The 230686-nt window shown below is 62.8% G+C and carries 201 protein-coding genes, 2 tRNA genes and 4 pseudogenes (1 of these 207 cut by a window edge); 98 read left to right on the top strand and 109 right to left on the bottom strand.

Features of this window, described 5'->3' with window-relative positions; all coding sequences use genetic code 11:
• Nucleotides 1-1883: 1883 nt before the first annotated feature.
• Complete coding sequence (locus NKJ35_RS12760) at nucleotides 1884-2045, bottom strand: hypothetical protein (RefSeq protein WP_167522729.1); 162 nt, start codon at nucleotides 2043-2045, stop codon at nucleotides 1884-1886.
• 220 nt (nucleotides 2046-2265) lie between these two features.
• On the opposite strand from NKJ35_RS12760, the gene NKJ35_RS12765 reads away from it, so the two are divergent.
• The gene (locus tag NKJ35_RS12765; RefSeq protein WP_352478425.1) at nucleotides 2266-2937 is read left to right on the top strand and encodes a Crp/Fnr family transcriptional regulator; all 672 of its coding nucleotides are present in this window, start codon (nucleotides 2266-2268) and stop codon (nucleotides 2935-2937) included.
• Between the two features lie 36 nt (nucleotides 2938-2973).
• Here the strand turns inward: NKJ35_RS12765 and NKJ35_RS12770 are convergent, their stop codons facing one another.
• The 5 genes from NKJ35_RS12770 to NKJ35_RS12790 all read right to left on the bottom strand — a co-directional run bounded on the left by NKJ35_RS12770 (nucleotide 2974) and on the right by NKJ35_RS12790 (nucleotide 4933).
• Nucleotides 2974-3201, bottom strand: a complete 228-nt coding sequence (locus NKJ35_RS12770) for a hypothetical protein (protein WP_352506240.1) — start codon at nucleotides 3199-3201, stop codon at nucleotides 2974-2976.
• A 33-nt stretch (nucleotides 3202-3234) separates the two neighbouring features.
• Nucleotides 3235-3798: a hypothetical protein gene (locus NKJ35_RS12775; RefSeq protein WP_352647436.1), complete on the bottom strand. Its 564-nt coding sequence runs from the start codon at nucleotides 3796-3798 to the stop codon at nucleotides 3235-3237.
• 280 nt (nucleotides 3799-4078) lie between these two features.
• On the bottom strand, nucleotides 4079-4258 hold the full coding sequence (locus NKJ35_RS12780) for a YodC family protein (RefSeq protein ID WP_352478420.1): 180 nt from the start codon (nucleotides 4256-4258) through the stop codon (nucleotides 4079-4081).
• A gap of 80 nt (nucleotides 4259-4338) precedes the next feature.
• Nucleotides 4339-4548 (bottom strand): DUF982 domain-containing protein, encoded by a 210-nt coding sequence (locus NKJ35_RS12785; RefSeq protein WP_352647438.1) that lies wholly within the window; start codon nucleotides 4546-4548, stop codon nucleotides 4339-4341.
• A 124-nt stretch (nucleotides 4549-4672) separates the two neighbouring features.
• The gene (locus NKJ35_RS12790) at nucleotides 4673-4933 is read right to left on the bottom strand and encodes a hypothetical protein (protein WP_352478416.1); all 261 of its coding nucleotides are present in this window, start codon (nucleotides 4931-4933) and stop codon (nucleotides 4673-4675) included.
• 50 nt (nucleotides 4934-4983) lie between these two features.
• On the opposite strand from NKJ35_RS12790, the gene NKJ35_RS12795 reads away from it, so the two are divergent.
• The gene (locus tag NKJ35_RS12795; protein WP_352647440.1) at nucleotides 4984-5283 is read left to right on the top strand and encodes a DUF6894 family protein; all 300 of its coding nucleotides are present in this window, start codon (nucleotides 4984-4986) and stop codon (nucleotides 5281-5283) included.
• A gap of 86 nt (nucleotides 5284-5369) precedes the next feature.
• Here NKJ35_RS12795 and NKJ35_RS12800 read toward each other — a convergent pair whose 3' ends face one another.
• Nucleotides 5370-5612 (bottom strand): DUF982 domain-containing protein, encoded by a 243-nt coding sequence (locus tag NKJ35_RS12800; RefSeq protein WP_352478412.1) that lies wholly within the window; start codon nucleotides 5610-5612, stop codon nucleotides 5370-5372.
• Nucleotides 5613-5616: 4 nt separating this feature from the next.
• Entirely contained in the window at nucleotides 5617-5793 is a 177-nt protein-coding gene (locus NKJ35_RS12805; protein WP_352478410.1) for a hypothetical protein, read from the bottom strand.
• An 855-nt stretch (nucleotides 5794-6648) separates the two neighbouring features.
• Here NKJ35_RS12805 and NKJ35_RS12810 point away from each other — a divergent pair.
• From NKJ35_RS12810 to NKJ35_RS12820, 3 genes and pseudogenes are all read left to right on the top strand, one after another.
• Nucleotides 6649-7347 carry a hypothetical protein gene (locus tag NKJ35_RS12810; RefSeq protein ID WP_352647442.1) on the top strand — a complete coding sequence of 233 codons (699 nt, stop codon included), beginning with the start codon at nucleotides 6649-6651 and terminating at the stop codon, nucleotides 7345-7347.
• Nucleotides 7348-7367: 20 nt separating this feature from the next.
• A pseudogene (locus NKJ35_RS12815) lies at nucleotides 7368-7988 on the top strand (recombinase family protein).
• A 92-nt stretch (nucleotides 7989-8080) separates the two neighbouring features.
• On the top strand, nucleotides 8081-8542 hold the full coding sequence (locus NKJ35_RS12820) for a hypothetical protein (RefSeq protein ID WP_352647444.1): 462 nt from the start codon (nucleotides 8081-8083) through the stop codon (nucleotides 8540-8542).
• A 715-nt stretch (nucleotides 8543-9257) separates the two neighbouring features.
• On the opposite strand, the gene NKJ35_RS12825 is transcribed toward NKJ35_RS12820, so the two are convergent.
• A complete protein-coding gene (locus tag NKJ35_RS12825) occupies nucleotides 9258-9464 on the bottom strand; it encodes a hypothetical protein (protein ID WP_352647446.1) in 207 nt (68 codons plus the stop codon).
• A gap of 475 nt (nucleotides 9465-9939) precedes the next feature.
• On the opposite strand from NKJ35_RS12825, the gene NKJ35_RS12830 reads away from it, so the two are divergent.
• From NKJ35_RS12830 to NKJ35_RS30900, 10 genes and pseudogenes are all read left to right on the top strand, one after another.
• Complete coding sequence (locus NKJ35_RS12830) at nucleotides 9940-11142, top strand: ABC transporter substrate-binding protein (protein ID WP_352478408.1); 1203 nt, start codon at nucleotides 9940-9942, stop codon at nucleotides 11140-11142.
• Nucleotides 11143-11219: 77 nt separating this feature from the next.
• Nucleotides 11220-12086, top strand: a complete 867-nt coding sequence (locus NKJ35_RS12835) for a branched-chain amino acid ABC transporter permease (protein ID WP_352478406.1) — start codon at nucleotides 11220-11222, stop codon at nucleotides 12084-12086.
• A gap of 5 nt (nucleotides 12087-12091) precedes the next feature.
• Nucleotides 12092-13066, top strand: coding sequence for a branched-chain amino acid ABC transporter permease (locus NKJ35_RS12840; RefSeq protein ID WP_352647449.1), 975 nt, complete (start codon nucleotides 12092-12094; stop codon nucleotides 13064-13066).
• Between the two features lie 4 nt (nucleotides 13067-13070).
• A complete protein-coding gene (locus tag NKJ35_RS12845) occupies nucleotides 13071-13850 on the top strand; it encodes an ABC transporter ATP-binding protein (RefSeq protein WP_352647452.1) in 780 nt (259 codons plus the stop codon).
• Between the two features lie 2 nt (nucleotides 13851-13852).
• On the top strand, nucleotides 13853-14575 hold the full coding sequence (locus tag NKJ35_RS12850) for an ABC transporter ATP-binding protein (protein WP_352478401.1): 723 nt from the start codon (nucleotides 13853-13855) through the stop codon (nucleotides 14573-14575).
• Between the two features lie 8 nt (nucleotides 14576-14583).
• Nucleotides 14584-15324, top strand: a complete 741-nt coding sequence (locus tag NKJ35_RS12855; RefSeq protein WP_352647454.1) for an aspartate/glutamate racemase family protein — start codon at nucleotides 14584-14586, stop codon at nucleotides 15322-15324.
• Between the two features lie 102 nt (nucleotides 15325-15426).
• Nucleotides 15427-16131, top strand: a complete 705-nt coding sequence (locus NKJ35_RS12860; protein ID WP_352478397.1) for a GntR family transcriptional regulator — start codon at nucleotides 15427-15429, stop codon at nucleotides 16129-16131.
• A gap of 680 nt (nucleotides 16132-16811) precedes the next feature.
• Complete coding sequence (locus NKJ35_RS12865) at nucleotides 16812-17954, top strand: MFS transporter (RefSeq protein ID WP_352647719.1); 1143 nt, start codon at nucleotides 16812-16814, stop codon at nucleotides 17952-17954.
• Between the two features lie 686 nt (nucleotides 17955-18640).
• Complete coding sequence (locus NKJ35_RS12870; protein WP_023679340.1) at nucleotides 18641-18832, top strand: DUF6494 family protein; 192 nt, start codon at nucleotides 18641-18643, stop codon at nucleotides 18830-18832.
• 179 nt (nucleotides 18833-19011) lie between these two features.
• Nucleotides 19012-19132 (top strand): annotated as a pseudogene (locus NKJ35_RS30900) (AAA family ATPase); the annotation flags it as partial.
• Between the two features lie 522 nt (nucleotides 19133-19654).
• Here the strand turns inward: NKJ35_RS30900 and NKJ35_RS12875 are convergent.
• From NKJ35_RS12875 to NKJ35_RS12890, 4 genes are all read right to left on the bottom strand, one after another.
• The gene (locus NKJ35_RS12875) at nucleotides 19655-19849 is read right to left on the bottom strand and encodes a hypothetical protein (RefSeq protein WP_254820086.1); all 195 of its coding nucleotides are present in this window, start codon (nucleotides 19847-19849) and stop codon (nucleotides 19655-19657) included.
• Nucleotides 19846-20046 (bottom strand): hypothetical protein, encoded by a 201-nt coding sequence (locus NKJ35_RS12880; RefSeq protein ID WP_352647456.1) that lies wholly within the window; start codon nucleotides 20044-20046, stop codon nucleotides 19846-19848. The genes NKJ35_RS12875 and NKJ35_RS12880 overlap by 4 nt, the downstream gene beginning before the upstream one ends.
• 198 nt (nucleotides 20047-20244) lie before the next feature.
• Nucleotides 20245-21339 carry an S-adenosylmethionine:tRNA ribosyltransferase-isomerase gene (locus NKJ35_RS12885; RefSeq protein WP_352647458.1) on the bottom strand — a complete coding sequence of 365 codons (1095 nt, stop codon included), beginning with the start codon at nucleotides 21337-21339 and terminating at the stop codon, nucleotides 20245-20247.
• Nucleotides 21336-22058 carry an SDR family NAD(P)-dependent oxidoreductase gene (locus tag NKJ35_RS12890; RefSeq protein WP_352647461.1) on the bottom strand — a complete coding sequence of 241 codons (723 nt, stop codon included), beginning with the start codon at nucleotides 22056-22058 and terminating at the stop codon, nucleotides 21336-21338. Before NKJ35_RS12890 ends, NKJ35_RS12885 begins: the two co-directional genes overlap by 4 nt.
• A gap of 85 nt (nucleotides 22059-22143) precedes the next feature.
• Here NKJ35_RS12890 and soxR point away from each other — a divergent pair, with 85 nt between their 5' ends.
• A complete protein-coding gene (gene soxR, locus NKJ35_RS12895; protein WP_127862987.1) occupies nucleotides 22144-22578 on the top strand; it encodes a redox-sensitive transcriptional activator SoxR in 435 nt (144 codons plus the stop codon).
• Between the two features lie 1028 nt (nucleotides 22579-23606).
• On the opposite strand, the gene NKJ35_RS12900 is transcribed toward soxR, so the two are convergent.
• Nucleotides 23607-24119 (bottom strand): OmpA family protein, encoded by a 513-nt coding sequence (locus tag NKJ35_RS12900; RefSeq protein ID WP_352647462.1) that lies wholly within the window; start codon nucleotides 24117-24119, stop codon nucleotides 23607-23609.
• A gap of 10 nt (nucleotides 24120-24129) precedes the next feature.
• Complete coding sequence (locus tag NKJ35_RS12905; protein ID WP_254817044.1) at nucleotides 24130-24789, bottom strand: L,D-transpeptidase; 660 nt, start codon at nucleotides 24787-24789, stop codon at nucleotides 24130-24132.
• A 583-nt stretch (nucleotides 24790-25372) separates the two neighbouring features.
• Between NKJ35_RS12905 and NKJ35_RS12910 the strand changes: the two genes are divergently transcribed.
• Nucleotides 25373-25624: a hypothetical protein gene (locus NKJ35_RS12910; protein ID WP_352647464.1), complete on the top strand. Its 252-nt coding sequence runs from the start codon at nucleotides 25373-25375 to the stop codon at nucleotides 25622-25624.
• Between the two features lie 66 nt (nucleotides 25625-25690).
• On the opposite strand, the pseudogene NKJ35_RS12915 reads toward NKJ35_RS12910, so the two are convergent.
• Nucleotides 25691-25869, bottom strand: a pseudogene (locus NKJ35_RS12915) (FAD-dependent oxidoreductase); the annotation flags it as partial.
• A 94-nt stretch (nucleotides 25870-25963) separates the two neighbouring features.
• Nucleotides 25964-27313, bottom strand: a complete 1350-nt coding sequence (locus NKJ35_RS12920; protein WP_352647466.1) for a PQQ-dependent sugar dehydrogenase — start codon at nucleotides 27311-27313, stop codon at nucleotides 25964-25966.
• A 399-nt stretch (nucleotides 27314-27712) separates the two neighbouring features.
• On the opposite strand from NKJ35_RS12920, the gene NKJ35_RS12925 reads away from it, so the two are divergent.
• Complete coding sequence (locus tag NKJ35_RS12925) at nucleotides 27713-28675, top strand: DMT family transporter (protein ID WP_352647721.1); 963 nt, start codon at nucleotides 27713-27715, stop codon at nucleotides 28673-28675.
• A gap of 147 nt (nucleotides 28676-28822) precedes the next feature.
• Here the strand turns inward: NKJ35_RS12925 and NKJ35_RS12930 are convergent, their stop codons facing one another.
• The 6 genes from NKJ35_RS12930 to NKJ35_RS12955 form a co-directional block, all read right to left on the bottom strand.
• A complete protein-coding gene (locus NKJ35_RS12930; RefSeq protein ID WP_352478380.1) occupies nucleotides 28823-29548 on the bottom strand; it encodes an ABC transporter ATP-binding protein in 726 nt (241 codons plus the stop codon).
• Nucleotides 29548-30696, bottom strand: coding sequence for an ABC transporter permease (locus NKJ35_RS12935; RefSeq protein ID WP_352478379.1), 1149 nt, complete (start codon nucleotides 30694-30696; stop codon nucleotides 29548-29550). The genes NKJ35_RS12930 and NKJ35_RS12935 overlap by 1 nt, the downstream gene beginning before the upstream one ends.
• Entirely contained in the window at nucleotides 30693-31829 is a 1137-nt protein-coding gene (locus tag NKJ35_RS12940) for an efflux RND transporter periplasmic adaptor subunit (protein ID WP_352647468.1), read from the bottom strand. The genes NKJ35_RS12935 and NKJ35_RS12940 overlap by 4 nt, the downstream gene beginning before the upstream one ends.
• Nucleotides 31830-31886: 57 nt before the next feature.
• Nucleotides 31887-41054 carry an SDR family NAD(P)-dependent oxidoreductase gene (locus NKJ35_RS12945; protein ID WP_352647470.1) on the bottom strand — a complete coding sequence of 3056 codons (9168 nt, stop codon included), beginning with the start codon at nucleotides 41052-41054 and terminating at the stop codon, nucleotides 31887-31889.
• A gap of 273 nt (nucleotides 41055-41327) precedes the next feature.
• Nucleotides 41328-42065: a 4'-phosphopantetheinyl transferase family protein gene (locus NKJ35_RS12950; protein WP_352478373.1), complete on the bottom strand. Its 738-nt coding sequence runs from the start codon at nucleotides 42063-42065 to the stop codon at nucleotides 41328-41330.
• Between the two features lie 259 nt (nucleotides 42066-42324).
• Nucleotides 42325-43563, bottom strand: a complete 1239-nt coding sequence (locus NKJ35_RS12955; protein ID WP_352647472.1) for an ROK family transcriptional regulator — start codon at nucleotides 43561-43563, stop codon at nucleotides 42325-42327.
• Between the two features lie 101 nt (nucleotides 43564-43664).
• Here NKJ35_RS12955 and NKJ35_RS12960 point away from each other — a divergent pair, with 101 nt between their 5' ends.
• Genes NKJ35_RS12960 through NKJ35_RS12990 form a run of 7 tightly spaced genes read left to right on the top strand, consistent with a single transcriptional unit; the run spans nucleotide 43665 to nucleotide 50555 of the window.
• Nucleotides 43665-44930 carry an ABC transporter substrate-binding protein gene (locus NKJ35_RS12960; protein WP_352647474.1) on the top strand — a complete coding sequence of 422 codons (1266 nt, stop codon included), beginning with the start codon at nucleotides 43665-43667 and terminating at the stop codon, nucleotides 44928-44930.
• A gap of 58 nt (nucleotides 44931-44988) precedes the next feature.
• Complete coding sequence (locus NKJ35_RS12965; RefSeq protein ID WP_352647476.1) at nucleotides 44989-45927, top strand: carbohydrate ABC transporter permease; 939 nt, start codon at nucleotides 44989-44991, stop codon at nucleotides 45925-45927.
• Nucleotides 45920-46822, top strand: a complete 903-nt coding sequence (locus NKJ35_RS12970; RefSeq protein WP_352647478.1) for a carbohydrate ABC transporter permease — start codon at nucleotides 45920-45922, stop codon at nucleotides 46820-46822. Before NKJ35_RS12965 ends, NKJ35_RS12970 begins: the two co-directional genes overlap by 8 nt.
• Nucleotides 46823-46832: 10 nt before the next feature.
• Nucleotides 46833-47930, top strand: coding sequence for an ABC transporter ATP-binding protein (locus NKJ35_RS12975; protein ID WP_352647480.1), 1098 nt, complete (start codon nucleotides 46833-46835; stop codon nucleotides 47928-47930).
• A gap of 3 nt (nucleotides 47931-47933) precedes the next feature.
• Nucleotides 47934-48707, top strand: coding sequence for an SDR family NAD(P)-dependent oxidoreductase (locus NKJ35_RS12980; protein ID WP_352647482.1), 774 nt, complete (start codon nucleotides 47934-47936; stop codon nucleotides 48705-48707).
• 37 nt (nucleotides 48708-48744) lie between these two features.
• Nucleotides 48745-49746, top strand: a complete 1002-nt coding sequence (locus NKJ35_RS12985; protein ID WP_352647484.1) for a sugar phosphate isomerase/epimerase family protein — start codon at nucleotides 48745-48747, stop codon at nucleotides 49744-49746.
• Nucleotides 49743-50555 (top strand): SDR family NAD(P)-dependent oxidoreductase, encoded by an 813-nt coding sequence (locus tag NKJ35_RS12990; protein ID WP_352506266.1) that lies wholly within the window; start codon nucleotides 49743-49745, stop codon nucleotides 50553-50555. The genes NKJ35_RS12985 and NKJ35_RS12990 overlap by 4 nt, the downstream gene beginning before the upstream one ends.
• Before the next feature lie 139 nt (nucleotides 50556-50694).
• Here the strand turns inward: NKJ35_RS12990 and NKJ35_RS12995 are convergent, their stop codons facing one another.
• Together NKJ35_RS12995 and NKJ35_RS13000 are read right to left on the bottom strand one after the other, a co-directional pair.
• A complete protein-coding gene (locus NKJ35_RS12995) occupies nucleotides 50695-51135 on the bottom strand; it encodes a DUF2267 domain-containing protein (protein ID WP_352647485.1) in 441 nt (146 codons plus the stop codon).
• Nucleotides 51136-51336: 201 nt separating this feature from the next.
• Nucleotides 51337-51540: a hypothetical protein gene (locus tag NKJ35_RS13000; RefSeq protein WP_352647487.1), complete on the bottom strand. Its 204-nt coding sequence runs from the start codon at nucleotides 51538-51540 to the stop codon at nucleotides 51337-51339.
• A 331-nt stretch (nucleotides 51541-51871) separates the two neighbouring features.
• On the opposite strand from NKJ35_RS13000, the gene NKJ35_RS13005 reads away from it, so the two are divergent.
• A complete protein-coding gene (locus NKJ35_RS13005; protein WP_352647488.1) occupies nucleotides 51872-52243 on the top strand; it encodes a VOC family protein in 372 nt (123 codons plus the stop codon).
• Between the two features lie 846 nt (nucleotides 52244-53089).
• Nucleotides 53090-53554, top strand: coding sequence for a hypothetical protein (locus NKJ35_RS13010; protein ID WP_352647490.1), 465 nt, complete (start codon nucleotides 53090-53092; stop codon nucleotides 53552-53554).
• 39 nt (nucleotides 53555-53593) lie between these two features.
• Here the strand turns inward: NKJ35_RS13010 and NKJ35_RS13015 are convergent, their stop codons facing one another.
• From NKJ35_RS13015 to NKJ35_RS13025, 3 genes are all read right to left on the bottom strand, one after another.
• A complete protein-coding gene (locus NKJ35_RS13015; protein ID WP_352647492.1) occupies nucleotides 53594-54268 on the bottom strand; it encodes a response regulator in 675 nt (224 codons plus the stop codon).
• On the bottom strand, nucleotides 54265-55767 hold the full coding sequence (locus tag NKJ35_RS13020) for a sensor histidine kinase (protein ID WP_352647494.1): 1503 nt from the start codon (nucleotides 55765-55767) through the stop codon (nucleotides 54265-54267). Before NKJ35_RS13020 ends, NKJ35_RS13015 begins: the two co-directional genes overlap by 4 nt.
• Before the next feature lie 88 nt (nucleotides 55768-55855).
• Nucleotides 55856-57373: a S10 family peptidase gene (locus tag NKJ35_RS13025; RefSeq protein ID WP_352647495.1), complete on the bottom strand. Its 1518-nt coding sequence runs from the start codon at nucleotides 57371-57373 to the stop codon at nucleotides 55856-55858.
• A gap of 274 nt (nucleotides 57374-57647) precedes the next feature.
• Here NKJ35_RS13025 and NKJ35_RS13030 point away from each other — a divergent pair, with 274 nt between their 5' ends.
• On the top strand, nucleotides 57648-58151 hold the full coding sequence (locus NKJ35_RS13030) for a hypothetical protein (RefSeq protein ID WP_352647497.1): 504 nt from the start codon (nucleotides 57648-57650) through the stop codon (nucleotides 58149-58151).
• 62 nt (nucleotides 58152-58213) lie between these two features.
• Here the strand turns inward: NKJ35_RS13030 and NKJ35_RS13035 are convergent, their stop codons facing one another.
• Nucleotides 58214-59605, bottom strand: coding sequence for a four-carbon acid sugar kinase family protein (locus NKJ35_RS13035; RefSeq protein WP_352647499.1), 1392 nt, complete (start codon nucleotides 59603-59605; stop codon nucleotides 58214-58216).
• Between the two features lie 4 nt (nucleotides 59606-59609).
• Entirely contained in the window at nucleotides 59610-60872 is a 1263-nt protein-coding gene (gene oiaX / locus NKJ35_RS13040; RefSeq protein WP_352647501.1) for a 3-oxo-isoapionate-4-phosphate decarboxylase OiaX, read from the bottom strand.
• A 174-nt stretch (nucleotides 60873-61046) separates the two neighbouring features.
• Between oiaX and NKJ35_RS13045 the strand changes: the two genes are divergently transcribed.
• On the top strand, nucleotides 61047-61760 hold the full coding sequence (locus tag NKJ35_RS13045; RefSeq protein WP_023720267.1) for a transcriptional regulator NanR: 714 nt from the start codon (nucleotides 61047-61049) through the stop codon (nucleotides 61758-61760).
• A 310-nt stretch (nucleotides 61761-62070) separates the two neighbouring features.
• A complete protein-coding gene (locus NKJ35_RS13050; protein ID WP_352647503.1) occupies nucleotides 62071-63039 on the top strand; it encodes a GlxA family transcriptional regulator in 969 nt (322 codons plus the stop codon).
• Nucleotides 63040-63116: 77 nt separating this feature from the next.
• Here NKJ35_RS13050 and apnL read toward each other — a convergent pair whose 3' ends face one another.
• The 7 genes from apnL to NKJ35_RS13085 all read right to left on the bottom strand — a co-directional run bounded on the left by apnL (nucleotide 63117) and on the right by NKJ35_RS13085 (nucleotide 71457).
• Nucleotides 63117-65024, bottom strand: coding sequence for a D-apionate lactonase (gene apnL / locus NKJ35_RS13055; protein ID WP_352647505.1), 1908 nt, complete (start codon nucleotides 65022-65024; stop codon nucleotides 63117-63119).
• Nucleotides 65021-66055 (bottom strand): Gfo/Idh/MocA family protein, encoded by a 1035-nt coding sequence (locus tag NKJ35_RS13060; RefSeq protein WP_352647507.1) that lies wholly within the window; start codon nucleotides 66053-66055, stop codon nucleotides 65021-65023. Before NKJ35_RS13060 ends, apnL begins: the two co-directional genes overlap by 4 nt.
• Nucleotide 66056: 1 nt before the next feature.
• Complete coding sequence (locus NKJ35_RS13065) at nucleotides 66057-67121, bottom strand: ABC transporter permease (RefSeq protein WP_352647509.1); 1065 nt, start codon at nucleotides 67119-67121, stop codon at nucleotides 66057-66059.
• A complete protein-coding gene (locus NKJ35_RS13070; protein WP_352647511.1) occupies nucleotides 67118-68662 on the bottom strand; it encodes a sugar ABC transporter ATP-binding protein in 1545 nt (514 codons plus the stop codon). Before NKJ35_RS13070 ends, NKJ35_RS13065 begins: the two co-directional genes overlap by 4 nt.
• Nucleotides 68659-69312 (bottom strand): DUF2291 family protein, encoded by a 654-nt coding sequence (locus NKJ35_RS13075; RefSeq protein ID WP_352647512.1) that lies wholly within the window; start codon nucleotides 69310-69312, stop codon nucleotides 68659-68661. The genes NKJ35_RS13070 and NKJ35_RS13075 overlap by 4 nt, the downstream gene beginning before the upstream one ends.
• 111 nt (nucleotides 69313-69423) lie before the next feature.
• Complete coding sequence (locus NKJ35_RS13080) at nucleotides 69424-70365, bottom strand: D-ribose ABC transporter substrate-binding protein (RefSeq protein ID WP_352647513.1); 942 nt, start codon at nucleotides 70363-70365, stop codon at nucleotides 69424-69426.
• A 264-nt stretch (nucleotides 70366-70629) separates the two neighbouring features.
• Entirely contained in the window at nucleotides 70630-71457 is an 828-nt protein-coding gene (locus NKJ35_RS13085; protein WP_352647515.1) for a phosphogluconate dehydrogenase C-terminal domain-containing protein, read from the bottom strand.
• Between the two features lie 330 nt (nucleotides 71458-71787).
• Between NKJ35_RS13085 and NKJ35_RS13090 the strand changes: the two genes are divergently transcribed.
• From NKJ35_RS13090 to NKJ35_RS13100, 3 genes are all read left to right on the top strand, one after another.
• On the top strand, nucleotides 71788-72462 hold the full coding sequence (locus tag NKJ35_RS13090) for a DUF2161 domain-containing phosphodiesterase (protein WP_352647516.1): 675 nt from the start codon (nucleotides 71788-71790) through the stop codon (nucleotides 72460-72462).
• A 162-nt stretch (nucleotides 72463-72624) separates the two neighbouring features.
• Nucleotides 72625-73050 carry a hypothetical protein gene (locus tag NKJ35_RS13095; protein ID WP_352506283.1) on the top strand — a complete coding sequence of 142 codons (426 nt, stop codon included), beginning with the start codon at nucleotides 72625-72627 and terminating at the stop codon, nucleotides 73048-73050.
• 66 nt (nucleotides 73051-73116) lie between these two features.
• Nucleotides 73117-74307 (top strand): NADH-quinone oxidoreductase subunit D, encoded by a 1191-nt coding sequence (locus tag NKJ35_RS13100; RefSeq protein WP_352506284.1) that lies wholly within the window; start codon nucleotides 73117-73119, stop codon nucleotides 74305-74307.
• 258 nt (nucleotides 74308-74565) lie between these two features.
• Here NKJ35_RS13100 and NKJ35_RS13105 read toward each other — a convergent pair whose 3' ends face one another.
• Nucleotides 74566-74997 carry a hypothetical protein gene (locus tag NKJ35_RS13105; RefSeq protein ID WP_254817079.1) on the bottom strand — a complete coding sequence of 144 codons (432 nt, stop codon included), beginning with the start codon at nucleotides 74995-74997 and terminating at the stop codon, nucleotides 74566-74568.
• Nucleotides 74998-75347: 350 nt separating this feature from the next.
• Here NKJ35_RS13105 and NKJ35_RS13110 point away from each other — a divergent pair, with 350 nt between their 5' ends.
• The 3 genes from NKJ35_RS13110 (at nucleotide 75348) to NKJ35_RS13120 (ending at nucleotide 78319) form a co-directional block, all read left to right on the top strand.
• A complete protein-coding gene (locus NKJ35_RS13110; RefSeq protein WP_352647518.1) occupies nucleotides 75348-76451 on the top strand; it encodes an HlyD family secretion protein in 1104 nt (367 codons plus the stop codon).
• Nucleotides 76448-78061, top strand: coding sequence for a DHA2 family efflux MFS transporter permease subunit (locus tag NKJ35_RS13115; RefSeq protein ID WP_352647520.1), 1614 nt, complete (start codon nucleotides 76448-76450; stop codon nucleotides 78059-78061). The genes NKJ35_RS13110 and NKJ35_RS13115 overlap by 4 nt, the downstream gene beginning before the upstream one ends.
• A 93-nt stretch (nucleotides 78062-78154) precedes the next feature.
• Nucleotides 78155-78319: a hypothetical protein gene (locus tag NKJ35_RS13120; protein ID WP_352478323.1), complete on the top strand. Its 165-nt coding sequence runs from the start codon at nucleotides 78155-78157 to the stop codon at nucleotides 78317-78319.
• Nucleotides 78320-78383: 64 nt separating this feature from the next.
• Here the strand turns inward: NKJ35_RS13120 and NKJ35_RS13125 are convergent, their stop codons facing one another.
• Nucleotides 78384-79136 carry a metallophosphoesterase family protein gene (locus NKJ35_RS13125; RefSeq protein ID WP_352478321.1) on the bottom strand — a complete coding sequence of 251 codons (753 nt, stop codon included), beginning with the start codon at nucleotides 79134-79136 and terminating at the stop codon, nucleotides 78384-78386.
• A complete protein-coding gene (locus NKJ35_RS13130; protein ID WP_254817010.1) occupies nucleotides 79129-79941 on the bottom strand; it encodes a nucleotidyltransferase family protein in 813 nt (270 codons plus the stop codon). The genes NKJ35_RS13125 and NKJ35_RS13130 overlap by 8 nt, the downstream gene beginning before the upstream one ends.
• A 710-nt stretch (nucleotides 79942-80651) precedes the next feature.
• Here NKJ35_RS13130 and NKJ35_RS13135 point away from each other — a divergent pair.
• Nucleotides 80652-81515 (top strand): annotated as a pseudogene (locus NKJ35_RS13135) (hypothetical protein).
• Nucleotides 81516-81574: 59 nt separating this feature from the next.
• Here the strand turns inward: NKJ35_RS13135 and amaB are convergent.
• The 16 genes from amaB to NKJ35_RS13215 all read right to left on the bottom strand — a co-directional run bounded on the left by amaB (nucleotide 81575) and on the right by NKJ35_RS13215 (nucleotide 105378).
• The gene (amaB, locus tag NKJ35_RS13140; RefSeq protein WP_352647723.1) at nucleotides 81575-83086 is read right to left on the bottom strand and encodes an L-piperidine-6-carboxylate dehydrogenase; all 1512 of its coding nucleotides are present in this window, start codon (nucleotides 83084-83086) and stop codon (nucleotides 81575-81577) included.
• A gap of 183 nt (nucleotides 83087-83269) precedes the next feature.
• Nucleotides 83270-84532, bottom strand: coding sequence for an RNA polymerase sigma factor (locus NKJ35_RS13145; protein ID WP_352647523.1), 1263 nt, complete (start codon nucleotides 84530-84532; stop codon nucleotides 83270-83272).
• On the bottom strand, nucleotides 84529-84903 hold the full coding sequence (locus NKJ35_RS13150) for a YciI family protein (RefSeq protein WP_254817007.1): 375 nt from the start codon (nucleotides 84901-84903) through the stop codon (nucleotides 84529-84531). The genes NKJ35_RS13145 and NKJ35_RS13150 overlap by 4 nt, the downstream gene beginning before the upstream one ends.
• An 85-nt stretch (nucleotides 84904-84988) precedes the next feature.
• Nucleotides 84989-86110, bottom strand: a complete 1122-nt coding sequence (locus NKJ35_RS13155; protein WP_352647525.1) for a DNA topoisomerase IB — start codon at nucleotides 86108-86110, stop codon at nucleotides 84989-84991.
• Between the two features lie 113 nt (nucleotides 86111-86223).
• The gene (locus NKJ35_RS13160) at nucleotides 86224-87108 is read right to left on the bottom strand and encodes a transglutaminase family protein (protein ID WP_352647527.1); all 885 of its coding nucleotides are present in this window, start codon (nucleotides 87106-87108) and stop codon (nucleotides 86224-86226) included.
• Nucleotides 87109-87115: 7 nt separating this feature from the next.
• Nucleotides 87116-89527: a circularly permuted type 2 ATP-grasp protein gene (locus NKJ35_RS13165; protein ID WP_352647528.1), complete on the bottom strand. Its 2412-nt coding sequence runs from the start codon at nucleotides 89525-89527 to the stop codon at nucleotides 87116-87118.
• Between the two features lie 6 nt (nucleotides 89528-89533).
• Nucleotides 89534-92905 (bottom strand): transglutaminase family protein, encoded by a 3372-nt coding sequence (locus NKJ35_RS13170; protein WP_352647530.1) that lies wholly within the window; start codon nucleotides 92903-92905, stop codon nucleotides 89534-89536.
• Nucleotides 92906-93350: 445 nt separating this feature from the next.
• Nucleotides 93351-94556, bottom strand: coding sequence for an acyl-CoA dehydrogenase (locus tag NKJ35_RS13175; protein WP_352647532.1), 1206 nt, complete (start codon nucleotides 94554-94556; stop codon nucleotides 93351-93353).
• A gap of 239 nt (nucleotides 94557-94795) precedes the next feature.
• Complete coding sequence (locus NKJ35_RS13180) at nucleotides 94796-97108, bottom strand: Tex family protein (RefSeq protein ID WP_352647534.1); 2313 nt, start codon at nucleotides 97106-97108, stop codon at nucleotides 94796-94798.
• Nucleotides 97109-97231: 123 nt separating this feature from the next.
• Nucleotides 97232-98413, bottom strand: coding sequence for a serine hydrolase domain-containing protein (locus NKJ35_RS13185; protein WP_352647536.1), 1182 nt, complete (start codon nucleotides 98411-98413; stop codon nucleotides 97232-97234).
• Nucleotides 98414-98444: 31 nt separating this feature from the next.
• Complete coding sequence (locus tag NKJ35_RS13190) at nucleotides 98445-99641, bottom strand: serine hydrolase domain-containing protein (RefSeq protein ID WP_352647538.1); 1197 nt, start codon at nucleotides 99639-99641, stop codon at nucleotides 98445-98447.
• Nucleotides 99642-99705: 64 nt separating this feature from the next.
• Complete coding sequence (locus NKJ35_RS13195) at nucleotides 99706-100740, bottom strand: ABC transporter substrate-binding protein (protein ID WP_254816998.1); 1035 nt, start codon at nucleotides 100738-100740, stop codon at nucleotides 99706-99708.
• 23 nt (nucleotides 100741-100763) lie between these two features.
• A complete protein-coding gene (locus NKJ35_RS13200) occupies nucleotides 100764-101564 on the bottom strand; it encodes an ABC transporter permease (RefSeq protein ID WP_352647540.1) in 801 nt (266 codons plus the stop codon).
• Complete coding sequence (locus NKJ35_RS13205; RefSeq protein WP_352478299.1) at nucleotides 101557-102477, bottom strand: ABC transporter permease; 921 nt, start codon at nucleotides 102475-102477, stop codon at nucleotides 101557-101559. Before NKJ35_RS13205 ends, NKJ35_RS13200 begins: the two co-directional genes overlap by 8 nt.
• Nucleotides 102477-103571: an ABC transporter ATP-binding protein gene (locus NKJ35_RS13210; RefSeq protein ID WP_352478297.1), complete on the bottom strand. Its 1095-nt coding sequence runs from the start codon at nucleotides 103569-103571 to the stop codon at nucleotides 102477-102479. Before NKJ35_RS13210 ends, NKJ35_RS13205 begins: the two co-directional genes overlap by 1 nt.
• Nucleotides 103572-103710: 139 nt before the next feature.
• Complete coding sequence (locus tag NKJ35_RS13215; protein WP_352647543.1) at nucleotides 103711-105378, bottom strand: amidohydrolase; 1668 nt, start codon at nucleotides 105376-105378, stop codon at nucleotides 103711-103713.
• A 141-nt stretch (nucleotides 105379-105519) separates the two neighbouring features.
• Here NKJ35_RS13215 and NKJ35_RS13220 point away from each other — a divergent pair, with 141 nt between their 5' ends.
• The 6 genes from NKJ35_RS13220 (at nucleotide 105520) to NKJ35_RS13245 (ending at nucleotide 112399) form a co-directional block, all read left to right on the top strand.
• Nucleotides 105520-106551, top strand: coding sequence for a histone deacetylase family protein (locus NKJ35_RS13220; protein WP_254816993.1), 1032 nt, complete (start codon nucleotides 105520-105522; stop codon nucleotides 106549-106551).
• Between the two features lie 204 nt (nucleotides 106552-106755).
• Complete coding sequence (locus tag NKJ35_RS13225) at nucleotides 106756-108399, top strand: MFS transporter (protein ID WP_352647546.1); 1644 nt, start codon at nucleotides 106756-106758, stop codon at nucleotides 108397-108399.
• 137 nt (nucleotides 108400-108536) lie between these two features.
• Complete coding sequence (locus tag NKJ35_RS13230) at nucleotides 108537-109397, top strand: FAD binding domain-containing protein (protein ID WP_352647548.1); 861 nt, start codon at nucleotides 108537-108539, stop codon at nucleotides 109395-109397.
• Nucleotides 109397-109873, top strand: a complete 477-nt coding sequence (locus tag NKJ35_RS13235) for a (2Fe-2S)-binding protein (protein WP_352647550.1) — start codon at nucleotides 109397-109399, stop codon at nucleotides 109871-109873. Before NKJ35_RS13230 ends, NKJ35_RS13235 begins: the two co-directional genes overlap by 1 nt.
• Nucleotides 109874-109889: 16 nt before the next feature.
• Entirely contained in the window at nucleotides 109890-112154 is a 2265-nt protein-coding gene (locus NKJ35_RS13240) for a xanthine dehydrogenase family protein molybdopterin-binding subunit (RefSeq protein WP_352647725.1), read from the top strand.
• A complete protein-coding gene (locus tag NKJ35_RS13245; protein WP_095520977.1) occupies nucleotides 112154-112399 on the top strand; it encodes a MoaD/ThiS family protein in 246 nt (81 codons plus the stop codon). The genes NKJ35_RS13240 and NKJ35_RS13245 overlap by 1 nt, the downstream gene beginning before the upstream one ends.
• 194 nt (nucleotides 112400-112593) lie before the next feature.
• Here the strand turns inward: NKJ35_RS13245 and NKJ35_RS13250 are convergent, their stop codons facing one another.
• The 7 genes from NKJ35_RS13250 to NKJ35_RS13280 all read right to left on the bottom strand — a co-directional run bounded on the left by NKJ35_RS13250 (nucleotide 112594) and on the right by NKJ35_RS13280 (nucleotide 119177).
• Nucleotides 112594-113013: an Ohr family peroxiredoxin gene (locus NKJ35_RS13250; RefSeq protein ID WP_112563035.1), complete on the bottom strand. Its 420-nt coding sequence runs from the start codon at nucleotides 113011-113013 to the stop codon at nucleotides 112594-112596.
• A gap of 55 nt (nucleotides 113014-113068) precedes the next feature.
• On the bottom strand, nucleotides 113069-114088 hold the full coding sequence (locus NKJ35_RS13255) for an alpha/beta fold hydrolase (RefSeq protein WP_352647727.1): 1020 nt from the start codon (nucleotides 114086-114088) through the stop codon (nucleotides 113069-113071).
• A gap of 43 nt (nucleotides 114089-114131) precedes the next feature.
• A complete protein-coding gene (locus NKJ35_RS13260; protein ID WP_352647552.1) occupies nucleotides 114132-115250 on the bottom strand; it encodes a redoxin family protein in 1119 nt (372 codons plus the stop codon).
• Between the two features lie 72 nt (nucleotides 115251-115322).
• Nucleotides 115323-115919: a VOC family protein gene (locus NKJ35_RS13265; protein WP_352647553.1), complete on the bottom strand. Its 597-nt coding sequence runs from the start codon at nucleotides 115917-115919 to the stop codon at nucleotides 115323-115325.
• Nucleotides 115920-115968: 49 nt separating this feature from the next.
• Nucleotides 115969-117303 (bottom strand): epoxide hydrolase family protein, encoded by a 1335-nt coding sequence (locus NKJ35_RS13270; protein WP_352647555.1) that lies wholly within the window; start codon nucleotides 117301-117303, stop codon nucleotides 115969-115971.
• Nucleotides 117300-117728, bottom strand: coding sequence for a DUF6130 family protein (locus NKJ35_RS13275; RefSeq protein WP_352647557.1), 429 nt, complete (start codon nucleotides 117726-117728; stop codon nucleotides 117300-117302). Before NKJ35_RS13275 ends, NKJ35_RS13270 begins: the two co-directional genes overlap by 4 nt.
• 87 nt (nucleotides 117729-117815) lie before the next feature.
• The gene (locus NKJ35_RS13280; protein WP_352647559.1) at nucleotides 117816-119177 is read right to left on the bottom strand and encodes an epoxide hydrolase family protein; all 1362 of its coding nucleotides are present in this window, start codon (nucleotides 119175-119177) and stop codon (nucleotides 117816-117818) included.
• 226 nt (nucleotides 119178-119403) lie between these two features.
• Between NKJ35_RS13280 and NKJ35_RS13285 the strand changes: the two genes are divergently transcribed.
• Nucleotides 119404-122256, top strand: coding sequence for an ATP-binding protein (locus NKJ35_RS13285; RefSeq protein WP_352647560.1), 2853 nt, complete (start codon nucleotides 119404-119406; stop codon nucleotides 122254-122256).
• A 217-nt stretch (nucleotides 122257-122473) separates the two neighbouring features.
• Here the strand turns inward: NKJ35_RS13285 and NKJ35_RS13290 are convergent, their stop codons facing one another.
• A complete protein-coding gene (locus tag NKJ35_RS13290; RefSeq protein WP_502904637.1) occupies nucleotides 122474-124357 on the bottom strand; it encodes a chloride channel protein in 1884 nt (627 codons plus the stop codon).
• 192 nt (nucleotides 124358-124549) lie between these two features.
• On the opposite strand from NKJ35_RS13290, the gene NKJ35_RS13295 reads away from it, so the two are divergent.
• Nucleotides 124550-124834: an SCP2 sterol-binding domain-containing protein gene (locus NKJ35_RS13295; RefSeq protein WP_352478267.1), complete on the top strand. Its 285-nt coding sequence runs from the start codon at nucleotides 124550-124552 to the stop codon at nucleotides 124832-124834.
• Between the two features lie 60 nt (nucleotides 124835-124894).
• On the opposite strand, the gene NKJ35_RS13300 is transcribed toward NKJ35_RS13295, so the two are convergent.
• Nucleotides 124895-125458 carry a GNAT family N-acetyltransferase gene (locus NKJ35_RS13300; RefSeq protein WP_352647729.1) on the bottom strand — a complete coding sequence of 188 codons (564 nt, stop codon included), beginning with the start codon at nucleotides 125456-125458 and terminating at the stop codon, nucleotides 124895-124897.
• Nucleotides 125459-125719: 261 nt separating this feature from the next.
• Nucleotides 125720-126853 carry an ornithine/lysine decarboxylase gene (odc2, locus tag NKJ35_RS13305; RefSeq protein ID WP_352506312.1) on the bottom strand — a complete coding sequence of 378 codons (1134 nt, stop codon included), beginning with the start codon at nucleotides 126851-126853 and terminating at the stop codon, nucleotides 125720-125722.
• A 563-nt stretch (nucleotides 126854-127416) separates the two neighbouring features.
• Here odc2 and NKJ35_RS13310 point away from each other — a divergent pair.
• From NKJ35_RS13310 to NKJ35_RS13325, 4 genes are all read left to right on the top strand, one after another.
• Entirely contained in the window at nucleotides 127417-128616 is a 1200-nt protein-coding gene (locus NKJ35_RS13310) for an amidase (protein WP_352647564.1), read from the top strand.
• A 1-nt stretch (nucleotide 128617) separates the two neighbouring features.
• Nucleotides 128618-129517, top strand: a complete 900-nt coding sequence (locus NKJ35_RS13315; RefSeq protein ID WP_352647566.1) for a LysR family transcriptional regulator — start codon at nucleotides 128618-128620, stop codon at nucleotides 129515-129517.
• Nucleotides 129518-129603: 86 nt separating this feature from the next.
• Entirely contained in the window at nucleotides 129604-130272 is a 669-nt protein-coding gene (locus tag NKJ35_RS13320; RefSeq protein ID WP_254816980.1) for a DUF1007 family protein, read from the top strand.
• On the top strand, nucleotides 130269-131423 hold the full coding sequence (locus NKJ35_RS13325; protein ID WP_352647731.1) for a nickel/cobalt transporter: 1155 nt from the start codon (nucleotides 130269-130271) through the stop codon (nucleotides 131421-131423). The genes NKJ35_RS13320 and NKJ35_RS13325 overlap by 4 nt, the downstream gene beginning before the upstream one ends.
• Nucleotides 131424-131448: 25 nt before the next feature.
• Here the strand turns inward: NKJ35_RS13325 and denD are convergent, their stop codons facing one another.
• From denD to NKJ35_RS13345, 4 genes are all read right to left on the bottom strand, one after another.
• Nucleotides 131449-132426, bottom strand: a complete 978-nt coding sequence (denD, locus tag NKJ35_RS13330) for a D-erythronate dehydrogenase (protein ID WP_352647568.1) — start codon at nucleotides 132424-132426, stop codon at nucleotides 131449-131451.
• Nucleotide 132427: 1 nt separating this feature from the next.
• Nucleotides 132428-132634: a hypothetical protein gene (locus tag NKJ35_RS13335; RefSeq protein WP_352647569.1), complete on the bottom strand. Its 207-nt coding sequence runs from the start codon at nucleotides 132632-132634 to the stop codon at nucleotides 132428-132430.
• A gap of 62 nt (nucleotides 132635-132696) precedes the next feature.
• Nucleotides 132697-133677 carry a cation diffusion facilitator family transporter gene (locus NKJ35_RS13340; protein WP_352647570.1) on the bottom strand — a complete coding sequence of 327 codons (981 nt, stop codon included), beginning with the start codon at nucleotides 133675-133677 and terminating at the stop codon, nucleotides 132697-132699.
• Between the two features lie 114 nt (nucleotides 133678-133791).
• Nucleotides 133792-134478 carry a GNAT family N-acetyltransferase gene (locus NKJ35_RS13345; RefSeq protein ID WP_352647573.1) on the bottom strand — a complete coding sequence of 229 codons (687 nt, stop codon included), beginning with the start codon at nucleotides 134476-134478 and terminating at the stop codon, nucleotides 133792-133794.
• A gap of 82 nt (nucleotides 134479-134560) precedes the next feature.
• On the opposite strand from NKJ35_RS13345, the gene NKJ35_RS13350 reads away from it, so the two are divergent.
• Both NKJ35_RS13350 and NKJ35_RS13355 read left to right on the top strand, forming a co-directional pair.
• Nucleotides 134561-135745 carry a pyridoxal phosphate-dependent aminotransferase gene (locus NKJ35_RS13350; RefSeq protein ID WP_352647575.1) on the top strand — a complete coding sequence of 395 codons (1185 nt, stop codon included), beginning with the start codon at nucleotides 134561-134563 and terminating at the stop codon, nucleotides 135743-135745.
• A 22-nt stretch (nucleotides 135746-135767) separates the two neighbouring features.
• Nucleotides 135768-136148 carry a YciI family protein gene (locus NKJ35_RS13355; protein WP_254816974.1) on the top strand — a complete coding sequence of 127 codons (381 nt, stop codon included), beginning with the start codon at nucleotides 135768-135770 and terminating at the stop codon, nucleotides 136146-136148.
• A gap of 20 nt (nucleotides 136149-136168) precedes the next feature.
• On the opposite strand, the gene NKJ35_RS13360 is transcribed toward NKJ35_RS13355, so the two are convergent.
• Nucleotides 136169-136924: an SDR family oxidoreductase gene (locus NKJ35_RS13360; protein WP_352647577.1), complete on the bottom strand. Its 756-nt coding sequence runs from the start codon at nucleotides 136922-136924 to the stop codon at nucleotides 136169-136171.
• Between the two features lie 222 nt (nucleotides 136925-137146).
• A complete protein-coding gene (locus NKJ35_RS13365) occupies nucleotides 137147-137893 on the bottom strand; it encodes a tellurite resistance TerB family protein (protein WP_352469546.1) in 747 nt (248 codons plus the stop codon).
• 277 nt (nucleotides 137894-138170) lie between these two features.
• On the opposite strand from NKJ35_RS13365, the gene NKJ35_RS13370 reads away from it, so the two are divergent.
• The gene (locus NKJ35_RS13370; protein ID WP_352647579.1) at nucleotides 138171-138530 is read left to right on the top strand and encodes a YybH family protein; all 360 of its coding nucleotides are present in this window, start codon (nucleotides 138171-138173) and stop codon (nucleotides 138528-138530) included.
• Between the two features lie 21 nt (nucleotides 138531-138551).
• Here the strand turns inward: NKJ35_RS13370 and trhO are convergent, their stop codons facing one another.
• Nucleotides 138552-139472 (bottom strand): oxygen-dependent tRNA uridine(34) hydroxylase TrhO, encoded by a 921-nt coding sequence (trhO, locus tag NKJ35_RS13375; protein ID WP_502894196.1) that lies wholly within the window; start codon nucleotides 139470-139472, stop codon nucleotides 138552-138554.
• A gap of 169 nt (nucleotides 139473-139641) precedes the next feature.
• Between trhO and NKJ35_RS13380 the strand changes: the two genes are divergently transcribed.
• Entirely contained in the window at nucleotides 139642-140280 is a 639-nt protein-coding gene (locus NKJ35_RS13380) for a 2-dehydro-3-deoxy-phosphogluconate aldolase (protein ID WP_352647582.1), read from the top strand.
• 52 nt (nucleotides 140281-140332) lie between these two features.
• Here the strand turns inward: NKJ35_RS13380 and NKJ35_RS13385 are convergent.
• The 3 genes from NKJ35_RS13385 to NKJ35_RS13395 form a co-directional block, all read right to left on the bottom strand.
• Nucleotides 140333-140406, bottom strand: a tRNA-Gln gene (locus NKJ35_RS13385).
• An 83-nt stretch (nucleotides 140407-140489) separates the two neighbouring features.
• Nucleotides 140490-142334 (bottom strand): peptidoglycan L,D-endopeptidase MepK, encoded by a 1845-nt coding sequence (gene mepK / locus NKJ35_RS13390; protein ID WP_352647584.1) that lies wholly within the window; start codon nucleotides 142332-142334, stop codon nucleotides 140490-140492.
• Between the two features lie 359 nt (nucleotides 142335-142693).
• The gene (locus NKJ35_RS13395) at nucleotides 142694-144256 is read right to left on the bottom strand and encodes a sigma-54-dependent transcriptional regulator (protein WP_352647585.1); all 1563 of its coding nucleotides are present in this window, start codon (nucleotides 144254-144256) and stop codon (nucleotides 142694-142696) included.
• Nucleotides 144257-144408: 152 nt separating this feature from the next.
• Here NKJ35_RS13395 and NKJ35_RS13400 point away from each other — a divergent pair, with 152 nt between their 5' ends.
• From NKJ35_RS13400 to NKJ35_RS13425, 6 genes are all read left to right on the top strand, one after another.
• Nucleotides 144409-146244 (top strand): M3 family oligoendopeptidase, encoded by a 1836-nt coding sequence (locus NKJ35_RS13400; protein WP_352647587.1) that lies wholly within the window; start codon nucleotides 144409-144411, stop codon nucleotides 146242-146244.
• 391 nt (nucleotides 146245-146635) lie between these two features.
• Nucleotides 146636-147442: a helix-hairpin-helix domain-containing protein gene (locus tag NKJ35_RS13405; RefSeq protein ID WP_352647589.1), complete on the top strand. Its 807-nt coding sequence runs from the start codon at nucleotides 146636-146638 to the stop codon at nucleotides 147440-147442.
• A gap of 156 nt (nucleotides 147443-147598) precedes the next feature.
• Nucleotides 147599-148744, top strand: coding sequence for an aminodeoxychorismate synthase component I (locus NKJ35_RS13410; protein WP_352647591.1), 1146 nt, complete (start codon nucleotides 147599-147601; stop codon nucleotides 148742-148744).
• Nucleotides 148693-149355, top strand: coding sequence for an aminotransferase class IV family protein (locus NKJ35_RS13415; RefSeq protein ID WP_352647594.1), 663 nt, complete (start codon nucleotides 148693-148695; stop codon nucleotides 149353-149355). Before NKJ35_RS13410 ends, NKJ35_RS13415 begins: the two co-directional genes overlap by 52 nt.
• 17 nt (nucleotides 149356-149372) lie before the next feature.
• On the top strand, nucleotides 149373-149660 hold the full coding sequence (locus tag NKJ35_RS13420; protein ID WP_352478236.1) for a YciI family protein: 288 nt from the start codon (nucleotides 149373-149375) through the stop codon (nucleotides 149658-149660).
• Entirely contained in the window at nucleotides 149657-150595 is a 939-nt protein-coding gene (locus NKJ35_RS13425; protein WP_352478234.1) for a heme-dependent oxidative N-demethylase family protein, read from the top strand. Before NKJ35_RS13420 ends, NKJ35_RS13425 begins: the two co-directional genes overlap by 4 nt.
• Nucleotides 150596-150692: 97 nt before the next feature.
• Here NKJ35_RS13425 and NKJ35_RS13430 read toward each other — a convergent pair whose 3' ends face one another.
• Complete coding sequence (locus tag NKJ35_RS13430) at nucleotides 150693-151058, bottom strand: hypothetical protein (protein WP_352647596.1); 366 nt, start codon at nucleotides 151056-151058, stop codon at nucleotides 150693-150695.
• 74 nt (nucleotides 151059-151132) lie between these two features.
• On the opposite strand from NKJ35_RS13430, the gene NKJ35_RS13435 reads away from it, so the two are divergent.
• From NKJ35_RS13435 to NKJ35_RS13465, 7 genes are all read left to right on the top strand, one after another.
• Nucleotides 151133-152371: a hypothetical protein gene (locus NKJ35_RS13435; RefSeq protein ID WP_352647598.1), complete on the top strand. Its 1239-nt coding sequence runs from the start codon at nucleotides 151133-151135 to the stop codon at nucleotides 152369-152371.
• A 122-nt stretch (nucleotides 152372-152493) separates the two neighbouring features.
• Nucleotides 152494-153939 (top strand): homospermidine synthase, encoded by a 1446-nt coding sequence (locus NKJ35_RS13440; protein ID WP_352506335.1) that lies wholly within the window; start codon nucleotides 152494-152496, stop codon nucleotides 153937-153939.
• Between the two features lie 187 nt (nucleotides 153940-154126).
• Nucleotides 154127-154501, top strand: a complete 375-nt coding sequence (gene omp10, locus NKJ35_RS13445; protein ID WP_352647734.1) for an outer membrane lipoprotein Omp10 — start codon at nucleotides 154127-154129, stop codon at nucleotides 154499-154501.
• A 290-nt stretch (nucleotides 154502-154791) separates the two neighbouring features.
• Nucleotides 154792-156918 carry a 5'-nucleotidase C-terminal domain-containing protein gene (locus tag NKJ35_RS13450; protein WP_352647600.1) on the top strand — a complete coding sequence of 709 codons (2127 nt, stop codon included), beginning with the start codon at nucleotides 154792-154794 and terminating at the stop codon, nucleotides 156916-156918.
• Between the two features lie 150 nt (nucleotides 156919-157068).
• Nucleotides 157069-158133, top strand: a complete 1065-nt coding sequence (hemH, locus tag NKJ35_RS13455; RefSeq protein ID WP_352647602.1) for a ferrochelatase — start codon at nucleotides 157069-157071, stop codon at nucleotides 158131-158133.
• Between the two features lie 133 nt (nucleotides 158134-158266).
• Nucleotides 158267-159214, top strand: coding sequence for an SPFH domain-containing protein (locus NKJ35_RS13460; protein WP_352647604.1), 948 nt, complete (start codon nucleotides 158267-158269; stop codon nucleotides 159212-159214).
• A 4-nt stretch (nucleotides 159215-159218) separates the two neighbouring features.
• Nucleotides 159219-159683 carry an NfeD family protein gene (locus NKJ35_RS13465; protein WP_254816927.1) on the top strand — a complete coding sequence of 155 codons (465 nt, stop codon included), beginning with the start codon at nucleotides 159219-159221 and terminating at the stop codon, nucleotides 159681-159683.
• Nucleotides 159684-159696: 13 nt separating this feature from the next.
• On the opposite strand, the gene NKJ35_RS13470 is transcribed toward NKJ35_RS13465, so the two are convergent.
• Entirely contained in the window at nucleotides 159697-160698 is a 1002-nt protein-coding gene (locus NKJ35_RS13470) for a KpsF/GutQ family sugar-phosphate isomerase (RefSeq protein ID WP_352647736.1), read from the bottom strand.
• Nucleotides 160699-160875: 177 nt separating this feature from the next.
• On the opposite strand from NKJ35_RS13470, the gene NKJ35_RS13475 reads away from it, so the two are divergent.
• Nucleotides 160876-162606 (top strand): outer membrane beta-barrel protein, encoded by a 1731-nt coding sequence (locus tag NKJ35_RS13475; RefSeq protein ID WP_502904638.1) that lies wholly within the window; start codon nucleotides 160876-160878, stop codon nucleotides 162604-162606.
• Nucleotides 162607-162763: 157 nt separating this feature from the next.
• Here NKJ35_RS13475 and galU read toward each other — a convergent pair whose 3' ends face one another.
• Nucleotides 162764-163669 (bottom strand): UTP--glucose-1-phosphate uridylyltransferase GalU, encoded by a 906-nt coding sequence (galU, locus tag NKJ35_RS13480; RefSeq protein ID WP_352647609.1) that lies wholly within the window; start codon nucleotides 163667-163669, stop codon nucleotides 162764-162766.
• A gap of 207 nt (nucleotides 163670-163876) precedes the next feature.
• On the opposite strand from galU, the gene NKJ35_RS13485 reads away from it, so the two are divergent.
• Both NKJ35_RS13485 and NKJ35_RS13490 read left to right on the top strand, forming a co-directional pair.
• Nucleotides 163877-165103, top strand: a complete 1227-nt coding sequence (locus NKJ35_RS13485) for a lytic murein transglycosylase (protein WP_254816924.1) — start codon at nucleotides 163877-163879, stop codon at nucleotides 165101-165103.
• 26 nt (nucleotides 165104-165129) lie between these two features.
• Complete coding sequence (locus NKJ35_RS13490; RefSeq protein WP_352647611.1) at nucleotides 165130-166377, top strand: SGNH/GDSL hydrolase family protein; 1248 nt, start codon at nucleotides 165130-165132, stop codon at nucleotides 166375-166377.
• A 38-nt stretch (nucleotides 166378-166415) separates the two neighbouring features.
• Here NKJ35_RS13490 and NKJ35_RS13495 read toward each other — a convergent pair whose 3' ends face one another.
• Together NKJ35_RS13495 and gltB are read right to left on the bottom strand one after the other, a co-directional pair.
• A complete protein-coding gene (locus tag NKJ35_RS13495) occupies nucleotides 166416-167870 on the bottom strand; it encodes a glutamate synthase subunit beta (RefSeq protein ID WP_352647612.1) in 1455 nt (484 codons plus the stop codon).
• A gap of 143 nt (nucleotides 167871-168013) precedes the next feature.
• The gene (gltB, locus tag NKJ35_RS13500) at nucleotides 168014-172744 is read right to left on the bottom strand and encodes a glutamate synthase large subunit (RefSeq protein ID WP_352647613.1); all 4731 of its coding nucleotides are present in this window, start codon (nucleotides 172742-172744) and stop codon (nucleotides 168014-168016) included.
• A 476-nt stretch (nucleotides 172745-173220) separates the two neighbouring features.
• Here gltB and NKJ35_RS13505 point away from each other — a divergent pair, with 476 nt between their 5' ends.
• Nucleotides 173221-174273, top strand: coding sequence for a threonine aldolase family protein (locus NKJ35_RS13505; protein ID WP_352647615.1), 1053 nt, complete (start codon nucleotides 173221-173223; stop codon nucleotides 174271-174273).
• A gap of 95 nt (nucleotides 174274-174368) precedes the next feature.
• Here NKJ35_RS13505 and NKJ35_RS13510 read toward each other — a convergent pair whose 3' ends face one another.
• On the bottom strand, nucleotides 174369-174833 hold the full coding sequence (locus tag NKJ35_RS13510) for an Hsp20 family protein (RefSeq protein ID WP_352478207.1): 465 nt from the start codon (nucleotides 174831-174833) through the stop codon (nucleotides 174369-174371).
• A gap of 470 nt (nucleotides 174834-175303) precedes the next feature.
• On the opposite strand from NKJ35_RS13510, the gene NKJ35_RS13515 reads away from it, so the two are divergent.
• Together NKJ35_RS13515 and NKJ35_RS13520 are read left to right on the top strand one after the other, a co-directional pair.
• Nucleotides 175304-176278, top strand: a complete 975-nt coding sequence (locus NKJ35_RS13515; protein WP_352478206.1) for an alpha/beta fold hydrolase — start codon at nucleotides 175304-175306, stop codon at nucleotides 176276-176278.
• A 333-nt stretch (nucleotides 176279-176611) separates the two neighbouring features.
• Nucleotides 176612-176872: a styrene oxide isomerase gene (locus tag NKJ35_RS13520; protein WP_502895537.1), complete on the top strand. Its 261-nt coding sequence runs from the start codon at nucleotides 176612-176614 to the stop codon at nucleotides 176870-176872.
• A 150-nt stretch (nucleotides 176873-177022) separates the two neighbouring features.
• Here NKJ35_RS13520 and hisN read toward each other — a convergent pair whose 3' ends face one another.
• Entirely contained in the window at nucleotides 177023-177796 is a 774-nt protein-coding gene (gene hisN / locus NKJ35_RS13525) for a histidinol-phosphatase (RefSeq protein ID WP_352647618.1), read from the bottom strand.
• A 346-nt stretch (nucleotides 177797-178142) separates the two neighbouring features.
• Nucleotides 178143-179084, bottom strand: a complete 942-nt coding sequence (locus NKJ35_RS13530) for an N-formylglutamate amidohydrolase (protein ID WP_352647620.1) — start codon at nucleotides 179082-179084, stop codon at nucleotides 178143-178145.
• Between the two features lie 153 nt (nucleotides 179085-179237).
• Here NKJ35_RS13530 and cpdR point away from each other — a divergent pair, with 153 nt between their 5' ends.
• Entirely contained in the window at nucleotides 179238-179600 is a 363-nt protein-coding gene (gene cpdR, locus NKJ35_RS13535; RefSeq protein ID WP_006199474.1) for a cell cycle two-component system response regulator CpdR, read from the top strand.
• A 104-nt stretch (nucleotides 179601-179704) separates the two neighbouring features.
• Nucleotides 179705-179779 (top strand) — tRNA-Val (locus NKJ35_RS13540).
• Nucleotides 179780-179870: 91 nt separating this feature from the next.
• Here the strand turns inward: NKJ35_RS13540 and fcl are convergent.
• Nucleotides 179871-180833 carry a GDP-L-fucose synthase gene (gene fcl / locus NKJ35_RS13545; protein WP_352647622.1) on the bottom strand — a complete coding sequence of 321 codons (963 nt, stop codon included), beginning with the start codon at nucleotides 180831-180833 and terminating at the stop codon, nucleotides 179871-179873.
• A 162-nt stretch (nucleotides 180834-180995) separates the two neighbouring features.
• On the bottom strand, nucleotides 180996-182150 hold the full coding sequence (locus NKJ35_RS13550) for a dihydrodipicolinate synthase family protein (protein ID WP_352647624.1): 1155 nt from the start codon (nucleotides 182148-182150) through the stop codon (nucleotides 180996-180998).
• 246 nt (nucleotides 182151-182396) lie between these two features.
• Between NKJ35_RS13550 and NKJ35_RS13555 the strand changes: the two genes are divergently transcribed.
• The 13 genes from NKJ35_RS13555 (at nucleotide 182397) to NKJ35_RS13615 (ending at nucleotide 197075) form a co-directional block, all read left to right on the top strand.
• Nucleotides 182397-183452 (top strand): LacI family DNA-binding transcriptional regulator, encoded by a 1056-nt coding sequence (locus NKJ35_RS13555; RefSeq protein WP_352647626.1) that lies wholly within the window; start codon nucleotides 182397-182399, stop codon nucleotides 183450-183452.
• A complete protein-coding gene (locus NKJ35_RS13560; RefSeq protein ID WP_352647629.1) occupies nucleotides 183449-184465 on the top strand; it encodes a Gfo/Idh/MocA family protein in 1017 nt (338 codons plus the stop codon). The genes NKJ35_RS13555 and NKJ35_RS13560 overlap by 4 nt, the downstream gene beginning before the upstream one ends.
• Complete coding sequence (locus tag NKJ35_RS13565; RefSeq protein ID WP_352647631.1) at nucleotides 184462-186063, top strand: acyl CoA:acetate/3-ketoacid CoA transferase; 1602 nt, start codon at nucleotides 184462-184464, stop codon at nucleotides 186061-186063. The genes NKJ35_RS13560 and NKJ35_RS13565 overlap by 4 nt, the downstream gene beginning before the upstream one ends.
• Nucleotides 186056-186832: an enoyl-CoA hydratase/isomerase family protein gene (locus NKJ35_RS13570; RefSeq protein WP_352647633.1), complete on the top strand. Its 777-nt coding sequence runs from the start codon at nucleotides 186056-186058 to the stop codon at nucleotides 186830-186832. The genes NKJ35_RS13565 and NKJ35_RS13570 overlap by 8 nt, the downstream gene beginning before the upstream one ends.
• 15 nt (nucleotides 186833-186847) lie before the next feature.
• Entirely contained in the window at nucleotides 186848-188359 is a 1512-nt protein-coding gene (locus tag NKJ35_RS13575; protein WP_352647635.1) for an aldehyde dehydrogenase family protein, read from the top strand.
• A gap of 60 nt (nucleotides 188360-188419) precedes the next feature.
• Nucleotides 188420-189673: an ABC transporter substrate-binding protein gene (locus tag NKJ35_RS13580; protein WP_352647637.1), complete on the top strand. Its 1254-nt coding sequence runs from the start codon at nucleotides 188420-188422 to the stop codon at nucleotides 189671-189673.
• Nucleotides 189674-189813: 140 nt separating this feature from the next.
• Nucleotides 189814-190773 carry a carbohydrate ABC transporter permease gene (locus NKJ35_RS13585; RefSeq protein ID WP_352647639.1) on the top strand — a complete coding sequence of 320 codons (960 nt, stop codon included), beginning with the start codon at nucleotides 189814-189816 and terminating at the stop codon, nucleotides 190771-190773.
• Nucleotides 190770-191714 carry a carbohydrate ABC transporter permease gene (locus tag NKJ35_RS13590; protein ID WP_254816905.1) on the top strand — a complete coding sequence of 315 codons (945 nt, stop codon included), beginning with the start codon at nucleotides 190770-190772 and terminating at the stop codon, nucleotides 191712-191714. The genes NKJ35_RS13585 and NKJ35_RS13590 overlap by 4 nt, the downstream gene beginning before the upstream one ends.
• Before the next feature lie 4 nt (nucleotides 191715-191718).
• Complete coding sequence (locus NKJ35_RS13595) at nucleotides 191719-192834, top strand: ABC transporter ATP-binding protein (protein ID WP_352478183.1); 1116 nt, start codon at nucleotides 191719-191721, stop codon at nucleotides 192832-192834.
• A 5-nt stretch (nucleotides 192835-192839) separates the two neighbouring features.
• Nucleotides 192840-194354: a GMC oxidoreductase gene (locus NKJ35_RS13600; protein WP_352647642.1), complete on the top strand. Its 1515-nt coding sequence runs from the start codon at nucleotides 192840-192842 to the stop codon at nucleotides 194352-194354.
• On the top strand, nucleotides 194351-195112 hold the full coding sequence (locus NKJ35_RS13605; RefSeq protein WP_352647644.1) for a 3-ketoacyl-ACP reductase: 762 nt from the start codon (nucleotides 194351-194353) through the stop codon (nucleotides 195110-195112). Before NKJ35_RS13600 ends, NKJ35_RS13605 begins: the two co-directional genes overlap by 4 nt.
• A 12-nt stretch (nucleotides 195113-195124) precedes the next feature.
• The gene (locus NKJ35_RS13610; protein ID WP_352647646.1) at nucleotides 195125-196753 is read left to right on the top strand and encodes a GMC family oxidoreductase; all 1629 of its coding nucleotides are present in this window, start codon (nucleotides 195125-195127) and stop codon (nucleotides 196751-196753) included.
• A gap of 10 nt (nucleotides 196754-196763) precedes the next feature.
• Entirely contained in the window at nucleotides 196764-197075 is a 312-nt protein-coding gene (locus tag NKJ35_RS13615; protein WP_352647648.1) for a Dabb family protein, read from the top strand.
• On the opposite strand, the gene NKJ35_RS13620 is transcribed toward NKJ35_RS13615, so the two are convergent.
• The 12 genes from NKJ35_RS13620 to NKJ35_RS13675 form a co-directional block, all read right to left on the bottom strand.
• Nucleotides 197076-197921: an EamA family transporter gene (locus NKJ35_RS13620; RefSeq protein WP_023675361.1), complete on the bottom strand. Its 846-nt coding sequence runs from the start codon at nucleotides 197919-197921 to the stop codon at nucleotides 197076-197078.
• Between the two features lie 7 nt (nucleotides 197922-197928).
• Entirely contained in the window at nucleotides 197929-198843 is a 915-nt protein-coding gene (locus NKJ35_RS13625; RefSeq protein WP_352647650.1) for an endonuclease/exonuclease/phosphatase family protein, read from the bottom strand.
• Nucleotides 198844-198932: 89 nt separating this feature from the next.
• A complete protein-coding gene (locus NKJ35_RS13630) occupies nucleotides 198933-200483 on the bottom strand; it encodes a cation:proton antiporter (protein WP_352647653.1) in 1551 nt (516 codons plus the stop codon).
• Nucleotides 200484-200644: 161 nt separating this feature from the next.
• Nucleotides 200645-201709: an ABC transporter ATP-binding protein gene (locus NKJ35_RS13635; RefSeq protein WP_352647655.1), complete on the bottom strand. Its 1065-nt coding sequence runs from the start codon at nucleotides 201707-201709 to the stop codon at nucleotides 200645-200647.
• A 16-nt stretch (nucleotides 201710-201725) separates the two neighbouring features.
• The gene (locus tag NKJ35_RS13640) at nucleotides 201726-202517 is read right to left on the bottom strand and encodes an ABC transporter permease (protein ID WP_352478173.1); all 792 of its coding nucleotides are present in this window, start codon (nucleotides 202515-202517) and stop codon (nucleotides 201726-201728) included.
• A complete protein-coding gene (locus NKJ35_RS13645; protein ID WP_023675356.1) occupies nucleotides 202514-203428 on the bottom strand; it encodes an ABC transporter permease in 915 nt (304 codons plus the stop codon). The genes NKJ35_RS13640 and NKJ35_RS13645 overlap by 4 nt, the downstream gene beginning before the upstream one ends.
• A gap of 64 nt (nucleotides 203429-203492) precedes the next feature.
• Nucleotides 203493-204599, bottom strand: coding sequence for an ABC transporter substrate-binding protein (locus tag NKJ35_RS13650; protein WP_352647657.1), 1107 nt, complete (start codon nucleotides 204597-204599; stop codon nucleotides 203493-203495).
• Between the two features lie 242 nt (nucleotides 204600-204841).
• Nucleotides 204842-206014, bottom strand: a complete 1173-nt coding sequence (locus NKJ35_RS13655; RefSeq protein ID WP_352647659.1) for an iron-containing alcohol dehydrogenase — start codon at nucleotides 206012-206014, stop codon at nucleotides 204842-204844.
• Between the two features lie 17 nt (nucleotides 206015-206031).
• Nucleotides 206032-207420, bottom strand: coding sequence for an aldehyde dehydrogenase family protein (locus NKJ35_RS13660; RefSeq protein ID WP_352647661.1), 1389 nt, complete (start codon nucleotides 207418-207420; stop codon nucleotides 206032-206034).
• A gap of 180 nt (nucleotides 207421-207600) precedes the next feature.
• The gene (locus tag NKJ35_RS13665; RefSeq protein WP_254816892.1) at nucleotides 207601-208971 is read right to left on the bottom strand and encodes a glutamine synthetase family protein; all 1371 of its coding nucleotides are present in this window, start codon (nucleotides 208969-208971) and stop codon (nucleotides 207601-207603) included.
• Between the two features lie 106 nt (nucleotides 208972-209077).
• Entirely contained in the window at nucleotides 209078-210634 is a 1557-nt protein-coding gene (locus NKJ35_RS13670; protein WP_254816891.1) for an amino acid permease, read from the bottom strand.
• 21 nt (nucleotides 210635-210655) lie between these two features.
• Nucleotides 210656-211480 carry an N-formylglutamate amidohydrolase gene (locus tag NKJ35_RS13675; protein ID WP_352647664.1) on the bottom strand — a complete coding sequence of 275 codons (825 nt, stop codon included), beginning with the start codon at nucleotides 211478-211480 and terminating at the stop codon, nucleotides 210656-210658.
• Nucleotides 211481-211625: 145 nt separating this feature from the next.
• Here NKJ35_RS13675 and NKJ35_RS13680 point away from each other — a divergent pair, with 145 nt between their 5' ends.
• The 3 genes from NKJ35_RS13680 (at nucleotide 211626) to NKJ35_RS13690 (ending at nucleotide 214234) form a co-directional block, all read left to right on the top strand.
• Nucleotides 211626-212453: a MurR/RpiR family transcriptional regulator gene (locus tag NKJ35_RS13680; RefSeq protein WP_352647667.1), complete on the top strand. Its 828-nt coding sequence runs from the start codon at nucleotides 211626-211628 to the stop codon at nucleotides 212451-212453.
• 432 nt (nucleotides 212454-212885) lie between these two features.
• Complete coding sequence (locus tag NKJ35_RS13685) at nucleotides 212886-213701, top strand: SDR family oxidoreductase (protein WP_352647669.1); 816 nt, start codon at nucleotides 212886-212888, stop codon at nucleotides 213699-213701.
• Between the two features lie 38 nt (nucleotides 213702-213739).
• Entirely contained in the window at nucleotides 213740-214234 is a 495-nt protein-coding gene (locus NKJ35_RS13690) for a MaoC family dehydratase (RefSeq protein ID WP_031211357.1), read from the top strand.
• 27 nt (nucleotides 214235-214261) lie between these two features.
• On the opposite strand, the gene NKJ35_RS13695 is transcribed toward NKJ35_RS13690, so the two are convergent.
• Nucleotides 214262-214963 (bottom strand): hypothetical protein, encoded by a 702-nt coding sequence (locus NKJ35_RS13695; RefSeq protein WP_352647671.1) that lies wholly within the window; start codon nucleotides 214961-214963, stop codon nucleotides 214262-214264.
• Between the two features lie 192 nt (nucleotides 214964-215155).
• Here NKJ35_RS13695 and NKJ35_RS13700 point away from each other — a divergent pair, with 192 nt between their 5' ends.
• Entirely contained in the window at nucleotides 215156-215797 is a 642-nt protein-coding gene (locus tag NKJ35_RS13700; protein ID WP_352647673.1) for a TetR/AcrR family transcriptional regulator, read from the top strand.
• Between the two features lie 177 nt (nucleotides 215798-215974).
• On the top strand, nucleotides 215975-216214 hold the full coding sequence (locus tag NKJ35_RS13705) for a DUF680 domain-containing protein (RefSeq protein WP_352647675.1): 240 nt from the start codon (nucleotides 215975-215977) through the stop codon (nucleotides 216212-216214).
• Nucleotides 216215-216315: 101 nt separating this feature from the next.
• On the opposite strand, the gene NKJ35_RS13710 is transcribed toward NKJ35_RS13705, so the two are convergent.
• The 6 genes from NKJ35_RS13710 to NKJ35_RS13735 are packed head-to-tail and all read right to left on the bottom strand — an operon-like array spanning nucleotide 216316 to nucleotide 222135.
• A complete protein-coding gene (locus NKJ35_RS13710; RefSeq protein ID WP_352506379.1) occupies nucleotides 216316-216540 on the bottom strand; it encodes a hypothetical protein in 225 nt (74 codons plus the stop codon).
• A gap of 53 nt (nucleotides 216541-216593) precedes the next feature.
• Nucleotides 216594-217172 (bottom strand): sarcosine oxidase subunit gamma, encoded by a 579-nt coding sequence (locus NKJ35_RS13715; RefSeq protein ID WP_352647677.1) that lies wholly within the window; start codon nucleotides 217170-217172, stop codon nucleotides 216594-216596.
• Complete coding sequence (locus NKJ35_RS13720) at nucleotides 217165-220158, bottom strand: sarcosine oxidase subunit alpha (protein WP_352647679.1); 2994 nt, start codon at nucleotides 220156-220158, stop codon at nucleotides 217165-217167. The genes NKJ35_RS13715 and NKJ35_RS13720 overlap by 8 nt, the downstream gene beginning before the upstream one ends.
• Nucleotides 220155-220451: a sarcosine oxidase subunit delta gene (locus NKJ35_RS13725; RefSeq protein WP_254816882.1), complete on the bottom strand. Its 297-nt coding sequence runs from the start codon at nucleotides 220449-220451 to the stop codon at nucleotides 220155-220157. Before NKJ35_RS13725 ends, NKJ35_RS13720 begins: the two co-directional genes overlap by 4 nt.
• A gap of 8 nt (nucleotides 220452-220459) precedes the next feature.
• Nucleotides 220460-220882, bottom strand: a complete 423-nt coding sequence (locus tag NKJ35_RS13730) for a hypothetical protein (protein ID WP_352647681.1) — start codon at nucleotides 220880-220882, stop codon at nucleotides 220460-220462.
• On the bottom strand, nucleotides 220882-222135 hold the full coding sequence (locus NKJ35_RS13735; RefSeq protein ID WP_352647683.1) for a sarcosine oxidase subunit beta: 1254 nt from the start codon (nucleotides 222133-222135) through the stop codon (nucleotides 220882-220884). Before NKJ35_RS13735 ends, NKJ35_RS13730 begins: the two co-directional genes overlap by 1 nt.
• A gap of 267 nt (nucleotides 222136-222402) precedes the next feature.
• Here NKJ35_RS13735 and NKJ35_RS13740 point away from each other — a divergent pair, with 267 nt between their 5' ends.
• From NKJ35_RS13740 to NKJ35_RS13765, 6 genes are all read left to right on the top strand, one after another.
• Nucleotides 222403-223161 (top strand): SDR family oxidoreductase, encoded by a 759-nt coding sequence (locus tag NKJ35_RS13740; RefSeq protein WP_352647685.1) that lies wholly within the window; start codon nucleotides 222403-222405, stop codon nucleotides 223159-223161.
• A 109-nt stretch (nucleotides 223162-223270) separates the two neighbouring features.
• The gene (locus tag NKJ35_RS13745; RefSeq protein WP_352647687.1) at nucleotides 223271-223657 is read left to right on the top strand and encodes an SET domain-containing protein; all 387 of its coding nucleotides are present in this window, start codon (nucleotides 223271-223273) and stop codon (nucleotides 223655-223657) included.
• 267 nt (nucleotides 223658-223924) lie between these two features.
• Nucleotides 223925-224197 (top strand): 30S ribosomal protein S21, encoded by a 273-nt coding sequence (gene rpsU, locus NKJ35_RS13750; protein ID WP_023675331.1) that lies wholly within the window; start codon nucleotides 223925-223927, stop codon nucleotides 224195-224197.
• A gap of 161 nt (nucleotides 224198-224358) precedes the next feature.
• On the top strand, nucleotides 224359-225204 hold the full coding sequence (locus NKJ35_RS13755) for a tetratricopeptide repeat protein (protein WP_254816876.1): 846 nt from the start codon (nucleotides 224359-224361) through the stop codon (nucleotides 225202-225204).
• Nucleotides 225205-225340: 136 nt separating this feature from the next.
• Nucleotides 225341-225814, top strand: coding sequence for a DUF992 domain-containing protein (locus NKJ35_RS13760; RefSeq protein ID WP_254816875.1), 474 nt, complete (start codon nucleotides 225341-225343; stop codon nucleotides 225812-225814).
• A 409-nt stretch (nucleotides 225815-226223) separates the two neighbouring features.
• The gene (locus NKJ35_RS13765; RefSeq protein WP_352647691.1) at nucleotides 226224-227687 is read left to right on the top strand and encodes an MFS transporter; all 1464 of its coding nucleotides are present in this window, start codon (nucleotides 226224-226226) and stop codon (nucleotides 227685-227687) included.
• Here NKJ35_RS13765 and coaBC read toward each other — a convergent pair.
• From coaBC to ubiB, 4 genes are all read right to left on the bottom strand, one after another.
• Nucleotides 227684-228910 (bottom strand): bifunctional phosphopantothenoylcysteine decarboxylase/phosphopantothenate--cysteine ligase CoaBC, encoded by a 1227-nt coding sequence (gene coaBC, locus NKJ35_RS13770; protein ID WP_352647693.1) that lies wholly within the window; start codon nucleotides 228908-228910, stop codon nucleotides 227684-227686. The genes NKJ35_RS13765 and coaBC overlap by 4 nt on opposite strands.
• 25 nt (nucleotides 228911-228935) lie before the next feature.
• Entirely contained in the window at nucleotides 228936-229343 is a 408-nt protein-coding gene (locus tag NKJ35_RS13775; protein WP_352478132.1) for a type II toxin-antitoxin system VapC family toxin, read from the bottom strand.
• A complete protein-coding gene (locus NKJ35_RS13780; RefSeq protein WP_352647695.1) occupies nucleotides 229340-229600 on the bottom strand; it encodes a FitA-like ribbon-helix-helix domain-containing protein in 261 nt (86 codons plus the stop codon). Before NKJ35_RS13780 ends, NKJ35_RS13775 begins: the two co-directional genes overlap by 4 nt.
• Before the next feature lie 71 nt (nucleotides 229601-229671).
• Nucleotides 229672-230686, bottom strand: the 3' portion of a protein-coding gene (gene ubiB / locus NKJ35_RS13785; RefSeq protein WP_352647697.1) for a 2-polyprenylphenol 6-hydroxylase. It continues 560 nt past the right edge of the window; 1015 of the gene's 1575 nt are visible here — the last part of the coding sequence; its start codon lies beyond the right edge, outside the window; the stop codon is at nucleotides 229672-229674.

Below are 230686 nucleotides of genomic sequence, written 5' to 3' on the forward strand. Positions count from 1 at the left end.
GGAGCCTGCTCGGGTGCTGATCGCCACCGCCGGCGTCCGCTGCCGACAAGCGTGAATCCGCTTGGTTCCGCACCGATCGGTACTTGCCGACGGCGAGGTTGACCCGGCACGGGGCGCTCGTCGCGTATCCTGATTCCGCTGTCGGATAAACCCCACGACTTCGCTTAGCGAGGCCGAAGTTGATCTCTGCCATCTACCAGGTCGAACCATCAACCCCGCATATTTGTGTCGTAAGCTGACGTGCCGCGAATACGCCGTTTTCGGTGAGGGAGGATTCGAACTCCGCGCTTGGAAGAGCGTCCTTCTCGTCTTCACCGTGCATGCCGGTTACGTGGGCGGCCGAGTGCCCTTCCGCGCTTCGCCAAACCTGCCGTGGAAAAGGCCTTGCCGTTTTTTTCCGGCGGCGCTTTGGTCAGATCGCGACTATTAGTGATTTATGCTGAAACTGGTTGCAGAGTCCGGAGTCGGACTTATTTGCGCTGATTAAGAGGCCCCGTCAGCAAACGAACTCGGTCACAGCACTGTATTGGCGGTATCCCTCTACCGACTCGAACCGCGACCGTTTCTTAGGTCGCGCCTACCGTTTTGCACGCCCCTCCCCTGCCCGGCCGTGGCGGAAGGTTGAACCAGTTGGGCGACTGCTAGGTTCCAGACTGGAGGTAAGGTCGGCTCGCTGAAAGCACGGCAGGTGGCACGCGGCACATGCGCGACAACGGCGGTGGAGGGTTTGAGAGGGCCGGAGCCCCGACAGCTTTCGGGAGTTCGAACGATATAGTCGAACGGGCGAAATCGGGGCGCAAAGCTGCCATTCGGCACAAAGATAACAAATAGCATCGGCGATCGGCTGAAGCCGCTCCTTCTCAGTCTGCTGGCGAACCGCGTAACCGGGGCAGATTTCCGGGCGAAGGGGTTTGCAGGCGAGCGCGTTCGTGATTCACCCTATGCGTGACGCTACCACCGACTGATTCGTTTGAAGGCTGTCGCTCGCGGAACTCCGCGGGTTGGTTACTGCGCTGATCGGCGAAGTGCGCGGTCCAAACATGGTTCGAAGTGGTCGATCGCAGGGCCGCGTCGCACGGTGCAGAAGGCCATGCATCGTTGATTACGCGCAAACTGCTATCGCGCGCCTAGTCGGAACTCGCGCATCGAACAGTACATCACATCGTCCGTCCCCAGCGCACCGGCGGCCTCCCCGCTCGCAATCCAAATAGACGTCTTTCAGCTGTTTGATTGGCATGTCAGCGTGAGCGAACGCGAGGTCCTGAGCGTCAGAAGCCGACAATGAAGCCGGACTGATTGCGATCAGCACGGTGCCGAGCGTCACAGGCGCGAGGGACTTAACAACTGACATGATCATTTTGAGATCCTCCCCAGCTCCCGTCGGTCAACATCCAGTCCTTGGGGTCGCAGGTGTAGTGCCGTTCGAAGGTCCCGTCCGCGCGCCGCTGCTTGTCGAAGCCTCGATGTAAGGCTCGATCGCGCGCTCGTGGACCAGCCAAAGGGGATCTCGGCCGAGGCGTAGCCACTGCCGGCGGCCAACCGTTTCGGGATCGAGGCCGAAGCGATCCTGGTGCGCTCGATCGTCGTGCCGGCCGCGCCTGCCTCTGCATGACGGATGGCGCGGCTTCGCAAATCGCACATGATTTCGTCACGTGAGATGCCGATGTCGCCAAGGACGTCATCGGGTAAACGGCTCAACTGGTCCGTTGCCGACAAGAGAGCTTTTCGCTCGGCGCGGAGGCGTAACCACCTGCGAAATGGACCAATGGCGGCAGCATGAATTATAACCATGATCAGATCCTCCCTTCATTGATCTGAATTGACCGGTACGGAACGGCGCGAACGGCACTCCGGGCGAGAGCGTCAGCCGTCCGCGAGGCAAATTAGGCGTAGTGGTCGATGGATTGGTTTTGCCGCGGCGTGCCCATACGGCGGGCGGTGGCTGGCCCCGGGCCACGCATGTAATAAAGCTCCGGGCGGTAGCGCGGCGCGACGAATTTGCGAAACCCCGCAGCAAGTTTTGTGACGGGAGCCAAGAATTTCATGACTGTTCCCTTTCCCTTCGCCGGCTTGCACACGAGCCGGCCTGACGTTGCAACAAGGATATGACAGTCGAACCAGGCTCGGCTGTGGGAATTCCCACACCGGGGAAAACATTGGCGAAATCCGCTCCCAGTTTGCATCCCGGAATGCGGGGCCTGCGGCCATCAAATTTCCTTGGATAGGCAGTAAGGTGAAGTACACTTGATTGAACAAGAGACCGTTGTGACAGGCTCTCTCGCCTTCATCTCAAGACTTTGCGATGCCGACCTCGCCGCGCTGACCAAACGGTGGCACGAGCGCAGCTATCGACACAACGAGCTAATCATTTCCCACGGCGACACTGGTCGCGATGTCTTCTTCCTGCTGGAAGGACGTGCTCGCGTGACACTGGTTTCAGCGGACGGCAGGGAGATAGCGTATCGCGATGTCGAACCGGGTGACATTTTCGGGGAGCTCGGAGGCATTGACGGGATTGCACGCTCTGCCAGCGTAGTCGCGCTGGAGGCAACCCGCGCTGCACGGCTGTCCGGCACAGCATTCCGGGATATCGTGATGACCCACCCGACTTTTGCCTGGGTGCTGCTTGAGCATCTGTCTGCCCAGCTCCGGCGCATGACCGAGCGGGTATTCGAATACAGCACTCTGGTCGTGCGAAAACGGCTGATCGTCGAGATCCTGCATCGGGCGGAGAAAGCCGCACTCGTGGACGGCGAGGTGTCCATAAGCCCGGCACCGACGCATTCCGAGCTGGCGGCAACGATGAGCACGCACAGGGAAGCGGTCTCGCGCGAAATGAGCGACCTCGCCAAGAGAGGCCTGATCGAAAAGCGCGGCAGCAGGTTATTGCTGCATGACGTCTCGGCTTTACGGGCGCTGGTCGACAAGAAGGAATAGCGAAGGCTGTCGCTGCGGCGGGGGGCACCGCACGTTTCATACTCCTCGGCCGCAAGTGAAGCGTTCCCGCATCTCCCGGTTCAAGGTGATAAAGGCGCTCCCGACATAGCGTCCTGTGCCACGCTCGGCCATTAGGGCGAAAGCCGGCTCGGCGTAGATGATCGACTGGATGTAGAACGCTTCGTGAGGGGGATAAATCCCGCCATACTGAACTGCGGTCAGCGTCTCCCGCCGTTTCCGAGTGTCTTCGTCCAAACCTTCCACGGCAATGCTCCCGATCCCGTCTTCTGGCCCCACTTAGTCCTTCCCGAGGACAAGGCGCAATCGTCGGTCGAAGTAACGCTTGTGAAAGACCTCACGGCCGCTCCGGAGCTTATAGGTCGTCCAGAAGTAGATGGCGTTTCTGTTGCTGCCAGCGAGATCAATCCCGGCCATTGCCTCCATGTTCGGCCTCGAAGCGGTTCGGCGGCATTCCTCAAGAAGTGCCTCGAATGGCACCGTCAGAAACTGTTTCAGTTCCGCTTCCGCGAACAGGTCCTCCACGGGATCGAACTTGCCGATGCCGACCCGCTCGCATTCGCCCAGCGGCCTAGCTGGCTTAATGCTGCGAAACGCTAATTCAAAACCCCTGATTTCCCCCTGCAGCACCTCCACCGGTCGCCGGTCCATCACCTCGCATACCCGCGCGGTGTGTTCAGGCTTGACACGGGGACCCAGGAACACGCGACGAAGCGCATCGTCGAGAAAGTGCTTAGGCCCGGCTTGGCCAGTAACGAAGCGCCATTCCTTCTCGTGAGCCCATTCACCGCGCTTGCGCGTGATGCGAGCGATCACCGCCTCTTCGAGATGCTGCGCCCCCATGTCGGCGAGCGTGAGCGATGGCAGAGCGTTGCGCGCTTAGGTCACCGGGCGCAGTTTCTCTGCATGGAAGTCACTGATCATGAGGTCAGCAGTATCGAACTCTAGGCACATGCCCGCGAAGTTGCTGCCGTAATAAGCCCACATCGGCAGATGGGTGGACCGATCTTGCTCATGAGGTTCTGGGCTTTGGTAACGTTCTCCAAGATTAGCGCCATCAGGCAATGCTCCGTTCGTAACAATCAAAGGCAACGTGGGACCCCCTGTCAGGAAGGTGCGGCGACTACTTCGGCACGGCTTTGAGCATTTCACCTTTAATCCTGACGGTCTCAAGCTTGTACGCCCCGCCGTCGTTGTTGAACCATTGACACATAAACCCGCCGGCACTCTGCGCCTCGTTGATCGTCATGTTAGGACCGCCAGACTTTAGCTCTACGACATCGCCAACTTTGAAATCAGACATAAATTCTCTCCCAATGTTTGAGAACGACCAGTAATCAGACGTGGGACGCGGTGGAAAGCGGAATGGAGACCTAGCTAGATTTAGCGTAGCACCCCCTCCTCCTCGGCAGCTTCCTCGAAGGCTTTACGGACATCGTTGGGCGAGACCCGGCCCTCAAAGGCGTCGCTGCAGGCTTGCACCGCCAGATTCCACTTCGGTCCCCTCTCGGTCCACTTCATGAGTTCCTCGGCGGCACCCTCGACATTGTTGCAGCCGTAGGTGACCCCAGGTCGGTCGGTCTTGACGTACACCGGAGGGGAGAACCAATGGTTGCCATGAGGGGGCCGCTCTGCGCTCATCATCGAAGGCCGTGGGCATACCGCTTCGCGAGCCAGAGGTCCGCTTTCGTTGCCAGACGGGCAGAGCGCCTAAACTTCAAATCGCACGGCCCAGAGCAGATGAAACTACAGCCGCATGTGTTGCCGGCAGTTCGAACAGCATGGGCAGGTGGCGACACTCGGCTTCGTCCACGATCAGCGCCTCAATAGTCGCAATGGAAAGATGGCTTCTGAGGCGCAGCCGGACAACAGCGGCGAGCTTGTGAACGGGCACCGGTACCGCCCCGGCGTACTGGTCTAGAAGATTGTTGATCTCGGCAACTACTTTTGGATCGACGGCGTGGGGCAATGGCAGCATGAGAGCGCTTCCTTTCGGAAGTAACTCTAAGCCGATCGGGGCGATGAGTCTTGGCGCGTACGTTTTTAACCAATGTCGCGGACATCATTGGACGTCAGGTCACGCTCGTTAGCGTTGCGCACATTAGAGCGGCAAGGGCCCGCTGCACAGCCAATCGCAACGCAAGCGTGAACCATTCTCGCGTTACTGAGTTTGTAGGGATGCCGCGCTATTTCTTCGACTTCACCGACACTGGCAAAGTCTTCCTTGACGTTGTGGGTACCGATCTCCCGGACCTCGAAGCTGCAAAGGCGGAGGCGGTAAAGGCCTTGGTTGAGATTACTAAGGATAAGCTGCCGGATTGCCATTGAGGGATAATTAGAGGGGGTGGGAATGTTTGGTAGAGATGTCTGGGCCGGTGATCGAATTTGGCTCGCGCGAAGAGCGACGCGACCTGCTAATCAGGAAAAAGCCTACCCTCCTCCTTAGCGGCAGCCAGGAATGCCTTACGGGCCTCCTCAGCTTCCATCTCGTCGAATATCACGGCCATGCAAACGCTCACCGCGAGGTCCCAGCAAGGGCCACGCTTCGTCCACTTCAGCAGCTCCTCGCCGGCTGTCTCGGCGTTGTTGACGTTGCGAAGGGTCCCGGGACGCTCGGTCTTGACGGGGACCGGAGGGGAGAACCAATGGAGTGCCATACAGTCACTCTTTGTCGGCCCTATCAAGTTCCTGCAGCAAATGCTTTTGCTCAGCCGGCAGCTCCCGTTCTACAGGCAGATTTAGCAGGTTGCGAAGGTGATTGCGGATTACCTCTGAAGTGATCCACCGCCGCACAACTTCGGCAATAACCTTCTGTTTGGCTTTATCGATTTCAGCCATGTTCGGGCCTGCATGCTTAAAAGGACCGAACTGCACCGCGAGCGGATTTGTTCCTTTGAATGATGGGCGGAATGTTTGGTAGAAATTTCTCAGCAGGGGATCGGATTACTGGCTCGCGCGAGGACCCCCTGCCCTCTCGACCCTATAGAGCGCGCCTCGATCCGCCTTTGGTCCCACAACCCCGGATCGGTCGTCCCGACGTACACCTGAGGTCGAACCAATGGGCTGCCAGGAGGACTATTCGTGGAGGTCGAACGCGACTGACAGTCCGAAGGCCGGGGCCGCAGTGACTATAAGGTAGACCAGCTCATCGTCAGTAACCAGCAGATACGGAGAGTCTCGGCGTATCTCTGCGATGGTCTCCTTTACGGATAAGACTTCACCGCGAGAGGCTTGCAGGATCACTTTCTGAACAAGGTCCTTCGTGGCAGCTGCGGCGGGTGGAGAGTTCGGTTGATCGCCCATCCTGGGAGCCCCCTCAAGCTAAACCCAAGCGATCATTGATGATCCACAGTGGTAAAAAATCAACATACGATTTCGTGTGAAGGGGGCGGAATGTTTGGTAGAAATTTCTGAGCGGGGGATCGGATAACTGGCTCGCGCGAGACTCCCCCATGCGCCCTTCGCTTTCCGCCAGCGAGGCCATAACATGTTGTGTCGGAGAGTTGGACCCCAACATGGTGAGTCTGAGCCAGAAGTTACGGAGCAAGCAGCCGTTCTGCATCTATTGTGCCGGATCGGCTCGCGGCGTCGACATCGACCACGTACCGCCAAGGGGGCTGTTCGATGGAAAGTGGCGACCGAAGGGCGGGGAAGTGACTACCTGCAAGCAATGTCACTGAAGGCACACGCGAGATGGACGATGTCGCGGCGTTCGCAAGCCGCTTCCTGCCCAACCCGACGACGGCTGAACAGCATGACGACGTCAAGCGGTCGATCAAATCTGTGTACCGAAACTATCCCAGCCTAATCGCCGAACTGGGCAGACCGAAGGAGGACGGCCGCTACGTTGAAGGGCGGAGGAGTGCTGGCGGCGAACGGGCCGATCATGTCCTCCGTAATAACTACCTTCGCCGCTCGCATGGGTTTGCCCTTCACCACTGGGTTACTGGGGAGATTGTCGGCCCGGCTGGTGGCGTGTTTGCGCGATGGCATTCAAACTATGAACGATTTCAAGGCCGGCTGCCCCAAGCATTTCTGGACATCCTCGGGGCGGATTACACCATGTCGCAGGGCCGGAAGAATGTGGGAGATCAGTTCAGCTTCAGGTTTGTCAAAGGCATGGAGCTTGGGGTGACCGGGTATTGGGCAACGTTTCGGCAATCGTTCGCGGTCATGGCGTCCGTCTCCCAAAACATGGCTGAACTTCGAGACGCGCCCCATTACACCGGGGTTCCTCAAAGGCTATTCCGTCAAGTTCTTGGGGTCTTGGCCCGGTCAGTACGGTCAGCCGTTCCTGACGCCCTATTCCTTCACCAAGTGACCCACCGAGGCGCCCGGTCTCGTATGGTATGCTCCAGCGGTACCAGCCGAACCGGAAACCATCTTAACTGAACTGAAGAGGGTTTCCGAACATGTCTTTCATCAGGGCCTATCTCCGCGCATCAACCAAGGAATAAGACGCAGGACGGGCAAGGGAAGACCTTGAACGATTCGCAAAAGAGCGCGGTCTGGCGGTGGCCGCCTGGTATGAAGAGAACGAGAGTGGGGCAACCTTGAAGCGTCCTGAGCTGGATCGGCTCATGCGCGATTGTCATCCCCAAGACGTGCTGTTGGTGGAGCAAGTTGATCGTCTTTCCCGGTTGAACGAGGCCGATTGGGAGAAGCTGAGAGCCGACCTGAAGGCGAAGCAGGTGCGCGTCGTGGCACTGGACCTGCCGACATCCTGGCAGGCTGTCAGTGATGGAGGCGACGAGTTCTCCCGGCGCATGGCCGAGGCGATCAATAGTATGATGCTGGACATGCTCGCAGCCATTGCCCGCAAGGACTACACCGACCGAAGAAGGAGGCAGGTCCAAGGGATCGAGAAGGCCGAGGCCGACGGGCGTATGCGGGGCCGGCAGGAGGACGCGAAGCGGAACGCCGCCATCTCGGCGATGCTGAAGACGGGCGCAAGCTGGAATCAGATTGTCGACGTAATGGGCTGCTCTCGGGCGACCGTGGCGAAGCTGGCAAAGCGGGACAGGGCAGCGTAGCGAGGAGCGCTCCCGCGACACCTTGCCTGCTTATCGCCGTTCATGCGACCGCGTATGCGGGGTGGCTATTTTGAAGACCAGAAATTTTGCAGATGGATCAGACTACCCCTATCGTGACCGAACTCGATGACGGAGAGGAAGAGCGCGACAGTCCCTTCAATGCCTATCGGTTCGCCGCATCGGAGAACACCAAGGCTATCGTCCAGGAAGCGATCGGGCTGCTCCTGAACTGCGAGGCCCATGTCGGGCTCAGGACGAACAAGCGCCGGAACCGGGATCAGGAAACATTCGACCTGACCGTTGACGCCGTTCTGTCGGACCTCATGCACCATCACGTCGCCAAGGATCCAGGCGCTCCAACCGCGTTCTCGGCACAAACCTCATGGCGAAGCCAGAGATGGATTATATCGAACAGCAGATCGCTGCGCCGGTGGAAGGCGCTGCCAGGGCGACGGTCATCCGGTCCGGTCTCCGGCTTCTTGACCGGATCGCTGAGCATGGGGTCGGAATCGATGACCTCGACGAACATCCGCACGGCGAGACCATTGTTCTGAAGCGCGTCAAGCTGGTGTCTACAAGATACTCAGCCAGAACAGGGCTGGCACCCTCGATCTGCCGCCTTTTCTCGTTGCGGAAACGTGTATGCTGCAGCTTAGCGCGCTGTTTCCGCCCGGGTGGAGCTAGGCTGTCAGTTTAGTGAAGTCGTGGCGCCGCGCGCGAACATGTGCCAGCAAATTCGTTTCGTTTACGACCCCTGATTGAAAGAGATTCAGCGTGGTCGAGACCAGAATCTGACCGTCTATCGAAGTGCTGTACCATTTAGCGTCGGCGGTTATCTGGTCGACAACCCGCTGGCAAATCGCCCGATCTTTAGGTCTAAGGAACTGACTTTTCAGCGCTCGTAGCATCTCGATGCCTTTAAAGGGGAGTCACTTGTCTCCCACGCGACCACGCGTGGGTCTCCCGAGAATGGATACTAAACGCATCTGGACAGAAAATTGCCATTCGTTTGAGCGGTACCGATGCGGGGCGTTGGGTCGATGACGTGGTTGCGATCCCGGCCGCGGTACGGAGGCGGGTCACCGACGACCGCCTCAGGGATACACGCACTTCCTTAGGGGGCGGCCCAGCAGCTTGGGTTAGGGGGCCGCTTGGCCTGACCAGCGAGCGTTCGGGAATGCTCGACTGACGGTTAGTACATTAGACAAATCTAATGTACTTGAACCATGCGAACGAAGTACGCGGCGGTAAGAAAGTGGCTGGCACGATTCACTTACCGCGCGCTTTTGCCTTGGGTTCTGGCGAGCTTTCTGACGGGTTTGCAGCCAATTTTGCAGATCGCCGATCTGTTACCCACAGGGACTTTTTCCTCGCCACCAAATCGTCACGATCGCCCTCAGCGGTCGCTCGGCTATGCATCGCAGCTGTGGCGTAGTCGGCTCTGTTGGTTCGATAGTCTTCTTTTTGGATAGTCATCGTTTGCTCCCAGTTTCATAGCCCCTCTTTTTGCCCTGGCGGGGAGATTAACTGCCGGTGCATTACGCGAGTCAATCGATTAAACGACCACCCCGCAGTCGCGAGGGGCGGGAAGCAAGCCGACAATTTTAACGTTGGAACGGCTTACAATGTGCCGGCAACACAGCCGCCCTTTCGTCGGTGTGCGTTGATCGCGTCCATGTTGCCCTTCAGCTCCCCGATACGAGCATGCGCTGAGGGCGGGACGAAGTCTATGTGCCTTGACGGCGGAATATAATCCTATTTTGTGGATGCCGCACCCTCGCCGACACGAAGCCGTTTCGGTCCTACGTCCTTCATCTACGACCGCATAAGATTGTCAACAATCTGTAAAAGTTTTGTTGACAGATAATTGATTTGAGCCTTGACTCACAAAAGTCCGCGTATCGGTCGAGTTCTGTCGCAACAATGCGCGGCCTCCAAAGGGGAAAGAACAATGATCAACAGACGTTCAATAATCACATTCGCCGCACTCGGCGCCGTCTCTGCGCTGGCAATCATGGCCGGCGGCACAATCACAGTGCAAGCCGCCAACAAGGAACTCAAGATCGGCTTTGTCGGCGTGACGAGTGGCGCGGCCGCTGCGTGGGGCACATCCAACGTCCGCTCGATGCAGACGCGCGCCGCCTGGATCAACGAAACCGGAGGTGTGAAGATTGGTGACGAGACCTATGACATCAAAATCGTCACCTTTGACGATCAGAAGGACCCGAAGCGGGCGATCGCCGGCATGGAGAAGATGGCCCAGGAGGGCATCCACTATGTCGTCGGTCCGAATGTCGACGACGGCGCGGCGGCGGTGCGTCCTGTGGCTGAATCCAAGGGCATCATCTATTTTCCCTACGCATTCCCGAAGGAACTCTACACCCCGCCGGCGTCCAACGCCGTGCTCGGCATGATCGCCAACTACCAGTCAGCTCCGGCGATCTACAAATATCTCATGGAAAACAGGGGCGTGAAAAAAGTTGCCTTTGTCGCCGCCAACGAATCCGATCCGCTGAGCCAGCGAGATGGCGGTGTTGCCGCGGCAAAGGCGCTCGGGCTTGAGGTTGTGGCTGCCACGGACGTCTACCAAAACGATACCCGCGACTTCACGCCGGTACTGACGCCGATCGTTTTGCAAAAACCGGACCTGCTGGTGCTTTCGGGTGTCGCGCCCGGCAATGCTCCGCTGCTGATCCGCGCCGCGCGCGAGCTCGGCTACGAAGGTCTGATCTCCACCGAAACGGCGCAGGATGCCAAGGTGCTGGAAGAGGGCGCGGGCGAGTTGGCCAACGGCTTCATCTCAGTCGGCGGCGCATCGACGCCCGAAATCGCGTCCGACATGATGAAGGAGTTCGTCGACCGCTATACGAAAATGTTCGGCGAATACAATGACGAGTCCAACACCAAGGTCTACGCGCTCGAATACATCATCGAGACGCTGAAGGCGAATCCGGCCGCGATCGACAATGTCGAGGAGTTCAAGAAGACGATCGACACTTTCTCGGCGCCCAATCCCTATCTGAAGGGCGATGCCAAGCTGACCTATGTCGGAATGACGTCGTTTGGCCAGAAGCGCCAGCTTTCGGTCCCGATGGTGGTCACGGAATACCGCGACGGCAAGTTCGAGACGCTCTTCGTCGCTCAAGTCGATTGACGCAATTGCACTGAAGCGGATTGCCGCAGAGGCTCGTGCATTCGCCTTGAGCCTCTGAATGGCCGGGAACCATCCTGATGGAACAAGTCATCGCCAACGGGCTTTATCTTGGTGCGCAATACGCCTTGATCGCGCTCGGTCTGACCCTGATCTTCGCTCTGATGAACGTGCTAAACTTTGCCCATGGGCAGATGTACGTTCTCGGTGGCTTCATCACCTACACCGTCTATGGCCAGCTCGGCATGCCTTTCGTCGTCGCGCTCGTCGCGTCCGGGATCACGCTGCTGGTCATTGGAGCGCTGGTCGAGAAATTCCTTTTCAGAACGGTGATTAGGCGAAGCGTGCGGGAGGAAAGTACGATGCTTCTCGCGGCGGCGGTCGCATTCTTCCTCGACGCCGTGATCCTCCTCCTGTTCGGCGAAAAGCAGCGCGGCGTGCCGAAGATCGTCAACGGCGTCTTCGTCTCCGACAGCCTCATAATGCCTTACGACCGGCTGCTGGTCGGCGCACTCGCCATACTGTTCATCGCCTCCTTCGTGCTTTTCATGCAGTACAGCAAGCCGGGACGCGCCATGCGGGCGCTGGCGCAGGACCGGGTCGCGGCACAGCTTATGGGCGTCGAGGTCGACCGCTATTCGATGATCGGCTTTGCGCTCGGCGCCATGCTTGCCGGCATAGTCGGCGGGCTGCTGGTCGCCATCACCGGCGTCAATTCGGGCATCGGCGGGCCGATCTCGATCAAGGCGTTCTTGATGGTGATGATCGGCGGCGCCGGCGTGGTCAGCGGAGCGATCGCCGGCGGCTTCATCCTCGGCATGATGGAATCGGTCGGCCTGACGGTGCTACGCCAATATGGCGACGTCACTTATCTCGTCATCTTCGCCGCGCTGATGGTGTTCCTGAGCATCCGCCCGAACGGGCTCATGGGCAAGCCGTGGGGGTGATCGACATGAAGCGTACACGCAACATCCTCGGCGTCGCTGTCTTCCTGCTGGTCGTACTCATCGGCGTGCCCTGGCTGATCGAGGCGACGGGTCGGCTCGACCTCTACTACACGCTGACTTCGGTCGCGCTGCTCAGCATCGCCAGCGCCGGGGTGTGGGTGACTTTCTACATCGGCCGCATCAATATCGGCCAGGGTGCCTTCGCGCTTATGGGCGGCTATATTTCGGCCATCCTTGTCGTCCAGTATGGTGTGTCGTTCTGGCTGACACTGCCGCTGGCTGGGCTATTCTGCGCCGCTGCAAGCGTGCTGATCGGGCTGCCCATCCTCAGGCTTCGCGGCGTCTATTTCGCCATGGTCACGCTGGTTTTGACCGAAGTGGCGCGGCTGCTCGCACTGGCACTGCCGATCACCAACGGAGCCAAGGGCATGGTCAGCATTCCGCTCCCCGGCGGCATCTCGATATTCGGGCTGACCATCCTTCCGGATTTCGCGACGCTCGCCAATCCGCGTCCCGCCTTCTATCTGGTGTCGGTTGTGCTGATGGTGCTGTGCTTTGCAGCGCTCTACCGCCTAGTCCATTCGCGCATCGGCAAACTCTGCCAGTCGTTGCAGCAGAACGAGGAACTGGCCTCCTCGATCGGCGTCAATATCGCCTATCTGCGCGTCATCGCCTACGCCATCTCCTCGTTCCTCGGCGGTCTCGGCGGCGCGATGTTCGTCGCCATCTCTCAGTCGATCTATCCGTCCAGCTTCACCGTCACCGACTCGGTGAACTTCATGCTGAACTGCTTCCTCGGCGGGCTCAGCTACGTCTTCGGGCCGATGATCGGCACCTTCGTGCTCTATTTCGGCTGGGATTTCCTGTTCGAGACCGGCGAGTTCCAGTTGCTGATCTTCTCGTCGGTGCTGATCGCGCTGATGCTGTTCCTTCCCAACGGCCTGCTCAGCCTCCGGCTGTTCGGCAAGAAGCAGGGCTAGGACCATGACTGACCTTCTCCAGATCAAGGCAGTGACCAAACGCTTCGGCGGGCTGGTCGCGGTCAACAATGTTTCCTTCGCGGTCCGCGAACGCGAGATCCTTTCCGTCATCGGCCCCAACGGCGCCGGCAAATCGACGCTGTTCAAGCTGATTTCCTCTTTTCTCAATCCGACCTCGGGCGAAGTGCTGTTCCGGGGAGAGCGGATTTCAGGCCTGGCGCCGCATATCGTCGCCCGGAAGGGCGTCGTGCGCACGTTCCAGGAGACGACGATCTTCAAGGGCATGACGGTGCGCGACAATGTCATAATCGCGCATCACCTGCGTTCCAATGCCAGCCTTGCCGGCTTCTATCTCGGCACGAATACCGCACGGCGCGACGAAGATGAATTCGGCCGCTCGGCCGACGAGATCATCGACTTCCTCGGTCTCGGCGCGCAACGGCATGAGATCGCCAGCACGCTGCCGCACGGCCATCTGCGCGCGCTCGGGATTGCCATCGGGCTCGCCACGAACCCGACCGTCCTTCTGCTCGACGAGCCCTTCGCTGGCATGAACCATGACGAAACCGTGCGCACGGTGGAGATGGTGCGCGGCGTGCGGAAGCGCGGCGTGACTGTCCTGCTGGTCGAGCACGATATGCCCGCCGTCATGAACATTTCCGACCGAATCGTCGTCCTGAACTTCGGTGTGAAAATCGCCGAGGGAACGCCGAAGGAAATCCAGGAGAACGAAAAGGTCATCGAGGCCTACCTCGGCGCCGAAGATGAGACGATCGGATTTTAGCCATGAGCGAACTGCTGAAAGTCTCCGACGTCGAACTCTACTACGACCATGTCTATGCACTGAAGGGTGTATCGCTCAACGTCAACGAGGGCGAGACCGTCGCGCTAATCGGCGCGAACGGCGCGGGCAAATCTTCGATCCTGCGCGCCATCACTGGCCTGAAGAAGGTCCGCAGCGGCGAGATTCATTTCCAGGGCCACCGCATCGACGGAACGCGCCCTGACGAGCTGGTCAGGATGGGCATCGCCATGGTGCCGGAGGGTCGGCGCGTCTTTTCCTACATGACGGTGCGCGACAATCTGATGATGGGCGCCTTCACCCGCATCGACAAGGCCGAAATCGCAAGGACGCTGGACATGGTGCTCGGGCGCTTCCCGCGCCTGAAGGAACGCTATTCCCAGACGGCGGGTACGATGAGCGGCGGCGAACAGCAGATGCTGGTGATCGGGCGGGCGCTGATGGCCAAACCGAAGCTTCTGCTGCTCGATGAACCCTCGCTCGGCGTCGCGCCGAAGCTCGTTCAGGACATCGCCCGCTCCATCGTGGCGATCAATCGCGACGAAAAGGTCAGTGTTCTCTTGGTCGAGCAGAATTCGCGCATGGCGCTGCGCATCTCGCAGCGCGCCTACGCACTGACGACCGGAAAGATCGCGCTGGCCGGACATTCGGCTGAGCTGCTTGGCGACGACCGGGTCAAGAAACTCTATCTCGGCGGCGAAATATGAAAGCGCAAATGGACGTACTCGTCGTCAATCCGAACACCACCGCGTCCATGACCGAAAAGATCGGCGAGGCGGCGCGCCGCGCGGCGACGGCCGGCACCAGGATCATCGCCGTCAATCCGAAGGACGGGCCGCCGAGCGTCGAAGGCTATTTCGACGAGGTCTTCGCCATCCCGGGAATGATCGGCGAGATCCAGAGACATCCGGCGGCGAGCGCCTGCGTCATCGCCTGCTTCGACGACACCGGCCTCGACGCAGTACGCTGCGTCCGCGAGATGCCGGTGGTCGGCATCGGCGAAGCGGCGTTTCACATGGCGAGCCTGATTGCCGGCAAATTCAGCGTGGTGACGACGCTGTCGCGTTCGGTGCCGGCGATCGAGCACAATCTGGTTCGCTACGGCCTCGCCAGCCGCTGCGCCAGGGTGCGGGCAAGCGACGTTCCCGTTCTGGAGCTCGAAGTGCCCGGCTCCAACGCCCGCCATCGAATTTCGGAGGAGATCGAGCGCGCCATCCGCGACGACCGGGCCGAAGCGATTGTGCTGGGATGCGCCGGCATGGCCGACCTCGCCGCCGCGCTCAGCCGCGAACATAGCCTTCCCGTGCTCGACGGCGTCGCCTGCGCAGTAAAACTCTGCGAGAGCCTCGTCGGCCTTGGCCTGTCGACCTCAAAGCGCGGCGGCTACCAGGTTCCACTCGAAAAATCCTTCGCCGGAATCTTTGCGCCCTTTTCGCCCTCCGGCCGTGTATCCTGATGCGTGCAAAATTGTTGACATTCCCACACAGGATGTTCGATGTGCGGCCGGAAACGCGGTGTTCGTGCCGCTATGCGATCCGGCCGCCGGGACAATGAGACGATGGACCTGCTTGGGCCAAAGCCACGGGATGGCGACAAGCCGACGATGCGCTGGTTTCCGGTCTATGCCGGCCTGCGCGACGCCATCGTCAGCCACCGCCTCGCACCGGGCACAAAACTACCCGAGGACGAACTCGCCTCGATCTATTCGGTGAGCCGCGCGGTGATACGCGCGGCGCTGCAGGCGCTGTCGCATGACCGCTTGGCTCGGCTCGAGCCGAACCGCGGCGCGTTCGTCGCCCAGCCGACCAAGCAGGAAGCGCGCGAGGTGTTCGAGGCGCGGGCGCTGATCGAGCCCAAGGTCGCGGCGCTTGCCGCCGAAGTGGCAAAGCCGGCCGAGATCGCGCAACTGCGGCTTCATCTCGAAAAAGAGCACGAGGCCCTGCATGCCGGCCGCGACAGCGACGCCATCATGCTGTCGGCAAAATTCCATGTCGGCATCGCCGAAATCGCCGGCCATTCTATCCTGACCGGTTTCGTCAAAGACCTGCTGTCGCGGTCGTCGCTGATCATCGCGCTCTACTGGCGCCGCCGCGACACCACCTGCGAAAGCCACGCCCATCACGCCCTCGTCGATGCCATCGAAAAGCACGACGCACAAAACGCGTCCGACCTGATGCGAAGCCATCTCGTCGAACTTCTGTCCGGCCTTGATCTCTCGCTTGGCGAGAAGAAGCCCGAGAGCCTGTCGGACATCTTGCGCTGATCTGCGTTGTCAAACTCTTCGCCAAGCTTCGCATTGCAGATGTCGTCGCGATGCTGGACGAATATCGGATCACCCGCAACCGACACCGGCCAACGAAGCTCGCGCGCAAGTGGCCGCTCTCAAAGCTAGTAAAGCCGAAGTGCCATACTTGATCGCCCCCGATCGGGCGCTCACGGCGAAGCCAGGATGCACGTCACCCCGCAATCCTGACTTGGCGCCTACCCCTGAAACGTCCCAATGCGACATTTCTACTTGCCAGCAACGCGACATTCGAACTTGGTTGCAACATGATCTCAGGTTGATTGGCGATCCTGCCCCCGGTCCACCCGGTTCCGAAACGGCACTATGCGCCATCTTGGGACGTTCAATGCGGCGGGGAACTTCGCGATCCGACCCTTCTTCCCGACCTTGACAGCCAAGTGCAATATGCGCCAGTTGCGTCTTCGGTCGTTGCAAGCCGTTGACACGATATGATTCAGCATTGTTGGGCGGTAGCCCGAGGATTGAATCCGATATTCGCCTCGCTGGAATGTCTAATGCGACTCCGTCATGATCCTTCCGGCCCTGTCGAGCGACGCTGCCAAAGCCGGTGACGCCAATGCAGGTGATGAGGTCAGGCTAGATCAGTGCAGCAGATCCGCCCGGCGACTTTTCTTTTTGCGGCCCGAGCCCTGCGGGACATGGGCGACGGCTTCGTGGCCGTTCTGTTGCCGGTCTATCTCCTCGCATTAGGCTTCGCGACTCTGCAGGTCGGCATCATTGCAACCGCATCGCTGCTCGGTTCAGCGCTCTTGACCATCGCCGTCGGACTCCTTGGTGCCCGACACGATCACCGCCAACTCCTGCTTGCCGCCGCCAGTCTGATGGTCGCCACGGGTGTGGCCTTTGCTGTCGTCCACGACTACGCGCTGCTTTTGGTGATCGCCTTCGCAGGCACCATCAACCCGTCGGCCGGCAGCGTCAGCGTATTCGTGCCCTTAGAGCATGCCGTGCTAACACGCGAAGTCACCGACGCCGCGCGGACCAAGATGTTCGCGCGCTACAGCCTTGTGGGTGCGCTCGCAGCCGCGGTTGGCGCGCTCGCTTCGGCGACACCTGATCTTCTGGCTCCAGCCGGCCTCGATCAACTCACCGGCATCAAGGCGATGTTCGTGCTCTATGCGTTGCTGGGCCTGCTCGGCGGTCTCCTTTACGCGCAGATCCCGCAGCGCCGTCCAACGTCGGACTCCGGCAGCACGTCCGCGCTTGGCCCCTCGCGGAATATCGTTTTCAGGCTTGCGGCCCTTTTTAGCCTTGATGCCTTTGCAGGCGGCTTCCTCGTCCAGTCGTTGCTTGCCCTGTGGCTTTTCGAAAAATTCGACCTGTCGCTTTCGGAAGCGGGCTTTTTCTTCTTCTGGTCCGGCGTCCTTTCGGCGTTCTCATTCCCCGTTGCCGCCTGGCTGTCGCGGCACATCGGACTCATCAACACGATGGTGTTCACACACATTCCGTCCAGCATCGCCCTGATGCTGGCGGCGCTTGCGCCGACGCTCCCTCTGGCGCTCGCCCTGCTGCTGATCCGTGCCGCGCTTTCGCAGATGGACGTCCCGACGCGCTCATCTTACGTCATGGCGGTCGTCACGGAGGCGGAGCGGGCAGCAGCCGCGAGCTTCACATCGGTACCTCGCAGTTTGGCTGCCGCAGCCAGTCCCGCCCTGGCGGGCGCTCTGTTCGCTGCCTCGTTCCGGGCATGGCCCCTCCTGATCTGCGGCACACTCAAAATCATTTATGATCTGCTGCTGCTGATGCAGTTCCAGAACGTCAAGCCGCCAGAGGAACGCTGATATTTGGGTTGCTTGACCCACCGGGAGGGATCAATCGGGAAGGCAAATGTTGGAAAGGTGATCGATCACTTCGGCTCTGACTCCGGACTTGTCGAATGCCTAATGTGACCCGACATCCTCGACGCGAGGCCTGCAGACCATCACCCGCCAGCGCAGCAGACAACGAAAGTCTCCGCTGGGCTCTGCCGATCAGGCAGGCCGTGCTTTGTAAAAGCGGCACCAACCATCGGGGCTGATTTCACCTGCGACAATCTCGGATGCATTCGGCTTCAGGAAATGGGAGCACCCGGCCCAGCGGCGACGTTTGTTTGGAACATCCTAATAAAGCGCCACAGGCTTTGGGGTTGTTTCGGCGCCGCGCCGCAGGCTGACCTGTCATGCAGGAAGCAAGCCCACCTGCACCGGCAATCGCCGCGCCGGTCATCGACACCTTAAGAATTTCCGGCGAGACAGCGCTTGGCCTGGCTCACGTTGTGCCAGAGCAAGGCCGAGATGGCCGTCATAGTGCTCCTTCTGCGCAAGACGTCGATCGGTTCCACTCCTCCTGCCAGGGGTCGATCAAGTTTAAGGACCCGACGTCTCCTCCCGGCTCCAGGTCTATTTCGATAAAACCGTGCGTCACCGTCCTGCTTCCTTGATCCCTTGCCTTCCCTTACAATCCCTTCCGGATACAGAGGAGTTCCGCCATGAGCGAAGACGCCGTCAACATGTCGATCCGCAAGTTCCTGAAGGAAGTCGGCGTCACCTCCCAGCGCAAGATCGAGGAGACGGTGCGCGAAGGGCAAATCGGCGGCAAGAAACTGAAGGTCCGCATGACGCTGACGGCGGAAGGCACCGGCCTCAACCACGTGGTGGACGGCGAGATCGAACTTCCATAAGCCGGGCGAAGCGACCTAGCGAAACGGCCGAGGCGGCCGAAAGCGGTCGAGACGGATCAGCGGTTGGAATGGCGTCTGGCCGTGTGGATGTAGTACCGTTCACCCCACGCTCTTGCGACTCTGACGGAACGCGAAACACCGATCCTTTCCAGTCGTTGGTTCAACGAATCTATGGAGGCGCCCGACGAGGATATGCGCTTGTCGAGGAACCGGGCCGACGTATCGTCGCGGAGGAACTTGATCGGAACGGCGATGTGCTACCCCTGGGTTGACGCGGCGGCGTTCGCCCGCTGCGCCGTTACGTGAAGCGGCCGGGCGACCGTCTCCAACGCCGGTTGCCCGTTTGAAACTCGAGCGCGGCCGCAGCATCGATTTGATCTGTCGCCGGCGCGCAGCCTCTCCAGCGCCTCCCATTCGCCATGCAACCATTTCCAAGGCTGGCAGGCTAATTTTGATGGGGCGCACCTCGTCCACTCTGGCGCCCGATCCCATATCGCTTTGCTCAACGACGAATGGTCCTGTCATCGCGGCCATAGTCGGCCGCTGATTTGATATCCCGCAGTTCATCGGGCCGCATCAGGACGGATCGAGGGGGCGCCCTGTTTCTGGCGCTGTTTTGACAGGGAGCGCGTTGATCATTCGGCTCATCGCGCCTTTGTCGGGGCCGCAAAGACGGCCGGACCATATTGGCAGCGCTCATCACGGATAGAGGAACGGCGGCGCCCCGTTCGCCCGGTATCAGGGAACGATATCGCCCCCCATGTATTAGAAACTGACACTATGGAACCCCACGGCCACGGGATAGCGGCCGATATTTTGACATCAGAAGTTGCCATTGCCAGGCAGCGCATCCATCGGACCGAGCTCGCGCTTCAACGCACTGAAGAAATGCTGGCCAAGAATCTCGCGCTGCGCAGCAGGATACGAGCTGCGGTCGAGGCCGCAGACCGCTTGGTGAAGATCGATCCCCCCAGCTTTGAACGGCGTCGCCCAGGTTGAACTGGGCCGGCGCTTCATTCGTCGCGCCCCACCGGCCACCGGCGCCACCACTCAAGCACCGCGGCAACCATGTCCACAGACAGCGAGCGCGGTTCATCGTGGGCGGACTGGTGCTCGGCCAGGAACCGATCGTCGTCCATGCGGCCGATGGCTTCAGCGACGTGGGCCAGCGATTGGTCGATCCAGGCCACGGCGGAGCGATCGGTCGACGTCATGCCGACGGCTCGGTGTCGGGGATGCTCGGGGCGGCGGTGGGTAGTGGTACACTCGCCGGAAAGGTCGGCAATTGGCGCGTTGTGCCGGTTCGGAACCGGGTGGACCTGGGGAGAACCGTCAATCAACCTTCGGTCTGTTACACTTCTCCGAAGCTGACGTTCGCGGTGCGGCCCGGAATGCCACCGAACCTGCCGACATCATAGCCACGCCTCGAGTAGAGGCTTCGTCTCGAGCACCTCGGCACGGTTCTGTTCGCGCGATAGAAGCAGCGGTTGGCGATTGAGCAGCATGGAATCGCCGAATTCATGCGCGCGGTATCGATACGCGGTGAAGGCTGCGGAGGCCTTAGCGAGCAGAGCATTGTCGGCAAAGGCGCGCAGGAGCTCGAAATGGCTTTCGCCGGGCTGGTGGACGCCTGTGAGAATCGCATCGACCACGCGAAGCCGCGTGCCCCGCGCGACGCACCCTGTCGCAATGCCATTTCCGGCACGCACATTGCCGCCGGGATTGGCGGCTGCCTCAAGTGCGCGCACTACGCTCGTGCCGATCGCAATGATGCGGCTGCCGCGCAGCTTCGCCCGCGCGACCTGCGCCGCGGTGCGCCCAGGGATGCGGTATGGCTCGTCGAAGGGAAGGCGCGAGTCGAGCGCGGGATCGCCGGTGGAAGACACGCCCGAAGCATGCGTGAGTGTTGCAAAGCCAACGTCGTGCCGACGCCAGGCTTGGAGCGTGCGCCAGTCGAGCGCGAAGCCTGCCGACGGCGCCTCGAACGCGACCGGCCCGGCGGCAATCTTCGTCCAAACATCCCACAGTGCCAACGGCTCGGGAACATGCGCGTATTGGATCGGCCGGCCGTGCTGCGCCAGTCCTGCAAGCACTGCTGCGCGGTTGCCTGGGAAGTGCAACTCGAGAAGGCGTGGATGGTCGAGAAGGCGCTCGACGACGGCGTCAAGCGAGCCGAGCCGGAGGCGATCGCCTGGTGACAGCGGAGGTGGGGGCAGCCGGTCTTCCGTGCGCGTGCGGTGATCGCCCGAGCCGAAGGCAATCGCCACGAAACGGGTTGGATCGGGAAGTGACAGCCAGCCCGCCAGGCGGATCTCGATCGCCTCACCGCTTGGGACATGCGTGCCGTGCAAGCTGGCAGGCAAAGTCGCGGCGTCATTGGCGACGACCTGATCGCCGGGCCCGAATAGCGTTGCGATTCCAGCGCGCGGCAGGTCGCGTATCGTGCCGTCCGCCTCGACGACCAACAGCCTGGCTGCGCGCCGATCGGAACGATCGGCGGCAATCATGCGCATGCCCCGGCGTGAAGCGTAGCGCGGACCTGTAACGCGTCGATCATCTTTTCGATGATCTCGGCAGCAGCCAGTTCGGGGCGTTTCAATGTAGACGGATCGGCGTCAGGAAGCGCTAGCGCGTGCAGCGGGGTGTCCATGTCGCCAGGGTCGGGTGCGAGGAGCCGTATGCCGTCGGCTTTCGCCTCCTCCTCCCAAATCGCCGTCAGATGGGCAAGAGCGGCCTTGCTCGCCCCATACGCGCCCCAGCCGGGATAGGCGTTCACCGCCGCGTCGCTGGAGATGTTGATCACCATCGCGCCACGGCCCTCGCGTGCGGACGCGGCAAGCGCACCGAACAGGGCCTTCGTCAGCCGGAACGCGCCGACCAAGTTGACCGCGAGCGCCACTTCCAGCTCCTCGCACTCAGTATCGGCGAGGAGCGCCAGAGGGACAGGGCCGAGGCTCGAGGCATTGTTGATCAGGACGTCGAGCCCGCCGAGGCTGGCAGTGACCTGTAGTGCGATCGAGTAGGTGTCCTCCTTCTTGCCGACGTCGCCGACAATGCCGTGCGCGCCCGTCTCGTCAGCGATGCGTTCGACATTCGCGGCGGTGCGAGCGACGAAGGCCACGCACGCACCCTGCGCGGTCAGCTGCCGCACAAGCGCCATTCCGAGCCCGGAGGTGCCGCCCGTGACCGCCACGCGAAGTCCCTGAAGTTCGATATTCGTCTGCATTGCCAGTGCTCCTTTAATCCGTATGCCTGTTGCTACAAGTTCAAGTTAACTTGAAGTCAAGCGGGAATCGTGCTTTCGTTCATGCATGGATTCCATGCTGACCATCACCGACGTGTCGCGGCGCAGCGGCGTCGCCTCATCGGCCCTGCGCTTCTACGAGGAGCGCGGGCTGATCGCGTCCGAGCGGGCCGGCTCGGGACACAGACGCTATCCGCGATCCGTGCTGCGCCGGATCGCCTTCATCGTCTTCGCGCAGCGAATTGGGCTGACGCTTGAGGAGATCGGCGCCGAGCTCGCCAAGTTGCCAGCCGATCGCGTGCCGTCGCGTCGGGATTGGTCGCGGTTGTCGGGCCAGTGGACCAAGCGCATCGACCAGCGCATCGCCGAGTTGCAGCGCCTGAGGTCCGGGCTTACCGAGTGCATCGGTTGCGGCTGTCTGTCGATCGACCGGTGTAGCCTTGCGAACCCTGCCGATATGGCAGGACGCAAGGGGCCGGGGCCGAGGTATTGGCTGGGGTGAGTTGGCAGCGTGCCTGTCACTATTGCAGGACTCGGCAGCGCAAGACTTCGCCAAGTGCGAGACGCTGCGGCCCGGTAAGGTTCAGCGGCGGTATTGTTCGTCGCTGACTTTCTCCATCCGCTCGACGGCCTTGCCATCAAGTGCTTGCGTCGTCCTGCCAGACGGTCGTTCCTTCTAAAAACGCGGCTGCATTTCAGCAGGCCAAGCGAAATAAGGAAATACGTCGAACTGCTCCGGGTGCGGCAGTCATCAACCTCTTCAGTCCCGCCCGAAACGTTTGAGTATTGGAGCCGTTGCGCGTTGGCACAGGCTGATCGGATTGATCCGGCGGTTGGGGAACCTTTCTTGCGGCAACGAAGGACGAAGATGGTGTTTAGGCCATCGGTAATGGTAGCCCGTTCAAAATTTCGCCAATCGTTGGTTGATCGCCCGAACGGTACTGCATTCGGTACCGCATGACCCAAGGCTTTACGTTAAGTATCCGAATTTGTCAGCTTTTTCGGCGCAGTTCGTCCCATCCATCATCGTCGAGTTCGTGGTTGCTCGATCTCGATTTGCTGTCAGGCCGCTTGCAACGATAGCAAAAAAGCGCCCCTCAATAGTGGGTGTCGCGATGTAGCGGTCTCCCACTACCAAGAATTTCTCAAGTAAACTTGACAATCGGCTAGCCCTTAAAGCTGGCCGATTGTGTTTCGCGCCATGTTGCAAGCAGCTACCGGTGATTTGCAAGGATTTCCTGCGACACTCGGCAAATCCACGCGACACGCGCGCGACATGGATTGACCTTTTCAGGAACCGGCTTCGAAACTGGCCCTGGCAGCTTGGTTCCTTTCGTTATGCTTGCCACCGAGGCTGCGGGCGTATCCCAGCGATCCGCAACAGCGTTATCGCCGCACACGGGGCGCTCCCTTCAATGTCCGCTCCAAAGTGTCGGCATTGAGTTTCTGTATGACTGCCCTAGGCGCAAAGCAGCCATGCCGCCGTCGCGTGTGAGACTCTGCTTCGGGTCACAAGAAAAACGGCAGCCTCTACGACTCGTCCCTCTCATCGCGCAAATTGGACACAACGCGGCGGTTCTGCGACCTGCAGGCGGTGTCGGGGCAGTCACGGACGAGCCTGTCCTTGCCGTAGCCCTTGGCCCACATGCGGTTGCGGTCTATGCCGCCGGCGGCGAGGTAGTCCATCACCGCATCAGCGCGCTGCTGCGACAGCGCCATTTCACTTGCGCCGGGATCGTCGGCGAAACCCTGCAGCTTGAGCAGCCAGCGCGGATGCTTTGCTAACCAGGCGATCTGGGTGTCGAGGGTGGCCTTGGCGACAGAATCGAGCGCGGCCGAACCTTGCGTGAAATAGGTGCGGCGGCCGACATTGAGGATAAAATCCTCCTCGCTGCCCGGCTGCACGTTCTGGAAGCCGGCAACCTCGGTGTTGGTGATGTCAGGCGTGGAAGGGGCGAGCGTGTTGCTGGTCGAGCAGGATGCGACCAGCATCAGCAGGCCGGCAGCGAGCAGCCGGCGCGTGTTTTCAATCATACGGTTCATGAGGCGCCAATCATTCGACAGTGGTGGAAGCGGGCGCCTGGTCGGCGATGTGCGGCAGGACCTGCACCGCGGTGCCGATCGGGCACCGCTGGTAGAGGTCGATGATGTCTTCCGGGAACATGCGGATGCAGCCGCTGGAAGCGTCGGTGCCGATGCTCCATGGCTCCAGCGTGCCATGCAGGCGGTAGCCGGTGTCAGCGCCGTCGCGGTGCAGATAGAGCGCGCGCGGCCCGAGCGGATTGTTGGACGCGCCGCCTGCGATCATGGGCGGTAGTTCCGGCCTGCGCTTACGCATTTCGGGGGGCGGGACCCAATCTGGCCACAGCGCGCGGCGGTCGATCGTCGCGCGGCCGTACCATTTGAAGCCGTCCTTGCCGACGCCGACGCCGTAGCGGATGGCGGTCTTGTTTTCCATGATGACGTAGAGGAAATGGTGGCGGGTATCGACCACGACGGTGCCGACCGGCTCGCTGCTGAAATACTTGACGATCTGGCGATGCCATCTCTTGTCGATCTTGGCGAAGTTGGTCTTGCGATAGACAAAATTGTTGTCGCTGGCGGTACCCGCGAAAAAGGATTTTGCCGCCGCGGCTTGAGCAATATTGCTGGTTGCACCCACCGCGACCAGCGCCAGGCCGCCGAGCACGACACCCCTGCGTGACAAAACCATCGGCAATATCCCCCATGCCAAAAGCCTAGCTCAACCATAGTTGAGAATTACTTCGCCTCAAAGTGGAAAATGCCGCGTTGCTGCAGTCCGCCGGAAGCGGACTGGCGGGAGGTGAATAGCTGCCACTCCAGCACTCCGCTGTACGCGCCCGCCGGTGCCGCAACGAAGCTGCGCCGAGTTAGCCTTGAGCACGTATGTCCATGACGGAGACGAGCCAAATCCCGTCGTCGACTTTGGTGATTCCGAGCCTATGGCCGGCGAGTGTTGTGCTCGAAGCAGAGCGGTCGCTCTATTCTGCCAGCCTCCCGCATAGCCGCATTCAGTCGCGATCGACTGCATCGCTCTCAGAAGGCGCCCGGCGGCGGAAACGGCTAAACCGCCTGCTTTTTCGCCGGCAGCTCAGCCGCTTTCCGCCGAAGGGTGAACCCGTTGCCTAGTCCGAAATGGTTACTTGCGCTGCAGCTAATGTAGTCACATTCTTGGGCAGTCGGAAGCCGTATGGATCAGCCAGGCGCGAGTAACGTCTTCGCCTGCGTTTCAAGGCAGTCGACCACACGTTTTCGGTGCTCTAAGGGGGAAATCAATGAGATTGGTGATTATTTGTGCGGCAATGGTGATTGCCGTATCCACCGCCGCCGTTGCGCACGAGAAAAAGAGGGTGGTCAACACAGCGTCGGCCTGCGCCGACCTGTCGCGCAGCACGATCAAGAAAACCAGGGAAACAAAGCTGGATCGCAGTTCAACCGGAACTGTCTCCAGCGGGATTTCGAAAGACAAATCGGAGCCGCGCCTGGGCTATGAAATGGTTAATCCTGCAATCATATCTATCTATTAGCTGCGGAAAAGCAGGCACGTCTACGCAGGCTTGATCCTGCGGGACAGAAGTTGCCACTGCCTGCGCTCAATGTTTGATGCGGTCGCGCAGTGCGTACCAAAGCATGCCGAGCACGTGGAGCGGGCCGCTCAGCGCCGTGCCGCCGGGGAACGGCAGCGTCGACAGGATCACCCCTGGCCCGAATAGCCATGCGCAAAATAGACCTCGCCGTAGCGGCCGACATGCGGCAGGCGCGGTGTCGTCACCTGGCATTTGCATCGAAGTCGCAGCCGAATGAAGTCATATCGGGCGTGGCGCTGTAGCCGAAGGCTGAGGTCGGAATCAGAAAGGCACCTGCGCTCAACGGCCATTCGCCCGGCGGACCCGCCAGATGACATTACCGACGTCGTCGGCGACGAGCAGTGCGCCAGTCTGATCGATAGCTACACCGACCGGACGGCCCATCGCCTCGCCATTACGCCCGATGAAGCCAGTGAGCACATCTTTCGGAGGGCCGCTCGGTTTGCCACCACGGAACGGCACGAAGATCACCTTGTAGCCGCTATGCACGCTTCTATTCCACGAGCCGTGCTGGCCGACGAAGGCGCCGTTGCCGTAGGCCGGACCGAGCCGGGCGCCTTTGGAGAAGGTCAGTCCCAGCGAGGCGGTATGAGAGCCCAGGGCGTAATCGGGCTTGATCGCCGTCGCCACGAGATCGGGGCGCTGCGGCTTGACGCGTTCGTCGACGTTCTGTCCGTAGTAGCTGTAGGGCCATCCGTAGAAAGCGCCGTCACGAACCGAGGTCATGTAATCCGGCACAAGGTCGTCGCCGATTTCGTCACGCTCGTTCACGGCGACCCAAAGCTCGCCAGTTTCAGGATTCCAGGAGAGCCCGTTTGGGTTGCGCAGGCCCGAGGCGAAGACCCGAGTGCGGCGGGTAGACCGATCCACTTCAAGAACGGCGGCGCGGTTCTTCTCCGCGGCTATGCCGTTTTCTCCAACGTTGCTGTTGGAACCAACGGTGACATAGAGCTTGCGTCCATCCGGAGTTGCGATCACGTCCTTGGTCCAATGATGGTTGAGGTCCCCGGCCGGCAAGTCGATGATCTTTTCCGGCGACGCGCTGACTCGGGTCTGGCCATTGGAGTAGGGGAATGCGACGAGTGCGTCGGTATTCGCGACAAAGAGCTTGCCTTTGGACAGCGTCATGCCGAACGGCGAATTGAGGCCTCCCGCGAACGTCGTGCGCACATCCGCAATGCCATCGCCATCTGTGTCGCGCAGGAACGTGATGCGGTTAGCACTTTTGGTCGCGGCGCCGGCCCGCTTCATAGCCAGGTCCATGAAGACCTTTCTGAGACTAAAGCCTTCGTCATGCTTGGCAGGGGCATTGGTCTCAGCAACCAGCACGTCGCCGTTCGGAAGCACATGCAGCCAGCGCGGATGGTCGAGGCCGGTGGCGAAGGCGTTCACTGTCAGCCCCTTCGCCGGGGTCGGCATACCTCCTTTCTGCCAGCCTTTCGCCTCGGCGATGTTAACAGTCGGGATCAGCGTCGGTCTTGCTTTCGGTAAGGTGGGGTTGGGGCCATAGCCGGTTATTGCCCCGGTTTTTTGCGCCGGCCCGGTTTTTTGCGCCGGAATACCGACGCAGCTCGCCATGACGGCTCCCAATACCGCCACGAGTACGCTTCCTCGGAAGCCGGCATGCATCGGACGTCCTCCGCATGGATCTGTGTCGCGCTCTTTGTGCAAACGGAAGTCAGTGGCTTATTCTTCCAATTGCTTCGAAACAGCGGCGCTCGTGATCCGCGGACCAGGAATTCGCGACAGATCTGCTCTCGGTAGAAATATGGCGCGAGGAGATTGTGGCAACCGCCCGAATATCTGTCGCGCGATATGAATCTCACATTCGTATCGCGCGAAATCGATACGGCTTGCGCTTTTCGGTATCGAGTTGCTCAATGGGCCAACATGCGTTGGAATGGAGCGAGACCGTGAACGGCGGGACCCACAATGACCCACCGATTGCACTGGCTGGTGAAACAGCTGTTGTCGCTGCTTAGCAAGGCGCTGCAAATCTGCTAAAGTCCGCGGTGGGAGGAGACGGATATCCAATCGCTGCCGATAGCACATCCAAGTGTAGCGAAGGCGAGACCCGACGCATCACTCCCGCTCGCCTATTCTCTCGCGACGCTCTGCTGGCTCCTGTCGGCCGGCGTCTATATCGCCGCCAAGTGGGTTGCCCCCGAGATGCCGCCTTGGGCACTCTGCTTCTGGCGGCTGACGCTTGCCTGCGCGATCCTGCTGCCTATCGTCCATCGTCATCACGGGGCGATGCTCGAGCTGATCCAATCCCGGGTGATCGAGGTGCTGGTCATCGGCGCCATCGGGCTGACCTTGTGTCAGGGCATGATCTACACGGGCCTCAACTACACCAACGCGACAACCGCCGGCATCATCATGGCGCTGTCGCCGATCATGACCATGGTGCTTGCCCGCTTCGTGCTCGGCGAGCCCCTCGGTGTCTGGAAAGCGCTTGGAGCGCTGGTCGCTCTGGCCGGGATGGTGGTGATCGTGGCGCGCGGCGACCTTGCCGCGCTGATGCAACTGCAATTCAATCCCGGCGAGTTGTGGATCGTCGGCAGCGCCTTTTGCTGGGGCCTCTACACCGTGCTGCTGCGTCGCGCCAAATTCGCTATCGAGCTTCTGCCGATGGTGGTCCTGCTGCTGGGAGCCGGCGCGCTGGCCGCACTGCCCCTTTATCTCTGGGAACTGTTTTCCGGGGATCGTTCGGCGCTGCATGCGAACGGCCTGCTGGCCCTCGCCTATGTTGCTGGCCCGGGCGGCGCCCTGATGTACTATCTCTACAACCGTAGCGTCGAGACGCTTGGCGCCGGGCGCGCCAGCATGCTGCTCTATCTGCAGACCGCCTTCGTCGCCGTTCTCGCTTATCTGTTCCTCGGCGAAAGCTTGCACGACTACGATCTCGCCGGCGCCGCCCTCATCATCGCCGGCCTGCTGCTCGCCACCGCGATCAAGCCGAGGCAGCGCACGGTGCGTGTCGCGTGGTGAACCTCAGCACCGCCGCTTCGGCCAGCAACTCGTAAGTCTTTGACAGTCCTTTCGGCCGGTGCAGCCCATGACATTGAAGGCGGCGCGTGTTGGATCGCCATAACATCTTCTCAGCGGGAACACCGCCATGGCCGCGTCGAGCGGTGATCAATGCCGTTCAGCCATCATGCCAAAGGGAGACGGCTCTCGTGCCCGCCCATCCTCGAGCTCGAGCATCGAATCGAAATAAGTTTTCCAGCGCGTATCGTGGGTCACAACGCAGATCGCGACATTGCGGCTGTCCGCCAGATGCCTGAAAACCTTCATCACCATCTCCGCCCGTGTACCATCCAGTGCGGCGGTAGGTTCGTCGGCTAGAATAACGGTGGGATCGTTTGCCAAGGCCCTGGCGATTGAAACGCGCTGCTGTTCGCCGCCGGAAAGTTGGGAAGGATAATTGGAGCCGCGATGTTCGATGCCCAACGCGGCGAGAAGCCGGCTGGCTCGCGCCTGCGCCTGCTGGCGACCGACATCATTGACCTGCATCGCGATGGCAATGTTTTCGGCGGCCGTGAGAAAGGGGATCAGGTTCGCTTTCTGGAACACAAACCCAAGATGGGTCCGCCTGAAGGCCCGTAGCTCGTTGAGCTTCGCACCGGGACGCGAAATCACCTTGCCGTCGAACAGGACCTCTCCCGTTGTCGGTGTCTCCAGCAGCCCGGCGATCATCAGCAGCGTCGTCTTGCCGGAGCCGCTGGGCCCGACGATGCCGGTAACACTGCCGGGGCTCAAGGTCAGCGAACCTGCCGCCAACGCGGTGACCGGCGAGCCGCCGCTCTCGTAGACCTTGCTGGCGTTCCGAACCTCCAGCGTGGCGAGGCGGCGCTTCGACATCAGGCCAACACTTCCTGGGCACGGACCGCGAGCGCGCGACGAATCGCAAACCAGCTGGCCGCAAGGCTGAGTGCCATCAGCACGAACGACAACACGCCAAGATCGGATTCGGTCATCAGCACAGTTCTCGGAAATCTCGGATAGATCGTAAACGAGATGGCTATGGCCAGAACGAGGCTGCAAAAGCCGATCAACCCCGCCTGCTGCGCAATCATGCCGATGATCACCCGGTCACGGGCGCCGATCAGCTTCAGAAGTGCTATCTGCGCGACCTTCTCGATTGTCATCGTATAGATGGTCAGTGCTATGACGGCGCAGCAGATCAGCAGCGTCATCGTCGTGAAAGCCAGGATCTGGACGCGGAGCTTGCCGAGGCGGCCATCCAGTAGAAGCGTTTCCTGGTCCTGCTGCGTGAGGACCTCGACGTCGCCCCAGCGTTTGATCGAGTCACGCACGACCTCCTTGTCAGCGCCCGGGAGAGTTTCGACGATGACCGCAGCGACACTTCCGGTCTCGTCGCCAAGACCCATGCGCGTCTTGCCCTTGGCCGCACGGTTGAGGAGGATCGCCTCGCTGGGCAGCAGTCGGTTGATGACCTGCGCGTCCGGGATGGTGACGAACAACAATCCGTCGCCACCCATGTCGACCTGCCCGGCCGACACGCCGACAATCGTATAGCTATCTCGTCCAAGCCGGATCTCGTCACCCACAACCAGGCCTAAAGTCTTGTCGGCTATGGCCTCGTAGCGATTTGATTGGAAGTACCGGCCGGCGATCAACGGTATCCAGCTGCCACTGTCGCTTGGATAGTCCACACCAGTGACGGACATTCGCAGCGGAAGCCCGTCAATTTCGAACTGCTGGTTGTATTGGATGAACCGCCGCGTTGCCGCCACACCGGCCACACCGGCCACGCGGCGATCGAGATTGGCCGGTACGGCGGAGGATTCGGCGAACGGTCCGGACTTTCCCCCTTCGACGACCCAGAGGTCGGCACCAATGCCGTCGATCACGATCAAGGCTTCGTAGACGATGCCGCGATACATGCCCAGCATGCCGATCGTCGCCGCCATCAGCAGGCCGACGCCGAAAACGGTCAGGATGAACCTCAGCAGGTTATGCCTGATATCTTTGACCGCGAGATTCACCTGCTCAATGCCTGGAGGTTAACCGCTTGGTACTGGAAGCGGCCTGTCGGACTGAGCACGACATCGCCGACCTTTAGGCCGCGCGTGATCTCGATATCGGTGCCGCTGGAGTAGCCCAGCGAAACAGGAGCCCAATAGGCCCGCCCGTCATGTGCAATCCAAAGACCCACCCGTCCCTGGTTTCTCGCCAGGAACCGCTGTGGCACCGCAATGCCCGGTGACGGCGATTCCGCTTGGATGGTGACGCTTGCACGCTGACCCACAGCCCAGTTCGCCGGCACCTCGCGCAATTTAAGATCGATCGTGAACTCGCGCGTCTCTTGATCGACCTGCCGGCCGATCCGCGCAATGGAAGCAGCGTAGGGCCGTTGCGGATCCGATGAGAAGGTGACTTTGGCTACTTGCCCCGGCCGAAGCGACCCCATCGCGGATTCGTCGAGGCGTGCCATGACCAGCAATGACGTCGGGTCGACGATCTGCATCAGTTCGACGCCCGGAGAAAGCAGGTCTCCCACCGTGCGGCTGCGGGAAACCACCACCCCATTGACAGGCGAGCGTATCGAGGTTTCGCCGAAACGGCTCCGTATCTGCTCGACCTCGGCGGAGGCGGCCGCGGCCTGGGCCTTTGCGCGCTCGATGCTAGCGGTCGCTCGCGCCAATGCGGCCTCGGCTTGCTTCTGGGTGCCTTCGAAGAGGTCGAACTCGGCCTGAGAAATCGATTTGCTGGCGAGCAGGCTCTTCCTGCGATCCAGATCTGCCTTTGCAGTACGGGCGGCGATAACCAGCCGGTCACGCTCCAATTCGGCCTCGCGCACGCTCTCCGCAGCGGCCCGGTCGTTGGCGACCGCTGCGGCAAGCTGATACTCGATTTCAGTCGCGTTTAGCGTGGCGAGGATATCGCCGGTCTTTACCTCGTCATTCCGGTCGACGCGAACGTCGGCCAGGAATGCCTGGATCCTTGCCGTCACGACGACCTGGTTGGTTGCACCAAGGAGGCCGGGTCCGGCGATTTCACGCGCGATCAGCCTTCGCTGGGCGACATAGGACTCCACCTGAGCAGGCCAGATATACCAACCAGAAAAAAGCCCGACTGCCGCCAGAACGGCAAACAAGATTAAGATGAAGCGAATCACGTGCCTTTTACCTGCACCGGCTTCCACCGGCCCCGCTGACCCTGAATCGACGCATCACTATATCGCCGCCTGCTCGGCTGCATCGAGCGCCGGTTGCCCAGCCAACAGCCGTTCGATGACTTCCCTCAGGATATCTTCTGCTTCTGCACGGTCATAGCCCAATTGGTCGAATATCAAGGTCAGACCAAGACCGTTCGCGGTCGGAAAGGTACGCAGATCCATCTCGCTGGTACGTGGTTTTTCTCGTCGCATGTCAGGCAGGGGCGTCACTTTGAACATGCCGAGATCAAGTTCGCCACTGGCATGGGCCCTTTGAAGCGGGGCCGACTGTGTGGCGCGTGTCCATCTGTCGACTGTTTGGGTGCCGGCGACGAAGAGGGAGGTATAGGAGCCCTTGGCCACGACGTCGTCATGCACGTCTCCGAAGTAGTTCGAATCCATGAAGGGCGCGAACTGGATAGCCTCTTCGATCCCTTCTCCGAGCGAACCGGCTAGCGCTTCGATTGTCTCGAACCGCGACAGCCGCGCACGCACGGGGACGTCCGAGGCGACGAAATTGACATAGTTCTCCAGCCGCCGGTCGTGGCGCAAGGCTGCTGGAACCTGCATCACTATATCGTCCACGCCGCCGCGCGCCCCGATGGTCTGCGCAAAGGCCGCGATGATCATGGCCGTTTCCGTCGTGCCGGCTGCCCTGGCACGCTTGCGCAGCGCATCCTGCTGGTCGCTGGCTATCGAGAGCGTCACGTCCTCGCTAAGGCTGCAATCGATCAGGTTGACATTCGTCCGCCGGCCTTTCGCCTTGCGCCCGAGATTGGGAATTTGCGGCAAGGGCTCGGCGAATACCTTGCGCAGGAATGCGTCTCGCCGTTCGAACGAACCGGGTTTTCCGACATGGTCGAAATCCCGGATGAATCGGTCGATACTCATTTCCACCGGATCAAGAGGCAGGCCGAGATAAGCCTTGACTGTTTCCTCGACGATGAGGCCGAGGGAATAGCCGTCAATAACGAGATGATGTGCCTTGGCGACGATAAGGTCGCTCTCGGAGCCGAACCGGATGACGGTGACCCGGAACATCGGCGCCTGGATATCTATGCCTTCCTGCGCGAGTTCGGTTGCGCGCTCTAACGCTTCGGATTCGTCGGCGACTTGCTCGACCCTGAAGAAATCGGTCGGGGTCCTTTCCAGATACGCGCCGTATCTAGCCCCCTTGCGGAAGAACCGGGTACGCATCACCTCGTGTCGCGCCATGACCGTTTCGATCGCCCGTCTGAGACGATCGGCGTCCATTTGCGGCCGGATCTTGAACTCCTTGCTTACAATGAATGCGGCACGCGCATGCGAAGTCGCGTCTGGATGTTCCTGGAAACGCAGTAATCCCAATTGCGTGCTAGTTACTGCTATCTCTCTTTCGACGTTGGGCACGCCGTTCAGCGGTGAGCGCTCGACATCCTGGCCTCCACTCGGCTGACCAGACCACTCGCGCAGACTCCAGCCCATTGCGATGGGCACCAGGCGGCCTGACGTTTCGAGCTCGGAGGAAAGCTCGTCGAGAAACTGATCGAGTAGCAACCGCGCTGCTGCTTCTTCGACGACGTCGAGATCCACGGTCAGCCGGCAGACAACGCCGGCTTCGCTGGTCGCTGCGGACAATTGTATCTCGTGCGCGGATGCGGGGATCGCATCGAGAGGATGGTCCAAGGCGGCGAGCCCCGTAACTTGGCTACGGTCGAGAAAAGCGAAGCCGAATTGGCGCAGCGAAACATGGCGAATGCGCAGATCTTCTTCGAGCGCCAGTTCCAGAGACGACGTATCCATTGACCGATGCGCGTGGCCGTTTGCGTCGGCACGCTCGACCTTCCTCAGCAGATCGTAACCGAGTTCATTCATGGCTCGCAGGACAATCGGATAGGACCCATCCAAGGGGCCTATCAATCCGCTTGGTGCTCCCTGCCCGCGCTCGCTATACCAGCGGTCGACGACGATTGATTGGAGCGAGAGGCGGCTTGCCAAGGCCTTGGCATAGGCGGCCAGAAAGCGCGCGGCCGTCAACTCCGATCCCGATGCGAATGCTGCTGCTGGAAGCGTGATCTCCAGCAACCCGACACGGCCCCTGTTGGTTCCCATACCGACGGGAGACGCGGCACGACTGCGGCCGGGGATCGGTGCGATCCCAGGCGCGTGGTGAAGTATCTCCTTCCAATAGGCGAGGTCGCGACGATACTCGCTCGATCCGGGCATCGGATGAGCTGTGCGCGCATAGTCGGTAAAACTAGGCCCTGCTTCGACCGCTTCTGCCTCGCCTTGCACAAGCTGCGCAAGCAAAAGATGAACCGACAACGTGTCCGCAGCCGCGCGATGAGCCCGGATTTGTAGCTCGTGACCGCCATCCTGCCGCTGCCACGCGCCGATCCGCCATAGCGGACCAGGCAGCGCCACATCGCCCAAACGACCGCCCGGCGAAAGCACTTCAACAATCGGTTGAGCCTCGAAGCCGATCTCCACGGCGCCGGACGCCGATATCGCACCGGTCATCCGGAGCGCGTCGTGTCGCTCGACCAGTCGCGCCAATCTTGTCGCAAGCGCGGCCAGCGACACGCCAGGCTCAATACTCGTCTCGACCAGGATCTGATTGTCCGCCTTTGCGACCGCCGACGACATCGGCAGTCCATCCAGCATCATCGCATTGACCTGGCGGCCAAGAGGCCGGAAGGCTTCCTGCGCTGCAACGCCATCGGAACTCGCTTGTGCGGCCAGGACCTGCAAGGCGGACGCCTTCAGCTTCGCCTCAAAAGCGGAAGCAACGAGGCGCGACAGTCCCGCGATCGTCGGCGCTTGCAGGAACTTGGCGACAGGGATGTCGACTTCGACCTGAGCCTCGACGCGGTTTTTCAGTTCGAACGATGAGAGGGAGTCGAGACCGAGCTCACTGAGTTTGCGGTCATCCGCCAAGGCGCTTGCCTCGACCTTGAGGACTTTCGCCACTTCGCGCCGGATCATGTCGGCGAGCAGGTCGTCCCACGCCTCGCGCGGCGCGGCTGCAAGCTCGGCCTGAATGCGAGACCGCCCTCCGGTTCTGTCTCCAAGCAGCGACGAAATCCTCGGATTCGTCGCTGCGCCGGGGTTCGTGCGTGCGATCGCAGCCCAGTCGATATTCGCAAAGCCGAGATTCTCCGATCTGGCGCGCACAAGATAGGACAGGGCCGCCGCCGCTTCAGAATCCTGAACCGGCTTGATGCCTACGCTATCGAGATAGTTGGTCATTGCTTCCGACCTGGCAACGAATCCACTGCCGGCAATCATGCCCCAGGCGGTGGACGAGCCGGCCAGGTTGCGACCCCTGCGGTACGTGGCGATTGCGTCCAAAACAGAGTTGGCCGCTGTGTAGTTGGCCTGCCCAGACGAACCGATAACCTGCGCGATCGAAGAGAAATTCACGAAGAAATCCAGCGGGATATCGTGTTCGACAACGGCGACGTGCAAGTTCCACCCGCCGGCTATCTTCGGCCTCAGCACACGGTCGATCTTGCCTGCATCGAGCTGCGAGACGAAAGCGTCCTCGATCACCGCGGCGCCATGCACGATGCCGCGCAAAGGAGCGTCACCCCCAGCATATTCGCCGATCAGCCTGCCGACGGCGGTGGCATCGGTCACGTCCAGAGCGGCGCGAACAATGCGCGTGCCACGTTGCTCCATGATCTCGATAGCCACAGCCGCTTCGGCATCTGGAACACCGCTTCGATTGGCAAGGATGATGGTTCCCGCGCCTTTCTGACTGAGCCACTCGGCGATCGCAACGCCAAATCCCTTGAGCCCACCGGTGACGAGGTAGGAAGCCTGAGCGGAGACGGCGAACTGTGCGCCTAGGTCAAGTTCGATGTCCACGGAAGGTTCGTCGAAAGTGACGATCACCTTGCCGATGTGCAGCGCTCGCGAAAGCATGCGCATGGCTTCCGCCGCGCGCGATGCCGGGAAGCGGGTCGCCTCCAGCGGCTTATAGACGCCGGCGGCAACCTTAGCCTCCACCTCCGCCAGCAATTGTCTGAAGAGGCTCTCCTTCTCGACGGGAAGCGTCGAGAGATCGATGACCGAATAGGCGTTGTTGCGATAAAGCGAGCGAAGCCCGATGGGCTTGTCGTCGGCGAGATCGCGCTTGCCGATTTCGACCATCCGGCCGAAGGGCGCCAGGCACTCCAGGCTCTTGTCGATGCCGTTGCCAGACAGCGCGTTCAGCACCACGTCGACGCCGCGGCCACGCGTCAAGGAACGCACCTCGTCGGCGAAATCGAGAGCGCGCGAGTTCATGACCTCATCCACGCCCCATGTCTTCAGGAAGGCGCGTTTTGTGTCGCTGCCTGCGGTGCCGAAGACTCGAGCCCCCACATCATGCGCGACCTGGATGGCGGCGAGCCCGACACCACCCGAAGCCAGATGGATCAGCGCGGTTTCGTCCTGTGCCAATCGGCCGATATGTTTGAGAGCGTAGTGAGCGGTAAGGAAGGCTGTCGGGAGGGTCGCGGCCTCGATCAGATCAATACCATCGGGTACGCGCATGGCGAGATCCGCCCGGAGCTTGGCGAAGCGTCTGAGGTAGCCCTTGCCCATGCCCATGATGCGATCGCCGGGCTTGAGATTGGTCACCCGTTCGCCGACCCTGCGGACGGTGCCGGCGAACTCCAGCCCGAGATTGCGCCAGTATGCCTCGTCATTCTCCAACTCGTCCGGCAAGATGCTGGTGGCCGCCATGATGTCGCGGAAGTTCAGTCCGACCGCGGCGACCTCGACCATGACCTCGTCTGGCGCCAATTCGGGATCGGCGATTTCGCGTAGTACGATGTTGTCGATGGTGCCAGGCCCCGTCATTGTGACGGCGAAGTTGGAAGAATCCCGCGCGGTCTCCAGCGTCCGCCGCAACGGCGCCACTTCGTGCAAAGCCAGTTGCTCCAGCCGCGGGACATAGCGTTCGGCGCCGCGCAGGACGAATTCCGTCTCTGCGGTTTCCTCCAGCACGGCACCCGAAATGCTCACCCCCGACTGCAGCGATGTGGTATCCGCATCGATAAGGCGGATGCCCAAACCTTTGAACTCGTTTGCCATTGTGCGAGCAATGCCGATCAAGGCGCTCTCACTCAGGCCTGAAAGGCTCATCGGCTGGTCACCTTGCACAAGCCGGCTGCCGGACGTGACGACAACCAGTTCGGGCCGCTGTTCGGACGAACTGTGCAGCCGGTCGATGACTTTTCCAAGCGTGATCAATTGGTGCACGATAGGCGTGATCCTGGCGAGAAGCTCGTCCCCGCCTGCTTTGTCGTCGAGTTTTTCGGGGGTGGCGGCGCTGAACAGGATGCCACCTGTCCCACCCGATTTGGTCATGAATGCCCGGATCGTGGAGAGCGCTTCATCCGCATCGAGGTTGAGGAACGGCGCGGGGTTTGCGACCTCGACCGTCGCTCCGCGGCTAACCAACTCCGCCAATGTCGTTTCGAGGCGCTGCGTTCCATCACCCACCACCAACCAGTGGGCGCAACGCAATGAGGGCGCTGCCGGTTTGGCTTCCTGCTTCTCGAAATGCTCCTCGAAAACACTGGACCCCGAGCCGGCACCCTGCTTGGCCCTGCTGCCCCTGACCTTGCCCAGCGCCTTTGTCTGAAGGTTGTCGAGAACGATGAGCGGCTGCCCTTCCGGCGAGAACACACTGAACCGCATCGAGTACGGGTCGAGACCCGGCTGGATATCGACGATCACCTCGGGCGTCAAAGGAGCGCCCAGCAGGATCTTGCGCGCGCCGGTTGGCAGGCGCAACTGATACTGGGCCTTGTCTTCATTAGCCGGCGGCAGCGATTCACCTGGAACCCACACGCCGTCTCGATGTGAAGCCAGGCCGATGCCGGCCTGGAGCACCGCGTCCAGCAATCCGGGGAAGGCGAAATACTGCTTCGCCAAGTTGGGATCCTTGCTTGACAGCCTGGCAACCAGGCGGTCGCCGACAATGTCGAGTGCGTTCACCGACTGGAAATAGGGACCGTATTCAAGCCCGTGCCGTTCGGCGAGACGGTAGAATTCCGTCTTTTCGACTAGGTTCGGGCGATCCAGCAGCAGGTCGGCGGGAGCTGGTGCAAGTTCATATTTGTGGCTGAAGCCATAAGCTTCGGCACGCGTCCTCCAGCCATCCTCCGAACCTCGATGGAACGTGGCGATGCGCAGCCTGCTACCGACCGGATCGAACGTCGTCGTAAACAGTACGACGTCGTCCTCCGCGATGGAAAGCGCTTCGTACAGTTTGAAATCACGCAGTTCCACGGACTCAGAGCCGAAATGGTCGCGCAGTGCGGCCCCCATGATTTCGATGTAACCGACGGCCGGGAAGAGGCAATCGCCGCTGACCCGATGGTCAGCCAGGAATTTGAAGCCTCTGAGCGTGATTTCGTTGGTCCAGGACGGCGCCGCAGTGAAGTCGCGCCATCCAAGCAGTGCGTGCCGGGGTGCCTCGAACAGGAAGTTCTTGGTTTCCTCGGATGTATTCAGCAGGCGCTGGTTGTTCCAGGGTAACTTGGGAACGGCCACGTGGCCACTCAACGATTTCGGCCGGTCGAATTCGACGCCGGCAACATGAAGGCTGCCCTCGGCCCGCGCCAGCGTCCAGAAATCGTCAGTTTTGCGATCGAGCGAGTTCACCGCGGCGGCGTCTACCCCGCGCTCCTGCGAGATGCCTCGGATGAGCGGCGTCAGCGTGCGGTGCGGACCTATTTCCAGGAAAGTATTGATGCCGAAATCGAGGGTGAAATCCAAGGCCTTGGTAAAGCTGACGGGTTGGCGCAAATTGGCCCACCAGTAGTCGGCGTCGAACTTCGTCTCGAATATGCCGGTGACCGTCGAGATGATCGGCAGACGGCCTTCTTTCCAGGCGACCGGACCCAGTTCGCCGAGGAACCATTCCTTGCAGTCTTCCAGATGCGCGCTGTGCCATCCGAAATCCATGGTCATCCGGCGGGCCGTCGTATCGGGATAGGCTTCCGCGACCTTGGCCAGTACGCCAAGCACCGCGTCCTCCATGCCGGAAATCGTTTGCGCGATCGGGCCGTTGTAGGCGGCAATGACAACGCTTTCGTCACCGGGCAGCAAAGGTTCGAGTTGATGGACCGTCAGCCCTATCGTGGCCATTGCACCGCGCCGCTCGCTCTTCAGCGGGATGAGGCCGCGTTTGGCAATGATGCGAGCCGCCGTCTCGATATCGATGATACCTGAAACGTAGGTGGCCGCGACCTCGCCGAAGCTGTGGCCGATCAGAAGCTCAGGCCGCACGCCGGCCTTTGTCCAGCGCTCGTAGAGGGATATCTGCGTGGTGAAGATGGATGCCTGGGTAACGTCGGCATCGTTGATGCGGGTCTTCGTCTCGTCCCGCAGCATCTCCTCGACGGTCGACCAGCCGACCATCGGACGCAGCACCTCGTCGAACATCTCGGCGGTTCGGCGAAACGCACGGTCTTCCTTCAACAGGCGGCGCGCCATGGCCCACCACTGGCCGCCCTGGCCCGAGAAGGCGATGGCGAGCCGACGGTTGGATGCCCTCCCGGTGATGATGGTCGGCCCTTCCACGCTTTGCTCGATGGCTCCCTTAGCTAATGCGCGCAGTTGGGCCTGGAGCGCGGCACGCTCCGGCTCGACGATGAGCGCGGCCCGTTGCGCGAAGTTATCGCGCGTGCTGCTCAAATGGGCGGTGATGTCTTCGACCGGGGTCTTCGCAAGGGAGCCCCCCTCCTCCAGCGCATCGGCCAGACGGCCTGCCCACAGTTCGAGTCCGGCCGTGCTGCCGGCCGAGATCGGGACGGCTATCGGATGGCCCGCTGTCACCGGCCTTGGCGCACGGTTGGCGTTCGCGGACAACCCCCGCCATCCTTCCACTGCGATGGAGGCATTGGTACCGCCAAAGCCGAAGGAGTTGACGACGGCCAGGACCGGCCGGCCGTGATGGTCGATCGGCGTCGGCGTCGTTGCTACAGCGATGTTGAGCGCGTCGAACGGAATGCTCGGATTCGGGCGCTCGAAATTCCGGTTCGGCAGCACGATGCCCTTTCCCGCCGTCAGCACCGTCTTGATGAAACCCGCAATACCGGACGCTGATTCGAGGTGGCCGAGATTGGGCTTGAACGATCCGACATAGGCCGGCTTTGACCGTGAATTCACACCGAACACGCGGCCGATGGCAGCCGCCTCGATCGGATCGCCGACCGGCGTGCCTGTCCCATGGGCCTCGACATAGTCGACATCGGCCGGATCGATGGCGGCGCCTTCCACCAGCGCCTCCAGCATCGCTTGCTGTGCTTCCCTGCTCGGCGAGGTCAGGGTGGGCGTATACCCGTCCTGATTGACCATCGAATGACGGATCACGCCATAGATCCGGTCGCCGTCGGTAATTGCCCGGTCAAGAGGCTTCAGCAAAACGAAACCGCAGCCTTCGCCGCGCACGAACCCGTCCGCCCTTTCGTCGAAGGTGTAGATACCGCCGGTCGGCGAAAGCATGTTGGCGCTGGAGAATGCGATAAACGGGCCTGGATCGAGCATGCAGTTGACGCCGCCGGCGAGCGCCGTCTCACAGGTGCCGGTGCTCAGGTGGCGCACCGCTTGGTCGATGGCAACGAGCGCCGACGAGCATGCCGTGTCGACGGCGATACTCGGCCCTTTCAGATCGAAACGGTGGGATATTCGGTTGGCCGCGATCGAGAACGCCGAACCGGTGCCGGCAAAAATATCCCCACCACCGACACGTCCGCGGCGCAGGTTCTGCGCGAAATCGTTGGTCGAGATTCCGATGAACACGCCGGTGCGCCCGCGGCGCAGGTCGGCCAATGTGCGCTCGGAATCCTGGATGGCCTCGAAGGCCACTTGCAACGCCAGGCGCTGCTGCGGGTCCATCGATGTCACCTCGCGGGGCGACATGTCGAAGAAACTCGGGTCGAAGCCGAAAACGTCGCTGGCAAGAAACCCACCCCAGCGCGTCCGCATCTTTCCCCGGGCATCGGGCTCCGGATCATAGAAAGCATCGACATTCCATCGATCCGCCGGGATATCGACGATGCCGCAGTTCTTCTCCAGGAGAAAGTTCCAGTACGAGTCCGCGTCCTGGATTCCTCCAGGAAACCGGCAACCAATTCCGATAACTGCGATTGGCTGTGTTGATTCAATGACCTGCTGAGGGCCATCGCCCCCACGATGAATGTTCATGCCCAGACCCCCGCCTAGTATACACCGTGGGTTGCCCAACCCACGGCGCACTTAAAGTCACGGCGTATTTAAGTGCATGTCCTAACGGAAGCTCCAAGAGCAAAACTCGCCAAGTTAGCATTTTTATCGCAAAATGTGTCTTTTAAGCCGATTTGATTACTTTTTAGGCCAATTTGATTAGTTTTTAGGCCGATGTGGCTGCCTTTGAAGAGAACCCGTCCGCTCGATCCTCGTCGCCAAAAACAGGCGTTCCCCGAGGCCCGTTCCGGAGCGTCAACGCAATCCCAAGTCGAAATCGAAGCGGCGTGCGACGACCTGAGGACTGCGTGCACTCCAGGCGACGGCGGCCACGTGGTGCGCGCTTGGGCGGAACTCAATGAGCCTGAGGGGTTCAACCAATTCCAGTGGCGGCGAGAGGATATAGGCCTCGCCGCTCCCGTCCATCCCAATCTCGAGTCCCACCCCGGCGAGGCCGACGCCGGCAGCCTTGAGCACGGCTTCGCGACAAGTCCAAAGCCGGCAGAACATGAGGCGGCGGGCCTCTGGCGCCAGTGACTCAAGTTGTGCGATCTCGCCGGGCGCGAACAGAGAACGGGCCATGGACATCTCGCCGCTCCGCGGGGCGACGCGCTCGACATCGACGCCGACTTGCCCGGCGGCAGCCACGGCCACAAGGGCAAGATCCCCCGAATGCGAAAGGTTGAAGGCGAGGCGCCCGTCCGCAAGGAACGGCTTTCCCTGTGGGGTCTCCCGCAGATCGAGCTCTCCCGGCGCTCGGCCGGTGTACATGGATAGCACCCGGCGTAAGCCGGCATGAGCTGCCAGATGGCGCCGCTGATCCTGCTCGAAAACAAACCGTCCGCCCCTGGTCAATTCGGCTGGATTGAGCACGGCCATGTCCGACTGCGAAAGGGGAGCATCGAGAGCAACCCGCCACACATGGACGTCGATCCCGAGAGCCGGCACCATCCGCCCACCGCCGTGCGGCAAGACAACTCCGCTTTGCTTCATCGTACAGTTCTCCCGGCCGGGCGAGAGGCAGGGCTCGGCCTGCTGCAGCAATACGGCATTGACGACTGCTCCCCAAGCTTTGCCCGTTAACACCATAAACCTACGCGATTCTTGTAACACCTCTCGGCACGCTCATCATCGGCCACGCTCTAACGCGCCAGAGTGAACCAGTCCAAAGGCCGGAGGGACTTGGCTGCGATGCGGGTGCGCACCGATTTGGAACAACGAGCCTCAGAGTACCAACCGAAGCGGAGTCAGGTCATTGAAGCCGGCTGTTGTGGCGCAGCACGAGGCCGACCGCGCCGAGCAATGCGTCGTTCTTCGTGTGCTTGCCAACGATGATCCGCGTGCGCAGCGCCGGGGCCACATCGCGGGACTTGATCAGCGTATGGCGTTCATATGACGCGATCAGTGGCGCCAGGAGAATGTCGCCCGCCAAGGCCATGCGGCCGCCGATGATGATGAGCGGCGGATTGAGCACCGAACCGATCAGGCCAAGGCCACGGCCGGCGAACTCGGCGGTGTCCTCGATCATCCGCAGCGCCCTCACGTCGCCCTGCTCGGCCATCATGATCACATCGTCCATCGTGACCGGCCGCCGAACGATGCGCGAAATCTGCTCGAGCGGCCGGGCAAAGCTGGCATAGAGCTCCAGGCATCCGCGATTGCCGCACCGGCAAAGGTCGCCGCCGGGATCGATGCTGATGTGCCCGAATTCGCCGGCGCCGCCGGCGATGCCGCTCACCAGCCGGCCGTGCTGGACAATGGCCCCGCCGACGCCCAGATCGACCTTGAACAGCACGAAATCGTCGTGGCCGACGGCCGCACCCCACATCAGCTCGGCAATGGCCGAGCAGTTGCTCTCATTGTCGGCGAAGATCGGCTGTTCGAGGACCGGCCCGAACACATCGCGGATGTTGACCCCGGCCCAGGTCGGAACAATACTCGCGCGCAGCACCACTCCTTCGCGGCTGACTGGGCCCGAGACGGAGACCCCAACCCCCAGGAGCCCCGCCATCAGCAGACCGTTCTCTTCGTAGCATCGGGCAATTACTGACTTGGCGAGCTGGGCCGCCTGTTGCGGCTGGTAGTCCAGACCCATGGGGATAGTTTGTTCGGCAACGAAAGAATGCGAGACGTCGGCGACGACGCACCGCATCTCGTCGAGGCCCAGGTGGATGCCGACGCAGGTGCCCGCAGCGGGATTGAGCGTCAATGCCGTGGCCGGTCTGCCAATGCCCCTGGCCGCGTCATGATGGGCCGAGGATTCGATCACCATCCCTGACTTTCTCAAGCCGTTGAGCGCGGTTGAAACCGTCGACCGCGCCAAACCGGTAATGCGGGTAATTTGCGACGCGGAAAGCACGCCGCGCTCGCGCAAGCATCGGACGATCAGGCTCTCCGGCGACGCGGACGGCCTGTCGATCAGCCAATTTCTAAGCGAAGGTTTGTTCATGATGAGCACAAAGCATGTTGACTGATAGCTCAAATATGTCATCTTGGAAAGAACGGAGATTACTGCATCTCACAGGCCACGACCTCAAATCGCAGGCCACAAGCGGTCGATACGAACCGTGCATCACATATGGGAGTGAAACGATGAAATACCTGAGGACGGCCTTTGCGGCCGCTACCGCCTTCACCTTGATTACCGGAACAGCGCTCGCGGAGCCGAAGACCAACCTCTTGCATCAATGGGCCACCGGATCGGACGCCCAGGCTATCGCCAAGCTCGGCGAGATGTTTACCGCCAAGGGTGGCACCTGGCAGCAGACCTCCATCGCAGGCCATACGGCCAATACATTGGCCAAACTGCGTGCCGATGTGATCGCCGGCAACGCACCTCCCGCTGTGCAGCTAAAGGGCCCCGAGATCGCCGAATGGAACAAGACGGGCATGACAGCCAATCTCGACGACCTGGCGAAGGCGGAAAATTGGGAGAAGGTCGTCGCTCCCGAATTGCTGCCGGTGATGAAGCCGACCGGGAATTGGGTGGCAGCGCCGATGAACATCCACCGCATCAACTGGCTGTGGGCATCGCCGAAGGTCATGAAGGATGCGGGCGTCAACGAGATGCCGAAGACATGGGCGGAGTTCAACGCCGCCTGCGACAAGATCGTGGCCAGCGGCAAGATCTGCATTTCACACTCAACCGCCGACTGGACCGACTCGACGGTCTTCGAAGTGGTCGTGTACGGTCAGGACCTCGATCTCTACAGGAAAGCTTTCGTCGAGGGCGACGTTGATGCCATGCGCAGCGACGGCATGGTCAAGGCCTTCGAGCAGTTTCGCACCATGACCTCGAAGTACATGGACCCCGGCATGAACGGGCGTGACTGGGATACCATGTCGCATCTCGTCGGCCGCGGCGAGGCCGCCTTCCACATCATGGGCGACTGGACGATCGGCCTGCTGACGGCCGGCGGCTTCAAGGAGGGCACCGACTATGTCTGCGCCCAGGCGCCGACCGATTGGGGCAAGCCCGGCTTCATCTTGAATTCGGACTCGGTCGTGTTCTTCAAGCAGAAGGACCCGGACTACATCGAGGGACAGAAGCTGCTTGCCAGCATCATCCTGTCGCCCGAATTTCAGACCATTTTCAATCAGACCAAAGGGTCCATCCCGGCCCGCCTCGACGTCGATCTTTCGAACGGCTTCAATCCCTGCCAGCAACTCTCGCAAAAGGATCTGCAAGCCTCGATCGCCGCCGGCACGCTCGTCCGTTCGATGGCGCACAACATGACGGTGCCGCAAAAGGTCCGCGGCGCAATAATGGACAGCATCACCGAGTTTGTAGCAACGCCGGATATGAGTGCGCAGGACGCGGCCAATGCGATGGCGGATGCGGCCGAAGCGCAGAAGTGACGCTGCCGATGATGGCCCGGGGGCGAAGCTCCCTGCCAGACCTCGCCGGAGCAGCCCGATGTCCACCCATGATCTGATTGTACCATCCGCAGCTGCCGCGGCCCGTCCGTGGCGCGAGCGCCTGGGCACGATGGTGCCCATTCTGGTGCTGGCGCCGTCGATTGCGGCGAGTTTCATCTATGTTTTCGTCTTCACATTCTGGACGCTCTACATCTCGCTGTCCAATTCGTCGCTGTTGCCGACCTATGAATTCGTCGGCCTGGACAACTACGCTTCGCTTTGGGCAAACCGGCGCTGGAACATCGCCTATACGAATCTCTTCCTGTTCAGCGGCTTCTATATCGTTGGCTCGATGGCGGTTGGCCTGCTGCTTGCGATCGCGATCGACCAGCGCGTCCGCGGCGAGGCGGTTTGGCGCACCATCTTCCTTTATCCGTTGGCGGTGTCCTTCATCGTCACCGGTACGGTGTGGAGCTGGCTGTATAACCCTGTCGACGGTATCCAGGCCTTCGTTCGCGGGCTTGGCTGGACCGACTTCAGCTTCGCCCTGACGGCCAACCGCAACACCGCGATCTATGCGGTGATCATAACCGGTATCTGGCAGTCGTCCGGCTTCGCAATGGCACTTTTCCTGGCCGGTCTGCGGTCGGTCGATCCGGATCTCGTCAAAGCCGCGCAAATCGACGGCGCGTCGGTTTTCCGGACCTATCGGAGGGTCATCCTGCCAACCATCGCTCCGATATTTCTGGCGGTGGCGGTCATTCAGATACAATTCGCCATCAAGACCTTCGACCTGGTGGCGGCGTTGACGCGGGGCGGGCCGGGCGTGTCCACGACCTTCCCCGCCATCTATGTCTACGACCTGATGTTCCAGCGCGGCCAAATCGGCGAGGGTGCCGCCGCGGCGATGATGATGCTCGCGGCGGTCGCGGCAGTGCTGGTGCCGTACTCGTTGTGGATCGTCTGGCGCCGGCGGGCGGAGGGCCGCAATGGCTGAAGTTGCCCCCAATGCCCGTTTTGATCCGGAGGAAGCCGCTGCCACGCGCCGGCATTTCTGGAGCCGCTTCCTTGTCTATGCCGTGCTGACGCTTTTCGCGGTCGTCTATCTCGTGCCATTGCTGGTGGTGATCTTCAACTCGTTGCGCGAGCAGTCGGAGATTGCCCGCAACGGCCTCATCTCCGTACCGCGCAGCTTCCGGTTCGATGCATGGGCGCAGGCCTGGGGATCCTACTGCGTCAGCGGCACCTGCGAGGGCATGAAGCGCAATTTCTTCAACTCGCTAGCGATGACGATCCCCGCCACCATCATCTCGACCATTCTCGGCGCCATGAACGGCTACATCCTCTCCAAATGGCGCTTCAGGGGTTCCGAAGTGATCTTCAATCTGATGCTGCTCGGCGTATTCATGCCCGGCCAGATTTCGCTGATGCCGTGGGCGTTCCTGCTCGGCAAGCTCGGCCTGACCAATTCCACATACGGGCTGGTGTTGATCCACGTCGTCCAGGGCATCTCGTTCACCACCCTGTTCTGCCGCAATTTCTACGTCAGCATACCGGACGACCTGATCAAGGCGGCACGCATTGACGGCGCTGGCTTCTGGCGGATCTTCCGCAAGATCATCCTGCCCCTGTCGCCGCCCATTCTGATCGTCACCGTCATCTGGCAGTTCACCGGCATCTGGAACGAGTATTTGTTCGGCGTCGTCTTCACATCAGGCCAGCAGCAGCCGATTACCGCGGCACTGGTCGCGCTCACGGCCGGCGGCACGACCGCGCGTGCTTACGATGTGATGAGCGCAGCCGTGCTGATCGGCGCGTTGCCACCGCTGCTGATCTATCTGTTCGGTGGAAAATACTTCGTGCGCGGCCTCACCCAGGGCGCCATCAAATGAGGCGTCGCCCATGTCCGCGTTGATGATCCGCAACCTTCACAAGAGCTACGGCTCGCTCGAGATTCTTGCCGGCATCAATCTCGAGGCTAAGACCGGAGAATTCGTCGCCCTTGTCGGCCCGTCGGGTTGCGGCAAGTCAACCTTGCTCGCCATGATCGCCGGCCTCGAAACCGTCACGTCGGGCGAGATATGGATCGGCGACCGGCTGGTGAACTCCGTGCAACCCAAGGACCGCGACATTGCGATGGTGTTCCAGTCATACGCCCTCTATCCCACCATGACGGTGCGCCAGAACATCACCTTCGGCATGGAAAGCCGCGGCGTGCCAAAAGCGGCGCAGGCGGAAGCTGTCCAACGGGTTGCCGCGCTCCTGCAGATCGAACAGCTGCTTAAACGCAAGCCCGGCCAGCTCTCGGGCGGCCAGCGGCAGCGCGTCGCGATGGGGCGCGCCCTCGTACGCGACCCGAAGCTGTTTCTGTTCGACGAGCCCCTGTCCAACCTGGACGCCAAGCTGCGCGTCGATATGCGTACCGAAATCAAGAAGCTTCACCATCGCGTCGGCAAGACCACGGTGTACGTCACCCATGATCAGGTCGAGGCGATGACGCTTGCATCCCGCATTGCGGTGATGAACCAGGGCTCGGTCCAGCAGTTCGACACGCCGAAGCGGATCTACGACCGGCCGACCAACATGTTCGTTGCCGGTTTCATGGGATCGCCGGCGATGAATTTCATCCCCGCCCGGCTTACCGGCTCGACCAGCATCTTGGTACGCGCCGCTGACGGCAGCGACGCCAGCCTTGCTCTTGCCGCGCCGATGCCCGCCGGTGCGCCAAAGGACGTCGTGCTCGGTATCCGGCCGGAACATATCTACCGTTTCACGACCGACCTGAAGTCGCGCAAACCTGCTGTGGCGTCCATGCAGGCGCCGGTCGAACTGGTCGAGCCGACCGGGGCCGAGACGCTTGCCGTGCTCAGGCTGGGTGACCTGGAGATCACCGGCCGTTTCGAGCCGGACGACGCTCCCGTCATGGGCGAGACGATAACGCTGGGCATCGATATGTCGCGCGCCTGTCTGTTCGATCCAACAACCAAGGCGCTTCTGTAATCGATGTCCGTACAATTCGCGACTTATCCGAGCTTGACCGATCGGGTCGTGCTGATCTCCGGCGGCGCCTCCGGCATCGGCGCCGATATGGTCCGTGCCTTCGCCTCGAATGGCGCCCGGGTAGCCTTTCTCGATGTGCAAGATGAGCCAGCGGAGGCGTTGGTGCGCGAGCTCGCTGGTGCCGCCGGGCAGGCTCCCTTATATCTCCATTGCGATGTGACCGACGTCGATGCGCTAAAGGCGTCGGTCGAAGGCGTGCGCGCGCGGCTTGGTCCGGTTGCCGTCCTGGTGAATAACGCCGCCAATGATCAACGCCATCCCATCGACGCGGTAACGGCCGACTATTGGGACCGCAGCTTCGACGTCAATCTGAGGCATCACTTCTTCGCCGCGCAGGCTGTGCATCCGCATATGAAGGAACTCGGCTTCGGCTCGATCATAAACTTCTCTTCCATCGCCTGGCGTTTCGGAGCGGACCAGATGGTGGCCTATGCCACCGCCAAGGGGGCTGTGGTGGCGCTGACGCGTGCGTTGGCGCGCTCGTTCGGACCGGATAACATCCGCGTCAATGCGGTCGAACCCGGCGCCGTCATGACCGAGCGGCAGCGCGAGCTGTGGTTCAAGACGCAGGAGGCAGTCGACCAGACGGTGCAGCGGCAATTGATCCGCCGCGTCCTGCTGGGCGAGGAGATTGCACGCACAGTGCTCTTCCTGGCAGCCGACGACAGCCGCATGATCACCAAACAGTCCATTACCGTCGATGCCGGTCTGCGCTAGTGACGCTTCTCTGCTCTCCATTGGAACGGCCAAGCTGATGCTTCGTCTCGGCCTCAACCCCTACGGACTGACCTATCATCTCGGACTGCAGGGCCGCGGCACGCCGCGGCACAATCCGGACGGCGTGGGGCTGGAAGGCTTCATTACGCTGGCGCAGGAACTAGGCGCACGCACGCTCGAGATCTACGAACCCTGGTTGACCGACTTGACTGACGCCGAAATCGTCGCCCTGCGCAGGCGTCTTGCCGCGCTGGGCATCGTCCCGGTGGTGAGCGGCGGACTTCTAGTGGCAGGTCCGCTGGACAACGCCTTTCGGGCTGCGCGCCTGCTCGAGGCAATGACGATCCGTATCGCACTGACGCCTGTCCTGTGCGGCGACCGCAATGCGTGGGGACCGAAATGGAGTGAGTTCAACGCAACGATTCGCGCTGCCTTGACGGAATGGGGACCGCGTGCGGCGGCCGAGGGCTGGATGCTCGGCATCGAGAACCATCAGGACTTCGGCAGCGACGAACTGGTTGCGTTCTGCGAACTCGGCGGGCCGGGTGTCGGCATCACCTACGACACCGGCAACACCTTTCCTGTCGGCGAGGCGCCGCTTGCCTTCACGCGCCGGATCGCGCCCCATGTCCGCCATGTTCACCTCAAGGATTATCGCATTCAGTTCACGGATGAGGGCTACCGTCTGGTCCGCTGCGCGATCGGCGACGGCGCCGTGCCATTCGCCGAACTGGCAGCCATCCTTGGCGAGCACCACGACACGCTGACGGCGGTGCTTGAGCCAGGCGCGCTGGAGGCCCGTCACGTTCGCTGGCTCACCGACGACTGGTGGAACGGATATGCGCCGAAGACCGCCCGCGAGTTCGCCGCGTGCCTGAGTGCTGCGCGCGTGAACCGCCTTGCGGACGACGCCGACTACCGCACGCCATGGGAACGGGACGATGACGGCGCGCTCGTTTCGTACGAGCTCGACATGATCCGGCGCAGCGCCGCCAACATGAAGAAGTTCGATTTCATTGCAATGGAGAAATCAGCATGACTGCTCGAGAACTCAGCGGCCTGACTGCCTTCGTCACCGGCTCGGGACGCGGCCTCGGCCGCGTGATGGCCGACCGCTTGGCCGGACTTGGCGCAAACGTCGCGGTTCACGACCTCGATTGGACCCGGCCATCTCAATATGGCGAATTCGCGGATCTCGGCGACTCTGCCCGGGGCTTGGAGAAGCATGGGACGCGGGTGACCGCGGTCACCGGCAATATAGGCGACAAACAAGCTGTCGCCGAGATGAAGAGGAAGATCGAGGCCGATCTCGGCGACGTGCACATTCTGGTCAACTGCGCCGGCGGCGACATCGGCGCCAAGGGCGTAAAGCCCAATCCCAACAACGCACTCGATATCGACTACGAAGACATCAAGGTTCTGACCGAGAACAACCTCATAGGCACGATGCTGGTCTGCCAGGCCTTTGTTCCGCCCATGGTCAAGCGCGGCTCGGGCTCGGTGATCAACATCGCCTCGGCGGCAGCGCATATCGGATGCTCGCCCGAGGTGGTCTACTCGACGCTCAAGGCGGCTGTCGTCCATTATACGCGCTGCCTCGCCAAGGAATTGATCGACGATGGCGTGCGCGTCAATGCGGTGAGCCCTGGCGCCACCAAAACGGCACGCTTCCAGGCGAGCCGCGTGGTCGATCCGCAGCGTATGGACTCAAGCAAGAAATCGCTGAACCGGTATGCGGAGCCTGAAGAGATCGCCGAAGCGGTGGCCTTCCTCGCCGGTCCGCGCGCGCGCTTTATCAACGGGCAGGTAATCCGCGTCGATGGCGGTTTCACGATCTTTCCAGGTTAGGCCGCGACAGCCCACATCGGCTGCCCAGCTAAGCCTTGCCATCGAGCGCGGCACATAGCGTCACCGGGGTCGACCAGACCCACCCGCGCTTACGTTCGAAGCTTCGGTCCGTCGCGCGTCCGCATGAGCAGGATCGCCGCTATTTGACGCCCACGCTTTCAGGCCAGAGGACCTGGATTTCCTTTGGCAGCGCATCCCGCACCTTTGCCGACTGGCCAAGGTCGATATGCCGTGCAAGCACACGCAGCACCGAGCGTGCCGCATTCTCGGGATCGACAGCACGGGTCGATTTCAATTCATCGGCGATGTGTTGCAGGAACTCCTCGAGCGAGCGTGTCTTGTCGGGCATGTCGGCGGGCCGATAGCGATCATAGTAGGCGCCCCGCACGAGCAGCGGCAGTTCCGCTCCCAATTTGGCCGCCAGTCCGATCTGCAGCCTGTCCCGAAGGGTTCGCAGAACGGCGCCCAATGTATGCCAGGCGACGTGTCGATCCGGACCGAGATCCACCATGATCTCGTCGAGCCAGATGTTTGTTATTTGCAGCGTTTTGTCAAAAACGTCCAAGCCGGTTGCGCTCATCGTCGCCTCCTCGAAAGGTTCTGCGGGCGAAACGGCGACCGGAGATTATTGTTTCGTGGTCCTGTGGAAATCGCCTCGCAAAGCGGCGGAAACCGGTTTCGGTCGGAGAGGCCTGTCGGCGTCAGGTCTGCTCGACACTCTGCATCTGCCGGATTTCGGCGATCTGTCGGAAGTGGCCGTTTTCCACCACGTTGAGTACAGTCACCGCGGCCGGATTGCCGCCTTTTCATTCCACCGTACGGGCTCGCGATAGGCGATTCCCTTGAAACGGATATTGCGCACCGCCGCTGGAACGTCGCACCGGCTCGGATGTCCCTTGGATACAGTACTGACGTCTTTGATCGCGCCAAGGAGAAGGCAGGCCGAATCGTAGGCGTTCACGGCATAATTGCGCTTCGGCTTCACCGAGGATCTCGCCAGCTTCGGCGAGCGTCGCTTCCAAGCAACCCCTTCGCGCGTCAACCACGCCCGTTCAACCTTCCCACAGTTGTATTCGGCACCCTGCCTTTTCGGTCATTGAAGTCGTTCTTGCTGAACCGAAAGGTGGTTGTCCTCCGCCTAACTGAGCTTGCGCTCATCGGTTCCGAACGCCGTCCACAATGAGACCGGTCCTCACGTTGCCCGACCTGGATATCTCTTGACTGATTGAGCGGCCCGCGCCGACAATGTTGGGAAGCTGGTGGGATGTCGCCCACGGTGTTCGGCACCACTTGGCGAAAGCTGCGAAAGGGTTGTCATGGATTGGAAGCTGGAACTGGTCCCGGTCCCCGTATCGGACGTCGACAATGCCATCGCCTTTTATGTTGGGAAGGTCGGCTTTCACCTCGATCATGATCACACGGTAAGCGACGAGATACGTTTCGTGCAATTGACGCCGCCCGGTTCGGCCTGTTCGATTGCCATGGGCAAAGGCATCGTCGACAGCACCCCGGGATCCATACGGGGTCTGCAGCTGGTTGTGCCCGACATCGATGAGGCGCACCGGCATCTGGCCGCCCAAGGCATCGAGGTCAGCGATATCAAGGATTTTCCCTGGGGCAGATTTGTCTTCTTTGAGGATCCTGACGGCAACACATGGTCTGTCCAGCAGCTCCCTCCTCGCAACTGAAGCGGCGCGCTGCGGCAGGACGATGCTCGACCCAGACGCGATGACCAAAAGAAAAGGCCGGACTGTTGAGCCCGGCCAAGCGTGAAGGTCTGTAACCTCCAGAGGGGAACGCGCCGGACGCAATGGGAGGAGACATCCGACGCAATCCGCATATGGGTCTCTACTGGTGACGTTTCAATGACATGCAGTGGACCAATGTCGCTTCGCCATAGAGCCAGGAAGGTAAAGCATTCGAAGGGACCGGTGGATCGCGCCGCCTGGTGGACACAAAGGTCGCCGAATGCAGGCGGCTCCTTGCATAGGGACTTCAGTCTGTAGGCCTGTCGACCAAGGGCCTGCACAGCCGAACTTTGGTCCGAGGCTGCTATCGCAAAAGCCCGAAACGCGAGAGTTTCAGGAACCGAGTTCAGAAGAGCCCCGTTGCGATGCCGACTGTTACAGGAGGCCGCTATGGATTCGAGCGTTCACCAGGCGCGTTGGCTGCTTTTTCCGTTATTTGGCCTGTGTTTCGGGATCGCAGCCATTGGATTTATTGTTGGCTGACGGTGAGAACTCGGCACCCCCGCCGAGAGACGCAACGAAGCGAAGGCAAAAGACTTGCGCAGTAAATAGTCCCTTCCTGCGCCAGCGAGACCCACCAGTTACCCTCGTGGGACTGGTGGGTCTTGACCTTACCGATACAAACCATTGTTTTAAGCATCGCACGACTTCGAACAGGAGGCAGCACGACAGGTCCGTATGATTAAGGGGATTTCCGCCATGCGACTGGCAAGTTCATTGATGACGACCCGGAGACGAAGGACCGGATCTTCGCGAGGACGTCATGTCGGCATTTCTGTAGTCGTTTTGACCTTCGTTCTCGTCGTGAGCCCCTATCGCGTCGTGTTCGACGGACTATCGCAGCCGCTCGGCCCGCTGGGTGCCTGGGCCAAAGACGGCGGGAACGGCAACGGCAATGGCGGGAACGGAAATGGGAATGGGGGCGGCAATTCCGGCAATCCGGGTGGAAACTCCGGCAATTCGAACTCGAACGCCGGTGCCGGCAAGGGCAAAGCAAAGTCGCAGGACGACAATCTCCCTGATCCCGCCGCTGCGGTAACCCCGGGCAGCAGGCCAAAACTCTTTATCAATGCAACCACGGGAGACCGGATCGAGGTGAGTGGGCCGAGCATTGGCGTGGTGCATTCGAACGGCCTCAGCGAGCGCGTTGATAGCGGCCAATATGAAATGCGCGATGCCAAGGGCCGTACCATCATTCGGCGCCTGGCGACGCGTTCCGATCGGGACAGGTTGCTTGAAATGATCAACTGACGGCCAGATCACACAGCCGCCCCGTGCGGCTGTTTCGGCTCAAGCATGATCGCGAACAGGCGAATGCCGGCGCTCAGTCGCATCGCGTAAAGTCATTGCGGCTTCGGTCCTGTTGCTGACGTTGAGCTTGGCCAGGATTCGCGTCATGTGGTGCTTTATCGTTTTCTCATGCAGGTTCAGCCGAAGCCCGATCCGTTTGTTGCTCAGTCCCGCGGCAACCAGAGTCAGGATCTCCCTTTCGCGGCTGGTGAGTTCGGCAAGTCCGTCAACTTTCGCTGGCTCTTTTGATTGAGCCGACAGATCGGCCAGCAGGCGCGCCGACAATTGTGGACAGACATATCGTTCGCCCGAGGCTACCGTGCGCAGGATCGCAGCCAACGTCCTCGACCCGACCCCTTTCAGAACATAGCCTCTCGCCCCGCTCTGCAACGCGGCCATCACATGCTGGTTTTCTTCCGAAACGGTCAGCATCACGATTTTCAGTGCCGAATGCCGTTCCAGGGCCGGTTCGATCACGGCAAGACCGCCCCCAGGCACCGAGATGTCCATCAGCAGAATGTCGGGCCGCCGGTCTTCAACTATCCGCAAGGCATCATCCCTGCTGCTTCCTTCGCCGACGATCTCGAACCCGCCGATCTGATCGAGCGTGCGCACAACGCCTTCCCTGAACAGCGGGTGGTCGTCAACGATGGCGAGCTTGATGGCTGCTGTCATGTCTGCCCCATTTCAACGATGTTGAGAGCCATTTTCACGATCGTGCCACTTTGTGAGGACGTCACGGTAAACTGGCCCCCGAGGCTTTCCACCCGCTCGCGCAGCCCAACGAGCCCCAGCCCCTCGGGACGCACGATTTGTGGATCAAAGCCGGGGCCGGTGTCGGACACTTCGATACAAACGCGTTCGCCGTCGAAATGTTTCTCGACCGACTGACCTTCACCTCCGGCATGACGGAATCCATTGTTCAGCGTCTCCTGGACGAAGCGGAAGATACAGATCCTGGCCGCCGGCGACAGCGGTGTATGGCCGCCGGTCATCGATAATCTTACTTTGACGCCGGTTCGTTCTTCGTGCGCCTGTACGGCAATCTGGAGAATTTCACCCAGTTCGGCATGCTCTATATGCGGCAGGACAAGGCCCTTGCTGATGCTCCTGATCTCGCGCATGGCATCGTCCAAATGTGCTTTGATGGCCCGCAATTCCTGCGCACGCTTCGATTGCGACGTAGCAGGATCGGCAATGACCGGGCTATCGATCCCCAGCGCCGCGAGAGCAACCAGTTGCGCGGGGCCATCGTGCAAGTCCGCGCCGATGCGCCTGAGATAGCGTTCGTTGAGTGCGGTGGCACGCTGCGAAGCGCGCTGCACCCGCAGCCTCAACAGTCTGTTTTGAGCAAGCAGATCGGAAAGCTCGGCAATGCGCTGCTTCAACGAGCGGCTCTGTGAGCTGATCGTGCGGCTGCCACGGAACACGATTGCCGACAGCCCGAGAAAGAAGGCCGCTGTGACGGCGGCAACGTCCAGCCAGGTTCTAATGAGTGCCTGATGCAGGTTTCTTTCAAAATCAGTGGCGACCTCGTAAAATTCCGAAACGGCCACCACTTCCCCCGACCATGGCTGCAGCACCGGATTGTAAATCTCGAGGAGATGCAAGCCGCTGGCTCTTTCGGCCTCGCTGTCTGGATCGTCCAGCTTGTCGAACTCCGAAACCATTTGGCCGGCGAATGCCGCCCGGAGATTGTCGCTGGGTTCAAAGCGCTTCCCGATCAATGTCTTGTCGGTCGAATACAGGATGGTTCCGTCGCGACGCCAGAGCTTGAAGGATTCGAGCCTTGTGCCGAGTGCCCCTTGTCCCAGCGTTTCATCGAGCGCATGGGCTACGCTCTCGTCGAGGACTTCGCTCTTGCGCATATCCGGAAGCAGCGGCGCGATAACGCTGTCCACGTACAGAGCCGTAGCGGAGGCCGAATTCTGCGTGACCACGGTTTCTATATGGTTCGTGACTGAAATCCCCACCACCACCATGGCCGACAGGGAGAATAGACCGCCCGCGAGCAGGAACTGCGTGGCCAGCGACAGCGCGTTCCAGCGGTCGACGAGGCTTGTCAGCCTGTGTGGCCTGGTATTCCGAACGGCCCGCTCGGCAGCACGCCGCGCCAGTGGCGCGATTCTGGAGAGCCGGCTAATCCGCTGTCGAACGTCGCTAAAAGACGCCATCCTAGGTGTGTAACCGATCAATCGCGATGGAACTAGGGCCTGATGAGAGGGCGAACAGCGCATCCGACGCTTTTTTGCGCAAATCGTCTCATTGCGTCGTTCGGTAAAGCTCGGACGCAGCCTGCTTCAGCGCCGCCCGCCCGTCCGGCCTCAGATACATCATGTGCCCGCCTTCCAGCACCTCGCTGCGAATGGGCTTTGCACCGGCAAGCGAAGGAATTTGACCAAGCAGGTAGCGCGAGCCCAAGTACGGCGTCACCAGGTCGCTATAGCCGTTGACGATCAGCACGCCGAGGCTGGGGTTCAGCGTGCGCGCCTGCTGAAGGTCGTCCATGACACCCGCATAGCCCTGACGCGTCGGGCTCGTTCCATAATCCCAATTGCCGCTGACTTCGCGGTTGAGAAGCCGATAGCTGATATCCGTACGGAAGTTCAATTCATCACGCACATAGCCGACGAAAGCGGAGGTAAGCGCCGGCACGCTTCGGTCGAGCACCGGATCGGGACCCTCGACTCCCAGGCTCTCCGGCGCCACGTCCGCCGTTGCGATGTTGCCGTCATAAGCGCTGAGAACATTGCCCTTTGCCCGTGCAAACTCCTTGGCGAACAGCCCTATGGGAATGCGTGCAAAGTGCCGCTGGACGAGATCGAGCGGCAGACCGGTGATTGCGGCGACACGCTGGCTCGCCAGGCGTCCACCCTGCTCCAGCCCACCGGCTAGCGCGGCCAGATATTCGCCGAGCGCATAGCGTTCGACTTCCGCCAGCTGCGCCTGCAGGGCCGGGCCGGAAACGCCTTCGCTGTGTAGGCGAACTGCCGCCAGCGACGGCAGTTCCAGCGCCCAGTGGAGCGGCTGGAACTCGTCCGGACGCACCAGCGTGAATTCGAGCGCCGGCGAAATCAGCACGACGCCGCTCGGGCTGATGCCGATGTCTTCCTGAAGCTTCCTGGCGAGCAATGCTGCTCGAAAGCCGCCATAGCTTTCACCAGCCAGGAAGACAGGCGATGCCGTACGGCTGGTCTGCGCCAGATAGAGCCGGATAAACGCGCCTATCGACGCGGCGTCCTGGCTGACGCCCCAGAAGCTGTGTGCTTCCGTGCCGGGCGCTTCACGGCTGTAACCGGTTCCGACAGGGTCCACAAAGACCAGGTCGGTCATGTCGAGCCAAGTGTCGGGGTTGTCGAACAGCCTCTGCGGCGGCGGCAGGAAACTTCCATCGGCCGCTGTCGCCAGAACCCGCGGACCGAGCGCGCCCAAATGAAGATAGGCGGAAGCTGCTCCCGGACCGCCATTGAAAACGAAGGTGATCGGGCGACGCGGATCCGGTCCCGTTTCTTTCCCGGCGTGCAGAGCATAGGCGACATAGAAAATCTCGGCGGTGATATCGCCTTTGCCGGACGGTAATGACAGCGTGCCGGCCCTGGCCTCGTAATCGAGCGTCCGTCCGGCAATGACGATCGAATGATCGGAAGTCTGCGGCGGTGGCAGGAGCGAGAGAACCCCGCCTGTGGGCGGCGGCCGCTGGGCCGTCTCCGCATGACCGACCCCAGTTCCGGCAACCAGCAGCAGAAGAGCGAGGGCGATTTCTTGCAGCTTGATAGGCATGACGTCTCCGGAGCAATTGGCTGGAAACTAGCACACCGTCGGCCGAACCAAAGTCACAGCACCGTGCGCCAGTACATCTGACAAGAAGGGGTCGGGAATCCGATGCCCAGGCGGAAGATAGGGCGCGAGGGTCACGGCGGCAGCCTCAACCTCTTGCAGCAGATGCGTGCGGCGGAATGACGTGCCAAACGACTTCGTGAATTTTCTACCGGTTGACTCGATTGGCCCACTTCCTAGGTTGGCATTCGGGGCTCCCGTGCAATCCGAAGTTGGTATGATATCTTTCCACACCCGAAAGCTTGCCCTTCTCCTTCTATCGGCAGGCGCCGCCATCCTGTCTTCCTGCGTCATGCCCGACGATACCTCGAGCACCGCGAGGGAAGACGCCACGGCGGCGGCAGCCCGCAAGGAGATGGTTGGCCTTAGCGAGGCGGACGTTCGAATGTGCGCCGGCTTTCCGACCGCCACTGCCGATGTTGGCAAATCGGGCCAGATCTGGACCTATCAGCGGGTCGTTCAACGCGGCAATCTCAACATTGTGGTTCCGACCGTGGCCATTGGCCCGGTCCCTGCGCTCGGAGGTTCCGTCAACGTCGCTCCCGGCGGCTATTGCAACACGCAAATTCGAATGGTTGACGGTCGCGTTGCCGAGGTGGCTTACGCCGGCGACAACAACCTGCCGAACAACCGCGATGCGCTCTGTGTCAGCACGGTCGACGCCTGTGTCGCCTATGCCCGTCAGTATCGTCCAAGCAGGGCAATGGGCCGTACCAGATAGCGGAATGAGTGGCATTGCCGCCGACCTAAAACGTCTGGGGTTTCTGGTTTGCCGGCTAATGACTATCCCTGATCTCGATCGAGCACCACCGATTTGAACTGATGTTCCCCGCTCTCAACCGCCGACCCGACTCCATCGCGAATAATGGAGAAATAGCGGTCGGTTCCGACCTGCCCGCCCTTGAGGGCAATTTCCAGCCCGTCGATCGCCTTTACGCGCGAATGCGCCACACAAAGCGGCGAGCCCGGCGATGCCGGCAGCGGCATTCGCACCGTCAGCGCGTCGACGCCCATTTGGCCAAGTGCATGGCTCGACGTGTCGCCGCCGGCGATGACCACGCGCGGCAGCTTCTCTTGAAGCGTCAGTTCGCGGAGAAGCTCGCCAAGACCGCGGCCGAGCTTATGGCGGGCGCCTTCCCTGAGATCGATTTCAGCACCGCGGTCGGCCGCAGGTCCGAGCGCGGTGTAGAGGATGACGCTCCGCCCGGCCCTTAGGCTGGAGCGGCCGGTTGCGACCGCGCGCGCAATAGCGTCGTTCGAAGCCTCAGAAACCAGTTCGAGCGGGTCGAGTTCGATCCCGTCGAAGCCGTCGGCCAGGGCATGCCGGATCTGTCGTTCCGTCGTCGGCGAGCAGCTCCCCGAGACCACGGCGATCCTGTCGGCAGCGCCCGGCGGCGAAAAGGCGGGTTTGGCATCCACGATTCGGTTCGATGTCCATTCGACCAGCAAGGCATATTCGATGCCCGAAGAGCCGACGACGAAATAACCGCCCGGCTTGTGAGCGCGCCAAATCTCCTTGCCGGCAAGCGCCTGGGTTTCCAGGCTGTCGACATCGACAAGCACGATACCTGTGCCATCCTCCACAAGCCGGTCGAATGCTTTCGACCGCGACGCAGACTGCAGCGTCGCCAGGTCGATCAGGCCCGAGGCGAGGCTGGTCTGGCGCGACAGATGGATCAGCAGGTCGGATTCGTCCATCGGCGTGATCGGATGGCGGCTCATCACGGGATGGCGGTCGACGCGGAAATATTTTTCGCGATAGGCCGCGAACAGATGGCCGAAGGCGGTGTAGCGCTTCAGTTGCGGCGCGCCGACCACCAGCGGCACGCCGTCTTGCCGGAAAACCGAGCGGCCGATCTCGATCGCCCGGCCGATGCTGCCGATCGCCGGGCTGGAATCGAAGGTCGAGCAGACCTTGTAGTGGCAGATCTCGGCGTTGACGGTCTTCAGCCAGGCGAAGGCATCTCGCAGATGCGTGTCCATCCACTGCGGCGTCTCGCTGCGGCTGGTGCCGGCCAGCCCAAGGGCGCGGCAATGCGCAAACTGCGAAAGCAGCGCCTCGTCCGGCTGGCGCATGAACAGCACGGTCGGCACGCCGCCGAGCTCGAGCGCCTCCATAACGTCGGTCGAGCCGGTCAGGTCGTCGCCATAGTAACTCAGAAGCAGGTTTTGCATGGCGTCAGGCCGCCTCGCCGCCGCCGAACTTCTCGATCGACCGCGCCAGCTCGACATGGCTCAAGGCATAATCCGCCAACGGAATGTCCTGGACCGCCGCCTGCCAGGCCTGCTGCACGGCGCGCACGCCGGCGCCCGGCCCGTCCGGGTGGCTGACGATGCCGCCGCCGCACAGATAGAGAAGATCGACCGTCCGGCCGGTTCGCTGGAATGTTTCAGGCGCCTGCCCGCCCCACTGGCCGGAGCCGGCGACCGGCAATGCGCAATCGGCCGGCGAAAAGATCGGCGTGGTCACCGCCTTGAAGGATTCGACGAAGGACCAGTCGGGTTCCCAGTATTTCGAGGCGATGCCGTTGATCTGGAACTGGTCGACGCCGAGCAACCGCCAGAACTGCTGCCAGACCTTGAAATCCATGCCGAGGCCGGGATGGCGGGTGAGAATGTCCCAGCCATTGCGGTGGGCATGGAGCACAAGGCTGGAGCGTTTTCGAAGGTAAGCCATGCCGCCGAAACCGATCGAATTGATGTTGACCACGGCGCAATTGCCGCCGGCCTTTGCCACCAGGTCGTGGTTTCGCATCATCTCGTCGGGATCGGCATGTGAGATGCCGAAGGCATACATGACCTTCTTGCCGGTCTTCTGCTCGTGGTCGAGGATCAGCGGCATGATTGCCCTCACCCGCTCCGACAGCGGTGAATAGGCCGGGCTCATCAGCTTCTCGTCGTCCTTGATGAAATCGACGCCGGCGGCAATCAGCTCTTGCACCATTGCGGCCGTCTCGGGCGGGCGGAGGCCCAGCGCCGGCTTGACGATGGTCCCGATGATCGGACGATCCGCGACACCGGTCAGCCTGCGGCTGCCCGTGACGCCGAATTGCGGGCCCGGATGCGCGCCCCGGTACTCCTCGGGTAGCCTCATGTCGACGACCCGGATACCGGACAGGCCCTTGATCGAAAAGGTGCCGCCGATGGCGATGGTCATCAACGCTGACAAATCGGTGCCGATGGCGTCTAGCGGAAACGCGATGTCGACGTCGGCGCGGTTGACCGGGCCATTGCGCGCTTCGGGACCGGTTTCGGGAAGAGACGGCCGATCCGCATCGGGCAGATGCCGTATCGCCAGGACTCGCGCCGCGACCCTGGCCTTGAGCTCTTCGGTCTCGCCGGCCAGCGCGACGAAGGTTCCGGTCGACTGGTCGCTTGCGATCTTGGCCGCCAGCGCCTCGATATTGCCGGGCGTTTCGATGCGATAGGTGAGAACAATCATATTCGCGCGGCCTGCCGGGGTGGTTCGAAAAAGGTTCCTTGGCCCTTGAAATCTGGTATAATGAGTACATAAGCTTTGCAAGCCCTATCCGGCTGGGACGAGCCGGCAGCAGGCGTTCCGGAATTCGCGCCGAAAATGTTAGATAGGGGCCGGTCAAAGGAGTGATTCGCGACGATGAACCGTTCGGAGCCGATCGTCCGGCGCAAGCTTTCCGACGAAGTATTCTTGAGACTGAAGCGCCTGATCACCAGCGGCGAATTGCTGCCGGGTGACGACATGCCATCGGAGCGCGAATTGATGGAGCGCTTCGAGGTCGGCAGGCCGGCGATCCGCGAGGCAATGCAGGCGTTGAGCAATATGGGCCTCGTCGCGATCTCGCATGGCGAACGGGCGAAAGTGCTGCAGCTGACCGCCAAGTCGATCATCAAACAGGTCGACGGCGCCGCCAAGATCATCCTGTCGTCGTCGAAGGACACGCTGGAGCACCTCAAGAACGCGCGTATCTTCTTCGAGCGCGGCATGGTCAGGGAGGCCGCGGAGAAGGCAACCGCCGAGGACGTGCAGCGGTTGCGCGCAACGGTTGCAGAGCAGCGCAGCCATCGTGGCGACTCGGAAGCCTTCATATCCGCCGACATGAAATTCCACACCCAGATCTCGGCAATATCCGGCAACCCGATCTATGTCGCCGTCAGCGAGGCAATGCTTGGCTGGCTAAAGGAATACCACACCGAAATGCTGATCTGGACCGGCAAGGAAAAGTTCACGCTGACCGAGCACGAAGAGATCATCGGACGCATCGAAGCCAAGGATGCGGATGGCGCCGAGAAGGCGATGATCAAGCACCTCGAACGCTCGCGTGCGCTTTACGTGATGAACTCCGGCAGCTGAAAATCAAGAGCAAGGTCCGGACCGGCGTAGCGGCCGGCACCTTGCTCTCGGCCTACTGACTGACCACAGATCAGCCTGAGCCCGGACCGACGCAGTTTTCTGTTGCCCTCTGAATCCGATGTATTTGCCGCGTGTTTTCATTCAACGATTTCAGCATTTGCATCTTCGCAGCCATGGATTTCCGCGGCCCCGCCTTCATCAGCAAGCCCGCATAGGCCCTCCTGGAGCCCGCGCGCTTGTTCTGGATTGGCAATTCTTGCAAAGACTATGCTAGGCTTGCCATCCACGAGAACTACACTGGAGTACCGCAATGGCTGTCAGGAGCCTCCACGTTGTGATCTGGCTGCCGTCGAATTTCTATTCGGCCGTCGTCTCGACGCTCGTGGAAATGTTTCAGCTTGTGAATGACGTCTGCCGTTCGCAGGTTCTCTCCTGTGAGTTCGTTTCAAGGAGCGCGCCGTCGGCATCAAGCACCGGAATTTCCTTCCCGACAAAAGCTCAACCATCCCGGAAAATGGATGTCCTGATTCTCATTGCCATGCCGGGTGTCGAGATTCCGCAGCTTCTGCGCTCGCTCGACGAGGAGAGTGAACATTCAAAACCGCTGATCGCGCTCGCGCAGCAGCAGGACGCAATCATCGCAGCACATTGCGGCGCGTGTTATCTGCTCGCCAATTCGGGATTATTGGACGGAAAACGCGCGACGATATCCTGGTGGCTGAGAGCCGAGGCAAGCCGCCGGTTTCCGCAAGTGCGATGGGACGCTTCCCGGCTCCTCATTCGCCAGGACCGCCTTTACACATGCGGAGGCGGGTTTTCCGGACTCGAACTCGCCAGGGCTTTGCTGATCGATCTGGGCTTCTCGAAGGAAGAGCGGATCATTCGAAAACTTCTGGTTCTCCCGCCGCCGCGCACGTTCCAGAGTCCCTACGAATTTTCCCTCGATGGAATTTCGAACGGGGCCAGCCCATTCGAGGACAAGTTGCGTGAGCTCTCGAAAGACAAGATGTCGGAAATCGATCTGAAATTTCTGGCAACCGAATTGGGCATGTCTTCGCGAACCCTGTCTCGCAAGTTTTTCGACGAACTCCAGACAACGCCGGGAAAATGGATCCAGGAAAGGCGGCTGGAGTTGGCAAGGTCCATGCTTGAGGAAACGAAACTGAGCGTTTCAGAAATTTGCTATCGGGTGGGTTATCAGGACGTCGCCTCGTTCAGCCGTCTTTTTTCCAAGACAACTGGAATGGCACCGGGTGAGTTTCGAAAGCAAATCCGGTGACAACTCGGCAGCGGAGTGCTGCGGCTACACACAACCGCTACGCAAGTGCGGCTACCCATGAGCCTCGGCAAATGACTTCAGCCGATCCTGACGATTGCGTAGGGTGTCATCACAAGATGGTCTCGGCCCGACGTATCGCGCGGAATCTGGCGTGACAGTCGTCCATCCCAAATCTTGAGAGGACCCTGATCGGAGCCGAGCCCGGAAACGTCGACCGGAACGTCGACCGGGGTAAGGTTCGCCAGCCAGACGATGATCTTGCCTGTCTGGGAACGGCTGGCAAGTGCCAGCACCCGCCTCTCATCGGTCGTTGTCGCCGCCACATGCGCATGGCCGGCCAGATCGCAAAGTCCTTTCACCGCGTGGAAAATCGGCCGGGGTGTACCTTCTTCGACAGGTTCGCCCGACGAGGCCAGCACGCCGAATGGTCCGGTGAAGCTGCAGAGCGTCAGCATTTCGAGTTCGGCCGGCGCAACACGTGCGGCATAGCCGATCGTCCATGCGGCTCCGAACAGCCCGGTATGGCGAGGGTCGCGGTCGGCCATGGCAATGCGCTGACTGTCGGGATTGGCCTTGGTCGCACCGCCATAGGGGTTCTGGCGCATGGCAATGGTCGACGGCCCGATCCGATAGGGTTTTGGCCCGAAGATCGCCCTCACCGAGGCTGTGATGGAAGGCAGCGCCTCCAACGATTGCATGACGCTGAGGTCGTCGGCGGCGTGCACGATCGGGCAGGTGCAATGCGTGACGAAATCGAGCGGGTCGGCCGGCACACGCTTGCGATTGAGTTCGGTGAAATAGCTGAACATGCCGCCGCCGAGGCGGCTGTCGGGAAAGGCGCGCCGCGTCGCGGCATAGACGTCCTCGAGCGGCGGGCAGTGCGGCCACGCGCTGCCCGGTGGCGTCGACTGCCGGTCGGCCGAGGGCGAGACGGCAATGGCCGAAAGCTCGAGCCCGGCCTGCCGCACCCTGTCGGCGACGCCTGAAAGCTCGGCGTCGAGATCGCCGTCGCCGGCAATGACACATTCGAGCGTTGTCCGGACCGGATAGGCGGCGGCGAGCTGGGCGTAAGCCCGCAAGACGTCGAGCTCGTGGCCGCGCGTCGGGTCATAGTGGAACATCAATTGCTGCGGGCCAAGCTCGGACAGCATCGGCAGCTTGCCCAGCGCCGCCTCGACCTCATCCCGATAGATGATCACGCCGATATCCGGCAGCACCGGTCCGGCTTGGCCGAGCGTGATACGAATCGGTTCGGCGCTTGCCGCGACAGCCGGCACTTTCCCGCCACCCTCCATCCGCAAGCTGATGGTCTGGCGGAAGGTCTCGCCGGCAGGCAGCACGTATGGCCATGGTAGCGCGAGCGGCCGGACATAGGTCTTGTACGATGCATCAGACCAGTTGCGCTGGTCCTCCATCTCGAACACATCGCCTTCCATCCGGCATTCGGCGGTGACGCCCGGCCGGACCTCATGGGTGATCGCCCGCAGATCCTTGAAAGGCTGCCAGGGATCGATCAGCTCTGGAAGCCTGGTCGCGACCACGCTGCCATCGGTATGCTCGACCGTGACCGGGCTGCCGGCCAAGCCGGCAATCGGATGCAGGATGCAGAAGCCACAGCGATTGGTTTCGAAATCGCTGTCGGGAAGAGCGCTCACGTCGAAGACCAGCTGGCCATCGGCGGAGCCCTTGATGGTCGCACGAAAGCCGAGCCGGCTGCCGTCCGGTGCTTGGCAACTTGCCGTATAGCTGACGGAAAAAGCCTCGGCATTTTGTTCGATGGCAAGATCGGCCAGTCTCGGCTCGTAGGTGCCCCAGTCGCGATCCCTGACGATGTAGGCGATAGCGCGCAGAACTTCGGTGCCGCCATGCCGAATGGTGCGCAGATTGCCGTTGACGAAGTCCGCCGTCAGCGCGCCGGCTTGCAGCCTGACCGGTTCGCCTTCAACGGCACGTGTGCCGTAGAGGAGGAAGGCGTCGGCTGTCATTTCAGCAAGGCGTCGAGTTGCACCGGCTCCCGGCTTGCGGCGCCGGCGTACGCTGCCTCGACCAGCGCTAATGTCTTGAGGTTGTCCGCGCCCGAGGTCGCGGGCTCGGTTCCGTTGGTCAGGCAATCGACCCAATGTTTCTGAATGGCGACGACGCTTTCCTGGATGTTGTGCCACGGCCGCGATGCCCAGGCCAGCAGCGGCGGCGAGACGTCGCTACCGACCGTCCCGCTCCTGCCGGTGACGGTGAGGCGGTAGCCCTGCGCCAGCCGGATCGTGCCGTCCTTGCCATCGATCTCGATCAGCGTCTCGGGGAACGGCTCTGTCGCGAGCTTGCTGGCGTAGCTACAGTCGACCACGGAAGTGGCGCCGCCCGTGTGGTCCATCAGCATCGTCGCAACGTCCTCGCCGGTTATGCCGGGATTGACGCGCGCCGTTCGCGCGGTGACCGTCAAGACGTCGCCCAGCAGAAAGCGGGCGATGTCGAGGATATGGATGCCGAGATCCTCGATAATGAAGCGCCTTCCGGTCGCCAGATAGGGCTGGCCGGAAAACACGTCATAAGCCGATCGGAACGAGATCCGTCCGAAGAAGGGGGTGCCGATTTCGCCACTGTCGAGCACCGCACGCACCGCCTGGATCGGCGACTGCCAGCGAAAATTTTCATGCACCATCAACGGCACGCCGGCGTCGGCGCAGGCTTTCACCATGGCCTTGGCGTCGGCAAGCGACGGCGCGAACGGCTTTTGGCAGATTACCGGAACGCCATACTGCGCCGCCATCTCCACGAGCGTTCTGTGGCTTGGTGCGGTGGTAGCGATGTCGACGAAATCCAACCTTTCGCCGGCAACCAGCGCAGCCGCGTCGGTATAGCGCCGCGTGATGCCGAACTGGTCGCCGACGACCCTCAACCGGTCCGGATCGCGGTCGCAGATGGCGGCAATCGAAGCGCCCTCTATGTCGCGCCAGGCATGCATCTGGTTGACGGCAAAGAAGCCGCAGCCGATCAGCGCGCCACGCAGCTCCGCCATGTCAGCCGGCCTTTGCCATCTGCATCAGCGTGACACGGCTCTGCAGCCGGCGCTGGGCTTGGTCGACGACAACGGCTACGATGATGACGAGGCCCTTGATTACCATCTGCCAGAACGAGCTCACCCCCATCATCACCAGCCCGTCCGAAAGGATGCCGATTACGAAGGCGCCGACAATGGTGCCGCCGATGGTGCCGCGTCCGCCCGACATCGAGGTGCCGCCGAGCACTGCCGCGGCAATGGCGTTGAGTTCGAAGCTCTCTCCGGTCGCCGGATGCGAGGCCATCAGTTCGGACGAGATGATCAGCCCGACGATCGCCGCGCAGAACCCGGAAAACATGTAGACGAACATCTTCACCAAGTTGACGCGGACGCCCGAAATCCGCGCCGCCCGCTCATTGCCGCCAACCGCGAAGATATGGCGGCCGAGCGGAGTGTATCTGGCGAGATAGGCCGCCCCCAGTGCCACGACGACCAAGATCCATATCGAAACCGGCAAGCCGAGCAGCCGGCCGGCGCCGAGGAAGCCGAACCCGGTGGTGCCGAGTTCCGGCTTGCCGACGAGATTGGGGAAGGTGCGCCCGTCGGACGACAGCAGTGCCAGGCCGCGTGCGACATAGAGCACGCCTAGAGTAGCAATGAAAGGCGCAACATTCAGCCTGGTGATCAGCAAGCCGTTGACGGCGCCGATCAATATGCCGACGGCAAGCGTGATCAGCGCGATCTCGAAGACGTTGAAGTAGATGGTGTAGCCGACCTGCAGGTCGATGCCGTTCAGCACGAGATAGCCGGCCACCATGCCGCACAGGCCGACGATCGAGCCGACCGACAGGTCGATGCCGCCGGTGATGATGACGAAGGTCATGCCCATTGCGAGGAATGCGTTCAACGCCACGTGCTTCGACATCAGGATAAGATTGGCGGCCGATAGGAAATTAGGGGCAGCTATCGAGAAGAATAACAGCACGGCGATCAGCGCGATGAACGTCCTCGCCTTCATCAGCGTCAGCAGGACCGAGCCGCTCGAAATGGAGTTGACCACCGCCTTGGCTGGAATGTCAGTCATGCGCCTTGCTCTCCGTGCGGGACCGGGCCGTGGCCGAGGGCCGAGGCAGCGACGAGCGCGGCCTCAGTCGCCTCCGCGCGATCGAAGATACCGGTCAATTTTCCATTGCTCATCACTGCGATACGGTCGGACAACGCCATCACTTCGTCGAGATCGGAGGTGGCAAACAAGATCCCCAGACCGTCGCGCGACAGCTTGCGCATGGTGCGGAAAACGTCGGCCTTGGCGCCGACGTCGATGCCGCGGCTCGGCTCGTCCATCAGCAGCACCTTCGGTCCGGTGAGCAGCGCCTTGCCGATCACCACCTTCTGCTGGTTGCCGCCCGACAGCGACGAGACTTCCTGCGCCGGATCGGCGACCTTGATGGCCAGTTCGCGCACCGTCTGGGTCACCGCCTGTCGTTCGGCGGCACCACGAATGTGGAACAGGCGCACGAACCGCGACAGGCTGGCCAGAGTCAGATTGCTGGCGACGGAGAGGATCGACACCAGCCCTTCGCGTTGGCGGTCTTCGGGGATCAGCGCCAGCCCGCGCCGGACGCGCCGCGTCGTGTCGCGCTCGTGCACCTTTTTGCCGGCAATGAATATCGCGCCGGTCGAATGGCCGTGGCGGCCCATGATGCAATCGAACAGCTCACTGCGTCCGGCGCCCATCAGGCCGTAGATTCCGAGGATCTCGCCAGCGCGCAGCGACAGCGAGACGTGGTCGACCGCAAGCCCGCCGGTGACGCGCGGCAGGCAAATATCCTCGGCGCGGAATATCTCTTCGCCCGGCACATGGCCGTCGGCCTTGGCGAAGTCCTTGGCGTCCGAGCCGATCATCTGCCGCACGATCCACTGGGTGTCGACGTCTTTCATCTCCGCCTGGCCGGTGATGCGCCCGTCGCGCAGCACCGTGATAGTGTCGCCGATGCGGATCAATTCCTCGAGCCGATGCGAGATGTAGACGATTGCCACGCCGCGCGCCTTGAGGTCGGCAATCACCTTGAACAGGATCTCGACTTCCGCCGCGCTGAGCGCCGAGGTCGGCTCGTCCATGATCAGGATGCGCGCATCGAGCGAAACCGCCTTGGCGATCTCGACCAGCTGCTGCTGGCCGATGCGCAGATCCTCGACCAGCATGTCCGGCCGGATGCCAGCCTCCAGCCGTTCAAGAAATTCCGCCGCGCGGCGCTCCTGCTCTTTGCGGTCGATTTTGCGGAAGCGGTTGGTGATCTCGCGGGTGGCGAAAATGTTTTCGGCGACGGTCAGGTTGCCGAACAGGTTCAACTCCTGGAACACCATGCCGATGCCGCGATTTACCGCGTCCCCGGATGACGAGAAGGAGACCTCCTCGCCGTCCAGCAGAATGCGCCCGAGCGTCGGCTGCTCGACGCCGGCGATGATCTTCATCAGCGTCGATTTGCCGGCCCCGTTTTCGCCGACCAGCACGTTGACCGCACCCTTGCGCACCTCGAAATTCGCACGTTTGACCGCGACGGTGCCGGAATAGACTTTCGAGACATCCTCCAGCTTCAGGATGACGTCTTGATCGCCGGTCATGGCTTCGGCCCGATCTCTGCCTCCGCTGGCGTCACCAGCGGCAGGTCCTGGCCGCTGCCTGGCGTATAGGCGCCGAGGATCTTGACGCTTCGGCCCTCGAGTGCCTCGCGCGGCAGCTTGGAAAGCACGGTCTTGTCGGCGTAGGCGTTGAAGGCCTTGCCGAACTGGGCGAAGTCGATCTGGTTGGTGAAATCGTTGAATTGAATGAAGTCAAGGCTGTCGCGCAGCGCTGTACCGCGCATGGCGGGTCCGATCTGCACCCGCGCATCCGCCTTGCCGTCGCCGTCGGCATCGACGTCCATTGTCGCCGCGCGTGACTGTGTATTGGCTGCAACGACCTTGCCCCCGAGCCGGACGGCGAAGGTCCATGGCGAATTCGCCTGCTTTTTCGGATTGCCGTATTTGGCGCCGGCAGCGGCGGGATCGGTCTTCGCCAAAGCATGAACCTCGGGAAACGGGCCGGCCTTCTGCTGCAGATAGGGTATCGCTTTCGCCGCCCAGATGTCCTCGACCTTCTTGTCGGGATTGAAGGCCGAGCCAGTGCCGCCATTTTCCGCTGACGGCGTCGGCAGGATCTTGCAGGCGGTCAGGCTGACTATAGCTGCAAGGAGCGATACGACAAGGATCGGCCGGGTCAGCGTGTTGAACATGTCGGCTCGTTCGGCATGGCGGTCAGGAGCACCCAGAGAAATGGAAGCAAGGGCGAAATGGAAGCAAGGGACGAACCGGAGCTCGTCCCTTGCGCTTGATGTTACGCCGGCTCAGTTGGTGAGCGCGAACGTCTCCAGCTTGGCGGCATTGTCGCCATTGACCAGGACGCAATCCATCAATTGCTTTTCCTCGGCCGGAGACTTCTTGTTCTTGATGAAGTCGTTGGCCTGCTCGACCGCCATCTGTGCCTGCGCGAAGGCCGGCTGCAGGACCGTCGCCTTGATGCCGCCGGAGGTTATCGAGTCGCGCACGTCGTTCGACCCGTCGAAGCCGACGACGATCACGTCCTTGCGGCCGGCAGCGGCAAGTGCCGCGTAGGCGCCCATCGCCATCGTGTCGTTGCCGGAGATCACGCCCTTGATGTCCGGATTGGCCTGGAGGATCGATTCCATCTTGGAGTAGGCCTCGGTCTGGCTCCAGTTGGCCGACTGCTGCGCCACCATCTTCAGGTCCGGATAGTCGTCGATGACGTCGTGGTAACCCTTGGAGCGGATGCCGGCATTGGTGTCGGATTCCTTGCCGACGAGCTCGACGAAATTACCCTTCTCGCCCATCAGCTTGACGAATTCCTGCGCGCCGAGCTGGGCGCCCTGATAATTGTTGGAGACGATCTGCGCGACGGCAACGCCGGTGGCATTGATCTCGCGATCGATCAGGAAGGAAGGAACGCCTGCGTCCTTGGCCTTCTGCACCGCAGCGACTGTGGCGTCGGCGCCGGCATTGTCGAGGATGATCGCCTTGGCGCCGCGGCCGATCGCTGTATCGATCAATTCGGACTGCTTGTTGGCGTCGTCGTCATGGACGAGCACCAACGCCTCGTAGCCGAGTTCCTTGGCCTTGGCCTCCGCGCCGACAGCTTCCGCCTTGAAGAACGGATTGTCATGCGAGGGGGTGATGATGGCGATCAAATCCGCCGCATAGGCGGGTGCGGCGGTGCCAAGAGCCAGCACGCCGGCGAAAGCCGCAAGCGTCATTCTGCGTGTCAGTTTCATGTATTCCTCCCGTTGAAAATCCGCGCCTTGTCCCAAGGCTATATGCATTCGATTTCGCTAGCCGGCCGTAGGTGGCGGGTCGCGTCAGATTCACAAGCCTTTGCCGGCTTCACTTCGACGGATCGCTTCCCACTAACCCCACTCATCTGGCCCCTGAGCCTGCTGCGAAGCTTGACAGTCCGATCCATCGAACAGCTAAGGCAACTGGTATAATGAGTCAATGACAATTTCAGGTGACATGTCCCGAAAGACGCGTCGCCGCCCTCAAGTGATGCGCTGAATGCTCGCGGCAATCTCCTCCGGCTCGAACACCCGTTTCCAGTCGTCGCGCATCAGAACCGGCTTGCCGAACTCTATCGCCTTGTTGCATGCGTCGGAGAACACGCCTTTGGTCTCGCCGAAGATGACGGCGCCAAGCACGTTCATATGACCAAGCAGGAAGTCGAGCGCCGCCTGCTTGTCGACCCCGCGCGCCACCACCTCGTCGACCGCCTCTTTCATGACGACGAGCAGCGAAGCGCATACCGTTTCCGAAAGGCCGGGCTCGAGCAGGGCCATCTGATCGACAGTGACGCGATGGGAGCGCATGACCGGCGCCCAGATGATCTTTGCGATCGCCTCACCCTTGGCGAAATCCTCCTCCGGTCCCTGCATCAAGGCGCTGACCATATGCTGCTTGGCCTTGACGCCGCCGAAATAGTCCTTCTTGGCCGCCATGTCGGTCTCATCGTTGAAGATCGGCGGATGGCAGGGGTGGGTGACGAAATAGGTCAGATCCGGCCGGTTCGGCAAATGCCCGGCGAAAGGTGCCGCGGCGTCGAGCACGACGACCATCGTGCCTGACGCAAGCTTGCTCTCGATACTCGCCGCGACCTTGCCGATGTGCGTGTCCGGCACCGCCAGGATCACCACATCGGCGCCATCAAGCGCCTCATCGGCGCTGACGGCATCGATGCCGAGGCCCGACTTCAGCCGCTCGCGGCCGGCGTCGCTGACCTCGACATGGCGTATCGTATACGAAGATCCGCGAAAATTGGTCGACAGACGGTAACCCATTTTGCCGCCTGCACCAAACAGCGCAATCGTTGTCATATGTCCGTTACTCCTGAATTCCAACGACGGCCCTACCGATCGTCATCCCATTGACTTGTATGCACATTGCCGCCGGCTGGCGGGTAAAAACGCGGGGAGCCGTCGCTCAAATGACGATGCCTGGACGTGTCTCGGGCGCCCGGATGTCCAGCGCAGCTACGCGGAGCATGCTACGTCAGGTACACATTATACCATCATACCAAATTCGCAAGCGGCCGCGGCACTGCTCTGACCATTTGTTTGCCCGTCGTTTACCTCTGTTCAACGGCAAAGAGCGATCATCGCGCTGACCCGCCGATCGGCGGGATGATTCGCAGCCAACAAAGGCCCATGCTCGAAACGTCACTCTACAGCCCGGTCAAGGCCTTCCTCGAAGGCCTGGGATTTATGGTCAAGGGCGAGATCGGCGGCTGCGACCTGCTGGCGCTGAGTGCCGACTCTCCGCCGATCGTCGTCATCTGCGAGCTGAAGCTGAAGTTCAATCTCGAGCTCATCCTCCAGGGCGTCGACCGTATGGCGGCGAGCGACGAGGTCTGGCTCGCGGCATGCATGTCGGCCCGTGGCAAGGGCCGCGAGAGCGATGTGAGATACCGCAATCTCTGCCGTCGGCTCGGCTTTGGCCTGCTTGGCGTGCGACCGAACGGCGAGGTTCAGGTGCTGCTCAGCCCGACGGCATTGGCCCCGCGTCGGGATCCCCGGCGCCGCTCGAAACTAATCGACGAACATCGGCGTCGGCAGGGCGATCCTGTCGCCGGCGGCGGCTCACGTGCGCCGATCATGACCGCTTATCGCCAGCAGGCACTGGCATGCGCCGCAGCACTCGCCGACGGCCCAAAGCGGCTGCGTGACTTGAAGCCCAACCTGCCGAACGCACCCAAGATTCTGCTGCACAACGTGTATCGCTGGTTCGAGCGCACCGATCGCGGGATCTACGAACTGACCGCTCAGGGCCGTGAAGCCTTGCAGCGCTGGCCGCAGCCCGATCGCAGCCACGCCGCTGCCTGACAGGCAACGCCGGATTTCGCGCCCTGCTCTCCGCGACAATCACGGCTTTCGGCCAGACAGCACTCAGAACAAGACAGCACCTCAGTCACGGAACCATATTTCGACACGATGGTTTTGTCGTCACCGAATTGATCGTCCGCTGAGCAAACGGAAGGAACGGCCATGCGCCTATCGACGACAATTGCCACACTTTCGGCACTGGCCCTTGCCTCGCCGGTCTATGCGCAATCCGTGGGACCAGAGCTTGCCCCTGTGCCGCCGACGGCGCCGCAAACCTTGCCAGAGCAAGCCACGCCCCAAGGGACCACTCCCGACCAGGCTACACCGGAGGATGCCTTCTCCGCCCAGAATTTCACCGCAGTGACAATCGTGGCGATGGAGGATCTGCCTCCTGACATCAAGGCACAGGCGGAGGCCGTCGTCACCCAGACCAGCGCCGAGGATTTGCGCATCCTGCAAAGTTCGATCGACGCATCGCCGCAGGCGGCATCGGCACTGGCGGCGAACGGGCTTAATTCCACGCAGGTCGTGGCGGCCAATATCGACGGCGACGGCACGCTGACGCTGATCATCCAGACGACGACGTGAGCGGCTGAAAGCGGACAAGCCGGCTCCGGCACGGAACCAAAGCCCGGCTGATCGCGGAGGACTGTCATGGTCGAGGCTGCAGTTCGCAACTTCACCATCAATTTCGGGCCACAACATCCCTCCGCTCACGGCGTCCTGCGGCTGGTGCTCGAACTCGACGGCGAGATCGTGGAACGCGCCGATCCCCATATCGGCCTGCTGCATCGCGGCACCGAAAAGCTCATCGAGTACAAGAACTACCTGCAGGCCTTGCCCTATTTCGACCGGCTCGACTACGTCGCGCCGATGAACCAGGAGCATGCATTCTGTCTCGCCGCCGAGAAGCTCCTCGAAATATCGGTTCCGAAACGCGGACAGCTCATTCGCGTGCTTTTCTGCGAAATAGGCCGGCTGCTATCGCACCTCCTCAACGTCACCACGCAAGCCATGGACATCGGCGCGCTGACGCCGCCGCTCTGGGGTTTCGCCGAGCGCGAGAAGCTGATGGTCTTTTATGAGCGCGCGTCCGGCGCCCGCATGCACGCGAATTATTTCAGGGTCGGCGGCGTGCATCAGGATCTGCCGCCGGAACTCCTCGACGACATCTGGAGGTTCTGCGATCCGTTCCTCAAGGTCTGCGACAATCTCGAAGAGCTGTTGACCGAGAACCGCATCTTCAAGCAGCGCAATGTCGATGTCGGCGTGATCGGCCTCGATGATGCCTGGGCCTGGGGCTTTTCCGGCGTGATGGTGCGCGGATCGGGCGCCTCATGGGATTTGCGCAAGGCGCAGCCATACGAATGCTATTCGGAGATGGATTTCGATATTCCGGTCGGCAAACATGGCGACTGCTACGACCGCTACCTTGTACGCATGGAGGAAATGCGCCAGTCGGTCCGGATCATGCGGCAATGCCTGGAAAAGTTGCGCTCACCCGAAGGCCAGGGACCGGTCGCGATCCCGAACCACAAGATCACGCCGCCGCCGCGTGCCACGATGAAGCGCTCGATGGAAGCGACGATCCACCATTTCAAACTCTACACCGAAGGCATTCGCGTGCCGAGCGGTGAAGTCTATGCCGCCGTCGAGGCGCCGAAGGGCGAGTTCGGCGTCTACCTCGTGTCGGACGGAGGCAATGTTCCCTACCGATGCAAGATCCGCGCACCTTCCTTCGCCCACCTGCAGGCGATGGATTTCCTGTCCCGAGGCCATATGATCGCCGATGTCGCCGCGATCATCGGCTCGCTCGACATCGTGTTCGGAGAAATCGATCGTTAGCCACGTCGAAGGGTCGCGGGTCCGTCCTTAGCGCACCTGCCCCGACTGCGCTCGAACGCCGGTCGGACGACGGCTCTCACTTGCGGCGGGCCAACTCAAATTCTCGCATCAAAACGGACGCATGGCCGCGACAAGGCGCAGCCAAGCGTCGAGGACTTTCACAATCTGCGCGGCCCGACGTGGCACGTGCCCTTCCAAGTTCGGAAGCGCTCTCCACGGCGCGGAAAGAACGCGTGTTCCGCCGTTCCTCGTACCGCGTCAATGCGCGATCAATCCCTTCAACCAGGCAACAAATCTGTTGCCGCGGACTATCCCGCGCACCCTGGCAGCGGCCCATCGCGCTTGCATCGTAGCACCGACATGGCAATGGCAAACGATTTGGTGCAACTGCCGGTCGCTCAGTTCGAAGAAGCGCTTTGCCTCACCATAGGTATCGTCCTTCAGCCCCATGGCACGCAGAACCGGATCCTCGAAGGCGACGGTGAGCGGCGTTCCAGCACCACGCGATCTGTCGCGCGCTTCCCTGTTCATATATTCGGTGCCTGGAAGCGCCCCAAGGCATCGCGTCGGGTTTTGTTCGAGAAGTTCCGCCCAACGTTCAATCCGCTGGTTTCGAGTCATCGCCGGATACGCCGCGAAGGACTCAACTTCCGCGACGGCTTGCAGTTGGTCGAGTGTTTGATGTTTCATGGTCGGCTCCTGTCGACAGGTGAATTTGCCCACGCCTTCATGAGCAATTATCGCGCCGTGGAGCGCTGACAAGGCCGGACCGCCGCAACATGAAGCATATGAATCACCTACCCGGTGAAACGGCGCTCTAGTTCGATCGCGCCGGCACCGCTCGGTGGGGTTCGATGTCGACCCGTTAACCGGACCACCCCATTCCGGACAGGAACTTTTGCGGAGGCTTGCCGTTTGGCTTTGCGTCCGCTTCGGCGGCTGCAATATCAGTCTTGAAAGCAATTCCGTTGGACACGAAGCCTCAAAGCGTCGAGCAAGACGTCGAGCCTGTAAATGAAACTCGGGAGCAACCGGCCCGGGTGCGAGAATCTCGTGGGCGATCGGCAGAGCCCCGGCAGGAAAAGCCCGACGGGAATGCCTCGCAGCGAAAGGCCGGTCTGCTCGGCTTTCCCAGGCGCCATCCCTATGCGGCCGCAGCGATAGCACTTGCGCTGTTGCTGGGCGCGGCAGGCATCGCGATCTGGTGGCTGAACGCTCGCCAGTACGAATCGACCGACGACGCCTTCATAGACGCGCGCACGGTGACGATCGGCGCGCAAATAGCCGGCCGCGTTACCGAGCTGGCGGTTACCGACAATCAGCATGTACAGGCCGGCGATGTCCTCCTGCGTATCGATGACAGCGACTATCAGGCAAACCTGAAGCAGGCCGATGCCGGCGTCGCTGCGGCCGAGGCCGCAATCGTCAATGTCACCGCCCAGATCGAGGCTCAAAACGCGAAGGTGAACGCTGCCCAGAGGCAGGTTGCCCAGGCCAAGGCAGCGCTGGATTTCGCCAAGGCCGAGGATCAACGCAACCGCGAACTCCTGGCCAGGGGCACGGCAACGCAGCAGCAGGCGCAGCAGGCGGCATCGACGTTGCGTCAGGACCAGGCCGCGCTGGACAGCGCCGAGGCCAATGTCGCCTCGGCAAAAAGCCAGGTTTCGGTCTTGCAGGCACAGGCCAGGAGCGCCGAGGCGCAGCTCGAGCAGGCCAAGGCCAGCCAGGAGCAAGCCCGCACGACGCTGTCGCGCACGACTATCACAGCACCCGCAGCCGGGCGCGCAACGAGCATTTCCGCCGCGAACGGCACCTACGCCCAACCCGGCCAGGTATTGATGATGTTCGTTCCCGACGAGGTCTGGGTGAAGGCCAACTTCAAGGAGACGCAGCTCGATCTGATGCGGCAGGGACAGCCGGTCGACATCGACATCGACGCCTACCCGGACAAGTCCTTCCATGGCCGCGTCGACAGCATCCAGGCCGGCAGCGGCACCGCCTTCAGCCTCCTGCCGGCTGAAAATGCCACCGGCAATTACGTCAAGGTGGTGCAGCGCGTGCCGGTCAAGATCGTCTTCGACAAGCCGCCGGATGTGCTTCTCGGTCCAGGTCTGTCGGTGGTGCCGACGGTCAAGGTGCGATGAACGGCGAAACCGCCAGAAATCAGGGCGAAAGCCGATCCGCCGCCGGGACGCACAATCCCTGGCTTATCGCCGTCGTCGTCTCCATCGCCACTTTCATGCTGGTGCTGGACACCTCGATCGCCAATGTCGCCCTGCGCAATATCGCCGGCAGCCTGGCGGCCGGAATGGACGAAAGCACCTGGGTGATTACCACCTATCTCGTTGCCAACTCGGTGATCATCCCGGTCAGCGGCTGGCTGGCAAACGTCATCGGCCGCAAGCGCTACTACATGCTCTGCGTTGCGACCTTCACCGTCGCGTCGCTGCTGTGCGGACTGGCACCCAACCTGGAACTGCTCATCCTGTTCAGGGTCCTTCAGGGACTCGGCGGCGGCGGCATGGCGCCAAGCGAGCAATCGATCCTTGCCGATACCTTCCCGCCAGAAAAGCGCTCGCAGGCCTTCGCGCTTTACGGCATTGCGGTCATCGTCGCGCCGACGGTCGGGCCGACGATCGGCGGCTGGCTGACGGACCATTTCTCCTGGCACTGGATCTTCTTCATCAACGTGCCGTTCGGCATCCTGTCGCTGGCGCTGGTGCAGTGGCTGTTGGTCGAACCGGACGTACTCGAACGCGAACGCAAGGAACGGCTGAAAGGCGGCCTTAAGATCGATGGGGTCGGTTTCGTCCTGGTGGCGATAGCCTTGGGGTGCTTGGAGATCTTTCTCGACCGGGGCCAGCGCTACGATTGGTTCGCCTCGAATTTCATCACCACTTTCGCAGTGATTTCCGCGATCGCGTTCCTGCTGCTTATCCCATGGGAAATCAGTCGCAGCGATCCGGTCGTCGACATGCGCCTATTATTCACGCGCCAGTTCGGCACGGCGTTCCTGGTCATGATGGCAGTCGGTGCTATCCTGTTCAGCACCACCCAGATCGTGCCGCAGCTGCAGCAGACGACATTTGCCTACACCGCGACGCTCTCGGGCCTTTCGATGATGCCGGGCGGCATCGCCATGCTGATCTTGATGCCGGTGTCCGGATTTGTAGGCAGCATCGTGCAGCCCAAATATCTGATCATGATGGGCATGTCGGTGGTCGCAGTGGCCCTTTGGCACATGACCTCGCTTACTCCGGACGCCAGCTTCCGCTTCTTTGCCTTTGCCCGTGTTTTCCTGATGGTCGGGCTGCCGTTCCTGTTCATTCCCATTTCAACCGCGGCCTATGTCGGCCTGCCCCCGCAGAAGACCAACCAGGCATCGGCGCTGATCAACGTTGCACGCAATATCGGCGGCAGCATCGGCGTCTCGCTATCCAACACCGTCATTGCGCAAAGCTCCCAGATCCATCAATCGAATCTGGTCGGCAACACCGTCCAATCGTCGCCCGCCTATCAGCAGGCGCTTCGGCAGGCGACTGAGCATTTCGTCGCCCAGGGTTCGCCGATGGTCGAGGCGAAGCAGCAGGCGATCGGCTGGCTTGGTCAGTTGATCGCCCGCCAGGCCACGCTGCTCGCCTATGTCGATGTCTTCCGCTACTGCGCGGTGGCAACCGCCCTGCTGGTTCCGCTGGCGCTGCTGCTGCGGTCAAGCAAGTCGGGTGGCAGCCAGCCGAATCCCGAAATGGGCTGACCGGCAAGTGCGACGGTGTGGTTTTCCAAAAACGGGCAAGCCGGGAACCAGCCGACCTGTTGCGTTGTTCTGCGCCAAGAGGAGATGATTACGATGGCCACTATTCCCACACCCGAGCCGACACCGACGCCGGTGCCACCGCCTCCTATTCCCGATCCCAAGCCCGTGCGTGAGCCGGACCCCGACAGGCTCCCCGACGAGGACCCCGTTCCCAACCCGGATGAAAACGACATTCCACCGAAGCGGACGGCTTTTTAGCCGGCAATTGCCGTGATCGTTCTGCAGTGTGTACTGCGATTGCCTGCGCCAGTGGCGCCGCCTGTCAGATTTCGAGCATGGCGTAGGGGCGGCCGGTCGGCTTGGCGACATGCATGGCAACGTTATAGACCGACGCCCCGCCCGGCGTGCGGCCCTCGTAAGCGCCGCGATGCGCATGACCATGCACAACCGCGCTGACCTGGAACCGGTCTATCGTCTCGGCCAGACGTGACGAACCGAGAAACGGGAAGATCTCCAGCGGCTCGCCTTCGACCGTCTCGACGACAGGCGCGTAGTGCAGAACGACAAGCGTGCGTTTGGCGCGGACCTGCCGCATCGCGTTTTCAAGCCGCATCGCTTCGTTCACGCTTTCCGCCACCATCGACTTGATGGCCGGTTCGCCGAAGGAGCCGAGCATGCGCGACCCGAAACCGCCAACGAAACCCTTGACCCCCACGAACCCGACCTCGTGAATCTCCGTCGCCTCGCCATCGAGGAGGTGAACGCCCGCCTGGCGCAGAATATCGGTAACCTGCTCGACGGCGCCCGACTCATAGTCGTGGTTGCCAAGCACGGCGACGACCGGGATCGTGCAGGCACGCAGTTCCTCGGCAAGGATTTCGGCCTCCCTAGGCTTGCCGAGATTGGTAAGGTCGCCCGTCAGCACGAGAACCTGGGCTTCACGCGACATCTCGCCGAAAAGGTCGCGGTACGAGGCCTGGTCCTCCTTGCCGACATGCAGATCGCCGATGGCGGCGACCTTGAGAGTGCCGCCATTTTCCGCCTTTGCCGAAGCAGATTCGAGCCCGTCAGCCATCGCTATATTCTCCTTCACCGCCGACGTCGGCAAAGCCCCATTGCTTGACGTCGATCTCATAGTCGGTTCGTGAAAGCATGCGCCCGCGGCAGATCCGCATCCGGGAAGGCGGCAATTCGCGCTGCTTGGCCAGCCGGTCAAGCAGTTCGTCGAGCAGCCACGCGGGCACCCGGTCGCGCTCCGTCGGATAGATCCATCGGAAGTTCAAGAGATGCATCAGCAGAACTTCCCAATGGACTTCCATGTAGGAAAGCAGCCTTTGCCAGTCGATCTGGTCGTGCGCCTTGAGGATGGTATGCGCGACGTCGGCCCCATCGTGGCGGCCACGATCCTGGATGAAGCATTTGGACCAGATAAGCTCGGTTGGGCCGATGATCCGCACCTGGCTGCCCAGTAATTCGGCCTGGCGAGCATGCTCCAGCCACTGGTCGTCGACAGGCATTGTGCCGTTCATTGAGGTGAAGATGACGTCGAAAAAATGCGTGCCCTTGAACACTTTGCCGAGCCACCGGTCGTCCTCAACCACGACGGCGTAGCCGATCTGCTTGAAATGGGCGAGGATGCGCGCGCAGTCGCCGGCCTTGCAGAAAATGTCCAGATCCTTGGTCGGGCGGGTGATCCCGGTATAGGCGCTTACGGCATAGGTGCCGGCGACGAGAAAGGGGATGCCGGTCGCGACAAGCTCGCGGATCGCTTCGATATAAAAGACCTCTGCTTCGGCATTGCGAGGCGTCGGGGCGGCTTTTGGATCGACCGACGGAACTGATGCCGGGATGGCGCTTTTCGGTGGGGGATCGATGATCATAAGCAATGGCTCCTGGCTCGGCAGACCAGCAGCCGCCTGTATCTAATAGCCAAGCATGCCCGATGGTTCCCGCCTGCTGCATCAGGCCGACACGCCGCCGTGGCCGGCCTTCGAAGCGGCTATGGGCGAGGTTGCGGCGGCGGCCATAAAAAGAAAAAATATGTGAGCGGCTATTTTTGGAGTCAAAATCGCAGCGCGGTCGGCCTCAAACGCGTCGAGATCGGCTCAAACGCGTCGAGGCGGAATGGACCCCGCCATCCTCCGGTCCGGCAAGGATTGGCTTCAACATGGTTCCGGAGCTGTCGGAGGCGCTGCGCACCCGGCGTAACAGCCACTTGAGCGCCCGTAGCCAAACCGACTCGGTTTTTCGGAACGCTGCAGGCGGCGTGGCGAAAAGCCCATTCTCCATTTTGTAATTCCTCACTGTCTCAGTCCAATCGGCGTTCTTCAACGAGCAAAACTGGTGTTGGTTCCGCCTCTCCGTCGGGGAATGCGGGCTGGCCAGGCGAAGCCACCATTATGGGTTCAAGCAGGCTAGTCTCGCGCGGCAAGATCAGCGTCGCGAGATCGGGGCCTCGGCGACCAAGTCGCGTAACTGCTAGCCGGCGGGATTCAGCTCGCATCCTGATGTGCCGGCTCTGGACACGGTCCGCGAAGGCTGAAATTGTGACCGGTATTTCCAGTTGCAAATTTGGTTGGGCTCGGCGGGGATGGCGCTGGTTTCTGAAGACATTGCCAGCCATCCGGCATTGCGTCGGCACGTCCAGGCTCAGTCGCGGACGCTGCTCCAGACCTATGAAGCAACCCCGCGGCTGGCTTCGGTGTTCGCCACGCAACAACGCTGGCTGATGGCCCACATCGGCCTTGCCTTGTATTTCGATTGAGAGCCGGACGACCATCGCAAGGGACTTACGTCCGCACGGTTCATGGACGGCATCCGCCGGCATTCGGTGGCCAGCCGCAACACCGCCGATGCCTTCCTGAAGGAGATGCTGCATTACGGTTTCATCCGGCATCTGCCGATTAAACACGGGCGCATTCGCCCCTTTGAGCCGGTCGCGGGCACTCTGGAGACGGTTGCCGGCTGGGTCATGGCTCATCTGAAAACGCTGGACAGCCTGGACGGTGGATCTCGACTGGCAGCATTCGTCGGACAACCGGACGTGCTCGCCAAACTGCAGCCGCTGGTGGCTGACGGCCTGCTTTCGTCGCATGCCGTGCGCGAGCCGAGACAGACCTTTTCCTTGTTCACCTGGCTCGACAATGGCGGCATTGTCATGGATTGGCTGATGTCCGGCATCGATCCCGATCATGCCGACCTGGACCGAATTCCGGCTGGTGTGGTCTCAATCGGAGATTTCGCGAACTGGCTCAAGCTTTCCCGGACCCACCTGTCACGCAAATTGCGCGCTGCCGAAGAACTTGGCAGCATTGGCTGGCTGGGCCAGCGCGGTCATTCGGTCATGTGGGTGTCGAGCGAGTTCTATCAGGAATACATGACCGCCCAGGCGGTCAAGCTCGCCATCATCGATTCAGCCTTCGACAATTGCGTTGGATCTGCCGAAGCCAGCTGAACCGCGAGCCGAACGCCGTCGTGGCGGCCTTGGCGCCGCCGCGACGGAGGTCTGGCATTTCAATCGATGTCGAACGACACGCCCTGCGCAAGCGGCAGCGCCTTGGAATAGTTCACCGTATTGGTAGCGCGCCGCATATAGGCCTTCCAGGCATCGGAGCCGCTCTCGCGGCCGCCGCCGGTTTCCTTCTCGCCACCGAAGGCGCCGCCGATCTCGGCCCCTGACGTGCCTATATTGACGTTGGCGATGCCGCAGTCCGATCCGTCGACGCCAAGAAAGCGCTCGGATTCCTGCAGGTCGCGGGTAAAGATCGACGATGACAGCCCCGCTCCCACCGCATTGTGTTCTTCTAGCACGGCGTCGAAGTCCGAATATTTCATCACGTAGAGGATGGGCGCGAAGGTCTCCTCCGTCACTGGAGAAACCTGCCGCGGCATTTCGACCAGCGCGGGACGCACATAGTAGGCCTCGGGATGGCCGTTCTCGACCCGCATTCCGCCGGTTATCTTACCGCCATGCGAAGCCGCCTCCTCCAGCGCCTTCTGCATATTCTCGTAGGCAGCCTTGTCGATCAGCGGGCCGACCAGAGCGCTTGTCTCCAGCGGATTGCCGACCGAGACGCTTTCATAGGCCTTCTTCAGGCGAGGGACGAGCTGGTCGTAGACGCTCTCATGCACGAACAGGCGCCTGAGCGTCGTGCAGCGCTGGCCGGCCGTGCCCATGGCGCCGAAGGCGATGGCGCGGAGCGCCATGTCGAGATCGGCCGTCGGGCAGACGATGCCGGCATTGTTGCCGCCGAGCTCCAGCACGGCACGGGCAAAGCGCTTCGCCAGCCGTGGTCCGACATCCCTGCCCATGCGCGTCGAGCCGGTGGCCGAGACCAGCGGCACCTTGGGATGATCGACCAGGATCTCGCCGACGGCGCGGTCGCCGATCAGAACCGGCGCCAGCCCCTTCGGCGCATCGCCGAAACGTTCTGCTGCACGCTTGAAGATCGCTTCGCAGGCGAGCGCCGTCAGCGGTGTCTTCTCGGATGGCTTCCACACCACCGCGTCGCCGCAGACCAGCGCAAGTGCTGCGTTCCACGACCATACCGCGACCGGAAAGTTGAAGGCCGAGATGACCCCGACGACGCCGAGCGGATGCCAGGTTTCCATCATGCGATGGCCGGGACGCTCGGTGGCGATGGTCAGGCCGTACAGTTGCCGGGAAAGACCGACGGCGAAATCGCAGATGTCGATCATCTCCTGCACTTCGCCAAGACCCTCGGATGGGATCTTGCCGACTTCGATCGATACCAACCGGCCAAGCTCGGTCTTGTGTGTGCGCAATTCCTCGCCGAGCAGCCGTACCAGTTCTCCACGCTTGGGAGCTGGCACCTGCCGCCACGCCAGGAAAGCTTTGTAGGCATTGTCGATGATCGTCGTCGCATCGGCCGGCGAGATGGTCTTCAGCGCGGCGATCTGCTCGCCGGTCACCGGGCTGCGCACGATGAGGTCGCCGCCCGTAAGCGCGCCTTCGGCAACGCCCAGTTTCGCCAGAAGCCCGGCCGTTTCCTTCGCAATCGTCATTTTCATCCCTTTCAGATCCCGTCGCTCATATGGCGTCGGTCCAAGCCTTGCGCCATACCCGCCACCTGCCGGTCGGCACACCAGGCGCTGTCATGGCGTGGCATTACTCGTTTCAGGGAAAAATCGCCACCCCGGCATGGTCTAACCAAAGGTCAGACCGTTGAACCAGGCGAAGGCGTCGGATCAATGCGCCGTTTGCTTGGCGCCTTCTTTCATCAGCCGGTCGATATGCATGCGGATATGCGCGGCCTCGGCGGCGGTATTGGCAAGCGCGATGGCGCGGTCGAAAGCGACGCGCGCCTCCTCGCCGCGGTCAAGCTGCATCAGCAGTCCGCCCTTGAGGCCGAAGAAATGGAAATAGCCGGAAAGCCGCCCCTCCAGCGGCTCGATCATGGCGAGTGCGGCTTCCGGTCCACGCACCTTGGAGACCGCGACGGCGCGGTTGAGCGTCACCACCGGCGACGGCTGCATCTGCTCGAGCAGGCCGTAGAGCAGGTCGATCTCGTTCCAGTCCGTATCCTCGGGCTTTTCCGCCCGCGCATGCAGTGCGGCGATCGCCGCTTGCACCTGGTACGGACCGGGCTTGCGATGGCGCAACGCCTTATCGACCAGCGCCAGGCCTTCATCGATCATCTTGCGGCTCCACAGGCTGCGGTCCTGGTCTTCGAGCAGCACGATCTCGCCGTTCTCGTCGAAGCGGGCAGGCGCGCGTGCATGTTGCAGCAGCAACAGCGCCGTCAGCCCCATGATCTCCGGCTCGGTCTGGAACAGCCTGAGCAGCAGCCGGGCCAGCCGGATCGCCTCTTCGCAAAGCGGCGCACGCGCCGATGCCTCGCCGCTATTGCTGGAATAGCCTTCGTTGAAGATCAGGTAGACCATGGCAGCGACGGCGGCGAGCCGTTCGGAGCGCTCGACCGCTCCCGGCGTCTCGAACGGCACCCCGGCGTCGGCGATACGCGCCTTGGCGCGCGTGATACGCTGCTCCATGGCGCTTTCACCGACGAGGAAGGCGCGGGCGATCTGCTTGACCGTCAGGCCGGAGACGATGCGCAACGCCACGGCGATCTGCTGTGTGGCCGGCAGGTCTGGATGGCAGCAGATGAACAGCAGCCGCAAAATATCGTCACGGTAATGCGCCCCGTCCAGCCGCTCGGCGACGTCGCTCTCGGCATCTTCCAGGTCGGAGATCTGGTCCTCCTCCGGCAGCGGCGCCTGCTTGGCGCGCTTGCGCACCGCATCGATGCCGCTGTTGCGGCCGACGAAGATCAGCCACGCTGCCGGATCGCGCGGAGGACCGTTTTTCGGCCAGTTGTTCAGTGCCCTCAGGCAGGCGTCCTGGAATGCTTCCTCCGCGGCATCGAGGTCGCGGAAGTAGCGCAGCAATGCCCCCATCGCCTGCGGGCGAGCGGTGCTGATTGCCGTGCTGATCCAGGCGAGTTCGGTCATGCGGAAACCTTGGCGGGATTGAAGAGCGAGACCGGCCGGATTTCATAGGAGCCGCCGCTCGGGTTGACCTCGGAAAGCTCACGCGCGAAGTCGACGGCCTCATCGAGGTCGGCGCATTCGAGCGTGTAGAAGCCGAGGAACTGTTCCTTGGTTTCGGCAAACGGGCCGTCGATGACGATCGATTCGCCCTTGACCTTCCTCAGCGTCGTCGCCGCGGTCGTCGGCAAGAGCCGCGCCACCGGGCCAAGGCGGCCCGCCTGGGCATATTTTTCCTGCACACCCAGAAGTTTTTCCATGACGGCATCGTCCTGCTCCTTGCTCCAGGAGCAGACGACGTCTTCAGAGGCATAGCAGAGGATCGCGTAGAGCATGGTTCGTCCTTTTCTCTGTCAAAGGACGAAACACTAGGACCGATGCCGACATGGCGTCGACAAAAAAATACGCCGCGGTCCGACGTCAGCTTTCTCTCGCCTTCAGCCATCTCAAGACCAGGGCCTCCTCGTTGTCGAGGCCGGCGATCGAGCGCTTGCCTTTGTTGGCATCCGCCATTTCGTCGAGCAGCCGTCCTTCGGACCAGGCGCGGAACACTTCCGGATGGATGTAGCATTGGCGACAAACCGCGCGTGTGTTGCCGAGCCGCTCGGCAACCTTGTCGATGACATTGTTCATCACCCGCTTTTGCTGCGCCTGGCTTTCGGGACGTTCGGTTTGGGCAAACAGCGACGCGGCATGAATGGTGCCGCCCCAGGTTCTGAAGTGCTTGGAGCTGAACTCCGCTCCGGCATTCTCCCTGATATAGCGGTTGACGTCGTCTGAGCGCACCGGATGCCTGTTTCCGCCCTCGTCGAGATACTGAAACAACTTCTGCCCCGGCAAGTCCTGCGCTCCGCGCACGACCTTGGCAATCCGGCGATCGACAAGCTTCAATCTCCATTCCTTGCCGGATTTGCCGACGAAGGCAAAACGCAGGCTTGAGCCCCTGATGTCGACATGGCGGTCCCGCAGCGTGGTCAGCCCAAAACTCTTGTTGTCGCGTGCATAGGCGGCATTGCCGACACGGATCATCGTGTTGTCGAGCAACCAGACTATAGCCGCCACGACGCGTTCCAGCGGCAGGCCGTGACGGCGCAAATCGACGTCGATCTGCCGCCGCAGTTCGGGCAGGCCTTCGGCGAAGGCGACCAGGCTCGAATATTTGACGCCGTCGCGCTCCTCGGCCCAGTGCGGATGATAGCGGTATTGCTTGCGCCCGCGCTGGTCCCGACCGGTCGCCTGGATGTGACCGTCGGCATCCGGCGAGATCCAGACATCCGTCCAGGCCGGGGGGATGGCGAGCGCCTTGATGCGTGCCAGCGCCTCCCCGTCGACAATCCGCCCGTCGGGTCCTTTGTACGAGAACCCCTTGCCCGAACGCAGCCGGCGAATACCGGGTTCAGTGTCGATGACATAATTGAGCGAGGCCCGAACGGCCGAGGCTTGCGCGCCGTTCTCCGGCGCTCCATTCTGCCGCACCCCGTTCTTTGGTGCAGCTTTCCTCACAGCCGATTGGCCAGACGACGATCCGGATTTGTCCAGCATGTCCTCTCCACGGAATTTCCGTAGATAAGCCGCTTGCCGGCTGCGGGTTCCACCGCCTCTTGATCTCTTGGTTCCAGCCTATCGCCGCCGCCGTGCAACGAAGACGTGCGTCATCACGCCTTTTCTAGGACGACCGGTATGACGTCGACCGCCTGTTCGCCGACCTGCCCGCCCGTGGTTTTCAACACGCCGACGATCGGCGCCACATCGGAGTAGTCGCGGCCGTAGCCGACCGTGATATGGTCGTTGCTTGCCCGCATGCCATTGGTCGGATCGAATTCCTGCCAGCCGGCATCGCGTCCGCACCACACCTTGACCCAGGCATGCATGGCGTCGGCGCCTTCGAGCCGCGGCTTTCCGCGCGGCGGGATGGTGCGGAGGAACCCGCTGACATAGCCGGCAGGAATGCCGAGGCCGCGCAGGCCGGCGATCATGATGTGGGAAAAATCCTGGCAGACGCCGCGCTTCAGGCCGAAGGCGTCGCTGGCCCGCGTCTGCACGGTGGTCGCCTCGCCGTCATAGGTGAAATCGCGGTGAATGCGGTTGCACAGAGCCATGGCCGTGCCGACTGTCGAACTGCCGGCACTGTCTTTCGCATAGGCAGTGATTGCCGGGTCGATGCCGGCATGATCGCTGGCGGCCAGAAAGTGATGCGGCGACGCCGGCGCCAGCGAGTGCACGGCGCCGAGTTCTTCCCTCAGCCGGCGTATGTCCGGCGATACGTCGAGCCCGGGCTCCGGCCGCGACACTGAAACACGCGCGCTCATCCTGATGTCGAGCGCATCATGCGCGTCACGAAAGGCGATCGAGGTGACACTGTTGCGGAAAAAGTCGGAAAAGTCGGAGCGTTCGCTGGGCGCCGGCACAAAGGACAGTGAAGCGGCGACGACGCGCTGCACGCCAGGGATGGTCGGCGGCAGCACGCGCACCTGATGGCGGCCGCCGCCGGCCGCCGCATCATAGTCGTAACGCAGGTGAAGCCTGATGTCGTAGAGCATGCTGTCTCTACCCGAAATAGGCTTTGGCGAGGCTGTTGTAGAGCCCGCCGATTTCATTGGCGAGATCGCCGAGGGCCTCGGCCGTCATGTCCGAGGGCTCCTTGATGGCGATCGACGTGTTGAGCTGCAGAATTTCCTTGGCCGCCGGCGACATATGGCCTTCAGCGCCGACGGAGGGCAGCAGCGCGATTTCGGCCTTCAGCCGTTCGAGCTGGAAAAGGATCGAGCGCGGGTTGAGCGGATCGAGCGCCAGAAGGTCGACCACCGTGCGCCGCCCCGCCTGCACCGGATATTGCCGACGGTGCGTCATGACGCTGTCGCCGATCTCCAGCATCATGTCGAGTGCGCCTTCAGGCGCCTGGGCTCTGGTCAGCCGGGCGAGCGTGCGGGCGATCTGGATGCCGCGTTCGAGCCTGCGGCCGATTTCGAGGAAACGCCAGCCGGCAAAGCGGTACATGTTCTCGTGCAGCAGGCCGGAAAACCCGGCCAGCTTGCGCAGGATCACCGTCATTGCCCTTGTCGCGTCATCGCCCGGCGCCACCGTCGCGGCAAATTGATGGATGGTCTTCGACAGATCCTTCAATGCCAGCCAGCCATCCGGCGAGAAACGGTCTCGGATCTGTCCGGCACTGTAGACGGCGCTGTCCAGGGTGCTGATGAGCCCCAATGGGATTGCCGTCTCGACATCGATGCCGAACGGCGCGAGATGGTCCCTGATATCGGCGAGCAGCGGCATCTCGGGATCGGATGTCTCGGCCAGCCGCACATGGTAGGCGCGCAGGATGCGCACCGTGTCTTCCGACCGCTCGATATAGCGCCCAAGCCATGTCAGGTTTTCCGCCGCGCGGCTGGGCAGGCTGCCTGGCAAGGTTCGGGTAAAGCTGTCGTGCTCCTGCGGCAGCAGCGTCTCGCGCTCCACCGGCCTGTCGCTGACCACCCAGACATCCGCCGCCTGGCCGCCGCGCTGCATGGCGATGGCCGTCGGGTCGAGCGAAAAGCCGACACGGGCAAAACCGCCCGGCATCACGGTCCAGCCTTCGGGCGTCCGCGCCAGATAGACGCGCAGGCTTGCCGGCCGCGGCTCCAGCCAGCCGCCGACATAGACCGGGGTGGTCGATAGCGTCACCGCTTCCTGGCCGACGAAGTCGCCGCCGTCCCGTTCGATCCGGGCGACGAGTTCGGCCCGCTCCTCGACCGACAGCGCTGACCCGAGCTTGGTCGAGCCGTCATCCTCGAAGGCGAGCCGCGCTGATAGCGCCGGACCGATCACCATGCTATCGATATTGGCGAGCACATGCTCGCGCTCCGCCTCCTGCCCGCACCACCACGTCGCGACGGTCGGCAGCAGCAGCTCCTCATTGCGCAGGGCGCGCGAAATCTTCGGCAGGAAGGCGAGCAGCGCGCGTGTCTCCATCAGGCCGGAGCCCAGCGCGTTGACGGCCGAAACCGCCCCCTGCCGGACCGCTTCGACCAGCCCCGGCGTGCCGATCTGCGAGTCCGGCCGCAGTTCGAGCGGATCTGCGAAGGCGGCGTCGAGCCGCCGCCACAAGACGCTCACCGGCATCAGCCCCGAAACGGTGCGCACCATCAGCCTGCCGCTCGAGACAGTCAGGTCCTCGCCCTCGAGCAGCATGATGCCGAGATAGCGGGCGATATAGGCATGTTCGTAATAGGTTTCGTTCAGCGGTCCCGGCGTCAGGATGGCGACACGGCCACCGGCTTGCTTGGCCATGCCGATCAGCGCATCGCGAAAACGGCGGAAGAAGCCGGCCAGGCGGTGCACATGCATTTCGCCGTAGATGTCGGACAGCGCCCTGGTGGTGGCGACGCGGTTTTCCAGTGCGAAGCCGGCGCCAGATGGGGCCTGTGTGCGGTCGCCAAGCACCCACCAGCGGCCGTCCGGGCCACGACCGAGCTCGAAGGCGCAGAAATGCAGAAAATGGCCGCTGGCCGGCCTGGTGCCGACGACCGGCCGCAAATATTCCGGGCTGGCCGCGATCAATCCGGCCGGCAGAATGCCTTTCTCGACCAGCCGGTTCGGCCCGTAGATGTCGGCGATGGTCTCCTCGAACAGATCGGCGCGCTGGACCAGGCCGGCGCTGATGTCAGCCCATTCCTGCTCCTCGATCAGCAACGGCACATGCGCCAGCGGCCATTCCCGCTCGTTGGCGCCGGCCTTGTCATAGACGCGGTAGTAGACGCCGGCGTCGCGCAGGTATTGGTCGGCGCGGGCGAAGCGCTGGGCAAGCTTTTCCGGCCCCAGGTCCTCCAGCGCCTCGATGAAGTGCCGCCAGGCCGGCCGCGGATTGCCTGACGCATCGACCATCTCGTCGACGACGCCGTCGATCGGCTGGTAGTGCTCCAGCAGACTGTGGGTCTGCGGCTTGCTGCGCAGCCTTTTGTGATTCCCCTTCGCCATGGCTGATCAGAGTCTTTGCGGTCGCCGAAGGTCAAGGGTCATCGGGAAATCTTCAGAGGCTTCTTCGTTGCGCAGCACATAGCTGGACGGCGTATGGCCACGCGGCTCGAAGCGGGCGAGCCGCCGCGCCTCCGCTTCGTTGCCGTTGACGGGGAACGTGTCGTAGCTGCGCCCGCCGGGATGCGCGACGTGGTAGACGCAGCCGCCGACCGCGCGGCCCGACCAGCGGTCATAGATGTCGAAGACCAGCGGCGTGTTGACCGGCAGCGCCGGATGCAGGCCCGACGCCGGCTGCCAGGCCTTGAAGCGCACGCCGGCCACCGCGATCTCGCGGTTGTCGGTCACCTTCATCGGCACCAGGCGGCCGTTGCAGACGACCGCGTGACGCTCCGGGTTGAGCCCCTCGGTCTTCACCTGCAGCCGCTCGACGGAGGAATCGACAAAGCGCACGGTGCCGCCGATCGCGCCTTGCTCGCCCATGACATGCCACGGCTCCAGCGCCTGCCTGAGCTCCAGCTTGATACCGGCATGCTGGACCTCGCCGCAGAACGGGAAGCGGAATTCGAGCTGGGCGTCGAACCATTCCGGACGGAATGCAAAGCCGTTCAGCTTGAGGTCGTCCAGCACATCGAGAAAGTCAGCCCAGACATAATGCGGCAGCATGAAACGGTCGTGCAGCGAGGTGCCCCAGCGCACGAAGCGGCCGTCGAGCGGGTTCTTCCAGGCCCGAGCGATGATGGCGCGCACCAGCAATTGCTGCGCCAGGCTCATGCGCGCGTTGGGCGGCATCTCGAAGCCGCGGAATTCGACCAGCCCGAGCCGGCCGGTCGGCCCGTCCGGCGAAAACAGCTTGTCGATGCAGATTTCCGAGCGATGGGTATTGCCGGTCACGTCGGTCAGAAGGTTGCGGAACAGCCGGTCGACCAGCCACGGCAGGGGTGCCGCGCCCTTGTCCGGATGCGGCACCTGCGCCATCGCGATTTCGAGTTCGTAGAGCGAATCGTGGCGTGCCTCGTCGAAGCGCGGCGCCTGGCTGGTCGGGCCGATGAACAGGCCGGAGAACAGATAGGACAGCGACGGATGCCGCTGCCACTGCAGCACCAGGCTTTTCAACAGGTCGGGGCGGCGCAGGAACGGACTGTCATTGGGCGTTGCGCCGCCGACGACGACGTGGTTGCCGCCGCCGGTGCCGGTATGGCGGCCGTCGATCATGAACTTGTCGGCGCCAAGCCGCGTCTGCCGCGCCTCCTCGTAGATCGCCGTGGTCGTCGCCACGCAATCCTGCCAATTCGCGGCGGGGTGGATATTGACTTCGATAACGCCGGGATCGGGTGCCACACGGATGACGTTGAGGCGCGGATCGTGCGGCGGGCCGTAACCCTCGATATGCACAGGCAGGCCAATAGCCTTTGCCGCGTTCTCCGCCGCCGCGACCAGTTCGAGATAGTCCTCCAGCGCCTCGACCGGCGGCATGAAAACGCAAAGCCGTCCGTCGCGCGGCTCGACCGAAAGCGCCCTGCGCCCGGCGCCCCCCAGCTCGGTGCTATACTGTTTGGCGCGGTCCTGCTGGGCGGTGGCGGGCGTGAAGGAAACGGCCTGCTGGCGTCGCGCCATTTCGTCGGCGCCTTCAAGTTCGGCCGGAGCGGGCGAAGAAACAGAACCGGGCAAGATCGCCTCACGCGCCGGCAACGATCCGCGCGGCAGCGATGGATCGACCGGCACGATGTAGGGGAACTGTGCCGGCGGCACGTAAGGCAGCGTGCCGAGCGGCAGGCGGTAACCGACCGGTGAATCTCCCGGCACCAGGAACAGCCTGCCGCGCCGCGTCTTCCACTTCTCCGAGCGCCAGCGCGGTCCTGACGCCTGGCTGTTCCAGCGCTGGACAGGCAGCACATAGCCCGACGGCTTGGTCAGCCCGCGTTCGAACACCCGCGCCATGCGGCTGCGCTCCTCCGGGTCCTCCAACTTCGAATTGGAAGGATCGACGTTGTCCGGTAGCTTGCCTTCCTTGAGCAGCCATTCGGCGGGATCCTCATAGGCTTCGCTGACCATCGTCTTGTCGATGCCGAGTTCGTCGGCAATCGCGGTCAGCAGGCTCTCGGCCTGCATCGGTCCGACATCCGCCTCGCTCTTTTCATGCGCGATCAACGACGGGTCGCTCCACACCGGCTCGCCGTCGGTGCGCCAGTAGAGCGAGAAGGTCCAGCGCGGCAGGCTTTCGCCGGGGTACCACTTGCCTTGCCCGTAATGCAGGAAGCCGCCCGGCGCGAAGCGCTCGCGCAGCCGGCGGATCAGCGCATCGGCCTTTTCGCGTTTGGTTGGCCCGACGGCGGCGGTGTTCCACTCTGCAGCCTCGAAATCGTCGATCGAGACGAAGGTCGGCTCGCCGCCCATGGTCAGCCGCACGTCGCCGGCATCAAGCGCGGCGTCAACCTGGTTGCCCAGCGCATCGAGCGCCTGCCAGCTTTCGTCGGAAAACGGCTTGGTAATGCGCGGATGCTCGGCGATGCGGTCGACCCGCATGTCGAAGCCGAACTCGACATTGGCGAAGCTCGCCATGCCGGAGATCGGCGCAGCATTGCGGAAATGCGGCGTTGCCGCGAGCGGCACATGGCTTTCGCCGGTGAGCAGGCCGGAGGTCGGGTCGAAGCCGATCCAACCGGCGCCCGGCAGATACACCTCGCACCAGGCATGGAGATCGGTGAAGTCGACGGCGGTGCCGGGCGGTCCGTCAAGCGCGACGAGGTCGGGCTTCAGCTGGATCAGGTAGCCGGAAACGAAGCGCGCAGCGATGCCGAGGTTCCTCAGTATCTGCACCAGGAGCCAGCTGGAATCCCGGCACGACCCCTTGCCGGCGGCCAGCGTTTCCTCGGGCGAGAAGACGCCGGTTTCCATGCGCACGATATACGCGATCTCGCGCTGCAGCCGCGCATTGAGGTCGACGACAAAATTGACGGTGTTGGTCGGGCCGCGGTCGAGGGTTTTGAGGAATGCCTCCAACAGCGGCCCCGCCGGTTCCGGCGTCCGGTAGATGGTCAGATCGTCCCTGATCTCTTCGGGGTATTCGAACGGAAACGTCTCGGCCGAGGGCTCGACGAAGAAATCGAACGGATTGTAGACCGTCATGTCGGCAACGAGATCGACCTCGATCTTCAGTTCCGTCACCGGCTCGGGGAAGACGAAGCGGGCCAGGAAATTACCGTAGGGGTCCTGCTGCAAATTGACGAAGTGGTTTGCCGGCCCGACCTTCAGCGAATGGCTAAGCACTTTCGTGCGGGAATGCGGCGCGGGCTGCAACCTTATGACTTGCGGGCCTAATACGACCGGCCGGTCGTATTTGTAGTGGGTCAGGTGATAGACGGCTGCCAGAATTGCCATGGTGCCCCTGAAGTCGGCGTTTCAAAAGGAGTTCGCTGAACCCTGCCACGAATGCTGAGCATTCTCCAAGCAGAGATGTTGCGCTGCACCTAAATTAAGCAGCTTTCATAGCTTCACGAAACGGAGCGCCGACCCCTGGATTCCGCAGTGTGGCGGCAAAACGTTGCAACGCTGCAGAGCCGAAGTGCGGCGGGTCAGCACCGGGCACTGTCCCGCCGATATCGATGATCGGCAGCACACGCGATGCTTCGTCGAAAACAGCGGAAAAGAAAAACCCGCCTCGGCGGGCGGGTCGTTGGAGCCAATTAGCACCATATCCAAATTAGTAGCATAGCTGCCGGCACAAAGCAAGAACAAAATGTGGCATGGTCGACGAAAGTTGCCGATCTCCCGCTTTGCGAAGGGAGATACCAGTTACGGGCATCCTGGAAGCGGAGCCTGAACCCTAAAAGAACGCCTGCAACCCGGTCTGAGCCCGTCCGAGGATCAGCGCATGCACGTCATGCGTGCCCTCATAGGTGTTGACGGTTTCCAGGTTCTGGGCGTGGCGCATGACGTGGTAGCCGATCTGGATGCCATTGCCGCCATGCATGTCGCGGGCCTGGCGGGCGATGTCGAGCGCCTTGCCGCAATTGTTGCGCTTGACGAGCGAGATCATCTCCGGCGCCATCTTCCCTTCATCCATCAGCCGCCCGACGCGCAGGCTTCCCTGCAGGCCGAGCGCGATCTCAGTCTGCATGTCGGCGAGCTTCTTCTGGAAAAGCTGCGTGCCGGCCAGTGGCTTACCGAACTGCTTGCGATCAAGGCCATACTGGCGGGCGCGGTGCCAGCAATCCTCGGCCGCGCCCATGGCACCCCAGGAGATGCCGTAGCGCGCCCGGTTGAGACAGCCGAACGGACCCTTCAGGCCCGAGACATTGGGCAGCAGCGCGTCCTCGCCGACCTCGACGCCTTCCATCACCACTTCGCCGGTGATCGATGCGCGAAGCGACAGCTTGCCGCCGATCTTCGGTGCCGACAGCCCGTTCATGCCCTTTTCCAGGACAAAGCCGCGAATCTGGTTGTCATGCGCGCCCCCACTTTCGTCGGACAACTTTGCCCAGACGACGAAAACATCGGCGATCGGCGCGTTGGAAATCCACATTTTCGAGCCGGAGATCCTGTAGCCGTTCGCGGTCTTCTCGGCCCGCGTCTTCATGCCGCCCGGGTCGGAACCGGCATCAGGTTCGGTCAAGCCAAAGCAGCCGATCCATTCGCCCGACGCCAGCTTCGGCAGGTATTTCCTGCGCTGTTCTTCCGAGCCATAGGCATGGATCGGATAAATCACCAGCGACGACTGCACGCTCATCATCGAGCGATAGCCGGAATCGATCCGCTCCACTTCCCGCGCGACCAGCCCGTAGGTGACGTAGTTGCCGCCGAGCCCGCCATATTCCTCGGGGATGGTAATGCCGAGCAGACCCGCCTCGCCCATTTCGCGAAATATCCCGGCGTCGGTCTTTTCCTCGAGGTAGGCTTCCTCGATCTTCGGAGCGAGCTTGTCGGCGGCAAAAGCCGCGGCGCCATCGCGCACCATGCGCTCGTCCTCCGAAAGCTGGTCCTCGATCAGGAAAGGATCATCCCAGACGAATGCGTTCTTGTCGGCGGCCATGGCTCTCGGTCTCCCAAACTCATGCATGTCGCCCAAAGCTTGCCCGCGGGCCTGACCCGAGGGTGTTCGGCAGCCTGGAGATAACGACATGCATCGAAACAGAAATCTTGAAACGCGCGGCTTATCGGCTCCCGTCCTGAAAAAATCAAACGAAATAGCTTCGCCGATCCATGAGCATTGGTGATGGATCATCAATGTCGAGCGCCGCCGTCTGACCTGCCATAGCCCGGCTCGCGAAATTATTTCCGCTTCAACGCATCGGCCAACGCGGCGCCGAACGCGCCCTGCTGCGCCGGCTGCTCCGGCTGGCGTTGGGGCGCCGGCGCGCGCGGCACCGGCCTGCTGCCATTGTCGCGTGGCTTCGGTGCGCCACCGTCGCCATCCTTGCGCATCGACAGGCCGATGCGCTTGCGCTTGATATCGACGTCGACGACACGCACTTTGACCACGTCGCCGGCCTTGACCACCTCATGCGCGTCCTTGATGAACCGATCAGCCAGTTGCGAGACGTGCACCAATCCGTCCTGGTGCACGCCGATATCGACGAAGGCACCGAAGGCCGCGACATTGGTGACGGTGCCTTCAAGCTGCATGCCGGGCTTCAGATCCTTGATGTCGTCGATGCCATCGGCAAAGGTCGCGGTCTTGAAGCCGGGGCGCGGATCGCGGCCGGGCTTTTCCAGCTCCGCCAGGATGTCGCGCACCGTCGGCAGGCCGAAGCGCTCATCGACGAAGACGCGCGGATCGAGCGCCTTGAGTGCGGCGCTGTCGCCCATCAGAGAGCGAACGTCGCGCCCGCAGGCCGCAACGATCTTCTTGGCCACGCCATAGGCTTCCGGATGCACGGCGGAGGCATCGAGCGGCTCGCTGCCGTCGGGAATGCGCAGAAAGCCGGCGCATTGCTCGAACGCGCGGGGTCCAAGGCGGGAGACCTTCAACAGTTCGCGGCGGTTGGCGAACGGGCCGCTCGCGTCCCGGTGCGCAACGATCGCCTCGGCCAGCGATGCGCCGAGACCCGAAACCCGCGCCAGAAGCGGCGCTGACGCCGTGTTGAGGTCGACGCCGACGGCGTTGACCGCATCCTCGAGCACCGCTTCCAGCGAGCGGCCGAGGCGGTACTGATCGACGTCGTGCTGATACTGGCCGACGCCGATCGACTTCGGCTCGATCTTGACCAGTTCGGCGAGCGGATCCTGCAGGCGCCGGGCGATCGACACCGCCCCGCGCAGCGACACGTCGAGGCCGGGAAATTCCGCCGCCGCCGTTGCCGAGGCGGAATAGACCGAGGCACCGGCTTCGCTGACGATCACCTTGAGCGGCTTCGGCCCGGACCCGGCAGGCATGTCAGCCAGCATGTCGGCCACCAGCCTTTCGGTCTCGCGGCTGCCGGTGCCGTTGCCGATCGAGATCAGCTCGACCTTATGCAGCCGGATGAGCTTGGCCAGTTCGGCCTGCGTGCCGCGGACATCATTCTTCGGCGGGAACGGATAGACCGTCGTCGTCGCCAGCAGCTTGCCGGTGCCGTCCACCACCGCCACCTTGACGCCGGTGCGAATGCCCGGATCGAGGCCCATCGTCGGCCGTGAGCCGGCAGGGGCGGCAAGCAGCAAATCCTTGAGATTGCGGGCGAAGACATGGATCGCTTCTTCCTCGGCCCGTTCACGCAAGTCCCGCATCAGATCGAGCGTCAGGTGCAGCGACAGCTTTATGCGCCAGGTCCAGCAGGCTACTTCCATCAGCCAGCGGTCTCCCGGCAACTGGCGGCCGATGGCATAAGCATCGGCAATCATCCGCTCGACCGGCTTCACCGGCGAGGCATCGTCGGCATCGACCTCGATGTCGAGCGACAGAACCTCCTCGTTGCGGCCGCGCAGCATGGCCAGCGCGCGATGGCTCGGCACGTTGGCCCAGCGCTCTACATGGTCGAAATAGTCCGAAAATTTGGCGCCGGCCTCCTGCTTGCCGTCGACGACGCGCGACCGCAGGAATGCGCGTTCCCTCATATAAGTCCGCAATCTGCCGACCAGGTCGGCATTCTCGGCGAACTGCTCGGACAGGATGTCGCGCGCACCCTCGAGCGCTGCCTTGGCGTCTGCCACGTCTTCGCTGATGTAGGCCAGCGCCAGCTCGGCGGGCATGGCCGTACGGTCGGCGAGAATAGCTTCCGCCAGCGGGCTCAGCCCACGCTCGCGCGCGATCTCCGCCTTGGTCCGGCGCTTCGGCTTGTAAGGCAGGTAGATATCTTCGAGTTCCGCCTTGGTCACGGCAGCAGCGATTTTCGCTTCAAGCTCCTCGGTCAGCTTGCCCTGCTCGCGGATCGAACCAAGGATGGTGTCGCGGCGCGCGTCGAGTTCGCGCAGATAGGCGAGCCGCTCGGCAAGATCGCGCAGCTGCGTGTCGTCGAGGCCGCCGGTGACCTCCTTGCGGTAACGCGCCACGAACGGCACTGTCGCGCCGTCGTCCAGCAAACCGATCGCCGCCGCAGCCTGTTCGGGCCGCGCGCCGATTTCGGCGGCTATGATGGTTGCGATGCGCTTGATGTCGGATGCCATGTCCTACCTGTCGTTGGTCGAAAAGAGCAGCGACCATAGGCGGAGACGCCCGCTGCGCCAACCGCAGCGTTTTCAACCCGCTGAAAGGTCCACAGGAAAGCTGCATAAGCGGTACGGATCGGATCAGACCATCCGGCTCAGCGCCTCGAAGAAAGAAATCATATCCAGATCGAGCGGATCGTCGACCGGTACCGGCTGCGACGACATCTTTGCGATCACAATTTCGGCCATCGGATTGACGTAAAGCCACTGGCCGTGGATGCCGATGCCGCAGAAGGCGCCGCTTGCCGCGCCCGTCTGGTACCATTTGTTGCGATACCGGCCACGCGGAAACAGGGACGCCATCGTGCCGCGCCGCCATGCCTCGGCGTCACCGCCGGTTTCGGTCGTGTCGCGCATCCAGGCTTCCGGCACGACGCGGCGGCCATTGGCCACGCCACCTTGCCGCATCATCTCGCCGACGCGCGCAAGGTCGCGCGGTGTCACCGAAATGCCGCCGGCCGTACGCGCCGTGCCTTCCATGTCGACTGTCACCGAGGCGTCGCCGACGGCGCCGAGCGGCTCCCATAATTTCTCGCGCATCAGATCGGCGAAACGCTGGCCAGACGCGCGTTCGAGCAGGATGCCGAGCAGGTCGGAATTGGGCGAAAGGTAGCGGAATGTCCGGCCATGCGGCTCGGTCAGGCCCTGCAGCGTCGTGAGGAAAGTGGCCAGGCTCTCGGTGCCCCCGCCTGGATTCCACAGCATGGCACGGCGATAGCGGGCGAAGGCGCTTTCCGGATCGAGATAGGCCTCTTCGAAATCGAGGCTGACACTCATGTCGAGCACGTGCCGCACACGCGCATCGCCATAGGCCGAGCCGGGGGCTTCGGGCAGGTAGCGGCTTACCGGAGCCTGCGGATCGAAAATCCCCTCGCCTTCCAATATGCCGGCAACAATGGCGGTCAGCGACTTGCTGATCGAAAAGACGATGTGGCGTGAACCGAACTCCATATGCGGTGCGAACCAGTCGCCGACGAATTTGCCGGCTTTCATGATCGTCAGCGCGTCGGTATCGGAGCGCGCGAGAAACGCCGCGACAGTCTCCGCGCCGCCTGCAAGGGCGACCTTTTCGCCAAGTAGCCCGCCGAAATCCTGCGCCGGCGCCTCGCTGCTGCCCGGCCTTGCCGTCACGGCAGCGCTCGGCACCAGCTCGCCGACATTCTGGAACGACCACCGGCTGAACGGGCTTTCCCGCCAATTGCCGAGCAGCACTTGGTTTCGGGCAAAGCCATACCTGGTCTCAAACGCGGTCTTGCCGGTCATAGCGTTTCCTTCAGGATCTTTTGGCCGAGTTTCAGGCGAGCGCTGCGGCGATGGCGTGCACCGCTTGCAGCGTCGCCACAGAATAGGCGACGTTGGTGAAATCCGGATAGCTCGAAAGCTTGACCACGACCATTTTCGTATCCCAGTCGATGTGGATCAGCTGTCCGAACACGCCACGGCACATCAGCGCCCGCGAGCGCGGATCCTCGATCCAGAACTGGTTGCGATAGCTGCCTTCCGGCAGGCTGGGACTGAAATCCGGCCCATGCCTGCCATTGCGCGTCGCCTCGATCCAGTCGGCCGGCACGATGCCGCCACCATTGTCGAGGATCAGCTGGCCGAAGCGGCCATAGTCGCGCAGCGTGGCGTTGAAGCCGCCGTCGGCAACTGCATAACCGGCGCTATCGACGGTGAAGCAGGCACTTTCATCCGCGCCGAGCTTTTGCCAGAGCTCTTCCGAGACCAGCTGCGCCAGCCGTTTGCCGCTCACCCGTTCCATGATGAAGGCAAGCACGTCGGTCTCGATCGAGCGGTATTCGAAGGCAGCGCCGTGCGGCCGGCTCTTTTCCTTGAGCCCCAGGATCAGTTCGAACATATGCGATGGCCAGCGCAATTCCGGATCGCAGTCCGGCGGCACCGGCTTCCAGCCGGTGGCGACATCGACCTGGCCGATGTCGGAATAGGGGTCGGTGTATTCCTCGGAAAAGCGCACGCCGCTCGTCATGTCGAGCACATGCTGCACGCTGGCGCCTGCCCAGCCGGTCGCTTCCAGCTCCGGCAGATAGGTGGTCACCGGCAAACCCGGATCGATCAGTCCACGCCCCACCAAAATGCCGAACACCGAGGCCGTGACCGACTTCGCCATCGACTGTGATAGATGCAGCGTGCGCTCGGTCATGCCGTTGAAGTAGCGCTCATAGGCGACCTTGCCGCCCTTGAGCACCAGGAAGCCGTCGGTGTAAGTCTCGTCAAGCAGTCCAGCCAGCGTCGTCGGCTGCCCCATGCTGTCGCCCACCGGCAGCACGTCGAGATCGACCTCGGCTCGCTCCAGCCTGTGGCGATGGCCATTGCCGCGCCAGACCTCGACGGTCGGCAGGATTTCGCGAATATGCTGGAACGCCCAGCGGTTCCATGGCGGCCGGTCCCAGTCGAGCTTCGGCGGCACCATCCGCGGCGGCGAACCCTGCATGATCGGCGGCGCCGGTTCGCTGTTGCGGTAAGAAATCATAGGCAGTCCGATCGCCGGGAAAAGGCCCGGCGGCAATTGCCGCCGGATTTCGTCCGGATGTGGATTACTTCTGCAGTTCGGTCCAGATCTTGCTGTAGATGGCCTGCACTTCCTCTGAACACAATTTTTGCAGCTCGCCATGCGCCTTGACGTCTTCCGGGATGATGACTTCCGGCGCATCCTTCATATCGGCTGGCATGTACTTGTCGGAACCGGCAATGCCGTTGGCGTAGCGGTGGAAGGCGGACAGGCCGGCGGCGTTTTCCGGATCCATGATGAAGTTCTGGAACAGTTTGGCGTTCTCGACATTCTTTGCGTCCTTCAGGACCATGACATTGTCGCTCCAGAGGCCAAAACCTTCCTTGGGATAGAAATAGTGGATCTTGGGATTCGCCAGCCGCTGGCGCAGGGCTGAGCCGTTCCAGTCGCTGGTTGCCTTGAAATCGCCGGCGCCCATTTTCTCGATGGTATTGTATTCCATCGCGATCCAGTTCGGCTTGGCAGCAACCAGTGTGTCACGCACCTTCTTCAGCGTTTCCTTGTCGCTGGCGCATTGCGCGCCGCCGACATATTTGGTCGCCGCGAACATGACGTCGTTCATTTCCGGCACGACGTTGACCTTGCCCTTCAATTCGTCGGGTGTGTTGAAGATGATGCCCCAACTGTCCGACGGCCCCTTGTAGACATCGGTGTTCACCACGATGCCCACCGTGCCCCAGGCCCACGGCACGGAATATTTGCGGCCGGGATCGAAATCGGGATTGGCCCATTCTGGCGCCACGTTCTTGAAGTTCTCCATCTTGCCGGGATCGGTCTCCTGCACGAGGCCTTCCTTGATCCAGATCGGCACGAAGGTTTGCGAAGGCACCGCGATGTCGAAGCCGGTGCCGCCCTGGCGAACTTTGGCCAGCGCCGTATCGTTCGAATCGTAATCGGTGATGGTCACCTTGACGTTGTATTTCTGCTCGAACTTTTTGATCACATCGGGGCTGGTGTAGTTGCCCCAATTGTAGATGTTGAGCTCACCGTCGGCGCGAGCAAGGCTCGTCGAGGCGAGCAGCGCCAGCCCGATGGCGGTCGCCGTGGTCTTCCAGTTCATGGTCTTAGCTCCCATTTTCATGTTTAGTCCCGCTTCCTGCTGATGAAGAAAAACAACGTCACGATGGCGACCGACAAGAGCAGGAACACGGTCGATATCGCGTTGATCTCCGGCGTTATCCCTCGACGTATCTGGCCAAGCATGTAGGTCGGCAGCGTGTCCTGGCCGCCCGATTTCACGAACTCGGTGATGACAACATCGTCGAGCGAGATGACGAAGGCCAACATCAGTCCCGCCAGAATGCCGGGCCACAGCAGCGGCAATGTAATGCGCCTGAACGTCTGCCACGGCGTCGCGTAGAGATCGGCGGCGGCGCGCTCCAGCGTCAGGTCCATGTTCTCCAGCCGCGCCCGGATCGGCAGATAGGCAAAGGGAATGCAAAACGCGGTATGCGCGGCGATCAGATAGCCGAGCCCCGAATAGCCGGTGAATATCTTTATGCGCGAAAAAAAGATCAGCAACGCCACGCCAGTGACGATCTCGGGCACCATCAAAGGCTGGTTGATGGCGGCATATTTGAAGGTCAGGCCGGGATCGGGCGGCGTGCGCGTGGTAGCGAGCGCCGCCATGGTGGCGAAGACGGTGGCCAGGATCGCCGCCGTGGCGCCGATCTGAAAGGAGCGCACGGTGGCGTCTATGACTTGCGTGTTCTGCCACGCCGACTGGAACCATTTGAGCGAAAAGCCGCCCCATTCCGACGTCGAGGTCGCGGCGTTGAAGGCATAGACGACGAGCACGACGATCGGCAGATAAAGCACGACGAAGCAGGTGGCGGCGATCGCGGTAAAGCCGGACTGATGCTTGATGGAGAAGCTGCTAGCCATGACGCATCTCCGATTGTCCGGCATTGCGCACATAGGCAAGCAGCGCCACCATGACGATGACCATCACGGCGATCGACAGCGCCGAGCCGAGCGGCCAGTTGCGGCCTTGCCCGAACTGCAATTCAATCAGGTTGGAAAGCATCATGTTCTTGCCGCCGCCCAATAGGCTCGGCGTGACATAGGCGCCCAGCGCCGGGATGAAGACGAGGATCGAGCCAGCGACGACGCCGGGCTTGACCAGCGGGAAAATGATGCGCCTGAGCACCTGGAAGCGCGTCGCATAAAGATCGTAGCCGGCTTCGACCAGCCGGAAGTCGAGCTTCTCCATGCTGGCATAGATCGGCAGCACCATCAGCGGCAGATAGACATAGGCCATGCCGATAAGGATCGCCGTGTCGGTGAAGAGTATCTGGATCGGCGCGGAGATAATGCCGAGCTTGAGCAGCACCGTGTTGATCAGCCCTTCGTTGCGGATGATCTGCAGCACGGCGAAAGTGCGGATCAGCAAGTTGGTCCAGAACGGAATGGTGATCAGGAAAAGCCAGAGATCGCGCGTCTTCTCGCTGCGCGTTGCCATGAAATAGGCGGTAGGAAAACCAAGGACCAGGGTGGCGAGCGTGGTCACGATGGCAAGCTTGATCGAGCGCCAAAAGATGGTGACATGGGCAGCGGCGAGCGACAGCGTGTCGTCGAAGATATCGCGTTCCATGAACACCGATATCCACGCCTCCGGCGAGAATTGCCACTTCACGTCGCCATAAGGACCGGGTGTCAGGAACGAATAGACCAGCACGATCAGCAATGGGCCGGTCGCTGCCAGGAAGATGATCAGCAGGGCCGGCGCCGACAGCAGCCAGCGGTCGCGGATGTCGCGCCGTTCGGCCGCCTTGGCGACTTCTTCCGCGCTCGCCATCAATCCCTCAGCACTTGCGCTGCGTCGTTGCCGATCGAGACGCCGACCTTGTCGCCCCGCTCGAAACCGCAGCCTGCGCTGCGCGTGTTCTGCTGGCGCACGGTGAAGGCTTCGCCGCTATCCAGTTGGACATGAATATGCGTGTCGGTACCGAAATAGACGATGTTTTCGACGGTTCCGGAAAGATCGCCCTTGCCGCCGGTCAGCTTTGCGTGTTCCGGCCTGACCACCAACGTGGCATTCGCCTTCGGCTGGAAGCCCTCGGCCACCGTCGCGTCGATCGTCGCGCCGGATTTGAGTGTCGCGCGCGCCTTGCCGTTGCCGATGCCGGTGATGGCCGCGGTCAGGAAATTGGTTTCGCCGATGAAGTCGGCGACGAAGCGCTCGGCCGGCTTGTCATAGATGTCCCAGGGCGTGCCGACTTGCAGGATCTTGCCGGCTGACATCACGGCGATGCGGTCCGACATGGTCAGCGCTTCTTCCTGGTCGTGGGTGACGAAGATGAAGGTGATGCCGGTCTGGTGCTGCAGCCGTTTCAGTTCGATCTGCATTTCCTTGCGCAGCTTGTAGTCGAGCGCCGACAATGGCTCGTCGAGCAACAGCACTTTTGGCTGCGGCGCCAGCGCGCGCGCCAGTGCCACGCGCTGCTGCTGGCCGCCGGAGATCTGGCTGGTGCGGCGGGCGCTCAGCGCCTCCATCTTGACCAGCTTCAGCATCTCGGCGACGCGCGCCTTGATTTCGGTCTTCGGCTTGCCCAGCATCTCAAGGCCGAAGCCGATATTCTCGGCCACCGTCATGTGCGGGAACAGCGCATAGGACTGGAAGACGGTGTTGACCGGCCGCTTGAACGGCGGCAGCGGCGCGATGTCCTGGCCGTGCAGCAGGATTTCGCCTTCGCTGGGGAAGTCGAAGCCAGCGATCAGCCGCAGCAGCGTCGTCTTTCCGCAGCCCGACGGGCCCAGCAGCGTGAAGAATTCGTTCTCGCGGATCGACACCGAAACCGTGTCGAGGGCGGCGACTTGTGCGTCCCCGATACCGAACACCTTGCGGACGCCGCGAACCTCGATTGCACTCTTACCCGGTTGATCCGGCACGCATTACCCCATTTTCATGTCCGCTCTTGATGGCGGATCCAGTTCCCATTCGATTGTCAGCATATGCCGGTCGGCTTGGCAACCGTGCATCTGAATCTCGGTTCAGGACGCAAGCCCCGTGCCATCGTCAGTGTCATCATCAAACCTGATAAGTGATCTTGCCGCCGCAGATGGTGCTGACCGGATGCACCTTGTGCAACGAAGCCGGTTCAGTCGCCTCGATATCGGCCGACAGCACCACCAGATCCGCCAGATAGCCTGGTTTCAGCCGGCCCTTACGGTGCTCCATGAATTCGGCATAGGCGCCTTCGACCGTGTAGCCGGCAAGCGCCTCGATCAGCGAGAAGCTCTGGTCGGGGTCGCCTTCTGCCCATGGTTTGCGCAGCAGCGCCGCCTGAATGCCCAGGATCGGGTCGACCCGCGACACCGGCCAGTCGGAAGCGAAAACGACATGCGCGCCCGCCTGCTTCAGCGTCCGCCAGGCATAGCTGAGCGGCCATCTTTCGCGGCCGATGCGCGAAAGCGTCGGTTCCAGCGGGAAGTCCATGGCGCCGGGCGGGTGCGGCGGCTGCATCGAGGCGATGACGCCGAGTTCGGCGAAGCGTGGCACGTCGGCGCCGGTGATGACCTCGATGTGCTCGACGCGGTGCCGGCTGTCGCGCCTGCCGTTCTTCCGCCGCGCCGCCTCGTAACCGTCGAGGACCGCGCGCACCGCGCCGTCGCCTATCGAATGCACGGCGATCTGCAGGCCGCGTCGGTCGGCCTCCAGCGCCACCTCGGCGAAATGCTCCGGCGTAAACAGCGGCTCACCGCGCCAGCCCGGCCGGTCGGCATAGTCGTCGACCATGACCGCGGTCCAGCCTTCCAGCACGCCGTCGTAAAACATCTTGACCATGCCGGACGACAGCCATTCCGATCGGTAGGCGGAGGCCATCCTCGACGCTTTTTCCAGCCTGTCGAGCGTCATGAAGTTCTTGAAATGAAAAGGTATCTTGGTGCGACAGAGCAGCCGCCCTTCCTGCTCCAAACCGGCAAGCAGCTCGAGCTGGTAGAGGTTGCCGTCCATGTTCTGGATCGAGGTGATGCCGTGGCGGGCGCACCATTCCAGCCCGCGATACATCAGGTCGCGATCGGCCGCGACTTCGGCGGCGGAAGGATAAGGGTCGGGCTCGCCGCCTGTCGCAAGGCCGAGCCGCACCCGGTTCTGCCCGGAAAGCTCGAGGATCGGCCCGAACGCCTCGCCCTCGCGCAATTCGCCGGCCGCAAGGCCGTCGGCGCCCATGACGATCTCGTTGCCGGGCCCGAGTTGCCTGCCGTGCAGGATGCCGGCCAGCTCCAGCGCCTTGGTATTGGCCCACATCGTGTGGTGATCGGAAGCCGACATGGCGAACGGCCGATCGGCGATGATGCGGTCGAGATGGTGGCGGGTGACCGGCTCTTCCCTGGAAAGGATGGTGTAGTCGACGCCGGCCCCAAGCAGCAGCTTGGCGTACGGTCGTGCCGCCGCGTAGGCACGGATCGCTTCGCTCAGCGCATCGAAGCCATGCACGCCCTGAAGGTGCAGATTGTCGAGTTCGGCCGCGCCGCCGAAAAGATGCATATGCGCTTCGATGAAGCCCGGCACCACCGACCCGCCTTGCGCATCGATGACCTTCGTGGCCGGCCCTTTCAGCGCCTCGATCGTCCGGCGATCGCCAACCGCCAGGATGTTGCCGTCCTTTATCGCCACCGCATCGGCCGTCGGATTGCCTTCGTCCATGGTCAGCACACGGGCATTGGTGACGATCAGGTCGGCATTTGAACTCATGATTACCCGCGGTTCGGTTGCGCTGCCGACAGGCTAGACGACCGGCTGCCGGGCCAGCAAGCCATGGCTGGTTGGCCCAGCGCCTTGTGAAGGGCCATGCAGGACGGTTAGGGTCGCCGCGTCTCACCACGGAACAATTTCATGAAGACTGTTTTTTCGCCTCTCCATGCCGGCCATTCCGGCAATGTCGAATTGATCGCCGGCGCCATCGTGCCCGCATTTGAAAAGCCTTCGCGCGCCGAGTTCATCAGGGCGCGGGTGGAGAGCGAAAAACTCGGTCCGATCCTGCCGCCGGAAATCCACGACCTCGCCGCCGCCAGGAAGGTGCATGCCAGCGACTACATCGATTTCCTGCCGACCGTGTGGCCGCTCTGGGAAGCATCGGGCCGCAGCGGTTCGGCCATTCCCTTCACCTGGCCGACGCGCGGCCTGCGCGGCGACGTGCGCCCGAAAGGCATCGATGCGCTGCTCGGCTTCTACTCCTTCGATGGCGGCGCGACGTTCGTCAAAGGTACATGGGACGCGATCAAGTCGTCCTATGACGTCGCGCTGACCGCCGCCGCGTTGGTCAAGGCCGGCGAGCCTTCCGCCTTCGCGCTCTGCCGCCCGCCGGGGCACCATGCCGGCGCAGCCTTCATGGGCGGCTACTGTTTCATCAACAACGCCGCCGTCGCCGCGCAGTGGTTTCGCGACCATGGGGCCGCGCGCGTGTCGATCCTCGACGTCGATTATCACCACGGCAACGGCACCCAGGAGATCTTCTATCGCCGCGGTGACGTGCAGGTGCTGAACCTGCATGGCGATCCGATGACCGAATATCCCTTCTTCCTCGGCCACGCCGACGAGCGCGGCGAGGGCGACGGCGAAGGCTTCAACGACAATTATCCGATGCCCTTCGGCACCGGCTGGGAGGTGTGGAACGCCTCACTCGAGGACGCCTGCACGAGGCTTTCGGCGTATGCTCCTGACGTCGTCGTGGTTTCACTCGGCGTCGACACCTTCGAGAAGGACCCGATCAGCCAGTTCAAGCTGAAAACGGGCGACTATCCCAGGATCGGCCGCCGCATCGCCAGGCTCGGCCTGCCGACGCTGTTCGTCATGGAAGGCGGCTACGCCGTCGAGGAGATCGGCATCAACGCCGTCGGCGTGCTGACCGGCTTCGAGGACCGCTAGAGGCGCTGCCGGTGCCCGCAACTCATGTGGCGCACTCGGCGCGGCCAGCGCCACGGCGGGCCGGCGCTATCGTGTTGTTGGACCATGATGTTTTTCCAGAATGCGTTCGCCCTTTGCGAAATGATGTTCTATTTTTTGAATCCATGGCTTTGAGGGGCCGAATTCATCGGAAGAACAAACGCGTTTGAGCCCGGGAAAGCATTTATGAGGGACGACACACCGGAAAGCGAAAGCGCCTCGGCGCTGGCGCCGTTCCGGCACGGCATCTTCCGGGCGGTGTGGTCCGCCAGCCTCGTCTCCAATTTCGGCGGCCTGATCCAGGGCGTCGGCGCCGCCTGGATGATGACGACGATCGCCACCTCGTCCTACCAGGTGGCATTGGTCCAGGCCTCGACCACCTTGCCGATCATGCTGTTTGCCCTGCTGGCCGGCGCTATCGCCGACAGCTTCAACCGGCGCAAAATCATGCTGATCGCGCAGATCTTCATGCTCGTCGTCTCGGCTCTTCTGACCGTCTTCACCTATCTCGACCTGATGACGCCGTGGACGCTGCTCGCCTTCACCTTCCTGATCGACAGCGGCACCGCGCTCAACAGCCCGTCCTGGCAGGCTTCGGTCGGCGACATGGTGCCTCGCACCAAGGTGCCGGCGGCGATCGCGCTCAACTCGATGGGCTTTAACCTGACGCGCAGCGTCGGCCCGGCGATCGGTGGTATCATCGTTGCCGCGGCAGGTGCCGCCGCGGCCTTCGCCGTCAACACGCTGAGCTATGTCGGCCTCATCGTGGTGCTGGCCCGCTGGAAGCCGGAACTGCCGGCATCGACCTTGCCGCGCGAGACGCTGGGCGCCGCAATGGGCGCCGGCCTGCGCTACGTCGCCATGTCGCCTAACATCGGCAAGGTGCTGGTCAGGAGCTCCGCTTTCGGCTTCAGCGCCGGCGCGGTCCTGGCATTGCTGCCGCTGGTCGCGCGTGACGTCGTCAAGGGTGATGCCCTGAGCTACGGCATCATGCTCGGCGCCTTCGGCATCGGCGCCGTCGGCGGCGCGCTGATCAGCGTCAGGCTACGGCAGCTGCTGTCCAGCGAAACCATGGTGCGCATGGCATTCGCCGGTTTCGCCGTCTGCGCCTTCAACGCCGCCGTCAGCAATCATGCCTGGCAGACGTCGCTCGGCCTGCTGGTCGGCGGCACCTGCTGGGTAACGGCGCTGTCGCACTTCAACGTCACCGTACAGATGTCGACGCCACGCTGGGTGGTCGGCCGCGTGCTTTCGGTCTACCAGACCGCGACCTTCGGCGGCATCGCGCTCGGCAGCTGGGTCTGGGGCGTCGTCGCCGACGTGCATGGCGCCGAAGTCGCCCTGATGGCGGCCAGCGTCGCCATGCTGGCGGGAGGCGCCATCGGCCTGCTGCTGCCGCTGCCGCAGCAGGCTGTGCTTAACCTCGATCCGCTCAACCGCTTCCAGGAGCCGCATCTGGCGCTTGATCTCAAGCCGCGCAGCGGTCCAATCGCCATCATGATCGAATATGTCATCCGTAACGAGGACGTGCCGGAATTCCTCGCCACCATGGCCGAGCGCGGCCGCATCCGCCGCCGCGACGGCGCCCGCAACTGGACATTGGCGCGCGATCTCGAAAATCCGTCGATATGGATCGAGCACTACCACACGCCGACCTGGGTTGAATATATCCGCCACAATCGGCGCGCCACCTACGCGGACGCCGTCATCGGCGAGCGTATAAGGGCGCTGCACAGCGGCAACGAGCCGCCGCGCGTCCGCCGCATGATCGAGCGCCCGACGACCGCCGGCACGGCGCTGATCATGCCGAAGGGGCCGATCGAGCATTAGTGGCTGGCGGTGCGTCCAGTTGCACGAGCAAAATGAAATTGCGGCGCCTGGCCCAATCCGCGAATGCACGAACAGGATGGCCATTGTCGAGAGACGGTTATATCAGTTGATGTGACTATGACCAGTAAGGGGAGACGATGCGTTACATACGTCCGCTTTCAATTGAAGACGCCGCCGGCCTGTTGGCCAGTTCGGCCGGCACGGCCGCCATCCTCGCCGGAGGCAGCGACCTCTTGGTAAGAATGAAGGGCGGCTTTATCGAACCCGACCTGATCGTCGACATCAAGGCGATCGACGGGCTTGGCGAGATCAGGGAAACAGCCGAGGGCTTCAGCATCGGCGCGGCGGTCCCCTGCGCCGTGCTGGGCGAGAACACGGCCCTGCAGAAGGCATGGCCCGGCGTCGTCGAAGCGGCCAAGCTGATCGGCTCGAAGCAGGTGCAGGGACGCTGCACCATCGTCGGCAATCTCTGCAACGCCTCGCCGGCCGCCGACAGCGTGCCGGCGCTGGTGGCCGCTGGCGCCAAGGCGGTGGTCGTCGGCCCGGGAACCAGGCGCACGATTGCCGTGGAAGCGGTGCCGACTGGGCCGGGCAAGACGTCGCTGGCCAAGGGCGAGATCATCGAGGCAATCCTGCTCGACAAACGTCTTCCGCGTTCGGGCGATGCCTATCTGCGTTTCATTCCGCGCACCGAGATGGACATCGCGGTGGTCAGCGCCGGCGTGAACCTGACGCTCGATGAGGCGGGTGTCGTCAAATCGGCCCGCGTGGCGCTGGGCGCCGTGGCGCCGACGGTGGTTGTGGTCGAGGAGGCCGCCGAGGTTCTCATCGGCTCCAAGCTGGACGAAGCCACGCTGGAGAGGCTCGCCAAGGTCTGCTCGGGCGCCTGCCGTCCGATCGACGACAAGCGAGGCACTATCGAATTCAGACGGAAAGTTGCGGGTGTGCTGGCCAAGCGGGCCGCCACGACCGCCTATACACGTGCAGGAGGCAAGTGATGGCCGGTGTAGCAGTATCAACGACAATCAACGGCGACAATGTCGAGTTCCTTTGCCAGCCGGACGAGACGCTGCTTGATGTCCTGCGCGATCGCCTGGGACTGACGGGCGCCAAGGAAGGCTGCGGCACCGGCGACTGCGGCGCCTGCAGCATCATCCTCGACGATCGGCTGGTGTGCTCGTGTCTGGTGCTCGGCGCTGAGGCCGAGGGCCGGCACCTCGAGACCATCGAGGGCATGGCGCATGGCGACAGGCTGCATCCGCTGCAGCAGAAATTCCTGGAGCACGCCGCACTTCAATGCGGCGTCTGCACGCCGGGCTTCCTCATGGCGGCCAAGGACCTTTTGGCCAAGAACCCCGATCCGACCGAGGAGGAGATCCGCTTCGGCCTCGCCGGGAACCTCTGCCGCTGCACCGGCTATGACAAGATCGTGCGTGCCGTTCAGGACGCCGCCATCGCAATGAAACAAGCGTGATGAAGGGAGCATGACGATGAATTTCGATCCGCGTTACTCCGGACGCAATTTCACCTCTGTCGGCACGCGTCCCATTCGTCCCGATGGTGTCGACAAGGTGACGGGCCGTGCACGCTATGGCGCCGACTTCAACATGGCCGGGCAACTGGTCGGGCGCGTTCTCAGAAGCCCCCATGCGCATGCCACGATCAGGAAGATCGACACGTCGAAGGCGCAGATGCTTCCCGGCGTCAAGGCGGTGATCACCGCGGCCGACCTGCCCGACCTGACCGACGGCGATGCCGCCATGTACGACATCCTCGACAACTGCATGGCGCGCAAGAAAGCGCTCTATGACGGCCATGCCGTGGCCGCGGTCGCCGCGGTCGATGCCCGCACGGCGAAGCAGGCACTGAAGCTGATCGAGGTCGACTACGAGGTGCTGCCGCATGTCACCGACGTCGACGAGGCGATGAAGCACTCCGCACCCCTGATCAACGACGCCATCTTCACCGAGGGCCTCGAGGAAAAGCCCGTCAAGCCTTCAAACGTCACCAAGCGCACCCAGTACGGCCATGGCGACATCCATGAAGGCTTCGGCCAGGCCGATTTCGTCGTCGAACGCTCCTTCAAGACCGAGCAGACGCACCAGGGTTATATCGAGCCGCATGCCTGCGTCGCCAATGTCAGCTCCGACGGCACCGCCGACCTCTGGGTCTGTACGCAAGGCCATTTTGTCTACCGCCAGCACTGTGCCCAGCTGCTTGGCATGGAAGCCTCGAAGCTGCGCGTCACCTCGTCGGAGATCGGCGGCGGTTTCGGCGGCAAGACCCATGTCTGGGCCGAGCCGGTGGCGCTGGCGCTGTCACGCAAGGCCGGGCGGCCGGTCAAGCTGGTCATGACGCGCGACGAGGTGTTCCGCGCCTCCGGCCCGACCAGCGCCACCTCGATCGATGTTCGGATCGGCGCCCGCAAGGACGGCACGATCACGGCGGCCGAGGCGACGCTGCGCTATAGCTGCGGCCCCTATGCCGGCATGTGGGCCGAGATCGGCGCCATGACCGCCTTTGCCTGCTACAAGCTCGAGAACGTCAAGACGGTCGGCTACGAAGTGCTGGTCAACCGGCCCAAGACCGCGGCCTATCGCGCGCCGTCGGCGCCGATGGCAGCGTTTGCGGTGGAAAGCGCGGTCGACGAACTGGCCAAGGAGATCGGCATGGACCCGGTCGAGTTTCGGATCAGGAACGCGGCGCAGGAAGCCACCAGATCGTCCTACGGCCCGGTCTACGGCCCGATTGGCATCGGGCCGACGCTGGAGGCGGCGAAGAACCATCCGCACATGAAGGCGCCGCTCGGCAAGAATCAGGGTCGCGGCATGGCCTGCGGCTTCTGGTTCAACTTCGGTGGCCAGACCTGCACCGACCTCAACATCGGCATGGATGGCTCGGTCTCGCTTGCCGTCGGCACGGTCGATGTGGGTGGTTCCCGCGCGTCGCTGTCGCTGGTGGCGGCGGAGGAGCTTGGTATCCCCTATGAGCAGATCAAGACGGTGGTCGCCGATACCTCCAGCCTCGGCTACAACGACATGACGGACGGCAGCCGCGGCACCTTCTCGTCTTCGATGGCGACGATCTCCGCCGCTCGCAACGCCATCAAGGTCCTTAGGCAGCGCGCCGCGCAGATGTGGGACATACCGGTCGACGACGTGGTCTGGGAAGAGGGTCATGCGATTGCCAAGGGCGCGACGCACGGCAACCTCTCGCCGCTGTCGCTGAAGGAGATCGCGGCCGCTTCCGGAAAGACGGGCGGACCCATCGCAGGCCATAGCGAGCTCGTCGCCGACGGCGCCGGCGTCTCGTTCGCCACCCATATCTGCGATATCGAGGTGGATCCCGAGACAGGCTCGACCAGGGTGCTGCGCTACACCGTCGTTCAGGACGCCGGCAAGGCGGTGCATCCGACCTATGTCGAGGGGCAGTACCAGGGCGGTGCCGCGCAAGGCATCGGCTGGGCGCTCAACGAGGAGTATATCTACGGCAAGGACGGGCGGCTGCAGAACCCTGGCTTCCTGGATTACCGCATCCCGGTCTGCTCGGACCTGCCGATGATCGACACGCAGATCCTCGAGATCCCCAATCCTAACCATCCTTACGGGGTGCGCGGCGTCGGCGAGACCTCGATCGTGCCGCCGCTGGCGGCGATCGCCAATGCGGTGTCGAACGCCGCGGGCGTGCGGATGACGCATATCCCGATGTCGCCGCCGCGCATCCTGGCGGCGCTCGAGGCGGAACGGGGAGGCTGATGGTCGAAGTAACGCTCTGGGGGTCGCTCGGCGCGATCGCCGGAGGCAAGAGCAAGGTCGAGATCGAGGCCAAGGATATTCGGGAGCTGTTCAGGAAACTGGCTGAACAGTATCCCGGCCTCGAGCCATACATCGATCGCGGCATCGCCGTCGCCATCGACGGGGTGATCTATCGCGACACCTGGTCGAAGGAACTGCCGGAAGGGGCGGAGATTTTTCTGCTGCCGCGGTTGGCGGGGGGATAGGTGGGGTCGTCGGCATTGCCTAGCATCAAGGTCTCGAACGTCGTTGATGGGGCCGACAACGGACCGGCAGCTTCGAGCCCGCGGATATCGAAAGCGGACATTCACGTCGATGTGGGCATGATCATGATCTGACCCGGAACAGACTGGGAGCGAGGTGCCAAAAGCTTCAACGCCGAAGAGCGATGTAGGTCAAATCAGACGATCCTCATTATGACATCGATATTGCCCCGTGTCGCTTTGGAGTAGGGACAAATCTCGTGCGCTTCATCCACCAGAATTTGTACCACATCGCGCTCCAGACTCGGCACGGCAATATCCAGTTGGACGCTAAGAAAGTGGCCGTTTTCTCCGTAGTTCAGATTCACCTCGGCCTCGATGCTCATCCCTGCAGGCAGCGCGATTTTTCGTTCGTGGGCCGCAGATGCGATTGCGCTTGCGAAGCTGGCCGACCAGCCGGCCGCGAGCAACTGCTCCGGATTGGTGCCGATGCGCGCCGATCCAGGCGTCGATAGCCAGATGTCCAGAAGGCCGTCGGAACTGCGCGAGGCGCCATTTTCGCGGCTGCCCGTGGTTGCGGTCCTGGCCGTATAGACAACCCTTGCGATGTGGCTCATTGGCATTCTTTTGCTGGTAGCGGTAACCGCCGCTTGGGCGGTTGCCGCGAACTCATCAGGCGTCGGCTTCGACAACTGCATCGGCAAAGGCCTGCGGCGCTTCCTGGGGCAGGTTGTGCCCGATGCCGCCGGTGACGACCCGATGCGCGTATCTGGCCGGGAACATCGTGGCGTACACGCTGGCGTCCGGATGCGGCGCGCCATTGGCGTCACCTTCGAGGGTGATCGTCGGCACGCCGATGACCGGTGCCTGCGCGAGTCGCTCCTCGAACGCGTCGTATTGCTGCTCGCCGTCGGCGAGTCCGAGCCGCCAGCGATAATTGTGGATCACAATGGCCACGTGATCGGGATTGTCGAAGGCTGCGGCGCTGCGCTCGAATGTGGCATCGTCGAAATTCCACTGCGGCGACGCGAGTTGCCAGATCAGCCTGGCGAAATCCCGTGTGTATTTCTCGTAGCCGGCGCGGCCGCGATCGGTGGCGAAGTAATATTGATACCACCATTGCAGCTCGGCCTTGGGTGGCAGCGGCAGCTTGCCGGCTTGCTGGTTGCCGATGAGGTAGCCGCTCACCGAGACCATCGCCTTGCAGCGTTCAGGCCATAGTGCAGCAATGATGTTCGCGGTGCGGGCGCCCCAGTCGCAGCCGCCAATCGTCGCCTTTTCGATGGCCAGTGCGTCCATCAGGGCGACAATGTCCGCGGCAATCGCAGACTGCTGACCGTTGCGCATCGTCTCGTTCGACAGGAAGCGCGTAGTGCCGTAGCCGCGCAGGTAGGGCACAATCACGCGGTACCCCTTTGCGGCAAGCAGGGGAGCGACATCGGCATAGGTGTGGATGTCATACGGCCAGCCATGTAGCAGGATGACGGGCGGGCCGTCGGTCGGTCCAAGTTCCGCATAGCCGACCCTCAGCACGCCGGCCTCGATCCGCTTCAAGGGCCCAAAGGACGCCGCAGGCTCGCCAGTCGTCTGTTGCGCTTGTGCCGGGCCGATCAGGCCGAACTGAGTGGCGGCGACAGCCATCGCGGCGGCGCCAAAGAACCGACGGCGATCTTGGTCGATCTCATCCGGAATATTGAGCGAATGCATTTGGGAACCTCTATCCTTGCGCGGGCGATCAGCCGAACGTGAATGCAAAGACCTCCACGCCTGAGTCGAGAAACTCGATCTCGAACTGCCGATCGATGATGGGTTTCGATTGTCGGATCAGTTGGTACAGGCGCTGCTCTGTCACTGCGCCTTCGCCCTTTTCATTGACGTCGATGCCGTGAGCCGTGCCTGGCGGCTGTCCGTCGATCAGCACGCGAAATCTCACAGACGTTCCCGGCGCTGCCGGACCCATGACCAGATGAAGGTCGCGCGCGTGAAAACGGTACGCGATGCGGCCATCGGACTTGTTCAGTACGGCGGTTTCTTTCCTTACCGTCCAACTGCCAGACAGCCCCCACTCATTCAGGCGTAGTCGCGCCGGCACGTCGTAGATGTGCGGCGCGTCCAAGACCGCTTCATCGGCGGAGGCAAAATTCTGGGTGCGTTCGTAGCCGAGATAATTTTCCAGAGACTTGAGGGTCTCCCAATCGGCCGCGGCTTCGATGCCGCGGGCATCCACCGACACAGGCTCACGGTCGAATCCGCCGGCGCCAGCCTCAGTCAGCAATTCCTGGATGACCATTTCCGACCGTTGGTATGAGCCCTCGCCAAAGTGGTGATACCGGACGCGTCCTCGCGAATCGACGAAATAGAGTGCCGGCCAGTACTGGTTGCTGAAAGCCCGCCATATGAGATGGTCATTGTCGACGGCGATCGGGTAATCGATCCCCAGGTCTTTCACCGCCCGGTGCACGTTGTTCAGGTCTTTTTCGAACGCGAACTCCGGCGCGTGGATTCCGATCACCACCAAACCATGCTTCCGGTATTTCTCGTCCCAGGTCTGAACGTAGGGAAGCGTGCGCAGCCAGTTGATGCAGGTGTAGGTCCAGAAATCGATGAGGACGACCTTGCCATGCAAAGCCGACGGCGTCAGCGGCGGCGAATTTATCCACTCGTTCGCCACGCCAAGCGAAGCAAGCTCGGATTGACCCTCAAACTGGAGGGAGAAAAGTCCGTGAAGAAACGGAACCCTCATCGGTGCGGAGGCTATCGGCTGAGCCACATTCGTGTCTCCCAGAAAACTGGCAATCGGAGCCCCGATTGCCAGTGCGAGCGCCACGGCGACGAGCAGCTTGGTTGCTTTCATCGACGACGCCTTTTCAGTTTCGATCGATATCGCCGCGCAGACGATTCGGCGGCGCGCTGCGCGCTGAATCCTTCAAAGCGGAAGCTCTTTGCCGGCCTGCTCAGCCACCATGTATTCCGCGTACCAGTCCGGCCAGTTCTCATCGCGCTGGCCGCCGTTGCGCTTCTCGTGCTCGCCGTGGGCCTCCGACGCGCGTCGCAGCGCGGCAGCAAGATCCGCTCCGGAAGCGTAGGTCGTGACATTGGAGTCGATCCGGCCGGGAAAGCGGGTGGTGATTTCCTGCAGCAGCCATTCGTTGCCGTCCGGGTCCTTGAACGTCGCGAACGAGGAGTAGCTGCGCCGCTCGGGATCGCGCCCCTTGACCGCCGGCCTGCCGGGACCTGTGCGGTGAAACGCCTCGCTGACCTCGGCGCCGTGGCCAATGAGCTCGACGCGCGCCGCCTCGATGTCCGACACGACAAGATAAAGTCCGCTTGCCGAGCCGGGCGCCGCCGTCGTGATCCCCGTGCCGAAGTGGATCGAGGCAGGCGAGCCCGGAGGTGTGAACTGCACACCCCGGAACGTATCGCCGACGATGAAATCGCCGTCGAGCCGCCAGCCCAGGCCGCTATAAAAGCTCTTGGCGCGATCGACGTCCGAGACGGGGATGACCACGACCTCGAGCTTCATGTCGAGCGCCTGCTTTTTGAGGGTCCCGGTCGCAGTTTCGCGCTTTTCGTCATGGGGCGTTTTCATGGTTTGAGACATTTGTCGTTCCTTTCGAGTGAGGTGGTTGTTTGGTTTGCCGCAGCGGCCTGAACGCGGCGCGCAACTCGGCAGAAAAGAGCTCCGGCTGCTCCCACGCGGCGAAGTGGCCGCCTTTGTCGACCTCATGGAAGTAGATCAGGTTGGGGTAGGCGCGCCGGGCCCAGGTCTCGGGGGCCCGATAGCCTTCGCCCGGAAAGACCGTGATGGCCACCGGCAGCGAGACTTCGCTGGTCTTTTCAGCGCCGGCAAAAACGGGACTGCGCCCGCCGCCGTACTCCCAGTAAATTCGCCCGGACGAGGTGGCGGTGTTCGTCAGCCAGTACAGCGTGATATCGTCCAGCACTTCGTCAGGCGACTTTTCAGGGTCGCTTTTGTCGTAGGTCCAGCCCGAAAAGCCCGGATGTCCGAGCATCCAAGCGGCGAGCCCTGCGGGGGAGTCATTGATGGCGTAACCGATCGTCTGGGGCCGGGTGCCCATCATCGTGGCGTAGGATCTGTTCCCCATCTTGGCGGCCATGCTGAGCGCATCGAACGCCGCGCGCTCCTTGTCCGTGAGCCCCGACGGCGCCGGTCCGCCGGCGGCGAGCACCGCGGCAATCTCTGGCGGTACGACAGCCGGCAGGTTGACATGAATGCCGAGCAGGCCTGCCGGGGCCAGACGTCCCATTGCATTCGAAACGGGAGAGCCCCAGTCGCCGCCCTGGGCGACGTAATCTGTGTAGCCAAGGCGCTTCATCAGCTCTGCCCAGGCTCGTGCAATGCGGTCTGTACCCCAGCCAGTATCTGTGGGTTTGCCGGAGAAGCCGAAACCCGGCAACGACGGCAGTACGAGGTCGAACGCGTCTTCCGGGCTACCGCCATGCGCCGTGGGATCGGTGAGCGGGCCGACGGTCTTGAGCAGTTCGAGCACCGAGCCGGGCCAGCCATGCGTCATGATCAGCGGCAGGGCATTGGGATGTTTCGAGCGAACGTGAATGAAGTGGATTTCCACGCCGTCGATCGTGGTCATGAACTGGGGCAGGGAATTCAGCTTCGCTTCCGCTGTCCGCCAGTCGTAGGCCGTGCCCCAATACTCGACGAGCGGCCTGATCTTCGCGAGCTGTATGCCCTGCGACTGGTCATCGACCGTCTCCCGGTCGGGCCACCGTGTCTGCGCAATGCGACTGCGAAGATCATCGAGCGGCGCTTGCGGCACATAGACTTTGAAGGGCCGGATCGAGCGATCCTCAACCGGGTTGGCGGAGGCGGGCGCGGAAAGGACGCAAAGCCCGAATGCCAGCACGGCCGCCAGTTGGTCGAGCCTCATGGCTGCACCGTCTTGTCCGGAGTGTGGAACGTCACCGTTTGTTTGGTGAAGACTTTGCCTTCTGGATCCACCACCTCGATCAGCACCATGTGCTGGCCGCTTGGCATTCCCACCAAGATGATGGTGTTGCTCTGACCGTAGTCCGCCCACGCCCAAGGCAGGTCGTCGACGGTGACGTGCAGATGCCCGACCCGCGGAGACACGTTGCGCGCGGCCGCCCCGCCCACAGGCAGGATGCGCAAGTTCTCCACCCGGTACGGGATGAACACGACGCCGCCGGCCAGCGGACCCGGAAGCGGCGGCTCCACGATCAGCTTGGGTGCGGGCTCGTTGTCGATGGGAACGACTGTACTCTGGGCAAACGCGCCCGTGGCGAGCACGGTGCAAGCCGCGAGTGCGGCGAGCGTCTTGATGAGAGGGTTCATTGCAGTCGCTCCCTTCGGAGGTTCGCTACGCAGCTATCGCTGGGCGGAAGATGACGCGCGTCCGGCGCGCCATCCCCCGCCAACACGTCATGTCTGCAACGTCTTGAATGTTGCGCGCACCTCATCGGTGAAACTCTTCGGCTGCTCCCAGGCGGCGAAATGGCAGCCCTTGTCCGTGCGGCCATAGTGCAGAAGCTTCGGGAACGCGCGTTCGGTCCAACTCTTCGGTGCGGTGTAGATTTCGCTGGGGTTCGCAGTCGCACCGACTGGAATTGTGATGCCCTTGGCGTCGAAGAAGCCAGCCTTCGCCGTTTGCGTATGTTCCCAATAGAGACGCGCCGACGAGATCGCCGTGTTCGTCAGCCAGTAGAACGTGATGTTGTCGAGGATGTCGTCGCGGGTAAGGCCCTCCGGCTCTCCATCGAAGGAACGGGCGATCAGCGCATAACTGTCCGCATCGTGATCGAGGATCCACGCCGCCAGGCCGGCCGGTGAATCGACGATCCCGTAGAGAGTTTGCGGACGAAGAGCCATCTCGTTGGCGTAGCCCAGGCCGTTTTTGTAGAAGAACGCTACCTGCTCGTAGGCACGCTTCTCGTCGGGGCCAAGATCAGCGGGGGGCGGACCGCCGGAGGCTAGCGCCTTCACGATCTCCGGCGGAATGGTCCCCGGCATATTCGTGTGGATGGCGACCAGCTCGGGAGGTGCGATCAGGGCCATCTGTTCCGTGATGAGTGCTCCCCAATCGCCGCCCTGCGCGACGTAGCGGTCGTAGCCGAGGCGTTTCATCAGCACGATCCACGCCCGCGCGATGCGCCCCGGATCCCAACCGGTTTCGGTGGGCTTGCCGGAAAAGCCGTAGCCCGGCATCGACGGGATCACCACGTCGAACGCGTCGGCCGCGGTACCGCCGTGCGCAGTGGGATTGGTGAACGGATCGATGATCTTCAGGAGTTCGATGACCGAACCGGGCCAGCCATGCGTGATGATGACAGGCAGTGCGCCCCGATGTTTCGATTTCACGTGGATGAAGTGGATGTCGAGGCCGTCGATCTCGGTGACGAAATTCGGCAGCGCCTTCAACCGCGCCTCGCATTTGCTCCAATCATATTCCGTTCCCCAGTACTGCATGAGCTTCTGCATTGTGGCGAGTTGCACGCCCTGCGTTGGCCCTACAGTTGCTGGGGTCGACCAGATCCGCCGGGACGCCTCGTCGGAGACGAGTTCGCGCTCGGGCCAGCGCGTGGCGGCGATGCGCCGGCGAAGCTCGGTGAGCTCCTCCTGCGGGAAGCTAACGGTGAAGGGGCGGATGCCATCGCTGGTTGATGCGGCGGCCTTGTGTGACGGGAGCAGGCTCGCGGCGCCGGCGGCGGCAATGCCGGCCGCCGCAGTGCCCAAAAGTCGCCGGCGATCCTGGTCGATTGCTTCTGAGGTTCTGGTCGTGTCCATGGGTCTCTCCTGGGTTGATGGGTTTGCGATCTACGGTAGCTTGAACTACGCCCAGGAGGCGGGATTAGCCCGTTATGCGTCGTGAGCTTGTGTTAGCCGCTGCCAGCCTGCCGCTTTTTCGAGCAGATAGGAGGGGCCAGACAGTGGAGACTCCCTATGGTGCGGGAGCGTTCCTTGACTTAAACTGAGGCGCTGGGTGCAGGCGGCTCCCAAAAGAAGAGACGCCATGACGATAACGGCAAGTCAGGCCAAAGACAGATTGTCGTTTGGCCCTTTCTGCTTGGCTGCGGGTGAAAGGCTCCTGACAAGAGAGGGCGCTCCCGTAGAGCTGGGCTCGCGCGCCCTTGAAATTCTCATCGTCCTGACTTCCGCGCCGAATGAAGTCGTCAGCAAGAAGGATCTGATGTCGCGGGTCTGGCCCGATGTGGTTGTCGAGGAAGGCAGCCTGCGGTTCCACATGACCGGGCTGCGCAAGGCGCTGGGCGATGGAAAGGATGGCGCGCGTTACATCGCGACGCTTCCGGGGCGCGGCTATTGCTTCGTTGCACCGGTCTCGCGATCAAGCACACACGACGAAGCCCCATTCATCGCCGCTGGGTTTCCGCATGCGAATCTTCCAAACCGCTTGAGCAGAATGGTCGGGCGGGATGAGGACGTTCTCAAGCTGTCGGCGCAGCTGAATGCTTCGCGGTTCGTCACCATCGTTGGCGCCGGCGGTGTCGGTAAAACCACCGTCGCGATCGCAGTCGGGCATCATCTGATCGACGCATTTTATGGGGCAGTTCTGTTCGTCGATCTGGGAATGATCGGTGATCCCGGTCTGGTGACGACAGCCGTCGCCTCGATGCTTGGGCTGTCCGTTCAAACAGAAGATGCCACGCCCAACCTAATCGCTTACTTGCGCAACAAGCGGATTCTCTTGATCCTCGATACCTGTGAGCATCTCTTGGATGCGGTGGCGCCTTTGGCAGCAAGCATCGTCGATGCGACGTCACAGGTCCACATTCTGGCAACGAGCCGCGAGGTGCTTCGGGTTGAGGGCGAGCATATCTATCGATTGGATGCGCTTGCCTATCCGCCCGACGAACCTGGACTAACGGCGGCCATTGTCCAGACCTTCCCGGCCACCCAACTGTTCGTCGAACGAGCGGTGGCAGGCGGCGCTCGTTTGGACGTCAGCGATGCGGAAGCCCTGCTCATCGCAAGCATCTGTCGAAAGCTCGACGGCGTGGCGCTCTCCATCGAACTGGCGGCCAGGCGCGTCGAATCCTATGGGCTGCAACAGACCGCCGCGCTTCTTGATCAACGCCTGACACTGCTGTGGCTCGGTTCGCGGACCGCGCCGCCGCGTCAGCAAACCCTGCAGGCGACACTAGACTGGAGCTTGGGGCTCCTGACCGACCTTGAGCGCGTGGTGCTTCGCAGGCTCGCTGTATTCGTCGGTCATTTCACGCTCGATGCTGCACTGGAGGTGGTGACGAGCGCGACCCTCGACCGATCGACCGTCCTTGGCGCCATGGACAGTCTTGTCGCCAAATCGATCGTGGCGACGCGTCCGGTCGGAGCAATGATGCGCTACAGGCTCCTCGATACGACGCGCGCCTACGTTCTCGACATCCCGATCGATGACGCCGAGGCTGCCGATCTGGCAGTGCGCCACGCCGCCTACTATCGGAGATGGCTGGAGCAGACCGGGATCGAGTGGCCAAGCCTGGCGACCGGTGAGGAGCGGGCGCCTCACTTCGCCGCCATCAACAATGTCCGGGCTGCCTTGGAATGGTGCTTCGGCGACAGCGGAAACGCCGACATCGGCGTCGGACTCGCCACCGCTGTCGCGCCGGTTTTCCTGGCAATGTCCTTGTTGCCGGAGTGTCATCGCTGGTCTGAAAGAGCAATATTCGCTTTCGACGATGCCGCCCGCGGCGGACTTGACGAGATGCATCTTCAGGCAGCCCTCGGCGTGTCCTTCATGTTCATGCGGGGAGGACGCGACAGGGCGCGCGTAGCTCTGGAGAGGAGCCTGGCGATCGCCGAGGAGCGCGGCGATCCGCTGGACCGGGTGCGTCTGTTGGGTCCGCTCAACATGTTCCATCTGCGGACGGGCAATTTCGCAACCGCCCTTGAGTTTGCAAGGCGTTGTTCAGCCACAGCCGCGACCTTGGACGACTCGGTCGCCAGCGCGCTGGCACACTCGATCCTGGGCATCTCGCTCCACCTGCGAGGCGACCTCGCGCAGGCCCGCGCAGAGCTGGAGGCGGCGCTCGACCGTGGGCCGCGCTCCCAGCGGACCACGACGATCTATCTGGGGTTCGAAGGCAAAATCCTGGCCAGGGCCATCCTGGCGAGGAACCTTTGGCTACAAGGCCATCCGGATCAAGCCATGGCACACGCCCGACAGGCCGTCGAAGAGGCTGCCGCCATGGATCATTCTCTAACGTTGGCGATCGCGTTGATCTGGGCGATATCGGTCTTCCTTTGGACCGGCGACCTGAAGAGCGCCGAGGCGTACATAGATATGCTCATCGCTCGCGCGGAATCCCATTCCATGACTCCTTACCTGCTGGTCGGTCGGGGCTTCAAAAGCGAAGTCGCGATCCGTCACGGCGATGCAAAAAGCGGCGTCGAGGGCCTGCAGACATCTCTTCAGAAGCTCCACGCGGCGCCTTATGAATTGCTCACGACGCCGCTCAATCTCTCGCTAGTTAGGGGACTGTCCGCGACCGGTCAGGTTGATGAAGCCATTGCGTTGATCGACGAGTCGCTTGCTCAAGTCGAACAGAACGGCGATCAATTGTACCTCCCGGAGTTGCTCCGGATGAAGGGAAGCCTCCTTCTCCAGTCGGAGCGCAACCGTGATGAAGCTGCCGCCTACCTCATGCAGGCACTGGAGTTGAGCCGAAGTCAGCGCGCACGGGCATGGGAGTTGCGAACCGCAACCGACATGGCGACGCTGATGGCCGGGCGAAGGGAGGCGGATAGCGCTCGCGAGCTCTTGCAACCAGTCGTGGAGCATTTCGTTGAGGGCCAGGACACTGCGGATGTTAAGGCTGCCGAGCACCTTCTAGCTACGCTGAGGTAGCAATCGTCAACGAAACTTCTTTCACTGATGATGACCTCTGCTTTGGGAGTAAAGTTGCTTGGCCTGTGAATTTCGTGATGGCCGCTTTTGGCGAAGGAACGGCGCTGTCGTAGTGACCGGAATTGGGCGCAAAGCGGCCGGTCATGCCAGCCGGGGGGGATAACCGGGACAACCGGCTCACTACCATCGATGACCAAGAGTTGGCCTGTCACGTGCGCTACCCCTCGCCGGACAGATCGCGCCGCGCCTTGTCGAGTTCTTCGGCATAGCGCCGCATCAGATGGCCTTCGGTCAGCAGCCCGACCACCTTGCGATCGGTGAAATCCTCGACCACCGCCAACTCCTCGGCGCCGGCGCGCTGGAAGGTCTCTGCCGCCGACTGCACGTTCATGCTCGGCACCAGCACCGCATCCCTGAATTTGGCGAAGGACTTAACCAGCATCTCGTCATCCGACAAATGGCTGTGCAATTCGGCGACGATCAGCACGCCGGCATAATGCAGGTCGGCGTCGACCGCGATGACGCGCTGCGAGGCACCGAGTGGCACCTGCTTGCGGAATTGTGCAAGCGTCGTCGAGGCGTCGATGGTGCGGACATCCTTTCGCATCATCGAGCCGACGGTCAGGCTGCGCATCCAGCCGACATCATGGGCGCTGCGGATGGTCTCGCCGCGCAGGTGAAAGCGCCATGTCGAGAAGGAATAGCCGAACGTTTCGCGCACCAGGATCGCCGCCATCAGCGAGGCGGCCAGCACCACGCCGGTCAGCGTCAGGTCACGGGTCGATTCCAGCGCCAGGAAGGTCATCGTCAACGGGCCGCCGACGACGCCTACGGCCAGCGAGGTCATGCCGACGACGGCGGCGACGGCCGGGTCGATGCCGGTCGCCGGCGAGACGAATGCCATAGCGCCGGCAAACATCTTGCCGAGCAGCGCGCCGAGGAACAGCGAGGCAAAGAACAGGCCGCCTCGGAAGCCGGAGCCGAGCGAGATCGCCGACGCCGCCAGCTTCAGCACGAAGACGCTGGCCACCGCGGCCAGCCCGTAATTCATCGCGAATTCGCGGTGCAGCGCGCCATGGCCGCTGGACAGGACCTGTGGCGTGACCAGGCCCATCAGCCCGACCATCACGCCGCCGATAGCTGGCCGCAGCGAGGCGTCGATCGACAGCCGGGCAAAGACGCGCTCGATCATGCTCACCAGATGCATGATGGCGATGGAAGCGCCGCCCCCCAGAAGCCCGAGCAGCATGAACGGCAAATACTGGCTGACGGTGAGCGCCGGCAGACCGGCGAGCTCCAGCGGAAACGGCACGCCGCCGAACATCTCGGCGGTCAGCGAGGCTGAGATCGCGGCGGCCATTACCGGCGCGACATTGGCGACCGAGTAGATGCCGATGACCAGCTCGAACCCGTAGAAGGCGCCGGTCAGCGGCGCGTCGAAAGCGGCGGCGATCGCGCCGGCGGCACCGCAGCCGACCAGGATGCGGACATCGTTGCGGCGCAGCCTGAACAAGCGCGCCAGCCGCGACGCCAGGCCCGAACCCACCTGCGTATAGCCGGCCTCGAGCCCGACCGAAGCGCCGAAGCCGCTCGAGATCATCGTCTGCCCGGCGATGATGAAGGTATCGGTCAGCGACATGCGGCCGCCGTAAAGTGCATTGGCTTCGATCGGATCGACCGGCGTGCGGAACTTCCGCTTTCTCAGCCAGATCACCGTCAGCCCGAGCAGGATGCCGCCGATGACCGGTATCAGCGCCTGCTCCGGCCTTTGCAGCGAAAACATCGCCGAAAGCCGACCGCCGGGCTGAACGCCGAACATAAGCCCATGCAGGACCTGCACCAGTCCGCTCATGCCGGTGACCAGCGCACCCGCCATCATCCCGACCAGGGCCGCCAGAATGACCACGGCAATGCCGCGTGCCTCGAGCAGCGGGATAGATCTGATCAGCACCGCGCGCAACCGGCGGGCATAGACTTGCGGTTCGTTTCTGGGCGGTTCTTTTCTGGAAAGCACCGGGCGGCTCGCCGATATCCAAGGGGGAGTGGTGCCTGATACGCCCGGCGGCATCGCATGGCAACATGAGCGCCCCCAAGGTGTCATGCCCGCGTGATGCTGCGGCGATAAAGCCCATCTTCATCTCGGGGAGCCGCGTTGACGTAAACGTCAACCCGAAGCTATATGCGCCGGCGACCGTGATCGCGAAATGCGCAAGACGGCGACTTCGGCCAGATCGAAGAGTCCCGGGTCGAAGTGCCAATGTGCGACAAACGCAATGAGACGAGGAGAACCGCCATGGGCGTTCAGGAAATTGCCGACAAGATCAGCGCGCGCGTGGCGAGTGCCGGGTTCGATCGCTCCGTGAAGTTCGACACCGGCAGCGACGGCGTCATCGTCATCGACGGCGCCGATGTCTCGACCACCGATGCGCCGGCCGATTGCACGATAAAGCTGTCACTCGACGATCTGGACTCGCTGATCTCAGGCGATCTCAACCCGACCATGGCCTTCATGTCCGGCAAGATAAAGGTCGAAGGCGACATGAGCGTCGCCATGGCGCTCAGCCAGCTGATCGGCTGATCCACTCCGGTCCGGGATGAAAACAAGCCGCCGTGCAATGGGCGGCTTGTTTCTGATCCGTCACGCAGCGAGCGGCAGCCGCTGTGCCTTCAGTTTGCGCCCGGCCGCCTTCAGCGTGCCTTGCGCGCCGTCGAGCGCGCCTTCCACCAGTTCCAGCGCCAGCAAGCGGTGCCGCTCGTAAGGGCCCGGCATGGCCAGCGAGCCGGTCTTTGCGGCCGAAAACCCGAAGCGCTCGTAATAGGGCGCGTCGCCGACCAGCAGGATCGCCGCATGGCCAAGCCGCTCGGCCTCAGTGACGGCATGGCGCATCAGCGCCGAGCCGATGCCGGCATTTTTCAGCGCCGGATCGACCGCAAGCGGACCGAGCAGCAGCGCTGCCTTGCCGCCCTCGCCCAGCGCCACGTCCCACAGCCGCACGGTGCCGGCAACAGTGCCCGACGCGTCGCGCGCGACAAAGGCCAGCCCCTCCGAAGGCCGGCGGCCGCGCCGCAGCTTTTCCGACGACTTTTTCCGGCGCTTCGGTCCCATGGCGCGATCGAGCAAAGCCTCGCGCGATGCAATATCTGCCGCAGTTTCGGCGACGATCGCAAAAGCGCCGGTTATCTCCCCCCTTGAGGGGGAGATGTCGCCGAAGGCGACAGAGGGGGTTGCCGCGCGTGAAGCGCTGGCCCCGCACAGTCCAAGAGAGGTCGACGCAGCCGAACCGACCCCCTCTGGCCGCTTCGCGGCCATCTCCCCCTCAAGGGGGGAGACCAGCCAGGCGCCTTCAACAATGAAATCTACAATGTCCATTTCCGCGATCCTTCACGAGCGGAGATCTGTTCCACAGGCGAACCCGGGCAGGCGAAAGGCGCCCACCTCGGGGTGATCTGAGGGCCGAAGCCTTCAGATCACGTAGGATCGGAGAGGCTCGAAGCCGTTGAAGGCGACCGAGGCGTAGGTCGTCGTGTAGGCGCCGGTGCCCTCGATCAGCACCTCGTCGCCGATGGTCAGTGACAAGGGCAGCGGATACGGCGTCTTTTCATACATCACGTCGGCCGAATCGCAGGTCGGGCCGGCGAGCACGCAAGGCGCGGTCTCGCTGCCGTCATGCGCGGTGACGATCGGATAGCGGATCGCCTCGTCCATTGTCTCGGCGAGACCGCCGAACTTGCCGATGTCGAGGAACACCCAGCGCACATTGTCGTTGTCGGCCTTCTTCGAGATCAGCACGACCTCCGATTTGATCACCCCGGCATTGCCGACCATGCCGCGGCCCGGCTCGATGATCGTCTCGGGGATGGCGTTGCCGAAATGCTTCCTGAGCGCCGAGAAGATCGCCTGGCCATAGGCCTGAGCCACCGGCACATCCCTGAGATAGCGGGTCGGGAAGCCGCCGCCCATATTGACCATCTTCAGCACGATGCCTTCGTCGGCCAGCGTCGCGAACACCTTCTTGGCATCGGCGAGCGCGCGATCCCAGGCAGTCAGGTCGGTCTGCTGCGAGCCGACATGGAACGACACGCCATGGGCGTCGAGGCCGAGCGCCTTGGCATGGCGCAGCACGTCGACCGCCATCGCCGGCACACAGCCGAACTTGCGCGACAGCGGCCATTCGGCGCCCTCGCCGTCGGTCAGGACGCGGCAGAACACACGGGCGCCGGGAGCAGCACGTGCGATCTTCTCGACTTCCTCGACGCAGTCCACCGCAAACAGCCGGATGCCGAGCTGGTAGGCGCGCTGGATGTCGCGCTCCTTCTTGATGGTGTTGCCGAAGGAGATGCGGTCCGCCGGCGCACCGGCGTCCATCGCCATCTCGACTTCGGCAACGGAAGCGGTGTCGAAGGACGAGCCCATCGCAGCAAGCAGGCGCAGGATTTCCGGCGCCGGATTTGCTTTCACCGCATAGTAGATCTTGGAATCGGGAAGCGCCTTCTCGAAGGCGCGGAAATTGTCGCGCACGACATCGAGGTCGACGACGAGGCACGGGCCGTTTGGACGTCGGGTGGCGAGAAAGTCAAGGATGCGCTGGGTAGCCATCGGGTCTCTCCATCAGCGCCTTTCGGCGCGCACAAAGGCTTGCGGACGCAGGCTCTCGGCCTCGCGAACACGCGGTGGACAAAGGCGGGACGTCAAATCCATGGAACCAGCCGGTGGAGACCCCGGAACCATGAAGCGCCGTCTCGCGGCGGTGAACCTTGGCCTTGCCCGGCCTCGGTTCGCTTTGTCTGCCTTGGCTTGGATGGGAGACCCGTCCGCACTGCCGGCAATGAAGGTGTGCCTCTTCAGTAACCCCGGTCTTTGGACGACCGGCAGAACACCAGAAAGGCCCGCACCGTCGTTGCTTCAAGGTGTCCTCGGTTGGCGGTTGGCCGCTAAACCGACTGGAGGGGTTGGCTCCAGTTACCTTACCGATTGCCCTCACCATTCGAGGATCGGCGGACACCCACAGGCACGTGCGACTTTGGGCAAGCGCGATATAAGATCGAAAGATTTCACAATCAATAAAAATCGTATGGCAGGTTGTAAAATTTGTGGCATCGAACAATGCTGCGGCAACCAGAAGAAAAATGCTGCGGCAAGCACATCCGGATATCGAACGCATGACAGGCACTCGCGGCCCGCTGAACGCTTTTCTCGACCTTGATCCAATCCCTGTAGCCAATGCGCAATCCGGCCCGCTTGCCGGCTTGCGGCTGGCCGTCAAGGACATCTTCGACGTCGCCGGCTACCGCACCGGCTGCGGCAACCCGCAGAAGTACCGGGACGCTTCACCGGCGATGGCGACCGCGCCGGCCGTCCAGGCGCTGCTTGATTCGGGGGCGCGCTTCGTCGGCAAGACGCAGACCGACGAACTCGCATTTTCCCTGCTTGGGTTGAACGCGCATTTCCCGCCGCCCGTCAACCCGACAGCACCCGACCGCGTCACCGGCGGCTCGTCCTCTGGTTCTGCCGCGGCAGTCGCCGGCGGGCTGGCCGACATTGCAACCGGATCGGACACCGGCGGCTCGATCCGAGCGCCGGCAAGCTTCTGCGGCCTGATCGGCCTGAGGACGACGCATGGCCGCATCTCGCTCGACGGCGCCATGCCGCTGGCGCCTTCGCTGGACACGTTCGGCTGGTTCGCAAGCGACATCGTCATCTACGAAAAGGTCGGCACGCTGCTGCTCGGCGACGATCCGCATCGCCACGAACTGAGGCGCCCCATCGCCCTCGATGCGCTGGACGGCCTCGTGCTCGGCACGCTGGAAGCTGCGGAATATCGCTCGATGATCCGCAGTGTCGCGTCCGTGCTGGGCGCTCCGCGCACCGTCGGCCCGCTGTCGCATTCCACCGACGACCTCTATTGGTGCTTCCGCAAGCTGCAAGGCTATGAAGCCTGGCAAAGTCACGGCGCCTGGATCGCCGGCGGCGACCGCATGCTCGGACCCGGTGTCAAGGAGCGTTTCGAGCATGGCGCGACCATCGGCGCGGCAACCGCGCATCGCGAAAGGGAACGGCGCGTTTCGGTTCGCCTCGAGCTTGCCGGCCTGCTTGGCGAGGACGGCGTTCTTGTGCTGCCGACCGCTCCGGGTGCCGCGCCGCTCAAGGCCGCGTCATTCGACGATTTGCAGGCCTATCGCGAGCGCGCGCTGAGATTGCTGTGTCTTTCCGGCCTGTCTGGCTTTCCGCAGATCACGCTGCCGCTCGGCAAGGTCGACGGGGCGCCGTTCGGGCTTTCGCTGCTCGGTCCGAAGAACAGCGACCGGCAGTTGATTGCGCTGGCCGCCCGCATCCTTTCAGGCCACCAAGGAGGCGCATGACATGGATACGCTGACCCGCATGCGCGCCTTCATCGACGTGGTCGAGGCCGAAGGCTTTTCGGCGGCGGCGCGCAAGATCGGCCGCTCCAAGGCGCTGCTGTCAAAATATGTGCGCGAACTGGAGGACGAACTCGGCGCGCTGCTGCTCAACCGGACCACCAGGCAGTTCTCCCTGACCGAGGCGGGCCACACCTATTACCGGCGCGCCTCGGAGATCGTGCGCGAGGTCGACAGCCTTGCCGATGCGGTGCGCGAATCCTCCGGCGACGTGCGCGGCAGGATCAAGCTATCGGCGCCGCGCACTTTCGCCGACGCGCCGATCGGCCAGTCGCTGATCGACTTCGCCAAGCAGCATCCCGATATCATACTCGACGTTCAACTCGACGACCGTTTCGTCGATCTGGTCGAGGAGGGCTTCGATCTGGCGGTGCGCATTTCGCGGCTGGAAAATTCCTCGTTGATCGCCAGGCGCCTGGCGCCGTTTTCGGTGCGGCTTTGCGCGTCTCCCGAACTGATCGCCAAGCACGGCATGCCGGTCAGGCCGCAGGATCTGGCCCGTGTGCCTTGCATTATCGACACCAATGGCCGCTGGTTGACCAACTGGCCTTTCAAGGGCGACAGTGGCGATACGGTGAGTGTTTCGGTCTCCGGCCCGATGGAGGTCAACAGCCCGATGACGGCAAGGGCGGCCGCCGTGGCGGGCTTGGGGTTTTCCATCCTGCCGGATTTCATCGCCGCGCCCGACATCGAAAGCGGCAAGCTGGTGACTGCGCTGGATGACCGCATCCTGCCCGGCGGCGGCATTTTCGCCGTCTATCCGCACCGGCGCTATCTGCCTGCGAAAGTTCGCGTTTTCGTCGACTTCCTGGTGCAGTGGTTCAAGGCGCTGGACAGCGCATGAGCTTTCAGCCGCCTTGCGGTCCCATTTTCGCCCCCTTTCTGGTAACTGTCGGCAATTCACCGAAGCCGATTGAATCGCAACCGAGAATGCACCTGAAACAGCAAGCCATCATGCTGGCTTCGGCCTTGACCGCGACGTTTGCCGCCGTCGGACCGGCTGAGGTGCATCCCCACGTCTTCGCCGAAGCCCGCCTCGAAGTGGTCCTGGGCCCGGATCACCAAACTGTGAAGGCATTGCGCCATGTCTGGCGGTTCGACGATTTGTTTTCGAGCACGGTGATGATGGAGTTCGACAAGAATTCCGACCTGAAGCTCGACGACAAGGAGCTGAAGGATGTTGCCGACACCGTCCATGCCTCGCTTGCCGAATTCAACTACTTCCAGCTCGTCACCGTCGACGGCAAGGACGTGGCAATGACCCCGCCGCCGCATCTGATGGCCAATTTCGATAATGACCAGCTGATCATCCTGTTTGAATCCGAACCGAAGGTGCCGATCAAACTGAGCGGCAAGATAGATATCGGCGTCTACGATCCGACCTTCTACACCGCGATCGATTTCACCGAGGATGCCAATCTGCAGGTCGATGGCTTGCCGCCGGCCTGCACCAGCAAGGTTGTCCGCCCCAACCCGGACGAGGCGATCGCCGAGAACCAGAAGACCCTGACCGAGGCCTTCTTCAACGATCCGACAGGCACCGACATGAGCAAGATCTTTGCCACCAAGCTCGAACTGACCTGTCAGCCGGAAGGATAGATCCAGTGGCGAAACCGTCCCTGCGTTTGGCATTCGGTCTTCTGGCCGCCGCCTTTGTGATGACGCACTTTCTCGGCTCCGCCCACGCCCAGAGTTCGCTGGGCATCGGCACCAATGACGGCATGGCTCCAACCGCCACCGGCCCGTTCGCCCACATCCTGATGTGGATCAATCTGCGCCAGCAGGAATTCTATCATGCGCTTGCCGGCGCGATGAAGGCGATGCGCCAGGATGGCAGCAGGCTGTGGCTGCTCATCGGCCTGTCCTTTGCCTATGGCATTTTCCACGCCGCCGGCCCCGGTCACGGCAAGGCGGTGATCTCGTCCTACATGGTGGCCAATGAGGTGGCGCTCAAGCGCGGCATCATGCTGTCCTTCGTCTCGGCCCTGCTGCAGGCGCTGACTGCGATCGTGGTGATGCTGCTCGCCTATTTCGTGTTGCGCGGCACCGCGATATCGATGACCGACGCCGCATGGTTCCTCGAAATCATGAGCTATGTCTTCGTCACCCTGTTCGGCGCCTGGCTGCTTTGGCGCAAGGCCGGCCCGGCCATCCTTCGCCTGTTCGGCGCAAGCCCCGGCTACAGCCTCTCGGCTGCCCATGCCGGCCATTCACATGCCGGCCATTCACATTCCGCGCATGCCCATGCGGCACATTCCCACGCGCTTCATGCACATGACGATCACGACCATGCGCACGACCATCATGACCACGGCGCACACGACCACGCCCATGCTGCGCACGATCACCACAGCCATGCGGCGGGCGAGGTCTGCGAGACCTGCGGCCACTCGCATGCGCCCGACCCGGCGCTGCTTTCCGGCGATCGCTTCGATTGGCGCACGGCCTGGTCGGCTGTCGCTGCCGTCGGCATCCGCCCCTGCTCCGGCGCGCTGATCGTGCTGAGCTTCGCCTTGCTGAACGGGCTATGGTTCGGCGGCATCCTGTCGGTGCTGGCCATGGCCCTCGGCACCGCAATCACCGTCTCGGCTCTGGCGACGATTGCGGTGACCGCGAAGAACTGGGCGGTGTATTTTGCCGGCGACGGCCGCATGGGCAACCGCATCCATTCCTTCGTCGAGATCGGCGGCGCCGCCTTCGTCTTCCTGTTCGGACTGCTGCTGCTTTCGGCCAGCCTGACTGGCGCCTGACCTCGTTGCGTCCGATCGGGGCGCTTTAACTAGGGATATTGCCGCCCAACTCGTCCTCGATATGGACGCGTATGATCTCGTCGAAGTTCGTTTCGGCGGCAAAGCCAAGCTCCCTCGAGCGCCGCGCCTCGAAGCGGGTCGGCCAGCCCTTGACGATCGCCCAGATCGTCTCGTCGGGTTCCTCGCGGATCAGTTTGACCGCCTTGGCGCCGGCGACACGTTCCAGCGCTTCGATCTGCTCGCCGACACTGACGGCGACGCCCGGCATCGTCAGGTTGCGGCGCGGTCCGACGGCGGCACCGTCGATCTGAGCCGCATGGATCAGGAAATTCACCGCCGAACGCGGGCTGGCGTGTGTGTGGACGACGGAGCGCGGCACCGGCAGGATCGCTTCATGGCCGCTCAGCGGCTCGCGGATGATGCCGGAGAAGAACCCCGAGGCCGCCTTGTTCGGCTTTCCCGGCCTGACGCAGATGGTCGGCAGCCTGATGCCGATGCCGTCGAAGAAACCGCGCCGCGTATAGTCGGCAAGCAGCGCCTCGCCGATCAGCTTCTGCGTGCCATAGGAGGTCAGCGGCGTCGGGTGGAACTCGTCCGGAATGACGTCGGGAAACGGTGCGCCGAACACGGCGATCGACGAGGTAAAGACGACGCGCGGCGCAAATCCCGCCAGCCTTATGGCATCGAACAGCGCCCTTGTGCCGTCGAGATTGACGCGGTAGCCGAGATCGAAATTGGCCTCCGCCTCGCCCGACACCACGCCGGCGAGATGAAAGATCACGTCGGGGCGCAGCGCGACCAGATTTGCGGTCGCTCCCGGTGCGGCAAGGTCGCCGGTGTGGGGGGTAATGCTGACACCTTCGAGCACCGGCGCTTGCGGCGGCACTATATCGTGAAGATCGAGCGCGGCGATCTTGCGGCCGCCGAGCGCCCCGTCCTTGGCCAACCTGGCGATGAGTTTGCGGCCGACCATGCCTGCCGCGCCGGTAATCAGAATGCGCATGTCACTTTCCCTTTTTGCGCTGGCTGCGGCTACGCAGCCAGAACACGACGAAGATTGCCACCATGAAGATCGCCGCGACGATGCCGGCAAGAACCGTCGAGATCTTGCCGACCGCCAGCATCACTGTTGGAAGATTATAGGCTGCGATGCCGAACAGCAGCAAAACCCAGGCGGCGCCGATCGCCGCATTGCGGGTGTCGCGGTCCATCACGCGGCGCCAGGGCGGCGAGAGTTCATGTCGATCGTTGCCAATGCCCAGAACTCCCGAAGTCAGTGATAATGGCCGCGGTGCGGTGCCGTGTCATGCGCATGCTCGTGCTCATCATGCTCATGTCTGTCTGCACATTGACCGAATTCCGGTTCGACCGTGGCATGGGCTATGCCATGTTCCGCCGCAAGCCGCTTCTTGATCGCGCTTACCGCCATATGCGCGTCGACGCCGTCGTTGAGGCAGGCATGCAACGTCGCCATGTTGCTGGAGCCGTCGAGCGACCAGACATGCATGTGATGCACCTCGCGCACGCCCTTGATCGAGCCTTCGATGTCCCTCGCGATCAGGTCGCGGTCGAGGCTTGCAGGCACGCCTTCGAGCAGGACGTGCGCAGCCTCGCGCATCAGCGACCAGGCCGTGGACAGGATCAGCAGCGAGACCAGGACCGACAGGATCGGATCGATAGGTGTCCAGCCCGTCGCCAGGATCACCAGCGCCGCGACGATCGCCGCCGCCGAGCCGAGCAGATCGCCCAGCACATGCAAAATGGCGCCGCGCATATTCAGGCTGCCGCGGTCGCCGCCGTGCAGCACGTAGAACGAGCCGAGATTGACCAGCAGGCCGGCGATCGCGACGACCAGCATCGGCCCGCCGAGCACCGGAGCCGGCGCTAGCAAGCGGCCCCAAGCCTCGTAGACGATCCACAGCGCAATGGCGAAGATGGCGATGCCGTTGGTGTAGGCGACCAGCGTCTTGACCCGGCCGAAGCCGTAGGTGAGGCGCACGGTCGCCGGCCGGCTCGCAAGATGAAAGGCATACCAGGCCAGGCCGAGCGCGACGCAATCGGCAAGCATATGGCCGGCATCCGCCAGCAGCGCCAATGAGCCGGTGAAGATGGCGCCCAGCGTCTCCGCAACCATGAAGCCGGCGGTCAAGCAAGCAGCGATCAGCACGCGCTTCTTGTCGGTCGAGCCGTGCACATCACCTGCGCCATGGCTGTGGTCGTGGCCCTGCGCAGCATGGTCGTGGGTATGCGCCATCTATGAGCTCCTGCTAGAGCCTGATCCATCCCGGCAGACTCGGGACGGAGGCTCTGTCTTCATGTTTGACCATGATCTTATCCGAAAACCGGCGTCCACTTTTCGGGATCATGGTCAGGCGCCGAACTCAGCGCGAAAATCCTCGAGCCGTCGCTTCTGCCGGCCGTCGCCCTCGAAATTGGCCGGATCGAGCCATGCCTCATAGGCTCTGCGCAATGCCGGCCACTCCTTGTCGATGATCGAGTACCACGCGGTATCGCGGTTTTCGCCCTTGACCACAAGATGCTGGCGGAAAATGCCCTCGAACTTGAAGCCGAAACGTTCCGCCGCGCGCTTCGACGGCTCGTTGCGGTTGTTGCATTTCCATTCGTAGCGGCGATAGCCAAGCTCATCGAAGATGTATTTCATGAACAGGAACTGCGCTTCCGTCGCCGCCGGCTTACGCGAGATCAGCGGACCCCAATAGATGTTGCCGATCTCGATCACGCCATAGGCGGCGTCGATGCGCATCAGCGTCTGGCGTCCGGCAATTTTTCCGCTGGCCTTGTCGATGACGGTGAAGAACAGCGGGTCCTCGCTGGCTTCGGCCTTGTCCAGCCAAGGCTGGAAGGCGGCACGGGTCTGCGGTGGGTAGTCGGGCAGCCAGGCGAAGCGGCCATCTATGTCGGGCACCGAAGATGCTTCAAACAAGCCGTCGCCGTGCTTTTCAGCGTTGAGCGGTTCAAGCCTGACAGTTCGTCCCTCCAGCACCTTGCGTTCCGGCCGCGGGCGCGGTTGCCAATTCTTGAGATTTTCCGACACGCGAAGCTCCGATCCGTTGACTTTTTCGGGCGGACGCTCACAAAAACGCACGCTCGCTGAAAGAACCACACGGACGGGAAAAATGCTCCACACGATTTCGGCCTTCGACCGCCTCGGCGAGGAAAATGCGTTCGCGGTGCTGGCGCGCGCCACGGCACTTGCCCATCAAGGCCGCGACATCGTCAATCTCGGCATCGGCCAGCCCGACTTCAAGACGCCGCAGCATATCGTCGAGGCGGCGATCAAGGCGCTGCGCGACGGCCATCACGGCTATACGCCGGCCAACGGCCTGCTGGCGACGCGCGAAGCGGTGGTACGCCGCACACTGGCCACCACCGGCGTCGAAGTCTCGCCGGAAGCGGTGATGATCCTGCCCGGCGGCAAGCCGACAATGTTCGCGGCGATCCTGATGTTCGGCGAGCCGGGCGCCGAAATTCTCTATCCTGATCCCGGCTTTCCGATCTACCGCTCGATGATCGAGTTCACTGGCGCTGCCCCCATCCCGGTCCCGATGCGCGAGGAGAACGGCTTTGCCTTTTCGGCTGCGGAGACACTGGCGCTGATCACCCCGAAGACCAGGCTGCTGATCCTCAACTCGCCCGCCAACCCGACCGGCGGCGTCACCCCCCGAGCCGAGATCGAGAAGCTGGTCAGGGGCCTGGCAGCACACCCGGACGTCGCCATCCTCTCCGACGAGATCTACGACGTGATGACCTATGACGGCGAGACGCACTGTTCGCTGCTCACCTTCCCCGAAATCCGTAATCGGCTGATCGTCCTCAACGGCTGGTCGAAGACCTGGGCGATGACCGGCTGGCGCATGGGCTGGTCGATCTGGCCGAACGGCGACAAGGGCGCGCATCTCTATGACAAGGTGCGCAAGCTGGCGGTCAATTGCTGGTCCTGCGTCAACGCGCCGAGCCAGTATGCCGGCATAGCCGCCATCGACGGCCCGCAGGACGACGTCGACAAGATGATGCGCGCCTTCGACCGCCGCAGGAAGGTCGTGGTTGAGGGGTTGAATGCCTTGCCGGGCGTTTCATGCATCACGCCGAAAGGCGCCTTCTATGCCTTTCCCAATGTTTCCAAGACCGGCTGGAAGGCCAAGAAGCTCGCCTCGGCGCTGCTCGAGGATGCCGGCGTGGCGCTGATCGGCGGCCCCGACTTCGGCATTCTCGGCGAAGGCTATGTCAGGCTGTCCTACGCGAATTCCGAAGAGAACATCCTGCGCGCGCTGGAGCGGATCGAGGCGTTCCTGGCGAAGTGAGGACGACGAAAGGAGACGCCAGATGTTCTATGCCATTCTTGCCTATCACGAGGAAGAAGCGATCACGGCGCTGACGCCTGAGCAGGATGCGGCGCTGATGACCGATCTTCTCCAGATCAACGATCGGCTCTACCGTCAAGGCACCCTTGGGCCTGCGGCCCGGCTCGGCGCGACACAAGACGCCTGCACCTTGCGCGGGCCAGGCACCGGAATGGTTATCGACGGCCCCTTCGCCGAGACCAAGGAACAATTGCTGGGACTCTATGTTGTCGACTGTGCCAACCGTGACGCCGCTATCGACATTGCGCGCGACCTTCGCCGCGTCAATCCGACCGCCGTCTACGAAATCCGCCCGATTTCGCTATATTTACCCGGCGTGCCGCTTCCGGTCACCCGGCCCTGATTTCACCGGGTGAGACTAATTTAGCCCCGCCCGACAAATGGCATCTTCGTCGCCATCACGGTCATGAACAGCACGTTGGCGTCGAGCGGCAGGCTGGCCATATGGAGGACCGCATCGGCGACGCGCTCGACATCCATCACCGCTTCGGCGGCAATGGTGCCGTTGGCTTGCGGCACGCCGACCGTCATCGCTTGCGCCATGTCGGTCAGCGCGTTGCCGATGTCGATCTGGCCGCAAGCAATGTCGAAGGGCCTGCCGTCCAGCGCCAGCGTCTTGGTCAGCCCGGTGATGGCGTGCTTGGTCGCCGTATAGGGCGCCGAGCCCGGTCGTGGCGCATAGGCCGATACCGAGCCGTTGTTGATGATGCGGCCGCCCATCGGCTGCTGCCTGCGCATGGCGCCGAACGCGGCGCGAGCACACAGGAACGAGCCGGTGAGATTGACCCCGACGATGTCGTTCCACACTTCGACCGGGATGTCGTCGATCAATGTCGATTTGTAGCTCGTGCCGGCATTGTTGAAGAGCAGGTCGACGCGCCCGAAAGCCGCAGCCACCGTCTCGAACAGATCGTCGACCTGATCGGCCTTGCTGATGTCGCAGGCGAAGGTCAATGCCTTGGCCTGCGTCGGCCCGGCCGCGGCGATCGCATCCTCCAGCACCGGCTTGCGGCGACCGCAGAAGACCGTGTTCCAGCCGGCCTTGAGCAGCGCTGTGGCGACGCTCTTGCCGATGCCCGTGCCGGCGCCGGTGACGATGGCGGTTTTATAGTCGGTCATGGCTGTACTCCCTGAAAGGGATGAGCCATCGCAAATGGCGGGAAACATGGCAAGCCGGCCCAAAGCCTGTGCTCACAAAAAGGGCGGCCGTTGGCGACCGCCGCTGATCCGAACCGGGCATGGGAGGAGGAAAGCCGATCCGACTGCCTGAAATCATGCGCTTCCGCGGTTAACGAGAAGCTAACGCCAACGGCGCCGAGTTCCCAGGCTTCCTCTTTCGAGCTACCAGCGCGAGCCTGCGACCGGCTTGGCTGTGCTGCCCGCTGCCGGCACCTTCGCCGCCGTCACCGTCGCCTCGACATGGTCGACCAGTGCATCCGGCAGGCCGAGACGGCCGGCAAGCAGGTCGAGATAGCCGCGTTCGGCCCGCGTGTCCGGATCGATGGCAAGACGCGAGGCGGTGTAGAGTTCCAGCTTTTGTGCATCGGTCTTGGCCCCGGCGATCAGCACATCCAGATCGAGCGGCGCCTCCAGTTCCGACATCAGGAATTTCTCCGCTTCGGCGCCGACGCCGGCGAGGCTGAGTTTGCCGGCGATCTTCTGCCGCTCTTCGTCATCGACGTGGCCGTCGGCCTTCGCCGCCGAGATCATCGCCCTGACCAGCGTCAGCGTGAATTCGTCTTCACCCTGCGGCGCCTGCGACGGATGGAAGGCGGTATCGGCCGGCGGCGGCAGCAATTCCGGTTCGCCTGCAGCTTGCGTCTCGGCCGGCGCGTTGCCGTTCTTGTAGTTCTGGTAGGCCTTGTAGGCGAGGCCGCCAATCGCAGCCAACCCACCAAGCTTCACCGCCGCACCGGTGACCTGACGGCCTGGGCCGGTTCCGAGCAGCACCGCGGCGAGCGCACCGGCGGCAAGCGGATTGTCCTTGGCCATCTGCACCGCCTGCCCGGCCTTGTCGCGGACGGTCGATCCGGTGCCAGGAATTTGCGAGCCGAGCAGATCGTCGAGGAGCTTCTTGGGATCGAACATCTATGCCTCCAGAATTGGCCCGGCCGAAGGTGCGCGGGCAGGTTTGGACGTCGAAGACCTAGGTCCCGCAGTTTGACATTACAATGACGGGTGCATCCTTTTACCCGCTGCCACGCATGACCCCGCACCGACATCTGCTGGGATTTCACGCGGAACTCAAAGTGCTGCAGCCTCCTGCCGCGCCCAAAAAAACACGCGGCGCTGTGGACATGGGATGTGTCGAAACCGCCCTCGACTTCGGGTAGTGTCGCGGCATGTCGCTTGGAAGGAGCCTGGCATGACCGATGACACAGACCGCCAGCCGGCACGCGACCCCCAGGAACTGGAGCGCCTGCTGATTTCACGGCAATGGATCGGAGACATTGACGGCATGGCCGCGCTTTTCGAGCCGCATGCAGTCATCGACAGCGGTGGCGGACAGCTGACGTTCGGCCGCGAAGCCATCCGGGCGCTGTTCGCGGAGATCGCCGCAACCGGCCGAAAATTTCAATCCGGAGATCAGCGTCCGGCTGTCATCAATGGCGACCTGGCGCTCACCTCGACCCGGCTTCCCGACGGCACGATCACCACCGAGGTCGCGCGCCAGCAGAACGACGGGACATGGCTGTGGGTCATCGATCGCTTCTCTGTTGCTTGACGTGAAGTTGCTTCACGTGAGCTAACTTCCGATGTGGCGGGCGCCGCGTGCTTGCGCCAACTCGACCTGGCGCTGGCGCTCGGCGTAACGGGCGCGATCTTCGTCCGAGCGGGCATCGAAGCAATGCGGGCATGAAACGCCGGTAGCATATCTCGGCGACAGCCGGTCTTCCGCGGCTAGCGGATGCCGACAGGCGCGGCAGAGTTCGGCCTCGCCTTCGACCAGCCCGTGCGATACCGAAACGCGCTCGTCGAAGACGAAGCATTCGCCTTGCCAGAGGCTCTGTTCTGCGGGCACATCCTCGAGATATTTCAGAATGCCGCCCTTGAGGTGGAACACATGCTCCAAACCGAGCGACTTCACATAGGCCGTCGCCTTCTCGCAGCGTATGCCGCCGGTGCAGAACATGGCGACCTTGCGCCCGTCGAGTTCATGCCGATGCTGCTCGACCCAGGTCGGGAATTCGCGGAAGCTGGTGGTGGCGGGATCGACAGCGCCCTTGAAGGTGCCGAGCGACACCTCGTAAGCGTTACGCGTGTCGATGACGATGGTGTCCGTATCCGAGATCAGTGCGTTCCAGTCGGCCGGCGCGACATAGGTGCCTGCACCTGCCGCCGGATCGATATTGTCCACGCCCATGGTGACGATCTCGCGCTTCAACCGCACCTTCATGCGGTGGAACGGCATCGTTGCGGCGCTGCTGAATTTGATCTCGAGGCCGGCGAGACCGTCGATGGATTCGAGATGATCGATGAGCGCGGCGATTGCCGTTTCACTGCCGGCGACCGTGCCGTTGATGCCCTCACGCGCCAACAGCAGCGTGCCTTTGATGCCCCGCGCGCAGCAGAAGGCAGCAAGCGGCGCGCGCAGCACCTCGAAGGTGTCGAGCCGGGCGAAGCGGTAAAGCGCGGCAACGCGGAAGGCTTGGCTGGGCAGTGTCATCACCAAGCCACTAAACGCTCACGACAGCCGGATCAAGGCAGAGCCTGGAGTGGTCTGACTGAGGAGGTTTCGAACGCCACGCGTGACATCGCGACACGCCGCGTTTCGTGGACAGAAAAATCGCCTTCTGCTAACCGGTCGACTTGATCAACCGAGGAGATGAAGACGAATGCCCAGCACGACCGAAAAGCTCCTGTCGCTCCTCAACGGCCAGCCGGTCATACCGGTGCTGAAGATCGCCAATCTTGCCGACGCGGTGCCGCTGGCCCGGGCGCTGGCCCGCGGCGGCCTGCCGGCGATCGAGATTACGCTGCGCACCGCCGACGCGCTAGAGGCGATCCGCCGGGTGGCGGGCGAGGTCGAAAACGCCGTCGTCGGCGCCGGCACCATCCTGGACGCCCGCCAGTTCGGCGAGGCGGCGGCCGCCGGTTCGAAATTCATCGTCAGCCCCGGCATCACTCGCGAGCTTCTCGCGGCAGCCAAGGACAGCGATGTGCCGTTGCTGCCCGGCGCCATCACGCCGGGAGAGGTCATGGCCGCGCGCGAAGCCGGCCTGCGCTTTCTGAAATTCTTCCCGGCCGAACAGTCTGGCGGCATTGCCTCGCTCAAGGCTTTCGCCTCGCCGCTTGCCGACGTGAAATTCTGCCCGACCGGCGGTATCACCGGCAAGAACGCCGCCGACTATCTCAGCCTGCCCAACGTCATCTGCGTCGGCGGTTCCTGGGTGGCGCCGGACGATCTGGTCAAGGCCGGCAAATGGGAGGAGATCGAAGCCTTGGCACGCGCGGCAAGCAAGCTCGGGCGCTAGCATCTTCTGCATCAAAGTCGCCGCCGATTTTTGGCCGATCTGGTTCCCCGGCTGGTTCCCGCTCATGGACTCGAACCACGATTCACGCCTTCAAAGGGCGCTGTCCTACCATTAGACGAAGCGGGAGAACGCTGACCGCTGGTTAGCATCCCGGGATGAAGGAAGCCAGTGCCGGTGTGGAGGCAGCCGCGCGAGGTGCCGAGCGCGGCCTACTCGGTCTTGAAGCGTGCCACCGACATGAACTTGACGGCCTTGCCGGTGAACCGGTTGGCGTCGGCCATCTCGTTGCCCGGCTGGAAGCCTACCGTATAGACCTCGCTCGGCGCCGTACGGACGAAGTCGTAGGCGTAGCGCGGCGCCGTTGTCGCATCTGAAACGGTTGCTACATACTCACCGCTGTGCAGCGCCCAACGGGCGGCCTGCGGCGCGGCGGCGACCACCACCGGCTTGGGGCCGGGTTTCAGGTCGCGGGCGGTTGCCCTGGGTTCCTTGCGTGTGGTCTTCACGCCTGCACCGATGACGGCAGCCGGATCGGAGCCGGCCGGGCGGGCAACGATGGCCTCGCGCGGCGATGCCCCGTCGTTCGATGCCCGGTCGTCGCTAGCCGGTTCCTCGAACACCGATGCTTGCTCGGAAAGCGACGCGACCTTGTATTCGTCGGTCGCGCTGACCCTTTCCAGAACGGCCTTGACCTCGTCGGGCTGGGAAGTGTCGGGCCGCGCCGACGGCAATACCGAGAATGCGTCGGTGGCGGTGTTGCTCCGCTCTGCCGCACTCGCCAGCGCCAGCAACACTTGCTTGTCCTGCGGCGCAAGACCCGCCGGCGACAGGTCGGCCGGCAGCGAATGATCGGGCCGCCAGCTCGGCACGGGAATGTTGTTTGCCGCGACCTGCACCGGGCCGGCAGCGGCAGACGCGTCTGCCATGCCGAACGGAACATTTGCCGGCGCCACGCTTGCCGGCGTTTGCGCGGTCGCCACCGCCTGTTCAGTCGATCCAGCCGCATCCGCCACGCCGAACGGAACGTTTTCAGGCGGCTGAGCGCCGACGTCGGTCTTCGGACGCGGAGCAAAATCCGGCAGCGGAATGCTGCGCGCCGGCAATGCCGCGATGATCGTCTCCGGCGTGTCGTTCTCCGGTTCAGGCGCCGGAGCATCGGCGACTTCCGGAATCTCGGCGCGCTTGGCATCCTGAGGCGCCACGATGGCAATACCAGGCAGATTGCTGCTCTTGGCGGACGGCGCCGGCTTCACGTTACGGGGCTTTGGCGCCGGCTCGGCCATCGCCACATCGGCGCTGTCGTCCGCCTCGTCGTCGCCACCGCCGAACAAGGCTGCCAGGAACCCGTGGGATTTTTTGCCGCCGCTTGCGCTGGCCAGTTCAATGGCCGGCGCGCCGGCGCCCTTGCGGGCTTTGTAGGAGGCGAGCGCCTGTTGATAACCAGGCAGCGGCTTGCCGTCGCTCGGCACATGCAGCGTCTTGCCGTTGGGGAACACGCGCGCCAGTTCCTGGCGGCTGATGCCCGGCCAGTGGCGCACATTGCCGACATCCATATGCACGAAGGGCGAGCCGGAGCTGGGATAGTAGCCGACGCCGCCGCCCTGCATCCTGAGGCCGATATCACGCAGCTTCTTCAATGGGACGCCGGGAATGTAGAAATCCATCGCCCTGCCGAGCATGTGCTGGCTCTTCTCGGCGACGCCCCTGCTGCGGCTGCGCAGCATCGAATTCGTGGCCGGCGAACGATAGCCGCAGACGACCTGGATGTAATCGGTGGCGCCGCTCTCCCGATAAGCCTCCCAGACCAGATCCAGCAGTCGCGGATCCATCTTGGTCGGCTCGTTGCGACGCCAGTCGCGCAGGATGATGTTGATCTTTCGCAAGCCCGCCTGGTCGTAGCGGCCGTTGCGCTTGTAGACGATCTCCGCCTTTTCATGCGTGTGGAGATGATAGAGCTTCAGCGAACGTGTCTCGGCGCTGGCGCCGGTTGCCGCCGCTGCAAGGAACCCGACGGCAACAATCACCGCTGCCAGCCATCTCGGCCAGACGCTCATGTGATAATGCCGCCCGTTTTCGTGTCGTTCGATTCTGTTCAAATCAAAAGGCCTTGCAGGCTGCCGTTTTGTCCCCGGATTTGACCAAACGGATGCGTGGTGTGTGCATCCGAATATCGATCCTAATGGTTAATCATCGCTTATTGAAGCCGAAATGCGGTAACACGGTGGCGATATCCCGCCAAAAATATTGCGCCGGATATCTTGGTAAACCGCTGGTTTAGATCATGTTTTGGCGCCAGCTCGAAACACGATCTGTTACCGTCCGCCTTAATACGTGAACACTGTGGCGAACACATCATTTCGAGGCGCAGTTGCGTGGAATGATGTCCGGATGCGAACCGGCTTCGCCCTGTGACTCAGGAAGCGAGCCTCTCGACACGGCCGGTTTCCGGGTCGATGCCGTATTCCTTGAGCTTGCGGTAGAGCGTCGACCGACCGATGCCGAGGCGGCGGGCGACTTCGCTCATCTGGCCGTTGTAGTGATCGATGGCGAGCTTGATCATTTCGAGTTCGACGTCGGCCAGTGCACGCACATTGCCGCGCTCGTCGAGCGCCCGCAGCGTGCCGAAGCGGGGTCTGGCCGGCGCGTCGGGCTCGGCCGCGGCGGCGCCGACGGCGGCCGGGACGTTATCACGCGCCAGGCTGCCCGAAGCCGATCCGGAAGCTGGCCACCCTGAAGCTGGCCCCCCTGACTCTGGCGAGGCGATATCCGCATCGAGATTGACCGTGCCCTCGACCTGCGCCCGGATCTGCGGGAACTCTTCTTCGGTCAGCATGTCGCCCTCGGCGAGCACCGAAGCCCGGAAGACGGCATTTTCGAGCTGCCTTATATTGCCCGGCCAGTCATAGGCCTGCAGCATGGCGAGCGCCGCAGCCGAGATGCCTCGCAGACGGTGGCGCGGATCGGCGGGCGCCACCTTCTCCATGAAGTGCTCGACCAGATGGGGAATGTCGTCGCGACGGTCGCGCAATGGCGGCACGAAGATCGGATAGACGTTCAGACGATAGAACAGATCCTCGCGGAACTTGCCGTCCTTGACCTGCTGCAGCAGGTTGCGATGGGTTGCCGAGATCAGCCTGATGTCGACCCTGACGGTCGAGCGCCCGCCAACCGGATCGACTTCGCCGTCCTGTACGGCGCGCAACAGCTTGACCTGCACGTCGAGCGGCAGGTCGCCGATTTCGTCGAGGAACAGCGTGCCCGAATGCGCTTCGACGAACTTGCCGGTGTGTTTTTCGGTAGCGCCGGTGAACGAGCCCTTTTCGTGACCGAACAGGATCGATTCGACCAGATTGTCGGGGATGGCGCCGCAATTGACGGTGACGAAGGGTTTCGAGCGGCGGTCGCCGCTGCCCTGGATGGCGCGCGCCACCAGTTCCTTGCCGACGCCGGATTCACCCTCGATCAGGATCGGGATGTTGGACGCCGCCGCTTTGCGGCCGAGCCGGATCACCCGATCCATCGCCGGACTGTGAGTGATCATGTCCTTGAACGTCAGATGGCCGCCGCGCTGCCGTGACGAGCGCTTCACTTCGCCTTCGAGCGCTTCGACCTTGAGGGCATTGCCGATCGACGCCTGCAGCCTGTCGGGAGAGGCCGGCTTGACGACGAAGTCGAAGGCGCCGTGACGCATTGCCGAAACGACGGTTTCGATGCCGCCCTGCGCGGTCTGCACGATGACGGGAATGTGGATGCCACGCTCGCGCATCGCCTTCAGCACGCCGATGCCGTCGAGCCCAGGCATCATAAGGTCGAGGATGACCACCGACACGTCGCGCGCATTGGGTCCGTCGACAAACTCGAGACCCGCCTCGCCGCCATCGGCGACGATCGCGGTGTGGCCGAATTTCGTCACCGCCGCCTCGAGCAGCCTGCGCTGCACGGGATCGTCATCGACTATGAGTATGGAAGCTGCCATGACTGATCCGACCGTGCCCGCCCGAGAATGCGCCCTATGGATCATCTTGGCACAGGGTTCTAAATAAGCTTTCAAAAAACCCGGTGAATGAATTCCTTAGGATTTGACCGGCTTCTCGTTTCCTCGAATTTTCGTGTCTGGGAGGATCGGCAATGCGCATGGTTTTTGCTCGAAAGCTGGCGGCGGCGCCCGGTCAGGGCGTGGCGGAGCTTGGCGACCTGCCGGAATGGAATCTGGCCGATCTCTATTCGGGCATGGAAGCGCCCGAGTTGAAGCGCGACATCGCCAAGGCCGCCGCCGATGCCATCGCCTTCGAGAGCCGTTGGAAAGGCACGCTCGCCGCCGAGGCCGGGCGTGGCAGCGCCGGCAGGCTTGGCGAGGCGCTTCAGGCCTATGAAGCGCTGGAGGAGCTGATCGGCCGCATCGTCTCCTATGCCGGGCTTGTCTATGCCGGCAACACGTCGGATCCGCAGCGCGCCAAGCTCTATGGCGACATCCAGGAAAAGATGACCGATGCCAGCGCCCACCTGCTGTTTTTCGCGCTCGAGCTGAACCTCATCGACGATGGCGCGATCGAAAACGCACTCGCCGCCGATCCGGCCTTCGCCCATTACCGGCCCTGGGTGCTCGATCTGCGCAAGGACAAGCCCTATCAGCTCGAAGACCGCATCGAGCAGCTCTTCCATGAAAAATCGATCACCGGGCGCGGGGCCTGGAACCGCCTGTTCGACGAGACGATGACCGATTTGCGCTTCGACGTCGACGGCGAGGAGCTGACGCTGGAGCCGGCGCTCAATCGCCTGCAGGACGCAGACAGCGAGGTGCGCCGCCGGGCGTCCGAGGCGCTGGCCACGACCTTCCGCAAGAATTTGCGCGTCTTTACGCTGGTCACCAACACGCTGGCCAAGGACAAGGAGATCTCTGACCGCTGGCGGGGCTTCGAGGATATTGCCGATTCCCGCCATCTCGCCAACCGCGTCGAACGCAGCGTGGTGGATGCACTCGCCGCCGCGGTTCGCGACGCCTATCCGCGCCTGTCGCATCGCTATTATGCGATGAAGGCGCGCTGGCTCGGCATGGAGGTGATGAACCACTGGGACCGCAATGCGCCCCTGCCGGAGACCCCGCAGGCGGTCATCGGCTGGGACGAGGCCAAGAACACCGTGCTTTCCGCCTACCAGCGCTTTTCGCCCGACATGGCGGAGATCGCCAGAACTTTCTTCGACCGCAACTGGATCGATGCACCGGTGAGACCCGGCAAGTCGCCTGGCGCCTTCGCGCATCCGACCGTGCCTTCAGCGCATCCCTATGTGCTGCTCAACTACATGGGCAAGCCGCGCGACGTGATGACGCTGGCGCACGAGCTCGGCCACGGCGTGCACCAGGTGCTGGCCGGCGGCCAGGGCGCCTTGATGGCGTCGACGCCGCTGACGCTGGCCGAAACGGCATCGGTGTTCGGCGAGATGCTGACCTTCCGCTCGCTGCTCGAGCAGACCACCGACAAGCGCGAACGCAAGGCCATGCTCGCCCAGAAGGTCGAGGACATGATCAACACCGTCGTGCGCCAGATCGCCTTCTACGAGTTCGAGCGCAAGGTGCATGCCGAGCGCAAGAGCGGCGAATTGACCTCCGACAAGCTCGGCCAGTTCTGGCTGGAAGTGCAGGCGGAAAGCCTCGGGCCGGCGATCAAGCTGCGCGAGGGGTACGAGGTTTTCTGGACCTATATTCCGCATTTCATTCACTCGCCTTTCTACGTCTATGCCTATGCATTCGGCGATTGCCTGGTGAACTCGCTCTACGCGGTCTACCAGAACGCCGAGCGCGGCTTTCAGGAGAAATATTTTGCCATGCTGCGCGCCGGCGGCACCAAGCATCATTCCGAGCTTCTGGCGCCGTTCGGCCTCGACGCGGCCGACCCTGCCTTCTGGCAAATCGGGCTTGGCGTGATCAGCGGACTGATCGACGAGCTGGAAGCACTGGACAATTGATGCGCAACACTGGGTGATGCGCAACACCGGATGACCGGGTTTCCAGAACAGTTTAGCTGCAATGCATATTGGCGGTGGTTCTATTCTTGTCTTGGTTATTTGTTCTTAAATAACTTTCCATGGAAGTTTTCCGTTAGATTCCCGTAAGCTGTATGATAGCGTCCGCCCTCAAGCTCAGCCGGGCACAAATGGGTCTGGTCGGAAAGCCCCGACCTAGTCATGGCGTGTCGGCGGATGCGACAATGGCTGTTGGCCAGGGGCAAACCGGTCGCCGACAGCTCGATCGAAGCCGGCTGTTCTGCAAATTGCGGAACCACCATCGAATGGTCCTTCGCCGAGGTCATGGCTCTACAGGCCAGGGCGGACAGATCGGACTGGAGAGAGAAAGACAATGGGCACTTTTTTCTACATGCTCCTGGCGTTCCTGGTAGGTGTGTTGGTTGGCTGGTTCATTTGGGGACGCCTGCGTGGCGAGCTCGACAGTTTGCGCGGCGATCTAGACCGCACGCGCAGCGAACGTGACAGATTGCGGGCCGATAGCGACCGTCTGACCGGTGAGCTGGATGCATGCGGCCGCGCCCGCGCCGATCTCGAACGCCGGCTGGGCGAGGCGAAAACCACCCAGGCACCAACCGGAAAGGCGGCAACAGCCAAGGCGCCAGCCGCCAAGACCGGCGCGACCAAGGCGGCGATGCAGGCGCCGTCAACGCTGATGTCGACATCCGCACCAGCCAAACCGGCGCCGAAGAAATCTGCAACGGCCAAGGCCGCCACCGCGCCACGCGCAAGTGCCGCGAAAACGGCAACGCCGAAACCGCCTGCATCGAAAGCGAGTGCACCCAGGACCGCGCCGGCGGCAAGCAAGGCTGCGCCGGCTGCAAGCAAGGCCGCACCAGCTGCAAAGAAAGCCGCGACCGGCAAGGCAACAGCCACGGCCCCAGGCAAAGCCAACGATCTGCGTCGCCTGATCGGCATCGGCCCCACCAACGAGCGGCTGCTCAAAGGGCTTGGGGTCACGACCTATGCCCAGATCGCCGCCTGGACGCCCGACGATGTCAAGCGGATCGAGGCGACGCTGAATTTCGACGGCCGCATCGAACGTGAACGCTGGATCGAGCAGGCGAAACTGCTTGCCGCCGGTGACGAGAAGGAATTTGCGCGTCGCTTCCCGACCGCGGGGGAAGCCAGCAACACCTGATCCATCGCAAGGTGGCATTTTGGAACAAGGCGGCGCCCACTGGCGCCGCATTTGTTTTTGCCCCGCGCCTTTGCGTCTTGAGACGCCGCTCCCTCGATTGCACACGGTCGAGCCCCCATATAGATCGATCGCTGGTGACCGCAGCATTCGAGCCTTATGCCCCTGCCCTTTGCAATTTTCCGGAACGACGAGACCGCGCGTCAGCTCGTTTTCGACCGGCCGGCCGAGATAATCGCAGCGCATGGCGAGGCGGACTTTTTGCCGGCCCTGGAAGCCGCGCAGGCAGCACATGACGGCGGCAAATGGCTGGCCGGCTATTTCTCCTATGAGGCCGGTTACCTGCTCGAACCCAAGCTCGTTCCGCTGCTGCCGGCCAGCCGCCGCGCCCCGCTTTTCTGCCTCGGCGTGTTCGACGCGCCAGTCGAAGAGACGATCGCGCCAGGCGATCTGCCGGCTAGCAACGGCCCAATCTTCGACCCCAAGGCAGCCTGGTCTTCGGACGACTACGCCAAACGCTTTGCCAGGCTGCATGACCATATCCGCAAGGGCGACTGCTACCAGGGCAATCTGACCTTTCCGGTCCACGCACAATGGTCGGGCGATTCACTGGTCGCCTTCAACGCGCTGACTGAACGCCAGCCGGTGAAGTATGGGGCGCTGGTCGCGCTCGGCGATCCGATCGTCTTGTCGCGTTCGCCCGAACTGTTCTTCGAGGTGGACGCGGAAGGCATGATCGAGACGCATCCGATGAAGGGCACCGCGCCGCGCGGCGCAACAAAAGCCGAGGACGATCGCCTGAAAGCATTCTTGCGCAACGACGAGAAGAACCAGGCCGAGAACCGGATGATTGTCGATCTCCTGCGCAACGACATCTCACTGATCAGCGAGGTTGGCACGCTCGATGTGCCGGAGCTTTTCCGCATCGAGAGCTACCCGACCGTCCACCAGATGGTGAGCCGCGTGCGGGCGAAACTCTTGCCCGGCCTCACCATCCGCCAGATTTTCGCCGCGCTGTTCCCCTGCGGCTCGATTACCGGCGCACCGAAGATCCGCGCCATGGAGATCCTGCGCGAGCTGGAAGGTGGCCCGCGCGATGTCTATTGCGGCGCCATAGGCTGGATCGCGCCCGGCGGCCGGATGCGCTTTTCGGTGGCGATCCGCACCATCTCGCTCTTTGCCAATGGCGAGGCGGTCTACAATGTCGGCGGTGGCGTCGTCTTCGATTCGACAGCCGAAGAGGAGTATCAGGAGTGTCTGCTGAAAGCCCGTTTCGCGACGGGAACACTGCCGATTTCGAACTGATCGAAACAATGCGCTGGGAACCCGGCTCGGGTTTCCTCCGTTTCGACCGCCATCTCGCGCGGCTTTACGGCTCGGCAAACGAACTCGGCTTCGCCTGCGATCCGCAACGGGTCGGCGAAGCGCTGATGAATGCGGTCGGCCGCCAGCATATCGCGTTGCGCACCCGCCTCGTCCTGTCGCGCAATGGCGAAGTCGCGGTTTCGGTGCAGCCCTACGAGCCGCTCGCCGCAGACAAGGTCTGGACCCTGCAGCTGGCACGGGTGCGGCTTGATTCGAGGGACACGCTGCTGCGTCACAAGACCAGCCGCCGACAAACCTATACGCGCGCCCGCGCCGAATATCTGGCCGGCCGGGCCGACGAGGTGCTGCTCGCCAATGAGCGCGGCGAAATCTGCGAGGGCACGATCACCAACGTCTTTGCCGATTTCGGCGACGGCGTGCTGGCCACGCCGCGGCTCGATTGCGGCCTGCTGCCTGGCGTCCTGCGCGGCGAACTGCTGGATCAAGGCCGCGCCGGTGAAGCGGTCTACACGTGGAACGAACTGAAATCGGCCAAGGCGCTGTTCGTCGGCAACTCGCTGCGCGGATTGATCCCGGCGCGGCTGGGCTGAAGCATCGGGAGACAACAATGTTCGTGGTTTCGCTGAACTACAAGGTGCCGCTGACCGAGATCGACCGCCTGCAGCAAGCGCATGTCGAGTGGCTGAAGGCCTGCTATGCGCAAGGTATCTTTGTCGCCTCCGGGCCAAAGCGGCCAAGGACCGGCGGCATCATCATCGCGCGCGGTCCACGCAAAGTGCTCGATGCCAGACTGGCGGATGATCCCTTCGCCAAGGCAGGTGCCGCCGATTATGAAATCACCGAATTCACGGCGAGAATGGCCGCTGCCGCACTGGAAGCCTACAAAGAAGCATGAGTTTCCGCCCACCGACTCACACACCCTATGACGGCTCCTCGAAACTGTTCACCATCGGGTTGAAGCCGCTCAGTCTCGATAGATGGATCGAGGTCGACGAATATCTGCTGCCCTATCTTGCCGAGAAACGCCGGCTTTACACGGAAATTCCAGACAAGGTTTTTGTCGAGGAGCAAGCAACGCGCGACGCCCAGCGCGAAGTGCTCGATCTGCTCGGTGCGCATCTGGCGGCGAACTTTCCTGAAACCCACAGGCGTACCGACAATGCGATCGAGGTGATCGACGGCATCGACAATCTCGAGGGTTCAGGCACCTCAGCTTCTTTCAGCGATGCGCCGCTTGTCGCGGCCTCGTTGCTCGTCCAGGAGGATTTGATCCTGATGCGCCGTGACGAGAGCGGCTGGCGTCTGGCGGCCGGCTCGCTCTGCTTCCCGTCGTCATGGTCGCTAATCGAAAAATTCGGCAAGCCGCTGCAGCAGATCCATGCGCCGGTACCGGGTTTCGGTCCAGGCACACGCCCGGCCGATCTCATCAACCGCATGTTCGATGGCCTCCAGGGCCAAGCCGTCGAGCGCTACAACTGGTCGATCCAGGCCGGCGACGCACTCTACCATCCGCTCTCCAACATCGAACGCATCGACCGCGCCAGCAATCGCCCGTCGAGATTCCCGGACGGCGACATCGACGCTCATGCTTTCATCCGCGTCGAGCGTCAGACGCTGAGAAAGCTCCCGGTCTCCGGCGACATACTCTTCACCATCCGCATTCATCTCGACCCGCTCGCCCTGCTGGAGCGCCACCGCGACCGCGCGGCGCTCGCAGCGTCCTTTGCCGAACAACTTCTGGCGCTGGACGAGGCACAGCTCGACTACAAGGGGATGACCGCCGACCGTGACCGGTTGGTCGAGCGGCTCGGGGCGCTGGCGCTGTCCTAGAGCAGTTCGTCGTTTCACGGAAACGCCGAACCGCTCTATCTCTTTGTTCTTGCGCAATTCCGGACGGAAAACCGTTTCACACTTTTCCTCGGATTCCCTAAATCGCAGCCACGCCCAGCAGCAGGATCGCGGACATCGCGGTAAAGACGGTGACGTTGACATCCCACCGCCAGCCCGCCGGTCCAAACGGCGGCCGGAACGGCAGATAGCCGTTCTCGTCATACAGCACGCCGCCGTAGATCGGCCGCGAGAGCATGGCCGCGAAGAATGCTCCATACATGGCCGCGGCCAATCCCCCCGCGAGATAGAGCCGCTCGGCTTCGAGTTGCCCCTTGATCCAGATAAGCCGAGCGCAATCAGGGCCACTCCGGTGTAGCTGAAACGGGCGGATGCGGCATCCGCACCAGGGGCGGCGTCGCAGCTTTTTTTCGCTGAGCAGCGTCTGGTGCTGGACGAGGCACAACTTGACTACAAGGGCCTGACAGCCGACCGTGACTGCTGGCGGACGACAACTCTAACTTGTGGCTTGGGGGAACAATGATCCAGCATCTTAGCAGGCCGGTCACGTTCATGGCCGCGATCCTGGTACTGTCGACAGCAGCCGAAGCAGAGCCGGTGACTTATGCCGGCAAGCTTGGAAAGAGCGATATCGTCGTCGAATTCACCGACGACCCCGCGGCGCCCGGCAGCCCGCTGGCCGGCCGCTATTTCTACCGCTCGAAGGGCGTCGACATCCCGCTGCAGGCCCGGTCCCAAAAGGGCAGCAGGTTCGAACTGGCCGAGGAGGAGGCATGCGGCGCCGACAATTGCGATGACGGAAAGGCCGCGCCGATTGCCGCCGTGTGGCGCCTGGCCTCATCCAGTAACGGCAAGACCCTTGAAGGCAGTTGGAACGGAAAGAGGGCGCTGCCGCTCAGATTGGAGCGGGTCGCAAGTCGGCAGGTGACCGGGAACGAGCCCGGCAGCCCGCTCGATCTCTACGATTTCAGCTTCATGAAGTTCTTCGCCAATGACACGCCGATCACCATGGAGACGTCCCCGTATGACTATCTGCGGCTGAACACTCAGCTTGATAACGGCAAGACGACTGGCTGGCCGGACGCGACCTACCGCTATGTCGTCGACCCCCGCACCAAATTCGCCACGCCGCGCATTGTCGAACTGTCCGGCAACGTTCCGATCGAGGCCGCGAATGCTCTGCTGCAAGACAGGCACTGGCGCGCAAACATCGGCGCACTGGGCTGCGTGGCGGCGCAATATGCCGGTTTCAACGAAAGCGGGCCGATTGACGGCGTGAACGACGGCACGCTCGGAGGCTATGCGGACAGCACATTCGAAGTGAGCTCGCTGACGCCGCTGCTGATGAGCTGGCGGGAGTCCGGCAGCATCTTCTGCGGCGGAGCGCATCCGACCAACTATTCGGACGCCTACATCATGGATGTGCGGCGCGGCGTCCTGCTTGGCCTCCAGGACATTTTCTCGGATACGGTGGATGGCAAGCCAGGTCCTTCCCTCGTCTCCTTGGTCAAGCAGCGGCGCAAGAAACCGACCGATCAGACCGACATCGATCACGAAGCCGAATGCGGCATGGACGATCTCATCGGCGAATATCTGGCGGTCAGCCTCTGGCGTGAGGGCGACAAGCAGGTTCTGGTGTTCGGGCTCCAGACCCTGCCGCATGCCATCCAGGCCTGCGCCGACGATCTGCTGGAACTGCCGGTCGCCGAGGCACGTGCCCTCTTCAAGCCTGAATTCGCAACACTGGTCGAGCCATAGCCGGGATGGCGCGGCGTGAGGCCGGCCGGCCGCTTTTCGCTTTATTGTGACAATGATCTATGGTTTGTCGCGCCGCGGCCAAGCCGCTGTTCCGAAGCGTTTTTTGAGGGAGTAATCGATAAATGGCGAATGAAAACTGGCCCGTTTACGGTGAGATCACCGGCCCTGTGGTGATGATCGGCTTCGGCTCGATCGGACGGGGAACGCTGCCGCTGATCGAGCGCCATTTCAAATTCGACAAGTCGCGCATGACGGTCATCGACCCGCGCGACGCCGACCGCAAATTGCTCGACGAGCGCGGCATCACCTTCATGCAGGATGCAGTGACCAAAAAGAACTACAAGAAGCTGCTGACACCGCTTTTGACCAATGGCGGCGGGCAGGGCTTTTGCGTCAACCTGTCGGTCGACACTTCCTCGCTCGAGTTGATGAAGCTCTGCCGCAAGCTTGGCGTCCTCTATATCGACACGGTGGTCGAGCCCTGGCTCGGCTTTTATTTCGACGAAAAGGCCGACAACGCCTCACGCACCAATTATGCGCTGCGCGAAACGGTGCGTACCGAAATCGCGAAGAACCCGGGCGGGACCACGGCGATCTCATGCTGCGGCGCCAATCCCGGCATGGTCTCGTGGTTCGTCAAGCAGGCACTGGTCAACCTCGCCACAGATCTTGGCCTCGACTTCGCGGAACCCGCGCAGCACGATCGCGAAGGCTGGGCCAAGCTGATGAAGAAGGCCGGCGTCAAGGGCATCCATATCGCCGAGCGCGACACCCAGCGCACCAAGAAACCCAAGCCGATGAACGTGTTCTGGAACACCTGGTCGGTCGAAGGCTTCATTTCGGAAGGCCTGCAGCCGGCCGAGCTCGGTTGGGGCACGCACGAGGCGTGGATGCCGAAGAACGCCAATAAGCACAAGAACGGCTCGAAGGCCGCTATCTTTCTGGAGCAGCCCGGCGCCAACACGCGCGTGCGCACATGGTGCCCGACGGCCGGTCCGCAATACGGCTTCCTGGTGACGCATAATGAGGCGATTTCGATTGCCGATTTCTTCACCTTGCATGGCAAGAAGGGCAAGGTGCAGTACCGGCCGACCTGCCATTACGCCTATCATCCCTGCAACGACGCCGTGCTGTCGCTGCACGAGATGTTCGGTGCCGCAGGCAAGGCTCAGCCCGTGCATCACGTGCTCGACGAAAACGAATTGGTTGATGGCATCGACGAACTCGGCGTGCTGCTCTACGGCCACGCCAAGAACGCCTACTGGTACGGCTCGCAGCTGTCGCTGGCCGAGGCGCGCAAGCTGGCGCCCTATCAGAACGCCACCGGCATGCAGGTCACGTCGGCGGTGCTGGCGGGCATGGTCTGGGCGCTGGAAAATCCGGAGGCCGGCATCGTCGAAGCCGACGAGATGGATTATAAGCGCTGCCTCGACGTGCAGAACCCCTATCTGGGGCCGGTCAGGAGCTATTATACGGACTGGACACCGCTCGACAATCGGCCTGGTCTGTTTCCCGAGGACCTCGACACCAAAGACCCGTGGCAATTCCGCAACATCCTCGTTCGATAGCAGCGTTGCCTCGACACTCCGCCAGCTTGCAATCGCCCGGAAATCGGGCGATTGAAGAGGGGCGGCCTAGAGCGACGTGCGTCCATTTGGACGCACAAAGTACGCTCCAGCACTTTGAATGTGCGCATCGTGCTTTCCGAAAATCGGATCGATTTTCGAGCCGATGCGAGAGGAGAGGATCTTGATGATGACGATTGCGAAAAGACTGCTTTCGGCTGGCATTGCCGCGGCCGCTGCCGTCACGTTGGCGGCCTGCACCACCACCGGCCCGGGCGAGCCACCGGTGATCACCGCCAAAGGGGTCGAAGGCTCCTGGATCGACGCGCAGGGCACCGGCTTATCCACCTTCAAGGGCGGCAGCTTCGCGACCGTCGCCACCGACACCGGCCAGAAGCTTGCCGATGGCAGCTACACCATGACCGGCGGCACCTCGGTCGAGATCCATGGCACTTCGCTGATCCGCCAGACGCCGATCAGCTTCAACTGCTTGATGGTCTCCACCAGCCAGCTCAATTGCACCAGCGCGAGCGGACAGAATTTTGTGCTGACCAGGCGCACCTGAAGTTCGATTCCGAATTGACTTTGCACAAGGCGGCGGCTTCAAGCCGCCGTTTTCTTGCGCCGGCAAAGCTGATGCCGATTTCCGCTTGCATCGACTGAAACGCGATGTGAACATGGCCCGAGAGGCTGTTACATCCAAGTCAAACAAGAGCGTTAAACGCGTCTGCGCATGACCCCGAAAATCGGAGTCGATTTTCGGAAAGGATCATGCGCAAAATAAAAATGGTACAGCGTCATTTGCGCGTCCCAAATGACGCGCGGCGCTGTACTCGAGTCATCCGGGAGACGAGAATGAAGAAGATCGCTGCCATCGCCGCGCTGTCGGCATCGGCGCTTGGCCTGTCGGCAGAGGCATCCTTTGCCGACTACACGCTGAACATCCTGCACATCAACGACTGGCACAGCCGCATCGAGAGCAACAACAAGTACGAATCGACCTGCTCGGCCGAGGAGGAGACCAAGGGTGAATGCGTCGGCGGCGCCGCCCGCCTTGTCACAGCGATCGCGCAGGAGCGCAAGAAGCTGGAAGGCCAGAACGTGCTGCTGCTCAGCGCTGGCGACAATTTCCAGGGCTCGCTCTTCTACACGACCTACAAGGGCAAGACAGAAGGCGAATTCCTCAACCAGATGAAGTTCGATGCCGAGGCTCTCGGCAATCATGAGTTCGACGATGGCGAGTCGGCGCTGGCGCCGTTTCTCGACATGATCCAGTTTCCGGTGCTCGGCGCCAACGTGAAGGCCAATGCGCAATCCAAGCTCGGCGACCGCGTCAAGCCATCGATCGTGGTCGAGGTCGGCGGCCAGAAGATCGGCATCGTCGGCGCGGTCACCAACGACACGCCGGAGCTTGCCTCGCCTGGCCCGAACATCGCCATCGAAGACGACGTCAAGTCGATCACCGCCGAGGTCGAGAAACTGAAGGGAGAGGGCGTCAACAAAATCATCGCGGTCACCCATATCGGCTACAAGCGCGAGCGCGACGTGATCGCCAAGATCCCGGGCGTCGACGTGGTGGTCGGCGGCCACAGCCATTCGCTGCTCTCCAACACCGACCCCAAGGCGGAAGGCCCTTATCCGACGATGGTCGACAATCCGGACGGCTACAAAGTGCCGGTCGTCCAGGCGGCGTCCTATTCGAAATATCTCGGCGAGTTCAAGGTCGTGTTCGACGACAACGGCGTCGTCAAAGAGGCCAGCGGCGATCCCATCCATCTCGATAAATCGATCACGCCCGACCCCGCCGTGCTTGCCCGCATCAAGGAACTCGGCGCGCCGATCGAGGCTCTGAAGAACAAGGAAGTCGCCGAGACCACCAAGGCGATCGACGGCAGCCGGGAAAACTGCCGCGCCCGCGAATGCGAGATGGGCAATCTGGTCTCCGACGCCGTCCTCGACCGGGTCAAGGGCCAGGGTGTCGAGATCGTCATCTCAAATGGCGGCGGCTTGCGCGCCTCGATCGACCAGGGCACCGTCACCATGGGTGAGATTCTCACCGTTCTGCCGTTTCAGAACACGCTGGCGACCTTCCAGATCTCCGGCAAGGATCTGGTTGCCGGCCTCGAAAGCGGCCTCAGCCAGGTCGAGGACGGCGCCGGGCGCTTCCCGCAGGTTGCCGGCCTGAAATATGCGTTCGACAAATCGGCGCCGCCTAACGGACGCGTCAAATCGGTCGAGGTCATGGAAGGCGGCGTCTGGACGCCGATCAAGCCGGACAAGGATTACCTGGTCGCCACCAACAACTATGTCCGCCAGGGCGGCGACGGCTACAAGGTGTTCGCCGAGAAGGCCAAGAACGCCTATGATTACGGCCCGGGGCTGGAACAGGTCGTCGCCGATTACCTCGGCGCGCACCGGCCCTATACGCCCAAGCTCGACGGCCGCATCACCGAGATCGCCGCGACCGTGGCCCCGGCCGCGGAACCGGTCAAGCCTGCCGAACCGCCAAAACCTGCTGAGGCTGCGCCGGTAAAGCCTGCTGAACCGGCAATGCCCGAAATGCCGGCCGGCTCAGGCGACATTTCCAAGACACCGCCGGCCGTCCCGGCGGAAACCGCGCCGGCGGCACCCGCACCCGCCGAGCCGGCCCAGCCGGCGGCACCTGCGGCTCCGGTCACACCGGCTCCGGCGACCCCTGCTCCGGCCGAGCCCGCCGAGACAGCGCCGGCCCCGAGTCAGCCGGCCCCAAGTGAACCGGCGCCAACCGAGCCGGCAAAACCTGCCGAGCCCGCCAAGCCGGCTGAGCCGGCACCGGCCGAAGGCAGCCATGTAATCGTCGCCGGTGATACCTACTGGGATCTCGCGGTGAAGGCCTATGGCGACGGCACCAAATGGAAAATGATTTCCGATGCCAACAAAGCCTACGAGCCACGCCGGCTGCCGGTCGGCGCAACTTTGACGATCCCGGCGGCGTCGAAGTAATCCGGCCGCAGGAACGCAATGCACCCGCCCGGCAGACCGGGCGGGTGTTGCATTTCTGGGATAAGGTGCGGCCAGACGCAGCATTTGAAAACCGGCGCGGCATCGCTAATTTCGCCGCGGCACCGTTGGTTCGCGGTGTTGGAGAACCTCATGACACTTGCCAACCCTGCTGAAATCAAAGCCGAGAAGACCGCCGCCTCGCCGTCGGCAGGGCGCCCTCCGGTCAGGACCGGCAAGGTCGGTGTCATGCTGATCAATCTCGGCACCCCCGACGGCACCGGCTTCAAGCCGATGTGGCGCTACCTCCGGGAGTTCCTGTCCGATCCACGCGTCATCGAGCTAAACAAGGCGATCTGGTATCCGATCCTCTACGGCCTGGTCCTCACCACCCGGCCGAGGAAGTCGGGCGCCAACTATGCCAGGATATGGAACCGGGAGCGCAACGAGTCGCCGCTGCGCACCTACACCCGCGCCCAGGCCGAGAAGCTCGGGCTCGCGCTCGGCGACCTCCCCAATGTCGTTGTCGACTGGGCGATGCGCTACGGCAACCCTTCGACCGCGAGCGTGGCCGAGAGACTGGTCGAGCAAGGCTGCGACCGCATCCTGTCTTTCCCGCTCTATCCGCAATATTCGGCGACGACGACTGCGACTGCCAACGACCAGTTGTTTCGCGCGCTGATGAAGATGCGCCGCGCTCCAGCCATTCGCTGCGTGCCGCCCTATTACAACGAGCCGGCCTATATCGAGGCGCTCGCCCGTTCGATCGAAAAGCATCTGGCGAACCTCGACTTCGAACCGGAAATTGTCATCGCTTCCTATCACGGCATTCCGAAACCCTATTCCGACAAGGGCGATCCCTACCAAGCCCATTGCCTCGAGACGACGCGGCTGCTGCGCGAAAAGCTCGGCTGGGATGAAAACAAGCTGATCACCACCTTTCAGTCGCGCTTCGGCGCGCAGGAATGGCTGCAGCCCTACACCGACAAGACGGTCGAAAGACTAGGGCGCGAAGGCGTGAAATCGATCGCCATCGTCAACCCCGGCTTTTCCGTCGACTGCATCGAGACGCTGGACGAGATCGGCAGGGAAGCGGCCGAGACCTTCCATCATGTTGGCGGCGAAAAGTTCGCACACATCCCTTGCCTCAACGACAGTACCGAGGGCATGGCGGTGATCGAGGCAATGGTACGGCGCGAGCTGTCCGGCTGGGCCTGAGAACAGATCACCCGTCTATTCACCGGCAATCCATGATCACCTGATTGTAACGTTGCTGAAACACACTTAAGTGTTTGATCAAGCCGGCCGCGTGGAACTGTCCGGCATGGCCGGCCTTTGAGGGGAGAGCCAAATGGGTTTCAGTGGTTTCGATATCGCGCTTCTTGTTCTTGTCGCCCTTGTCGTGCTGGTGCTTTTCAAAGGCATCCGGACAATTCCGCAAGGCTATAATTATACCGTCGAACGCTTCGGCCGTTACACCAAGACATTGAGCCCGGGCCTCAACCTCATCATGCCCTTCGTCGATCGTATCGGCGCCAAGATGAACATGATGGAGCAGGTGCTCGACGTCCCGACGCAGGAGATCATCACGCGCGACAACGCCACCGTTGCCGTCGACGGCGTCGCCTTCTATCAGGTGCTCAACGCGGCGCAGGCCGCCTACCAGGTCGCCGGCCTGCAGAACGCTATCCTCAATTTGACGATGACCAACATCCGCACCGTCATGGGCTCGATGGACCTCGACGAGCTGTTGTCGAACCGGGACGCCATCAACGAGCGCCTGCTGCGCGTCGTCGACGAGGCCGCGCATCCCTGGGGCATCAAGATCACCCGTGTCGAGATCAAGGACATCAACCCGCCGGCCAATCTCGTCGAATCGATGGGCCGCCAGATGATGGCCGAGCGCAATAAGCGCGCCCAGATCCTCGCCGCCGAGGGCCTCAAGCAGTCGCAGATTCTGGAGGCCGAGGGGCGCAAGGAAGCCGCCTTCCGCGACGCCGAGGCGCGCGAGCGATCGGCCGAGGCTGAAGCACGCGCCACGCAGGTGGTGTCGGAGGCGATTTCCAAGGGTGACGTGCAGGCGCTCAACTACTTCGTCGCGCTGAAATACACCGAAGCGCTGACCAGGATCGGCTCCGCGACAAACAGTAAACTCGTGCTGATGCCGATAGAGGCTTCCTCACTGATCGGCGCGCTTGGCGGCATTGGCGAAATCGCCAGGGAAGTTTTCAAGGGCGAAGGCACCGCCGGTCCAGCACGACAGGCCCGCCCGCCCGTGGTTCGTCCCAGCGAGACCTGAGGCCATGTTCGACCGCATTGTTTCCGAACTCGGCCCGTGGAGCTGGATGGTCCTCGGCCTCATCCTGCTGGTGATGGAGGTCATCGCGCCCGGCATTTTCATGCTGTGGATCGGCATTGCCGCACTGTTGATCGGCGTCGTCTCGCTGCTCATCTGGGACGCCGGTTTCTGGACCTGGCAGGTCCAGGTCGTCGCCTTCCTCGTGCTGTCGCTGGTCTCGGCTTATGTCGGCAAGCGGCTGGTGGGCGGACGCCACGATGAGACCGACCAGCCTCTGCTCAACCGCCGCGGCGCACAGATGGTCGGCCGGACGGCGACCCTTGCCGAGCCGATCAAGGACGGGCGCGGCCGCATCAAGCTGGGCGACACGTTGTGGCGTGTCTCCGGCCCCGACCTCCCGGCCGGCACGCAGGTGCGCGTGACGGGTGCCGCTGATACCGATCTGGAACTGACGGTCGAGGCGGTCTAGAAAACTCGCCAGACTAGGCAGCACCGATACGCAGCAGGTCGTGCAGATGGACGAGCCCGATCGGCCGCCTGCCTTCGACCACCATCAGGCTGGTAATGGCCGAGTCGTTGATCGTCTGCAGCGCCGTCGCCACCAGCGTGTCGGGCGCGGCCATTTTTGGCTCTCTGGTCATCACCTGATCGACGCTCATGGCCAAGAGATCGCTGCCGATATGGCGCCTGATGTCGCCATCGGTGATGATGCCGATCAGCTTGCCGTCCGCGGCAGTCACCGCCACGCAGCCAAACCCCTTGCGCGACAATTCGAGGATTGCCTCGCGCATGCCGGTGCCGGACGACACCAGCGGCAGCCTGTCGCCGACATGCATGATCTCGCGGATCTGCGTCAGGTTGGCTCCGAGCTGGCCGCCGGGATGGAACGTGCGGAAATGGTCCGGGGTGAAGCCGCGTGCCTCGAGCAGCGCGATGGCCAGCGCATCGCCCATCACCATTTGCAGCAGCGTCGAGGTCGTCGGCGCAAGCCCGTGCGGGCAGGCTTCCGGTGCTCGCGGCAGCAGAAGCACCACGTCGGCCGCACGCGCCAGTGCCGATTTTTCGCCCGCGGTGACCGCGACCAGCGGGATCGAGAAGCGCCTCGAATAGGCGATGATGCCCTTGAGCTCGAGGCTTTCCCCCGACCACGACAGCGCGATGATGGCGTCGTTCCTGGCGATCATGCCGAGGTCGCCGTGATTGGCTTCGGCAGGGTGAACGAAGAAGGCCGGCGTGCCGGTCGAGGCGAGCGTTGCGGCAATCTTCGAGCCGATATGGCCGCTTTTGCCGACCCCGGTGACGATGACGCGGCCATCGATCCGCGACACCATGTCGACGGCCCGTGCGAACGGCTCGGCCAGCCCGTTTTCGAGCGCGTCGGCCAATGCCGCGACGCCGGCCTGCTCTGTCGCTACCGTTCTCAGCGCCGAAGCAATCGCGGCCTGCCCGTCGTGCCGCTTCCTGTCTGGGGATTTCACGTCCATGGACGATGCGATTAGCGCTTCGGCGCGCGCCTGTCCAACGGAATTGCCGCCCCGAACACCCTGGCGGGCCATCCCTCAACGCTCCGTTAACCATCCCCATTTACGGTTTCGTAAGTATGGCGCGCGTGCGCCGCGCAAGCAGTGGTGCCGATGTCCGGGTTTCAGCCTCAAAACAAAATGGGACGAAAGGGCAAGGCGGTTCGCGCATTGCTGCTGGCAACCACCGTCTTTGCGTTGTCGCGTCCGACACTGCTTTGCGCCCAGGAAGCCGAGCTGCGCGGCGAGGTTTCGGAATCGACAATCCTGGACGACCAGCAGTACAAGATCAGGCAAACGAGCATGGCTGGAACCCAAGCCGCCCAGGCGGCTGCAACCCCCAACGACAATACGCCGCTGCCTACCTATCGTCCGACCAGCCAGGGGGCGTTGCCTGACGACGGCACGGGCGAAGCGGCCGCGACCGGCGGCACTTTCGATCCGCCGGCGGCCAGCGGCGACCCATTTCCCGACAACCCTGCTCCGCCGCCGCGACGGCGGCCAAGCGCAACGCGCGCCGCCAACGCGGCCAACGCCGAAGCCGAGACCGCGGACAGCCATACGAGCAAGAGAACCGCGACTGCAGCGACGACCAATGACACCGATACCGCCGCCATAGACGAGCAGGATACGGCCAACCGCCGTGCGGTGACCATCGATTCCGCCGAAAGGCTCAGGCTCGACCCCGGCGCCGAGCGCACCGAGGCCATCGAAGGCCAGAACAAAAAGAACGAGGACGACCCGTTCGCCGCCACCGGCATCAAGCTCGGCTCGTTCGTGATCCGGCCGACGCTCGAGCAAGGCCTGACGTCTTCGACAAACGCCGATTCGAGCAGCCTCGGCAAGCCGGCCCTGCTGTCGGAAACGACGCTGCGCTTCAACGCCGTCTCCGATTGGCGGGAGAATTCGGCGACGGTTGAGGGCTATGGCATCTTCCGCGAAACCTTGTCCGGCTATGACATTCACGAGGCGCAAGGCCGCGTCGACGGCACACTCAACATCGATCTCGACAATGATCTGCGCGCCATCGCCAAGCTGGGCTATGAGGCCGTGCCCGAATCGGCCTCGGCGCCGGACGCAGTCGTCGGCGCCGTTGGCCAGCCGGTGCGCCAGACAGTGAACGGCAGTCTCGCCGTCGAGAAGGATGCCGGCAAGATGCGCTTCGCGCTGACCGGCGCGGTCGAGCACGACATCTTTGGCGACGCTAAGCTTTCGTCGGGCGGATCACTGTCGCAGAAGGGCCGCGACTCGACGCTCTACACGGCGATTTTGCGCACTGGTTACGAGATCTCGCCTGCCATCACGCCGTTCACCGAAATCGAGATCGGCCGGCGCGCTTATGATTTGCGCGTCGATCCAAACGGCTTCCAGCGCTCCTCGACAAGGCTTGGCGCACGGGCCGGCGTCGAGCTCGATCTCCGCGAGAAGCTTACCGGCGAGTTCTCGGTCGGCTGGCTGCGCGAAGCTATCGACGACGACGCCCTGCCGGCGATTTCGGGCGCGACGGTCAATGCCGATCTCAAATGGTCGCCGGAACGCGGCACCACGATCGGGCTCACCGCACAGACGACCGCCGAGAACACGACGAATGCGGGCGAAAGCGGCTCCATGCTCTATTCCGGCAGCCTCACGGGCGAGCGGCAGATCCGCGCCAACCTGACCGGAAATGCCGCGCTCGGCCTTGAATGGCGCGACTATACCGGCTCCGACGATCATGATTTGACGCTGAGCGCCGAGGCAGGGCTGACGTGGTGGCTGAACCGCTACACCGGGCTCACCACCCGCGCCAGGACTGAAAAACTGACCAGCAACTTGGTTGGGCGCGACTACACGGCCAACAGTGTCTTCGTTGGCGTGAAGTTGCAGCGCTAAATGCATATCGCGCAAAAGCATGCCCTCGGGCTTGACCCGAGGGTGTGCAGCGGTTTTGCGATAACGACTTGCATAAAAACAAGAACCTAGGTGCGTCGCATGAGGCCCGTCGAACGCGGCGCGCTTTCGCCGACCAGCGCGGCAACCGGTGCTGACACTATAAGGCTAGGCCGCGGCGCTCTGACGGCGCGAGTTCGTCGAGAAGTGTGCGAATGACACCGGCCATGCTTCCATTCATGTCGCTGCGCCACAGCGCGAAGGCAACGTTGGCCTCGACGAAGCCTTCGGGCGAGCCGCAGTCGAACGTGCGCCCGCGATAATGATAGCCGTAGAAGGGCTGTTGTTTCTGCAGCTTCAGCATTGCATCGGTGAGCTGTATCTCGTTGCCGGCGCCTTTTTCCTGGCCTTCGAGTATCTTAAATATCTCAGGCTGCAGGATGTAGCGCCCGTTGATGTAGAGGTTCGACGGCGCCGTGCCGGTCTTCGGCTTCTCCACCATGCCGGTGATGCGGAAACCGTGATGCGCGTCCTCGCCGCGGCCGACAATGCCGTATTTGTGCGCCTCGGCCGGATCGCATTCCTGCACGGCGACGATGTTGTTGCCGGTCTCGGCGTAAAGCTCGACCATATCCTTCATGCAGCTTTTTTCCGACTGCATGATCATGTCGGGTAACAGCAGCGCAAAGGGCTCGTCGCCGACGAGCTCGCGCGCGCACCAGACGGCGTGACCAAGGCCGAGTGGTACCTGCTGGCGGGTGAAGCTGGTCTGCCCCGGCGCCGGCTGCAGCCGCTGCAGGCGGGCGAGCTGGTCGTCCTTGCCGCGCTGCGCAAGCGTGTCGTAGAGCTCGAACTGGACATCGAAGTGATCCTCGATGACCGCCTTGTTGCGGCCGGTCACGAAGATGAAATGCTCGATCCCGGCATCGCGCGCCTCATCGACCACATACTGGATGACCGGCCTGTCGACGACCGTCAGCATTTCCTTGGGAATGGCCTTGGTAGCAGGGAGAAAGCGCGTGCCGAGACCGGCAACCGGGAACACTGCCTTGCGAACTCTCTTCATGTGCCAATTATCCATTTGCATGCCTGTTCGGCAATCCCGATTCGAGACATTTTCATGCCGAAATCGAGGATTACTGAACGGCGGGTCATAAATCTCAGCTGGTAAGGCATTGACGCATCTTTTCACCCCGCACGGGACCTATGGTAAACCAAATGCTAACCGGGTTCGGCGATGAATAGTCTTCCTGAGATGAAGAAGGAGGAAAAGATGTCCGTTCGCAACGCCGCAAGGCGCTTCACCAGCGTCCTGACGGCCGCCAGCCTCTCGCTTGCTTTGCTCATGCCCAGCGGGCCGGCTTTTGCCGATGCCGGCTTCCGCCAATGGGTCGCCAGCTTCCGTGCTACCGCCGTGGCGAGCGGCGTTTCCGGCTCCGTCTACGACCAGGCATTCAAGGGCATCAACGATGCTGACCCGGTGGTGCTGGAAAAGGCTCGTACTCAGCCCGAATTCACCGCACCCGCCTGGGATTATTTCGACAACCGCGTCCATGACCAGTCGGTCGCCGTCGGCCAGCAAATGGCAAGGAAATGGAAGCCTTGGCTGGACAGGATCGAGGCAAGATACGGCGTCGATCGCTACATCCTGCTGGCCATCTGGTCGATGGAATCGAACTACGGCGAAACCCTCAAGCGCGATGATATCATGCGCAATGTCGTGCGCTCGCTGGCGACGCTTGGTTATGCCGACCCCAAGCGAGCGAAATTTGCCCGCACCCAGCTGATCGCGGCGCTGAAGATCCTGCAGACCGGCGACATCGACGAAAGCCATCTCAGCGGCTCATGGGCCGGCGCGATGGGCCATACCCAGTTCATCCCTACCAGCTACCTGTCCTATGCGGTCGATATGGACGGCAACGGCAAGCGCGACATCTGGAATTCGATTCCCGACGCACTGGCGACAGCCGCCAATTTGCTGCGGAAGAACGGCTGGCAGGCAGGCAAGACCTGGGGCTATGAAGTCAGCCTTCCGGACGGCAAGAAGCTGCCCGGAGGCTCGAAGTCGCTGTCGCAATGGCAGGCGCTGGGCGTCACCCGTGCCAACGGTAAGCCGTTCAAGAACGGTGCCGACAAGGCGACGTTGAAGCTGCCCGGCGGCCGCGGCGGGCCGGCTTTCCTGATGATCACGAATTTCTCGGTCATCAAGCGTTACAACAATGCCGACAAATATGCGCTCGCCGTGGGCCTTCTTGCCGACGAAATCGCCGGCTATGGCGGGCTTGTGCAGGACTGGAAGCGACCGTTTACCAAGCTCTCCTTCGAGGAAAGGCAGGAGCTTCAGAAGCGACTTTCCGAGCACGGCTTTTACGACGGCAAGTTCGACGGCAAGATCGGTGACGGATCGAAAACCGCCATCATGGCCTTCCAGGCAAAGGCCGGCTTGACCCAGGACGGGTATCCGAGCAAGGAAGTGCTCAAATGGCTCAGGCAGAACTAGAGCCGGTTACGGGATGGAGAGGGTGATTGGTTTCGGCTGCGCGCATCCGGTTAATCGTTCGTCGCGTGCCGATTCTGGTTCTGGCGATCGCCGTTCTGGCAGTCGGCGCCGCCAGTGCCTTTCATACCTCGGCCATGGCGCAGGAGCCGGAAAATCGTGGCTGGTCGTTGCGCGACCTGTTGTTTCCGCGCAGAAGCGAGCGGTTTGAGCAGCCGCCGCCCGAATTCCAGAGAGAATTCCAGAGAACAAAGCCTAGGCCCAAGCTGAGAAAGTCCCGGTCAGTTCGCCGGCCGCCGCCGGCCGAGCCGACAACCCCAGTGGCCGAGAAGGCGCCGGATGCACGCGTCGTTCTGGTGGTCGGCGATTTCATGGCGTCTGGGCTGGCTGAGGGGCTCGACGCCGCCTTTGCCGAAAACACCGGCGTCAGGATAGTCGTCCGTGCCAACGGATCGTCCGGCTTCGTGCGTGACGATGTCTACAACTGGCCAGAACAGGTCAAGTCGCTGATCGCTGCCGAAAAACCGGCAGCCGTCGTCGTCATGCTCGGATCCAACGACCGGCAGCAGATGCGCGTCGGCGATGTGCGCGAGCAGCCGCGATCCGAGAACTGGACCAAGGAATACGAGCGCCGGACCGATGCGTTCGGCAAGGCCATCGCCGCAACCAAGGTGCCGTATTTGTGGGTTGGCATGCCGGCCTTCCGGGTCTCGAAAATGACCTCCGACATGCTGGCCTTCAACGATATATTCCGCTCGTCCGCCGAAAGCCACGGCGGCGAATTCGTCGACGTCTGGGACGGGTTTGTCGACGAGAACGGCGCCTTCATCACCAGCGGACCGGACATCAACGGCCAATCGGTGCGCCTGCGCTCCGACGACGGCATCAACATGTCGAAGGCCGGCAAGCGCAAGCTCGCCTTCTATACCGAAAAGCCGCTGATGAAGATCCTGGGGCTGGCCGCGCCGGGGAGCGTGGTGACGGCTTCTGCCCCGGCCGGCGCTCCCGTCGAGGCGCCGGCACCTGCTGCCGCGCCGATAGCTGTCGATCGCACCGTGCCGATGCTGCTCAGCGATCCGGCGCTGGACGGCGGTTCGGAACTTCTCGGCGCCGCCCCGCCGGCAAAAGCTGACAAGAATTTGCCGGGCGAAAGGCTGATCGTCGAGGGCAAGGCGCCCGACGCCTCACCGGGCCGCGCCGACGATTTCTCCTGGCCGCCCAAGACACAGCCTGCGACCGCGGCCGCATCCGATACGACGACGGCGATCCGGCAGTAAAGCTGGCGCCTCTTTCTGTAGAGTTTCGGAACGGGCTCTCAGCGCGGCAGCACGCTCGATCCCATCAGCGCCTCGTCGATGGCACGCGCCGCCTGGCGGCCCTCGCGGATCGCCCAGACGACCAGCGACTGGCCGCGCCGCACGTCGCCCGCCGCATAGAGCTTTTCGACGCTGGTCCTGTAGTCCCGGTCATTGGCCTCGACATTCTTCGAGCGGCGGCTGTCGGTGACGATCTTCATCTGCCCGTCGAGTTCCGAGACCGGCCCGCGAGCGGCTGGCCCGGCAAAGCCGATGGCGATGAACGCGAGATCGGCGCGGATGACGAATTCCGTGCCCGCGATCGGCTTGCGTTTTTCGTCGACTTCGCAGCATTTTACCCCGGTCAGCTGGCCGTCTTCGCCGATGAATTCAAGCGTCGCCACCTGGAATTCGCGCTCGGCGCCTTCGGCCTGCGAGGATGACGTGCGCATCTTGGTCGCCCAGTAGGGCCACACCGACAGCTTGTCCTCCTTCTCCGGCGGCTGCGGCCGGATGTCGAGCTGGGTGACGCGCACCGCGCCCTGGCGGAAGGCGGTACCGACGCAGTCGGAGGCAGTGTCGCCGCCGCCGACGACGACGACGTGCTGGCCGCCGGCGACGATCGGGCGCGACGGCCATGCCACCGACTGGATCGGCTCGCCGCCGATCCGCTTGTTCTGCTGAACCAGATACGGCATCGCGTCGTGCACGCCGTCGAGATCGTCGCCAGGGATGTTGGCCGGACGCGGTGTTTCGGAACCGCCGCAATAGAGGACCGCGTCATATTCGGCAAGCAGTTCGGCGACCGGCTGGTCGACGCCGACATTGACGCCACAATGGAAGCTGACACCCTCGCCCTGCATCTGCTCGATGCGCCGGTCGATATAATGCTTCTCGATCTTGAAGTCGGGGATACCATAGCGCATCAGCCCGCCCGGCCGGCTCTCGCGCTCATAGACGTGAACGTCATGGCCGGCGCGGCCGAGTTGCTGGGCAGCCGCCATTCCCGCCGGCCCCGAGCCGATGATCGCGACGCGCTTGCCGGTCTTCCGTTCCGGCGGATAGGGCCGGATATGGCCGGTCTCATAGGCTTTGTCGGCAATCGCCTGCTCGATCGTCTTGATGGCGACCGGAATATCCTCGAGGTTCAGCGTGCAGGCTTCCTCGCAAGGTGCGGGGCAAATGCGGCCGGTAAATTCCGGAAAATTGTTGGTCGAATGCAGGTTGCGGATCGCGTTTTCCCAGTCGCCATTATAGACGAGGTCGTTCCAGTCCGGGATCTGGTTGTGGATCGGGCAGCCGGTCGGTCCATGGCAATACGGAATGCCGCAATCCATGCAGCGCGCGGCCTGTTTCTCGACCTCCTTGTCCGACATCGGCAGCGTGAACTCGCGGAAATGCCGGATGCGGTCGGAAGCCGGCTGGTACTTGTGCACCTGCCGGTCGATCTCGAGAAACCCTGTTACCTTGCCCATAGTCCAGTCCCTGCTGTCCGGAAGGCACGCCTGGCGACGCACCCGTTAACCTCATAAGGCAGCCGTGGCAACCTTCAGTCCGAGGTCAGGATTGTTGATGAAGATGGTTGCCAGGACGCATGGCCTCCCGGCAATTTCCAAATCTATTCCGCCGCCACGTTCATGCGCATCCGCTCCATCTCGATCAGCGCGCGGCGGTATTCGACCGGCATGATCTTCCGGAATTTCGGCCGGAAAGTCGCCCAATCGTCGAGGATTTCGCGACCTCGTACCGAGCCCGTGTAGTGGACGTGGTTGGAGATCAGCTGGTAGAGCCGCTCCTCGTCATGGCTGGTCATATCGCCGGATACGTCGACACGGCCCTTATGGTCGAGATCGCCGCCATGGTGAAGCAGCTTTTCCATCAGGTCGTCCTCTTCCGGAACCGGCTCCAGCTCGACCATCGCCATGTTGCAGCGTTCGGCGAAATCGCCCGCCTCGTCGAGCACATAGGCGACGCCGCCCGACATGCCGGCGGCGAAGTTGCGGCCGGTCTGGCCGATGACGACGACGATACCGCCGGTCATGTATTCGCAACCATGGTCGCCGACCCCTTCAACGACCGCGGCGACACCCGAATTGCGCACGGCAAAACGCTCGCCGGCAACGCCGCAGAAATAGGCCTCGCCCTCGGTTGCGCCGTAGAGCAAGGTATTGCCGACAATAATGGACTCGGCAGCAACGATTTTCGTGTTCTCCGGCGGGCGGATGACGATGCGGCCGCCCGACAGACCCTTGCCGACATAGTCATTGGCAGCGCCCACCAGTTCGAACGAAATCCCGCGCGCCAGAAAGGCGCCAAAGGATTGGCCGGCCGTGCCGGTGAGCTTCACCGAGATCGTGTCCTCGCGCAGGCCCTTGTGCTTGAAGCGCTTTGCCACTTCACCCGACAGCATGGCGCCCGTCGAACGGTCGACGTTGCGGATCGGCAGTTCGATGCTGACCGGCTGCCTGGCTTCGAGCGCCGGCTTTGCCAGTTCTATCAGCTTGCGGTCGAGCACGTCGTCGATCGGATGCTTCTGCCGCTCGGTCCAGTGCACCGCCGCGTGTGGCGCATCGGGCTTGTAGAACATCTTGCTGAAGTCGAGTCCGCGCGCTTTCCAGTGCTGGATCAGCTCGCGCTTTTCCAGAAGGTCGGTGTCGCCGATGATCTGGTCGAGATGGGTGTAGCCCATCTCGGCAAGCAGCGCCCGCACCTCTTCCGCCACATAGAAGAAGAAGTTGATGACGTGCTCGGGCGTGCCCTTGAAGCGCTTGCGCAGCACCGGATCCTGCGTTGCGACACCGACCGGGCAAGTGTTGAGATGGCACTTGCGCATCATGATGCAGCCGGCCGCGATCAGTGGCGCGGTCGAGAAGCCGAACTCGTCGGCGCCGAGCAGCGCGCCGATGATGACGTCACGCCCTGTGCGCAGGCCGCCATCGACCTGCAGCGCGACGCGCGACCTGAGGCCGTTGAGCACCAGCGTCTGGTGCGTCTCGGCAAGGCCCATCTCCCACGGGCTGCCGGCATGCTTGAGCGAGGTCAGCGGCGAAGCGCCGGTGCCGCCGTCATAGCCTGATATGGTGATGTGGTCGGCACGCGCCTTGGCGACGCCGGCCGCAACCGTGCCGACGCCGACTTCCGAGACCAGCTTGACCGATACGTCGGCCGCCGGATTGACGTTCTTCAGGTCGTAGATGAGCTGCGCCAGATCCTCGATCGAATAGATGTCATGATGCGGCGGCGGCGAGATCAGGCCGACGCCCGGCGTCGAATGCCTGACCTTGGCTATGGTTGCGTCGACCTTGTGGCCCGGCAGCTGGCCGCCCTCGCCGGGCTTTGCCCCTTGCGCGACCTTGATCTGCATCATGTCGGAATTGACCAGATATTCGGCAGTGACGCCAAAGCGTCCCGAAGCGACCTGCTTGATCGCCGAGCGTTCGGGGTTCTTGCCGCCGCCCGGCAGTGGCAGATAGCGGTCGGCCTCTTCGCCGCCCTCGCCGGTATTCGACTTGCCGCCGATGGCGTTCATGGCGCGCGCCAGCGTCGTGTGCGCTTCCCTGGAGATCGAGCCGAAGGACATCGCCCCGGTCGAGAAGCGCTTGACGATATCGGCCGCCGGCATCACCTCGTCGAGTTCGACCTTCTTGCGCCCGGTCTCTTGCGCAAGCTTGATCTTGAACATGCCGCGAATGGTCTGCGCCTGCGCCGTCTCGCTGTCGATCTGGGCGGAATAGTCCTTGAACGTCTCCCACGAGCCCTGGCGCACAGCGTGCTGCAAGGTCGCCACTGCGTCGGGCGACCAGATATGGGCCTCACCGCGCATGCGGAACATGTATTCGCCGCCGACCTCGAGGCTGTTGCGCAGCACCGGGTCGTTGCCGAAGCCGTCGGTGTGACGGCTGACCGTTTCGGCGGCGATCTCGTCCAGCCCGACGCCTTCGATCAGCGTCGCCGTACCGGTGAAGTACTTGTGCACGAACTCCGACTTCAGCCCAATGGCATCGAAGATCTGCGCGCCGCAATAGGACTGATAAGTCGAGATGCCCATCTTGGACATCACCTTCAGGATGCCCTTGCCGATCGACTTGATGTAGCGGGAGACGACCTCGTAGGCATCGACCTCCGCTGGCAATTCGCCACGCTTGTGCATGTCGAGCAGCGTGTCGAAAGCGAGATAGGGATTGATCGCCTCGGCGCCGTAGCCGGCGAGACAGCAGAAATGATGCACCTCGCGCGGCTCGCCGGATTCCACGACGAGCCCGACCGAGGTGCGCAATCCCTTGCGGATCAAATGATGATGCACGGCCGCCGTTGCCAGCAGCGCCGGAATGGCGATGCGGTCCGGGCCGAGCTGACGGTCCGACAGTATGATGATGTTGTAGCCGCCGGCGACCGCCGCCTCGGCGCGCTCGCATAGCCGGTCTATAGCGCCCTGCATGCCGGCCGCGCCTTCATTCGAAGCATAGGTGATGTCGATCGTCTTGGTGTCGAAACGGTCCTCGGTGTGACCGATGGAGCGGATCTTTTCGAGATCGCCATTGGTCAGGATTGGCTGGCGCACTTCGAGCCGCTTGCGGCGCGAATTGCCGACCAGGTCGAAGATGTTGGGCCGCGGCCCGATGAAGGACACCAGGCTCATCACCAGTTCCTCGCGGATCGGGTCGATCGGCGGGTTGGTGACCTGGGCGAAATTCTGCTTGAAATAGGTGTAGAGCAGCTTCGATCTGTCCGACATCGCCGAAATCGGCGTGTCGGTGCCCATCGAGCCGACTGCTTCCTGGCCGGTGGTCGCCATCGGCGACATCAGGAGCTTGGTGTCTTCCTGGGTGTAGCCGAACGCCTGCTGGCGGTCGAGCAGGCTGACGTCCCTGCGCAGGGCGCGCGGCTCGACCGGCTTCAAATCTTCGAGGATGAGCTGGGTGTTGGCGAGCCAGCTCTTGTAGGGGTGCCTGGTAGCGATCTCCGACTTGATCTCCTCGTCGGAAACGATGCGGCCCTTGTCCAGGTCGATCAGCAGCATGCGGCCGGGCTGCAGCCGCCACTTCTTGACGATCCTTTCCTCCGGCACCGGCAGCACGCCGGCTTCCGAGGCCATGATGACGCGGTCGTCATCGGTAACGATGTAGCGCGCCGGCCGCAGCCCGTTGCGGTCGAGCGTGGCACCGATCTGGCGGCCGTCGGTGAAGGCGACCGCCGCCGGCCCGTCCCACGGCTCCATCAGGGCTGCGTGATACTCATAGAAGGCTTTGCGGTCCTGACCCATCAGCTTGTTGCCGGCCCAGGCTTCCGGGATCAGCATCATCATGGCGTGGGCGAGCGAATAGCCGCCCTGCGTCAGGAATTCGAGCGCATTGTCGAAGCAGGCGGTGTCCGACTGCCCTTCGTAGGAGATCGGCCACAGTTTCGAGATGTCGTTGCCGAACAGTTCGGAATCGACCGAAGCTTGGCGCGCCGCCATCCAGTTGACGTTGCCGCGCAACGTGTTGATCTCGCCATTGTGGGCGACCATGCGGTAGGGATGCGCCAGCTTCCACGACGGGAACGTGTTGGTCGAGAAGCGCTGGTGGACCAGGATCAGCGCCGTCTCGAAACGCGGGTCGGTGAGGTCCTTGTAGTAGGCTCCGACCTGATAGGCCAGGAACATGCCCTTGTAGACGATGGTCCGCGACGACATCGAGACGACATAGAAGCCGTTGTCGACGCCTTTGGTCTCCTCGTGGATACGTCCGGAAATGACCTTGCGCAGGATGTAGAGCCGCCGCTCGTAATCGTCGTCGTTCTCGATCTCGGCGCCGCGGCCCAGGAACACCTGCCGGTGCACCGGCTCGGAAGCGGCGATGTCGGGCGCCTTGGACAGCGACGAATTGTCGACCGGCACGTCGCGAAAGCCGAGCAGCGGCTGGCCCTCGAGTTGCGCCACCTCGGCGATGATGCCTTCGATATGCGCCTGCAGCTCCGGGTCGCGCGGCATGAACACCTGGCCGACGGCATAGTGGCCGGGCTTCGGCAGTTCAACCCCTTGCTTGGCCATCTCCTCGCGGAAGAAGCGGTCCGGCAGTTGCACCAGCACGCCGGCGCCGTCGCCCATCAGCGGATCGGCGCCGACCGCGCCGCGATGCGTCAGGTTTTCGAGCACGGCAAGGCCGTCCTCGACGATCTGATGCGACTTCACGCCCTTCATGTTGACGATGAAGCCGACGCCGCATGCATCATGCTCGTTGCGCGGATCATAGAGGCCGTGCGCGGTATAGCCGGTGTTGGTTCGCCGAATATTGGTCAGGGACGGATTTTTGACGGCTGCCGCTTTCTTCTGCGCGGCCTTCGTCGCAGATGGCGTCATGTCCGTCATCGTCCTGTCCTCCGTTCCGTCCCCTTCGGGCGCTGGTTTCCGTCGGGAAGCGCGTGGCTCCCCTTTCAATCTTGCGGCACGTCTTGCGAAATTCTTGCCGACCGTGCGGCTTTCCGCATCGTTCGCATATGGTATTCGTACAGGCCGGAGCCAGGCTGTCTAGCTGTCGCTCGCGGCGATGGCCGCAGAGGCGCAATCATATGCCAATGCGGCCAGTTTTGTGCGACAAAATAAGACAGCACTACTGTCCTAAATTTTTATGACAGAAATTTTGGATGCACACAAGACCGATTCACAAAATTCTTGAAGCTTTCGCGACAGAAAATTGCGTGGAACGCGGTATCAGCGTAACCTTTGGTCACTGCATGTACGCTCATGCATTTCGCTGGCTTTAGCGGATTTTCGGTATCTGCCCCTTGCGGCCGGCATGCGAAAGCGGCCAAGCTCGCCCCGATTTCCCCAGCATAGGCAGACGCATGATTTTCGCTTCCGACAATTGGGCAGGCGCCCATCCCCGTATCGCTGCCGGCCTGTCGGCCCATGCCGACGGCTTCTCCACCGCTTATGGCGACGGTGTCCTCGACAAGGCAGTTTACCAGCGCTTCAATGAAATCTTCGAATGCGAAGTCGCGGTGTTTTTCGTCGCCACCGGCACCGCTGCCAATTCGCTGTCGCTGACTACCTATAACAAGCCAGGCGGCATTTCCTTCTGCCATCGCGAATCGCACGTTATCGAGGACGAATGCGGTGCACCGGAATATTTCACCGGCGGTTCGCGGCTTTATACAGTCGAAGGCGCGCTCGGCAAGATCGATGCCGGCAATCTGGAACGGGCGGTGGAGCGTTTCGCACCCGAAAACGTCCATTCCGGGCGGCCGGTTGCCGTTTCGATCACTCAGTCGACCGAGGTCGGTACCGTCTACACGCTGAACGAAATCGCCAGGATTTCGGCGATCGCAAAGCAGCACGGACTGCCGCTGCACATGGACGGGGCCCGCTTTGCCAATGCGCTCGTCGCGCTGGAAACGACGCCGGCCGAAATGACCTGGAAGCACGGTGTCGACATCCTCTCCTTCGGCGGCACCAAGAATGGCTGTTGGTGCGCCGAGGCGATCGTGCTGTTCGACCTCGAGCGAGCCAAGGAATTGGCCTTTTTGCGCAAGCGCGCGGCCCAGCTGTTCTCGAAATCGCGCTTCATCGCCGCGCAATTCGATGCTTATTTCCGGGGTGGGCTATGGCTCGATACGGCACGGCACGCCAATGCGATGGCGGCACGGCTTGCCGCGGCGATAGAAGATTCGCCTTCCGCCCGGCTGGCCTGGCTGCCGCAGGCGAACGAGGTCTTCGCGGTCATGAAAAAGGCCGAGGCCGAAAACATGCAAGCGGCAGGCGCGGCCTTCCATGACTGGCACAGGCCGCTCGGCTACGATGGCCACATCGGCGAGGACGAAGCGCTCTACCGCTTCGTCACCAGCTTCGCGACCACGCCCGACGAGGTCGACCGTTTCGGCTACCTGCTTGCCGGTTAGGAAGCCTTACCCCCACCAGCAAAAAGAGCGGCGCATTGCTGCACCGCCCTTTCTTCCCGGGGAGTTGGCGTCCCCAGAGAACTTAGCTGCCTGGCTTAGGCGGCAGTCTTGGCCTCGATCTGCTTGGCCTTGGCCGGAGCCGAGGTGATCGCGATCTTGCGCGGCTTCAGCTCTTCGGGGATGTTGCGCTTGAGGTCGACGGAGAGCAGCCCGTTCTTCAGCGCGGCGCCGACAACCTCGACGTGATCGGCAAGCTGGAAGCGGCGCTCGAAGGCTCGGCTGGCGATACCGCGATAGAGCAATTCGGAGCCTTCGCCATTGCCTTCCTCCTTGCGCTCACCCTTGACGGTCAGCACATTGCGGTGAGCTTCGATCGAAATCTCATCTTCCGAGAAGCCGGCCACAGCCATCGAGATGCGATAGGCATCCTCGCCCGTGCGCTCGATGTTGTAAGGCGGATACGTCTGGCCTTCTGGCTGCGCAAGCGAATCGAGCATGGTGAACAACCGGTCGAAACCGACGGTCGAACGGTAGAGCGGGGAAAAATCAACGTGACGCATGATGTGTTCTCCTGTTGAGCAACAAGGTTGCGTATGGCCGGTGCGAAACCCGTAACAGCGTTCCGGATGGGCCAGCGGCCCCGACATTGGCGACCGCATGACAGATTTGGGAAGCGGACGACGGCATTTCAAGATTTTCCCGCGTCCAAACGGGACCGGTCTCGGCCGACGTCCCGATCCCGATGAACGGCAGATGAACCGTGGCTTCGGCGAGCGTTCAGCCAGACGGCATTAAAACTGTTCTCGAGATAACGAACAGGTCGCGAAAAAGGCGACACGACGAGGCCGAACCGGGTGCAACGTCCCTTCCTCCCGGGTCGACAGAGGCCGGAAGTACGCCCAAGGCTGCTTCCGGCCTTATTTCTTCGCTGCCTGTCGACTTCCCCGGCGTCTCGAATTCCTTTGCTTTTGGCGCATGGGCGTTTATGCCTGACTTGCGCCCGTCGGCACCGACACCAGCCAAACACCGTATGACCGATCTTTTCCACCAGACCCCCGTCTTCCACGAAACTCCGGACAATCCGCTGCCGGAAAACGCAGCCGGTGGCTTCTTCACCACGCGCGACGGCAAGAAGATCCGCTATGGGCTGTTTGCCGCTGTTGCCCGCCCCATGAAGGGCACCGTGGTCGTCCTGACCGGCCGCAACGAGTGCATCGAGAAGTATTTCGAGACCATTCGCAACCTTGCCGACCGGGGCTTTGGCGTGGCAACCCTCGACTGGCGTGGCCAGGGCGCTTCCGATCGGATGATCGGCGACCGACAGCGCGGCCACGTCCAGAGCTTCTTCGACTATACCGGTGATCTGGAGCAGTTCTTCGAAGAGATCGTGCTGCCCGATTGCCGAGGACCCTACTACATACTGGCCCATTCGGCTGGCGCGGTGATTGCGCTGCTTGCCGCGCCCTCAATGGCGAACCGCGTGCGCCGCATGGTGCTGATCGCACCGTTCTTCACGGTGCCCGACCTGCCGGTTTCGGTAAAAACCGTTCGCCGCATCTGTTCGCTGTTCTGCCTTCTCGGCCTCGGCCGGCTCTATGCCGCATGGGGGCCGCGGCCGAAGGAATCGGTGCCCTTCGCCATGAACAAGCTGACCAGCGACCCGGCGCGCTATCGGCGCAATACGCTGATCTACGAAACCTATCCCCAGTTGGCGCTCGGCGGACCGACGATCCGCTGGCTGAAGGCGGCCACGGAAGCATCCTTGATCGTCAGCGACCCGGATTTCATGGCCAAGATCCAGGTGCCCTTGCTGATGATTGCCGCCGGCGCCGACCAGGTCGTCTCGACCAGGGCAGTCGAAGCCTATGCGAGACGTCTGCGCGTCGGCTCGCTAGTGATGATCGACGGCGCCCGCCATGAGATCCTCCAGGAAGCCGACCTCTATCGCGAGCAGTTGCTTGCGGCATTCGATGCCTTCATCCCCGGAACCGGCGACGCTGTTTGACCGCTTCGCCGGCGCCCGCCGACAAGGCCCGCACGGGTCGCTTGTCCGGCGCAGCGTGCCCCCTTATTCCCGTTCAGGCATCGAGCGCTAGCTTGCTGCCAAAGAGGTTGGAGGCCATTCGCCGGGAGAAAAACGACCATGAACGCATCGAACACGCTGTCACGTCAGGGGCATCGGCTACTGCAGATTGGCGTCGCGCTGCTGCTGTTTTCGTCATTCGAAGGGTTGCAATACCGTATCTCGCCGCACCGCGGCTCGGACTGTCCGCGCACACGCTCGGCGCCCTGGAGGGCGTTCTCTTGCTGGCGCTAGGCCTCACATGGTCTAGGCTCAATCTCGGCGCGGCGACGTCGCGGATTGCATTGGCTGCTGATCTATTCGGCTTTGGCGATCCTGGCCGCCTACGTGATCGCCAGCGCCTGGGCGGCCGGCAACGAGACTATGCCGTTAGCGGCCGGAGCCTTCCACGGAAGTGCCCTTCAGGAAGCAGTGATCAAAGGTGTGGCGTATTCGTCCGCGCCGACCGGCCTCATCTCTTTCGTGCTCATTTTGTGGGGCCTGCGTCTCTCGGACGCTTGGCCTGCCGATAGCTAATGCATGTCGCGCAAAAGTGCGCAGCGGTTGTGCGATAACGACATACAAAAAATGCGAGCGCGCGCCATTCAACGCGCGACGCACTTTGGAACCGTACCGCGGTTTCCGTCGGATTTGCGCAAAAACCAGACGCGTGGGTGCACCGGATGCCTAGCCGCGCAGCGCCGCCATCGCCGCCGCGTGCAGTTCCGGTGTCGCCGCCGCCAGGATGTCGCCGCCGTTTTCCGCCGGCCCGCCTTCGAAGGTGGTGACAACGCCGCCTGCCTTCTCGATGATCGGGATCAGCGCGACGATGTCGTAGGGTTTCAATCCGGGATCGGCAACGATATCGACGCTGCCCGCCGCCACCATGGCGAAGGCATAGCAGTCGGTGCCGTAACGGGCGAGCTGGACCTGTTGCTCGAACAGGTCGTAGCGCAGGCGCGCGTCTCCCTTGAACAGCGCCGGCGTGGTGGTGAACAGAGTCGCCTCTGCGAGCTTCGTCGTCTTGCGCGTTGCGAGTTTTCGCGAGCCACCCGGACCTTCATAGTGCGAGCCGGAAGCATTGGCGTAGAACAGCTCGCCGGTGAAGGGCTGCGACATCATGCCGGCGACGGCATCGCCGTCGACCGTCAGCCCGACCAGTGTTCCCCATACCGGCAGGCCGGAAATGAAGGCGCGCGTTCCATCGATCGGATCGATCACCCAGACATGCCGGCTGGAGATGTTTTCGCTGCCATGCTCCTCGCCGAGGATGCCGTGATCGGGGTATTGCGCGTTGATCAGCGCGCGGATGGCCCGCTCGGCCTCGCGGTCGGCTTCGGTGACGGGGTCGAAGCTGCCGCGCTCCTTGTTGGTGACCGCGCCCTGATTGCGGAAGCGCGGCAAGGTCTCGGCCGCGGCGGCATGCGCAACGCGCCGCATGAACTCGATGCTGACGTCCAACTGATTCTCCCGCTCCAGCATGTTTGAGATGCCCGTTAGCCCACGGTTTTATGCCGAAACAAGGGCGTTTGTGCCGAAACAAGGGCGTTCGGAGCCTTTCGCTGGACGCTAACTGTTGCTCGAATGCAACGCAATCATCGTGGAAATGCAATTTCCACTTCACAGTGAATTAAAAAACCCGGAACGCGCCTTGACATTTGTGCAGCGCACAATACGTTTGTTCTCGGGCAGGGTTCCTGTCCATGCCCTCCTTGGGCGTTTCCTCCCTAGACTTCGACCGTGTCGTGCAAACGATGCGGTCTTTTTTTATGCCGCCGCATGAGCGGCGAGTGCCGCGATTCCGGCGCTATTCTGCGGCCAGAGGCAGATCCATGAAATTGTGATCGGGCATCGCCATCAGTTCGGCTGAAAACCGCGCCAGATCGTCCGCCAGGGCGTCGAAACCAGATGATCTCTGGAACGTCCGCTCATTCATGTAGAGCCCGCGATTGACCTCGATCTGCAGCGCATGCAGATGGCGCACTGGGCGGCCATAGTGCTCCGTGATGAAGCCCCCGGCATAGGGCTTGTTGTGGGCGACGCTGTAGCCCATGCCGGTGAGCAGGCCGATCGCGGTCTCGGTCAACGCCGCCGCGGCCGAGATGCCGAAACGGTCGCCGACGATGAAATCCGGCCGCAATCCGCTGTCGCCGACCCTTATGCTTGCCGGCATCGAGTGGCAGTCAATCAGCACGGCATAGCCGAAGCGCACATGGGTTCTGGTCAAGAGCCGTTTCAGCGTCTCGTGATATGGCTTGTAGACCGCTTCGATGCGCGCCACGGCTTCCGCCAGCGGCAAGCGGCCGGAATAGATGTCGAGCCCCTCGCCTACAAGCTTGGGCACGGTGCCGAGTCCGCCGGCCACCCGCGCTGAACGGATGTTGCAGAATGACGGCACCGGTTCGGCGAACATGCGCGGGTCGAGTTCCCACGGCTCCCGGTTGACGTCGAGATAGGCACGCGGGAAGTTTGCCGCCAGCATCGGCGCCCCTAGCGCGACGGCACCGCCGAACAATTCCTCGACATAGCAGTCCTCGGAGCGACGGATCGCGTTGCGGTCCAGCTTGGCCATCGCCATGAACCGGTCCGGATAGTAGCGGCCGCTATGCGGCGAGTTGAAGAGGAAGGGAACGCGCTGTTCGGCGCCCGATCGGATTTCGAAGGGTGGAACGACCGAAAAATCCTCGGCTGCCGTTTTCAATTTGAACGAACCCGGGAATACCAATGCATCATGATAGGAAAGTGCCACCTCGCCGCTCGCATGTCCAGCCGCCGAAGCGCCAGCCAAATCAGGATTGTGCGCCCAACGTTCACTTGATGTTTACCGTCACCTCCTCATATACAGCATGGTTAACGGGCTTGCCGCACGGCATTGTCGGTTGGGTGATTCGGACGGGACAAGATGGCACGCATTCTGCTGGCGGAAGACGACGACGACATGCGCCGGTTCCTCGTCAAGGCGCTGGAGCGCGCCGGTTATCAGGTCAGCGATTTCGACAATGGCGCCAGTGCCTATGAGCGGCTGCGCGAGGAGCCTTTTTCGCTGCTTTTGACCGACATCGTCATGCCCGAGATGGATGGCATCGAGCTCGCCCGTCGCGCCACCGAGATCGATCCTGACCTCAAGGTGATGTTCATCACCGGCTTCGCCGCCGTCGCCCTGAACCCTGACTCCAAGGCGCCGAAAGACGCCAAGGTGCTATCGAAGCCGTTCCACCTGCGCGACCTCGTCAACGAAGTCGAAAAGATGCTGCAGGCCGCCTGACGCGCTTTTTGTCGGGTCTTGACCGACGCCGCAAGCCAGCCATTCTTTCCCCTTTCCCGCTATTGACGTGCCGAACCAAAAATGGTGTATGCGCGGCTTCGGATGGGCGTGTAGCTCAGCGGGAGAGCACTGCATTGACATTGCAGGGGTCACAGGTTCAATCCCTGTCACGCCCACCATCCAGACAATCCCTCAATTGGCCGTCGGTATTTTCATCGGCTGTCGTTCTCGGCCTCATCCAATCCTGATGCCGAGCTCGCCAATTCAGCCTCAGGCTGCGCCGAGGCGGAGATCACCGGTCTCGACGTGCTGGAGAAACCACGCATAGGTCTGTTCCAATCCGCTGCGCAGCGAGTAGCGCGGGCGCCAGCCGGTGGCGAACAGGCGCGATACGTCCATCAGCTTGCGCGGCGTGCCGTCCGGCTTCGTCGCATCGAATATTATTGCGGCATCGGCGCCGGCGACCGACACGATGGTGCGGGCAAGGTCGGCAATGGTGATGTCTTCCCCCGAGCCGACATTGATGTGGCTGTCGCCCGAATAATTCTTCAGCAGCCAGACCAGCGCGTCGGCGGCGTCGTCGACATGCAGGAATTCACGCATCGGCGTGCCTGATCCCCACACCTCCAGGCTCTTGCGGCCGGCGCGCTTGGCCTCGTGCGCCTTGCGCATCAGAGCGGGCACGACATGGCTGGAATTGAGGTCGAAATTGTCGCCCGGACCGTAGAGATTGGTCGGCATCGCCGAGATGTAGTCGACACCGTACTGGCGCCGATAGGCCTGGCACAGTTTCAGCCCGGCGATCTTGGCGATCGCATACCATTCGTTGGTGGGCTCGAGCGGCCCGGTCAGCAAGGCGTCCTCGGAGATCGGCTGCGCCGCGAATTTGGGATAGATGCAGGATGAACCGAGAAACAGCAGCTTCTGCACCTCGTTGCGGAAGGCGCTGTCGATGACATTGTTCTGCATGACGAGATTGTCCTGCAGAAAATCGACCGGAAGCCTGTTGTTGGCCAGGATACCGCCAACCTTGGCCGCCGCCATCACCACTGCATCCGGCTTGCGGTCGGCCATCCAGTGCCGCACGCCGGACTGGTCGAGAAGATCGAGCTCGGTGCGCGAGGCGGTCAGGATCTCGCAATCCTCGTCGGCCAATCGGCGCAGGATGGCCGAGCCGACCATGCCGCGATGTCCGGCCACGAAAACACGCTTGCCCTGAAGGTCGAAGGTCATCAGCTTACCCCAATGCAGAACGGCAGCTATGCCAGTTGGCCGGCGGAGCGCCGGATCGGCTTCTCTGTTGCCGGACGCATACCGCATACAGATTTGCCCAGACAAGGCAAATCGCAAAGCCACCCGAAGCAACCTTTGGATCGGACGCTGTAGCGCTCGCGATCAGACGCCCGCTACCGCGCAGAGGCTTGTCATTCTGGCAATGGCAAGCTCGGGGTCGGCCAGCAACCCTGCCTGGTCGGCAAGGCGAAAGACATCGGAATAGTGGCGGATGCCGCGCGCGGATTGCATGCCGCCGATCATCGAAAAATGCTCCTGGTGGCCGTTCAGCCATGCCATGAAGACGATGCCGGCCTTGTAATATTCGGTCGGCGCCTCGAAGATTTTGCGCGACAGCGGCACTGTCGGGGCCATCAGCGCGTCGTAGCCGGCGCGGTCGCCGTCGGCCAGCTTTGCCAGCGCTGCATTGGCGACCGGCGCGATCGCATCGAAAATTCCGAGCAGCGCGTGCGAATGTCTGTCGCCGTTGCCGGCGATCAGCTCGGGGTAATTGAAGTCGTCGCCGGTGAACATCACCACGCCCTCGGGCAGCCGGTCCCTGAGCGCGATCTCCTTGCCGGCATCGAGCATCGATATCTTTATGCCCTCGACCGTGCCGGCGTGGCGTTCGATGATGGCGATCACCGTCTCGAGCGCAGTTTCGAAATCGCTGCTGCCCCAGTAGCCTTTCAGCGCCGGATCGAACACGTCGCCCAGCCAGTGCAGGATAACCTTGCCGGATGCCTGGGACAGGATGCGGTCGTAGACGCTGGCATAATCGTCGGGGCCTTTGGCGATCGCCGCAAGCGCGCGGCTGGCCATCATGATCACCTTGCCGCCAAGCCCTTCGATGAACCCGAACTGCTCCTCATAGGCCGCGATGACATCGTCGAGCGTGCTCGCCGCCCCCGGCGTCAGATGGTCGGTGCCTGCGCCTGACGCGAGAGTGGCGCCCTCGACGCTCCGCGCCTCGGCGATCGAGCGGCGGATCAATTCCCTGGCATTCACCCAGTCGAAGCCCATTCCGCGCTGCGAGGTATCCATCGCTTCGGCGACACGGAAGCCGAGCCGCCAGAGGTGATGGCGAAACGCCATCGTCTTGTCCCAGTCGACCGCGGGCCTCGACCATGGATTGGTCATGGCGAAAGGATCGGCGACGACATGGGCCGCGGCGTAGGCGATACGCGAGAACCGCGCGCTGGCCACAGGCTGCACCGGCTGGCCGACAAGCCTGTAGCGGATACGGCCGCCGCCTTCCCCGGGCAAGGTGATGTCCATGGCTCTCTCCCTTGCCCGTGCCTATTAAATGGAACGTTCCAATAAATCAAGATATTTTGACCCCCTGCCTCGTGCAGCTCAAAATTGCTGCATCACAGCAGGTGGAAGCCGTGCTTGCTGGACGATTGCGCCCACTGAGCCGCATTTTTCTCGGGTTCGCAAAAACACGATTGACTCAAATGCCTCGCAGAGATTAGATCGTTCCAATAAAATCGCATGAGAAAACCTCCGGGAGGACAGATCTGGATGGCCAGCCGGGCCAAGGCAACGATACTCGACATCGCCCGTGAGGCGGGCGTGTCCAAATCGACGGTATCGCTGGTGTTGCAAGGCAGCCGGCTGATCCGGCCTGAGACCGCGCTCAAGGTGCGCAAGGCGATCGAGGATGTCGGCTATGTCTACAACCGCGGCGCCGCCAATCTGCGCAAGGCCCATTCCAACGTCATCGGCATGGTCATCAACGATCTTACCAATCCGTTTTTCGCCGAGATGGCGGTCGGCATGGAGCGCGTCTTCCAGTCGGCCGGCATCGTGCCTTTCATCGCCAACACGGCGGAGAGCCCGGTGCGCCAGGAAGAGGTTCTGAAATCGCTGATGGAGCAGGGTGTCGCCGGGCTCGTCGTGTCGCCGGCGCGCGGCACCACGCCTGGCGCGTTCCGCCGCCTTGAGACCGCAGGCGTTCCGGTCGTTTTCGTCATGCGCCGCCTCCCCGAAAGCCGCATCCCGGTGATCACGCCCGACAATCATCGCGGCGCCTATCTTGCCACCGCCCATCTGATCGGCAAGGGCCACCGCCGGCTGGCCTTCTTCGGCGGCTCGTCCGACCTTGTCGTCTACCACGAGCGGCTGGGCGGCTTTCGCGAGGCCTGTGAAGCGCTCGGCATCGCACCGGCCGACAGGCTGGTCTTCGAGGGCGAAACCAGCCGCAAGGGCGGCATTGCCTGCCTGGAAACCGCCCTTGCCATGGCCTCACCGCCGACCGCGGCGCTTTGCTTCAACGATGCGGTCGCCTTCGGCGTCTTGCTGGCGCTGCGCAAGCGCGGCCTTGAGCCTGGCGCGGACTTTGCCGTCGTCGGCTTCGACGACGTCGCCGAGGCCGAGCACTACATGCCGGCGCTGACCAGCGTCGCGGTGAACACCGCCGGCCTCGGCGAGCGCGCCGCCCATGTCGTGCTGAAGATGATCCAATCGCGCACCACGCGCGCCGAAGATCATATCGGCGCCGTCAACCTCGTGGTCAGGGAAAGCTGCGGCCCCGATCGCAAGGAGCATGGCTGCGCAGGGATGGGAGACGCGGCATGACCGTCAGTTGGGGGCTGATCGGCGCCAGCACGATCGCAAGACAGTTCATGATCGGCGCCATCCGCGGGCAGCCGGACGGCGAGATCGCCGCAGTGATGAGCTCCAGCCTGGAGCGGGCCACCGCCTATGCTCGGGAAAACCGCATTCCGGCGGCGGTCGCGACGCTTGATGAATTGCTCGGCTCCGACATCGACGCCGTCTACATCTCGACCACCAACGAATTGCATCTCGAACAGGCACTCGCCGCCATCGAGGCGGGAAAGCATGTGCTTTGCGAAAAGCCGCTGGCGCTGACCAACGCCGACGCCCGCAAGATGGTCGCGGCGGCCAGGGCCGCCGGCGTCGTGCTCGGCACCAATCACCATCTGCGCAATGCCGGCTCGCATCGGGCGATGCGCGAAGCGATCGCTGCCGGCCGCATCGGCAGACCGATCGCCGCGCGCGTCTTCCACTCCGTCTATCTGCCGGAAAACCTGCAGGGCTGGCGCATCACCAGGCCGGACGCCGGCGGCGGCGTGGTGCTCGACATCACCGTCCACGATGCCGACACGCTGCGCTTCGTGCTCGGCGACGATCCCCTCGAGATCTCGGCGTTCACGCAATCGGCCGGCATGGCCGCCGGCGGGCTGGAAGACGGCGCCATGTGCCTCTGGCGTTTCGCATCGGGCGTCATCGCCCAGTCGCATGAGGGCTTCACCACCAAATTCGCCGGCACCGGCTTCGAGGTGCATGGCAGCGAAGGCTCGCTGATCGCCAGGGATGTGATGACGCAGAAGCCGGTCGGCTCGGTGTTGCTGCGCACGGCAAAGGGCGAGGAGGAATTGAGCTTCGACCGCGAAGATCTCTATGCCCGTTCGCTGCGCCAATTCCACGCGGCGATCCGTGGCGAGGGCCAGCCTTCCGCCACCGGCGAGGACGGCGTCTGGTCGCTGACATCAGCCGAAGCGGCATTGCAGTCGGCCAGGTCCGGCAAGGCCGTTGCCATCGACCCGAAGCTCGGGAGTGCTGGATGAGCAAGCTCGTTTCCGCGGCTGAGGCTGCCGGCCTGATCAGGGATGGCGTGGTCGTTTCCGTGTCGTCGTCGAGCGGCCTCGGCTGCCCGGATGCGGTGCTTGCCGCGATCGGCGAGCGCTTCGACGCCGAAGGCCATCCCAAGGACATCACGACGCTGCACCCGATCGCCGCCGGTGACATGTACGGCATCAAGGGCATCGATCACTTAGCCAAGCCCGGCCTGTTGAAGTGCACTTTGTGCGGTTCCTATCCATCCGGGCCGTCATCTTCCGAACCACCGCAGATCTGGAAGATGATCGGCGACAATTCGGTCGCTGCTTACAACGTGCCGTCCGGCATTCTGTTCGACATGCATCGCGAAGCCGCCGCCAAGCGTCCCGGCGTGCTGACCAAGGTCGGGCTCGACACCTTCGCCGACCCGCGCCACCAGGGCTGCGCCATGAATGCTGCCGCCAGCGAGCCGATCGTTTCGGTGCAGCAGTTCGACGGCGAGGAATGGCTCTATTTCCGCGCGATCGTGCCGCAGGTCGCGATCATTCGCGCCACCACCGCCGATGAGCGCGGCAACCTCACCTATGAGCATGAAGGTGCCTATCTCGGCGGCCTTGAACAGGCGCTGGCCGCCCGCAACAATGGCGGCATCGTCATCGCGCAGGTCAAGCGCGTCGTCGAGAACGGCACGCTGAAGCCACACGACGTGCGCGTGCCTGGCGTGCTGGTCGATCATATCGTCGTGGCGCCCGACCAGTTGCAGACGACGCTGACGCCCTACGATCCGGCCATCTCCGGCGAGATCTTCCGGCCGCTGTCGAGCTTCCGCAACGCCGAGATGAACGTCCAGAAGGTCATCGCCCGCCGCGTCGCCATGGAGCTTGCGGACGGCATGGCGGTCAATATCGGCTTCGGCATCTCGGCCAATGTGCCGCGCATCCTTATCGAGGAAGGCCAGCACGGCAAGGTCACCTGGGTCATCGAACAGGGCGCGGTTGGCGGCGTGCCGCTGCTCGACTTCAAGTTCGGCTGCTCGTCGAACGCCGACGCCTTCATGCCCTCGCCGCACCAGTTCATCTACTTCCAGGCCGGCGGCTTCGACGCCTCGCTGCTGTCCTTCCTGCAGATCGACCGCCACGGCTCTGTCAATGTCTCGAAGCTTTCGGCGCGGCCCCACGTCACCGCCGGCGCCGGCGGCTTCGTCGACATCACCGCGCGAGCGAAGAAGATCGTCTTTTCCGGTTTCTTCAACGCCGGCGCCAAGCTGTCGCTTGCCGGTGGCGGCATCCGCATCGACCAGGAGGGCAAGGTCAAGAAAGTCGTCGACGAGGTCGAGCATATCTCCTTCTCGGGCAAGCGTGCCGTCGCGCAGGGACAGGATATCACCTATGTCACCGAGCGTTGCGTGATGAAGCTGACGCCGGCGGGGCTGATGGTGACCGAGTTGGCGCCGGGCATCGACCTCGAGCGCGATGTGCTGGCGCAGGCCGAGATCCCGCTCGCCGTCGCCAACGACCTGAAAATCACACCGGATGCGCTCTACCGGGACCGGCCGATCGGCCTATCGCTCAATGGCGGCGCGTCGCTTGGAGGCGCACATGGCTGAGCGTCTGGTAACCTTTGAAACCGACGGCGCCATAAGCATTGTCACGCTGCGCCGGCCGGAGAAATTCAACGCGCTCGATATTCCGATGCTGCGGGGGTTGGAAGCAGCGCTCGACGAAGCCGAGGCGGCGGACGGCGTCCGCGTCGTGCTGGTCTGCGGCGAAGGCAAGGGCTTTTGCGCCGGCGGCGACGTCGAGGCGTGGGCAGAAATGAGCGCCGCCGATTTCCAGGTGCAATGGGTGCGCTACGGCCACCGCGTCTTTGATCGGCTGGCGCGGCTGCGGCAGCCGACGATCGCCGTGCTTGCCGGCCATGCGCTGGGCGGCGGGCTGGAACTGGCGGCGGCTGCAGACTTCCGCGTGGCGGAAACACAAGTGAAGCTGGGGTTCCCCGAAACCTCGATCGGCGTCGTTCCCGGTTGGTCCGGCACCCAGCGCGCCGTGCGCCGCTTCGGCGCGCAGGCAGTGCGGCGGATGGCGCTCGGCGGCGAAGTGTTTCTGGCTACCGAGGCTCTTGCTCTGGGGATTGTCGACCGGGTGGTCGAGACCGGTAAGGCGTTCGCCGAAGCCAAGGCCTGGGCCGGCAAGATCGCCGAGCGCGGCCCGCTCGCGACCGAAGCCGCCAAGCTGATGATTGCCATCGCGGAGGGCGAAGAGAGTGCTGCCGCGACCGAAGCGCTGGCCAGCGGCTTCATCGCGCTGACAAGCGATCTCAGGACCGGCGTCGAGGCTTTCAGCGCCAAGCAGAAACCGGCGTTCTCAAGATCTTAGGAACCTGAAACTCGCATGAACGCACCTCTCAACATCGCCATGCCCGCCGAGGCAGCTGCAGCGCCGAAAAGCTACCGGCTGCTGATCGACGGCAAGTTCGTCGACGCTCGGGACGGCCGCACGCTGGAGCGCAGCAGCCCCGGCCACGGCTTCACCGTCTCGCGCTATGCACAGGCCGGCGCGGCGGACGTCGAGGCTGCGGTACAGGCCGCGCACAGGGCCTTCGAGACCGGCCCGTGGCCGCGCATGAAGGCCGCCGAGCGCGCCGCGATCCTGCTCAAGGCTGCTGACCTGATCGAGGCGCGGCTGGACGAGATTGCCCGGCTCGACGCGCTGGAATCCGGCAAGCCGATTGCCCAGGCGCGCGGCGAGATCGGCGGCGCCGTCGACATCTGGCGCTATGCCGCGGCACTTGCGCGGACCCTTCACGGCGAAAGCTATGCCAATCTCGGCGACACCATGCTCGGCGTCGTGCTGCGCGAACCGGTCGGCGTCGTCTCGATCATCACGCCGTGGAATTTCCCATTCCTTATCGTCAGCCAGAAACTGCCCTTCGCGCTCGCCGCCGGCTGCACCGCGGTGGTCAAGCCGAGCGAGATGACCTCGGCCTCGACCTTCGTGCTCGGCGAGATCCTGATGCAGGCCGGCCTGCCGGATGGCGTCGTCAACATCCTTGCCGGTCTGGGCGCCGATGTCGGCGCACCGATGGTCAGCCACCCGCTGGTCGAGATGGTGTCGTTCACCGGCTCTACCCGGGTCGGTAAGATGACCATGGCCTCTGCTGCCAACTCGCTGAAGAAAGTCTCGATGGAACTCGGCGGCAAGAACGGCCAGCTCGTCTTTCCCGATGCCGACCTCGAAGCCGCTGCCGACGCGGCGGTATTCGGCGGCTTTTTCAATGCCGGCGAATGCTGCAATGCCGGCAGCCGGCTGATCGTCCATGAGGCGATCGCCGACGACTTCCTCGGCGCCGTCAAAGCACTCACCGCCAAGGTGGTTGTCGGCGATCCGCTCGACGACCGCACCATGGTGGGCGCGATGATCTCCGCCGACCATGTGGCCAAGGTCACCGGCTACGTGACGGCAGCGGAAAACGACGGCGGCCGGATCTATTGCGGCGGCAAGCAGCTTGCTGCGAGCGCCGGCCAGTATCTTGATCCGACAATCGTTCGCGACGTCACCGAAGACATGGCCATTGCGCGCGAGGAAGTGTTCGGGCCGGTGCTCTCGGTGCTGACTTTTGAATCGATTGAAAGGGCGTTGCGCATCGCCAACAACACGCCCTATGGTCTGTCGGCGGGCGTGTGGAGCGCCAGCATCGATACCTGCATGTCGGTGGCGCGGAATGTGCGTTCGGGAACCGTTTGGGTTAACACGTTCATGGAGGGTTATCCCGAACTGCCTTTCGGCGGCTACAAGCAGTCCGGTCTGGGACGCGAACTCGGCAAGCGCGCCGTCGAGGATTATACCGAGGAAAAGACAATCCAGTTTCATCGCGGCCAGCGCACCGGATGGTGGGTCGGCTGAGTTGGGAAGAACCCGGTGGCTATCCGCCGGTCGTTGTAAGTTCAACAAGGGAGGAAGTACATGTTGCGACAACTGCTTATCGGGACGGCTCTCGCAGCGGGCGTTGCGTTCGCGGCCCATGCCGAGGACGTCAAGGAAGTCCAGATGCTGCATTGGTGGACGTCGGGCGGCGAAGCTGCCGCTCTGAACGTGCTCAAGCAGGATCTGGCCAAGGAAGGCTTTGCCTGGAAGGACGTGCCGGTGGCCGGCGGTGGCGGCGACGCCGCCATGACCGCGCTGAAGGCGATGGTGGCGGCCGGCAACTACCCGACCGCCTCGCAGATGCTTGGCTATACCGTGCTCGACTACGCCGCGGCCGGCGTCATGGGCGACCTGACCGAGACGGCGATAAAGGAAGGCTGGGACAAGTCCGTTCCCGCCGCCCTGCAGAAATTCTCCGTCTATGACGGCAAGTGGGTCGCGGCTCCGGTCAACGTCCACTCGGTCAACTGGCTGTGGATCAACAAGGCGGTGATGGACAAGATCGGCGGCACCGAGCCCAAGACCTTCGACGACTTCATCGCGCTGCTCGACAAGGCCAAGGCGGCGGGCGTCATCCCGCTCGCGCTGGGCGGCCAGAACTGGCAGGAAGCGACCATGTTCGACTCGGTCGTGCTGTCGACCGGCGGGCCTGAGTTCTACAAGAAGGCCTTCAACGACCTCGACGAGGAATCCCTCAAGTCCGACACGATGAAGAAGTCGTTCGACAACCTCGCCAAGCTCGTCACCTATGTCGACCCGAACTTCTCAGGCCGCGACTGGAACCTCGCCACCGCCATGGTCATCAAGGGCGATGCGCTGGTGCAGGTGATGGGCGACTGGGCCAAGGGCGAATTCAACGCCGCCAAGAAGGTCCCGGGCACCGACTTTCTCTGCTATCGCTTCCCGGGCACCGACGGCAGCGTGATCTACAACTCCGACATGTTCGGCATGTTCAAGGTTCCGGAAGACCGCAAGGCCGCCCAGATCGCTCTGGCCACCGCAACTCTGTCGAAGAGCTTCCAGTCGGCCTTCAACGTCGTCAAGGGCTCGGTCCCGGCCCGCACCGACGTGCCGGACACCGACTTCGACGCATGCGGCAAGAAGGGCATGGCCGATTTGAAGGCCGCCAATGAAGGCGGCACGCTGTTCGGCTCGCTGGCGCAAGGCTACGGCGCCCCTCCGGCGGTTGCCAACGCCTACAAGGATGTCGTCTCGAAGTTCGTCCACGGCCAGATCAAGACCTCGGACGAGGCCGTGACCCAACTGGTCAGTGCGATCGAAGACGCCAAGTAAGCACCCGCCCATGTGAACGATCTCCCCGGCGTAGGCCGGGGAGATCCCTTGCGGAGGGGTTTGGCGGTTGCGCTGACCGGCACGCTTCGTGCCGGAGGACGCGACGACAGAATTCCGGACCCGCGATACGGAATGGATCGATGAGCATAGTTGCTGAAACCAGTATCACGCTGACGCCGGAGCACGGTGCCCGTCCGGGCGCCACGGTGCGCTCGCGCCTGCAGGACGCGCTGCCGAAGCTCGTGCTGGCGCCGAGCTTCGCCGCCACCATCGTCTTCGTCTACGGCTTCATCCTGTGGACGATCTATCTGTCCTTCACCAATTCCAAGACCTTTCCCTCCTATGCGATCACCGGGCCACGCGCCTATCAGCGGCTGTGGCGCTGGACTTTCGAAAGCGATCCGCCGTCCTCCTGGTACACCTCGATCACCAATATGGGGATTTTTGGCTTCCTCTATATTTCCATCTGCCTGGCGCTCGGGCTGTTCCTGGCGATCCTGCTTGACCAGAAGATCCGCGGCGAAGGCATGTTGCGGCCGATCTATCTCTACCCGATGGCACTGTCCTTCATCGTCACCGGCGTTGCCTGGAAATGGTTTCTCGACCCCGGCCTCGGCCTCGAGCAGACGCTGCACCAATGGGGCTGGACGAGCTTCCATTTCGACTGGATCAAGAACAAGGACTTCGTCATCTACACTGTGGTCATCGCCGGTGTCTGGCAGGCGTCAGGCTTCATCATGGCGATGTTCCTGGCCGGCCTGCGCGGTATCGACGGCGAGATCCTGAAGGCGGCGCAGATCGACGGTGCCACTACCTTCCAGCTCTACCGTCGCATCGTCATCCCGCTGCTGCGGCCGATCTTCCTGTCCGCCTTGATCGTCCTCGCGCATCTCGCCATCAAGTCCTACGATCTGGTCGTCGCGCTGACCAGCGGCGGGCCGGGCGGCTCGGCCTGGCTGCCGTCGAACTTCATGTATGAGTACACCTTTAAGCGCAACGAAATGGCCGTCGGCTCGGCTAGCGCCGTGATCATGCTGATGACCATCACCGCGATCATCGTTCCCTATCTCTATTCCGAGCTTCGGGAGAAGCCGCGATGAGCGCCATAGCCACTCCTGCTCGCCAGAGCACAGGCGGTATCAGCGCCAGGACGGTCAACCGTATCGTCATCTACGGGCTGCTGGCGCTGTTTGCGCTGTTCTATCTGATGCCGCTGTTCGTCATGCTGGTGACCTCGTTCAAGACCATGGACGAGATCCAGAACGGCAACATGCTGGCGCTGCCGCAGGCGCCGACCTTCGCACCCTGGATCAGGGCGTGGAGCGAAGTTTGCTCGGGTCTCACCTGCGTCGGCATGAAGGGCTATTTCTGGAACTCGATCAAGATGGTGGTTCCGGCGGTCATCATCTCGACGCTGCTCGGCGCGCTCAACGGCTATGTGCTGACGAAGTGGCGCTTTCGCGGGGCGACGCTGGTGTTCGGGCTGATGCTGTTTGCCTGCTTCATCCCGTTCCAGTCCGTGCTCTTGCCGATGGCAACGATCCTCGGCAGCCTCGGCCGGTTCGGCGTCAAGCTGCAGAACGCGACCGGCTTCACCTTCGGCTTCGGCAATCCAACCGTGAACCTGGTGTTCGTTCACGTCGTCTACGGCATCGGCTTCACCACCCTGTTCTTCCGCAATTATTACGAAGCGTTTCCGAACGAGCTGGTGAAGGCGGCGCAGATCGACGGCGCCAGCTTCTTCCAGATCTTCCGGCGCATCATGCTGCCCAACTCGCTGCCGATCATCGTGGTGACGGTGATCTACCAGTTCACCAACATCTGGAACGACTTCCTCTTCGCCTCCGCCTATGCCGGCTCAGGCGACGTGATGCCGATGACGGTGGCGCTGAACAACGTCGTCAACACCTCGACCGGCGTCGTCGAATACAACGTCAATATGGCGGCTGCGATGATCGCCGCGCTGCCGACGCTCCTCGTCTATGTGCTCGCCGGCCGCTATTTCGTGCGCGGCCTTATGGCCGGCGCCGTCAAAGGATAATCGCATGGCTTTTCTGGAAATTGACGGGCTGAAGAAGCGTTTCGGAGCGGTCGAGATCCTGAAAGGCATCGACCTCGACCTGGAAAAGGGCGGCTTCCTCGTGCTGGTCGGGCCTTCCGGTTGCGGCAAGTCCACGCTGCTCAACACCATTGCCGGCCTGGAAACCATCACCGAAGGGGAAATCCGCGTCGACGGACGCACGATCAACGATCTCCACCCCTCCAAGCGCGACATCGCCATGGTGTTCCAGAGCTACGCGCTCTATCCGAACATGACGGTGGCCGGGAATATTGCCTTCGGCATGGAGATGCGCGGCGTGCCGGCCGATGAGCGCCAGAAAGCGATCGACAAGGTGGCAAAGGTCCTGCAGATCGGCCATTTGCTGAAGCGCAAGCCAAGCCAGCTTTCCGGCGGCCAGCGCCAGCGCGTCGCCATGGGCCGGGCGCTGGTGCGCGATCCAAAGCTGTTCCTGTTCGATGAGCCTTTGTCCAATCTCGACGCCAAGCTGCGCGTCGACATGCGCATCGAGATCAAGCGCCTGCACGCCACCACCGGCACCACCATCGTCTACGTCACCCACGACCAGATCGAGGCCATGACGCTGGCCACCAAGATCGCGGTGATGCGCGACGGCGAGGTGCAGCAGTTCGGTACGCCGGCCGAGATCTATAACAATCCGGTCAACCTGTTTGTTGCCGACTTCATGGGCTCGCCGGCGATGAACCTGATCCCGGCGACGATCGGCAGCAACGGATCCGGCTTCTCCGTCGTCATGGAGCGCGAGGCGCGCCAGCCGATCTCGCTGCCGCTGGCCAATGCGCCGGCCGGCCTGTCGGCATTCCACGGAAAACCAATCATCTTCGGCGTCCGCCCGGAAGCACTGACCGATCCCGAAGGGGCCGAACGCAACGCCTCGAACATCGCCCGCGCCGACTGTCACATCGAGGTCATCGAGCCAGCCGGCTCGGATACGTTCGCGGTCACCAATCTCGGCGGCAAGGCGGTGGTGGCCCGGCTGCGCGCCGATGCCAACATCCAGCCCGGCACGGTCACGCCGCTCGCCTTCAACCTGACCAAGGCGGTGTTCTTCGATCCGGCGACCGAGAAACGCATCGTCTGACGGCCATGACAAATCCCGACATCGTCATCATCGGCTCCGGCATAGGCGGCGCCACGATCGCCTCCGGCCTTGCCGGCAGTGGCGCCTCGATTCTGATGCTGGAGCGCGGCGAAGCCCTGCCGGCAACCCCGCACACACGCGACACCCGCGCAATCTTCGTCGATGGCCACTATAGGCCGAAGGAGATGTGGCTCGAGGCCGGCGGAGCGCCTTTCAACCCCGGCAATTACTACTATGTCGGCGGCAATTCGAAATTCTACGGCGCGGTGCTGATCCGCTACCGCAGGGAAGACTTTTCGGAGATGGAGCACTATGGCGGCATCTCGCCGGCCTGGCCGTTTTCCTACGAGGAATTCGAACCCTGGTATTCCAGGGCCGAGCAGCTGTACCGCGTGCGCGGTGCGCTGGGGGAAGACCCGACCGAGCCGTTCCACTCGATGCCCTACCCTTTCGGGCCGGTGCCGGACGAGCCGCCGATCGCGCGTGCCCGCGCCGAGCTCAGGAGCCTGGGCCTGCACCCGGCATCGCTGCCGCTCGGCATCGACATCGAAGCCTGGCTGAAAGACGGCAGCACGCCGTGGGACGCTTTTCCCAACACCGGCGCCGGCAAGGTCGACGCCCAAACGGGCCCGTTGACCGCCGCCCTTGCCGACCAGAACATCAAGCTCGAGACCGGCACCCACGTCGAACATCTCGAGGCATCGCCGGATGCGAGGACAATCGCTGCCGTCCATTATTGCCAGAACGGTACGCTGAAGAAAGTTGCGCCGAAGTTGGTCATCCTATCGGCCGGCGCAGTCAATTCCGCCGCCATCTTGCTGCGCTCGCCCACCCCTCAGGGCAGAGGCGGTGGCAAAGGCCTGGCCAACCGCTCCGACCAGGTCGGCCGCAACTTCATGAACCACAATTCGAGCGCCATGCTGGCGATCGATCCACGCCGCCGGAACAAATCCGTCTACCAGAAGACGCTGATGCTGAACGATTATTATCTGTCCGACGGCAAGGGCGGCAAGCCGCTCGGCAATGTCCAGCTCCTCGGCAAGATCGACGGCAATATCCTCAAGGCCAATGTCAGGCGCGCGCCCAAATTCGCGCTCGATTTCATGGCCGGCCACGCCGTCGACTGGTATCTGATGTGCGAGGACCTGCCCGATCCCGAGAGCCGCATCATGGTCGACGGCAAGGACATCGTCATGCAGTGGCGGCGCTCCAACATGCAGTCGCTCGACGGACTGACCAAGGTGATGCGCGAGAATTTCCGCGCCTGCGGCTATCCGATCGTCCTGTCGCGGCCGTTTGACAAGCGCACGCCCTCGCATCAGTGCGGCACGGTGAAGATGGGCAACGATCCAGCGACCTCACCGCTCGACCCGTTCTGCCGCTCCTTCGACCACAGCAATTTGTTCGTCGTCGATGCCGGCTTCCTGCCGAATTCGGCCGCCGTCAATCCGGCGCTGTCGATCGCCGCACAGGCGCTGCGCGTCGCCGATCATATCCGCAAGACGGAGCTTGCAACATGAGCCGCCCCGCAGCGATCGTCACCGGCGGCGCGCGCGGCATCGGCCTTGCTTGCGCCGAGGCGCTGGCCGATGCAGGCTTCGACATCCTCGTCGCCGACCTTGCCGGCGAAGCCGCCGACGGGCTCGCCGCCGACATCACCGGGCGCGGCGCGAAATTTGCCTATGCCAGCAGCGACATCGCCGACCTCGACGGCCATGCAGCGCTGATCGATGCCGCGACAAGCGCCTTCGGCCGCATCGACTGCCTGGTCAACAATGCCGGCATCGGCACTGTCCTGCGCGGCGATCTGCTCGAGCTCAAGCCGGAAAATTTCGACCGGGTGCTCGGCATCAATCTGCGCGGCACGGTGTTCCTCAGCCAGGCCGTCGCCAAAGCGATGCTAGGCCTGCCGAGCGATGGTGCGAGATCGATCATCACCGTCACCTCGGTCAGTGCCGCCATGGCCTCGCCGGAACGTTCCGACTACTGCATTTCCAAGGCCGGGCTTTCGATGTGGGTGAAGAACCTGGCGCTGCGGCTTGCCACCGAAAACATCGCCGTGTTCGAGGTGCGGCCGGGCATCATCCGCACCGAGATGACCGCGGGTGTCACCGCCAAATATGACGCGCTGATCGAGAGCGGGCTGGTGCCGGCGATGCGCTGGGGCGAGGGCCAGGATATCGGTGCCGCCGTGGCAGCACTCGCCGGCGGCAAGCTCGGCTTTTCGACCGGCTCGGTCATCAATGTCGACGGCGCGCTGTCGGTGCCGAGGCTATGAAAAGGTGACGCCATGACCGACTACATAATCGTCGGCGCCGGCCCGGCCGGCTGCGTACTCGCCAACCGGCTGAGCGAAGATCCGTCGCATCAGGTGCTGCTGCTCGAAGCCGGCGGCAAGGACTGGCATCCGCTGATCCACATGCCGGCCGGTTTTGCCAAGATGACCAAGGGCATCGCCGCGTGGGGCTGGTCGACTGTGCCGCAAAAGCACATGAACGACCGCGTCTTCCGATACACGCAGGCCAAGGTGATCGGTGGCGGCTCGTCGATCAACGCCCAGATCTACACGCGCGGCAACGCCCGCGACTACGACGCCTGGGAGAAGGAAGAAGGTCTTGTCGGCTGGGGCTATCGCGACGTGCTGCCCTATTTCAAACGCGCCGAGAACAATCAACGTTATGCCAACGATTTTCACGGCGACCAGGGCCCGCTCGGCGTGTCGAGCCCGATCGCGCCGCTGCCGATCTGCGAGGCCTATTTCCGCGCCGGGCAGGAGATGGGCATCCCCTTCAATCCCGACTTCAACGGCGCCAGCCAGGAGGGCGTCGGCTATTACCAATTGACGCAGAAGGACGCAAAACGCTCTTCGGCCTCGGTCGCCTATCTCCGGCCGATCCGCGAACGCAAGAACCTGACGGTCAGGACCGGCGTTCTGGTGACGCGCATCGTCGTCGACAAGGGCCGCGCCATCGGCGTCGAAATCGTCGACAGGCCGGGCGGCCAGCCAGCGATCCTGCGCGCCGAACGCGAGGTGATCGTCTCGTCCGGCGCCATCGGCTCGCCGAAACTTTTGATGCAGTCGGGCATCGGCCCGGCCGACCATTTGAAGGCGGTCGGCGTGACGCCTGTGCACGACCTGCCCGGCGTCGGCTCCAATCTGCAGGATCATCTCGACCTGTTCGTCATCGCCGAATGCACCGGCGATCACACTTACGACAACTACGCCAAGCTGCATTGGATGGCGTGGGCCGGCCTTCAGTACCTGCTCCTGAAGAAAGGCCCGGTGGCCTCCAGCCTGTTCGAGACCGGCGGCTTCTGGTACGCCGATCCGACCGCCGCCTCTCCCGATATCCAGCTCCATCTCGGCCTCGGCTCCGGCATCGAGGCCGGCGTCGAGAAGCTGAACAATCCGGGCGTGACACTGAACTCGGCCTTCCTGCGCCCGCGCTCACGCGGCACGGTGCGGCTGAACAGTGCCGACCCGGCCGACCGCCCGCTGATCGATCCGAACTATTGGTCCGATCCCTATGACCGCGACATGTCGATCAAAGGGCTGAGGCTGGCGCGCGAGATCATGCGGCAGAAAGCGCTGCAGCCCTATGTGCTGCGCGAGGTACTGCCGGGACCCGACCTGCAGAGCGGCGACGAGCTGTTCGACTACGCCTGCCGCAGTTCCAAGACCGACCACCACCCGGTCGGCACCTGCCGCATGGGCTACGATGCGATGAGCGTGGTGACGCCGGAGCTCAGGTTACGTGGCATCGAGGGCCTGCGTGTCTGCGACGCCTCGGTGATGCCACGCATCCCCTCCTCCAACACCAATGCCCCGACGATCATGGTTGGTGAAAAGGGCGCCGATCTGATCCTTGGCCGCGAGCCGCTGCCGCCGGCGGTGTTTTCCACCAACCGAGCGGCATGAGGGAAAAGGAATGATCCGGCACTGTGTTTTCGTCCGATTCCGCAACGATGTCGCTAACGCCGAGCGGGCGGCGATCCATGCCGATCTCGAAGCGTTGCGGTCGGTGATCGACGGTATGGGCAAGGTCGAATTCAGCGCCAACACCAGCCCCGAACCCTTCGCCCGCGGCTTCACGCACGGCTTCACCATCGACTTTCGCGATGCCGCCGCACGCGATGCCTATCTGGAGCATGAAGCGCATCGGCGAGCCGGCGCCCGGCTGGTGGCGGCGCTCGAAGGCGGCACGGACGGGCTGATGGTGTTTGACCTGGAGATCGCGTGATTATCCCATTCTCAGCGCAACCACGCCGGCAACGATGCTGAGCACCGCGGCACCCCGCCATGCCGTCATCTTCTCGCCGAGCGCGAACACCGAGATCATCATGGCGAACAGGATCGATGTTTCGCGCAGCGACGCCACCGAGGCGATCGGCGCCTTGGTCATCGCCCACATCACGATCCAGTAGGCGCCGCCACTGAGCACGCCGGTATAGATTCCTGCCTTCCAGTCGCGCGCCAGCACCGGCAGTGCCTGTGGGCCGCGAAAGACGACGCAAAGCACCAGCGCCCACAGCGCATCGCAGACGAACAGCCAGGCCGCATAGCTCGATGCGGTGGCGGCCAGCCGCGCGCCGCTGCCGTCCGACAGCGTATAGCTGGCGATGAAGATCGATGTGCCCAACGCGAAACCGACAGCGCGCAGGTTCAATTTCTCCAGATGCGCGCCGCCGCGAAACGACAGCACCAGCGTGCCCGCCGACAACAAGAGAATGCCGAGAATGGCGAGCGGCGCCGGCATCTCGGCAACCACCACAACGCCCCCCAAAGCGGCCAGCAAGGGCGCGGTGCCGCGCGCCAGCGGATAGGTCTGGGCGAAATCGCCGGCCTTGTAGGCGCCGATCAGGAACGTCCTGTAGCCCATGTGGAAGACAACCGAGGCGAGGATGTATGGCCACACTTCCGGCTTCGGCACCTCGACGAAGGGCAACGTCACCAGCGCGGCGGCACCCATGCCGAGCGTCATCAGCGTTATCGACAGGAAACGGTCGAGATGGACCTTGACCAGCGCATTCCAGATCGCATGCATGGAAGCGGCGGCGAGCACCGCGAAAAAGACAAACAGGCTCATCGGCGGTTCATCCGCCGCCCGTCCCTATGGCGATAGGCGTCTCCAGGTCGATATCGACCCAGAGCGGAAAATGATCGGAGGCGATTTGGCCGATTTCGGCGCTGACCGAGCGCACGCGCCCCGCAAACATGCCGCCGACGAAGCAATGGTCGAGCCGGCGCTTTGCGATCCTGCCGTCGATGGTCTTCACATGGGTATGAAAGTCCGACGTCGGTTCGCTGGCGACGGCGGCGGCATCGACAAAACCGTCGAGATAGGCGGCACCGCGATGATAGGGCGCGCTGCCGACGATGCGGCGGTACTCGGCGCTACCGGGCTCCATGTTGAAGTCGCCCAACCAGATCGCCGCTACGGGGTTTTCTGGCTCCTGTTCGCCATTGCTCCAGTTGCGCGCCGGCTCGTCGTCGGCGCCGCTCCATGGGCCGCCCTCGGACGGCGTGCGGCGATGCTCGGCCAGCAAATAGTCGATCTGCTCCAGCCGCTCCTCGGCCGCGATATGCGCCAGATGCAGCGAAAAGAACCGCACCGGGCCGGCCGGGGTGCGGATCATGCATTCAAGTGCGGTGTTGCGGGTGTTGAGCGGCCGCAGCGTGCGCCTGAGCGGCAGCGTGTGCAGCCGCGACCAGACGATCGGCAGCTTCGACAGAACCATGGTGCCGAATTGCCGCCGCCGGTTGACGATGCGGCCGTCACGCCGCTGGCTGGCATCCATGTCGAAGGCCGGGCCGTAGACCCAATGGTAGTCGGGCAGCAATCGCGAAAGAAGTTCCGGCTGGTCGTCCTCGTTGCTGCGTAACCAGTGCCGCTCGACTTCCTGCAAGGCGATGATGTCGGCGCCGGCGACGACCTTGGCGCAACGCGCCAGATCGTAGCGGCCATCGCCGCCGAAGCCGTACTGGATGTTATAGCTGACCAGCTTCATTGCTTATCCGGCTCAGTTTCCTGCTGGCAGTAGCCGTTCGGTGGATTGGTTGCAATGTGCAGCCGGACGGAGGGAGCTTGGGCCAGATGCTAAGTCGTCAGTGGCTGGAACCGCCCGGGCGGGGATGCCGCCAGTTCCGACCAGTCGATCTCTTCCTCGAGGCGGTGGTAGGCCTCGTCGCCGATCGTTCCGTCGATGCGCAGGCGCTCCAGCGCATCGCGCTGGCTCTTGATGGCATAAAGACGCAACCTGTCATACTCGGTCGCCGCCTGGGCATCCTCCGGGTTCTCGGCAATGGCGCGCTGGGCGGCATATTGCTCGCGCACCGCCCCCGCGGCGCTCGACGTCTTGCCGCTGAGCACGTCGAGCGCAGCCTGCATGATGGCGACGCGCGCCTGCGCCACCTCCCGGTCGACCGTCTGGTCGGGCTTGAGATTGAGCACACTGAGCAACGGCTTCAGGCTGACGCCTTGCAGCACCAGCGTGCCGAGCACGACCGTGAAAGCGGCGAGCACGATCGGATCACGGCCCGGAAAGTCGGCCGGCAAGGCGAAGGCTGCCGCAAGCGTCACCAGACCGCGCATGCCGCACCAGCCGATAAGCACGCCGCCGCGAAATGTCGGTGCGTCCTTCCGCCTGTCCTCGTCGCCCAGACGTGCCAGCGCTCTGAGGATCGCGCCGCAGCCCAGCACCCAGACGAGCCGCGATACGATGACAATGGCCAGCACCGCCAGGGCAAAGACGAACGCCTCGCTTTGTCCTTGCTCGGCAAGTCGACCGACAATCGATCGCGCTTGCAGGCCCATCAGGACGAAGGCCAGGACGTTGAGCACGAACACCGCCGTCTCCCAGACCGAGTAGGAACTGACACGATTCCTTGCCGGCATGCGGCGCGGCGATGTACGGGCGATCGTCATGGCATAGACGACGATCGTGATGATGGCGGACAGCCCTATCCTGTCGGCCAGGATCCAGACGCCAAAGGTTGAGGCGAATTGCACCACGGTGCCGCTCGCCGGGTCGTCGATACGACCGAGTATGGCGAGAGACAACCGGCCTAGCACATAGCCTGCGGCAAGGCTGCCGACCGTCGACAGCAGGATCATTGGTATGGCACTGCTCAACAGGATAGAGCCGGCGGCTGCGGAAACCGACATTCGGTAGATCAGCAGTGCCGTCGCGTCATTGAGAAGGCTCTCGCCTTCCAGGATGGCGGTGATGCGGTGCGGTACCTTGAACTGCCCGAGCACGGCCGCCGCTGCCACCGCATCGGGCGGCGCCACAATCGCGCCAAGCGCTATGGCGGCGGCGACGGGCAGGCGTGCCATCGTCCAGCCGACCAGAGCGACCGCCACCGTGGTGAAGATGACGGCGCCAAGCGCCAGCAGGATGAGCGAAACCTTGTAGCGGTTGAGATCGCGCAGCGACGTGTCGTAGGCCGCGTCGAGCAGAACCGGCGCGATGAACAAAGCAAGCGCCAACTCCGGGTCGATCTCGATAGTCGGTGCAAATGGCAAGAAGGCGATGCCAGCGCCGGCCAGCGCCAACAATGAAGGATAGGGAATCTGCAGGTGCCGCGACAGCGCGGTCAGGGCGACCGCGATGAGAAGCAGGACAAGGGTGAGTTCAAAAAGCGCCATGCCTTATCGTAGCGGTGAAGCCGGGCGATTGGCACTGCAAAAACGGCCGCGCCTTTGGCTGCTGGTGAATGGTGAGTGGTGAATGGTGAATGGTGAATGGCTGCGTGTAGAGGAATTTGGCGCGTAAAGCGCATTCTCACTATTCACTATTCCCTCTTCCCCTAATGCAGCACCAGCATGTCGCCCGACGAGAACGAAATTTCGGCCTTTTCGCCGGCGGCCGGCGGCGGCGTGGCCGGGCTGTTGAACGTGTCGAGCGAGACCGTGGCGCCGCCGATGCCGACGCGCACCCGGATGACCGAGCCGAGGAAATGCACTTCGGCGATTTCGCCCGAAAGGCTGGAGTCGCGGCCGGGGTGGCGCCCCAGCGAAATCGCTTCCGGACGCAGTGCCAACGACAGCGTGTCGCCGGATTTCGAGCCGTTGAGCTTGCCCTTGAGCGAAACCTCTTGCGAATTGACGCGCACCTTGCCCGAAGCCGCGTCTGTGACCGTGCCTTCAAGCACGTTCAGCGTGCCGACGAAATTGGCAACGAATTTGGTTGCCGGCCGGTTGTAGATCTCGAACGGCGTGCCTACTTGCTCGGCCTTGCCGCCATACATGACGGCAATGCGGTCGGAGATCGACAGCGCCTCTTCCTGGTCGTGGGTGACGAAGATGGTGGTGATGCCGAGCTTCTTCTGGATCGAGCGGATTTCCTCGCGCAGCGACACGCGCACCTTCGCGTCAAGCGCCGATAGCGGCTCATCGAGCAGCAACAGCTTCGGCTTCGGCGCAATTGCCCGCGCCAGCGCGATGCGCTGCTGCTGGCCGCCGGAAAGCTGATAGGGATAGCGGTCGCCCATCTGCGGCAGCTTGATGATATCGAGCATTTCGGCAATGCGCCTGTCGGCATCGGCCTTTGGCATGCCGGCGACCTTCAGCCCGAAGCCGATATTCTGCGCCACGGTGAGGTTCGGAAACAGCGCATAGGCCTGGAACACCATGCCGACATTGCGCTGGTTGGGCTTCAGCCGGGTGATGTCCTTGCCGGCCACGACGATCTTGCCGGCGGACGGCTCTTCGAAACCAGCGACCATGCGGAGCACCGTCGTCTTGCCGCAGCCCGATGGCCCAAGGAAAGAGACGAATTCGCCCGGCTCGACGTCGAGGTTGAAATCCTGCACCACGGTGATGGGGCCGAAGGATTTTCGCACATGCTGGATTGAGAGGAAGGGCTCGGTCATGGCTTTTTCCTTCGGGTCAGTTCGGACGGTTCGCCGATCGCGGCGCGAAACGCGACAGGATCTGGATCAGCGACATGCAGCCCCAGGTGATGGCGAAGGCGATGATGGCAAGCGCCGCCGGCTCGTAGGCCCGGTTGGCGCCGACGTTCTGCAGATAGGGTCCGAAGGCAGGCCGGTTGAGCAGGCTGGCCATGGTGAATTCGCCTATCACGATGGCGAAGGTCAGGAAGGCGCCCGACAGCACCGCGATCAGCACATTGGGCAGGATGACCCGGGTGATGATCGTGCCCCAGCCGGCGCCGAGAATCTGCGCCGCCTCGGTCAGTGTCCGCACGTCGATCGTGCGAAGTCCGGTGTCGACGGCGCGATACATATAGGGCAGCGCCAGTGTCGCATACCCGATGACCAGCAAGGCATTGGCTCCTGTCTCGCTGCCCAGGAACGGCAGCGGTGAGTTCGACCCGTACATTCTAATGTAGCCGAAGACGATGACGATGGCGGGAATGACCAGCGGCAGCAGCGTGATGAACTCGACGACGGGCCTGAGCTGCGGCATCCGCAGACGGATCCAATAAGCGGTAGGCACCACGATCAGCACGCCGAGAATGATGGTGAAAACAGCAGCGAGTACGGAATAGCCGAAGGTCGCCTGGAAACGGGGGTCGCCAAACACGACTTTGTACGCATCGAAGGAATAGGCGCCGCGCCGCATGCGCATGGAAAATTCCACGGTCGCGATAAGCGGAATGAAGAAGTAGGCAGCGCCCAGCGCGAAGACGACCCAGGCCCAGAAACGTCCGCTCTTCATTTAAGCCACCTTTCCGAGCGCGTCCGGAACCAGATGTAGAAGACGTTGGCAAGCCCGGTGATGACGATCATGCCGAAGGCGATGGCATAGCCGAGATGGGCATTGTGCAGCACGTCACCGCGGATCTGCGCGTAGAGCAGGATAGGGACGATGTTAAGCGAGGAGCCGGTCAGAGCGTAAGCGGTGGCGATGGCACCGAAGGCGTTGGCGAACAAGAGGATGACGGTGCCGAGGAAGCTTGGCCAGATCACCGGAATGACGACCATACGCCAGAACTGCGCCTGGGTCGCGCCAAGCGTTGCCGCCGCTTCGCCCCATTCCTTCTTCAGCCCGTCGATCGCCGGCACGATGATCACCACCATCAGCGGGATCTGGAAATAGACATAGGTCAGTGTCAGGCCCCAGAACGACAGAATGTTGAAACCATGGGCATAAATGTTGAAGCCGACCAAGACGTTGAGCAGCACCGTGGCGAGCCCGAGCCGGCCGAGCGTCGCGAGAAAGGCGAAGGCCAGCGGCACGCCGGCAAAATTGGAGGCCACGCCGGAGAAGGTCAGTGTCGCCGAGCGTATCCATTCCGGCAGCCCGCCGCGCACGATGGCGATGGCAATGGCAAGCCCCGCGAAAGCACCGATCAGCGACGAGGCGAGGCTGACCTTGATTGAGATCCAGTAGGCGGCAACGATCGACGGCTGCGCCAAGGCCGCTATGTTTTCGAAAGTGAATTCGCCGGCATCGTTCCGGAATGCGCCCAGCATCAGATAGAGCGTGGGCAGGATCAGGAACATGATGGCGAAGATGAAGAAAGGCGCAACGCCAAGCCATTGTGTCGGCAGCCTCATGCTGCGGGCGTCGGCAGGAGGCGCGGTCTTCCCGGCAACAGCGTGATCGGACAACGAGATATCGGTCATGCGCCGGCTACCGTCCTGGAGGTATGCCGGGCGGCGATCTAAGCCGCCCGACTGATCTCAAGTCTTACTTGACGTTGGCGCCGACGACGGCATCCCAGTTCTTGGTGATGGCTTCCTTGGCCTTGCCCTGCTCGTCGAGCGTCGGGAACACCGCGGCCGCATAGGACTCGGCCGGCGGCAGCTTGGCCATCACGTCAGCCGGGAGCTTGCCATTCTTGGCGAGATCGTTGAAGCGGATCGGGTGACAATAGCCCTTCAGCCAGCCGATCTGGCCTTCGTCGGAATAGAGATATTCCAGCCATAGCTTGGCAGCATTCGGGTGTGGCGCGTAGGCGCTGATCGCCTGAACATAGACGCCGGCGACGACACCGGTCTTCGGCACGACGACGTCGACCGGCGGATTGCCCTTCAGCGTATCGCGGCCGGCAAGCGCGTTATAATCCCAGGTCACCAGGATTGGCGTCTGGCCTTGGGCAAGCGTCGCGGGCTTGCCGATGACCGGCACGAAATTGCCGGCGGCGTTGAGCTTCTTGAAGAAGTCGAGACCAGCCGTGCCGGCGGCTTCGCCGGCGGCCGCACCGCTGGAAAGGCCGGCGGCATAGACGGCCTGGATGGCCTGGTTCGAAGCACGCGGGTCACCGGCGAGCGCCACGGTATTGGCAAATTCCGGCTTCAGCAGGTCGGCCCAGTCGGCCGGCGCTTCCTTGACCAGGTCCTTGTTCACCAGAAACGAAAGCACGCCGTAATAGTCGCCGGTCCAAAAGCCTTCGGCATCCTTGGCGCTGTCCGGGATCGAGTCCCAGGTCGATACTTTATAAGCCTGGATCAGGCCATCCTTCTTTGCGGTCGGGCCGAAGCTCAGGCCGACGTCGATGACGTCAGGCGCCTGCGGGCCCTTGTTGTCCTTGTTGGCCTTGATCGCTTCGACCTCGTCGCCGGAGCCGGCATCGGGATTGAGCTCGTTGACGGTGATGCCCGGATATTTTGCTTTGAAGCCGTCGATGACCGCGCCGTAGCCGCACCAGTCATGCGGCAGCGCGATGGTCGTGAGCTGGCCTTCAGCCTTGGCTGCGGCGACCAGTTCATCCATGGACTGGGCCGACGAGATGGCAGAGGTCGCCATCAGGGCGACGGCCGTAAGGGAAAGCAGTTTTCCCGTGAATTTGAACATGTGTTCTCTCCGTTGAACTGACGCCGTTGGACGCCTGCGATGCGGTATCGTTTTCGTGTGACAGCCAGATGAAAGCTCTGTGAAAGCGATGCCCTGCAGTATGAAAAAGTAAACTCTTTTTAACCGGCTGTAGCAATCGCTACGCGGCTATTTTTCCGGCTAACTAGTTTCGGCCTTGCCGTTCATCCTTTCCCCCTTTCTTCGCCTCTTTTCCAAAGTGGATTTCCAATGCGGAAGTTGTCTCAGACGGCGCCGGCGATGGCATTTTCCAGCAGCGTCAGCGCCGCCTTCTTGGTCAGCTTGACCGGGTTGCCGCCGGCGGTCGGGTCGACTACCGCCATGTCGGCGATCAGGCCCTTGCGCTTCTTGTCCATGTCGAGCCCCTTGATCAGGCCGGGCAGCGCATGCGGCACCTTGAGCTCTTTGCGCAGCTTGATGATCGCCTTCGCAAAACCGTCGAACCCGCCCTTGATGCCGCAATAGGCGGCGAGCCGGGCTATACGCGGCTCGATCGCCTCGCGGTTGAAGGCCAGCACATAAGGCATGAACACGGCGTTGGTCATGCCGTGGTGGGTGTCGTAGAGCGCGCCGATCGGATGCGACAGCGAATGAATGGCGCCAAGCCCTTTCTGGAAGGCGGCGGCCCCCATGGCGGCCGCGCTCATCATGTTGGCGCGGGCGACCAGATCCGTGCCGTTGGCATAGGCTTTCGGCAGGTTTTCGAAGACCAGCCTGATGCCTTCCACCGCGATGCCGTCGGCCATCGGGTGATAGCCCGGCGCACAATAAGCTTCGAGGCAATGGGCAAGCGCATCCATGCCGGTGCCAGTGGTGATGAAGCCGGGCATGCCCACCGACAGCTCCGGATCGGCAATGACGATCGCCGGCAAAAGCTTTGGATGGAAGATGACCTTCTTGGTGTGGGTCGCCTCATTGGTGATGACGCCGGCGCGCCCGACCTCCGAGCCGGTGCCGGCGGTGGTCGGCACCGCGATGATCGGCGCGATCGCATCGGCATCGGCGCGCGTCCACCAGTCGCCGACATCCTCGAAATCCCAGACCGGCCGGGTCTGCCCGGCCTGAAAGGCAATCAGCTTGCCGAGATCGAGCGCCGAGCCGCCGCCAAAGGCAATGACGCCGTCATGCTTGCCCTGCTTGAAAACGGCAATGCCGGCGGTCAGGTTGGAATCGACCGGGTTCGGCTTGACCTCGGAAAACACGCCATACGGCACCTTGGCATCGTCCAGTATTTTCAGCGTCGAAGCCACCACCGGCAGTTTGGCCAGTCCCGGGTCGGTAACGAACAGCGGCCGCTTGATGCCGGTCGCCGCCAGCACCTCCGGCAGCTCCTTGATGCGTCCGGCGCCGAAGCGGACGGTCGTCGGGTAATTCCATTTGGAAACGAGTTTTGTCATTTTTGTCTTTCGAAAAGTCAGATGGCTTCGCGCAGATGGTATGATTTCGGCCTGGTCAGATTGTCGTAGCCGATGGCCGACAGTGCCGCGCCCTTGCCGGTGTCCTTGACGCCGGTCCAGACCAGCGCCGGGTCGAGATAGTCGCAGCGGTTCATGAACACGGTGCCGGTCTCGACGCGGTCGCCGATCGCCGCCGCATGCTCAATGTCGCGCGTCCAGATCGAAGCCGTCAGCCCATAGGGGCTGTCGTTCATCAGCGCGATCGCCTCCTCGTCGTTGCGCACCTTCATGATGCCGACGATCGGCCCAAAGCTTTCCTCGCGCATGACGCTCATCTGATGGTCAACCTGGGTCAGCACTTCCGGCGCCAGATAGGGCGAACCCTGCCTGTCGCTGGTCACCTTCATATTGATGTGCGCCCTGGCGCCCTTGCGCAACGCCTCGGCCTTCTGCTCGCGGATCAGGTCGGCGAAGCGCGCCTGCGCCATCGGCCCCATGGTGGTCGCCTGGTCGAGCGGATTGCCCACGACGTAGTTCCTGGTCTCGGCAATGAAGCCCTCGACGAATTCATCGTAGACCTTCTCGTGGACATAGACGCGCTCGATGCCGCAGCAGCACTGGCCGGAATTGTAGAAGGCGCCGTCGACCAGGTTGGCAACGGCATGGTCCATCTTGGCGTCCGGCAGCACATAGGCCGGATCCTTGCCGCCGAGTTCGAGGCCGAGCGTCATGAAGGTGCCCGCGGCCGCCGTTTCGATGGCACGGCCGCCGCCGACCGAGCCGGTGAAGTTGACATGGTCGATCTTGCCGGAGCCGAGCAGCCTTTCGGTCTGCGCGTGGTTCATGACAAGGTTCTGGAACAGGCCCTTGGGCAGGCCTGCTGTGTCGAACGCCTGCTGAAAACGTTCGCCGACCAACAATGTCTGCGCCGCGTGCTTGAGGATGACGGCGCTGCCCGCCATCAGCGCCGGGACGATGGTGTTGACGGCGGTGAGATAGGGATAGTTCCATGGCGCGATCACCATGACCACGCCGAGTGGCACCTTCTTCACATAACGGCGAAAGCCGTCCTTCGGGTTGGAGGCCATGACCGGCTTCAAGGCCGCCTCGGCGATCTCGACCATGTAGCTGACACGTTCCCTGACGCCGCCGAACTCGCCGCCATAGCGCACCGGCCTGCCCATCTGCCAGGCGATCTCCGGCACGATCTCGCTGGTCATGGCGACCAGCGCTTCAAGCATGGCAAGCATGTATTTGCCGCGCTCGACGACCGGCGTTTCAGCCCACTTCTCCTGCGCCGCCTTGGCACGCTCAACTGCGGCACCGATCGCCTGGTCCGTCGCCAGAGGCCGTTCGGCATAGATCGAACCGTCGACAGGGGATTTTATCTTGACCGTTTCGGTCATGCCTTGGGTCCTCGCATTCTACAATAATTATCGTTGGTCACGCCGCCCTCATCCGCCTGCCGGCACCTTTCCGCCTATAGTGACGGAGAAGGGACAAGCTCCAGCGCTGGCGACCCCCTCTCCCCGTTCTTCACGAGAGGGTAAAGGTGAGGGGCGGGCGGCGCCGACATTGCCATCCATTCAATACCGCTCGAAACCCCTGTGCAGTTCCCAGTCCGTAATCCGGCGGTCGTACTCGAACTGTTCCCAGTGTGCCGTGTGGATGTAATGCTCCAGCACATCGTCGCCGAGCGCGTGCCTCAGCATCTTCGATTCCGCCAGCGTTGCGGTGGCGTCGCGCAGTGTCTTTGGAATTTCAGGCAGCTGCGAGGCCTGGTAGGCGTCGCCGACGAAGGGCTTCTGCAGTTCAAGCTTTTCATCGATGCCGGCAAGGCCGGCTGCGATCAGTGCCGCGAAGGCGAGATAAGGATTAAGGTCGGCGCCGCCGATGCGGCATTCCATGCGGATGCCCTTGGTGCCCTCGCCGCAAAGACGGAAACCGGCGGTGCGGTTGTCCTCGCTCCACATGATCTTGGTCGGCGCAAACGTGCCGGCCTGGAAGCGCTTGTAGGAATTGATGTAGGGCGCCAGGAACCAGGTGAATTCCTTGGCATATTTGAGCTGGCCGGCCGCCCATTGCTGGCCGAGTGTCGACAGCGTCCACTCGGCATTTTTGTCGTAGAACAATGGCGTCTTGCCGTCGGCGCTCCACAGCGAATTATGGATGTGGCTGGAATTGCCGGCGAGCCCGTAATTGTACTTGGCCATGAACGAGATCGCCTTGCCTTCGGACTCGGCGATTTCCTTGGCGCCGTTCTTCAGGATCACGTGGCGGTCGGCCATGTCGAGCGCCTCGGCGTAGCGGACATTGATCTCTTCCTGGCCTGGCCCCCACTCGCCCTTCGAATTCTCGATCGGGATGCCGGCCGCTTCCATCTCGTTGCGCAGCCGGCGCATGACGCCTTCTTCCTTGGTGGTGATGCCGATCTGGTAATCGCCGATGTAGGGCGATGCCGTCTCGAGGCCCTGCCAGTGCTTCTTGCGGGCGGAATCGTAGGTTTCGCTGAACAGATAGAATTCGAGCTCGGAAGCGAAATAGCCGATATAGCCGCGTTCCTGCAGCCGCTTGACCTGCTTCTTCAGCATGGCGCGCGGCGAATGCGCCAGGTCGTCATGGGTATGGTGGTCGAGCACGTCGCAGATCACCAGCGCTGTCTTCTCCAGCCAGGGGATCCGCCGCAGCGTCGCAAGGTCCGGCTTCATGACGAAATCGCCATAGCCCTTCGACCAGCTCGCCGCCTTGTAGCCGGGCACCGGTTCCATATCGATGTCGGCGGCCAGCAGGTAGTTGCAGCCATGCGTCTCGTCATGCGCGGAATCGACGAAATACCGGGCCAGGAACCGCTTTCCCGCAAGCCGTCCCTGCATGTCGACGATGCAGGCCAGCACGGTGTCGACCTCTCCGCTGGAGACCGCTTGCTTCAACTGATCGAAGGAGAAATTTCCGGCCATTCCTTTGGCACTCCAGCGCTTGTCGTTTCGGACCTGTAAAAAGGCCACTTTGAAGATGTGGGAAGCTATGGCCGGCAAAGCGCCGGCCATAGTTGGAGGACTTGCCTCAGTGGCCGGTTTCGCCGACGGCCTGTTCCGCAGCCTTGATCGCTGCCTGGCGCGCCGCGATGATGTCGCCGAGCGGCGGGCCCTGGAAGCGGTTGCGCTCGAAGGCAAACCAGACGATCGCCGTCAGGATGAAGAAGCCGACGGTGATGTAGAGCGCCCAGTCGTTCGGCGGCTGGATGCCGATGACGAAGATCAGGAGCATCGACAGGATCGAAAGCACGCCGAACAGCATGAAAATGGCGCGCCCCATGTTCCACGGCCCCATCTTGTCCCATTTCGGCGTTCCCCAGGCCAGCATGCCGAGCACGATCGGCACGGTGAAGGAGAGGAACAGGAAGATGACGGTGCACGACACGACGATGGTGTAGGCCGAGGTGCCTGCGACTGAAACCAGCGTCGAGCCCCAGACGAACAGGACGGACAGGATCGACGCCGTCCAGATCGCCGCCACCGGCGTGCGGTAGGTCGGGCTGACCTTGGCCAGTGCCGAGGAACCCGGCAGGCCGCCGTCCCGCGAGAAGGCGAAGATCATACGCGAAGCGGAGGTGACGGTGGCGAGGCCGCAAAGCAGCTGTGCCAGGAAGACGACGAGGTAGACGAACTCCTTGACGCCCGGGCTGACGCGCTGGTCGAAGGCCCAGAAGAACACGTTCCAGCCCTGCTTGGCCGCATCGTCCATGTTCGGGATCATCAGCACGAAGGCTGCGAGGAACAGATAACCGAAGACGGCCGACCAGATCACCGACATGACCATGGCGCGCGGCACGGAGCTCGCCGCCTTGATGGTCTCCTCGGAAGTATGCGCCGACGCATCGTAGCCGGTGATCGTATAGATCGGCAGCAGCAGGCCAAGCGCGAACACCCAGGCATTGGATACCGACGGCCACACGCCGGCGCCGGCATCGCCGGAATAATTGTGGAAGGTGAACAGCCGGCTGAAATCCCAGGTTTCGGCCGAGATCAGGCAGACGACCGCGATGAGGATCGAGCCGAAGAAGATCAGATAGCCCGAGAAGTCGGTCAGCTTGGCCGTCAGCTTGATGCCGAGGTGGTTGATCAGTGCCTGGGCGCCCGTGATGATGACCAGGAAGATCATCTGGTTGGTCAGCGTACCCTCGATGCCGAGCGCCGGTCCGAAGGCGCCGAGGAAAAACGTCCAAGTGCCGACATTGATGGCGCCGAGCACGGTGATCAGCCCGAGCAGGTTGAGCCAGGCCGTCACCCAGCCGGTGCCGCGATTGCCGAGGATCGAGCCCCAATGATAGAGGCCGCCGGCGGTCGGATAGGCCGAGCTGATCTGCGACATCGCTACAGCGAAGGTCAGCGAAACAAAACAGCCGACCAGCCAGCCAATGCCGATGCCGATGCCGCCGGAGCCGGAGGTTGCCTGCGCCAGCGAGTTGATGCCGCCGGACAGGATGCAGATGATCGAAAAGGAGACCGCGAAATTTGAAAAGCGACTGAGGCGCCGCTCCAGTTCCTGGGCATAGCCCATATTGTGGAGGACCTTTACGTCCTCCGCCTTGTCAACTTCAGTGTAGCCCGATGCTGCCATTTTTAGTCCCCTTTTGGTTTCTTAGCTGGCCGATTGAACTGACTTTCCGACTGCGCTTGGTCTGGAGGCCTTGGCCGCCTCGGGCTCCAGATTGAGAAAAATACTCGCGAGCAAATCCGCCCATTTCCGCTGCCCGGCTGCGCCGGCGATCTCGTCGTTGCGGACTTCGATCATCGCGCAAGGCAGCCCGCGGGAGCGCGCATGGCGCTCCAGCGTGAAATAGACCCGGTCGGCCGGCGAATAGGGTTCGTTGACGCCGACGGTGACGCCGGCAAGCTGCTGCAGCGCCGCGATCAGCGGCGCCGCCAGCCGGCGGTCCTCGTCATGGATGATGCCGATGTGCCACGGCCGGCTTTTGCCTTTATAGAGCGGCGTGAAGGAATGGATCGAGACCAGCCTGGTCTCCCGCCCGGCCGCCTGGCGTTCGTCGATGATCGTCGCGATCCGCTCGTGAAACGGTCGCCACGCCAGCGCGATGCGCGCCTCCCGCTGGTCGGCCGAAAGTCCCTGGTTGGCCGGGACCACGGTTTTTTCGCTGGCGCTGACCGTCACTATCAGGTCCGGCGCGTCGAGCGGCCGGTTGCAGTCGATAACGAGCCGCGAGATGCAGGTCTCGACCAGCGTCGCATCGAGTGCCTCGGCCATGCGGCGCGCCACCGGCAAGGCACCGGGATCCCAGGCGATGTGGCGGGAAAGATCCTCGGCGGCAAGGCCGAGCGTTCCGAATTCCGGTGGCAGGAAGTTTGAGGCGTGGTCGCAGGTCAGCACGAAAGGGCTCGATCCGCCAGGGTTCGTCACCCTTACGGTTTCAGGCGATGCAAGGCTGGCGGGCCGTGCTGTCTCCATTGTCTGCTGTCCCCGGGGAGCGCTGTATCGTATGTTACGTATTTTGCCTCATTGCGTCCCTGCGGATGATTTCATACAGTTTGGCCGGCTTTGTCAAACGCGATTTCAATAATGCGGTAACGGCACGGCCAGGGTGGGGGAAAACATGGTTTCCAGCATTGCCGAACTGATCTCCGACCGCATCGGCGCCATGCCGGCCGGCGAGCGGCGCGCTGCACAAACACTGATCGCCAGCTATCCGCTGATCGGGCTGAAGACGGTCGCCGAATTCTCGGCTGCCGCCGGCGTGTCGTCGCCGACGATCCTGCGTTTCGTCGCCCGGCTCGGCTTCCAGAACTATCCGGAATTCCAGTCGACGCTGCAAGACGAGCTGGCGGCGCAATTGCAGTCGCCGGCCTCGCGCACGCTCAATCCGCCATCGCAGGGCGCCAGCGCCGTCTCGCCGATGCTGGAGGCAACGCTCGACAATATGCGCGAGACATTCCGGCATCTCTCGGACAAGCAGCTTGCCGACATCGTCGCCAAGCTGGCCGACCGGCGCGGCAAGACATTCCTGATCGGCGGCCGCTTCACCGATCCGCTGGCGCGCTATATGGCGGCCCACCTTGCTATCATCAAACCCAACGTCTTCCATCTCGCCGGCCAGGAAAGCGTCTGGCGCGACCGGCTGATCGACATGGGCAAGCGAGACGTGCTGGTGATCTTCGACATCAGGCGCTATCAGGACAGCCTCGTCCGCTTTGCCGAGACCGCCAACCAGCGCGGCGTGCAGATCGTGCTGTTTACCGATCAGTGGCTGTCGCCGATCGCTCGCTTTGCCCGCCATGTCATCGCCGGGCGCACCGCCGTGCCTTCGGCCTGGGACTCATCCGCCGCCCTTTTCGTCGTTGCCGAAGCGCTGATCGGCGCCGTCACAAGGCAGCTCGAGACCGACGGCGCCAAACGCATCCGCGAGCTGGAAAGCCTGCGGTAGCGCAGGCTTTTGGAAAAGCACGCTCCTGGCCGTGCCTAGTCAACCAAAAAACTGACCATCTGCAGGATCAGGATCAGCAACAAAACGCCAAAGGCAGACGCCAAAACAGCTGCCAGCAGGACGATGCGTTGTTTCTTACCCACAGTTCCCCCGGGGAAGCATAGCTCCCGTCCACGGCTTTACGCGCGAAATGAACCGCTGGGGCCAAGGTGCTCGCTTGGAGGCACGGCTGCATCATTCATCCGACCCATGTCACGGCCGAATGACCACCTTGCCGTTCGGGCTTAACCATTTCAGCCGCAAACCGTGCCATCGCCGCAGTCCGGGTACTTTTGGCGTGGCAAGGATCATCGTAGTTCGGCTAGCCTTGTCGATGCGAAGCCGCTCCTTGAACCACCAGTCAAACAGCGGTGAACTGCGCGGAGGAAATCGATGAGCTATCTGGACGAGCTGTTCTCAGTCGCCGGCAAGACGGCGCTGGTCACCGGCGCCGCGACCGGCATCGGCCGCATGGCGGCGACCGCTCTGGTCATGGCCGGCGCCACCGTGATGATCGCCTCGCGCAAGGGCGAGGATTGCGTCGGGGTTGCAGGCGAACTGAACGGGCTTGGCGCCCCCGGCCGGGCCGAGGGTTTCGCCGGCGACGTCTCCAGCGAGGCCGGCATTGCGGCGCTTGTGGCTGAGGTCAGGGCGCGGACCGAGCGGCTGCATATCCTGGTCAACAATGCCGGCATCTCCTGGGGCGCGACGCTGGAAAGCTTTCCCTACCATGCCTGGGCCAAGGTGTTCGGCGTCAATGTCACCGCGGTCTTCCACCTGACGCGCGAATTGCTGCCTCTGCTCGAGGCCGCCGCCAGCGATGCCGACCCAGCCCGGGTGATCAACCTCGGATCGGTGATGGGCACGCAGCCTTTGGCCGAAGATGCCTACTCCTACTCGGCCTCGAAGGCCGCGGTTCACCACCTGACGCGCATCCTGGCGATCGAGTTCGCCGCCCGCCGCATCACCGTCAACGCCTTTGCGCCTGGCCCTTTCCGGAGCCGCATGACGGCCTTCGCCACCGGCACCGAGGACCAGGCAAGACATGTCGGCAACCATGTTCCGATCGGCCGCATCGGCGCACCGGATGACATTGCCGGCGCAACGCTCTATTTGTGCAGCCGTGCCGGCAGCTATGTCACCGGCGCTATCCTGCCGATCGATGGCGGGCAGTCGGTGCAACACGGGCTGACATTGTTCAAGGAATGAGACGCACGCCATCCGGCGAGTGAAATGCCGGGGTGAAGATGGAGGACATCAGCGTGGAACCGATCAGTCTCGATGTGCTTCTGGCCAACGTCGGCAAGGAAGTCGGCGTGTCGCCATGGCGGGTCGTCACCCAGCGCATGATCGACCAGTTCGCCGATGCCACCGACGACCATCAGTTCATCCATTGCGATCCTGAACGCGCCAGCCGCGAAACGCCGTTCGGCGGCACCATCGCGCATGGCTTCCTGTCGCTTTCGCTGTTGTCGGCGATGACCTTCGAAACCATGCCGCCGCTGGAAAACAGCAAGATGGGCGTCAATCACGGCTTCGATTCGCTGCGCTTCCTGGCGCCGGTGAAGACCGGCTCGCGCATCCGCACCCGTTTCGTGCTGGCCGACGTCAAGGTCAGGCCGTCCGGCTGGGTGCAGACGGCGCACGACGTGACGATCGAGATCGAGGGCTCGAAAAAACCGGCGCTGACCGCGCGCTGGCTGACGCTGACGCTGATCGAACGCCAACCGGAAGCGGTTTGACTGGCATCGAAGCCTGGGAACCTAAATCTATTTGGCTTCGGCCGCGACATACTTCATATGGCGGCTGACCTGCAGCGCAATGTAGACGACCAGTGAGCAACCGATTGGAAACACGATCTCGTTGAGGCCGGTTGCGATCGCCTGTTGCAGTGCGAGAGCAGCGTCATTTGCCGCGGCCGTCTCAATGGTCAGCACCGTGATGCCGCCGCCGAATACCGCGCCTATCAGGGCGCCTGCCAGCGCGAAATGGAGCGGACGCGGTTCTTCCTTCGATGCCAGCGACGCCAGTATCCAGCCGAGCAGCCCGTATTCGATCGCCCGCAGCACACCGAGCGTCGTGAGCGACAGGATGGCCGGCTTTGCCGCCGCGTCCAGCGCGCTGACCATGACCTTTTGCGTCCCTTTGGCGATGCCCATCGCCAGTGGCGCTGAAATCGCGCTGATCAAGCCGCCGAGCGAGGCTCGCACCTTGGTGAGTGCCGTGCCGAGGCTGACGCCGGCGCAGACGAAGAACGACCAGGTCACGCCTTGCGCCAGTTCGATCAGAACCTGCGTCGTCGCGGGGTAGGCACCTGCCGCAAATCTGACGGTCAGAATGAGAGCTTCCATGGCGAAGCCGAGCGCGATCGCCAGCCATGCGACCATGACGACGCGCCTGAGCGCCATCCTGGCGCGATGGGAAAGCGGGTCCACGTCCGGCACGCCGGACGAAAGCTCAGTTCCGGTCATAACGGCCTCCCGAAACGAAATTTTTGCAGAGCCGCGAATTAGTCTTTGTCTGTAACAGTCCGATGTTGCCGGCTTTATTGCCGGGTTACATGGGTATTGCGACAATCAAGCTTCTGCTTCGTGCCACCCTTGCCCGACGCCGTACAGCGTATATATGCTGCATCCAGCCATCAGTCATAAGGCAGTAGAAAGTTGCAGCTGAGCGTCCAGGAGCGCCGCGAAAAACAAAAGGCCGAACTGCGTTCCGAACTTGTCGACGCCGCGCACAGGCTTGTCCAGGAAGAAGGCTATGACGGCCTCACCATCCGCAAGCTCGCAGAGCGCGTTGGCTATGCGCCGATGTCGGTCTATTCCTATTTCGCCGACAAGCAGGACATACTGTTCGCGCTGGCCGAGGATGCCTTCGAGACCTTGGCCAGGCGCATCGCAAATCATACGGCCGACGACCCGATCGAGGCGCTCAAGGCGGTGCTTGTCGAATACGCCGCCTTTGGGCTGGAAAATCCCAACGAATACCGCACCGTCTTCATGACCGAAAAAGTCAGGCCGCCAGCCGGAAAGACCTTCGCCGAAATGGAGAGCGGCAACCCGGCGATGAAAGTGCTGATCGCGAGGGTCGAAGCCTGCGTTGCCGCCGGCAGGCTCAAAGGCGATCCACGCGCCATCGCTACCATGCTGTGGGCGGTCGGCCACGGCGCCATCTCGCTGCTGATCACCTTCCCGTTCTACCCGTTCGGCGACCAGACGACATTCATCACACGGATCGGCGACATCATGCTCGAAGCCATCGCCGCGCACGAGATTGCGCCGCTGACGCCGTCGGTCAACTGCTGAAGAGCGACGCTCCTCCCGATCTGCAGGATCTTCTCCGAACGTTCTGCGCTGCGGCGCCGAGCGTTCGGCAACTCTCCGTACGCGTACGATTTTGCTTGAACACCAGGAGTCCAGGGCGTATCTGTACGCAGTTCCGTACACGTACGAGAAATTCAATAGCTGAACCGGAGACCGACGATGAAGAAGGCAATCCTCACGCTCGCCTCCCTGCTGGCGCTCTCTGGCGCCGCATTTGCCGGCAGCAGTCAGCCAGCCAAGCAAGAAGCGGCCTGCATCGACACCAAGACCGGTGCTAAGCTCGATTGCGCGCCGACCGGATCGCTTGAAAAGGCGGACGCCGGGGCCCACAAGGCTGGCAGCAAGGGCCCGAGGCTCGGCATCGGCATCGACCCGTGGATCGTGCCAAGCAGCTTCTGAGCCGGTCGGGCGACAATACGCCGTGATGAACCGAAAGGGCGGCAGGAATTTCCGGCCGCCGATCTTGTCTGCTTCAGCCCTGCTTTATCGCGGCGTGCAGATCACTTCTTACGCTTCTGTCCCGCCACGTTTTTACGCTTGCCGGGTCTTGCCGGTGCGCCGGGAATGGCCGTTCCGGTGATCGACACCGGATCGCTGGCCGGGAATGTATCCTCGAGGCCTTCCTCGAGTTCCTCTTCGATATCCGTCCCAGTGCGCTGCTCGTCTTCAAAAGAGCGCACGGCCGGCGTCTTGACCGGCGACTTCGGCGCGGAGTTCGGCGGCATTTGCATTCTCCCTCGGCTCGCTGTCGCAGAACGGTCAGGCGCGGCGAACATGCCTATGCTGCCGCGTCGCGCGCTGCCTCGGACAGAAAAGTAAAGACATAATCGGAAAAGGAACGCCAGCATTCGACGCGGAACGCGTCGGCCGCCGTGCGCAACAGCACAATTTCGACCTTGCCGAGAATGCTACGCGACGCCGCCCCGACCGGAAAGGCGTCGAGCGACAGATCCTGCGGGCAGCCGGCATTGATCGTCGCCGCGGCAGCCGGACCGATAACCGATATGGCGACGTTGCGGTGCGAGATGCCGACCGCCGAATGCAGTACGGAAATGCTGGCGCAGTCGGCGAGCGGATCTTTTCCGTTCTCGTCAATGACCAGCCATTCGTCCGGCCCGAGCCACAAGGCCGTGCGTCCGGCCTTTGCCGCCGAGGTTTTCGGCCTTTGCGGCAGGACGACACCGAGCGCTTTCGAAAGTGCCGCAATCGAGGCTTCCGGCGCGCGCAGCGATATGCGCTCGGCCGGCGGCAGCACGGCAAGTATAACGCCGGCGGCGGAAAGCGACTGGCCGGCGAGAGCCGGACGGCGTTCGACTGAGGGTCCGGCGGCGTTGGTTTTCACGGCGGCCTTAGCCATTGAGACGCTCCCCCTTCTCGTCGAAGAACACCATGCCGGTGACCTCCACCTCGATCACCCCGTTCGGCATCGGCACATAGAGCGTCTCGCCCGTGCGATCGCGGCCGCCGGCGACCAGCCCCAGCGCGATCGAGCGGCCGCAATTTTGCGACCAATAGCTCGACGTGACATGGCCAATCATCTTCATCGGGATTGCCTGCTTCGGGTCCGCGACGATCTGCGCGCCCTCCTCCAGCACCACCTTGGGATCCCTGGTCTTCAGGCCGACAAGCTGCTTGCGGCCCTTGGCGACCAGATCCGGCCGCGCCATGCCGCGAATGCCGACGAAGTCGGTCTTCTTCTTGCCGACCGCCCAGTCGAGCCCGGCGTCGTTCGGCGTCACCGTGCCGTCGGTATCCTGGCCGACGATGATGTAGCCCTTTTCAGCGCGCAGCACATGCATCGACTCTGTGCCGTAGGCACAGGCGCCATGCTTCTGGCCCTCGGCCCACAACGCTTCCCAGACCGCTTCGCCGTAATCGGCCGGCACGTTGACCTCGAAGCCGCGCTCACCGCTGAACGACATGCGAAACAGCCTGGTCGGCACGCCGCAGATCCGGCCTTCGCGCACCGACATATGCGGCAGCGCCTCATCCGACATGTCGATGCCCTCGACCAGCGGCGCAATGATGTCGCGAGACTTCGGTCCCTGCACGGCAATCACCGCCCATTGCTCGGTGATCGAGGTCAGCCAGACGTTGAGATGCGGGAACTCGGTCTGGAGATAGTCTTCCATATGGTTCATGACGCGCGGCGCGCCGCCGGTCGTCGTCGTCACATGGAAACGGTCGAGTGCAAGCCTGCCGACGACACCGTCGTCATAGATGAAGCCGTCCTCGCGCAGCATGATGCCGTAACGGCAGCGGCCGGGCTCGAGCTTCTCCCATGGATTGGTGTAGAGCAGTTCCATGAATTTGGCCGCATCCGGCCCGACCACCTCGATCTTGCCCAGCGTCGAGGCGTCGAACAGGCCGGCTGTCTTGCGTACCGTGACGCATTCGCGGTCGACGGCGGCATGTAGGTCCTCGCCCGGCTTCGGGAAATACCAGGCGCGCTTCCACTGACCGACATCCTCGAATACAGCGCCCTCGCGCTCGGCCCAGGGATGGATCGCCGTCTTGCGGGTCGGGTCGAACAGGGGACCCCGCGCGTGCCCGACGATCGAGCCGAATGTCATCGGCGTATAGGGCGCGCGGAACGTCGTCAGCCCGACCTGCGGGATCGGCTTGCCCAACGTCTCGGCGGCAATCGCCAGGCCGTGCATGTTGGAGGTCTTGCCCTGGTCGGTCGCCATGCCATTGGTGGTGAAGCGTTTGACGTGCTCGATCGAGCGCATGCCCTCATGCACTGCCTGGCGGATGTCCTTGGCGGTGACGTCGTTCTGGAAGTCGACGAACGCCTTCACCGTCGTGTCGGCGCCGGCACCGGGTGCTGCACCCAGCATGCCGCGCGACCAGCTTTCGCCGGCATCGACCTTCGGCTTGGTGCCCTTGGCCGGCTTGCCGCCGGCGTCTCTGGCCGCCTTGGCGCCGGCGGCGTAAGCTTCGTCGATGGTGGCCGACAGCCCGTCGGTGCCGTTGCAGGCGCCGACCGAGACGCAGTCCTGCGCATAGATTCCGGGGACAAAGCGCTTGGTCTCGTCGTTGAAGGCGACCTTGCCGCGTGATTGCGAGAACAGGTGCACCGACGGCGTCCAGCCGGCCGACATCAGGATCGCGTCGACCGGTATGGTGCGTTCGCCGCCGCCGTTCTTCGGCTGCACGGTCATCGACGACACCCGCAATTTGCCGCCGGCGCGTATCACCGCGCGGCCGAAATTGACCTCGATACCGAGTGCCCTCGCTTCGTCGATCACCGGCCCGGTCGGGTTGTCGCGCAGATCGACGATTGCCGCCACGTTGATGCCGGCCTTTTTCAGGTCGATCGCTGCCGCGTAAGCGGAATCGTTTGCCGTGTAGACGCCGACATTCCTGCCGACGGCGACGCCGTAATGGTTGAGATAGGTGCGCGCCGCCGATGCCAGCATGATGCCGGGGCGGTCGTTGTCGGCAAACACCATGTGGCGCTCGATGGCGCCGGTCGCCAGCACCACGCGTTTGGCGCGAACCTGCCACAGCCGCTCGCGCGGCAGGTCGCGGCCGGGGTTCTGCAGATGGTCGCTGACGCGCTCGACCAGCCCGACGAAATTCTGCGCGTAATAGCCGAAGGCCGTGGTGCGCGGCAGCACGCGCACATTGTCCATCGACTTCAACTTGGCGACTGCGGACTGCGCCCAGGCAAAACCATCCTGGCCATCGATCCTGGCGCCGCTCTCGAAATGAAGGCTGCCGCCGAATTCCGCCTGCTCGTCGGCAAGGATGACACGCGCCCCGGTTTCAGCCGCGGCCAATGCCGCGGCGATACCCGCGGCACCGCCGCCCAGCACCAGCACATCGCAGTGGGCGAAGCGCGCCGAATAATGGTCGGGGTCCGGCTGGTCGGGAGCGACGCCAAGGCCGGCGGCGGCCCTAATCTTGGGTTCGTAGAGGTTTTTCCATGCAGTCTTCGGCCACATGAAGGTCTTGTAGTAGAAGCCGGCCGAAAGCATCGGCGAGGCAATACTGCTGACGGCACCGATGTCGAAAGCGAGCGACGGCCAGCGGTTCTGTGACTGCGCGGTCAGCCCGTCATAGAGCTCCTGCACCGTAGCTCGGACGTTCGGCGTCTTGCGTGCCGCGTCGCGCTTGATCTCGACGAGCGCGTTCGGCTCTTCGGCGCCGGCCGACAGGAAGCCGCGCGGCCGGTGGTACTTGAACGACCGGCCGACAAGATGGACGCCATTGGCAAGCAGCGCCGAGGCCAGCGTGTCGCCCTCGATACCGGTATAGGGACGGCCATCGAAGCTGAAGCCAGCTATCTTTGCCTGCTTGAGCCGTCCGGCGCCGGCAATGCGGAATGTCGCGCTCATTTGGTGGCTCCCGGCAGCTTTACGGGCTTCGGCTCGCCGGCCTTGTAGGTCATCAGGAACCTGTCGCTGACGGTGTCGCGCACCGCGTTGAAGAACCGCGCGCAGCCGTGCATGTGCCGCCAGCGCTCATAGATGATGCCCTTGGGATTTGAGCGGATGAAGAAGAACTTTTCGAAATCGTCGTCGCTCTCGCCGGCGATGTTTGGGGAACGCGCAATATGCGCCTCGCCGGCGTTGCGGAACTCGAGCTCCGGACGCTCTTCCTCGCAATAGGGGCAGCGGATGAGAAGCATGGTTGGTCCTACAATTCGCCGTGGCCGAGGCGGGCGCCGGCCGGTTGGTCGCAAAGCCTCTGGCCCAAGGTCACGAAGGGCGCGACGAGCCGGATACGCTCCTCGATGCTTGCCGCAGGGCTGAAGAGGTCGCGGTTGGTCATGTTGCCGATCGTCAGCAGGACCGGATCGACCGTGACGATGACGACGCGCGGCTCGAACGGCTCGTCGTTGTCCAGATCCGCCGGCCGGCCTTCAAGAAACGAGACGACCCTTTGTCCGCCGCTCCAGACGCAGGCCAGAATGCCGTCGTCGACGGAAAACGGCCATTCGGTCTCGTTTTCGGCGCGGCTGATCGGCTGCGTGCGCACCTCGTCCGGCGACGGAAAATGGAACAGGCCTTGCTCGCCGGCGAGCATCAGCGGCATGGCGACGGCCATCTCGGTCATCATCAGTGCGCCACCGCTGCCGCCGCCGCCTCGTCGATGAGGCGGCCGGTGCGGAAGCGCTCGATGGTGAAGGGCGCGTTGATCGGGTGCGGATCGTCCCTGGCGATGGTATGGGCAAAGACATGGCCCGAACCCGGCGTTGCCTTGAAACCGCCCGTGCCCCAGCCGCAATTGACATAGAGGCCGGGCACCGGCGTCTTGGCCAGGATCGGCGAACGGTCCGGCGTCACGTCGACGATGCCGCCCCATGAGCGCAGCATCTTCATACGGGTGAAGATCGGGAACATCTCGCAGATCGCATCGAGCGTATGTTGCAAAATGTGCAGCCCGCCGGTCTGCGAATAGGAGACATACTGGTCGGTGCCGGCGCCGATGACCAGTTCGCCCTTGTCGGACTGCGAGATATAGGCATGCACCGTGTTCGACATGACTACGCAGGGCACCACCGGCTTGACCGGCTCCGACACCAGCGCCTGCAGCGGATAGCTTTCCAGCGGCATACGCACGCCGGCCATGTTCATGATCACCGAGGAGTGGCCGGCGGCGACCACGCCGATCTTCCTGGCGCCGATGAAGCCGCGCGTCGTCTCGACGCCGGTGACCGCGCCGTTCGGCGCCCGTTTGACGCCGGTGACCTCGCAATTCTGGATGATGTGGACGCCGCGCGCCGAGGCGCCGCGCGCATAGCCCCAGGCGACCGCATCGTGACGCGCCGTGCCGCCACGGCGCTGCAGGGAGGCGCCCATCACCCGATAGCGCGCATTGCGTGAAATGTTGAGCGGCGGGCAGAATTCCTTCGCCTGCTCCGGCGTCAGCCATTCATTGTCGATGCCGTTCAGCCGGTTGGCATGGACGTGGCGCTTCAGCACCTGGATGTCGTGGATGTTATGGGCGAGCATCATGACGCCGCGCGGCGAATACATGACGTTGTAGTTGAGCTCCTGGCTGAGCCCGTCCCACAGCTTCAGCGCATGGTCGTAGATGCCGGCGCTCTCGTCGTAGAGATAGTTCGAGCGGATGATGGTGGTGTTGCGGCCGGTATTGCCGCCGCCGAGCCAGCCTTTTTCCAATACCGCGACGTTGGTGATGCCGTGCACGGTGGCGAGATAATAGGCGGTGGCCAGGCCGTGGCCGCCGGCGCCGACGATGATGACGTCGTACTCCTTCTTCGGCTCCGGCGAGGACCACTGCTCCTCCCAGCCCTTATGGCCGCGCATGGCCTCGCGGGCGATGGCGAATACCGAGTATTTCTTCAACGTCGCAGGCCTCACAAATGGCGGCCGGGCAGATCAGCCAACCCCGGCGCGCGAGCTTGTATCACTAGCGAAACGGCGCTGCCAGCCTTGCACTGTTTGCGACGGCGCTTGCCGTTTTGCGCCGTGGTGGAAAGAGGCATGCGACGTGATGGAGCGATCAAACCACATCTGAAGCACCTTGCACGTATCGGGTGGCTCGCGCCGCCCCGATTTGCGACCAAGCATCCCGATTGCCGGCAAGGGCCGGCGCGAAAAGGATGCAGGAAAATGCTCACACTTGCCAACAAAGTTGCCATCGTCACAGGCGCCAGTTCCGGGATCGGCCGCGCCACGGCCAAGCTGTTTGCGGAGGAAGGAGCCAAGGTGGTCGTCGCTGCCCGCCGCAAGGCGGAGCTTGACGCGCTGGTTGCCGAAATCGAAGACGCCGATGGCACGGCCATCGCCCTTGCCGGCGATGTCCGCGACGAAGCCTACGCGAAGGCCCTGGTCGACCTGGCGGTCGAGAAATTCGGCGGGCTGGACATCGCCTTCAACAATGCCGGTTCGGTCGGCAAGACGGGGCCGGTTTCGGAGCTGTCGCTGGAGGGCTGGCGCGAGGCGCTCGACACCAACCTGACCAGCGCCTTTCTCGGCGCAAAATACCAGGTGCCGGCGATGGTCGACCGCGGCGGCGGATCGCTGATCTTCACCTCCACCTTCGTCGGCCACACCGTCGGCATGCCCGGCATGACCAGCTATGCCGCAAGCAAGGCCGGACTGATCGGATTGACGCAGGTGCTTGCCGCCGAATACGGCGCCAAAGGCGTGCGGGTCAACGCGCTGCTGCCGGGCGGCACCGACACGCCTTCGGCAACGTTCAAGACCCCTGAATCGCGAGCCTTCGTTGAAAACCTGCATGCCTTGAAGCGCGTCGCCGAGCCTGACGAGATCGCCCGCTCGGCGCTCTATCTGGCTTCCGATGCATCGAGTTTCACCACCGGCACGGCGTTGTTCGCCGACGGCGGCGTCTCGATCACCCGCACGTGAAGCGTTTCGCGGTCGGGGTAGGCCCCGCAAGCCGCAATGCCTGAAAACCGGTCTTGCTTTTCCCGGCGATTTGACGATTCCGTCTTCTCCTCGAAAACGGGTTGGAAACATGCTGCTGATCAGGACCTATATCGCTGCAAGCGCAATCGAAGGCGTCGGCGTGTTCGCCGCCGAGCCGATCCGGAAAGGGGCGCAGATCTGGCGGCTCGATCCGGACTTCGACCGGCTGATCCCGGTGGAAAAATACGAGACGGCGCCGCCGCACCTCAAGGAATTGCTCGACAGATATGCCTATCCCAGTCCGGACCGGCCGGGCTTCATGGTCTATGAGGTCGACAATGGCCGCTTCATGAACCACGCCGACAAACCGAACACCGACTTTTCGCAATATGGCGGGGCCACTGCGACCCGCGACATCGCCGCCGGCGAGGAGATAACCTGCGACTACGGCGAGTTCTTCGAAGGTTTCGAGCAGCTCCACCTGGCCACGGCGTAGCGTCGCCTATCTGGCCCACGGCGAATTTTGTTCTTGCTTTGTGCCGGCAGCTATGCTACTAATCTCGATGTGGTGCTGATTCACACCAACGACCCGCCGCTGAGGCGGGTTTTTTCGTTTCGGGGTCGGCACCGCCTCTCAATCGGCAGTGGACAGAGCGCCTTGATTCTGCTATCAGCCGCTCCAATTCGTGGTGTAACGCGCCGCGGAGGCTTGTGGCTATGGCCGCTTGCCTATTGATTTCAAACCCGAAAGACAGGATTGCCCGTGCAGGTACTCGTCCGCGACAACAATGTTGATCAGGCGCTTCGCGCGCTCAAGAAAAAGATGCAGCGGGAAGGCATCTTCCGCGAAATGAAGATGCGCGGACATTACGAGAAGCCCTCCGAGAAGCGCGCCCGTGAAAAGGCGGAAGCTGTGCGCCGTGCCCGCAAGCTGGCCCGCAAGCGTGCCCAGCGCGAAGGCCTGCTGCCGATGACGCCGCGTCCGGTCGCGGCCGGTGCTGCCGGTGCCGGTGCCCCGCGTCCGCCGCGGTTCTGACGCCAATTTTTCGTCCTTTTCCAAGGATATCCAGGGTGGCGCGATGCGGAATCGCCGCCACCTTTTTGTTGTGATGTAGACCCGGTCCGAAAGGACCGGTTGGGAGAGATGCCGGTTCGGAGGGGGAACGGACCAGACGGCGCAGTAAGGACAGGGCAGACATGGACGCAATTACCGTAGAGCGCAGAACCGCGTGGCGCGGCCTCGCCCTGACGGCAGCCCTGCTTTCCGGGATGGCGCTTGCCAGCTGCCAGAGCGTTCCGACCGGCGAGTTCAACAACATCGACAAGGCGCAAGCCTCGAGCGAGAACATCTCCTCGCTGTCGGCGGTGATCCAGCGCAACCCCCAGGATCCGGAAGCCTACAATGTGCGCGGCTCGGCCTATGGCCGCGGCGGCCAGTACCAGGCGGCGCTGAAGGACTTCAACACCGCCATCCAGCTCAATCCGAATTTTTACCAGGCCTATTCGAACCGCGCGCTCATCCAGCGCTTCCTCGGCGACCAGGCGAGCGCGCTTGCCGACTACAACCGCTCGATCCAGATCAATCCCAACTATGACGCCGCCTATATCGGCCGCGGCAATCTCTACCGCAGGGCCGGCCGGGTGCAGGAAGCCTTCAACGATTTCCAGAAGGCCATCCAGCTCGACACGACCGACGCGCGCGCCTATCACAATCGCGGCCTGATCTATCAGAGTCAGGGCCAGCACGCCTTTGCCATCGAGGATTTCTCGACCGCCATTTCGCTGGCGCCGGACGCCTCCGAGCCCTATAATGGACGCGGCCTCTCCTACCTGGCCATGAACGACGAGGACAATGCCTTCGCCGACTTCAACATGGCCATCAAGCTCGACGGCAAGAACGCCGAGGCCTGGTCCAATCAGGCGTTGATCTACGAGCGGCGCGGCGACAAGGCCAGGGCCGCGAAATCCTACCGCGAGGCCGTGCACCTCAATCCGACCTACCAGCCGGCCAAGGACGGCCTGGCCCGCACCAGCACCGGCTGAGCGGCCGGTTAATCGGGCGGCCCTTTCCGCGCCCCGACAACCCTGCGTTTACCCTTGCGTTGCTGGCGCCAAGTTTTCGGCGGAACGCTCGGCGTGCTCAGCCGTTTGTACAAGGCAATTTCGAAAGGACCCTGCCATGATCAAGAAACTCGCTTGTGCCGCCGCCCTCGCGACGACCGTCGTTGCCGCTCCCGCCAGCGCCAGCAAGCTCCAGCTCGGCGTGCTCGACTGCACCATCGACGGCGGCACGGCCTATCTCGTCACCTCCAACAAGGGTGTTTCCTGTGTCTTTCGTCCACATCGTGGCGGCCCCTCCGAAGTCTATACCGGGGTGATTTCCAAGCTCGGCGTCGATGTCGGCCGGACGCATCAGGGCCAGCTGGTATGGGCGGTTCTGGCGGCGACCCGCAACCACGATGAAGGCGACCTTGCCGGCAGCTACTATGGCGTGAATGCCGAGGCCAGCGTGGTCACCGGTGGCGGCGCCAATCTCCTGGTCGGCGGCCTCGACAGCGCCTTTTCGCTGCAGCCGCTCAGTGTCCAGGCACAGACCGGCGTCAACCTGGCGGTCGCCGTCACCTCGCTGGATCTGATCCACTCGTTGAAATAGCGGCGTAGCATGGCTCCCGAGCGGCGGGGAGCGTAGGTGTCGGCCTGCGAATAGCTGCCGAAGGCTCATAGTTTCCGGCAGGCCCACTCCGCGGAGAATGGGCCGCCCTGATGTTCAAAGTTGCGGCGCTCGAAGATCACGGCATGGCAACTGTGTTCATGCCGTTATCGTGACCGAAGATTGCGGCGATCCAATATTGCTTGTCTTCGGTCTGACCAGAATCTCACCGCTTCGTGATCGTCCCCCATCGCACAATTTGAAATCCGCCACGTCAACGGCGATCAAAGCCGCTTGATCTCAACTGCGGTTGAGGTTCTAGAAGTCCTCCCATACTGCGGCATGTACTCATTTGGACGTGAAGAACGCTCCAATACTTTAGACCAGCGTCTAAGAAAGCCTGGGGGGCCGGATGACCAAGACAAGCACAAACAGGGTCGACTGGCGCGCGCTGTGGGCGAGCGGCGATCTGGCGCGCTTCTGCTTCATCAGCCTCGGCATCCTGCTGCACGCCACCAACGAAACGATGGTGGCAACGGTCATGCCGGCCATGGTCGGCGAGCTCGCCGGCGTGCAACTGGTCGGCTGGTCGCTGGCGATCTACGAGCTCGGCGCCATCGTTGCCGGTGCGGCCGCCGGACGGCTGGTGAGCTATGTCGCGCTGCGCACCAACATGATGGTCGCCGCGATGCTCTATGCCGGCGGCGCGCTGGTTTGCGCCACCGCGCCTTTGATGCCGCTGTTCCTCTGCGGCCGCCTGATCGAGGGGCTCGGTGGCGGCGCGCTGGTGTCACTGGCCTTCGTCTCGGTCGAGCGGCTGTTTGCCCGCGCGATCTGGCCGCAGCTTTTCGGCCTCATGTCGGCGATCTGGGGTGTCGCCGCCTTCAGCGGACCGGTGCTCGGCGCGGTCATGACCGAATTGCTGTCCTGGCGCTGGGCCTTCGGCGTCTTCACCCTCGGCGGCACGGCCATGGCGCTGGCAAGCTTGCTTGTGCTCGATACACCTGAAGCAACAAGGCCGCAGGCGACCGGCGGCTCGGCGCCGCCCTTCCCCTTGGCGGCACTTGGCTGCCTCGCCGTTAGCGTCGTGCTGATCGCCACCGCCGGCGTCGACATCGCCCTGCTGCGCTCGTCGCTGCTGCTCAGCCTCGGCCTGATCGGCCTGGCGCTGTTTATCTATATCGATGCACTGAAGCCGCGCTCGCGCCTGTTCCCGTCGCGGCTGTTCTCATGGCGCTCGCCGGTCGGCGCGGGCATGACCATGGTCGCGGCGTTTTCGGTGGCGACCTGCTCGTTCGCGGTCTACGGGCCACTGCTCCTGACCAGCCTGCACGGCATTCCGATCCTGACCACCGGCTACATCATCGCCGCCGAATCGATCGCCTGGTCGATCCTGTCGATCCTCGTCGCCAATGCACCGCCGGAACGCGAGCGGCTGATCATTGTCGGCGGTGCGCTGATGATCGCCACGGGCGTTGCCGGTTTCGCCTATACTGTGCCGGCGGGCTCGATCCCGCTGATCCTGCTTTGTGCCTTGTTGCAAGGCGGCGGCTTCGGCATCGCCTGGCCGTTCGTCACGCGCGTCATCGTGGCATCGGCGCGGGAGGGCGAGCAGACGATCGCCTCGGCCGCCGTGCCGACCATGCAGCGCATCGGCTATGCGGTGGGTGCGGCATTGACCGGCATCGTAGCCAACGCCAGCGGCTTTTCAGAGGGCCTGAACCGCGAGGCCGCGGCAAACGTCGCTGCCTGGCTGTTCCTCGCCTTCATACCGCTCGGGATTCTGGGATGTTTTGCGGCCTTGCGGATTTCCGGAGCGGTTGCCGCGCGGCCGGCGGAGCTGCCGATCTCCCCCCTCGCAGGGAAGATTGACTAGACGACGACCGTCTTCAGCCGCTCGGCGATCAGTGTCGCGAGCCGCGTCGCCACCTCGTCCTTGCTCATCTCCGGCCATTCCTCGACGCCGGCCTTTGAGACGATCCGCACCTTGTTGCGGTCGCCGCCCATCACGCCCGGAGCACCATCTTCATGCGAGACATCATTGGCGACGATAAGATCGGCCCCCTTTTTCGCAAGCTTGGCCTCGGCATTCCTGACCAGATCGTGCGTCTCCGCAGCGAAACCGACCACCAGCATCGGCCGCTTTTTGTGATTCCCGACACCGGCAAGAATATCGGGATTTTCCACCATCCGCAGCGCCGGCGGCCCCTCGCCCGCCACCTTCTTGATCTTTTCCGCGGCCGAACTTTGAGTGCGCCAGTCAGCGACAGCCGCGACGAACACTGCCGCGTCGGCCGGCAGCAGCTGCTCGACAGCGTCCTTCATCTCGACGGCCGTTTCGACGTGCAGCGTGGCGACGCCGGCCGGATCGGCAATGCCGACCGGACCGGAGACGAGACGCACATCGGCGCCGAGCCTGGCCAGCGCCGCCGCAATGGCGTGGCCCTGCTTGCCCGACGACCGGTTGGCGATGTAGCGGACCGGGTCGATCGGTTCATGCGTCGGCCCGGAGGTGACAATGATCTTCCTGCCTGCCAGCGGCTTTGGCCGGCCGTCGAGCAGCGCCTCGATCGCGGCGACGATCTCCAGCGGCTCGGCCATGCGGCCCTCGCCCACCTCGTTGTTCTCGGCCATCTCGCCCTTCGCCGGGCCGACGAATGCGACGCCGTCCTTGCTCAGCGCCGCACGGTTGCGGCGGACCGCCGGATGCGCCCACATTTTCGGGTTCATCGCCGGCGCCATCAAAACTCGCTTGTCGGTGGCGATGAGCACGGTCGAGGCAAGGTCGTTGGCATGGCCATTGGCGAGCTTTGCCATCAGGTCGGCGGTGGCCGGCGCCACGACCACAAGGTCGGCCTCGCGCGACAGCCTGATATGGCCGATATCGTGCTCGTCCTGCCGGTCGAACAGTTCGGTAAAAACATGGTCGGCGGACAGCGCCCCGGCCGACAGCGTGGTGACGAATTCCTGCGCCGCGGCGGTCATCACCACCCGCACTGCCGCACCGCGCTCGCGCAGCCGACGGATCAGGTCGAGCGCCTTGTAGGCAGCAATGCCTCCGCCGATGATGAGCAGGATGCGCTTGCCGGAGAGGGTCATGCCCGAGGCCAGTTCTTGTCCAATGTCATGCCGGCTTCAGCGCCGATTCGATGTCGGTATGGATGAAATCGTCACCCTTGAAAAGTAGCGGCAGGTTTCGGGTCTTGGCCAGGGCATAGGCGAAACAGTCGCCCATGTTGAGGTCAGCACGATGGCGGGATCCGCGACCGTACCGAGAGTAGGCAAGTCGTGCGACCTCGAGCTGCGCCAGATCAAAAGGAACGACCGTCAGTTCGAGGCGATCGATGAGCACCTGAAGTTCGGCGGGGTTGATGCCACCGCCGGACCGGTTCGCCACACAATGTGCCTCCAGAAGTGTTGCAGTGCTTATCAGTACAGCAGATGAGGTGCCGAAAACATCGACGAATGCAGCCGCATCCGGCTCTGCGCCGATGATTGCGATTAACGCAGACGTATCAACTGCAACGGTCACAGAAGTCCCTCATCCCACATCTGATCAGTAAGCGCTTTGAGGTCAATGGGGTGTTCTGATTTCCGTCCGAGCGCCAAGATCTCGTCACGTGACGCTTTCAGCCGCCACTCCCCGTTCTGGAGCTTGCTCTCGGGGATCGTCACTTTGCGCAAGGCATCCCGCGCTTCCTGCTCCATCGAAACGCCGCGCGCGGCAGCGCGTTCGCGCAGCACCTGCTTCACTTCGTCATCAAGATTACGGATTGTGATAGTGCTCATAGCGTAGCTCCTCGCCGTTAACATAAGCGACAAGCGGCGTGATTGCAATGACAGCACTGCTGTCATTGCAATCAGAGCAGCTTCCAGGCGATATACACCAGCGTCAGCGCGATCACCCACAGCGCCAGCCGGCCGGAGCGGGTGTGGCGCGCCTCGGCTTTGCCGATCGCGTCCGCCGTCCCCTCGTCGAAGCGCAGGCCGTTTTCGGCCATCAGGTCGATCTCACGCGACAGCCGCTCGGTACGGGCTGCGAGGTCCGGCGCCTGACGGGCCAGCGCCAGCAGCGCGCTGGCACCGTCGCGCGCATCGGCCAGCAGCGCGCGCGGGCCGAGATTGCGGGCAATCCAGCCGCTGACCACCGGCTCCGACGTCTTCCACATGTTGAAGGCCGGGTCGAGGGTGCGGGCGACGCCTTCGACAACGACCATGGTCTTCTGCAGCAGCACCAGTTCGGATCGCGTCGCCATGTCGAACAGGTCGGTCACCTCGAACAGCAGCGTCAACAGCTTGGCCATCGAGATGGTCTCGGCCGGCTGGCCGTGGATCGGTTCGCCGATCGCCCGGATCGCCTGGGCGAAAGCCGCGACATTGTGCTGGCGCGGCACGTACCCGGCCTCGAAATGCACTTCGGCGACGCGCTGGTAATCGCGCGTGATGAAGCCGTAGAGTATTTCGGCGAGGAACCGGCGCTCCTTCCTGCCGAGCCGGCCGGCAATGCCGAGATCGACGGCGACGATGGTGCCGTCGGCTTCGATAAACAGGTTGCCCGGATGCATGTCGGCGTGGAAGAAACCGTCACGCAGCGTGTGGCGCAGAAACGACTGAACGAGGTTGGCAGCAATCGCCTTCAGGTCGTGGCCGGCGGCGGCTAGGCCGGCAATGTCGTTCATCTTGATGCCGTCGACCCATTCCATGGTCAGCACGTCACGACCGGTGCGCTCCCAGTCGACCGACGGCACACGGAAGCCGGGATCGTCCTTGGTATTCTCGCCGAGCTCCGAAAAAGCCGCCGCCTCCAGCCTCAGGTCCATTTCGATTTTGGTCGTCTGGGCCAGTGTCTCGGTCACCTCGACCGGCCGCAGCCGG

This window comes from Mesorhizobium sp. M0136, from assembly GCF_040322515.1.
In the GTDB taxonomy this organism is placed as follows: domain Bacteria; phylum Pseudomonadota; class Alphaproteobacteria; order Rhizobiales; family Rhizobiaceae; genus Mesorhizobium.

Bases quoted from the DNA above. Each gene is read 5' to 3' on its own strand.
- NKJ35_RS13440 (WP_352506335.1), top strand. From the start codon at position 152,494: ATGGCGAATGAAAACTGGCCCGTTTACGGTGAGATCACCGGCCCTGTG.
- NKJ35_RS13550 (WP_352647624.1), bottom strand. From the start codon at position 182,150: ATGGACATCACCTTGCCCGGGGAAGGCGGCGGCCGTATCCGCTACAGG.
- amaB (WP_352647723.1), bottom strand. From the start codon at position 83,086: ATGACGATTGCGAAGGAAACGGCCGGGCTTCTGGCGAAACTGGGCGTT.
- NKJ35_RS12790 (WP_352478416.1), bottom strand. From the start codon at position 4,933: ATGCTGCCATTGCCCCACGCCGTCGATCCAAAAGTAGTTGCCGAGATC.
- NKJ35_RS13230 (WP_352647548.1), top strand. From the start codon at position 108,537: ATGCGTTACATACGTCCGCTTTCAATTGAAGACGCCGCCGGCCTGTTG.
- NKJ35_RS13045 (WP_023720267.1), top strand. From the start codon at position 61,047: ATGAACCGTTCGGAGCCGATCGTCCGGCGCAAGCTTTCCGACGAAGTA.
- NKJ35_RS13050 (WP_352647503.1), top strand. From the start codon at position 62,071: ATGGCTGTCAGGAGCCTCCACGTTGTGATCTGGCTGCCGTCGAATTTC.
- NKJ35_RS13160 (WP_352647527.1), bottom strand. From the start codon at position 87,108: ATGCTCTACGACATCAGGCTTCACCTGCGTTACGACTATGATGCGGCG.
- NKJ35_RS13060 (WP_352647507.1), bottom strand. From the start codon at position 66,055: ATGGCGGAGCTGCGTGGCGCGCTGATCGGCTGCGGCTTCTTTGCCGTC.
- NKJ35_RS12885 (WP_352647458.1), bottom strand. From the start codon at position 21,339: ATGATTGCCGCCGATCGTTCCGATCGGCGCGCAGCCAGGCTGTTGGTC.
- NKJ35_RS13740 (WP_352647685.1), top strand. From the start codon at position 222,403: ATGCTCACACTTGCCAACAAAGTTGCCATCGTCACAGGCGCCAGTTCC.
- NKJ35_RS13505 (WP_352647615.1), top strand. From the start codon at position 173,221: ATGATTTTCGCTTCCGACAATTGGGCAGGCGCCCATCCCCGTATCGCT.
- NKJ35_RS12945 (WP_352647470.1), bottom strand. From the start codon at position 41,054: ATGAACATTCATCGTGGGGGCGATGGCCCTCAGCAGGTCATTGAATCA.
- NKJ35_RS13510 (WP_352478207.1), bottom strand. From the start codon at position 174,833: ATGCGTCACGTTGATTTTTCCCCGCTCTACCGTTCGACCGTCGGTTTC.
- NKJ35_RS13125 (WP_352478321.1), bottom strand. From the start codon at position 79,136: ATGGCTGACGGGCTCGAATCTGCTTCGGCAAAGGCGGAAAATGGCGGC.
- NKJ35_RS13600 (WP_352647642.1), top strand. From the start codon at position 192,840: ATGACAAATCCCGACATCGTCATCATCGGCTCCGGCATAGGCGGCGCC.
- NKJ35_RS13405 (WP_352647589.1), top strand. From the start codon at position 146,636: ATGGGCACTTTTTTCTACATGCTCCTGGCGTTCCTGGTAGGTGTGTTG.
- NKJ35_RS13625 (WP_352647650.1), bottom strand. From the start codon at position 198,843: ATGAAGCTGGTCAGCTATAACATCCAGTACGGCTTCGGCGGCGATGGC.
- trhO (WP_502894196.1), bottom strand. From the start codon at position 139,472: ATGACACTGCCCAGCCAAGCCTTCCGCGTTGCCGCGCTTTACCGCTTC.
- NKJ35_RS12850 (WP_352478401.1), top strand. From the start codon at position 13,853: ATGAGCGAACTGCTGAAAGTCTCCGACGTCGAACTCTACTACGACCAT.
- NKJ35_RS12980 (WP_352647482.1), top strand. From the start codon at position 47,934: ATGTCCGTACAATTCGCGACTTATCCGAGCTTGACCGATCGGGTCGTG.
- NKJ35_RS13680 (WP_352647667.1), top strand. From the start codon at position 211,626: ATGGTTTCCAGCATTGCCGAACTGATCTCCGACCGCATCGGCGCCATG.
- omp10 (WP_352647734.1), top strand. From the start codon at position 154,127: ATGACGATTGCGAAAAGACTGCTTTCGGCTGGCATTGCCGCGGCCGCT.
- NKJ35_RS13240 (WP_352647725.1), top strand. From the start codon at position 109,890: ATGAATTTCGATCCGCGTTACTCCGGACGCAATTTCACCTCTGTCGGC.
- NKJ35_RS13615 (WP_352647648.1), top strand. From the start codon at position 196,764: ATGATCCGGCACTGTGTTTTCGTCCGATTCCGCAACGATGTCGCTAAC.
- NKJ35_RS12955 (WP_352647472.1), bottom strand. From the start codon at position 43,563: ATGACATATTTGAGCTATCAGTCAACATGCTTTGTGCTCATCATGAAC.
- NKJ35_RS13020 (WP_352647494.1), bottom strand. From the start codon at position 55,767: ATGGCGTCTTTTAGCGACGTTCGACAGCGGATTAGCCGGCTCTCCAGA.
- NKJ35_RS13090 (WP_352647516.1), top strand. From the start codon at position 71,788: ATGCTCGAAACGTCACTCTACAGCCCGGTCAAGGCCTTCCTCGAAGGC.
- odc2 (WP_352506312.1), bottom strand. From the start codon at position 126,853: ATGGCTACCCAGCGCATCCTTGACTTTCTCGCCACCCGACGTCCAAAC.
- NKJ35_RS13295 (WP_352478267.1), top strand. From the start codon at position 124,550: ATGGGCGTTCAGGAAATTGCCGACAAGATCAGCGCGCGCGTGGCGAGT.
- mepK (WP_352647584.1), bottom strand. From the start codon at position 142,334: ATGAGCGTCTGGCCGAGATGGCTGGCAGCGGTGATTGTTGCCGTCGGG.
- NKJ35_RS13245 (WP_095520977.1), top strand. From the start codon at position 112,154: ATGGTCGAAGTAACGCTCTGGGGGTCGCTCGGCGCGATCGCCGGAGGC.
- NKJ35_RS13175 (WP_352647532.1), bottom strand. From the start codon at position 94,556: ATGGCCGCCGACAAGAACGCATTCGTCTGGGATGATCCTTTCCTGATC.
- NKJ35_RS13335 (WP_352647569.1), bottom strand. From the start codon at position 132,634: ATGGACCGCGACACCCGCAATGCGGCGATCGGCGCCGCCTGGGTTTTG.
- NKJ35_RS13290 (WP_502904637.1), bottom strand. From the start codon at position 124,357: ATGACACCTTGGGGGCGCTCATGTTGCCATGCGATGCCGCCGGGCGTA.
- denD (WP_352647568.1), bottom strand. From the start codon at position 132,426: ATGCGCATTCTGATTACCGGCGCGGCAGGCATGGTCGGCCGCAAACTC.
- NKJ35_RS13570 (WP_352647633.1), top strand. From the start codon at position 186,056: ATGGCTGAGCGTCTGGTAACCTTTGAAACCGACGGCGCCATAAGCATT.
- NKJ35_RS13465 (WP_254816927.1), top strand. From the start codon at position 159,219: ATGTTCGACCGCATTGTTTCCGAACTCGGCCCGTGGAGCTGGATGGTC.
- NKJ35_RS13470 (WP_352647736.1), bottom strand. From the start codon at position 160,698: ATGGACGTGAAATCCCCAGACAGGAAGCGGCACGACGGGCAGGCCGCG.
- NKJ35_RS13560 (WP_352647629.1), top strand. From the start codon at position 183,449: ATGACCGTCAGTTGGGGGCTGATCGGCGCCAGCACGATCGCAAGACAG.
- NKJ35_RS13030 (WP_352647497.1), top strand. From the start codon at position 57,648: ATGATATCTTTCCACACCCGAAAGCTTGCCCTTCTCCTTCTATCGGCA.
- NKJ35_RS13115 (WP_352647520.1), top strand. From the start codon at position 76,448: ATGAACGGCGAAACCGCCAGAAATCAGGGCGAAAGCCGATCCGCCGCC.
- NKJ35_RS13435 (WP_352647598.1), top strand. From the start codon at position 151,133: ATGATCCAGCATCTTAGCAGGCCGGTCACGTTCATGGCCGCGATCCTG.
- NKJ35_RS13620 (WP_023675361.1), bottom strand. From the start codon at position 197,921: ATGAGCCTGTTTGTCTTTTTCGCGGTGCTCGCCGCCGCTTCCATGCAT.
- NKJ35_RS13190 (WP_352647538.1), bottom strand. From the start codon at position 99,641: ATGATTTCTTACCGCAACAGCGAACCGGCGCCGCCGATCATGCAGGGT.
- NKJ35_RS13710 (WP_352506379.1), bottom strand. From the start codon at position 216,540: ATGCCGCCGAACTCCGCGCCGAAGTCGCCGGTCAAGACGCCGGCCGTG.
- hemH (WP_352647602.1), top strand. From the start codon at position 157,069: ATGACACTTGCCAACCCTGCTGAAATCAAAGCCGAGAAGACCGCCGCC.
- NKJ35_RS13005 (WP_352647488.1), top strand. From the start codon at position 51,872: ATGGATTGGAAGCTGGAACTGGTCCCGGTCCCCGTATCGGACGTCGAC.
- NKJ35_RS13265 (WP_352647553.1), bottom strand. From the start codon at position 115,919: ATGAAGCTCGAGGTCGTGGTCATCCCCGTCTCGGACGTCGATCGCGCC.
- coaBC (WP_352647693.1), bottom strand. From the start codon at position 228,910: ATGACCCTCTCCGGCAAGCGCATCCTGCTCATCATCGGCGGAGGCATT.
- NKJ35_RS12845 (WP_352647452.1), top strand. From the start codon at position 13,071: ATGACTGACCTTCTCCAGATCAAGGCAGTGACCAAACGCTTCGGCGGG.
- NKJ35_RS13370 (WP_352647579.1), top strand. From the start codon at position 138,171: ATGACCGATGACACAGACCGCCAGCCGGCACGCGACCCCCAGGAACTG.
- NKJ35_RS13155 (WP_352647525.1), bottom strand. From the start codon at position 86,110: ATGCTGGACAAATCCGGATCGTCGTCTGGCCAATCGGCTGTGAGGAAA.
- NKJ35_RS13185 (WP_352647536.1), bottom strand. From the start codon at position 98,413: ATGACCGGCAAGACCGCGTTTGAGACCAGGTATGGCTTTGCCCGAAAC.
- NKJ35_RS13655 (WP_352647659.1), bottom strand. From the start codon at position 206,014: ATGACAAAACTCGTTTCCAAATGGAATTACCCGACGACCGTCCGCTTC.
- NKJ35_RS12825 (WP_352647446.1), bottom strand. From the start codon at position 9,464: ATGACTATCCAAAAAGAAGACTATCGAACCAACAGAGCCGACTACGCC.
- NKJ35_RS13270 (WP_352647555.1), bottom strand. From the start codon at position 117,303: ATGAGGCTCGACCAACTGGCGGCCGTGCTGGCATTCGGGCTTTGCGTC.
- NKJ35_RS12870 (WP_023679340.1), top strand. From the start codon at position 18,641: ATGAGCGAAGACGCCGTCAACATGTCGATCCGCAAGTTCCTGAAGGAA.
- NKJ35_RS13070 (WP_352647511.1), bottom strand. From the start codon at position 68,662: ATGACCGGCGATCAAGACGTCATCCTGAAGCTGGAGGATGTCTCGAAA.
- NKJ35_RS12820 (WP_352647444.1), top strand. From the start codon at position 8,081: ATGGATCAGACTACCCCTATCGTGACCGAACTCGATGACGGAGAGGAA.
- NKJ35_RS13350 (WP_352647575.1), top strand. From the start codon at position 134,561: ATGCTCCACACGATTTCGGCCTTCGACCGCCTCGGCGAGGAAAATGCG.
- NKJ35_RS12810 (WP_352647442.1), top strand. From the start codon at position 6,649: ATGGACGATGTCGCGGCGTTCGCAAGCCGCTTCCTGCCCAACCCGACG.
- NKJ35_RS13195 (WP_254816998.1), bottom strand. From the start codon at position 100,740: ATGAACTGGAAGACCACGGCGACCGCCATCGGGCTGGCGCTGCTCGCC.
- cpdR (WP_006199474.1), top strand. From the start codon at position 179,238: ATGGCACGCATTCTGCTGGCGGAAGACGACGACGACATGCGCCGGTTC.
- NKJ35_RS13355 (WP_254816974.1), top strand. From the start codon at position 135,768: ATGTTCTATGCCATTCTTGCCTATCACGAGGAAGAAGCGATCACGGCG.
- NKJ35_RS13235 (WP_352647550.1), top strand. From the start codon at position 109,397: ATGGCCGGTGTAGCAGTATCAACGACAATCAACGGCGACAATGTCGAG.
- NKJ35_RS13720 (WP_352647679.1), bottom strand. From the start codon at position 220,158: ATGAGCGCGACATTCCGCATTGCCGGCGCCGGACGGCTCAAGCAGGCA.
- NKJ35_RS13080 (WP_352647513.1), bottom strand. From the start codon at position 70,365: ATGAAACTGACACGCAGAATGACGCTTGCGGCTTTCGCCGGCGTGCTG.
- NKJ35_RS13165 (WP_352647528.1), bottom strand. From the start codon at position 89,527: ATGGCGAAGGGGAATCACAAAAGGCTGCGCAGCAAGCCGCAGACCCAC.
- NKJ35_RS12805 (WP_352478410.1), bottom strand. From the start codon at position 5,793: ATGGCTGAAATCGATAAAGCCAAACAGAAGGTTATTGCCGAAGTTGTG.
- NKJ35_RS13715 (WP_352647677.1), bottom strand. From the start codon at position 217,172: ATGGCTAAGGCCGCCGTGAAAACCAACGCCGCCGGACCCTCAGTCGAA.
- NKJ35_RS12875 (WP_254820086.1), bottom strand. From the start codon at position 19,849: ATGAAGCGCCGGCCCAGTTCAACCTGGGCGACGCCGTTCAAAGCTGGG.
- NKJ35_RS13120 (WP_352478323.1), top strand. From the start codon at position 78,155: ATGGCCACTATTCCCACACCCGAGCCGACACCGACGCCGGTGCCACCG.
- NKJ35_RS13025 (WP_352647495.1), bottom strand. From the start codon at position 57,373: ATGCCTATCAAGCTGCAAGAAATCGCCCTCGCTCTTCTGCTGCTGGTT.
- NKJ35_RS13205 (WP_352478299.1), bottom strand. From the start codon at position 102,477: ATGGCGAGCGCGGAAGAAGTCGCCAAGGCGGCCGAACGGCGCGACATC.
- NKJ35_RS12775 (WP_352647436.1), bottom strand. From the start codon at position 3,798: ATGGGGGCGCAGCATCTCGAAGAGGCGGTGATCGCTCGCATCACGCGC.
- NKJ35_RS13515 (WP_352478206.1), top strand. From the start codon at position 175,304: ATGACCGATCTTTTCCACCAGACCCCCGTCTTCCACGAAACTCCGGAC.
- NKJ35_RS13590 (WP_254816905.1), top strand. From the start codon at position 190,770: ATGAGCGCCATAGCCACTCCTGCTCGCCAGAGCACAGGCGGTATCAGC.
- NKJ35_RS13695 (WP_352647671.1), bottom strand. From the start codon at position 214,963: ATGACCGGAACTGAGCTTTCGTCCGGCGTGCCGGACGTGGACCCGCTT.
- NKJ35_RS13425 (WP_352478234.1), top strand. From the start codon at position 149,657: ATGAGTTTCCGCCCACCGACTCACACACCCTATGACGGCTCCTCGAAA.
- NKJ35_RS13170 (WP_352647530.1), bottom strand. From the start codon at position 92,905: ATGGCAATTCTGGCAGCCGTCTATCACCTGACCCACTACAAATACGAC.
- NKJ35_RS12985 (WP_352647484.1), top strand. From the start codon at position 48,745: ATGCTTCGTCTCGGCCTCAACCCCTACGGACTGACCTATCATCTCGGA.
- apnL (WP_352647505.1), bottom strand. From the start codon at position 65,024: ATGACAGCCGACGCCTTCCTCCTCTACGGCACACGTGCCGTTGAAGGC.
- NKJ35_RS12970 (WP_352647478.1), top strand. From the start codon at position 45,920: ATGGCTGAAGTTGCCCCCAATGCCCGTTTTGATCCGGAGGAAGCCGCT.
- NKJ35_RS13200 (WP_352647540.1), bottom strand. From the start codon at position 101,564: ATGGCTAGCAGCTTCTCCATCAAGCATCAGTCCGGCTTTACCGCGATC.
- NKJ35_RS12975 (WP_352647480.1), top strand. From the start codon at position 46,833: ATGTCCGCGTTGATGATCCGCAACCTTCACAAGAGCTACGGCTCGCTC.
- NKJ35_RS13780 (WP_352647695.1), bottom strand. From the start codon at position 229,600: ATGAGCACTATCACAATCCGTAATCTTGATGACGAAGTGAAGCAGGTG.
- NKJ35_RS13220 (WP_254816993.1), top strand. From the start codon at position 105,520: ATGAAGACTGTTTTTTCGCCTCTCCATGCCGGCCATTCCGGCAATGTC.
- NKJ35_RS13130 (WP_254817010.1), bottom strand. From the start codon at position 79,941: ATGATCATCGATCCCCCACCGAAAAGCGCCATCCCGGCATCAGTTCCG.
- NKJ35_RS12780 (WP_352478420.1), bottom strand. From the start codon at position 4,258: ATGTCTGATTTCAAAGTTGGCGATGTCGTAGAGCTAAAGTCTGGCGGT.
- NKJ35_RS13645 (WP_023675356.1), bottom strand. From the start codon at position 203,428: ATGACCGATATCTCGTTGTCCGATCACGCTGTTGCCGGGAAGACCGCG.
- NKJ35_RS13595 (WP_352478183.1), top strand. From the start codon at position 191,719: ATGGCTTTTCTGGAAATTGACGGGCTGAAGAAGCGTTTCGGAGCGGTC.
- NKJ35_RS13670 (WP_254816891.1), bottom strand. From the start codon at position 210,634: ATGGCAGCATCGGGCTACACTGAAGTTGACAAGGCGGAGGACGTAAAG.
- NKJ35_RS12910 (WP_352647464.1), top strand. From the start codon at position 25,373: ATGAGATTGGTGATTATTTGTGCGGCAATGGTGATTGCCGTATCCACC.
- NKJ35_RS13640 (WP_352478173.1), bottom strand. From the start codon at position 202,517: ATGAAGAGCGGACGTTTCTGGGCCTGGGTCGTCTTCGCGCTGGGCGCT.
- NKJ35_RS12800 (WP_352478412.1), bottom strand. From the start codon at position 5,612: ATGGCACTCCATTGGTTCTCCCCTCCGGTCCCCGTCAAGACCGAGCGT.
- fcl (WP_352647622.1), bottom strand. From the start codon at position 180,833: ATGACCTTCGACCTTCAGGGCAAGCGTGTTTTCGTGGCCGGACATCGC.
- NKJ35_RS13730 (WP_352647681.1), bottom strand. From the start codon at position 220,882: ATGATGACCGAGATGGCCGTCGCCATGCCGCTGATGCTCGCCGGCGAG.
- NKJ35_RS13180 (WP_352647534.1), bottom strand. From the start codon at position 97,108: ATGGCATCCGACATCAAGCGCATCGCAACCATCATAGCCGCCGAAATC.
- NKJ35_RS13410 (WP_352647591.1), top strand. From the start codon at position 147,599: ATGCCCCTGCCCTTTGCAATTTTCCGGAACGACGAGACCGCGCGTCAG.
- NKJ35_RS12880 (WP_352647456.1), bottom strand. From the start codon at position 20,046: ATGACGTCGACCGATCGCTCCGCCGTGGCCTGGATCGACCAATCGCTG.
- NKJ35_RS12995 (WP_352647485.1), bottom strand. From the start codon at position 51,135: ATGAGCGCAACCGGCTTGGACGTTTTTGACAAAACGCTGCAAATAACA.
- NKJ35_RS13660 (WP_352647661.1), bottom strand. From the start codon at position 207,420: ATGACCGAAACGGTCAAGATAAAATCCCCTGTCGACGGTTCGATCTAT.
- NKJ35_RS13105 (WP_254817079.1), bottom strand. From the start codon at position 74,997: ATGAAACATCAAACACTCGACCAACTGCAAGCCGTCGCGGAAGTTGAG.
- NKJ35_RS13460 (WP_352647604.1), top strand. From the start codon at position 158,267: ATGGGTTTCAGTGGTTTCGATATCGCGCTTCTTGTTCTTGTCGCCCTT.
- NKJ35_RS13150 (WP_254817007.1), bottom strand. From the start codon at position 84,903: ATGCTCTACGCGATCCTCTGCTATGCCTCTGAAGACGTCGTCTGCTCC.
- NKJ35_RS13495 (WP_352647612.1), bottom strand. From the start codon at position 167,870: ATGGGCAAGGTAACAGGGTTTCTCGAGATCGACCGGCAGGTGCACAAG.
- NKJ35_RS13605 (WP_352647644.1), top strand. From the start codon at position 194,351: ATGAGCCGCCCCGCAGCGATCGTCACCGGCGGCGCGCGCGGCATCGGC.
- NKJ35_RS13035 (WP_352647499.1), bottom strand. From the start codon at position 59,605: ATGCAAAACCTGCTTCTGAGTTACTATGGCGACGACCTGACCGGCTCG.
- NKJ35_RS13315 (WP_352647566.1), top strand. From the start codon at position 128,618: ATGGATACGCTGACCCGCATGCGCGCCTTCATCGACGTGGTCGAGGCC.
- oiaX (WP_352647501.1), bottom strand. From the start codon at position 60,872: ATGATTGTTCTCACCTATCGCATCGAAACGCCCGGCAATATCGAGGCG.
- soxR (WP_127862987.1), top strand. From the start codon at position 22,144: ATGGATTCCATGCTGACCATCACCGACGTGTCGCGGCGCAGCGGCGTC.
- NKJ35_RS12930 (WP_352478380.1), bottom strand. From the start codon at position 29,548: ATGTCGAAGCGCCGCCTCGCCACGCTGGAGGTTCGGAACGCCAGCAAG.
- NKJ35_RS13095 (WP_352506283.1), top strand. From the start codon at position 72,625: ATGCGCCTATCGACGACAATTGCCACACTTTCGGCACTGGCCCTTGCC.
- NKJ35_RS13650 (WP_352647657.1), bottom strand. From the start codon at position 204,599: ATGTTCAAATTCACGGGAAAACTGCTTTCCCTTACGGCCGTCGCCCTG.
- NKJ35_RS13380 (WP_352647582.1), top strand. From the start codon at position 139,642: ATGCCCAGCACGACCGAAAAGCTCCTGTCGCTCCTCAACGGCCAGCCG.
- NKJ35_RS13250 (WP_112563035.1), bottom strand. From the start codon at position 113,013: ATGAGCCACATCGCAAGGGTTGTCTATACGGCCAGGACCGCAACCACG.
- NKJ35_RS13450 (WP_352647600.1), top strand. From the start codon at position 154,792: ATGAAGAAGATCGCTGCCATCGCCGCGCTGTCGGCATCGGCGCTTGGC.
- gltB (WP_352647613.1), bottom strand. From the start codon at position 172,744: ATGACGGACATGACGCCATCTGCGACGAAGGCCGCGCAGAAGAAAGCG.
- NKJ35_RS13395 (WP_352647585.1), bottom strand. From the start codon at position 144,256: ATGGCAGCTTCCATACTCATAGTCGATGACGATCCCGTGCAGCGCAGG.
- NKJ35_RS13630 (WP_352647653.1), bottom strand. From the start codon at position 200,483: ATGGCGCTTTTTGAACTCACCCTTGTCCTGCTTCTCATCGCGGTCGCC.
- NKJ35_RS13085 (WP_352647515.1), bottom strand. From the start codon at position 71,457: ATGACAACGATTGCGCTGTTTGGTGCAGGCGGCAAAATGGGTTACCGT.
- NKJ35_RS12905 (WP_254817044.1), bottom strand. From the start codon at position 24,789: ATGGTTTTGTCACGCAGGGGTGTCGTGCTCGGCGGCCTGGCGCTGGTC.
- NKJ35_RS13690 (WP_031211357.1), top strand. From the start codon at position 213,740: ATGGAGGACATCAGCGTGGAACCGATCAGTCTCGATGTGCTTCTGGCC.
- NKJ35_RS12835 (WP_352478406.1), top strand. From the start codon at position 11,220: ATGGAACAAGTCATCGCCAACGGGCTTTATCTTGGTGCGCAATACGCC.
- NKJ35_RS13065 (WP_352647509.1), bottom strand. From the start codon at position 67,121: ATGACTGACATTCCAGCCAAGGCGGTGGTCAACTCCATTTCGAGCGGC.
- NKJ35_RS13685 (WP_352647669.1), top strand. From the start codon at position 212,886: ATGAGCTATCTGGACGAGCTGTTCTCAGTCGCCGGCAAGACGGCGCTG.
- NKJ35_RS12960 (WP_352647474.1), top strand. From the start codon at position 43,665: ATGAAATACCTGAGGACGGCCTTTGCGGCCGCTACCGCCTTCACCTTG.
- NKJ35_RS13555 (WP_352647626.1), top strand. From the start codon at position 182,397: ATGGCCAGCCGGGCCAAGGCAACGATACTCGACATCGCCCGTGAGGCG.
- NKJ35_RS13580 (WP_352647637.1), top strand. From the start codon at position 188,420: ATGTTGCGACAACTGCTTATCGGGACGGCTCTCGCAGCGGGCGTTGCG.
- NKJ35_RS12855 (WP_352647454.1), top strand. From the start codon at position 14,584: ATGGACGTACTCGTCGTCAATCCGAACACCACCGCGTCCATGACCGAA.
- NKJ35_RS13755 (WP_254816876.1), top strand. From the start codon at position 224,359: ATGGACGCAATTACCGTAGAGCGCAGAACCGCGTGGCGCGGCCTCGCC.
- galU (WP_352647609.1), bottom strand. From the start codon at position 163,669: ATGAAGAGAGTTCGCAAGGCAGTGTTCCCGGTTGCCGGTCTCGGCACG.
- NKJ35_RS13015 (WP_352647492.1), bottom strand. From the start codon at position 54,268: ATGACAGCAGCCATCAAGCTCGCCATCGTTGACGACCACCCGCTGTTC.
- NKJ35_RS13765 (WP_352647691.1), top strand. From the start codon at position 226,224: ATGACCAAGACAAGCACAAACAGGGTCGACTGGCGCGCGCTGTGGGCG.
- NKJ35_RS13275 (WP_352647557.1), bottom strand. From the start codon at position 117,728: ATGAACCCTCTCATCAAGACGCTCGCCGCACTCGCGGCTTGCACCGTG.
- NKJ35_RS13485 (WP_254816924.1), top strand. From the start codon at position 163,877: ATGTCCGTTCGCAACGCCGCAAGGCGCTTCACCAGCGTCCTGACGGCC.
- NKJ35_RS12840 (WP_352647449.1), top strand. From the start codon at position 12,092: ATGAAGCGTACACGCAACATCCTCGGCGTCGCTGTCTTCCTGCTGGTC.
- NKJ35_RS13565 (WP_352647631.1), top strand. From the start codon at position 184,462: ATGAGCAAGCTCGTTTCCGCGGCTGAGGCTGCCGGCCTGATCAGGGAT.
- NKJ35_RS13575 (WP_352647635.1), top strand. From the start codon at position 186,848: ATGAACGCACCTCTCAACATCGCCATGCCCGCCGAGGCAGCTGCAGCG.
- NKJ35_RS13475 (WP_502904638.1), top strand. From the start codon at position 160,876: ATGGGACGAAAGGGCAAGGCGGTTCGCGCATTGCTGCTGGCAACCACC.
- NKJ35_RS12950 (WP_352478373.1), bottom strand. From the start codon at position 42,065: ATGAAGCAAAGCGGAGTTGTCTTGCCGCACGGCGGTGGGCGGATGGTG.
- NKJ35_RS13215 (WP_352647543.1), bottom strand. From the start codon at position 105,378: ATGAGTTCAAATGCCGACCTGATCGTCACCAATGCCCGTGTGCTGACC.
- NKJ35_RS13725 (WP_254816882.1), bottom strand. From the start codon at position 220,451: ATGCTTCTCATCCGCTGCCCCTATTGCGAGGAAGAGCGTCCGGAGCTC.
- NKJ35_RS13400 (WP_352647587.1), top strand. From the start codon at position 144,409: ATGCGCATGGTTTTTGCTCGAAAGCTGGCGGCGGCGCCCGGTCAGGGC.
- NKJ35_RS12900 (WP_352647462.1), bottom strand. From the start codon at position 24,119: ATGAACCGTATGATTGAAAACACGCGCCGGCTGCTCGCTGCCGGCCTG.
- NKJ35_RS12860 (WP_352478397.1), top strand. From the start codon at position 15,427: ATGGACCTGCTTGGGCCAAAGCCACGGGATGGCGACAAGCCGACGATG.
- NKJ35_RS13745 (WP_352647687.1), top strand. From the start codon at position 223,271: ATGCTGCTGATCAGGACCTATATCGCTGCAAGCGCAATCGAAGGCGTC.
- NKJ35_RS13585 (WP_352647639.1), top strand. From the start codon at position 189,814: ATGAGCATAGTTGCTGAAACCAGTATCACGCTGACGCCGGAGCACGGT.
- NKJ35_RS13760 (WP_254816875.1), top strand. From the start codon at position 225,341: ATGATCAAGAAACTCGCTTGTGCCGCCGCCCTCGCGACGACCGTCGTT.
- NKJ35_RS13675 (WP_352647664.1), bottom strand. From the start codon at position 211,480: ATGGAGACAGCACGGCCCGCCAGCCTTGCATCGCCTGAAACCGTAAGG.
- NKJ35_RS13420 (WP_352478236.1), top strand. From the start codon at position 149,373: ATGTTCGTGGTTTCGCTGAACTACAAGGTGCCGCTGACCGAGATCGAC.
- NKJ35_RS13225 (WP_352647546.1), top strand. From the start codon at position 106,756: ATGAGGGACGACACACCGGAAAGCGAAAGCGCCTCGGCGCTGGCGCCG.
- NKJ35_RS13705 (WP_352647675.1), top strand. From the start codon at position 215,975: ATGAAGAAGGCAATCCTCACGCTCGCCTCCCTGCTGGCGCTCTCTGGC.
- NKJ35_RS12865 (WP_352647719.1), top strand. From the start codon at position 16,812: ATGGGCGACGGCTTCGTGGCCGTTCTGTTGCCGGTCTATCTCCTCGCA.
- NKJ35_RS13360 (WP_352647577.1), bottom strand. From the start codon at position 136,924: ATGACCGACTATAAAACCGCCATCGTCACCGGCGCCGGCACGGGCATC.
- NKJ35_RS13310 (WP_352647564.1), top strand. From the start codon at position 127,417: ATGACAGGCACTCGCGGCCCGCTGAACGCTTTTCTCGACCTTGATCCA.
- NKJ35_RS13260 (WP_352647552.1), bottom strand. From the start codon at position 115,250: ATGAAAGCAACCAAGCTGCTCGTCGCCGTGGCGCTCGCACTGGCAATC.
- NKJ35_RS13365 (WP_352469546.1), bottom strand. From the start codon at position 137,893: ATGTTCGATCCCAAGAAGCTCCTCGACGATCTGCTCGGCTCGCAAATT.
- NKJ35_RS13320 (WP_254816980.1), top strand. From the start codon at position 129,604: ATGCACCTGAAACAGCAAGCCATCATGCTGGCTTCGGCCTTGACCGCG.
- NKJ35_RS12890 (WP_352647461.1), bottom strand. From the start codon at position 22,058: ATGCAGACGAATATCGAACTTCAGGGACTTCGCGTGGCGGTCACGGGC.
- NKJ35_RS13100 (WP_352506284.1), top strand. From the start codon at position 73,117: ATGGTCGAGGCTGCAGTTCGCAACTTCACCATCAATTTCGGGCCACAA.
- NKJ35_RS12830 (WP_352478408.1), top strand. From the start codon at position 9,940: ATGATCAACAGACGTTCAATAATCACATTCGCCGCACTCGGCGCCGTC.
- NKJ35_RS13280 (WP_352647559.1), bottom strand. From the start codon at position 119,177: ATGGACACGACCAGAACCTCAGAAGCAATCGACCAGGATCGCCGGCGA.
- NKJ35_RS13340 (WP_352647570.1), bottom strand. From the start codon at position 133,677: ATGGCGCATACCCACGACCATGCTGCGCAGGGCCACGACCACAGCCAT.
- NKJ35_RS13635 (WP_352647655.1), bottom strand. From the start codon at position 201,709: ATGACCGAGCCCTTCCTCTCAATCCAGCATGTGCGAAAATCCTTCGGC.
- NKJ35_RS12920 (WP_352647466.1), bottom strand. From the start codon at position 27,313: ATGCATGCCGGCTTCCGAGGAAGCGTACTCGTGGCGGTATTGGGAGCC.
- NKJ35_RS13075 (WP_352647512.1), bottom strand. From the start codon at position 69,312: ATGTTCAACACGCTGACCCGGCCGATCCTTGTCGTATCGCTCCTTGCA.
- NKJ35_RS13610 (WP_352647646.1), top strand. From the start codon at position 195,125: ATGACCGACTACATAATCGTCGGCGCCGGCCCGGCCGGCTGCGTACTC.
- NKJ35_RS13665 (WP_254816892.1), bottom strand. From the start codon at position 208,971: ATGGCCGGAAATTTCTCCTTCGATCAGTTGAAGCAAGCGGTCTCCAGC.
- NKJ35_RS13145 (WP_352647523.1), bottom strand. From the start codon at position 84,532: ATGACCGAACTCGCCTGGATCAGCACGGCAATCAGCACCGCTCGCCCG.
- NKJ35_RS12760 (WP_167522729.1), bottom strand. From the start codon at position 2,045: ATGAAATTCTTGGCTCCCGTCACAAAACTTGCTGCGGGGTTTCGCAAA.
- NKJ35_RS12965 (WP_352647476.1), top strand. From the start codon at position 44,989: ATGTCCACCCATGATCTGATTGTACCATCCGCAGCTGCCGCGGCCCGT.
- NKJ35_RS13285 (WP_352647560.1), top strand. From the start codon at position 119,404: ATGACGATAACGGCAAGTCAGGCCAAAGACAGATTGTCGTTTGGCCCT.
- NKJ35_RS12990 (WP_352506266.1), top strand. From the start codon at position 49,743: ATGACTGCTCGAGAACTCAGCGGCCTGACTGCCTTCGTCACCGGCTCG.